At 46.7% G+C, this 230,686-nt stretch carries 198 protein-coding genes, 5 pseudogenes and 2 riboswitches (2 of these 205 running past the window's edge); of the genes and pseudogenes, 55 read left to right on the plus strand and 148 right to left on the minus strand.

Annotated elements, in window-relative coordinates; all coding sequences use genetic code 11:
- The 14 genes from ACFQ3J_RS14230 to ACFQ3J_RS14295 form a co-directional block, all read right to left on the minus strand.
- Positions 1–539 carry the 5' portion of a PhnE/PtxC family ABC transporter permease gene (locus tag ACFQ3J_RS14230; protein WP_251582272.1) on the minus strand. It extends 316 nt beyond the left edge of the window, so the window shows 539 of its 855 coding nt (coding positions 1–539); its start codon is at positions 537–539; the stop codon falls past the left edge of the window.
- 2 nt (positions 540–541) lie between these two features.
- On the minus strand, positions 542–1,327 hold the full coding sequence (locus ACFQ3J_RS14235; RefSeq protein ID WP_091153578.1) for a PhnE/PtxC family ABC transporter permease: 786 nt from the start codon (positions 1,325–1,327) through the stop codon (positions 542–544).
- Positions 1,317–2,108, minus strand: a complete 792-nt coding sequence (gene phnC / locus ACFQ3J_RS14240) for a phosphonate ABC transporter ATP-binding protein (protein WP_091153576.1) — start codon at positions 2,106–2,108, stop codon at positions 1,317–1,319. Before phnC ends, ACFQ3J_RS14235 begins: the two co-directional genes overlap by 11 nt.
- A 46-nt stretch (positions 2,109–2,154) precedes the next feature.
- The gene (locus tag ACFQ3J_RS14245; RefSeq protein ID WP_251582274.1) at positions 2,155–3,201 is read right to left on the minus strand and encodes a phosphate/phosphite/phosphonate ABC transporter substrate-binding protein; all 1,047 of its coding nucleotides are present in this window, start codon (positions 3,199–3,201) and stop codon (positions 2,155–2,157) included.
- Between the two features lie 167 nt (positions 3,202–3,368).
- Positions 3,369–4,079, minus strand: a complete 711-nt coding sequence (locus ACFQ3J_RS14250; protein ID WP_091153572.1) for a phosphonate C-P lyase system protein PhnL — start codon at positions 4,077–4,079, stop codon at positions 3,369–3,371.
- Positions 4,080–4,159: 80 nt separating this feature from the next.
- A complete protein-coding gene (gene phnM / locus ACFQ3J_RS14255; protein ID WP_091153570.1) occupies positions 4,160–5,341 on the minus strand; it encodes a phosphonate metabolism protein PhnM in 1,182 nt (393 codons plus the stop codon).
- A gap of 54 nt (positions 5,342–5,395) precedes the next feature.
- A complete protein-coding gene (locus tag ACFQ3J_RS14260; protein WP_091153568.1) occupies positions 5,396–6,241 on the minus strand; it encodes an ATP-binding cassette domain-containing protein in 846 nt (281 codons plus the stop codon).
- An 18-nt stretch (positions 6,242–6,259) separates the two neighbouring features.
- The gene (locus ACFQ3J_RS14265) at positions 6,260–7,120 is read right to left on the minus strand and encodes an alpha-D-ribose 1-methylphosphonate 5-phosphate C-P-lyase PhnJ (RefSeq protein ID WP_091153566.1); all 861 of its coding nucleotides are present in this window, start codon (positions 7,118–7,120) and stop codon (positions 6,260–6,262) included.
- The gene (locus ACFQ3J_RS14270) at positions 7,113–8,264 is read right to left on the minus strand and encodes a carbon-phosphorus lyase complex subunit PhnI (RefSeq protein WP_091153564.1); all 1,152 of its coding nucleotides are present in this window, start codon (positions 8,262–8,264) and stop codon (positions 7,113–7,115) included. The genes ACFQ3J_RS14265 and ACFQ3J_RS14270 overlap by 8 nt, the downstream gene beginning before the upstream one ends.
- The gene (gene phnH / locus ACFQ3J_RS14275) at positions 8,265–8,861 is read right to left on the minus strand and encodes a phosphonate C-P lyase system protein PhnH (protein ID WP_091153561.1); all 597 of its coding nucleotides are present in this window, start codon (positions 8,859–8,861) and stop codon (positions 8,265–8,267) included.
- Between the two features lie 12 nt (positions 8,862–8,873).
- Positions 8,874–9,299 carry a phosphonate C-P lyase system protein PhnG gene (phnG, locus tag ACFQ3J_RS14280; RefSeq protein ID WP_091153560.1) on the minus strand — a complete coding sequence of 142 codons (426 nt, stop codon included), beginning with the start codon at positions 9,297–9,299 and terminating at the stop codon, positions 8,874–8,876.
- Between the two features lie 39 nt (positions 9,300–9,338).
- On the minus strand, positions 9,339–10,040 hold the full coding sequence (locus ACFQ3J_RS14285) for a GntR family transcriptional regulator (RefSeq protein ID WP_091153557.1): 702 nt from the start codon (positions 10,038–10,040) through the stop codon (positions 9,339–9,341).
- 29 nt (positions 10,041–10,069) lie between these two features.
- Positions 10,070–10,939, minus strand: a complete 870-nt coding sequence (locus tag ACFQ3J_RS14290) for a PHP domain-containing protein (RefSeq protein ID WP_091153555.1) — start codon at positions 10,937–10,939, stop codon at positions 10,070–10,072.
- A 199-nt stretch (positions 10,940–11,138) separates the two neighbouring features.
- Positions 11,139–11,909, minus strand: coding sequence for a YwaF family protein (locus ACFQ3J_RS14295; RefSeq protein WP_251582276.1), 771 nt, complete (start codon positions 11,907–11,909; stop codon positions 11,139–11,141).
- 219 nt (positions 11,910–12,128) lie between these two features.
- On the opposite strand from ACFQ3J_RS14295, the gene ACFQ3J_RS14300 reads away from it, so the two are divergent.
- The 4 genes from ACFQ3J_RS14300 (at position 12,129) to ACFQ3J_RS14315 (ending at position 16,458) form a co-directional block, all read left to right on the plus strand.
- A complete protein-coding gene (locus ACFQ3J_RS14300; RefSeq protein WP_251582278.1) occupies positions 12,129–12,575 on the plus strand; it encodes a MarR family winged helix-turn-helix transcriptional regulator in 447 nt (148 codons plus the stop codon).
- 61 nt (positions 12,576–12,636) lie between these two features.
- The gene (locus ACFQ3J_RS14305; protein ID WP_091153551.1) at positions 12,637–13,623 is read left to right on the plus strand and encodes a ring-cleaving dioxygenase; all 987 of its coding nucleotides are present in this window, start codon (positions 12,637–12,639) and stop codon (positions 13,621–13,623) included.
- A gap of 320 nt (positions 13,624–13,943) precedes the next feature.
- Complete coding sequence (locus ACFQ3J_RS14310) at positions 13,944–15,371, plus strand: aspartate ammonia-lyase (protein ID WP_379293333.1); 1,428 nt, start codon at positions 13,944–13,946, stop codon at positions 15,369–15,371.
- 163 nt (positions 15,372–15,534) lie between these two features.
- Positions 15,535–16,458 carry a proline dehydrogenase family protein gene (locus ACFQ3J_RS14315; RefSeq protein ID WP_285850043.1) on the plus strand — a complete coding sequence of 308 codons (924 nt, stop codon included), beginning with the start codon at positions 15,535–15,537 and terminating at the stop codon, positions 16,456–16,458.
- Positions 16,459–17,109: 651 nt separating this feature from the next.
- Here the strand turns inward: ACFQ3J_RS14315 and ACFQ3J_RS14320 are convergent.
- Positions 17,110–18,066 carry a DUF4367 domain-containing protein gene (locus ACFQ3J_RS14320; RefSeq protein ID WP_251582283.1) on the minus strand — a complete coding sequence of 319 codons (957 nt, stop codon included), beginning with the start codon at positions 18,064–18,066 and terminating at the stop codon, positions 17,110–17,112.
- Positions 18,048–18,641: an RNA polymerase sigma factor gene (locus ACFQ3J_RS14325; RefSeq protein WP_311286624.1), complete on the minus strand. Its 594-nt coding sequence runs from the start codon at positions 18,639–18,641 to the stop codon at positions 18,048–18,050. Before ACFQ3J_RS14325 ends, ACFQ3J_RS14320 begins: the two co-directional genes overlap by 19 nt.
- 532 nt (positions 18,642–19,173) lie before the next feature.
- On the opposite strand from ACFQ3J_RS14325, the gene ACFQ3J_RS14330 reads away from it, so the two are divergent.
- Entirely contained in the window at positions 19,174–19,485 is a 312-nt protein-coding gene (locus ACFQ3J_RS14330; RefSeq protein ID WP_251582285.1) for a hypothetical protein, read from the plus strand.
- 174 nt (positions 19,486–19,659) lie between these two features.
- Here ACFQ3J_RS14330 and ACFQ3J_RS14335 read toward each other — a convergent pair whose 3' ends face one another.
- Genes ACFQ3J_RS14335 through ACFQ3J_RS14345 form a run of 3 tightly spaced genes read right to left on the minus strand, consistent with a single transcriptional unit; the run spans position 19,660 to position 20,318 of the window.
- The gene (locus ACFQ3J_RS14335) at positions 19,660–19,863 is read right to left on the minus strand and encodes an Abi family protein (RefSeq protein WP_379293057.1); all 204 of its coding nucleotides are present in this window, start codon (positions 19,861–19,863) and stop codon (positions 19,660–19,662) included.
- Between the two features lie 4 nt (positions 19,864–19,867).
- Positions 19,868–20,041, minus strand: a complete 174-nt coding sequence (locus ACFQ3J_RS14340) for an Abi family protein (protein ID WP_379293336.1) — start codon at positions 20,039–20,041, stop codon at positions 19,868–19,870.
- A 4-nt stretch (positions 20,042–20,045) separates the two neighbouring features.
- Positions 20,046–20,318: an Abi family protein gene (locus ACFQ3J_RS14345; RefSeq protein ID WP_379293338.1), complete on the minus strand. Its 273-nt coding sequence runs from the start codon at positions 20,316–20,318 to the stop codon at positions 20,046–20,048.
- A 378-nt stretch (positions 20,319–20,696) separates the two neighbouring features.
- On the opposite strand from ACFQ3J_RS14345, the gene ACFQ3J_RS14350 reads away from it, so the two are divergent.
- A complete protein-coding gene (locus ACFQ3J_RS14350) occupies positions 20,697–21,818 on the plus strand; it encodes an AbrB family transcriptional regulator (RefSeq protein WP_251582287.1) in 1,122 nt (373 codons plus the stop codon).
- On the opposite strand, the gene ACFQ3J_RS14355 is transcribed toward ACFQ3J_RS14350, so the two are convergent.
- Genes ACFQ3J_RS14355 through ACFQ3J_RS14365 form a run of 3 tightly spaced genes read right to left on the minus strand, consistent with a single transcriptional unit; the run spans position 21,795 to position 24,447 of the window.
- Positions 21,795–22,826: a 5-oxoprolinase subunit C family protein gene (locus ACFQ3J_RS14355; protein WP_251582290.1), complete on the minus strand. Its 1,032-nt coding sequence runs from the start codon at positions 22,824–22,826 to the stop codon at positions 21,795–21,797. The genes ACFQ3J_RS14350 and ACFQ3J_RS14355 overlap by 24 nt on opposite strands.
- A complete protein-coding gene (gene pxpB, locus ACFQ3J_RS14360; protein ID WP_251582292.1) occupies positions 22,823–23,662 on the minus strand; it encodes a 5-oxoprolinase subunit PxpB in 840 nt (279 codons plus the stop codon). The genes ACFQ3J_RS14355 and pxpB overlap by 4 nt, the downstream gene beginning before the upstream one ends.
- On the minus strand, positions 23,659–24,447 hold the full coding sequence (locus tag ACFQ3J_RS14365) for a LamB/YcsF family protein (protein WP_251582295.1): 789 nt from the start codon (positions 24,445–24,447) through the stop codon (positions 23,659–23,661). Before ACFQ3J_RS14365 ends, pxpB begins: the two co-directional genes overlap by 4 nt.
- Positions 24,448–24,608: 161 nt before the next feature.
- Here ACFQ3J_RS14365 and ACFQ3J_RS14370 point away from each other — a divergent pair.
- Positions 24,609–25,834 (plus strand): annotated as a pseudogene (locus ACFQ3J_RS14370) (aminopeptidase).
- 232 nt (positions 25,835–26,066) lie between these two features.
- Here the strand turns inward: ACFQ3J_RS14370 and ACFQ3J_RS14375 are convergent.
- The gene (locus tag ACFQ3J_RS14375; protein WP_251582300.1) at positions 26,067–27,074 is read right to left on the minus strand and encodes a DUF1835 domain-containing protein; all 1,008 of its coding nucleotides are present in this window, start codon (positions 27,072–27,074) and stop codon (positions 26,067–26,069) included.
- 116 nt (positions 27,075–27,190) lie between these two features.
- A complete protein-coding gene (locus ACFQ3J_RS14380; RefSeq protein WP_251582301.1) occupies positions 27,191–28,810 on the minus strand; it encodes a PucR family transcriptional regulator in 1,620 nt (539 codons plus the stop codon).
- A gap of 279 nt (positions 28,811–29,089) precedes the next feature.
- Here ACFQ3J_RS14380 and ald point away from each other — a divergent pair, with 279 nt between their 5' ends.
- Complete coding sequence (gene ald / locus ACFQ3J_RS14385; protein ID WP_251582303.1) at positions 29,090–30,217, plus strand: alanine dehydrogenase; 1,128 nt, start codon at positions 29,090–29,092, stop codon at positions 30,215–30,217.
- A 115-nt stretch (positions 30,218–30,332) separates the two neighbouring features.
- On the opposite strand, the gene ACFQ3J_RS14390 is transcribed toward ald, so the two are convergent.
- On the minus strand, positions 30,333–31,541 hold the full coding sequence (locus ACFQ3J_RS14390) for an MFS transporter (RefSeq protein ID WP_091153530.1): 1,209 nt from the start codon (positions 31,539–31,541) through the stop codon (positions 30,333–30,335).
- 214 nt (positions 31,542–31,755) lie between these two features.
- On the opposite strand from ACFQ3J_RS14390, the gene ACFQ3J_RS14395 reads away from it, so the two are divergent.
- Entirely contained in the window at positions 31,756–32,613 is an 858-nt protein-coding gene (locus ACFQ3J_RS14395) for a helix-turn-helix transcriptional regulator (RefSeq protein ID WP_251582306.1), read from the plus strand.
- Between the two features lie 57 nt (positions 32,614–32,670).
- Here the strand turns inward: ACFQ3J_RS14395 and ACFQ3J_RS14400 are convergent, their stop codons facing one another.
- Positions 32,671–33,897, minus strand: coding sequence for an AGE family epimerase/isomerase (locus tag ACFQ3J_RS14400; protein WP_251582307.1), 1,227 nt, complete (start codon positions 33,895–33,897; stop codon positions 32,671–32,673).
- 272 nt (positions 33,898–34,169) lie between these two features.
- The gene (locus ACFQ3J_RS14405; RefSeq protein ID WP_251582309.1) at positions 34,170–35,093 is read right to left on the minus strand and encodes a PD-(D/E)XK nuclease family protein; all 924 of its coding nucleotides are present in this window, start codon (positions 35,091–35,093) and stop codon (positions 34,170–34,172) included.
- A gap of 205 nt (positions 35,094–35,298) precedes the next feature.
- Between ACFQ3J_RS14405 and ACFQ3J_RS14410 the strand changes: the two genes are divergently transcribed.
- Positions 35,299–36,006, plus strand: a complete 708-nt coding sequence (locus ACFQ3J_RS14410) for a serine/threonine protein kinase (protein ID WP_091153524.1) — start codon at positions 35,299–35,301, stop codon at positions 36,004–36,006.
- Between the two features lie 201 nt (positions 36,007–36,207).
- Here ACFQ3J_RS14410 and ACFQ3J_RS14415 read toward each other — a convergent pair whose 3' ends face one another.
- Positions 36,208–36,660, minus strand: coding sequence for an SRPBCC family protein (locus ACFQ3J_RS14415; RefSeq protein WP_251582312.1), 453 nt, complete (start codon positions 36,658–36,660; stop codon positions 36,208–36,210).
- A gap of 177 nt (positions 36,661–36,837) precedes the next feature.
- Between ACFQ3J_RS14415 and ACFQ3J_RS14420 the strand changes: the two genes are divergently transcribed.
- Entirely contained in the window at positions 36,838–37,656 is an 819-nt protein-coding gene (locus ACFQ3J_RS14420; RefSeq protein ID WP_251582314.1) for a helix-turn-helix transcriptional regulator, read from the plus strand.
- A 270-nt stretch (positions 37,657–37,926) separates the two neighbouring features.
- Here ACFQ3J_RS14420 and ACFQ3J_RS14425 read toward each other — a convergent pair whose 3' ends face one another.
- The 4 genes from ACFQ3J_RS14425 to ACFQ3J_RS14440 all read right to left on the minus strand — a co-directional run bounded on the left by ACFQ3J_RS14425 (position 37,927) and on the right by ACFQ3J_RS14440 (position 43,152).
- Entirely contained in the window at positions 37,927–38,526 is a 600-nt protein-coding gene (locus ACFQ3J_RS14425; RefSeq protein ID WP_251582316.1) for a GNAT family N-acetyltransferase, read from the minus strand.
- 179 nt (positions 38,527–38,705) lie between these two features.
- Positions 38,706–40,427, minus strand: a complete 1,722-nt coding sequence (locus ACFQ3J_RS14430; protein ID WP_379293065.1) for a cellulase family glycosylhydrolase — start codon at positions 40,425–40,427, stop codon at positions 38,706–38,708.
- A gap of 271 nt (positions 40,428–40,698) precedes the next feature.
- Positions 40,699–41,997, minus strand: coding sequence for an NCS2 family permease (locus tag ACFQ3J_RS14435; RefSeq protein ID WP_251582318.1), 1,299 nt, complete (start codon positions 41,995–41,997; stop codon positions 40,699–40,701).
- 276 nt (positions 41,998–42,273) lie between these two features.
- Complete coding sequence (locus ACFQ3J_RS14440) at positions 42,274–43,152, minus strand: AraC family transcriptional regulator (RefSeq protein WP_091153511.1); 879 nt, start codon at positions 43,150–43,152, stop codon at positions 42,274–42,276.
- A gap of 226 nt (positions 43,153–43,378) precedes the next feature.
- Here ACFQ3J_RS14440 and ACFQ3J_RS14445 point away from each other — a divergent pair, with 226 nt between their 5' ends.
- From ACFQ3J_RS14445 to ACFQ3J_RS14455, 3 genes are read left to right on the plus strand one after another with little or no spacing between them, the layout of a single operon-like run.
- A complete protein-coding gene (locus tag ACFQ3J_RS14445) occupies positions 43,379–44,437 on the plus strand; it encodes a Gfo/Idh/MocA family protein (protein WP_091158951.1) in 1,059 nt (352 codons plus the stop codon).
- Entirely contained in the window at positions 44,434–45,291 is an 858-nt protein-coding gene (locus ACFQ3J_RS14450; protein ID WP_251582320.1) for a sugar phosphate isomerase/epimerase family protein, read from the plus strand. Before ACFQ3J_RS14445 ends, ACFQ3J_RS14450 begins: the two co-directional genes overlap by 4 nt.
- Before the next feature lie 51 nt (positions 45,292–45,342).
- Complete coding sequence (locus tag ACFQ3J_RS14455; protein ID WP_251582321.1) at positions 45,343–46,224, plus strand: sugar phosphate isomerase/epimerase family protein; 882 nt, start codon at positions 45,343–45,345, stop codon at positions 46,222–46,224.
- 240 nt (positions 46,225–46,464) lie between these two features.
- On the opposite strand, the gene ACFQ3J_RS14460 is transcribed toward ACFQ3J_RS14455, so the two are convergent.
- The gene (locus ACFQ3J_RS14460; protein ID WP_251582322.1) at positions 46,465–47,157 is read right to left on the minus strand and encodes a MarR family transcriptional regulator; all 693 of its coding nucleotides are present in this window, start codon (positions 47,155–47,157) and stop codon (positions 46,465–46,467) included.
- A 186-nt stretch (positions 47,158–47,343) separates the two neighbouring features.
- On the opposite strand from ACFQ3J_RS14460, the gene ACFQ3J_RS14465 reads away from it, so the two are divergent.
- A complete protein-coding gene (locus tag ACFQ3J_RS14465) occupies positions 47,344–48,909 on the plus strand; it encodes an FAD-dependent monooxygenase (RefSeq protein ID WP_251582323.1) in 1,566 nt (521 codons plus the stop codon).
- A gap of 280 nt (positions 48,910–49,189) precedes the next feature.
- Here the strand turns inward: ACFQ3J_RS14465 and ACFQ3J_RS14470 are convergent, their stop codons facing one another.
- Together ACFQ3J_RS14470 and ACFQ3J_RS14475 are read right to left on the minus strand one after the other, a co-directional pair.
- Complete coding sequence (locus ACFQ3J_RS14470) at positions 49,190–50,209, minus strand: SDR family oxidoreductase (RefSeq protein ID WP_091153501.1); 1,020 nt, start codon at positions 50,207–50,209, stop codon at positions 49,190–49,192.
- A 223-nt stretch (positions 50,210–50,432) separates the two neighbouring features.
- Positions 50,433–50,948, minus strand: a complete 516-nt coding sequence (locus ACFQ3J_RS14475) for a mismatch-specific DNA-glycosylase (RefSeq protein ID WP_251582324.1) — start codon at positions 50,946–50,948, stop codon at positions 50,433–50,435.
- Between the two features lie 269 nt (positions 50,949–51,217).
- On the opposite strand from ACFQ3J_RS14475, the gene ACFQ3J_RS14480 reads away from it, so the two are divergent.
- Positions 51,218–52,045, plus strand: a complete 828-nt coding sequence (locus ACFQ3J_RS14480) for a nucleotidyltransferase domain-containing protein (RefSeq protein WP_091153497.1) — start codon at positions 51,218–51,220, stop codon at positions 52,043–52,045.
- A 131-nt stretch (positions 52,046–52,176) separates the two neighbouring features.
- Positions 52,177–53,100, plus strand: a complete 924-nt coding sequence (locus ACFQ3J_RS14485; protein WP_091153495.1) for an AEC family transporter — start codon at positions 52,177–52,179, stop codon at positions 53,098–53,100.
- A gap of 137 nt (positions 53,101–53,237) precedes the next feature.
- Here the strand turns inward: ACFQ3J_RS14485 and ACFQ3J_RS14490 are convergent.
- Positions 53,238–53,423 (minus strand): annotated as a pseudogene (locus ACFQ3J_RS14490) (helix-turn-helix transcriptional regulator); the annotation flags it as partial.
- A gap of 386 nt (positions 53,424–53,809) precedes the next feature.
- Between ACFQ3J_RS14490 and ACFQ3J_RS14495 the strand changes: the two are divergent.
- Entirely contained in the window at positions 53,810–54,352 is a 543-nt protein-coding gene (locus ACFQ3J_RS14495) for a hypothetical protein (RefSeq protein WP_251582325.1), read from the plus strand.
- Between the two features lie 60 nt (positions 54,353–54,412).
- Here the strand turns inward: ACFQ3J_RS14495 and ACFQ3J_RS14500 are convergent, their stop codons facing one another.
- From ACFQ3J_RS14500 to ACFQ3J_RS14510, 3 genes are all read right to left on the minus strand, one after another.
- Positions 54,413–54,658 (minus strand): hypothetical protein, encoded by a 246-nt coding sequence (locus ACFQ3J_RS14500; RefSeq protein ID WP_251582326.1) that lies wholly within the window; start codon positions 54,656–54,658, stop codon positions 54,413–54,415.
- A gap of 30 nt (positions 54,659–54,688) precedes the next feature.
- Complete coding sequence (locus ACFQ3J_RS14505) at positions 54,689–54,886, minus strand: hypothetical protein (protein WP_251582327.1); 198 nt, start codon at positions 54,884–54,886, stop codon at positions 54,689–54,691.
- A 168-nt stretch (positions 54,887–55,054) separates the two neighbouring features.
- Entirely contained in the window at positions 55,055–56,485 is a 1,431-nt protein-coding gene (locus tag ACFQ3J_RS14510; protein WP_251582329.1) for a PstS family phosphate ABC transporter substrate-binding protein, read from the minus strand.
- A 335-nt stretch (positions 56,486–56,820) separates the two neighbouring features.
- Between ACFQ3J_RS14510 and ACFQ3J_RS14515 the strand changes: the two genes are divergently transcribed.
- From ACFQ3J_RS14515 to ACFQ3J_RS14525, 3 genes are read left to right on the plus strand one after another with little or no spacing between them, the layout of a single operon-like run.
- Positions 56,821–58,068, plus strand: a complete 1,248-nt coding sequence (locus ACFQ3J_RS14515; protein WP_251582331.1) for an ABC transporter substrate-binding protein — start codon at positions 56,821–56,823, stop codon at positions 58,066–58,068.
- Positions 58,069–58,070: 2 nt separating this feature from the next.
- A complete protein-coding gene (locus tag ACFQ3J_RS14520) occupies positions 58,071–58,940 on the plus strand; it encodes a carbohydrate ABC transporter permease (RefSeq protein ID WP_091153488.1) in 870 nt (289 codons plus the stop codon).
- 38 nt (positions 58,941–58,978) lie between these two features.
- Complete coding sequence (locus ACFQ3J_RS14525; protein ID WP_091153487.1) at positions 58,979–59,794, plus strand: carbohydrate ABC transporter permease; 816 nt, start codon at positions 58,979–58,981, stop codon at positions 59,792–59,794.
- A 28-nt stretch (positions 59,795–59,822) separates the two neighbouring features.
- Here ACFQ3J_RS14525 and ACFQ3J_RS14530 read toward each other — a convergent pair whose 3' ends face one another.
- Positions 59,823–60,695 carry an AraC family transcriptional regulator gene (locus ACFQ3J_RS14530; RefSeq protein ID WP_251582333.1) on the minus strand — a complete coding sequence of 291 codons (873 nt, stop codon included), beginning with the start codon at positions 60,693–60,695 and terminating at the stop codon, positions 59,823–59,825.
- A 185-nt stretch (positions 60,696–60,880) separates the two neighbouring features.
- Here ACFQ3J_RS14530 and ACFQ3J_RS14535 point away from each other — a divergent pair, with 185 nt between their 5' ends.
- The gene (locus tag ACFQ3J_RS14535) at positions 60,881–62,020 is read left to right on the plus strand and encodes an LLM class flavin-dependent oxidoreductase (RefSeq protein ID WP_379293074.1); all 1,140 of its coding nucleotides are present in this window, start codon (positions 60,881–60,883) and stop codon (positions 62,018–62,020) included.
- A 219-nt stretch (positions 62,021–62,239) separates the two neighbouring features.
- Positions 62,240–64,255: a S9 family peptidase gene (locus ACFQ3J_RS14540; RefSeq protein WP_251582337.1), complete on the plus strand. Its 2,016-nt coding sequence runs from the start codon at positions 62,240–62,242 to the stop codon at positions 64,253–64,255.
- Positions 64,256–64,420: 165 nt separating this feature from the next.
- Here ACFQ3J_RS14540 and ACFQ3J_RS14545 read toward each other — a convergent pair whose 3' ends face one another.
- From ACFQ3J_RS14545 to ACFQ3J_RS14560, 4 genes are all read right to left on the minus strand, one after another.
- Entirely contained in the window at positions 64,421–65,287 is an 867-nt protein-coding gene (locus tag ACFQ3J_RS14545; protein WP_139236930.1) for a hypothetical protein, read from the minus strand.
- Between the two features lie 187 nt (positions 65,288–65,474).
- Positions 65,475–67,502, minus strand: a complete 2,028-nt coding sequence (locus ACFQ3J_RS14550) for a hypothetical protein (RefSeq protein ID WP_091153476.1) — start codon at positions 67,500–67,502, stop codon at positions 65,475–65,477.
- Complete coding sequence (locus ACFQ3J_RS14555; protein WP_251582339.1) at positions 67,477–68,379, minus strand: ABC transporter ATP-binding protein; 903 nt, start codon at positions 68,377–68,379, stop codon at positions 67,477–67,479. The genes ACFQ3J_RS14550 and ACFQ3J_RS14555 overlap by 26 nt, the downstream gene beginning before the upstream one ends.
- Complete coding sequence (locus ACFQ3J_RS14560) at positions 68,372–68,776, minus strand: GntR family transcriptional regulator (RefSeq protein ID WP_251582341.1); 405 nt, start codon at positions 68,774–68,776, stop codon at positions 68,372–68,374. Before ACFQ3J_RS14560 ends, ACFQ3J_RS14555 begins: the two co-directional genes overlap by 8 nt.
- Positions 68,777–69,023: 247 nt before the next feature.
- Here ACFQ3J_RS14560 and ACFQ3J_RS14565 point away from each other — a divergent pair, with 247 nt between their 5' ends.
- Both ACFQ3J_RS14565 and ACFQ3J_RS14570 read left to right on the plus strand, forming a co-directional pair.
- Positions 69,024–69,671, plus strand: coding sequence for a futalosine hydrolase (locus ACFQ3J_RS14565; protein WP_091153468.1), 648 nt, complete (start codon positions 69,024–69,026; stop codon positions 69,669–69,671).
- A 1-nt stretch (position 69,672) separates the two neighbouring features.
- Positions 69,673–70,506 (plus strand): 1,4-dihydroxy-6-naphthoate synthase, encoded by an 834-nt coding sequence (locus tag ACFQ3J_RS14570; RefSeq protein ID WP_251582343.1) that lies wholly within the window; start codon positions 69,673–69,675, stop codon positions 70,504–70,506.
- A 123-nt stretch (positions 70,507–70,629) separates the two neighbouring features.
- Here ACFQ3J_RS14570 and ACFQ3J_RS14575 read toward each other — a convergent pair whose 3' ends face one another.
- Entirely contained in the window at positions 70,630–72,243 is a 1,614-nt protein-coding gene (locus ACFQ3J_RS14575) for a sensor histidine kinase (RefSeq protein ID WP_311286393.1), read from the minus strand.
- A gap of 131 nt (positions 72,244–72,374) precedes the next feature.
- Complete coding sequence (locus ACFQ3J_RS14580; protein WP_091153464.1) at positions 72,375–72,611, minus strand: MerR family transcriptional regulator; 237 nt, start codon at positions 72,609–72,611, stop codon at positions 72,375–72,377.
- A 289-nt stretch (positions 72,612–72,900) separates the two neighbouring features.
- On the opposite strand from ACFQ3J_RS14580, the gene ACFQ3J_RS14585 reads away from it, so the two are divergent.
- The 4 genes from ACFQ3J_RS14585 to ACFQ3J_RS14600 all read left to right on the plus strand — a co-directional run bounded on the left by ACFQ3J_RS14585 (position 72,901) and on the right by ACFQ3J_RS14600 (position 76,901).
- Complete coding sequence (locus ACFQ3J_RS14585; protein ID WP_251582345.1) at positions 72,901–74,499, plus strand: flavin monoamine oxidase family protein; 1,599 nt, start codon at positions 72,901–72,903, stop codon at positions 74,497–74,499.
- A 93-nt stretch (positions 74,500–74,592) separates the two neighbouring features.
- Positions 74,593–75,174, plus strand: coding sequence for a RidA family protein (locus ACFQ3J_RS14590; protein WP_311286394.1), 582 nt, complete (start codon positions 74,593–74,595; stop codon positions 75,172–75,174).
- A 28-nt stretch (positions 75,175–75,202) separates the two neighbouring features.
- Positions 75,203–75,391: a twin-arginine translocase TatA/TatE family subunit gene (locus ACFQ3J_RS14595; protein ID WP_251582347.1), complete on the plus strand. Its 189-nt coding sequence runs from the start codon at positions 75,203–75,205 to the stop codon at positions 75,389–75,391.
- A gap of 163 nt (positions 75,392–75,554) precedes the next feature.
- A complete protein-coding gene (locus tag ACFQ3J_RS14600; protein WP_251582349.1) occupies positions 75,555–76,901 on the plus strand; it encodes an LLM class flavin-dependent oxidoreductase in 1,347 nt (448 codons plus the stop codon).
- 153 nt (positions 76,902–77,054) lie between these two features.
- Here ACFQ3J_RS14600 and ACFQ3J_RS14605 read toward each other — a convergent pair whose 3' ends face one another.
- The 4 genes from ACFQ3J_RS14605 to ACFQ3J_RS14620 all read right to left on the minus strand — a co-directional run bounded on the left by ACFQ3J_RS14605 (position 77,055) and on the right by ACFQ3J_RS14620 (position 82,228).
- Positions 77,055–77,804 carry an amino acid ABC transporter ATP-binding protein gene (locus ACFQ3J_RS14605; RefSeq protein ID WP_311286397.1) on the minus strand — a complete coding sequence of 250 codons (750 nt, stop codon included), beginning with the start codon at positions 77,802–77,804 and terminating at the stop codon, positions 77,055–77,057.
- Positions 77,805–77,823: 19 nt separating this feature from the next.
- Complete coding sequence (locus ACFQ3J_RS14610; protein WP_091153454.1) at positions 77,824–78,483, minus strand: amino acid ABC transporter permease; 660 nt, start codon at positions 78,481–78,483, stop codon at positions 77,824–77,826.
- 116 nt (positions 78,484–78,599) lie between these two features.
- Positions 78,600–79,367: an amino acid ABC transporter substrate-binding protein gene (locus ACFQ3J_RS14615; protein WP_251582351.1), complete on the minus strand. Its 768-nt coding sequence runs from the start codon at positions 79,365–79,367 to the stop codon at positions 78,600–78,602.
- Between the two features lie 293 nt (positions 79,368–79,660).
- Positions 79,661–82,228 carry a rhamnogalacturonan lyase gene (locus ACFQ3J_RS14620; protein ID WP_379293082.1) on the minus strand — a complete coding sequence of 856 codons (2,568 nt, stop codon included), beginning with the start codon at positions 82,226–82,228 and terminating at the stop codon, positions 79,661–79,663.
- Positions 82,229–82,424: 196 nt separating this feature from the next.
- Between ACFQ3J_RS14620 and lpxC the strand changes: the two genes are divergently transcribed.
- The 3 genes from lpxC to lpxA are packed head-to-tail and all read left to right on the plus strand — an operon-like array spanning position 82,425 to position 85,124.
- Positions 82,425–83,258, plus strand: coding sequence for a UDP-3-O-acyl-N-acetylglucosamine deacetylase (gene lpxC, locus ACFQ3J_RS14625; RefSeq protein WP_251582353.1), 834 nt, complete (start codon positions 82,425–82,427; stop codon positions 83,256–83,258).
- 27 nt (positions 83,259–83,285) lie between these two features.
- Positions 83,286–84,317, plus strand: coding sequence for a UDP-3-O-(3-hydroxymyristoyl)glucosamine N-acyltransferase (lpxD, locus tag ACFQ3J_RS14630; protein ID WP_251582355.1), 1,032 nt, complete (start codon positions 83,286–83,288; stop codon positions 84,315–84,317).
- A 3-nt stretch (positions 84,318–84,320) separates the two neighbouring features.
- Entirely contained in the window at positions 84,321–85,124 is an 804-nt protein-coding gene (gene lpxA, locus ACFQ3J_RS14635) for an acyl-ACP--UDP-N-acetylglucosamine O-acyltransferase (RefSeq protein WP_251582357.1), read from the plus strand.
- 87 nt (positions 85,125–85,211) lie between these two features.
- Here lpxA and ACFQ3J_RS14640 read toward each other — a convergent pair whose 3' ends face one another.
- A complete protein-coding gene (locus tag ACFQ3J_RS14640) occupies positions 85,212–87,593 on the minus strand; it encodes a glycoside hydrolase family 95 protein (RefSeq protein WP_251582359.1) in 2,382 nt (793 codons plus the stop codon).
- A 216-nt stretch (positions 87,594–87,809) separates the two neighbouring features.
- Between ACFQ3J_RS14640 and ACFQ3J_RS14645 the strand changes: the two are divergent.
- Positions 87,810–87,968, plus strand: a pseudogene (locus tag ACFQ3J_RS14645) (DUF6434 domain-containing protein); the annotation flags it as partial.
- A 112-nt stretch (positions 87,969–88,080) separates the two neighbouring features.
- On the opposite strand, the gene ACFQ3J_RS14650 reads toward ACFQ3J_RS14645, so the two are convergent.
- The 7 genes from ACFQ3J_RS14650 to ACFQ3J_RS14680 all read right to left on the minus strand — a co-directional run bounded on the left by ACFQ3J_RS14650 (position 88,081) and on the right by ACFQ3J_RS14680 (position 94,472).
- The gene (locus tag ACFQ3J_RS14650) at positions 88,081–89,061 is read right to left on the minus strand and encodes an ABC transporter ATP-binding protein (protein ID WP_091153437.1); all 981 of its coding nucleotides are present in this window, start codon (positions 89,059–89,061) and stop codon (positions 88,081–88,083) included.
- A 17-nt stretch (positions 89,062–89,078) separates the two neighbouring features.
- Complete coding sequence (locus ACFQ3J_RS14655) at positions 89,079–89,888, minus strand: ABC transporter permease (protein WP_091153435.1); 810 nt, start codon at positions 89,886–89,888, stop codon at positions 89,079–89,081.
- On the minus strand, positions 89,885–90,661 hold the full coding sequence (locus ACFQ3J_RS14660) for an ABC transporter permease (RefSeq protein ID WP_091153433.1): 777 nt from the start codon (positions 90,659–90,661) through the stop codon (positions 89,885–89,887). Before ACFQ3J_RS14660 ends, ACFQ3J_RS14655 begins: the two co-directional genes overlap by 4 nt.
- A gap of 251 nt (positions 90,662–90,912) precedes the next feature.
- Positions 90,913–91,797: an ABC transporter permease gene (locus ACFQ3J_RS14665; protein ID WP_251582361.1), complete on the minus strand. Its 885-nt coding sequence runs from the start codon at positions 91,795–91,797 to the stop codon at positions 90,913–90,915.
- Positions 91,794–92,765, minus strand: a complete 972-nt coding sequence (locus ACFQ3J_RS14670; RefSeq protein ID WP_251582363.1) for an ABC transporter ATP-binding protein — start codon at positions 92,763–92,765, stop codon at positions 91,794–91,796. The genes ACFQ3J_RS14665 and ACFQ3J_RS14670 overlap by 4 nt, the downstream gene beginning before the upstream one ends.
- Entirely contained in the window at positions 92,762–93,910 is a 1,149-nt protein-coding gene (locus ACFQ3J_RS14675; protein WP_251582364.1) for a hypothetical protein, read from the minus strand. The genes ACFQ3J_RS14670 and ACFQ3J_RS14675 overlap by 4 nt, the downstream gene beginning before the upstream one ends.
- Before the next feature lie 40 nt (positions 93,911–93,950).
- Positions 93,951–94,472 carry a sigma-70 family RNA polymerase sigma factor gene (locus ACFQ3J_RS14680; RefSeq protein WP_251582366.1) on the minus strand — a complete coding sequence of 174 codons (522 nt, stop codon included), beginning with the start codon at positions 94,470–94,472 and terminating at the stop codon, positions 93,951–93,953.
- 467 nt (positions 94,473–94,939) lie between these two features.
- Positions 94,940–95,019, plus strand: a riboswitch (ZMP/ZTP riboswitch).
- Between the two features lie 53 nt (positions 95,020–95,072).
- Between ACFQ3J_RS14680 and ACFQ3J_RS14685 the strand changes: the two genes are divergently transcribed.
- On the plus strand, positions 95,073–95,921 hold the full coding sequence (locus ACFQ3J_RS14685) for a bifunctional 5,10-methylenetetrahydrofolate dehydrogenase/5,10-methenyltetrahydrofolate cyclohydrolase (protein WP_251582367.1): 849 nt from the start codon (positions 95,073–95,075) through the stop codon (positions 95,919–95,921).
- A gap of 308 nt (positions 95,922–96,229) precedes the next feature.
- On the opposite strand, the gene ACFQ3J_RS14690 is transcribed toward ACFQ3J_RS14685, so the two are convergent.
- From ACFQ3J_RS14690 to ACFQ3J_RS14755, 14 genes are all read right to left on the minus strand, one after another.
- The gene (locus tag ACFQ3J_RS14690) at positions 96,230–98,308 is read right to left on the minus strand and encodes an alpha-glucuronidase family glycosyl hydrolase (RefSeq protein ID WP_379293088.1); all 2,079 of its coding nucleotides are present in this window, start codon (positions 98,306–98,308) and stop codon (positions 96,230–96,232) included.
- Positions 98,309–98,365: 57 nt separating this feature from the next.
- Entirely contained in the window at positions 98,366–99,040 is a 675-nt protein-coding gene (locus tag ACFQ3J_RS14695; RefSeq protein WP_251582368.1) for a GntR family transcriptional regulator, read from the minus strand.
- A 41-nt stretch (positions 99,041–99,081) separates the two neighbouring features.
- Positions 99,082–99,885 carry a Nif3-like dinuclear metal center hexameric protein gene (locus tag ACFQ3J_RS14700; RefSeq protein WP_251582369.1) on the minus strand — a complete coding sequence of 268 codons (804 nt, stop codon included), beginning with the start codon at positions 99,883–99,885 and terminating at the stop codon, positions 99,082–99,084.
- A 116-nt stretch (positions 99,886–100,001) separates the two neighbouring features.
- Positions 100,002–101,621 carry an ABC transporter substrate-binding protein gene (locus tag ACFQ3J_RS14705; protein ID WP_251582370.1) on the minus strand — a complete coding sequence of 540 codons (1,620 nt, stop codon included), beginning with the start codon at positions 101,619–101,621 and terminating at the stop codon, positions 100,002–100,004.
- Positions 101,622–101,696: 75 nt separating this feature from the next.
- A complete protein-coding gene (locus ACFQ3J_RS14710; protein ID WP_091153407.1) occupies positions 101,697–102,569 on the minus strand; it encodes a carbohydrate ABC transporter permease in 873 nt (290 codons plus the stop codon).
- Between the two features lie 12 nt (positions 102,570–102,581).
- On the minus strand, positions 102,582–103,544 hold the full coding sequence (locus ACFQ3J_RS14715) for an ABC transporter permease (RefSeq protein ID WP_251582371.1): 963 nt from the start codon (positions 103,542–103,544) through the stop codon (positions 102,582–102,584).
- 466 nt (positions 103,545–104,010) lie between these two features.
- On the minus strand, positions 104,011–104,730 hold the full coding sequence (locus ACFQ3J_RS14720) for a DNA alkylation repair protein (protein ID WP_251582372.1): 720 nt from the start codon (positions 104,728–104,730) through the stop codon (positions 104,011–104,013).
- A gap of 35 nt (positions 104,731–104,765) precedes the next feature.
- Positions 104,766–106,610, minus strand: a complete 1,845-nt coding sequence (locus tag ACFQ3J_RS14725; protein WP_251582373.1) for an ABC transporter ATP-binding protein — start codon at positions 106,608–106,610, stop codon at positions 104,766–104,768.
- Positions 106,603–108,366, minus strand: coding sequence for an ABC transporter ATP-binding protein (locus tag ACFQ3J_RS14730; protein WP_251582375.1), 1,764 nt, complete (start codon positions 108,364–108,366; stop codon positions 106,603–106,605). Before ACFQ3J_RS14730 ends, ACFQ3J_RS14725 begins: the two co-directional genes overlap by 8 nt.
- 177 nt (positions 108,367–108,543) lie before the next feature.
- Positions 108,544–109,425 carry an AraC family transcriptional regulator gene (locus tag ACFQ3J_RS14735; RefSeq protein ID WP_251582762.1) on the minus strand — a complete coding sequence of 294 codons (882 nt, stop codon included), beginning with the start codon at positions 109,423–109,425 and terminating at the stop codon, positions 108,544–108,546.
- Between the two features lie 170 nt (positions 109,426–109,595).
- Positions 109,596–111,146 (minus strand): acyl-CoA synthetase, encoded by a 1,551-nt coding sequence (locus ACFQ3J_RS14740; RefSeq protein WP_251582763.1) that lies wholly within the window; start codon positions 111,144–111,146, stop codon positions 109,596–109,598.
- 433 nt (positions 111,147–111,579) lie between these two features.
- Positions 111,580–112,050: a GNAT family N-acetyltransferase gene (locus ACFQ3J_RS14745; RefSeq protein WP_251582377.1), complete on the minus strand. Its 471-nt coding sequence runs from the start codon at positions 112,048–112,050 to the stop codon at positions 111,580–111,582.
- Positions 112,051–112,535: 485 nt separating this feature from the next.
- A complete protein-coding gene (locus ACFQ3J_RS14750) occupies positions 112,536–112,718 on the minus strand; it encodes a hypothetical protein (protein WP_251582379.1) in 183 nt (60 codons plus the stop codon).
- 101 nt (positions 112,719–112,819) lie between these two features.
- Positions 112,820–112,957: a hypothetical protein gene (locus ACFQ3J_RS14755; RefSeq protein ID WP_205053989.1), complete on the minus strand. Its 138-nt coding sequence runs from the start codon at positions 112,955–112,957 to the stop codon at positions 112,820–112,822.
- A 180-nt stretch (positions 112,958–113,137) separates the two neighbouring features.
- Between ACFQ3J_RS14755 and ACFQ3J_RS14760 the strand changes: the two genes are divergently transcribed.
- The 6 genes from ACFQ3J_RS14760 (at position 113,138) to ACFQ3J_RS14785 (ending at position 120,627) form a co-directional block, all read left to right on the plus strand.
- Positions 113,138–113,464: an antibiotic biosynthesis monooxygenase family protein gene (locus ACFQ3J_RS14760; protein WP_251582381.1), complete on the plus strand. Its 327-nt coding sequence runs from the start codon at positions 113,138–113,140 to the stop codon at positions 113,462–113,464.
- 378 nt (positions 113,465–113,842) lie between these two features.
- Positions 113,843–115,972, plus strand: coding sequence for a BglG family transcription antiterminator (locus ACFQ3J_RS14765; protein ID WP_251582383.1), 2,130 nt, complete (start codon positions 113,843–113,845; stop codon positions 115,970–115,972).
- Positions 115,969–117,951 carry a PTS mannitol transporter subunit IICBA gene (locus tag ACFQ3J_RS14770; protein WP_285850049.1) on the plus strand — a complete coding sequence of 661 codons (1,983 nt, stop codon included), beginning with the start codon at positions 115,969–115,971 and terminating at the stop codon, positions 117,949–117,951. Before ACFQ3J_RS14765 ends, ACFQ3J_RS14770 begins: the two co-directional genes overlap by 4 nt.
- Positions 117,952–117,994: 43 nt before the next feature.
- Positions 117,995–119,140 carry a mannitol-1-phosphate 5-dehydrogenase gene (locus ACFQ3J_RS14775; RefSeq protein ID WP_091153380.1) on the plus strand — a complete coding sequence of 382 codons (1,146 nt, stop codon included), beginning with the start codon at positions 117,995–117,997 and terminating at the stop codon, positions 119,138–119,140.
- A 147-nt stretch (positions 119,141–119,287) separates the two neighbouring features.
- The gene (locus ACFQ3J_RS14780; RefSeq protein WP_251582385.1) at positions 119,288–120,094 is read left to right on the plus strand and encodes a polysaccharide deacetylase family protein; all 807 of its coding nucleotides are present in this window, start codon (positions 119,288–119,290) and stop codon (positions 120,092–120,094) included.
- A gap of 335 nt (positions 120,095–120,429) precedes the next feature.
- A complete protein-coding gene (locus tag ACFQ3J_RS14785) occupies positions 120,430–120,627 on the plus strand; it encodes a hypothetical protein (protein WP_091153377.1) in 198 nt (65 codons plus the stop codon).
- Between the two features lie 71 nt (positions 120,628–120,698).
- Here the strand turns inward: ACFQ3J_RS14785 and ACFQ3J_RS14790 are convergent, their stop codons facing one another.
- From ACFQ3J_RS14790 to ACFQ3J_RS14825, 8 genes are all read right to left on the minus strand, one after another.
- The gene (locus ACFQ3J_RS14790; protein ID WP_091153375.1) at positions 120,699–120,911 is read right to left on the minus strand and encodes a hypothetical protein; all 213 of its coding nucleotides are present in this window, start codon (positions 120,909–120,911) and stop codon (positions 120,699–120,701) included.
- A 71-nt stretch (positions 120,912–120,982) separates the two neighbouring features.
- Positions 120,983–121,351, minus strand: a complete 369-nt coding sequence (locus ACFQ3J_RS14795; protein WP_251582765.1) for a nucleoside triphosphate pyrophosphohydrolase — start codon at positions 121,349–121,351, stop codon at positions 120,983–120,985.
- 486 nt (positions 121,352–121,837) lie between these two features.
- Complete coding sequence (locus ACFQ3J_RS14800; protein WP_251582388.1) at positions 121,838–122,869, minus strand: glycoside hydrolase family 18 protein; 1,032 nt, start codon at positions 122,867–122,869, stop codon at positions 121,838–121,840.
- A gap of 5 nt (positions 122,870–122,874) precedes the next feature.
- Positions 122,875–125,520: a transglutaminase-like domain-containing protein gene (locus ACFQ3J_RS14805; RefSeq protein WP_251582390.1), complete on the minus strand. Its 2,646-nt coding sequence runs from the start codon at positions 125,518–125,520 to the stop codon at positions 122,875–122,877.
- Between the two features lie 7 nt (positions 125,521–125,527).
- A complete protein-coding gene (locus ACFQ3J_RS14810) occupies positions 125,528–126,553 on the minus strand; it encodes a carbohydrate-binding family 9-like protein (protein WP_379293097.1) in 1,026 nt (341 codons plus the stop codon).
- Positions 126,550–127,887, minus strand: a complete 1,338-nt coding sequence (locus tag ACFQ3J_RS14815; RefSeq protein WP_251582394.1) for a glycoside hydrolase family 125 protein — start codon at positions 127,885–127,887, stop codon at positions 126,550–126,552. Before ACFQ3J_RS14815 ends, ACFQ3J_RS14810 begins: the two co-directional genes overlap by 4 nt.
- 71 nt (positions 127,888–127,958) lie before the next feature.
- On the minus strand, positions 127,959–129,245 hold the full coding sequence (locus tag ACFQ3J_RS14820; protein WP_251582396.1) for an alpha-L-fucosidase: 1,287 nt from the start codon (positions 129,243–129,245) through the stop codon (positions 127,959–127,961).
- A gap of 22 nt (positions 129,246–129,267) precedes the next feature.
- Positions 129,268–130,659 carry an alpha-L-fucosidase gene (locus ACFQ3J_RS14825; protein ID WP_251582398.1) on the minus strand — a complete coding sequence of 464 codons (1,392 nt, stop codon included), beginning with the start codon at positions 130,657–130,659 and terminating at the stop codon, positions 129,268–129,270.
- Positions 130,660–130,794: 135 nt separating this feature from the next.
- On the opposite strand from ACFQ3J_RS14825, the gene ACFQ3J_RS14830 reads away from it, so the two are divergent.
- Positions 130,795–133,074 carry a helix-turn-helix domain-containing protein gene (locus tag ACFQ3J_RS14830; RefSeq protein WP_251582767.1) on the plus strand — a complete coding sequence of 760 codons (2,280 nt, stop codon included), beginning with the start codon at positions 130,795–130,797 and terminating at the stop codon, positions 133,072–133,074.
- A 90-nt stretch (positions 133,075–133,164) separates the two neighbouring features.
- Here ACFQ3J_RS14830 and ACFQ3J_RS14835 read toward each other — a convergent pair whose 3' ends face one another.
- From ACFQ3J_RS14835 to ACFQ3J_RS14970, 28 genes are all read right to left on the minus strand, one after another.
- Positions 133,165–134,787, minus strand: a complete 1,623-nt coding sequence (locus tag ACFQ3J_RS14835; protein WP_091153354.1) for an extracellular solute-binding protein — start codon at positions 134,785–134,787, stop codon at positions 133,165–133,167.
- A gap of 39 nt (positions 134,788–134,826) precedes the next feature.
- Positions 134,827–135,735, minus strand: a complete 909-nt coding sequence (locus ACFQ3J_RS14840; RefSeq protein WP_251582400.1) for a carbohydrate ABC transporter permease — start codon at positions 135,733–135,735, stop codon at positions 134,827–134,829.
- 16 nt (positions 135,736–135,751) lie between these two features.
- Complete coding sequence (locus ACFQ3J_RS14845; protein WP_091158940.1) at positions 135,752–136,675, minus strand: ABC transporter permease; 924 nt, start codon at positions 136,673–136,675, stop codon at positions 135,752–135,754.
- 478 nt (positions 136,676–137,153) lie between these two features.
- Entirely contained in the window at positions 137,154–140,294 is a 3,141-nt protein-coding gene (locus ACFQ3J_RS14850; protein WP_251582402.1) for an alpha-mannosidase, read from the minus strand.
- A 5-nt stretch (positions 140,295–140,299) separates the two neighbouring features.
- Complete coding sequence (locus tag ACFQ3J_RS14855; RefSeq protein WP_251582404.1) at positions 140,300–142,597, minus strand: glycoside hydrolase family 3 N-terminal domain-containing protein; 2,298 nt, start codon at positions 142,595–142,597, stop codon at positions 140,300–140,302.
- A gap of 301 nt (positions 142,598–142,898) precedes the next feature.
- On the minus strand, positions 142,899–143,717 hold the full coding sequence (locus tag ACFQ3J_RS14860) for a carbohydrate ABC transporter permease (RefSeq protein ID WP_091158938.1): 819 nt from the start codon (positions 143,715–143,717) through the stop codon (positions 142,899–142,901).
- A 108-nt stretch (positions 143,718–143,825) separates the two neighbouring features.
- Entirely contained in the window at positions 143,826–144,704 is an 879-nt protein-coding gene (locus ACFQ3J_RS14865) for a carbohydrate ABC transporter permease (protein ID WP_052512246.1), read from the minus strand.
- A 1-nt stretch (position 144,705) separates the two neighbouring features.
- Positions 144,706–145,809: an ABC transporter ATP-binding protein gene (locus tag ACFQ3J_RS14870; protein WP_251582406.1), complete on the minus strand. Its 1,104-nt coding sequence runs from the start codon at positions 145,807–145,809 to the stop codon at positions 144,706–144,708.
- A gap of 17 nt (positions 145,810–145,826) precedes the next feature.
- Positions 145,827–147,155, minus strand: coding sequence for an ABC transporter substrate-binding protein (locus ACFQ3J_RS14875; RefSeq protein WP_091153340.1), 1,329 nt, complete (start codon positions 147,153–147,155; stop codon positions 145,827–145,829).
- A gap of 227 nt (positions 147,156–147,382) precedes the next feature.
- Entirely contained in the window at positions 147,383–148,102 is a 720-nt protein-coding gene (locus ACFQ3J_RS14880) for a glycerol-3-phosphate responsive antiterminator (protein ID WP_251582408.1), read from the minus strand.
- Complete coding sequence (locus ACFQ3J_RS14885) at positions 148,044–148,925, minus strand: metallophosphoesterase family protein (RefSeq protein WP_251582410.1); 882 nt, start codon at positions 148,923–148,925, stop codon at positions 148,044–148,046. Before ACFQ3J_RS14885 ends, ACFQ3J_RS14880 begins: the two co-directional genes overlap by 59 nt.
- A 144-nt stretch (positions 148,926–149,069) precedes the next feature.
- Positions 149,070–150,428, minus strand: coding sequence for a peptidoglycan-binding protein (locus tag ACFQ3J_RS14890; protein WP_091153335.1), 1,359 nt, complete (start codon positions 150,426–150,428; stop codon positions 149,070–149,072).
- A 25-nt stretch (positions 150,429–150,453) separates the two neighbouring features.
- The gene (locus ACFQ3J_RS14895) at positions 150,454–150,618 is read right to left on the minus strand and encodes a hypothetical protein (protein ID WP_251582412.1); all 165 of its coding nucleotides are present in this window, start codon (positions 150,616–150,618) and stop codon (positions 150,454–150,456) included.
- A gap of 159 nt (positions 150,619–150,777) precedes the next feature.
- Entirely contained in the window at positions 150,778–151,212 is a 435-nt protein-coding gene (locus tag ACFQ3J_RS14900) for a helix-turn-helix domain-containing protein (protein WP_091153334.1), read from the minus strand.
- Between the two features lie 571 nt (positions 151,213–151,783).
- On the minus strand, positions 151,784–153,289 hold the full coding sequence (melA, locus tag ACFQ3J_RS14905) for an alpha-glucosidase/alpha-galactosidase (RefSeq protein ID WP_251582414.1): 1,506 nt from the start codon (positions 153,287–153,289) through the stop codon (positions 151,784–151,786).
- A 167-nt stretch (positions 153,290–153,456) separates the two neighbouring features.
- A complete protein-coding gene (locus tag ACFQ3J_RS14910) occupies positions 153,457–154,344 on the minus strand; it encodes an AraC family transcriptional regulator (RefSeq protein ID WP_251582416.1) in 888 nt (295 codons plus the stop codon).
- Between the two features lie 12 nt (positions 154,345–154,356).
- Positions 154,357–156,264: a PAS domain S-box protein gene (locus ACFQ3J_RS14915; protein ID WP_251582418.1), complete on the minus strand. Its 1,908-nt coding sequence runs from the start codon at positions 156,262–156,264 to the stop codon at positions 154,357–154,359.
- A 214-nt stretch (positions 156,265–156,478) separates the two neighbouring features.
- Entirely contained in the window at positions 156,479–158,716 is a 2,238-nt protein-coding gene (locus ACFQ3J_RS14920; RefSeq protein ID WP_251582420.1) for a choice-of-anchor I family protein, read from the minus strand.
- Between the two features lie 185 nt (positions 158,717–158,901).
- Entirely contained in the window at positions 158,902–159,759 is an 858-nt protein-coding gene (locus ACFQ3J_RS14925) for a MetQ/NlpA family ABC transporter substrate-binding protein (RefSeq protein ID WP_244533238.1), read from the minus strand.
- A gap of 33 nt (positions 159,760–159,792) precedes the next feature.
- Positions 159,793–160,500, minus strand: coding sequence for a methionine ABC transporter permease (locus ACFQ3J_RS14930; RefSeq protein ID WP_379293107.1), 708 nt, complete (start codon positions 160,498–160,500; stop codon positions 159,793–159,795).
- On the minus strand, positions 160,497–161,246 hold the full coding sequence (locus ACFQ3J_RS14935) for a methionine ABC transporter ATP-binding protein (RefSeq protein WP_379293109.1): 750 nt from the start codon (positions 161,244–161,246) through the stop codon (positions 160,497–160,499). Before ACFQ3J_RS14935 ends, ACFQ3J_RS14930 begins: the two co-directional genes overlap by 4 nt.
- A 179-nt stretch (positions 161,247–161,425) precedes the next feature.
- Positions 161,426–162,112 (minus strand): pectate lyase, encoded by a 687-nt coding sequence (locus ACFQ3J_RS14940; RefSeq protein WP_170862319.1) that lies wholly within the window; start codon positions 162,110–162,112, stop codon positions 161,426–161,428.
- A gap of 256 nt (positions 162,113–162,368) precedes the next feature.
- Positions 162,369–162,968 carry a response regulator transcription factor gene (locus ACFQ3J_RS14945; RefSeq protein ID WP_091153321.1) on the minus strand — a complete coding sequence of 200 codons (600 nt, stop codon included), beginning with the start codon at positions 162,966–162,968 and terminating at the stop codon, positions 162,369–162,371.
- Positions 162,969–162,985: 17 nt separating this feature from the next.
- The gene (locus tag ACFQ3J_RS14950; RefSeq protein ID WP_091158932.1) at positions 162,986–164,107 is read right to left on the minus strand and encodes a sensor histidine kinase; all 1,122 of its coding nucleotides are present in this window, start codon (positions 164,105–164,107) and stop codon (positions 162,986–162,988) included.
- 118 nt (positions 164,108–164,225) lie between these two features.
- Positions 164,226–165,278 (minus strand): fatty acid desaturase, encoded by a 1,053-nt coding sequence (locus ACFQ3J_RS14955; RefSeq protein WP_251582422.1) that lies wholly within the window; start codon positions 165,276–165,278, stop codon positions 164,226–164,228.
- 174 nt (positions 165,279–165,452) lie between these two features.
- Positions 165,453–168,116 carry an energy-coupling factor transporter ATPase gene (locus ACFQ3J_RS14960; protein ID WP_251582424.1) on the minus strand — a complete coding sequence of 888 codons (2,664 nt, stop codon included), beginning with the start codon at positions 168,114–168,116 and terminating at the stop codon, positions 165,453–165,455.
- Entirely contained in the window at positions 168,116–168,694 is a 579-nt protein-coding gene (locus ACFQ3J_RS14965) for an ECF transporter S component (protein ID WP_251582426.1), read from the minus strand. The genes ACFQ3J_RS14960 and ACFQ3J_RS14965 overlap by 1 nt, the downstream gene beginning before the upstream one ends.
- 3 nt (positions 168,695–168,697) lie before the next feature.
- A complete protein-coding gene (locus tag ACFQ3J_RS14970; protein ID WP_251582428.1) occupies positions 168,698–169,306 on the minus strand; it encodes a Ykof family thiamine-binding protein in 609 nt (202 codons plus the stop codon).
- Positions 169,307–169,453: 147 nt separating this feature from the next.
- A riboswitch (TPP riboswitch) is annotated at positions 169,454–169,580 on the minus strand.
- A 211-nt stretch (positions 169,581–169,791) separates the two neighbouring features.
- On the opposite strand from ACFQ3J_RS14970, the gene ACFQ3J_RS14975 reads away from it, so the two are divergent.
- Positions 169,792–170,028: a DUF896 domain-containing protein gene (locus tag ACFQ3J_RS14975; protein ID WP_076312214.1), complete on the plus strand. Its 237-nt coding sequence runs from the start codon at positions 169,792–169,794 to the stop codon at positions 170,026–170,028.
- Positions 170,029–170,110: 82 nt separating this feature from the next.
- Here the strand turns inward: ACFQ3J_RS14975 and ACFQ3J_RS14980 are convergent, their stop codons facing one another.
- The 7 genes from ACFQ3J_RS14980 to ACFQ3J_RS15010 form a co-directional block, all read right to left on the minus strand.
- On the minus strand, positions 170,111–173,407 hold the full coding sequence (locus ACFQ3J_RS14980; protein ID WP_251582430.1) for a DEAD/DEAH box helicase: 3,297 nt from the start codon (positions 173,405–173,407) through the stop codon (positions 170,111–170,113).
- A 196-nt stretch (positions 173,408–173,603) separates the two neighbouring features.
- Positions 173,604–173,945, minus strand: coding sequence for a DUF1801 domain-containing protein (locus ACFQ3J_RS14985; protein ID WP_251582432.1), 342 nt, complete (start codon positions 173,943–173,945; stop codon positions 173,604–173,606).
- Entirely contained in the window at positions 173,942–174,397 is a 456-nt protein-coding gene (locus tag ACFQ3J_RS14990; RefSeq protein WP_251582434.1) for a YciI family protein, read from the minus strand. The genes ACFQ3J_RS14985 and ACFQ3J_RS14990 overlap by 4 nt, the downstream gene beginning before the upstream one ends.
- 4 nt (positions 174,398–174,401) lie before the next feature.
- On the minus strand, positions 174,402–175,622 hold the full coding sequence (locus ACFQ3J_RS14995; protein WP_285850103.1) for an RNA polymerase sigma factor: 1,221 nt from the start codon (positions 175,620–175,622) through the stop codon (positions 174,402–174,404).
- Positions 175,623–175,663: 41 nt separating this feature from the next.
- Entirely contained in the window at positions 175,664–176,098 is a 435-nt protein-coding gene (locus ACFQ3J_RS15000; protein ID WP_251582439.1) for a YciI family protein, read from the minus strand.
- A gap of 167 nt (positions 176,099–176,265) precedes the next feature.
- Positions 176,266–177,102 carry an alpha/beta fold hydrolase gene (locus tag ACFQ3J_RS15005; RefSeq protein ID WP_251582441.1) on the minus strand — a complete coding sequence of 279 codons (837 nt, stop codon included), beginning with the start codon at positions 177,100–177,102 and terminating at the stop codon, positions 176,266–176,268.
- A gap of 179 nt (positions 177,103–177,281) precedes the next feature.
- Positions 177,282–177,830: a TetR/AcrR family transcriptional regulator gene (locus ACFQ3J_RS15010; protein ID WP_244533098.1), complete on the minus strand. Its 549-nt coding sequence runs from the start codon at positions 177,828–177,830 to the stop codon at positions 177,282–177,284.
- Positions 177,831–178,002: 172 nt separating this feature from the next.
- Here ACFQ3J_RS15010 and ACFQ3J_RS15015 point away from each other — a divergent pair, with 172 nt between their 5' ends.
- The 7 genes and pseudogenes from ACFQ3J_RS15015 to ACFQ3J_RS15045 all read left to right on the plus strand — a co-directional run bounded on the left by ACFQ3J_RS15015 (position 178,003) and on the right by ACFQ3J_RS15045 (position 184,128).
- Positions 178,003–179,199: an MFS transporter gene (locus tag ACFQ3J_RS15015; protein WP_091153295.1), complete on the plus strand. Its 1,197-nt coding sequence runs from the start codon at positions 178,003–178,005 to the stop codon at positions 179,197–179,199.
- 176 nt (positions 179,200–179,375) lie between these two features.
- Complete coding sequence (locus ACFQ3J_RS15020) at positions 179,376–180,152, plus strand: DUF817 domain-containing protein (protein ID WP_251582443.1); 777 nt, start codon at positions 179,376–179,378, stop codon at positions 180,150–180,152.
- Positions 180,153–180,702: 550 nt separating this feature from the next.
- Positions 180,703–181,152 (plus strand): annotated as a pseudogene (locus ACFQ3J_RS15025) (helix-turn-helix transcriptional regulator); the annotation flags it as partial.
- 224 nt (positions 181,153–181,376) lie between these two features.
- Positions 181,377–181,706: a PadR family transcriptional regulator gene (locus tag ACFQ3J_RS15030; RefSeq protein WP_091153288.1), complete on the plus strand. Its 330-nt coding sequence runs from the start codon at positions 181,377–181,379 to the stop codon at positions 181,704–181,706.
- A 12-nt stretch (positions 181,707–181,718) separates the two neighbouring features.
- Positions 181,719–182,582 carry a pentapeptide repeat-containing protein gene (locus tag ACFQ3J_RS15035; RefSeq protein ID WP_251582444.1) on the plus strand — a complete coding sequence of 288 codons (864 nt, stop codon included), beginning with the start codon at positions 181,719–181,721 and terminating at the stop codon, positions 182,580–182,582.
- 15 nt (positions 182,583–182,597) lie between these two features.
- Complete coding sequence (locus ACFQ3J_RS15040) at positions 182,598–183,359, plus strand: ABC transporter ATP-binding protein (protein ID WP_251582445.1); 762 nt, start codon at positions 182,598–182,600, stop codon at positions 183,357–183,359.
- A gap of 1 nt (position 183,360) precedes the next feature.
- Positions 183,361–184,128 (plus strand): ABC transporter permease, encoded by a 768-nt coding sequence (locus ACFQ3J_RS15045; protein WP_091153283.1) that lies wholly within the window; start codon positions 183,361–183,363, stop codon positions 184,126–184,128.
- An 87-nt stretch (positions 184,129–184,215) separates the two neighbouring features.
- On the opposite strand, the gene ACFQ3J_RS15050 is transcribed toward ACFQ3J_RS15045, so the two are convergent.
- The 6 genes from ACFQ3J_RS15050 to ACFQ3J_RS15075 all read right to left on the minus strand — a co-directional run bounded on the left by ACFQ3J_RS15050 (position 184,216) and on the right by ACFQ3J_RS15075 (position 189,815).
- Positions 184,216–184,842 carry a hypothetical protein gene (locus ACFQ3J_RS15050; RefSeq protein ID WP_251582446.1) on the minus strand — a complete coding sequence of 209 codons (627 nt, stop codon included), beginning with the start codon at positions 184,840–184,842 and terminating at the stop codon, positions 184,216–184,218.
- 281 nt (positions 184,843–185,123) lie between these two features.
- On the minus strand, positions 185,124–185,312 hold the full coding sequence (locus ACFQ3J_RS15055; protein WP_251582447.1) for a hypothetical protein: 189 nt from the start codon (positions 185,310–185,312) through the stop codon (positions 185,124–185,126).
- 29 nt (positions 185,313–185,341) lie between these two features.
- Positions 185,342–185,869 carry a GrpB family protein gene (locus tag ACFQ3J_RS15060; protein ID WP_251582448.1) on the minus strand — a complete coding sequence of 176 codons (528 nt, stop codon included), beginning with the start codon at positions 185,867–185,869 and terminating at the stop codon, positions 185,342–185,344.
- Positions 185,870–186,016: 147 nt separating this feature from the next.
- Complete coding sequence (araA, locus tag ACFQ3J_RS15065) at positions 186,017–187,441, minus strand: L-arabinose isomerase (protein ID WP_251582449.1); 1,425 nt, start codon at positions 187,439–187,441, stop codon at positions 186,017–186,019.
- A 57-nt stretch (positions 187,442–187,498) separates the two neighbouring features.
- Positions 187,499–188,194, minus strand: a complete 696-nt coding sequence (locus tag ACFQ3J_RS15070; RefSeq protein WP_091153274.1) for an L-ribulose-5-phosphate 4-epimerase — start codon at positions 188,192–188,194, stop codon at positions 187,499–187,501.
- A 16-nt stretch (positions 188,195–188,210) separates the two neighbouring features.
- On the minus strand, positions 188,211–189,815 hold the full coding sequence (locus tag ACFQ3J_RS15075; RefSeq protein WP_091153272.1) for a xylulokinase: 1,605 nt from the start codon (positions 189,813–189,815) through the stop codon (positions 188,211–188,213).
- A 371-nt stretch (positions 189,816–190,186) separates the two neighbouring features.
- Here ACFQ3J_RS15075 and ACFQ3J_RS15080 point away from each other — a divergent pair, with 371 nt between their 5' ends.
- A complete protein-coding gene (locus ACFQ3J_RS15080; RefSeq protein ID WP_251582451.1) occupies positions 190,187–191,269 on the plus strand; it encodes a GntR family transcriptional regulator in 1,083 nt (360 codons plus the stop codon).
- Positions 191,270–191,530: 261 nt separating this feature from the next.
- On the opposite strand, the gene ACFQ3J_RS15085 is transcribed toward ACFQ3J_RS15080, so the two are convergent.
- The 4 genes from ACFQ3J_RS15085 to ACFQ3J_RS15100 form a co-directional block, all read right to left on the minus strand.
- Complete coding sequence (locus ACFQ3J_RS15085; RefSeq protein ID WP_251582453.1) at positions 191,531–192,700, minus strand: peptidylprolyl isomerase; 1,170 nt, start codon at positions 192,698–192,700, stop codon at positions 191,531–191,533.
- A gap of 269 nt (positions 192,701–192,969) precedes the next feature.
- Positions 192,970–193,749, minus strand: a complete 780-nt coding sequence (locus ACFQ3J_RS15090) for a phosphotransferase (RefSeq protein WP_091153266.1) — start codon at positions 193,747–193,749, stop codon at positions 192,970–192,972.
- A gap of 311 nt (positions 193,750–194,060) precedes the next feature.
- Positions 194,061–195,125, minus strand: coding sequence for a serine hydrolase domain-containing protein (locus ACFQ3J_RS15095; RefSeq protein WP_091160291.1), 1,065 nt, complete (start codon positions 195,123–195,125; stop codon positions 194,061–194,063).
- Positions 195,126–195,414: 289 nt separating this feature from the next.
- Positions 195,415–195,588 carry a GNAT family N-acetyltransferase gene (locus ACFQ3J_RS15100; protein WP_379293122.1) on the minus strand — a complete coding sequence of 58 codons (174 nt, stop codon included), beginning with the start codon at positions 195,586–195,588 and terminating at the stop codon, positions 195,415–195,417.
- Between the two features lie 280 nt (positions 195,589–195,868).
- Between ACFQ3J_RS15100 and ACFQ3J_RS15105 the strand changes: the two genes are divergently transcribed.
- Positions 195,869–198,580 (plus strand): S-layer homology domain-containing protein, encoded by a 2,712-nt coding sequence (locus ACFQ3J_RS15105; protein ID WP_285850056.1) that lies wholly within the window; start codon positions 195,869–195,871, stop codon positions 198,578–198,580.
- An 84-nt stretch (positions 198,581–198,664) separates the two neighbouring features.
- On the opposite strand, the gene ACFQ3J_RS15110 is transcribed toward ACFQ3J_RS15105, so the two are convergent.
- The 4 genes from ACFQ3J_RS15110 to ACFQ3J_RS15125 all read right to left on the minus strand — a co-directional run bounded on the left by ACFQ3J_RS15110 (position 198,665) and on the right by ACFQ3J_RS15125 (position 200,524).
- A complete protein-coding gene (locus ACFQ3J_RS15110; protein WP_251582456.1) occupies positions 198,665–198,961 on the minus strand; it encodes a DUF3600 domain-containing protein in 297 nt (98 codons plus the stop codon).
- Between the two features lie 94 nt (positions 198,962–199,055).
- Positions 199,056–199,928 carry an aminoglycoside phosphotransferase family protein gene (locus ACFQ3J_RS15115; RefSeq protein ID WP_251582458.1) on the minus strand — a complete coding sequence of 291 codons (873 nt, stop codon included), beginning with the start codon at positions 199,926–199,928 and terminating at the stop codon, positions 199,056–199,058.
- Between the two features lie 48 nt (positions 199,929–199,976).
- Entirely contained in the window at positions 199,977–200,135 is a 159-nt protein-coding gene (locus ACFQ3J_RS15120; protein ID WP_251582460.1) for a hypothetical protein, read from the minus strand.
- A complete protein-coding gene (locus ACFQ3J_RS15125) occupies positions 200,132–200,524 on the minus strand; it encodes a 2'-5' RNA ligase family protein (RefSeq protein WP_251582462.1) in 393 nt (130 codons plus the stop codon). The genes ACFQ3J_RS15120 and ACFQ3J_RS15125 overlap by 4 nt, the downstream gene beginning before the upstream one ends.
- A gap of 176 nt (positions 200,525–200,700) precedes the next feature.
- Here ACFQ3J_RS15125 and ACFQ3J_RS15130 point away from each other — a divergent pair, with 176 nt between their 5' ends.
- Positions 200,701–200,940, plus strand: coding sequence for a helix-turn-helix domain-containing protein (locus ACFQ3J_RS15130; protein WP_139237011.1), 240 nt, complete (start codon positions 200,701–200,703; stop codon positions 200,938–200,940).
- Between the two features lie 184 nt (positions 200,941–201,124).
- Here ACFQ3J_RS15130 and ACFQ3J_RS15135 read toward each other — a convergent pair whose 3' ends face one another.
- From ACFQ3J_RS15135 to ACFQ3J_RS15160, 6 genes are all read right to left on the minus strand, one after another.
- Positions 201,125–202,009, minus strand: coding sequence for an AraC family transcriptional regulator (locus ACFQ3J_RS15135; RefSeq protein ID WP_251582464.1), 885 nt, complete (start codon positions 202,007–202,009; stop codon positions 201,125–201,127).
- A 159-nt stretch (positions 202,010–202,168) separates the two neighbouring features.
- Positions 202,169–202,678, minus strand: coding sequence for a DinB family protein (locus tag ACFQ3J_RS15140; protein ID WP_251582466.1), 510 nt, complete (start codon positions 202,676–202,678; stop codon positions 202,169–202,171).
- Between the two features lie 184 nt (positions 202,679–202,862).
- Positions 202,863–203,705: a metal ABC transporter permease gene (locus ACFQ3J_RS15145; protein ID WP_251582468.1), complete on the minus strand. Its 843-nt coding sequence runs from the start codon at positions 203,703–203,705 to the stop codon at positions 202,863–202,865.
- Positions 203,642–204,358, minus strand: coding sequence for a metal ABC transporter ATP-binding protein (locus tag ACFQ3J_RS15150; protein WP_251582470.1), 717 nt, complete (start codon positions 204,356–204,358; stop codon positions 203,642–203,644). Before ACFQ3J_RS15150 ends, ACFQ3J_RS15145 begins: the two co-directional genes overlap by 64 nt.
- A 45-nt stretch (positions 204,359–204,403) precedes the next feature.
- The gene (locus tag ACFQ3J_RS15155; protein WP_251582473.1) at positions 204,404–205,927 is read right to left on the minus strand and encodes a metal ABC transporter solute-binding protein, Zn/Mn family; all 1,524 of its coding nucleotides are present in this window, start codon (positions 205,925–205,927) and stop codon (positions 204,404–204,406) included.
- Positions 205,928–206,018: 91 nt separating this feature from the next.
- Positions 206,019–207,017 carry a ZinT family metal-binding protein gene (locus tag ACFQ3J_RS15160; protein WP_251582474.1) on the minus strand — a complete coding sequence of 333 codons (999 nt, stop codon included), beginning with the start codon at positions 207,015–207,017 and terminating at the stop codon, positions 206,019–206,021.
- Between the two features lie 560 nt (positions 207,018–207,577).
- On the opposite strand from ACFQ3J_RS15160, the gene ACFQ3J_RS15165 reads away from it, so the two are divergent.
- On the plus strand, positions 207,578–208,594 hold the full coding sequence (locus tag ACFQ3J_RS15165; protein ID WP_251582475.1) for an aminoglycoside phosphotransferase family protein: 1,017 nt from the start codon (positions 207,578–207,580) through the stop codon (positions 208,592–208,594).
- 66 nt (positions 208,595–208,660) lie between these two features.
- Here ACFQ3J_RS15165 and nadE read toward each other — a convergent pair whose 3' ends face one another.
- From nadE to ACFQ3J_RS15195, 6 genes and pseudogenes are all read right to left on the minus strand, one after another.
- Positions 208,661–209,479, minus strand: a complete 819-nt coding sequence (nadE, locus tag ACFQ3J_RS15170) for an ammonia-dependent NAD(+) synthetase (RefSeq protein WP_251582476.1) — start codon at positions 209,477–209,479, stop codon at positions 208,661–208,663.
- 108 nt (positions 209,480–209,587) lie between these two features.
- Positions 209,588–211,072: a nicotinate phosphoribosyltransferase gene (locus tag ACFQ3J_RS15175; RefSeq protein ID WP_251582477.1), complete on the minus strand. Its 1,485-nt coding sequence runs from the start codon at positions 211,070–211,072 to the stop codon at positions 209,588–209,590.
- Positions 211,069–211,221: pseudogene (locus ACFQ3J_RS15180) on the minus strand (isochorismatase family protein); the annotation flags it as partial. The gene ACFQ3J_RS15175 and the pseudogene ACFQ3J_RS15180, both read right to left, overlap by 4 nt.
- Before the next feature lie 260 nt (positions 211,222–211,481).
- A complete protein-coding gene (locus ACFQ3J_RS15185) occupies positions 211,482–212,258 on the minus strand; it encodes an NUDIX hydrolase (RefSeq protein ID WP_091160307.1) in 777 nt (258 codons plus the stop codon).
- A 236-nt stretch (positions 212,259–212,494) separates the two neighbouring features.
- Positions 212,495–219,109: an S-layer homology domain-containing protein gene (locus ACFQ3J_RS15190; protein ID WP_251582478.1), complete on the minus strand. Its 6,615-nt coding sequence runs from the start codon at positions 219,107–219,109 to the stop codon at positions 212,495–212,497.
- 242 nt (positions 219,110–219,351) lie between these two features.
- Positions 219,352–219,615, minus strand: coding sequence for a winged helix-turn-helix domain-containing protein (locus ACFQ3J_RS15195; protein ID WP_311286630.1), 264 nt, complete (start codon positions 219,613–219,615; stop codon positions 219,352–219,354).
- Between the two features lie 111 nt (positions 219,616–219,726).
- Here ACFQ3J_RS15195 and ACFQ3J_RS15200 point away from each other — a divergent pair, with 111 nt between their 5' ends.
- Positions 219,727–220,944 carry a GAF domain-containing sensor histidine kinase gene (locus ACFQ3J_RS15200; RefSeq protein WP_251582481.1) on the plus strand — a complete coding sequence of 406 codons (1,218 nt, stop codon included), beginning with the start codon at positions 219,727–219,729 and terminating at the stop codon, positions 220,942–220,944.
- A 68-nt stretch (positions 220,945–221,012) separates the two neighbouring features.
- Here ACFQ3J_RS15200 and ACFQ3J_RS15205 read toward each other — a convergent pair whose 3' ends face one another.
- The 5 genes from ACFQ3J_RS15205 to ACFQ3J_RS15225 form a co-directional block, all read right to left on the minus strand.
- Positions 221,013–221,402 carry a MerR family transcriptional regulator gene (locus tag ACFQ3J_RS15205; RefSeq protein WP_091160314.1) on the minus strand — a complete coding sequence of 130 codons (390 nt, stop codon included), beginning with the start codon at positions 221,400–221,402 and terminating at the stop codon, positions 221,013–221,015.
- A 37-nt stretch (positions 221,403–221,439) separates the two neighbouring features.
- Positions 221,440–222,426, minus strand: coding sequence for an aldo/keto reductase (locus ACFQ3J_RS15210; protein ID WP_251582773.1), 987 nt, complete (start codon positions 222,424–222,426; stop codon positions 221,440–221,442).
- Positions 222,427–222,572: 146 nt separating this feature from the next.
- On the minus strand, positions 222,573–223,454 hold the full coding sequence (locus ACFQ3J_RS15215) for a radical SAM/SPASM domain-containing protein (RefSeq protein WP_170862555.1): 882 nt from the start codon (positions 223,452–223,454) through the stop codon (positions 222,573–222,575).
- 41 nt (positions 223,455–223,495) lie between these two features.
- Complete coding sequence (locus ACFQ3J_RS15220; protein ID WP_251582482.1) at positions 223,496–224,161, minus strand: YkyA family protein; 666 nt, start codon at positions 224,159–224,161, stop codon at positions 223,496–223,498.
- A 20-nt stretch (positions 224,162–224,181) separates the two neighbouring features.
- Positions 224,182–225,090: a polysaccharide deacetylase family protein gene (locus tag ACFQ3J_RS15225; protein WP_251582483.1), complete on the minus strand. Its 909-nt coding sequence runs from the start codon at positions 225,088–225,090 to the stop codon at positions 224,182–224,184.
- Between the two features lie 145 nt (positions 225,091–225,235).
- Here ACFQ3J_RS15225 and ACFQ3J_RS15230 point away from each other — a divergent pair, with 145 nt between their 5' ends.
- Positions 225,236–226,261 carry a serine hydrolase domain-containing protein gene (locus ACFQ3J_RS15230; RefSeq protein ID WP_170862536.1) on the plus strand — a complete coding sequence of 342 codons (1,026 nt, stop codon included), beginning with the start codon at positions 225,236–225,238 and terminating at the stop codon, positions 226,259–226,261.
- A gap of 68 nt (positions 226,262–226,329) precedes the next feature.
- Here ACFQ3J_RS15230 and ACFQ3J_RS15235 read toward each other — a convergent pair whose 3' ends face one another.
- Positions 226,330–226,998, minus strand: coding sequence for a DUF975 family protein (locus tag ACFQ3J_RS15235; RefSeq protein ID WP_251582484.1), 669 nt, complete (start codon positions 226,996–226,998; stop codon positions 226,330–226,332).
- A 127-nt stretch (positions 226,999–227,125) separates the two neighbouring features.
- Positions 227,126–230,686, minus strand: partial view of an S-layer homology domain-containing protein gene (locus ACFQ3J_RS15240; RefSeq protein ID WP_251582485.1) — the 3' portion only. It continues 1,182 nt past the right edge of the window; the window shows 3,561 of its 4,743 coding nt (coding positions 1,183–4,743); its start codon lies beyond the right edge, outside the window; it ends in the stop codon at positions 227,126–227,128.

The raw sequence follows: 230,686 nt of genomic DNA on the forward strand, positions 1-230,686 counted from the left end.
AGCTCCTCAAACGACTCTGAGAATGCCTTGACCAAGTAGCTGACGGAGTGGAACGTCATCCCGATTACAGCAGCAACCCCTCCAAGCCCTGCAGCGACAGCAAATATTAATACCCACAACACGGTCGGAACTGCCCGGATAAAAGATACGATGGCCTTTACCACAACAGATGCCGTCTTCGTGCTTAAATTTCTTGCTGCAAGCAGTGCCAGGAACAAGGCGATAACTCCGCCAAAGATCGTCGTCAGGAAGGCGAGTCCGAGCGTGATGCTGACCTGCCTCAGTGCTTCGCCAAATGTAAAATGATTCATCTGCGGTTCCAGGAACATCGTTCTGATCGTCTCCCCTGTCGAGAGAACCGCATCCCAGAACTGAAGATCCTTATAATCAAACGTCAGAAATCCGTAAATGGTAAGAATCAGCAGCATAACAAGTGTTGTTGATATGACAAAGGACGATTTGTTGAAGGGCTTCGCCTTGATTCGCTTCTGAGGTACCGACTCTGTGCCTTTTCCAAGCTCATAAGAAGAATGTTCCATGATTACAGAATAACCCTCCTCACATAATTCGATATCGTCTCAATCAGTAGGATCGTTGCAACGATGACCAGGACGACGAGTGAGGCGGAGCTGTAATTCAGACTCTTGTAATATAGACTGAACAAGAAGCCGATCCCTGTTCCTGTCAGAATACCGATAAGTGTTGCATTTCGAATATTCGTCTCGACGGTAAACAGAATCCAGCTGATCATTTGCGGTATGCTGGAGGGAATCACCGATTTGAAAATGATACATAAAAAACTGGCCCCCGTTGCACGCAGTGCCTCAACAGAGCTGTTGCTGACTTCATCAATGGATTCGATAAAAGCCCTCGTCAAGAACCCGAAGGAACCGAAGAACAAGGCGAAATATCCAGTAAGCACACTCTGACCAAAGGATAGAAGCAGAATCATCGACCAAGCTGCGACATCAATATTCCGAAACAAAGTGGCAACTGAGCGGCCGATGAAGCTGAGTACACCGTCCCCGCCGGTTGTCTGCGACCCCATGATCGCGAAGAACAGAGCAAAGCCTGCAGCAATGGTCGTTGCCGCGATAGACACGAGCAGTGTCTCAAGCAGTGAGGCAATAATGTCGGGCAGCTTGTCCATCGCTTCCGCGTTTGGATAGAAGTTGGATACTGCCCATTCTGCTGCCTTAGGCACCGAGGTGAAGCCTTTGACCACATCATATTCGGTGATGACGATCGCGCAAATGGTAAGGACGAGAATCAAGGCACAGTAGAATAGGGAGTTTCTTCTTTTTCGGGCAAAGAAATTAGCCTGCATGCTGACTTCCTCCGTCAGCCGACATATACTCCGTAAGCCTTGATCCATATATGAGTTGAAGCTCTGCAGTTCCAACTCCAGCAGGTAAGCCATCATATACGATCTCACCCTTGTTGACCCCGATGATTCGGTCCGAATATTTCAGAGCGACATCTACCTGGTGAAGATTGACAAGCACCGTAATCCCCATTGAAGAACAAATACTGCGAAGATGCTCCATAATAGTCTGGGATGCATTCGGATCAAGTGAAGCAATCGGTTCATCACATAACAACAGTTTTGGGTCCTGAATGAGTGCACGTGCGATGCCTACTCTCTGCTTCTGCCCGCCGCTTAGCTGATCGCAGCGCTTGTAGATTTGTTGTTCCAATCCAAGCATCTTCAATATGGCATACGCCTGTCTCTTCTCTTCCTCAGAATAAATTCCTAGAATACCTGCGAAAGTTGACTTATAGCCAAGCCTGCCATGCAGCACATTCTCAATGACGCTTAAACGTTCCACAAGATTATAATGCTGAAAAATCATGCCGATTCGGGTTCTAAGCTGTTTTAATTCACTCTTCTTAAGACGGTTTACATTCTGCCCATCAAACATAATCTCTCCGCTGCTTGAATCGATCATTCGATTAATACATCGAAGAAGAGTCGATTTCCCTGCTCCAGAAGGACCGATAATCGATACGAATTCTCCGGTATTCACGGTGAAATTCACATCGGTCAGTGCTTTGGTATCTTGGCCATATTGCTTGTGCACCTCATTCAGCTGAAGTAACTTCGTCATAGCTGTGCTGCCTCCTAACCCTCAACTTGCATTCCTTGATTATCAATTACAGACCTGACAGCTCCCGAATTGGATTAAACCACTCATCTTCCACTGGCAGGAATTTCTCATCCCCTGACTTCTTCTTGAACAAACCGGAAGCTTCAGATTCCACAGGAAGGAATATCTTCTCATTGCTCGTCACTTTATCTGAAGTAAAGAGCTCCTCAAGCTTGGCAATATCCTCTTCACTAACCGTATCTGTATTCACCACAAAAGGCGAATTAAGGACTGGCGTTACAGAAATTAGTGAAAATTGCTCTCCTGGAAGTGTATTGAACGGCTCAGCTGCATCGTCTTTTACGGTATATACGGCACCTGGCTTATTCGCTTCACCTTCCGTAAGCTCCACGTAGTTGGACACACATGTATCACAGAACGCAGCTACATCTGCTTTTCCTGTAAGCAAGTTCACTGCTGAGCCCTGATGGGAGCCGCCAAACAGAACTTCTTGGAAAAACTGATCATCTCCACCCATCAGCAAATCTTCCTCGGTCAAATCCTTATATTGTTCCTGGCCGCTGAAATACGTAATAATGCCAGAGGATGGAACTTTGAATCCGGAAGTTGAAGAATTGGATACGAAGGAAAACTTCTTGCCGGCAATTCCATCAATAGTGAATTGATCGCCGCTCTTATAAGCTTCTTCTTGTCCTTTTTTGACACTCAGCCAGCTGTAGTACACAGCATCCTCTAGCGTACCCGACTCTCCGCTTGGAACGACTAAAGGCAGTACCTTTTCATTCTTGGTGTGAGCCTCGATATAGCCTTGAGGCCCCATAAAACCAAGATCCGCATTTCCATTCGTGATCGCCTCGATGGCAATGATATAGTCTGTTGTCGTTTGATGCTCTACTTTCTTGCCGGTTGCTTCCTCTATAATTCTTCCGAACTCTTCCCTTGCATCCTTAAGATCAGCGCCGGATTCATTGGGATACCACACAAAAGTCAGCGTGTCCTTGGAATCTGCAGAAGCACCCTCTCCCCCGTTTCCGCATCCTGCCAAGACTACGATCAGTGATAGAATCAATACAATAGCTAACGATTTCTTCATCTTATACCCTCCCGGAATAAATACTATAGCCATACACAATCTAGTATAAAAGTCATATATTTTGAGAATGTTCGGGCAATTTTAAAACAAATCTCGATTTTTTCCATCAGATTAATATGATAGGGATTTAACATAGGATGTTTATCAACCCCGTGTTAAACAATGGGTTAATTCAAGGCGTCTTGGAAGGTGCCATCTGTAATTCTGTACTCCCTGGTGCAAAGACTGTCCATAAATTCCAAGTCATGAAAAATACCCAGCATCGTCGTCCCTTCCTGCATCAGCTGCTCAATCAGCATCTTCACTCTAAGCTTTGAGGCTTCATCGAGACTTGCCGTCGGCTCATCCAAGAGAAGAAGCCGGGGGCGCTTTACCATCGCTCTTGCGATGTTCAGTCTCAGCTTCTCACCTCCGGAGAAGGTTGCCGGATAGCTGTTCCAGAGCCCCTCATCCAGCTCGAAGTGCGTCAGCATCTTCACTGCTTCTGCTTCGGCATACTCCGAATCATGTCCCATCTCAAGCACTGCCTCACGAACTAGCTGCTTCGCAGAGGTTCGGGGCATCACGTTCAGGAACTGGGACACATAGCCGATCTCGGATCGGCGAAGCTGGCTGATCATTCTTTCGGATACGGAAGCCAGGTTGATCCTGCCAAATTGGGCTGAATCATACCAGATTTCTCCTGTCCCAGGCAGATAGGTTCTGTAGATACATCTTAGAATCGTCGATTTCCCGCTTCCGCTTTTTCCGGTAATGCCAACGAATTCCCCTTCCTTCACATGCAGGTTAATGTTATGAAGTGCTGTAATCTGCTGGTTCATATGATGCAGCGTAAAGGATTTTGACATTCCTTCAATAGACAGCAGGTGTTGTGTCATCTCTTCATCCTCCTTGTTCACTTGCAATAGATCCGATGGACCTGAAACCCAGGTCTTTCGTGATACCTTTCGCCGTCTATTTAAATTCTGTAGTTTGTCTGCTGAATCAGCTTGCCATCGACGAAGACTGTCGTAATCACTGGGAACTGATCCGGCTCAAGACGTTCGACGATAAGAAGGTCCGCTTTTTTACCAATCTTGATGGAGCCGACCTCTTCATCAATATGAACCGCCTTGGCGGGATTAAGGGTGACAAGCTTAAACATCTCTGCAAGATCCCGGTCCAGCTCACTCGCTAATTGGAAGACCGCATGCAGCATTGAAGCCGGATAATAGTCGCTGCATAGTACATCAATAACCCCTTCGCTTATTGCCTCCTGTGCTGACAGATTTCCGCTGTGAGATCCGCCCAATATGACATTGGGTGCACCAGCGATAGTGAACATTCCCCTGTTCTTTGCCTCACGTGCAATTTCAAGCGTGATCGGGAATTCACTGATGGTCGTTCCGAAGCTCTGTACCAGCTCCAGCTTGTCCAGCGAGTCGTCGTCATGTGACGCAATAGCAATGCCTCGCGAGGCCGCTAGTTCTGCAATCTCTCTAATACTCTCAACCGTTAATTTCTCCTTCGTCTGATGATTGGCAATCAGCACGCTCAGTCCTTCGTCCGTCACATCATCGTAGCCGCGAATCGTTGTCTTATATACCTCCAGGTCCCTGTATTGTCCTTGACCAGGTGTGTGATCCATAAAGGAGACCAGATGTACTTTATCCTCTTTGATGTAGGTTTTCAGATTATCTACCTGGTTGAGATTATCGATCTCAAAGCGGGCGTGGAACCGATGGCGAATCAAATGCTTCTCATAGTGGGTCTGATTAATCAGCTCGAGCAGCTTGCGCACATTCTCCGGCTCACGGATCGGGCGGTACTTGTAATCCGCCGATTTGAAGATAGAGAGTGAATGATACATCGTCGTGATGCCATGCGAGATAAGCTCCTTCTCTGTTTCCCTCAGGCTCAGGCCAAAATGGATCAGCGACGTTGGGCGCGGTGCTGTCATATGCTCAATGTAATCGGAATGAATGTCAATCATGCCCGGTGTGACATAACCGCCCTTCGCATCAATAATCTCCGCATCGGATCGGTGTGCTTCCTCCCCCGCAGGAACCATTCCTGCAATCCGCCCGTGTTCGATCAGAAGGTCATAGCCCTCCAGAAGAGCCTCCTCTGTCACAATAATTCCACCTGTAATCACATACATAGGAACGACTCCCTTCCCCATTTTTCATCACGATTCTTAATCTCCTTACGATCCTTACAATAACGAGTGAACAAGCTGCTGTGTATAAGCATGCTGAGGATCCTCCAGAATTTGATCCGTTAAGCCCTGTTCAATAATCTGCCCATCCAGCATAACGAGGGTGCGGTCGGCCAGCATGCGAATGACTCCAAGATCATGGGATACCAGCAGGATGCTGATATTCAGCTCTCTCTGCAAATGCTTGATCAGATCAAGCACACTTGCCTGCACGGACAAATCAAGACCGGTAGTCACTTCATCAAGCAGAAGTATCGGTGGATTGTTTGACAATGCCTTCGCAATCTGGACTCTCTGCTGCATTCCACCAGAGAAGTTCTCCGGTGCTTCCTTCATGCGATATACAGGAATATGAACCTTCGTGAGCAGCTCGCTCCCGCGTTCTTCCATCGCCTGCACATGGCGGCTTCCTGCCGCAATCATCTTCTCGGCAATGTTGCCGATTGAAGAGAACCGCAGGCGCAGCCCCAGCACCGGGTTCTGGTACACCTTGCCCATCAGCTGGTTGCGAATGTATCTTTTTTGCTGGGAAGACTCCTCGAACAAATTAATCGAACCGTCCTTGTACACGTTTAGTATGGCTTCCCCGCTGGTGACGTCCTGATCAAAGTACAGACATTTCATCAGCGTCGATTTCCCGCTGCCGCTCTCCCCAACGATCCCCAGCACTTCTCCTGGATACAGATCAAAGCTTACGTCCCGGCAGGAATACACGGTCCCGCAGACGGGGCAATAGTTTCGGTCCAGCTGTCTGTCAGCCGGATTACTGCATCTTGGGCATCCTGTACCAAACTGCTTGTTCAAATCTCGTATTTTCAAAATAGGCTCATCTGAAGCATGCATAACTCTCACCCCTCTTCATTAGCGTTTTTCTTCCATAGATGAGCTCTGCTCATTTACTCTAGCCATGCAGTAACTGGTATCGTTACACTGGTAATAAGTCGTCTCTGCCTCCGCATCGTACAGCTCATCCATAAACACATGCTCAGCTCCGCACTGAGCACATTGGATACCGCTGAAGCTCTCTGGAGCGAACGGCACATCTTCGAAATCCAGAGATTCCACTCTAGTGTAAGGCGGTACGGCGTAAATCTTCTTCTCTCTGCCCGCTCCGAGAAGGATGAGCGCCTCAGAGCTGTTCAGCTTGGGATTATCGAACTTAGGGATCGGGCTTGGTGCCATCACATAGCGATCCTGCACCATAACCGGATGATCGGCACCGGTTGATATACCTCCATACTTCATAATCTGCTCGAACAACATCAGCCAGGCTCCGCTGTACTCCTTCTCTCCGTGAAGCCGTTTCGTTTGCAGCTCACTAGACTCGTATGCACGAAGCGGTTCTGGCATAGGCACCTGCAGTACAAGAATTTGTCCTTCCTGAAGCGGCACCTCTGGTACCCGGTGACGTGATTGTATCAACGTTGCATCTTCCGTATCATCAACAGTCTGGATTCCGGTCGTCTTCTGAATCAGCTTCTTGATACTGACCGCGTTGACCGATTCATCCGAGCCTTGGTCAATGACTTTAAGCTTATCGTCTTGACCGACAAGCGATAGTGTAAGCTGTAATCCGCCGGTTCCCCATCCCCGTCCGATGGGCATCTCTCTTGAAGCAAATGGAACCTGATACCCCGGAATGGCAATCGCCTTCAAGGTTGCCCGGCGAATTTCCCGTTTGGATCCTTCATCTAGGAAGGCGAAATTATAGGCATTATGCATATTGATTCTCCTCTGCGGCGCTAGGTTCAGCTGCCTTTCTGATCTTGCGCACATCATTCAGTTTGGACTGGAATGTGACGTAATGCGGCATTTTCAAATGAGAGATAAATCCGGTTGACTCTACCGAATCGATATGATAGAGCACGAACTCTTCATTCTGTGTTGGAATGGACTTGTCACCCGCCTCCAGACTCTTGTCCAAAATACTCATCGCAATAGCCTTCGTCTCGTTCTGGCCGTAGCATAATCCGTAACCAAAGTCGAACTCCAGCTCCTTCTTCCCGTGCTCCTTATCTACAGTGCTCGGAACGAGCATCTCAACCTCTGTAACTTGGATATCCCCGATGTAATAAGCATCCTCCTCGTCTCCATCACTCTCAAATGGACTATTTACATAAACAGGGAGATACCCTACTCGCAGCTCGCCCACGGTTGGATGTACCATGCCGTAGCCCCGTATAACCGCGTAAGCAAGAGAAGTTACCGCCCCCGTCTGTCCCCGTGATAAGATCTGCAGCTTCTCACTGCGGCTTGCCGGAAAAGCCAGGCTGGTCCGTGTCACATCATCCGGCTCTGTGTGATCCAGCGGGCATTCCGGAATCAGACCTTCCCGGCGAAGGTAATCAAGTACTTTGGGAAGCGCACCGCTCTCCATGTTTTTTGAAGCTCCTACAGCATCTCCATCAGCGTCGTCTTGTTTAGAATAAGCAGCCAGCCATTCGCGAATGTCAGTTTCCGTCTCTTCCCGCAATTCGAAGTCGAGCAGTCGGTGGGAGTAATCCGTCGTCGCTCCAAGAATCTGCCCCCCTGGAATGTCCTTAAATGATGCCGATATTCTCCGCTCTACCCGCATTTGATCTGATGTGACCACCTGGGAGTAGGCTTTGCGAGGCAGTGTCGAGCGGTAAGCTCTGAGCAGAAATACAGCCTCCTCGGGATTGCCCTCCGCCTGCTTAATGGCAAGTGCTGCAAGGGATTCACTGTACATGCTGCTCTCGGACATCACTTGATCTATGAGCCCCCGCATTCCGGCCTCAATATGTGAGGTGGACAGCGTCTGTTCTCGCTTCACTCGTTCGTATTGAAGGCGCCGAAGCGACTCCTCAATTGCCTTCGTGCCCCCCTTGACTGCAACGTAACCCATTTAATGCACCTCCTGCTCCATTTGAGTCGTTCTTGGCAAAGCTAATACGCGATGAGAAGCATCTGCGAATATCATATCGACACCAAGTGGGAACTCTGCATTTCGTTCTGCCCGAACCATCTCCCAGTTCCCCATGGTCAGGGTCTGCATTTCGCACACCGTATATTGATCGATTCCAGGCCCTCGAAGTAAACGCCGCTCGCCGCTGACGACGCTGGGCAGCTCGGCGATGAGTGTTGCCGATAAATGCGGATCATTCATTTCTCCAATTCTCGCGAGCTTCAGTGCCTCAGACACGCTGCCGGGGGCTGCGGTATGTGTAACGAATATATAATCAGCATCGTGTACTTCTGCACGTTTCGCATAGGTTAACCGGCTGATATACTGTGTCAGCTCTTCCTCGTCCTCACCAATGATCTTAAAGGTTACTTCCGTATCCAGAAGCATCCTCGCAAGCACGAGTGTTACAGCATAGCAGTCTGTTCTATGATCCAATTTAAGAGCAGCATCAGATAGATCCTGGACTGTACCTGGTCTCGATAATGCATCTACTACTTTTCGATAAGCTTGTTGTATGTCATGAACTTGATTCAGCATATCTGCTCCCCCTTAATCCTGATCCATTGTGTCAAAATCGACCTTGGTAGTGAGCAGCCTACGGCGCTTCTCGGCCCGCTCTTCGATAAGCATTTCCTGTTCCTTCAGTAGCAGTGCTTCCCAATGCGCCGTTTCATCCAGCCCTGCCGAATATGCGGCATCGATCACTGCTAGATGATATGCCGCCTCGCTCTCCTCGCCTCTGACGAGTCCGATTCCGATGGATTCGCCTACCTTAACCTTACATTCCGTTACCAGTACTTCACCAAGGTAAAAAAGACTTTGCTTCGCTGTCTCCCTCACCTTCACCATCACAAGTCCCGGGTTCGGCTCTTCAATGATGCTTGTCTCATATTTGCCTACAATTTCATCCGCCATTGACTTCATGAGTACAGGCGGTCTGCTAATGAGTATCTCTGTCCTCTGCTTCCGTTTCATATATAAGCCTCCAATCTCTTCAAGCCGGCCATGGCTGAATTAGATGACATAAGTAAATGAATCTCCCCTGTACATAATTTTGCTGTATTCAAGCGTTTGTCCCGATTCCTTGTCTGCGCAAGCAGATTCCAGCACCAGCAAAGGGATCAGACTGGAGCATTCCAAGAGCTCACGCTCCTGCTTGTTCGGATAAGTCAGCCTTAATTGTGTCTGATGGGATTGAAACGCTGTATATCCTTTGCTCTTGTAGTATTGAAAGATGGAGCCGAGCTCTCTGCCGGCATGTCCGATATCAGGAAACCGGGTCTCTGATACGTATGAGCTGTGCAAGGCGAGCGGTTGACCCTCGATCAATCGGAGCCGGTCTATTCTATAGACATTCTCTTGCTCCGAGGCTTGAAGCATTTCATAGATTTTGTGATTGAATACAATTTTTTCGCATCGTATATTTCTTGACTCATAATCGAAGCCCATCTCGATCATCTTCTGACTGAAGCTCTTATCCGAATTCAGTACAAGAGGAATCTGCTGATGCCTGTCCCTGACAAAGCTGCCCTTGCCTTGCATAGAGTAGATATATCCCAGCTCCTGCAGTCTCTGATAAGCTTTGCGAGCCGTGATCCGGGGAACCTTCATCCTGTCTGCGATCTCATTCTCCGACGGGAGCTTATCATGTGGCTCATACCTTCCTGACTGTATGCTTGAAACGAAATAATCCATAATTTCCATCTCATCAGACATCCCGACATTCCCTCCCGTTCATCGTAAAGTCAGGTCAAGCTTGAGTTGTGAAGATGCCTTTGGCTGGCCTTGATTGCCGTTACTGCATTCATCCCTGGACTTTTGCTGCCAAGTCGTACTTCCTTCTCGCCGTAAAATCCATGAAAATCAGATCCGCCTGACATAAATAGTCCATGCTCTTCTGCAAGCATCATGACTCGCTTCTCGTCTTCTGGACCATGCAGCGGATGCAGCCTTTCAATTCCTTGCAGTCCGTAAGATACGAGCTCAGGAACGATATCATAGCTGTCATATTGACCCGGATGAGCTAATACCGGAACTCCCCCTGCCTGCAGAATTGTGCTTACCGCATCCTTCGCGCTGACATATTCCATCGGCATGTAGGCAAGACCGGGAGCTTCCCCGCTGCTTCCACGGGAGAACAACGTTTTGTACAGCCCGCCATATATGGATTCTGTGTAGCCCGCATCGATTAATGCATGCATGATATGCTGCTTATAGACACCGGTTCCACCTGCTGCATACTCCTTCACCTGTTCCCAAGTAATGTGATATCCGTTAGCCGCCAGAAGATTTACTGCCCGCCTGCAGCCTTCATGTCTCCGCTCTATCAGCGGATTGCAGAGCTCGGCGATGCCCCTGTCAGCCGGATCAATCATGTATCCCAAAATGTGAACCCGGCGATTTCTTGTAAAATCGTAGGCCGATATTTCAATGCCAGGTATGATTTCTATTCCTTTTTCTGTGCCTTGAAGGACCATTTCACTGAGGCCTGACGTTGTGTCATGATTCGTTATTGCAAGGCATGTGACATGCTCTTGCTCAGCCAGCTCAAGTACTTCCTCAAAAGTACAGGATCCGTCCGAAATCCGGGTGTGGCAGTGCAGTTCCACCTTCATTAAGCGAACCTCCATTTGTTAATGATCTCTCTGTACCTCTCTACGGACCTAGTCTAACTTGATGCCAAGTGCACATGGTCAAAGCAGTGTAAACTGCAGGTTAAGTTTTGTTAGTTTTGTGGATTTTCAAGCAAAAAACCCTGCTGATTTCATTAAAATCAGCAGGGTTTTCCTTGGATTGAATTGTTTTCCTGTTTTTTTAGAGAGTTACTTGATCCTCGCTTACCGTCTTGCTTGTGGCTCGTGACGGAATATAGAAGAAGAAGGTGTACATCATGGCAAATAACACGAACGCGACCAGCTCTTCGACGAGAATATAGTAGGGATAAGGCCCAAGCATATCTAATATGGAAGGTGACTCCGGCTTGTGCGACAGGAACATATAATTCGCCCCGAACAATTGATTGAAGCACCATACGATACCCGCGATGACGTTAAGCAGCAGCATGGTGAGCGGAACCGAGGTTATTGTCAGTCTAATCTGCTCAATCCAGGTCATGTATAATGCAGCAGCGATAATTGCACCATGGGCGATGAAGAACTGTATGAAACGAAAATGAGGAAACGTGTATATCAAATCAGGTGTCATTAGTGCAGCCAGAGCACCGCAGATTCCGGCATAGAACACAAGGATATACAGCATTCGATTTCGGGTCACCAGCATAACACAAGATAGGAGAAGCGTAATGCTGCATAGCTCCAGTGGCAGTGTATAAACAGGGTCCCACAGATCATAGATCTGATACCATGCTTCAAGCATCAGCTGTGACAGGACCAGCACGGCCAGTAACGTATAGCGCAGCGTTTTTCGAGCCGACTCGGAGTGCTTCAGCTTCTGTCGATACAGAAACATAACAAGCAGCAGAACCATTATGAAAGTCACCGCTCCTATATGAGCAAGGGACAAGAATTCAAACCTCGGTGCATCATAAGGATTGAAGATGGATAAATTGGCAATAACACGATGCAAGGATCTCTCCTCTTTCTTTCGAGAATAGAGTTTATTTGATCATAATGGATCTCTATGGGAATGAAAAGCCATGATATTAGAAGACAATCACTGAAATAGACATTGAAGTCCCAGTTAAAGTTCACAGCAAAATAGCAGTTGACATTCTATCAGTTTAATCATAAACTGATCTTAATAAGTTTAGTTCTAAACTCAAATTTCTTTGAAGGAGGAACTCGGATGAATGAAGCACACTTCACTCCTCCCCACCTGTCCAAACCGGAGGAACGGCTCGGTCTGCTGCTATGGTTCCGGCTATCCCGTATCTATAACTATAACATCAGGGAGAATAACCAGCATCTGAAGGCATGGAATTTATCAGCTGCTCAATTTGACGTCCTAGTTCAGGTGGGCACCGAGGAACGGTTATCACAGCAAGAGCTGGCAAACAAGCTGCTTGTCACCAAGGGCAATATTACTCAGCTGCTGAGTAAAATGGAGGAAATAGGTCTGATTCAGCGGGAAACCGAATGGAAGACAAAATATGTATCGCTTACTGATCAAGGAAGAACACTATATGACGAGGTTGTACCTGCACAAGAGCAATTCCAAGCATCCCAATTCAGCAAACTAAGCAAGGACGAGCGCAAGGAGCTGCTTAAGCTGCTCAAGAAGCTGCAAGACTAACTGATAATTCGCATGTATCCATTAGTATAATTTATATCCATTATGAGGAGGTTATCTTATTATGACTGAACTCGCTGCAATTAAAGGAATCCATCACGTATCTGCACTTACAGCCAAAGCACCAGAGAATTTCGAATTTTACACCAAAACCCTGGGCCTTCGCCTTATCAAAAAAACGGTAAATCAAGACGACAATTCGATGTACCATCTATTTTACGGTGATGAAAAAGGAAATCCGGGCACGGAGCTGACCTTCTTCGAAATGCCAAATGCGGGACAGACCCGCACAGGGACAAACAGTATTTCCGCTACTTCCCTTCGGGTGCCGAGCGATGCCTCCCTTGATTATTGGAAGCAGCGTTTTGAGGAGCTCAACGTCGATCATGATGATATTGTGGAGCGCGCTGGACGCAAGACACTGGCTTTTCGCGATTTTGAACAGCAGCGCCTCATTCTCGTCTCCGATGAGCATAATGAAGGAGTTGCCGGTGGAGTCCCTTGGGAGAAAAGTGTAATTCCTCAGGAGCATGCCATTGTCGGGCTCGGTCCGGTACAGCTGACGGTAGAGCAAGGTGAGCATACAGCAGCGGTGCTGATTGAAGTGCTGGGCTTCCGCCATAAAGGCAGCTATCCTTCCACGACTCCGGGGCAGCCGGATATTGAGGTGTACGAGGTTGGTGAAGGGGGCAGCGGTACTGAGATTCATATTGAAGAAAGAACGGATCTGCCTGTTGAACGTCCAGGACGTGGAAGTGTCCACCATGTGGCTCTGCGCGTAGAGAATGAAGAGCAGCTGAAGGCGTGGATACCGCGGATCAACAGCTATGGCTTTCCGAATTCCGGATTTGTTGATCGTTTCTATTTCAGATCCCTCTATTTCCGTGAAGGCAATCGTATCCTGTTTGAGCTGGCTACGGACGGCCCAGGCTTTGATACGGATGAGGACATTCTTCATCTGGGAGAATCTTTGGCCCTCCCCCCTTTCCTTGAGGACAGACGCAATGTAATTGAGAGTATGCTGAAACCGCTCGATACCAAACAATCGTAATATATTATCCGGTGGAATTAACCATATGTGTTCTATGGTTGATTCTATCTAGGTGGAATTAACCTTATGTGTTCTGTGGTTGATTCCACCTTTTTTCTTAATTTTAACTGTCTCTCCTCTGTAGACAAATTGCATGAATCGGATAAACGCCTCCCCTGTCCATTTCCTCTCTATCTGCATATACTACATAGGGGAAAGATATAACCCTATCAGCTTTTTTGTGAAAATCTTGGATGCTTTGAGGTATACTAGTAGTGCTTGTTTGCAAAACAGCGATGTACACTCGACAAGCACATCATAACCGTTTCCTATTGGAGGGAATAAAAGTGTCAGGATTAATTAGAACTGAAAAAGATTTTATCGGCGAAAAAGCCATCCCCGAAAATGCCTACTATGGCATCCAAACGATGCGCGCCGTCGAGAATTTTCCGATCACAGGAGTTCCTATTGAAAAGGAATTGATCACTGCATTAGCCGCTGTCAAAAAAGCCGCCGCCGCTGCCAACATGGACTTGAAGATGCTTCCTCAGCCGATCGGCAGTGCCATCATTACCGCTGCGGAAGAAGTCATGCAAGGCAAGCATCTTGATCATTTCATCGTTGATTCCATTCAGGGCGGTGCTGGCACCTCGATCAATATGAATATGAATGAAGTTCTCGCAAACCGCGGCCTGGAGCTGCTTAATCAAAACAAAGGCGACTACTTTCATTGCAATCCTAACAATCATGTAAATATGTCCCAGTCGACCAATGATGCCATTCCTACGGCCCTCCGTATCGCAGCATATCGCTTAAGTGAGCATCTGCTGGGTACGATGAAGGAGCTTGCAGAGGGATTCAAACGCAAAGAGAAGGAATTCGATGATGTTGTCAAAGTCGGGCGTACTCATCTGCAGGATGCTGTTCCGATTAAGCTTGGACAAGAATTTGGTGCTTATGCAAGAGTCCTCTCCCGTGATATTGAACGGTTGGATCATGCAACCAAACGCCTCCTCTCCATCAACCTTGGAGCGACCGCTGTCGGTACAGGTCTTAACGCCAAAGTGGAATATATAGAGAAGGTAACCAGCCATCTATCGCAAATCACCGGACTCCCCCTCTATACAGCAGAAGATTTGGTGGATGCAACCCAAAATACGGACAGTTATCTTGAACTCTCGGCAGCACTCAAGGTATGCGCTGTGAACATGTCCAAGATCTGTAATGATATTCGCCTCATGGCTTCAGGACCAAGAGCAGGATTCTCCGAGCTGCTCCTGCCGCCGCGACAACCAGGCTCCTCCATTATGCCTGGCAAGGTGAACCCGGTAATGGCCGAGGTAATGAACCAGATTTCATTCCAAATCATCGGTAACGATCATACCATTGCGCTGGCCTGTGAAGCAGGGCAATTCGAGCTGAATGTAATGGGACCGGTCATCGCCTTTAATCTGCTTCAATCCTTGAAAATAATGAATAACGGGATGAGTGCATTCCATGATTTCCTGGTGAAGGATTTAGAGGCAAACCGCAAACGGATCAAAGAGGTTCTGGATCAAAGCTTCAGCATGATTACTGCACTGAATCCACACCTCGGCTATGATGTTGCTGCCGGTGTTATTAAGGAAGCTCTGCGTACAGGCTCAACCATTACGGCCATTATTCTGGAACGCGGGCTGCTGACGCTAGAGGAACTGGATGAGATTCTACATCCTGAACAAATGACGACACCGGGTATTGCCGGAGAGCGTTTCCTGCATATGAATTAATTCAAGTCTTTGCCTCGTCTCTTCCTACGATCTACGAATTGGACGACAAGATTGAACAAGCCGTGTTCTCACTTGCGAGAATACGGCTTATTTTCCGTATAGGATTGTTATTTAACCTCCCTTCTCTCCATACATATGAAAGGAGAGAAGGGAGATATCGCCCATGATAACCATGAACGAGCTGTATCGAAAAACGTTACTTACGATCGCCGGCAATAGAAGGGTTGAACGGCTTACCATAAAATACGGACAATCGCTCGCAAGACGATTTATTGCTAGTGAGCATTTGAATGGGGCTCTTGCGGAAGTACAGAAACTCAATGAGATTGGAATCATGGCTACTCTGGATCATCTTGGTGAGGGCATCAAGGAGCTGGATCAGGCGACGGTCTACCGCGATGAGTACCTTCGTCTAATCGAAGGGATATCTAAGGCGAAAGTCAAATCCAACGTATCTTTGAAACCAACCCAGATGGGGCTCGCCCTTGATCCGGAAGCATGCTACCAGAATATTCGGGCCGTCGCTCGCGAGGCCAAGTATCATCGTAATTTTGTCAGAATCGATATGGAGGATTCTCCGTACACCGAAGCCACTCTTCGGATGGTGAAAAGGCTTCACCAAGCGGGACTCACCAACGTCGGCACTGTCGTGCAGGCTTATCTATTTCGCACAGAACAAGATGTACTGGATTGTATCCAGAATCATATTTCACTACGTCTGGTGAAAGGTGCATACAAGGAAGATGCTTCGATTGCTTATCAGAATGCAAAGGATGTACGCCACCAGTTTGAGCGCATCATTCAGTTACATTTGGATCAGGACGTTTATACGGCAATTGCTTCGCATGATGATCGGATCATTCAATTTACAAAGAGATATGCAGAGGAGCATGGAATTTCCAAGGAAAAATTTGAGTTCCAGATGCTCTACGGGCTGAGGATGCAGGAGCAAGAACGGCTTGCTGCCGAAGGTTACCGGGTGAGATGCTATGTGCCATATGGGACAATGTGGTACCCGTATTATACGAGGAGGCTTGCGGAGAAGCCGGGCAACTTAATGCTGGTGTTGAAGAATATGGTCAGGTGAGAATAATTGCGAAAACCTTATATTTTGCTGGCCATGGAGGGCTCTGTAGATGGAAAGATAAGTTCAGCTGATTGTGGGGCTTCGTAGAGGGAAAGATCATGCCGCTGGCCGTGGGGGGCTCTATAAGCGAATGTTCGTCCGATCGTTCTTGGATAGGAAAGCTTTTAAATTTATCTATGCGGTATTCTTTCCAATCCAAATACGAACGCTGGCGCTTCTACCGAATCATTTCGCTTACTGAGCCTTTTGGCCAGCATTTGAGGGCCCTTCCCCTATTCTTCTCTTGGGGGAAGGGCTCGTTAGGTGTCCGATGGTCTTTCTTCATCGGACTCTTTGAGCTGATTGTGGCGCTTCGTAGAATGGAAGATTAGTGAGGGGCTCTATAGATGCACAGATAAGTTCAGCTGGTCGTGGGGGCTCTATAAGCGAATGTTCGTCCGATCGTTCTTGGATTGGAAAGCTTTTAAATTTATCTATGCAGTATTCTTTCCAATCCAAATACGAACGCTATCGCTTCTACCGAATCATTTCGCTTACCGAGCCTGGGGCCAGCATACTGTTGCACCCTTCCCCAATTCTTCTCTCGTGGAAGGGCTCATTAGATGTCCGATGGTCTTACTTCATCGGACTCTTTCTTTATAGATGACTGGGTTAATTAATTACACTCTCTGCAATTTTAATTAAGTCTTCCTTTTTAATAAGTTCCCTTGAGTTATCTGCCAAGAAGAATGCAGTTGATGTTGATTCATCATACCAAGCTAATTTAGTGTTATAATTTTCTTGGTCTCCAGTGATGAATAGAGCTTCTTGATCTCCAATAATTATTTTTTGACTTACAGATGCCTCAGACTTACTTAAGCTAATTTTCTCGCCATAGCTTGCTATTAAGACAAGTGTAATGCTACCTTCCAAATCTGAGAAATACATGTGTATTCCGTCCGACTCATTCCACTCAATGTTTTTGGTAGCTAATTGATTATCGCCTAGACTTTTTGCTAACAGGGTAAGTTCGGATAAAATCTCATTGTATTCTGAATTTACTCCATCTCCTGCTAGAGGAATTCTCGGCACTATCTTACCGTGATCGAATTCATATCCACCTGGTAAAACCGTAGGAGCTTTTAAAGATGGTGAACTATATTTCATAGAGTCTTCCATTAGTTGGTCCATGTCATAATATTCTTTAGGATTGTACTCAAAAAGAACTTTGTCAGAACCCCTCTCTGTCTTAAAATCACTGTTATCAGCATAATATGCGATTACTTGACCTTCCTTCGCATGAGGTTTTGAGCTCGCCGCTACTGAATTTTGAGTTATAATTGCTTCACTATTTTGTTCAATTGTGAAAGTATCGACTACTACTTTTCCCTGTTTATTATAAATGGCTGCTATTTCTGTAGCAGCATAAGTTGTTAATGAGACGAAACAAAGACAGAAGATTAACATTACGGGCACACTCCTAAATTTTTTAAATCCAGGTATAACCGTAGTATCTCGAGCATTTTCGATTCTCATCATAACTTTATCTGTAACAGATATTGGTTTGTAATCATCGTCGAGCTTACTGTATCTCTTCAAGTTCTCGTTTTCTACATCGTGAATACGCATTGCTCATCTTCCTTTCTACTTTTTGTATATTCTATTTTTATTTTTTCTTTGATTCGACTAATCTTCTTTCGAATGGCTTCTGGACTCTTCCCAATAATTTCAGCGATTTCTTGATAGTTTTTTTCATGGAACACATGCAAGATCATTAAATTTCTCTCTTCATCTCTTAATACTTTGAAGAATATTTCTTCCAAATGAGGTGAAAAGACGCCTGTATCAAAATTTTCAAGATACTTATTGCTTGAATCTAGTTTTAGTATGGAGTCTAGCTTTGAGTTTAATTTCCTTTTTCTTAGTATATTCATGCAATGATTGTAAGCTATTTTATATATCCAAGAATTAAAACTGATCTTAGGGGTATAAGAAGGTATGGCTTTATATGTCTTTAAGAAAATTTCTTGAATAGCATCTTCCGCATCTTGTTCACTATTAAGGATTCGACTGCAATAAATATAAATTTGTTGCTGATAATGTTCTACGATATATCTGAACCTTTCTATTTCCCCATCTTTTACTGCAGCTACACACTCCTCAACAGCTTCTATTGTTCTCCTCTCCTTCCTTGGTGCGTTTATCTATATAACAATTCAGATCATTAATACCGGACACATTTAATAAACTAAATTATAATAATTATAAAAGACTCAAAGTGACACGATGATTCGGACATCAATCAAATAAACTAATCACTTTCATCATCTTCAACGATTAGACCTCTACATCATTTAATCAAGTTGTTAGCTGAATCAATTATCACACGCTGGCGGGAATGCGGATACGGGGGCTCTGTATGCGAATGTTCGTCCAACCCTTCTTGGTTTGGAAAGCTGTTTGAATTTGTCTATGCGGTATCTTTTCCAATCCAAGCGCTGTCGCTTCTACCGAATCATTTCTCTTACTGAGCCTGTGGGCCACTATTCAAAAACCCTTTTCAGAGTGCTGCATCTGAAAAAAGAAAAAGCACCTTACAATGACGTCATATCATTAAGCACCAATTCTTTTCAGTATGAAAGCGTTGATCATATGGATCAGTTGGCAGAACAGAACTAATTATAATCGGGACACCTACTAAAAGCTTTATCGATAGAGACCATAAGATTACTTATTATGGAGATGGGGAAGTTCAGGACTTCTACACTTTCCCGCAAGATCAAAAAACGATATCAATCATTGAACTCGTTGGATGGAGAAACCAAATTAATCGTTGACGGTTATGTAGAACTTCAAAAAGGAGATCAAAGCGTCATTTTCTTAGGGAAAAATACATTTGAGGATTACGCTATTATAAATAGAAGTCTAGGCAAGTACAGTCTGAATCATCCAGAGGTATCAATCAGTAGAATGTCTGAGGAGTCTACACGACAGTCAGAAGAAGATGAGACAGATAAATATAAGAACTACCGCGAAGAAGTATTCTAAAAATATAATATTGAATAATCTGTCAACAACAAAAAACGCTGGTTCAACATCCCCTAAATATCATATCTACAGTTTTGTCTCGTCTACTTTCTTTTTCTATGTTGATCTATAAGTAAAGAATGCCAAGTTTCTGGAAAACCCATCAGTCCTATATCTACGACATCCTTATATTGGTCAATTAGACTTTGCGTTTGTCCAAAAGCTTCGATCAGTGACTAAATACTTTGAATTGTAAATGATACCAAAGATTAAATTTTTTCTGAGCTCAACGATTTCATCCTTATGATACTTTATGTTTTTAATTTTATAATTGAACAATCTACTATAATGAGCACAGCGATTTCTTACAATAGTCAGTACTTCTAACCAATTCTTCAAATCTTTATAATGAACTTCTTCGTAATAAGTATTTTTGATCTACTGTTGGCATGTTGTTGTAGAGTTTCGAGATCATTCCAAAACTCATAATTCCTATTACTACCCAGATGGGGTATTTAGCATCATATTTGTCACGATAGTGAGCTATAGCTCCTAAGTTACCATATTCAAGTGCAATACGGTTAGATTTGAGTTCGAAATGATATCTCTATATATTCTATAATTTCCATTAATAGATTCCGGAATTTAGTGTCAAACTGATAATGGTCGTAAATTATACCGAAGGTTATACCTGTGAAGAATTTATCATTTTGTTTGAAGGTAAGGATGTAGGCAGTAAATCTGAGTAGTTGACTCTTTGCAGGATCTAACGCTCGTTCCTCATCTTCAACGATTAATCCTCTTTGAATCAGTATGTCTAGTTGTTCATGGAAGGTGGTTGGTCTTTTTAGAATTCTTCTTCCTCAAACAAATAAAAATCCCCCATATATAAAAATGTCTCCCCCTGTTCCACTTGCCGAAGCAACGTGCGGGGGAGATCTCTTATTTCAAGTTTACCCTGAACAAAGCTTATAGCCAATTTGTAGTAGTCTAAAATGTAATTATTTTTTTGTAACTTAAATATTCATCAACCTCAAAAAACACTTCAGTTCTAACCAAAACATCCTGATTACCAAGCTCCTTATTATGATCTGAAGCTAGCATAAATGTATGATTAAATTTATTAATCACTTTCATAATGTAAGCAAAGAGTAGTATGCTTAACAGGATGATATACATACGAGAACGACATATGCTCCATGAATCCAATACAGAACAGGATGATCCTCGTTATGCCCGACATATTACGTAAAAACAAAGCAGCGCGCCTTAGCTTAACTCTGCTCACTGCCATACTCGGTGGCTGGGTGTTTGATCTTCTTCACATTCCACTCTCCTGGCTGCTCGGTCCTATGGTATTTGTGCTGATCGGCTCTACTAAATGGAGAATTCATTTTGAGTGGAACGTCTCTCTGCGAAATACAGGCATGATCATTGTTGCGTATACGATGGGCTTGTCCTTCACTCTCTCTGCTCTCAAGGAAATTACACGGCATCTGCCGACCATGCTGCTTATGACTGTACTATTGCTCCTGCTGTGCGCCGGCATGTCCGTCATTTTGTCCCGGCTGATGCGAACGGATTTCCTGACGATGCTGATGGGCAGTATCCCTGGCGGCTTGAGCCAGGTCGTAACCCTCGCCGAGGAAACCAAAGGAGTGAATGTAACGATCGTCACCGTCATGCAGGTCATTCGTTTAATGACCATCATCATATCCGTTCCTGCCCTGCTCTTCAGCCCCATCGTCGGTCAGACTCATGAGCGTTCAGGTGCCGGAATTACTGAAGCAGCCACCGCGATGATCGGCAGCGATCAAAGTATGATTTTGAATTATGTGCTGTATGCTGTGGTCTGTATTCTGAGCGCGTGGGCAGCCAAGCAATTGAAATTTCCAACTGCCCCGCTCCTCGGACCAATGATGGGTACAGCATTGCTGCAAATGACGGGAATAGTTGGTCCAATTCTTCCTACTTCCGTCCTCAATGGGGCTCAGGTGCTCATTGGTGCATATCTCGGACTGCTGCTTAAGCCTGGACAATTTACACAAAGGTTTAAAATCTTATCCCTCTCGATCACTTCAAGTCTGCTGCTCGTCGCCGGCGCGGGTATACTGAGTTACTTGTTGTCTGTGTTTGGTTCGGTCAGTCTTCCAACCGCGCTGTTAAGCCTGGCTCCAGGAGGAATGGATCAGATGAGTATTATGGCGCACGAGATCGGTGCAGATCTATCCATTGTTGCTGTCTATCAGCTGTTCCGCCTGCTCTTTATATTTTTTGCGGTTCCGCCTATGCTGAGAATGGTAATAAACTATGTACAGAAAAAGAACCAGCTAGTGGCCGAGGAACGCTTTTAATTTGATAGAATGCCTAAGCTGGTTCATCTGTGTTTCCTTCATTATTAGAAGCCTCTCCGCTTCCTGCACGCTGATGAGGTGAAAGGACAGCTGAGCACCTGGAGGAAGCTGTGCAAGGAGTGCGAGATCCGCACTTGCGACATGGGCTATTCTAGGGTATCCTCCTGTCGTCTGTCGGTCAGCCAGCAGAAGAATAGGTTCTCCACTGGGCGGCAGCTGAATGGTCCCATCGGTTACCCCCTCGGAGAGAAGCTCAATCTCACCTGTAAGTTCTAAGGGACCCTCCGTTCCACGGAGCCGATATCCCATCCGATCTGAGCTTGGCTCGATCCGATATTTCTGGTATACAAAACTTTGTTGACCACGTGCTGTCATCCATGAAAAATGACTTCCCTCCATGACCCTGATGACATTCTCTCTGGGATAGAACCCAGACGGATCAACGTACCAGGCTGTAGTTACATACCCAATATGCTTGACCCGCCTTTCTTCAGCAATCCTCTGTTCGAGTAAACGGCTGCATTCTCCGGGTTTAAGAACAGACAGAACGTCTCCCGCTTGCAGCATCCTGCCCGAATAACCTCCCAGCTCACTTCTTATATAAGTACTCCGGCTTCCCATCAGAACGGGAACATCGATCCCTCCAGCAAATGCAATATAGGCTCTGCATCCCCTTTTGCTGGAATAATCAGGTCCTCTGAATTTGATCCTGCTTCCTTCGTTTACAATAACTGGCCTCCACATTGGCAACGGCATGTCGTCTATAACGGGTCTTAGATTCCCACCACAAACCGCTATTAGGCCTGTGTGCTCCATCCTAAATTCAGCTCCAGATAAAGTCACCTCAAGCACTGCGTCTGCCTCTTCATTACCTACGAGCATATTTGCGATTCTGACCGCATCCTTGTCCATCGCACCCGAGACAGGAACCCCGTATTTCTGATACCCCCATCTACCCAAGTCCTGTATTGTCGTCAGTAGTCCGGGCTTTATCACACGAATACTCACTGTTCACCGCCTCCCTGAAATAGAGAAACACTTCTGATGTTTGCAGATCTGTACTCCTTCTCCGAGATGGGCTGAAATCGCACCCGATCCCCGGCTTGAAGCAAGGAAGGCTCTTTCACCAGCGGATTAAACAACTGCAGCGGTGTTCTGCCAATGATCTGCCATCCCCCAGGTGTAGTCTGTGGGTACACCCCTGTCTGTCCTCCTGCAATCCCGACACTTCCTGCCGGAACCTGCGTGCGAGGCGCGGCTCTTCTTGGTGTGGCGATCCGTTGATTCATCCCGCCAAGATAAGGGAATCCCGGAGAGAATCCTATCATATACACGGTGTACTCCGGAGTGGTATGCTCTCGAATCACATCTTCAGCAGATAGGCCTGTATGACGGGTCACTTCCTCCAAATCGGGTCCCGCTTCTCCTCCGTACCATACGGGAATCGTGATAGATCTTGGCTCTTCGCGCTGAAATTGAGAAGACTTGCCGAGCAGCGCCGTGATGTAACTTCTAACTCGCTGTGATGGGGAAACATACTGCGCACTTCTGTCTAGCCCTTCGTCACATCCGGAACACATTTCAAATGCCCCGCTTACGTCACGCATCACTACAATGGGGTCGTAATGAACTGTAATGCTCGCGTATGCAGGTACACATTCGAGCATCCCAGGAAAAGCCTGCGCCTCCAGCTGGATCAAGCACGAACGCACTTGCACGTGAATCTCAGGATCGATTCGCTGATCAAATTCAATCAGAACGGCAGAGTCACCCATAGAGATTAATTTTGGTATTTTTACTTCCATATGACCCTGATCCTGATTCTCTTTATGGTCCTCATTCATACCCACTCACCCGCTCTTCGCACCTCGATCCCCTGCTGCTTGAAAGCTTCTCTTAATTGCAGAGCATGCTCAATAGCCTCTGGCGTGTCGCCATGAATACATAACGTGTCAGCCTTGATCTTAATCGGTGTTCCTTCCCGTGAAATGACTTCTCCGGATTGAATCATCCTCAGTGCCTGCCGCACACAAGCGGAAGAATCATGAATTACTGCTCCCTTAATATGTCTCGGAGTCAATGTTCCACCTGCTTCATAGGTACGATCAGCAAATACCTCGCTAGCCGTTCTAATACCGACCTCTTCTGCAGTATGAATGGAATGACTTCCTGCCAGACCAAACAGAATCAGCCTCGAATCCACACGATATACAGCTTCGGCAATCGCTCTTGCGATCGGTTCCCGCTCAGCAGCCATATTGTACAGTGCTCCATGAGGCTTCACATGAGACAGCTCTGCTCCCTCTGCCTTAGCAATCGCAATGAGTGCTCCAATCTGGTACAAGGTCATATCGAATACTTCCTGAGGAGTGACGGCCATTTCCCTTCTGCCGAAACCGATGAGATCCGGCAAGCTGGGATGTGCTCCAATCGCAACCCCATGTGCGAGTGCCAGCTGTACAGCTTCTCTCATCTTCCCTGGGTCCCCCGCATGATAGCCACAGGCAATGTTCGCACTCGATATGTATTTCATCATCTGTGCATCGGAGGTCGAAGGATACGCCCCATATCCCTCCCCCAGGTCACAGTTCAGATCAATTTGAAGTTTATGTGCTAAATGGTTACTCATATGCAGCAACAGCCCCCTGATCATAAATCAACTACTTGAACTAACTTCCTACGTATTCTTTCTTCATCATATCATTACTTTCATTTTGATTTCGAGACAATTAGCAGTACACTAGAAGAGATCAATATTTACCAGGCAGGAAATAGGGAGGATATTTCAAAATGGATTTTCAAACTAAACTCAACAATTATGCCGAGCTCCTCGTTAAGGTCGGTGTCAATGTTCAACAAGGACAAACGGTCGTGCTCAATATTTCGATTGATTTTCCTGAGCTTGCTCGTGCAATTGTCAAAAAATCTTATGAAGCCGGTGCGTACAAGGTCAAAGTAAACTGGTCAGATGATGCCGTATCCCGTATTCAATACGACATGGGATCAGAGGAGTCTTTCCTGGATGTTCCTACGCATGCCGCAGCAGAACGGATCGAGCAGGCTGAGAATGGGGCTGCCTTCATTACGATCAAATCGGATGATCCAGATCTGCTAGCCGGTGTTTCTCCGCAAAAGATCATCAATGCCAACAAAACAGCGAGCAATGCCCTTACCAGATTCCGCCAGCTGACTCAATCCTTCAAGGTAAGCTGGACACTTGGCTCGGCTCCATCTGCAGGATGGGCAACCAAGGTGTTCCCTGATGTGCCTGAGGAAGAAGCTGTGGCGAAGCTCTGGGACGCCATCTTCCAAATGGTTCGTGCAGATCAGCCCGAATTGCCGCTTGGGAGAAGCATGTGGCTACCCTGAAGGAGAAATCCAGCTATCTGAACAGCAAGCAGTACAAGCAGCTTCATTTTATTGGTCCGGGAACGGATCTTAAGCTCGATCTGCCTGAGAACCACGTATGGCTTGGCGGCAACAAGGAGAATGAAAAAGGCGTTTGGTTCGTACCGAACCTGCCGACAGAAGAGGTATACTCTGCTCCGTTCCGTACAGGAGTGAATGGAACCGTATCCAGCACGAAGCCGCTCAGCTACAGTGGTAATATCATTGATAATTTCACGTTCACGTTTGAGAACGGACGCGTAACCAAGGTTACAGCAGAGAAAGGCGAAGAAACCTTGAAAGGTCTTGTCGGAATGGACGACGGCTCCCACTATCTAGGAGAAGTGGCACTCGTTCCACATCATTCACCAATTTCCGATTCCAACATCCTGTTCTATAAGACCCTGTTCGATGAGAATGCCAGCTGTCACCTAGCCATCGGCAGTGCTTACTCTGCTTGTGTTGAAGGCGGCACAGAGCTCTCTCCAGAAGAGCTGCGTGAACGTGGGCTGAACACAAGTGTGGCGCATACCGATTTCATGATCGGTTCCGGTGAGCTCGACATCATTGGAATTACGAAGGATGGCAGGGAAGAGGCAGTCTTCAAGCAGGGGAACTGGGCATTCTAAATAAAATGCTATGATGCTGCTCTTCAGGAAGCTATAAACAAAACGCAGTATGAAAAGATAGAGTATATATAGATGAGAAAGACCCGATTCACAGCTAGCTTGTGAATCGGGTCTTGCTATTTCAGGGAGTAATTTTAACAAAGCGAGATCATAAGTGATGCTGCATTCAGAACGGAAAATTAGCTCGGAATCAGAACAGCGGGGCTCGTTCGGATTCTCGAACAGCGACTTCTTATTCCAGCTTCACAATTGACTCGTTTTCTCTATCCCAGCCCCATTTGACCGGACCGTGAAGAGGAATCCCTCCATACCATAGCTCTTCTGTTAAGTCTGGCATATAATGAACGGCTCCGTTAAGCACCTTCTCGCCTTGCTCTGTCAGTGTTAATACCGCCTCTTTAAATGCTTCGGGGGTGAACTGATAATCCGGAAAGCGATCACTTCCTGCCAGATGCAGCACAGGAGCCGAACCAGCGGCCATTCGTTTGAGAATCGACCAAAATTCGAGATCACCCATACCAAGTAGATGCAGCTTGTCTCCGCATTCCCTGAACAGGGAATGCGGTCCTCTCAGGCCTCTCTTCAAGGCAGCAAGCACTTCCTGCTCGACACAGCCAAGACCATCTTGAAGCGAAGGGAGTCTTGATAGATGAGCAGTAAAGGCTTTTTTGGCAAATGGAAGAATCACTGCCTCCGCTTCGGTCTTCTCCAGCATCTTCGCAAGCTCACCCGGATGAGACGATATATAGGCCCGCCACCACGCACTTCCCAGCTCAAGCTCATCACGGCTTAGCAGATGCCATTTCCCGGATAATGCTTGGAGCTCGGGTGGAGATAATTGCCCCAGTCCCCGAAACCGTTCAATTCCAGGATAAGATCCAATGCTGAGCAAATTCAGCTTAACAACACGGCCTATATCCTTCTGAGCAAACCAGTGGAGCAGATAGGCGAGCATCGTCTGGTCAAACAAATCATGCTCGAACCACAGCACGACCTCATCAAATGCAGAGAGCCTCTTCAGCACAAGTTCCTGACGGTGACACTGTGCCATGTACTCTCCTGCCGGAATACCAAGGAGGCGTTCCAGGGCCTCTGCCCGCAGAGAGGAATTCACTTCATTCTCCATATCCTCAAATAAGGGCCCGCAGGAATAGATTTCGCGCCACACCAGGATTTCACCTTGTATTCCTGCTCGTTTCAATTTATCTGCAACGATGTCACCGTTCACAATATGCAGCATTTGGGTTCCTCCATCATATAAGTTGTGAATGACGTACGTGAAATTCGCTACCGGAAGCCGTGACTTCAGCTTGGCTCGAGCATCAAACAGCCTCTTTTTAAGGACCTTTCACTTCCCTATCGGCTGTGCTGAAGCATATCATGGGCGAGCAATGCCATTTCGATTGACGTTCGACGGTGCGGCAGCAGCCAGTCCTCTCCCAGAATCTCCTCCAGCTTATCAAGCCTGTTGTACAAGGTTTGTCTATGAATATATAGAGATTTGGCGGTCTCCAGCTTGGAGCCGAAGGCGTTCATATATGCCTTGAGCGTTGACAGAAGCTGAAGCTCATGCTTCTCATCATACTGAATCAATGTTCCTAAGTGGTCCTGTACAAAGGACTTCAGGAACTCGTTCGGAGCAGCCTTTAACAATTGATAGACCCCAAGCTTGTCATAAAATAAACAATGGTTCATCTGAGGCACACTCCGGCTGACCTCAATCACCTGATAGGCCTCCTCAAAGCAGCGTGAGGATTCAATCATCTTGCTTCTGCTTTTGCCAAAACCGGCATGAATTATCACACCTTCAAGCTGCTGGGTAGCAAAACGGCTGATATCCTCTGTAATCGTCTGCAGTGTAAGCATTAGATTGCGCTCCGTATCCTTCGTGATGGACTCTTTTGCACAGAGCACATGAATTTGGTTCAATTTCATCATCACCAGATGAGGCACATTATTTTTCTTCAGCAGCGAACGCAGCAATACCATAATATCCTGATGACCCGCTTCCTTTCGCTCCTCCGCTACGTTCTTAGAACGATGCTCAATTTCCATCACACCGCCTATAAATAGATATTGACCTTTCACCAGCAGCCGCAGCCCCATGCTCGTCTGCGCCTGTTCTTCATTATGAATCCGGTTGCTGAGCAGATCCTGCAGGATACCGTTCTGATTGCGGAGCATTTTGTCTTCAAGAAACTGTGTCCGCAGAAGCAGCGTAGCTACTGCTTTTACTGTGTAATCCAGGAGAAGGGATATCGCTTCCGTCGGCTGTTCTCTGGTTACGATGCCAACGCCCGAGAACACCTGCCCAAAAATGACGACAGGCTGGAACAATACCGTTGTGCCTTCATCTAATTCAGCTTGAATGTTGGATTCCTGACTCCCCAGGTTCCTATGCTCTACTTCACGGGAGTACAGCTCTGATATTGAAGCTGCTGCTTCCGGTTCAATACTGGGGTAAAACTGGTTATGCTCAAGTGAAGAGATATACGCAACCTGCTGGGATGAATATTCATGGAGCAGACGGAGAATGCTGGACACATCCGTGCTTTGGAGCGTCAGCTGCTGAATTTTGCGAGAATAATTCTCCAAATCCTTTAGGAGCTGATGCTGACGGTTAATAATATAAGAGTGAATATCCTGTGTAATCTCCACGAACCGGACGGGTCTGTCAAATACGATAATGGGAAATCCATGCTCATCGGCCAATTTAAGAATATCCGCAGGAATATGATCAATACTTGTTCCGAATTCGACACACAGTCCTGCCGCCTCGCTCTGGATGAGCTGAAGAAGATACTCCTTCCGCTCCTGCTCAAATTTGAGCCATAGGCCAGTGGAGAGGATGAGATCTCCTCTGCTCAAGTAAGGTGAAATCTTGGTTATTTCCAGAACATGAACCCAGCCCACCTGACGATGGAGCCCCTTCTCGCCTGCAGCAATATGCGCTCTTTTGAAGATGGGTCTGTTCATGACCTCTTTTATTGTAAGAGATTGAGGATTTTTCAGAAAAAATCACCACCATGTCAATTTTACTTACATTAATAACAGGAATGAAAACCATGACACTCGACTATTATGACATAAAGTTATGCAAAAGGGTTGATTTGTAGACAAAAAGTAAGATGCATTTTGCTATTATCCAACATAGAATTGTAGTATAGCTGACATTAAATTATATATAAAACTTTGAATCTATCAGCATTGTAGAGTTTAAAACATCAAATTTACTCTAATTACGAGGTGATTCGCATGATCATTGGTGTACCAAAAGAAATCAAAAACAATGAAAACCGGGTAGCTCTCACACCCGCAGGAGCAGCAGAATTCGTTCGCAAGGGGCATCAGGTTTACGTGGAATCCGGAGCCGGTAATGGCAGCAACTTCACGGATGCTGAATATGCTGCAGCAGGAGCTGAGCTGACGGACGTTGCCTCTGTATGGAATAAAACGGATATGGTGATGAAGGTCAAAGAGCCACTGTCCAGTGAATACGGATATTTCAGAAAAGGCCTCATCCTGTTTACGTATCTTCACCTCGCGGCCGAGCCTGAGCTTACCAAAGCTCTCGTGGACAGCGGAGTCATTGCTATCGCTTATGAGACGATCACGGTAAACGGAGCTCTGCCTTTACTGACACCTATGAGCGAAGTCGCTGGCCGAATGGCTGCCCAGATCGGTGCTCAGCTGCTGGAGAAGAACAAAGGTGGTAAAGGGATTCTGCTATCCGGAGTTCCGGGTGTAAGCCGTGGAAAGGTTACGATCATCGGCGGTGGAATTGTAGGTACGAATGCAGCCAAAATAGCGGTAGGTCTCGGTGCAGATGTGACGCTCATCGACCTTAGCGTAAATCGCCTCCGCCAGCTGGACGACATCTTCGGCAGCAGCATCCATACCCTTGTGTCCACACCTGCAAATATCGCTGAAGCGGTCGCAGCTTCTGATCTGTTGATCTGCGCCGTGTTGATTCCGGGTGCCAAGGCTCCTCGTCTCGTAACGGAAGACATGGTCAAGAATATGAGCCCTGGCTCGGTTATCGTCGATGTTGCCATTGACCAGGGTGGAATTGTGGAGACGATTGATCATATCACGACCCATGACAACCCAACTTACGTGAAGCACGGCGTAGTCCATTATGCTGTAGCCAACATGCCTGGCGCAGTGCCGCGTACTTCTACACTGGCTCTCACGAATGCAACCTTGCCTTACGCCTTGAAGCTGGCTGATCTTGGTGCACTTCAAGCCATTAAGCTGGATAAGGCCATTCTAACAGGTCTGAATGTATACAAAGGTCAGGTAACCTATGAAGCCGTAGCGAGAGATCTCGGGTATCCCTTCGTCTCTGCGGAAGAAGCATTAAGAACCGCAGTAACCAACTAATTCCTCTGTAACCCGGCTACATCAATATGCAGCACATAAACTTCTATTGATATAAAAAAAGCAGAGCCTGCATACTTAAACTCAAGAGTATGCTGCTCTGCTTTTTATTAAGAAGTCAGGTACGGATCGGCGCGAGCTCATCCTGCACTTCTATCTTGCGCTTCCGGTCCAGCTGATAGGATAGTGCCGTAATAACAAACGCAACAACTGTAAATGCAAGAGCCAGCCACGGAAGAGCCGTAAGTCCTCTGCTCTGCACGACCAGCCCTCCGATAAAAGACCCCACTGCAATACCTGTATTATTAGCTACTGGCATCAGAGAAGTCGCAAAATCTTTAGCGCGCGGCACATATCTGCGAGCAAGATCAATAAGATACAGCTGAGTTGATGCATTGAGCACATAAGAGACCAGTGCGATCATAATCAGGCTCACTAGGCCGGCAACAGGCACGGAGGCAAGCAATCCGAACAGAACAAACAGTGCAGCCTGAACCATGAAGACGAATCTCAGCTTACCAATGTAATCCCCAGTCGCGACTCTGCCTCCAATATAATTACTTACGATGGTAACCAGGCCATATACGAACAGAATAACGCTAAACCATGCCTTCGGAAGCCCCATGACTTCGCCCATAATCGGTTCGATATACGTATACACTACAAATATGGCAGCCGTCCCGCAGGCAGGAATCAGAAAAGCAAGGATAATTCGGGGATTCCCGAGCAGAACAAACTGCTCTTTGGCGGATACCTTCACAACGGGAATACCTCTTGGAATATATACCGCGTTTAACAACAGCGCTGCAACTCCCAGAATGCTGACGAGAATAAATGCAGCAGGCCAATCAAAAAACTGTCCTACAAAGGTGCCGATCGGAACACCAAAAACATTAGCAATCGTAAAGCCGCCTAAAATGTAAGAGATTGCACGGCCACGGCGCTCAGGGGCCACATAATCACTTGCTACCGATATAGCCAGTGATAAGGACAAGCCGCACAGCATCGCCGTCGCGATTCTTGTCCCCATCAAGAATGCAAATGAACCGGATAATGCACTAAGTATGTTCAAGAATATAATGAGTGTAATCCCCGTTAATATCAGCATCCGCTTGGGGAAGCGACCGAAGATGCTTAGTACAATCGGTGTGCCGACAGCGTAGGCCATGGCAAATCCGGATACTAATATTCCCGCTGCCGTCAGCGTAACGCCAAAATCACGGGCAATGTCTGACAACAGACCGACAATAACATATTCCGTCGTACCGAGGATGAATGCCATCAGTGTAAAAGAAAAAACGAGCCCTTTTTCTTTGGTGTAAGACATGTTTCTCTCCCTCTATCTTTATATAATTTCATTGTGCGATGGATATAATGAAATCCGCCTTTAACAGCATACGAATATTAGAGGGAGTCTACAATTAAACATGTTGCTGGGTTTTGTTCCTTTGTTATATATCTTGCTCTTTTATTTGACATAATTTTAGCTTGACTTTAAGATGTGAACCAGGATTCAGTTGACACAGAAGGAAGGGATATAGGTGAACAAGAACGCTGCGCCACCTGCTGAACAGCTGCTATATGCCGGGAATATGAGTAATAATCCGGACTGGCAGTTTCCAAGCCACAAGCATGAAGACCTGTTTGAAATTCTCGTTATCAAGGAGGGCGAAGGGGACTTCACCATAGGAGAATCAAGCTATCACGCAGTCAAAGGGGACGTGCTCATTTATAACAAAGGCATTCTTCACGCAGAGAAATCTTCCAAAGAGCACCCTGTGTTTATTTGCTACTGCGGCTTCTCTTCTGCTCGCGAATATATTGTCCCGCTCCACGCCCATCCTTTGATTCGTGCTAACAAATACTCGAACGAAATGATCATGCTTATGGAACTGCTGTTTGAGGAATCATCCATGCAGGAGGAGGGACATGAACAAATCGCAGGGCATCTGCTGAGCTCCATTCTGGTGCTTGTGCATCGCATGCTTAAACTGCAGAATTACGCTCAAAGCCTGACCAAAAACAAGCTGGCAACCGAAATTAAAGAATATATTGACGGAAATTACACACAGCCTCTCCGCCTTAAACAGATCGCAGACGAATTCAATATCAGTTCCTACTATCTTGCTCATATCTTCAAGAATACTTACGAGACTTCCCCAATTAATTATATGATTCAGAGACGCATGGGAGAAGCGACCCGGCTGCTGGTTCAGTCTGACATGAAAGTATGGGAAATTGCCAAAATGACCGGATACGAGAATCCCAACTATTTCTCCATTCTGTTCACTAGAGTTGTCGGCATGTCGCCTAAACAATATCGAGAGCATCATAACCAAAGTCTGTCCTATGCCGAGGGCTTGTCGATGAAACCGCATCATAAAAAAACAGATCTCTAGCTCCCGCCAAGATCTGTTCCCATCTAATTGTTATGCTTATTTGTTATGCAAATGATATTAAACTTGAGAGTATGATCGCGTTATGGATTCCAAACGCTCTATCGCCTCCAGACATGCACGGCTGTTGTGGTAAGGACATTTCCATGCGCCGACCTTCTGCTGGCTGAGATTAGGCTCTCCACTTCGGAATACCTGCCAGTGCCATTCCCCGCCTGTACGATCAACAATATAATCCCGGATAAAATTCCAGCTGCGCTGAGCGGCATGCAAGTAACGGGTTTCCTCACTGATCTGATAGGCATTAAGATATCCGACCATCGCTTCTGCCTGCGGCCACCAGTCCTTGCTGTCATCCAGTCTGCCGTCTGCATGAAGCTCATTGTAGATGGCTCCATCTTCATCTGTCCCCTCTTCAAGCGTTGCCACTGCCATCTTAAGCGCAGCAGATCGAACCTGATTCAGAAGCTCACGATCTCCAAGTACTTCTGCTGCTTCCCATAGCAGCCAGCTTCCCTCAATATCATGCCCATATGAGACGTCAGTAGACTGTGAATTCCATTCATCATCAAAGAACAGCTTGAAGTGACCTGATTCCATATTCAGTATTAGCTTCAAATGGACTTCGATAAGCTCTTTGAGCTTCAGACGCAGCCCCTCCGGCTTCCATATCCGATATAGATTCGTATAAGCCTCAAGTACATGCAGATGCGTATTCATGGATTTGCGCTCGTTCAGATCTTTGCCGCTGAGGCTGAGATCGTCTGTCTCGCTCCACTCACGTGATAAGGCTTCAACATAGCCTGTATGTACCGGATCATAAGCATAACGTTCGAGCAGGCGGTAGATTTCTTCTGCCAGCTGCAGCGGTTCATGGTTATCCGTAGCCCGAATATATTCAGCGAGTGCATAGATCACAAACGCCTGACCATATACCTGCTTCTTATCCTCTGATGGTGTCCCGTCCGGATGAATCATCCAATAGAAGCCGCCAAATTCATTATCTACAAAATAGGCCTCTAGCTGTTCAAGCGCACGTTCGGCCATATAAAGATCCTCTTCCTGCCCATATTTGCGATATGCCGCAGCAAATGTCCACAGGATGCGCGCATTAAGCACAAGGGATTTGTCCGCTCCTTCTTCAATCTCTCCATCCGCATTCATCGCTCCGATAAAACCGCCATTCGTATTGTCAATCGTCCGTGCTTTCCAGAAGCCCAGAATATTGTTCTTTAGCTCGGATTCGACCTCTTCCAGCCAGCCTGGCAAGTTTAAGTTCTCACTCATACCTTCGTCCTCCTCGATCCTCTCTCATTGCTGTTCATCTGACGCATTCATATGAATCCATAACAAAAAGATCACCATACCCAAACAAATCAATAACAATATCATTGATATATCATGTTTCTGATTAATTAATACGTAATAACAAATCCATTGATATAATAACATAATAGTTTGACTATATCTCTCTGTAATCTTCGCTAGTTAATATAAAAATAACACCACAGGGGATAAAATACCCCGAGGCGTTATTCTAAACTACTCTATAACTTTTTTTAAACCGCTCTATAACTGCATATTTCTCTGAAATTGCATTCCCCGCACACTCTTTCCGAAGGCATTGGCGTAAAATATCCGATGTCCTTCGGCCGGTTGTAATAATCATCGGCAAGACAGGACTTCATCTCCTCGATCTCTCTGCCTACCTTGGCAATGACCTCATCAATTTCAGCCTGAGATGCTTGGTAGCTCTCACTATTTCCGGTCAGCAGGTACTCCACTCTGAGCTCAATATGCTCATACGGTATATTATAATGGTCGTGAACATAGGCTGCATACAAATACAGTTGATCTGTAAAATCATCCTCCTTACCTGTCTTCCAATCGACAATAACGATGTGCCCCTTCTCATTGCGATACAGCACGTCCATCTTAACGTATACTTTCGTATCGTGCAGAATCATGTGGTCCCATTTCTCGACCTCCATAATATGAGCAATGCCAGACTCAATCTCTTTCCAGGTCCTGCTCTCGAACAGCTTCCCCGCCACTGTCTCCATCCGTGCTTTAATCGAGGTGATCCGGTTCTGCAGCTTGGCATCCTCGTCATAGTACAATTCAGACAGCATGGTATGATACTTGGGATCAAGATGCCATCCATTCATGTCCTTCGACTCCAAATAAGCCTTGTTCAAAAGGTCGCGCATTCGCTTCTGTAAAAATGGTGCCTCCGGCACCGTTCTATTACGTTCCCAGCTTCGGATCACCGATTCACACATTTGATGTGCGAGGTTTCCGAAGATCAAATACAGGCTGCTCAGCTGCTTCAACCGGTAAGTCTGAACCTGATCTGGGTCTGCTGATTCTGGCTTCCACCCGTTATGCGAGCCGTAATAATGGTAATAATATTTACGAAGGCATTCACTAAACATCCCTGCCCGTGAGCCTGAATAAGACCACGGGGGATACATTGTCTTCATAATCCATCAAACGCCTTTCTTTGCAATCTATCATCTCTTTGATGTATTGTATTCTATCATAGCAAGCAACAACCTAACGAAACATTTTATAACACTTGAGCATAAAACAACGGATAATATATTTTACAATGAAGCAATGAGAGGCCACCCCTGCATATAATATAGGACAAGGCAGGGTTGTTCACGTTAAAGGGGCTAACAGCACATGAGTACTGAATTTGAGCAAGAAGAAGCAAGGAATGATTGGCTGCAGGCCGATCCATTGCTTGCGCAGGTTGAGATTATAGGCAATGCCGACAATGACCTTGTCAGTATTGAAGGAAATACAGATGGACTAGAATGCATCGGTGTCGGCACAGATGCCGCTGTATTTATAATGCCGGAATTGTCTCAGTATGCTTTCAAAATCTATTCACAGCAAGCATTGGACAAGAAAAACACAGAAAAAGAAGTTTATGCGAAGCTGAAGGGCTCTCCGTATTTTGCAGCCTGTTATGGAGACGGAGTGAATTACCTGGTGCTCAGCTTTGAAGAGGGGCCGACGCTTCAAGACTGCCTAACCCTGGGTATTCCTGTACCGGAGCAGGTCATTCTTGATGTGGAAGAGGCTCGAAAATATGTTAGAAGCGTAGGCCTTAACCCACGGGATATCCATCTGAAGAACGTGGTAAATCAGAACGGCCGCGGCAAGGTGCTCGACGTCTCCGAATATGTGAAGGAGGGCGACGACCAGCGCTGGGATCACTTAGTGTGGGCCTACTATAATGTCTATCCCCGATTTAACGAAATCAAAGTTCCACTCTGGGTCATTGATGCCGTTAAGAAGTGGTATAACCGCCGGAATAAATCGGTCATGAATCTGGAGGAATTCTCTGCCAAGGTGATCAGACTGTTTGATAAGCTGATGAAGTAAAGAATTATAGAATGAATGAGTCTACTTACTCTTTGCCATAAGATAGGCTCATTATTATAACTAAGCTGTCTACACAAAACAGCGGCATGTGCTTCTCTAAGCCAATCATAGAGATGCTACATGCCGCTGTTTTCGTTCAGAACCTAAAAACAAGCGCCTTGCCGCTGTTTTCGTTCAGAACCTAAAAACAAGCGCCTTTCCTCAAAACCCAAAATCAAGCGCCTTTCCTGTCTCAGCCACACTTTTCACATTGCTTAGAATCATGGGCCAAGTTGATTTCGTTCGTTCATAGGATGGATGCCCTTCACTCCACTCATCATTTACAAATGTCAGCTTCGTACACCCGCCTACAACCTCAAGGGTATAGGTCATTCGGGTCGAGAGCTCTGCATGATTCTCCGCATAGCTTGGCCCAGGATGCTCTGTGCAGCTGAACATTTTGCCTGGTTCACAGGCAAGCACCTCACCATATACATGCACTGTTTCATCTCCCTCATTACCAGGGCCGACATATCTGTACCCCTCGCCCACTTTAAATGAAGAGTCGAAGATTGAGCCAAAGAATATCTGCCTTGTTCCTTCCGGCTTGAATAGCGTGTCCCATACTTCCTGAGGCGAAGCCCCAATATACAGCTCATAGCGTAATGCTTCCATGGAGTAAGAGTCCCTCTCTTTCTTGTGAACAGTGAAGTATTTGACAATATCCTTCTTCACTTTGCCCAAAATTTGTTAAAATAGACAAGAGCAATATTTAATCTTCTGATAACTTGATATTACTACTTGAGAATGAAGGAGTATTGTAAAAAAGCGACAGACAGGAGCGGAGCTGAAATGAGCTTTTTGTTCTCTCAGAAACCTAGCATGGGTATCATGAACCTGGAGAAAGGCGAGGAGCATTTTCGCTTGGAGCGCTTTTTACCCAGTATTGAGCTTCAGCTTTTCATCAAGCACTATTGGGTTGTGGAATGGGAGCTGGCTGAAGACAAGACGCATATTCAGGAGGTCATCCCGAATCCTTGTGTCAATCTGGTGATCGAATCGGGCCGTACTTATTTCTATGGGCCTGCAACCCGTAAATACAGCTATCAGCTGAGTGCCAAGGGCCGTGTCTTCGGGATCAAATTCAAGCCAGGCGGATTCTTCCCTTGGTATCGAGAGTCCATATCCAAGTTGATCGATCATCCACTTCCAGTTGATGAGATATTTCCTATATCCAGCGAGGAGCTGGAATCGATATTTCTAAACACAGCTTCTAATCACATGGAGCTTACTTCCCGTATGAATGATGCTCTATTGCCCCTTTTGCCTTCAGCAGATAAGCTTACCCTCCTCACAGATCAAATGACGGAATATATCCGGCTGCATCACGAAGTTACGAGAGTCGATCAAGTGTGTGAACAGTTTGCAATGAACAAACGAACGCTGCAGCGAATGTTCAAACAGTATGTAGGCATTAGTCCGAAGAATGTAATCAAGCTGTACCGGCTTCAAAATGCAGCTGAAGCGCTCGATCATGGACAAGCTGTGAATACACTTGAGCTAAGTCTTGCACTTGGCTATCACGACCAGTCACATTTTATTAAAGACTTTAAGACCATCGTCGGCCAAACACCTGATGCCTATACACGTAGCGTCGCACGCCGTTTATAACGGCAAACATCGTAAACTTCGAAAAAGAGACGGTACGGCTCAAAACGTGGGATAAGCGATGAGCAAGTATCTATCGTGTCGCTCTTGTCCGCAATGGTGCGATTTTCTCAAAGTTAGCTGGACGTTGGACGAGTTACAGCGTCTCAAATCAGTGATGTGATGGGGAATCTTCTACGTGGAGACGCTGTGTTATGTATGGATTCTGCAACCAATTACAAGTCTATTACCAAGATAAATAATAACATGTGATCTATATCGTTCTGGACTTCTCTAACGTTTGCCAGCCCAATCCTTTTTATCAAGTTTATAATAGTTATATTTTTCGTTATCTATCTCGATAATACTCTGAAAGTTAAAACAACATTTTTGTATGACCTTATTGGACGGAACGTTATTTAGTAGAGCAATAGAACTAAGCACATTAACGTCCGTATTCTCAAATAAATAATTAATCATTCCTTGTGAGGCTTGGGTTGTAAATCCTTTACCTCTATGATCCTTAGAAATGGCATACATGATTTCTCGATTTGGCGGTGGCAATTCATCTTTAATTCCTGAACAACACCAACCGATAAATTCTCCTGTCTCTTTCAAGATAATTCCTAATCGAAGACGGAGTTCACCCATGTCTTCACTTTTTGATACAGCATTCAAAAACTGTTTGTTTTCTGGAATTTCATAGTTGATAAACCAATCTTTCCTTTGCTCTTTCGATACGTTCCAGCCTGGCAAAAATTCATGTATTTCAGGTTGCCAAGCGAGTGAATGAAAATCATCTAAATCAGTAACTAAAAATTCTCGTAGAATTACATCCTTACATTCAATCGTAAAAATGTTTTCTTTGGAATCGGAACGAGCATTAGTGTTCATAATACATCTCCCTCTATAAACTGTAATAATGTGTATATAATACCTCTCTAAGTGAATCTATTGCGAGGGTAGAATCACTATAACTGTTTTTTATTTAGCAGCAATATTTCAGAAAACAGTTAAATAATAAGACCCTGGCTAACAATCGCCAGGGTCTTATATTTATTAATGCTGCGATATCAGGAAGCCGAACCTGTTACACTAGTGCCGTTCTTCGTAATCGTGTAGGTGAGCACCTCTCCGCTCCAGAAATGGAACGTAAGCACAACTTCACCATCATTCGTTTCATTGAAGAAGTTAGGCTTCAGCACGATTTCACCCTTATCATAGGAAGGAGAGAAGGTATACTCAAATTCCTTGAAGGAAGTCCAGTTCTGTGGTCCAGCTGCACTTCCATCGGTATACTTCGCTTCCATCGTGGCCAGCAGATCTCCGTTAAAGGCGGCTGGAATTGCGAAGTTCTCTGTCGTCCCTGCTGCATCCTCCAGCACAGGTGTGCTGTTCGTGATGACTCTGAATTTCCAGTCTGCGCCTTTGTTGAATTCAGCCGTAATGATGCTGTTTACACCATACTCACCGGAAGCGGTCAGCTCTTCAAGCTTGCTCGCTTGAATCGTAAGAACGTCCTTACTTACAATATAATCTTTAGATTTCTTCAAATTCTTGCCGTCCACGCTCAGCTTCTTCAGCTTATTGCCGTTCAGCTCCAGCTGAATGTTCGCGTCTTTAACAGCTGTACCTTTTTCCACAAAGATCAGGTCTGTTTCAGCCGTTGCAGAGCGTCCCTTCCAGCCTTCCTTCATGATGTTGAAGAAGTCCAGATCAGACCATTCGTAGGTCGTTCTATTCATATGCTGGCCGTTATCCCACAGCATGTGAGTTACATCTTTTTCATTCAGATAATGAGTCAGGAACTCAAAAAATTTCAGCTTCTCTCCCTGCTCGATTACAGCCGTGCTTTGGTCAAAGCCAAGGAGTCCGTACTCGCCCAGAATGACCGGGATTCCTTTGGCAACAAACGTATTGTAGACATTATCGAAGGTTTGGATAATATCGTTCTTGGTATCCTCTTCAAAATGGGTGTAGCCTGCAATGTTCACACTAAACGGCCAGAATCCATAATAGTGAACCGTTGCGATAATATTCGGATCATTTAGTTCAGTAATTGTTGCATACAGCTCATCCATTCTTTCTTGTGTAGGCGATGCCCCCAAGGTAGAGAGAACAAGCGGACGTTCTGTATTCTTGCCTCCGGATTCACGCAGAATGCTGTGGAAGGACAAGTTCAGTTCCTTCAGCATTTCGAACATCTTCTCTTCATCCGTCGTTCCACCATCCGAGAAGCGCGGCTCGTTAACGCTTTCAAACATCAATTTGTTGGAATGATCTTTGAAATGATCCGCAACTTGGGTCCAGATTGCATTGTAACGAGCAAGTACTTCGGCATGCTTGGTCTCCATATGGCTGATCCACAACCAGGAATCATGATGAACGTTAATCATGACATACAGGTCTTCATCCAGTGCCCAGTCCACTACTTGTTCAACCCGCTCCAGATAAGCAGGCTCAATGGTGTAGCTTGGGGCTTCCCCAATATGGTTGTCCCAGGTTACAGGAATACGGATACTCTTATATCCCTGGTCTGCGATTTCCTCAATCAGCTCTTTCGTGATCTTCGGATTGCCCCATGCTGTTTCATCCGCTCCGACCGCATCAAGGGAGTTCCCCAGATTCCATCCAGGCTGCATGTCATCTACATAAGCCTGCAGTTTATTTTTGGCCACTGGCTCGGCTTCCTGCTGCTTGTCCGCAGAGGCGACGGATGTGAATAAAGAAATGACAAGTGCTGGGACCATCGCAAGTGCAAGTAAGCTCTTCGAACGCTTTTTGTGCAATACCATTTGCATCTCTCCTTAATGAATTTAGGTCATGTTACAAACGCAACAGGTTATTGAAAGCGCTTTCGGTAATAACTTATCATAATTTTCCATTCAATAATACCCTGTAAATTCTTTCTATACTCATATGAAAATTAGATATTTCAGAATTATGTAAAATCATGATTTGTACACGTTGTGTTAAGCATTGAGCTTACTTTTACAGCTTAGCACTAAAAAAGAAGAGCAGCCTGAACTACAGGAGCTCTCCTCATTAGTTAAACCTTTATATTGATTAATGATCCAGAAAAACAAGCTGGATGAAGAACAACACAGCAAAGATATAGAATATCGGATGAACATCCTTGCCTTTTCCGCGCAGCAGCTTGAGCACAGGATAGAAGATAAACCCTACGCCAATCCCTGTTGCAATACTGTGTGTCAGCGGTGTTAGAATGATAATGAGAAATGCCGGGAAGGCCTCTTCAAGATCATTCCACTTGATCTTACTAATAATGTTGATCATAAAGTAACCCACGATAATCAGCGCCGGGGATGTAATTGCCGGAATTCCGGAAATCACACTGATAATGGGCGAGAAGAACAAGGTCAGTGCAAGCAGCACCGATACGACCACAGCAGTGAGTCCTGTTCTTCCTCCGGCAGCAACCCCTGTACTGGACTCAATATAAGCAGATGTCGGGCTTGTCCCGAACAATGCTCCCGAAGTCGTTCCGACTGCATCAGCCAAGAGTGCGCCACGGGACCGCGGGAATTTCCCGTCCTTCATCAGCCCTGCCTGTTCAGCAACCCCGAGCATCGTGCCCGTTGTATCAAACAGGGTAATCAGAAGGAATGTGAATATAACCGTATATAAACCGTTTGAGAATACACCAGCAATGTCCAGTTGAAATGCAGTGGTCGTAAAGCCCTGCGGCAGAGACACGATGGATTCTGGCATTTGGAATAGTCCCATCATCCAGGCAATAATTGCTGTAATGACCATACCGATGAATAGATAACCCTTTACGTTGTAAGCCATCAGTACAACTGTAATCAGCAAACCGATAATCGTCAGATACGCCATAGGCTCGGACAGATTACCTATTGTAATCAGCGTAGACTCGGAAGCTGCGATAATGCCCGCATTCTGCAGTCCAACTGTTGTAATAAACAAACCAATTCCTGCCGTAATCGCGTGCTTCAGACTTTCTGGAATTGCATTAAGCAGCATGTAGCGGAATGAAGTCAGTGATAGGATAATGAATAGAATACCTGCAATAAATACCGCACCGAGTGCAATTTGCCACGAAACGCCACTACCTGCTACAACACTGTATGCAAAAAACGCATTTAATCCCATGGCGGGCGCCATAACAATTGGATAGTTAGCCCATAATCCCATAATCAGTGTGGCCACAATACTCGCAAGCACTGTCGCAATAAACACACCGTTAAAATCCATTCCTGTGCTGCTCAGAATACCTGGATTGACGACCACGATATAGACCATCGTAAAGAATGTCGTAATTCCGGCTATAACTTCGGTTGAGGCGCTAGTGCCTCTTTCTTTTAATTTGAACCATCTTTCCATGGAATAGCCTGCCTCCAGCCTTCATAGTTGTGCATACGGCGCTAAAAACAAAAAATCCTAATCTACTCTTATAGGATTGTTAAAATGTTGCTCCTATATTCGTCATTAGGATCTAACAGCTCTATTTTATAAGCTTTAAACCAAAATATTAGGATACTTTTCTATGTTTTTAACCTGATGCGCATTTCGTATTTTATATAATTTAACACGCTATGTCAATAAAATCATGATTTGTTCACAGTTATATACGAACTATATTAAGTTTAATCATAGTATTCATTCGCTTTTTATAGATCCTCGAACGCTGGAGGGCGGTACGTGCTTATACTTTTTGAACGTCCTGCTGAAATAAGAAATGTCATTATACCCGGCTGCAAGGGCAACCTCTGAGATCGTCATTTCGGTATTACGGAGCAGATACTCTGATTTGTTGATTCGGAATTGATTAATATAATCGGTGACCGTCTTGTTCGTGAGCTCACTAAACAACCGGCTGAAGTGAAACCTCGACAAGTTAGCCATCCTGGCCAGCTGCTCTACCGATAGCTCCTCCAGATAATGCTCCTCAATATATTTGAAAACGGGAGCAAACCGCGTCAGATTTTTTGTACGGCTGTTAAACACAGCCAGCGGCATGTATTCCGCAACATATTTACGGAACAAGATCGTGAGCATACGGTACATGCTGGATTTAATCGCAAGCTCATATCCAAGCTCTCTATTGCGAAACTCCTGTTTGATCAGCTCAAACGCCCCTCGCAGCTCCTCATCATCCGTTATGTGATTCTTGAACATCACATTATTCTGTGTCATCGGTGTGATGAATTTGGTCTCCACCGCATCCGGTGTCGGACTCTGGAGCAAGGAAAAATCGGCAATGAGGGCATTATACTGCAGTTCACCGGACAGGTTGATCCCATGATGCAAGTCGTTACTGTTCAGAATAATCAGATCTCCTGCCTTGGCATGAGCGACCTGGGAATTGCATTCGATCTCCGCTTCGCCGTGCACAAAATACAATATCTCCATATGCTCGTGAAAATGGGGATGGAACAGTGCCTGCCCCTTCTCTCTATACTCACAATGATGAAGCTTGATTGGAAAGTGTGGATCTGGCATGTCCATAGGTTCCCGTAGTGCAGCGTTTCTAAGCATATAACCCCTCCAATGACCGCACAATTGTTCAAATATTCAGCATCCGTCTGCATGGCTTTCTCATAAGCCCCAAAATACAATAGTTGTGAATCGAGAATAGAATGAGCCATAGAATCTGACAACGCATACTCTTAGAAATTCAACGCTTAGTATGTATGCGGCGAAGATCGGTTCTTCCTATCCAGTATATCCTATTACAGAGTTTGAAGGGAGCACGAAATTACATATGAGTACACTTAAAGTTGGCGTCATTGGCGCAGGCAGCATCTCTCAACATCACTTAACTCCTTATAAGAATAATCCGAATGTAACACTCCTCGCGGTCTGTGATATGAATCTGGAAAGAGCACAAAAAACAGCCGAACAATATGGAGCTCCGCACGCCTACAGCGACTATAACGAGCTGCTTGCCAATGATGACATTGAAGCTGTCAGCATCTGTACCTGGAATGATACCCATGCCGAGATCAGCATCGCCGCTCTCAAGGCTGGCAAGCATGTCCTCGTGGAGAAGCCCCTCTGCCGCACGGTGGAAGAAGCTCTTAAGATCGAGCAAGCGGTTAAAGAATCCGGCAAAATACTTCAAGTCGGCTTTGTCCGCAGATATGATCCGAATGCACAGATGCTCAGAGCTTTTGTAGATAACGGAGAATTCGGTGAGATCTATTATGCCAAAGCTTCTTATTTACGCAGACTTGGGAATCCGGGCGGCTGGTTCGCTGATTCTAGACGCTCCGGTGGAGGTCCGCTGATTGATATCGGTGTCCACGTCATTGATCTGTGCTGGTACATGATGGGCAGACCCAAAGTTAAATCCGTCAGCGGCAACACTTACCGCAAATTAGGCAACCGCTCCAATATCAAAAATTTATCTTCTTATAAAGCAGCAGACTACAGTGCAGAGAGTAATGATGTCGAGGATTTGGCCAATGCACTGATTCGTTTTGAAAATGGTGCTTCATTGCTAATCGACGTGAGCTTCACACTGCATGCCAAGGAAAATGAAGGTGTTGTTAAGCTCTATGGTGACAAGGGTGGGTTCGAAATCGATCCAGAAGTCGTCATTGTCACAGAGAAGCACGATACGATTGTCAACATCAGGCCTCAAACAGACAGCAAGGGCTTCCAATTTGAGAAAGCCTTCCAGAGCGAAATCGATCATTTTGTCGAGTGCGTACAGACAGGCAAGCAGCCGATCAGTCCTGTTGAGGATGGTGTAGAAATTATGAAAATCCTTCGCGGTATATACGAATCTGCCAGCACAGGAAAGGAAGTGTATCTATGAAGCTCGGACTCAGCACCTACAGCCTGTATCAGGCACTTCGCAGTGGTATAATGACCATCGCAGATGTCATCGACTTCACTGCAGATCATGGCGGAGAGCATGTGGAGATTGTGCCTCTCGGCTATAACCTTACCGAGCAGCCTGAACTGATCGATACGATTGTATCCAAAGCCACTGAACGAGGGCTTGAAATTTCCAACTATGCGATCGGTGCTAATTTTCTGCTGAATGATGCGGATGCTTATGAACAAGAAATTGCCAGAGTACAGCGAGAGGTAGATATCGCAAACCAGCTTGGCGTCAAATTAATGCGTCATGATGTGGCCTCTTCCCCAGATGTATCCATCGCCAATTTCAATGCTCATTTGGAGCAGTTAGCGACGGCTTGCCGCCGCATTGCAGAATATGCAGGTCAGTACGGGATCACGACGAGTGTGGAGAATCATGGTTTCTTCATTCAGCAAAGCGATCGTGTGCAGGCGCTGATTCATGCTGTAGGACTCCCTAATTTCAAAACGACACTCGACATCGGAAATTTCCTGTGTGCTGACGAGCAGCCTATTGCTGCTGTAAAGAACAACCTTCCTTATGCCTCCATCGTGCATATCAAGGACTTCTATGTTCGTCCGGCAGGGCACCATCCAGGTGAAGGGTTCTTCACCTCCACTGCAGGACAATATCTGCGCGGTGCGGTAGCCGGGCAAGGAGATATTCCCATGCGTGATATTATCGGGCTCATCAAGTCCTCGGGTTATGACGGCTATCTGAGCCTCGAATTCGAAGGGCTGGAGGATTGTGAATTCGGTGCAAGGGTAGGACTCGCCAACGTTAGAAAAATATGGGACGAAGCATAACAGGCTGAACTCCAACTCAAATATGAACAAATGCAGATAAGGAGGTAGCGTATGTCTTTTACTAACAAAATCGGGGTTATATCGGACAGTTTCCAAGCAGGGCTCAGAGGTGGTCTGGCAAAAGCCAAGGAGGTTGGCGCAGAGGGCGTGCAAATATATGCTGTATCCGGAGAAATGGCTCCTGAGAACTTAACAAGCACAGACCGCAAGCAGCTGCGCAGCTATATTGCCGACTTAGGACTCGAAATCTCGGCACTATGCGGAGATTTGGGTGGACATGGATTTCAGGATGCGGCTGTGAACCGGGAGAAGATCGAACGCTCGAAGCGTATTCTGGACCTTGCCGTCGAGCTGGGAACGGATGTCGTTACCACTCATATCGGCATCGTCCCTGATGATATAACTGGCTCTATTTACAGCACGATGCAGGAAGCCTGTGAAGAGCTGGGCGTATATGCGAAGAGCATGAATGCCTATTTTGCTATCGAGACCGGACCTGAACGCGCTGCCCATCTGAAGAGCTTCCTAGATTCCCTCAGTACAAACGGAGTGTCGGTCAACTTCGATCCTGCCAACATGGTAATGGTGACCGGCGACGATCCCGTGGAAGGCGTAAAGCTGCTTAAGGATTACATCGTTCATACGCATGTGAAGGACGGCAGGCAGATTCGGCCGATTGATCCCAAAGAAGTATACGGCTATCTCGGCTATGAAGGGATGACGCATGAGAAAATTGCGGAGATGGCCTCCTCCGGAGCGGCGTTTTTGGAAGTGCCGCTAGGTGAAGGCCAGGTTGATTTTGATGCCTATTTTGCTGCCTTACAGGAAATCGGCTACAAAGGCTATCTGACGATTGAGCGCGAGGTTGGCAACACACCGGAGGAAGATATTAAGAAGGCGGTTCAGTTTATTAAGAAGTTTAGGGGATATTGAGTTGTCTCCCTCTTCTCATTAACTGGTGGAGGGAATAAGAAATAGGTCCGATACTGCGGATGCAGATGTCGGACCTTTTTTAATGGAATGGCATTGGCTGGCTGCGCCGCTTTGATAACGAATGGTACGTTCGATCGTTCTTGGTACGAACGCTACCGCTTCTCTCCGTACCTCTTCGCTCTCTTTGCTTATGAGCCGACATCGTTCTCTAGACCCTCTGCAACTCTGTTCCTAACCATTTCAATCCTCATACACTGAGAAAAACACATCGTTAAGAATTGCTTTCGCTTTCTTTAAATCGCGTGAATTCAGTTTATTTAGCATCTCAATGACTTCGTTCATTTCCTCGGAAACCATTGCCATGCCTGGCTCTTCATTTGTAAGCAGCTCTCTCTGGCTGAGTTCGAGTGTTTCCTCATTTGTCTCCGTATGAATCCATGATGCATGCAGTGTTTCATGAAAAGCATTAACCAGAAATCTCAGCTCATCTTCGTTATATCGTTGCAAGAAACGATGGACTCCAAAATCGATTTTTTGATGTAGGGCTTCATGCAAACGATTAATTTCTCGGCCGAGTGATGTGGTTCGAAACAGAACTTCTTTTTTATTATCAGGAATATATTCGAAATTGATAATTTTCTTATCAGCCAGTCTTCTCGTGATTTTAGAGACATTCCCTTTTGAAAAGCCGAATTGCTTAGATATCGTTATCCCATTAACAGGCTCAAGCTTACCAATGGCACTCAACACATGCAGCATACTGACCGTCATATCTCTCATCAACTCTGCAATAGCAGGATTAGGACTATTCTGAATAAGCCACTGTTTTTCTTCGTCATCTTCTCCTTGGAATTTATGCAGTAGAGCATTCACTGTTCCAATCAATTCTTTTATAAGCAGATCCTTGTTTTGTTTTCCCGAATCGTATGTCATCTATTTTCCTCCGATGATGTTGGTTACTTAAAGCCAGTATATCAAGAAAAAACAAACCAATAAAGTTTCCTTGAAACAATATTGACAGAAACAACATAATTCTTTAATATTGTTTCTAGGAAACTTAGAGTTTCCACGAAATAATAAATAGTTGCAAGCAGATAAAAAATAGGAGTGCACACTAAAATGACAATCAGCTCCACAGATCAGCATTATATCGACGTACTTATTGCTGGGGCAGGTCCTACCGGCTCCACGCTGGCTGCGGATTTACTCCGACGCGGCCTTCGCGTCCGTCTAGTTGACAAGGCAGCGCATGCTTTCAAAGGCTCCCGTGCCAAGGGAGTTCAACCCCGTACTCAGGAGGTCTTCGAAGACCTTGGCGTACTTGAAGAAGCTCACAAGGAAGGCGGACCTTACCCGCTTGTAGGACTCCACATCGGACCGATCACTATACCGTGGCGTATGCAAAAGCAGAGCAAACCAACACCAGATGTGCCATATCCCAATATTCTTTTACTGTCACAGCATCGCACTGACGCCATCTTGCACCGCCTCCTCGAACGTCAAGGACTATGTATTGAGTTTGATACCTCGGTGGAAGATTTCAAACAAGATGCAGATGGGGTGACAGTTACTCTCTCTACAGGGGAACAAGTACGCAGCAGGTATCTGGTCGGGGCTGACGGGGGTTCAAGCACAGTTCGAAAAGTACTGGGTACGCGGTTCATCGGGGAGACCGATGACTCCGACCGTATGATCATTATCGATGGTACAATTGACGGTCTATCACGCAAGCGGTGGCATATGTGGCCACGAATTCAAGGCAAGTCCGTCGCAGCATGCCCATTACCCCACTCGAACCAGTTCCAGATTATGATCAAACTGTCACCGGACGAGACACCCGACCTTAACAATGCCGCGTTGGCTGCCTATTTTCGTAAGCTTACCGGTCTCAGGCTCTCTGACATCACCTGGAGTTCGGTATTCCGGCCAAACGTTCGGCTCGCTGAACACTATCGTTCAGGAAGAGTCTTCGTGGCAGGTGACGCCGCCCACGTTCACACTCCGGCTGGTGCGCAAGGTCTCAATACAGGGGTCCAGGACGCCTACAACCTTGGCTGGAAACTGAGCCAGGTCATAGCAGGTGCCCCCGAGAGCCTCCTTGACAGCTACGAGAACGAGCGACTGCCAATTGCTGCATTCGTTCTCGGCAAATCCAATGAGCTCTACTCGGGGCTCAAGCAGCATCGTCTATCCAGCCTTAAGCGAGGAGACGATGAACGACAGCTGGGCATCACTTACCACGGCGGGGCACTTGCACCTGCCGATGCATCTGCCACCAAGACCCTCCGTGTTGGTGACCGAGCACCGGACTCATCTTGTATTGGTCCGGATGGGACGCGACGACTCTTTGACATCTATCAAGGGCCACACTTCACTCTGTTGGCCTTCGGTGCTAATGCCACCAAGGCACTTCACGAGCTGACCTGGCCATCAACAGGTGCGGAACTGCACCGCTACTTTGTAGGAACCAGTGGCAGCGTTGATGACAATTGCATTATTGACAACACCGGAGATCTGAACAGGATCTACGGCATCACTGGCGACACGTTGGTATTGATCCGGCCAGATGGTTACATTGGAAGCATTATTACGGAAGACTGGCATGCAGCTTTCGACACCGCAGTCAAAAAACTTGCCCCGCCGGTATCAGTGGGGAATATATCGAGCCCTATATTCTCGAAATAACTAAAATCGAACTGGACGATTCAAGAGCACAAGACATTAGATATTAATCTGGAAGAGGAACTTTCTACAAGTGATTATATTTTATCAAGGTGGAGGATCCATGGAAATTCTATAGATTACAATAAAAGAAAGGTCCGATACTGCGGATGCAGATGTCGGACCTTCTTTATGCAATGCGTTGGAGGCTGTGCGGCTTCGATAGCGAAGGATACGTTCGATCGTTCTTGGTAGGAACGCTACCGCTTCTCTCCGTACCCCTTCGCTCTCTTCGCTCATCAGCTTATTTTTCCACGAGTATATTTTCAGCCGCCTCAATCGCCTGAATTACTTTATCGCACCAAATATCAAATTCCTTATCCTCTTTTTGCAATTCTGGATGTGCAAGTATATGTTGAACCGTTTCTTTAATTCCTTGATCAAGCCGAGTCGCAGCCACATAATCAGGGACCAGCCGCTTAAGCTTGGAATTATCAAACACGACGGAGTTGGCTTTATCTCCGAGCAGACTTCCTCTAAAGTCCTGGGTGCTGCACGCATCAAGAAACTCCGACGCCACATGAACGGCATTCAGCTTCACACCGAGGCTGTCGGCAATGATTTCATAGATCTGATTCCAAGTCACACTCTCATCCGAGGTAATATGCACAGCTTCTCCGATGGCATGAATATTTCCCATCAGACCGATAAAGCCCTTGGCAAAATCGCGATTATGGGTCATCGTCCAGAGGGATGTACCGTCTCCATGGATTATAACAGGCTTATTCTCAAGCATGCGTTTCGCAACCTGCCATGAACCTCCGCTGCCATGAACGCCAAGCGGAATTGATCTTTCATCGTACGTGTGGCTTGGTCTGACGATGGTTATCGGAAATCCATGATCCCGATACTGCTTGGTTAGATACTCTTCACACGCAATCTTGTTCCTGGAATACTCCCAATACGGATTTGACAGTGGAGTTCCTTCTGTAATGCGATAGTCCGATAAGGGTGTCTGATATGCTGAGGCTGAGCTGATAAACATATACTGTTTGGTTTTGTCCTTAAACAAGCGGTAATCCCGCTCCACATGCGATGGATGAAATGCAATAAAATCCGCCACGACATCAAACTGCAGATCCGAAATGAGCCTAGCAACCTGTTCTTCATCATTAATATCCCCTTGCAGAACAGTGGCTCCTGCTGCAAAGGCTTCATTCCGATTCCCTCGATTGAGCAGATACAGCTCACATCCTTGTTCAAGCAGCTGACGAGTGATCGCAGAACTAATGGTACCCGTGCCTCCAATAAAAAGCGCTTTCATGTTATCCACCTCCGCTAGATTATAACCGGGCGTTTGCTCCGTTTTTTATACTTCAATGAGAATATCATTTTTTCAATCAAGTCTGTATTTCGACATTAGTCTTCGTTTCCCTTTTATCCTGCTCAATTTTTCATTTCCGTTTTATGACCAAGGTTCCAAATACATACATACTTACAGCTACACTGCTACAAACCTAAAAAGACATCCTGTAAGATGCCTCCTTTCAACTCCGCTCCCGATGAATATAATCACTAAGCTGCTTGTAGATATCAATAATTTCTGTCATTGGCATTCGAACCAGCCCGCTGGAGGAAGGGGCCACAAATTCGTGCATGCCTGTGAGAAAAGGCTCCGGCTGAAATCCCCAATCCGCCTTTGTTTTTTTGGCATACTGGGCATATACACCCTTGCCGACGAAGCAGGCGACTTCTGGTCTGTATTTTTCCAGCTTATTCTTCAGAAGAATTCTGCCTTCTGCATACTCCTCCTTCGTAATATCTTCAATGCCTTTCGTCGGTCTTGCTACGATATTGGTAAACCCGTAACCCAGCTTCAACAAATCCTGATCCTCCTGTGCTTGATACAGACGAGGTGTCAGACCTGCCTGATAAAGAATCCGGTAAAAATTGTTCCGCGGGTTTGCATAATGATGTCCGGTCTCCCCTGAACGTATGCTTGGATTAAAGCCGATAAATACGATCTGAAGCCCAGGCTCCAAGTGATCTAGAATTGCCTCCATATATAACAAGCTCCTTAGCTAAAAATTATACATTGATCTCTAGTAGATCGTCGGTCCAATTATTTGGTAAAGTAAATTCTATAATACACTACCCGAACGATGATACAAGAACCCAGGTTCCCACCATTTCCTTATACCCATGTAACGAAACAGGAGAAGGCAGTCATCTCTACATCTTATTATCGTAATGATTACTCCTATTCAAACTACAATCGCTGTACCTGACACATTGACCACAAATAAAATAATTGAAATGGAGGCTCGGTCAAATGGAAATAACTTCGATTCTGAATAAGGTTACAACCCTTCTATCCCATGTTCCTGGCATCGTAGGTATCGTTCTCGGCGGCTCCCGTGCGAGAGGAACCCATCATACGGATTCGGATATAGATATCGGCATTTATTATGATTTGCAGTCAGAATTTAGCATTGATGAGATCAATAAGGCTGTAAAGGATCTAAATGAAGAGCCCGTTGACCATCCCATTACGCCGATTGGAGGCTGGGGACCATGGGTCAATGCTGGAGGCTGGTTTGTTGTTGATGGCTGTCCTGTCGATTTGATTCTAAGAGATATGGAACGAGTGGAGCAAGTGATTCAGGATTGTCTTGCTGGCAAAATCAACGCGAACTATCAGCCTGGTCACCCTCATGCTTACATCAATGGGATGTATCTGGGTGAATTGGCTATTTCCCACGTATTACACGACCCAGAGCAACGATTAGCTTCGATTAAACAAAAAATAATTCCATATCCAACAGTTTATAAGCAGAGCATGATTGATTATTTTTCATTCGAAGCCTCATTCTCTCATACGTTTGTCCATAAGTATGCTGCTAAAGACGACAGCTATTATGTGATGGGTCACGTCTTCCGGAGCCTCTCCTGCTTGAACCAGATTCTATTTGCGATTAATGAAGAGCATTGCATCAATGAGAAGCGGGCTGTGCAGATGATTGAGGATTTTGACTTGAAGCCTGCTCATTATAAACAGCGTGTAGATGAGATTGTAGAGCTGCTCTCCCCAGATCCACATCAGCTGGCGCTTGCAGCCGCGAAGCTTCAAAGCTTGATCGAAGAAACCAATAAATTATAATGCAGGCATATGAGAACAGAAAAAGAATTAAACTTACGTCTCCACAGCTTCGCTAAAGTGCTATAATGTTACGAGTGTTTGAAAACATTCAGAAATGTTACATAACTTGATAGAAAGAAGCTGAAAACTTCATGATTGCTGACATCTTGCTGGAAGTGGTCCTGCCTGTATTTGTGTTGATTGCAGTCGGGTCACTGATGCAGCGTGCGTTCAATCTCGATCTCTACACACTTTCGAAGATTAATTTTTATTTTATTACACCTGCAGCCGTGTTTATGAGCATGTATCTATCCGAAATGTCAGGAAAGCTGCTCGGTACCATCGTTCTATTCTATTTTTTCTATGCATTCATTTTATATATTATGGGGTCCATCGTTTCCAAATCATTTAAATTCAGCAAAGGCATGAAGGCTGCATTCAACAACAGTATCATGCTGGATAATGCCGGAAACTACGGAATGCCTATTAGTGCGCTCGTGTTCAAGGGAGATCCTATGGCTGCATCGGTTCAGGCCTTCATTATGTCGATGCAAAGCCTCCTGACCTTTACATACGGGGTACTGTCCATTCAAGGGGCAAAGCTAAAAGGGAATTATCGAAGTGTCATCATTGGTTTCTTAAAAATGCCAGTTCCTTACGCGCTTCTGCTCGGAATCCTGTGGAACGTACTTGATGCACCGCTGCCCACCTTTCTCTCCATGCCGCTCGATTATGCCAAAGATTCCATGGTAGCCGTTGCGCTCCTGACGCTTGGAGCACAGATTATGAAATATCCGCTCCGGTTTGGCAGACTCAGCGTATACATCAGCATGATTATCCGTCTGCTTGCGGGTCCTGCCATCGGTATCACACTGGTATTTGCGCTTGGACTAGAAGGCATTACGGCTCAGGCCTTAATTATTGCTTCTGGAATGCCAACAGGCGTTAACTCCTCCATTCTGGCGGAAGAATATCAGAACGAACCGGATTTTGCAGCACAGACCGTGCTTATCTCTACATTGTTTAATATCATCACTCTGATCGGACTTATCGCATTAGCTAAATCATTCGCATAAAACAAATAAGCCTGAGGCCAAATATATCGTTGGCTCAGGCTTATTCATTTTTAGAAAAAGGTAAGGATCTTGTATTGCTGCTTCATATAATAAGCATCCGTACAATCTAATAATCTAGTAGTCGCCCGTTATCATGCCATCATGTCATATCCGCCGTTAGTCCCTTGATAGGATACGACCGGGAAGCCTGCCGCACAGATCGCATCAATATCCCGATAAATGGTCCTTGGGGAGACTTCAAACTCTTCAGCCAGCGTGGAAGCTGACAAAATTTCGTGATTCAGCAGCTTGTAAATGATCGAGATCAGCCGCTCCAGTTTCATATGGTTACCCGCCTTACAGTTATTTTTGTACGCCAAATCTTTCTAATAGGAATGATCGATATTGTAACCTTTATCTGTGTAGAACTTAGCTCTATCAAAAAATAAACCAAAAGCTTTGAATTCTGGATCTGGCGTCCATTCACACACGTCGATAGAAATTAATTTATCCTTCGAATCAGGGAATCTATTATTATAATCCTGCACTGCACAATCTCGTCCAAAACAATATCTGGACGTTCACAGGTATGAACGAAGCCCCTCTTCATAATACTCCCAGTATTCCATTTCGTTCTCCCATCTAGATTTGTTAATAGAGTGACATATTTCGTTAGAAGCGTATCGCTAGGACGATACTTTCGCACACGCAGCAACCATGAGCGAGCTAAATGTTCTTTACTCCGAAGCACTCCCCTAACACCCAAGAGTGTCCGGCTTCTTCACACGCCGGACTTCTCCATGCTGCCCCTTCCCAATCGAAGATGAGGAAGGGACGGGCCTGGGCTGGCTCCCCTTGCGGAGGGAGCGAAAAGTATTCGGGAGAAGCGTTAGCGTTCGTATTTGTACGGGAATGGCTTCCTTTGTTAACTCTTCAATCCTATGCCATTACCGGACAAGAACGATCGGACGATACTTTCGCACACGCAGCAACCATGAGCCAGCCTACTAGCTCTATACTTCGTAGCATTACCATCACACCCAGAGTGTCCGGCTTCTTCACACGCCGGACTTCTCCATGCTGCCCCTTCCCAATCGAAGATGAGGAAGGGACGGGCCTGGGCTGGCTCCCCTTGCGGAGGGAGCGAAAAGTAATCGGGAGAAGCATTAGCGTTCGTATTTGTACGGGAATGGCTTCCTTGTTACCTCTTCAATTCTATGCCATTCCCGGACAAGAACGATCGACGATACTTTCGCAAACGCAGCATCCATGAGCCAGCTAAATGTTCTTTACTCCGAAGCACTCCCCTAACACCCAAGAGTGTCCGGCTTCTTCACACGCCGGACTTCTCCAAGCTGCCCTTCCCAATCGAAGATGAGGAAGGGACGGGCCTGGGCTGGCTCCCCTTGCGGAGGGAGCGAAAAGTAATCGGGAGAAGCGTTAGCGTTCGTATTTGTACGGGAATAGCTTCCTTGTTTAACTCTTCAATCCTGTGCCATTCCCGGACAAGAACGATCGACGATACTTTCGCACACACAGCTTCCATGAGCCAGCCTACTAGCTCTATACTTCGTAGCATTACCATCACACCCAAGAGTGTCCGGCTTCTTCATATGCCGGACTTCTCCAAGCTGCCCTTCCCAATCGAAGATGAGGAAGAGACGGGCCTGGGCTGGCTCCCCTTGCGGAGGGAGCGAAAAGTAATCGGGAGAAGCGTTAGCGCTCGTATTTGTCCGGGAATGGCTTCCTTGTTACCTCTTATTCTATGCCATTCCCGGACAAGAACGATCGGACGATACTTTCGCACACGCAGCATCCATGAGCCAGCCTAAGCTTTTAACGCTTTTAACGCTTTTAACACTCTTTAAGCTCTTCAAGCTCTTCAAGCTCTTCAAGCTCTTCACGCGTTTTACGCTCTTTACGCCTTTTACGCCTTTCACGCTTCTCAGCACCCATCAAACTGCCCGTCACTTACTCAACTTCCTCCCGCCGCAATAAATCCTCCCTCCTCCACGATCCGCTGACCTTCCTCACCTTGAAGCCACTTCACAATCTTCCGTGCGGCATGATCCTGCGGCAGATTCGACCGTGTTACAGCATACAGCTCAGCCGTATACGGATAGGCTCCAGAGTGGATCGTATCTCGATTGGGCATGACCCCATCCACCGTTAGGAATTTCACTTCTTCCTGGTGATACATCTCGCTCGCATAATAATGGAATGAGTACCCAATAGCATTCTCTTCATTGTTGTACGCTGCCACCCGGTCAATCAAGCCTCCCATCAGGCTGACCTTCTGCTCCTTCGGCACCTCACTGAGAACGGCATCTGCCATAACTCCTTGCTCCATAAAAGTCTGGCTGCCTGAATTGGCATCTCGCTGCAGGGCCAGAATGGGTTCATTCTTACCTCCAACCTCACTCCAGTTCATAATGAACCCGCCATAAATATCCTGAATCTGCTCGGAAGACAGGCCGTTTACCGGGTTCTTCTGATTTACGAGAAAAATAAAGGCATCCTTCCCTACGGGATGAAGTTCGAGCTCTATCCCATTTTTGGTTGCTGTTGAGATCTCATCTTCAGAAGGGCCTGCTACAAAGATGAGATCCGCCCGGCCCTCAATAAGGTTAAGATAGGCCTCATGGGTTGTGTTAAACCGGGTATCGTCCGCTGCCCTTAGCTGGTTAACACCAGTTAATTCACTCTTCAGCTTCTCAGCAAAAGGAATAGCAGCGGTCGCACCATCAATCCGTGGATACTGATGGACGGTATAGCTGCCCTTTGGAACTACCATAGAAATCAGCAGCGCAAGAACACCAAGTACAGGAAACGCCCCCCATACGAGCATTCGAGTACGATTCTTCACGCCCACCATAATTCTCCCTTGCAGCACTACACCAAGCATGATACTAATACTCGGGACAAGCGCCACAACTAACGTGACCGCAGTCATCCCCGCACCATAAGCAGATAATACTTTCAAGACTGGATTTGCCCAGTATTGGTTTAGTGAATACCACATCCAGGACGAGCTCCACAGCTCCCTCGCATCTCCATCTGACAGCTGCATCCCCAGCCCCCAATAATAAAGAGCGAATCCTAGCAGCGGTATAATCGACAGTAGTATTATTCGCGGATACGCACCTGTATCTCTGGATACATACGAACCAAAACTCACAAACACGGTAACCATCAAATAGAAATAAACCGCCGCAATCAGAAACACGCCAAGATCAGGGACTTGATGATGTAACAGCAGCTTTCCTGCCGGAACACCCACAATTCCCCCGAAAAAGAATGAGAGCACGACATACATTAAGCAGAATATTATGCTTTTTCTAAACCAAACTCCCCATTTGGAGGATACAACTTCCCCCCTATTTGTTGCTCCATTTTTATCTGACACTCAAATGCCCCCTTCTTTCTCTACGGTAAACCGTCTGTAAAACCCACAGTACCTTTCTTACAATAAACGTAACTTCAAATAAAAAGTTGTACTGCAGCTTCTCAATTATAAGTGATAAAATATCATTGCAAACCACAAAATGACAAAATCTAAACAACACGAATTTACATTGCTGAACTGTACAGGGAAATGGTATGATGCAAATGCACACTATTCCAACTAAATTAGTAGGTTATTTATGTTCTTTTTAAAGTATGAATGCTACGACAATGGATACTGAGGATCTATCCTTCTGTCGTTTTTTTGTTTAGGTAGACTACGGAGGAGGCATATTCATGAAAAAGAAAACACGTTCCACGATGGCTATGATTACCTTGGCTCTGTCTCTGGTCGTCAGCGCATGCGGAAGCGACAACGGCAGCTCGCAAGGCGGTAAAGTAAAGATCAGCTTTATCCATTGGAACAGCGAAGCCGCTGTATGGAACGAGCTTATCAGTGAATTCGAGAGCGAGAATCCTAATATTGACGTGACCATGCAGACCTTCCCTTCCGAGCAGTATCAAACGACAGCCCAAGCCAAGCTAATGGATGGATCGGTCGGTGATGTGTTCGCTTCCTTCCCAGGAGCCCAGTTTGCATCCATTCTGAGAGCTGGACTTTACACCGATCTGACGGGTGAGGCCTTTGTAGATAACTACAAGCAGGACCTCATTGAGTCGGGTGCAAAGGATGGCAAGCAATATGCTCTTCCTTACAACCTGATTTATAATGTCCCGGTATATAATGCTGGACTCTTTGAACAATACGGCCTTACACCGCCAACGGATTGGGAAGGCTTTCTCGCACTCTGCGAGAAGCTGAAGAGCGAGGGCATTATCCCGATTGCATTCCCTGGAGCAGATATCGGTCCCGGTCAATTTATGAACCCGATGATGATGAATAACGCACCTGATGAAGAAATCTTCGCCAAGCTTGAATCCGGGGAAGCGAAGCTGACAGATGAATGGTGGGTTAAGACGCTTGCTCAGTTCAAGGAGTTAAATGATAAGGGCTACTTCCAGGAAGGTGCGCTAGGAACAAACACGGATGGTGCGATCGCCCTTATGGCTCAGCAAAAAGCGGCCATGATTGCAACAGGCTCGTATTCCATGTCTGCCATTCTTGCAGGTAACCCTGAGCTAGAACTGAACCTGCTTGCACCGATCACAGTGACTGCAGACGAAGCAATATATGAAGGCATTCATACAACAACGTTCATGCTGGGCGTAAACAGTAAATCGAAGCATCCTGAAGAAGCTAAGAAATTCCTTGCATTCCTAAGTACGGCAGAAGCAGCAGGCAAGGTAGCTAACGAAACGGATCAGGATGTTCCTGTCAAAGACATTGAATATACGTCGCCTGCTCTGACAGCTATTAGTGACTGGAGTACGAAAAATACCCGTTTCCAGCCTCGTTACCTCATTACCAATATTGAGATTCAAAAAGCGGTAACAAGCTCGATTCAGGAAGTCATGTCAGGAATTACACCGGAGAAGGCTGCTGAGAATGCCCAAGCCATTGTTGACCAGCAGCTGAACCTGTAATTATGGGTGTACGCAAATCGATTTACTGGTTTTTCGTACCCGGCCTGCTCTTGTATCTCGTGTTTTTTATTTATCCCACCTTGCAAGGACTTTACTACTCCTTCACAGATTGGGACGGCATGTCGGATACGATGAACTTTGTAGGGCTCAGCAACTATGTCAATGTCGCAGAAAACACCATTTTTCACAAAGCCATCGGCAACAATTTGAAGTTCATGTTCAGTGTCGTGATTGTGCAGACGCTTGTATCGCTCGTTCTAGCGCTTCTGCTCGTCCGCAATTCCAAAGCCAACATCGGTCTGCGGGCGCTGTATTTCTTCCCGACGATTCTATCCTCAGCGGCAGTAGGGTTTATCGGAACTTATATCTATGATCCGAATCTCGGGCTTCTCAATGAAGTGCTGAATCGCATTGGCTTGTCCTTCCTTGCTAACAACTGGCTGGGCGATCCTTCCATCGCAATTTATTCCGTTGCAGGCATCCAGGCATGGGCACATATCGGACAGATGGTTATTCTGTTCGTGGCCGGCCTGCACGGGATTCCGGAAGAAATTAATGAAGCAGCCAGACTTGATGGCGGTAACCGCTGGCAAATATTCCGATTCGTAACATGGCCTCTGCTCGCACCGGCAGCTACACTGGTCATCGCCTACACAACGATTCAATCATTCAAGGCGTTTGATCTGATCTATGTCATGACCCGCGGGGGCCCGGCTTACTCTACAGAGATCTTATCGACGTATATTTATTCTTCTGCTTATCAGAATTATAACTTCGGGCATGCTTCGGCAGCATCGATCTATTTCCTAGCTATAATCGCACTGGTCACATTCCTGCAGTTCAAAGCCATCCGTTCAGACCGTGCAACGTAAGCTCCAGTCTCTAGCATGTGAAAGGAGGATGAAATTCCTTGTTTGCTCGTACGCTCGGCAAGCTGCTGCTCACTCTATACGCAATTATTATTCTGCTTCCGCTGCTTGTTGTCGTTATGGCAACGATGAAGGACCAGCAGCAATTTTATATGAATCCGATCGGAGTGCCTTCCTCCTTCTCGCTGGATAATTATATTCACCTGTTTCAAAGCCAGCCGATGCTGATGTATTTCAGCAACAGCGTCATCGTCTCGTTCTCAACGGTCGCTGTGCTGCTTGTTCTCGCCAGTATGATTTCGTTCGGACTGTACCGTCTTAAGAATAAAATTTCGAAAACGATACTGCTCCTCTTCGTCATTGGTCTCATGGTGCCTTCGCAGGTCAACATGATTCCGATTCACTCCTTCCTTCGGGATCTGGGGCTGACGAACAGCCGAATCGGTCTCATCCTCGTCTCCGTATCGGTACTTATGCCGCTGTCCGTCTTCATGATCAACGGCTTCATGAAATCCTTGCCCAGAGAAGTATTTGAGTCCGCCAGTATCGATGGGGCTGGAGAGTCACGCATGTATCTCCAGATTGCGATGCCGCTATCGGTCCCCTATCTTGCAGCGACGGCTACTTTCCTGTTCGTCTCTGTGTGGAACGAGCTGCTGTTCCCGCTCCTGCTGATTACGGACCAATCGAAGATGACACTTCCACTGGCACTGCTGCAGTTCCAGGGAGAGTATTCTACGAATTATCCTGGACTCTTGTCAGGGGTAGTCATTATATCGCTGCCTATGCTGCTCATGTTCTTGTTCCTGCAGCGCTTCTTCATATCAGGGGTGACCGCAGGCTCCCTCAAAGGTTAAGCAAACACACAAAAGGACAAGTCAAGGGTTATTCCCTCAGAGCTTGTCCTTTTGTGTGTTTCTCACGATATTTAGCCGGTGATACGCCTTCATAACTCTTGAATGCTTTCGAGAACGAGAATAGGTCAGGATATCCCACGGACTGGGCAATCTCTCCCAGTTTATAGGTTGTGCCTGTGAGAAGGAGCTTGGCTTCATTCATGCGCAGCTCCTGCATATATTTCATCGGAGATATGCCATACGTTTTGTGAAATTTCTTGGTAAAATGTGTGCGCTCAACGCCAACGTAATCGGCTACACTCTTAATGGTAATGCCTCCAGCGTAATGAATTTCCAAATACTCTTTCCCCTGCTGCACCCATGAAGGATTGTGGGAGGTTTCGGCAAGACTTGATTCATTCACAGCAAGCGCGTCAAATACCTTCTGGAGATAGGTGAGCCGCGATAAATCTGTCAGCTCCATTCGGCAGTGATTAAACCATGACTTCATGATCTCAACGGCCTCATCATTGAGCCCTCCCTGCAGATGGGGTCTTGATGGCCCAAGACCTGCCCGTGCGAGTAAGGACAGGGCATGTTTTCCGTCAAAGGCAAAGAAAATTTTACGTAGAGTTTTGTCCTCATTGGTGTAATATTCGTGCGTCACTTGAGGAAAGAGACAGAATAAGTCCCCGGGGCGAAGTGGGTAAGTCTTGCCGCTCTGTATAAAGGTCCCCTCGCCTTCCAGCACCATCAGCAAGTAATAGTATGGCGTTACCCGTGGTCCGATGTGATAGGCTGGCTTGGCAGCATTAGCCCCCAGACGAATGGGCCATGCGGCGCTCCCCTTCTCATACGCCGAGGGATTAAAGAAATGGATCTCTAGAAATTCGTGAACGTCTTCCTTCATGTTAGTAAACATCTAACCCCTCCGGTACCCACAAAATGATAAATCCTATTCCCTTCTATTGATATGGTTCAATTCGTTCAAGGTTGTTAAACTGATTACTATACTATTCCTACCGTATTAGTAGTAATTATTTTTATACCAAATATATAGAGTGATGAACAATATTGCAAGCATACCTTGAAAGGAGTTCATAACAAATGAGCATAGCAGCACAATCCGTAGAGTTTGGTTGGTTTATTCCCACGAATGGGGATGGGAGATATATCGGTACTCAGCTGGAGCGCAAGCCTTCCCAGGAATATTTTGTACAGGTTGCACAAGCTGCTGAGAAAGCAGGCTACGAGTTCACCCTAATTCCTGCGGGCGGAGATTGCTGGGATGGATGGATCGTTGGATCTTGGGTTGCAGCGCATACCACCAAGCTAAAGCCGCTTATTGCGATGCGTCCAGGGCTCATCTCCCCTGTACTTGCAGCACGCATGGCATCCACACTCGATCAAATGTCCGGGGGCCGTGCGCTCATCAACGTGGTCACAGGTCACTATCCTCAAGACCTCAAGGCAACTGGCGACCCGCTTCATGGAAGCCATGACGAACGTTATGAACGAACGAAGGAATTTCTGGATGTGGTGAAGGGCGTTTGGGGAGAAGATGGCAGCGGACAAGGGTTTAATTATGAAGGCAAGCATTATGCAGTCGAAGGTGGCGTAAGCAAGCCCGCTCCTGTGCAGAATCCGAACCCGCCCCTATACTTTGGAGGAAGCTCCGTTGCCGGTAAGAAGGTAGCTGCTGAGAGCGCGGATGTCTACTTGATGTGGGCTGAGCCCCTCGAATGGATTCAAGGACAAATTGCCGAGATGGAGCAGCATCTTGCGGAATTAAAAGATAACACAGGTGTGGAACGGTCACTCCGCTACGGCATCCGAGCTCAGCTCGTCGTGCGTGAGACAGAGGAAGAAGCTTGGGCAGCTGCCTGGAACATTCTAAGCAAGGTCGAGCCGGATCAGCTGAAGAGTCAGGAGAAGCTTCATGCCAAGACAGACGCGACGAACCAGAAACGCCAAATGGATCTGTATGAGCAATCGAAGGAGCAGGACTATATTATTGGACCTAACTTATGGTCCGGCTTGTCTGCCGTCCGCGGCGGCGGCGCCGTAGCCTTCGTCGGAACACCAGAGCAGGTATCTGACAGACTGCTGGAATTTGTGGATGCAGGTGTCAGCTCCTTCATCCTCTCCGGATATCCACATCTGGAGGAGGCCGAAATTTCAGGTCAACTGCTGATGCCCGTAGTTAAGAAAAAGCTGGCTGAACGTTCCATCACGGTCAGTGTATAGCGCAGCTGGAGCCTAATCTCAATATGGGAATAGGCTCTTTTTTACTAACAGCGGGAAGTCAGCACTAATTATAAATAATTTACATTGTTCTGGACTATGCAATCCGCATGACTCTTAATCTCTCATTTAAAGTGACATTGTGGTCATTTGACTCTTTAAGATATGATAGAAAAGAACGACAATACTGTTCCATTACCAGCATATAGGAGGCTTGTATGTATGAGTGATAAACGAGGCATGACAGCAGAAGATCTGTATCGATTAGTGTGGACAAGTGATCCATCCCTTTCACCAAATGGTGAGCATGTTGCCTATGTATCAAAGACCGTTAACAAGGATCGTGACGGGTATAACTCTCATATCCGTATGGTTGAGCTTGGAAGTCATGAGGATATTGCATTTACAAGCGGTGAACAGGACCGTCATCCGGTCTGGTCTCCCGATGGAAGGAAGCTTGCTTTTTTGCGTAACCATAAAGACAAGCCACAGATCTGGGTCATCCCTGCTAATGGCGGTGAGGCACAGGTCATTACCCATGCTGAGCATGGCGTAAGCGGGTTTGCCTGGTCACCGGACAGCAGCAAGCTGTTATTTCGTACTCAAATCGATGCAGTGTCATCTAATGAAGCAGATGTAGAAGATTCAAAGAAAGCCCGGCAAGAATCTGTGGATCAGAAGAAGCCACTGGAAGAAGAAATTATTGATCGTATTCGGTATAAAGCAGACGGGTCAGGCCGCTGGAACGGACGCAGATCTCATCTATACATACAACAATTAGGATCAGATGCCCCAGCTCCACTAACAGGCGGAGACTATGACATCGGAGATTTCTGTTGGTCACCGGACGGGGAGCATATCGCCTTCGTTGCGAAAATACCAGAAGACGATACAGACCCGGATCTCAGTCTGATCAACGACGTCTACGTCATAAACAGCAGTGGGGGAAATCGTCGTAAACTTACCTCCTCCGAATGGACTGTGTATGCCGTCAGCTACTCTCCCGATGGCAAGAAGCTTGCCATCTTTGGAAGCGATCGTTCTCATCACAATGCGACTCAAGTGAATCTCTTCATTCGCCCCGTAGAGGATGGTGAATGGTTATCCGTAACGAAATCATATGATCTCCAGCTCAGTAACTCCATGGTAAGTGACATGAGATCCGGTACTCGTTCTAATGGACCTGTATTCAGTGAGGATAGTGAGTCGGTATACAGCCTCGTCTCGCGAGAAGGCGGCGTGCACCTAGCGAAGTTCGCAGCAGATGGTTCAGGCTATGAATGGATCTCGCAAGGCAAGCGAGACATCTATCAATTTGAGCAAGGCTCTAACGGGCAATTCATCCTTGCCGCTGCCGATCCAGCTCAGCCGGGAGATTTGTTCCTCCTCGATACCCAATCGAAGCTGGAGAGCAGACTTACACAGCATAATGATGCATTCCTTGAAGAGGTCGAGGTCATCCTGCCTGAAGAGTTCTACTATACGGCATCTGACGGGGAGAATATTCAAGGCTGGGTAATGAAACCGGCAGGAACGCCTAGCGGTACCAAGGTTCCGACCGTGCTCGAAATCCACGGCGGTCCTCATGCGATGTATGGATTTACGTTCATGCTGGAATTTCAGCTGCTGGCTGCCAGGGGCTATGCAGTCATTTATACGAATCCACGCGGCGGTCACGGATACAGCCAGGAATTTGTTAATGCCGTGCGGGGAGATTACGGTGGCAGAGATTATGCGGATCTAATGGAAGCTGTTGATCATGTGCTGTCTGCATATGATTTTGTCGATGAATCCCAGCTCTTCGTAACGGGCGGCAGCTACGGTGGATTTATGACCAACTGGATTGTTGGACATACGAACCGGTTCAAAGCAGCCGTTACACAGCGTTCCATCTCCAACTGGATCTCCTTCTACGGTGTGAGCGATATCGGATTCTTCTTCACAGAAGATCAAATTGGCGGCGACGCATGGAAGAATACAGAGCTGCTGTGGAAGCATTCTCCACTGGCATATGTTGAGCAAGTGGAAACACCGCTCCTGATTCTCCACGGCGAAGAGGATCATCGGTGTCCTATTGAACAGGCAGAGCAGCTCTTCATCGCACTGAAACGGCTTGGCAAGGAGACACAGTTCATTCGGTTCCCTAAATCAAGCCATGAGCTGTCCCGCGGTGGACATCCAGGTCTGCGTGTCAAACGCTTGAATCATATCGTCCGCTGGTTTGACGAACACAAATAAGCTCGTGATCTAACCACAGACTTCTCATTCTTAGATATTTAACATTAACGGGTTGTCAAAGCCGACAGGCAAGGCTGCACATCGTCACTACTTCTTCATGAATTGTGATGTATGACGTGCAGCCCTGCTTGTAACAGCTTTAAAATAAATTTGGTATGAGGAGTATTAGAGCAGCTTCCCCGCTCCTGTAATCACCTGTTTCACTTTTACCTCCAGTTTATATTGCTCTCCCTTTTGTCTTACAATGTCCTCTGCAATGGTGCTTAATGCGGTAATTGAGGTCAGCACAGCTGTACCCTCCTTCTTCTTGACCACCACATTAAAGTTCTTCATTTCCTGGGTGAACCGTTTCTTCGCTGCAGATATATTGCTCTTCGCCGCTCTAATCTGTACTTGGACTGGATTCTTCTCAGCAAGTGCTGTTCTCACCTTCTTGACCTCGGCATCTCTTGCCTTTTTGGCCGCTGTCAGCTTGTCCTGTTTGCGCTTGATATCTTCTCTTGCGAGCGTAACCGCGACCTTCGTTGTATCTACCTGAGATTTTACCGCAGCTGTCAGATTCTTGTTCTTCAGCTTTCTTACAAGGGTCAGCTCCTTGTTTAGTGATGTATAGAGTGCAAACAGCGGTTCATATCGTTTCTTCGTGCTCGTCACTTCCTGTGTTAATTTATCAATCTGTGCAGCCTCATGCTGTCTGAGTCGTTCAAGCAGTCTGGTTTCCGATTCCTTATTCGCATAATAGATCGCTCGGATCTGCTGATCAAGGGATTGATCCTGCTGATGAAGGCTCTGTATCCTGCTTTCTTGCTTACGCAGCGCGGACGACATGGATGACCCCGAAGACGATACGGTTTGATCCAGCATCTTCTTGCCCGTAATGGACAATTCGAAACCTGCGGCAAGAGCCGAAGGTACAGCAAGCGTCAGCGTCAAGCTGATCGATGCGAGCAGCAGCCCGCCTTTTTTCCACAATGTGGTTAGCACTCTCCCCTTCCTGACTCCTTGTGTTTGAATTTCACTAGACATGTTCACGTTCGTTCATTCTCCCTTCTCACCTGAATTATTTTCTCCGATCCTGAAGATGAAACGATGAACACAAAAAACCCGCAAGAATAGGCATCATGCCTGTCCTTACGGGTTCTTCCTCATAAGACGTTCAAATTCAATTAGGATCTATTCATATATACTTTATTTTCCATACAGCGTCAAGGAGTGTACTCTACATGCCCTCAGGAAAATGCCCCATACCATTAATAAATATTTCTCCTGAATTCAACTTAATCTTGACGAGATATGGGGTATCGAGATTGTAACTATCAAGAACAGAAATGTCAGTTCTATTTTTCAGAACATCCCACTGACTTTCCTCTTCAGTCACTTTCGTTTGTCCTGATAGCCGTGTCATATGTTCATAATATTTCTGGTGCAATTCCATATCATCATGGCTGCCGGAAAAACCGGTGTTTGTAATATTTCTCGTAATGGTCATCTCACGGATATCGGAAGGAACCATCCTCGCTTGATCAGCAAGGCCCTTCTCTTCCATCCAGGCTTCCAGCTCCTCATAGGATTTGCTCCATTCTTGATTTTGATAGCTCCCGTAACGCAAACGAGAACTCGTTAACTCGATGTATGCCCAGCTGTTCCCCATCTCAAGCTGTTCCTCATAGCTCATGGCCATAATTTCCTTGAGTAATATGCTTTTAAATTCCTTGATGTCTGCTGGATCCGTAATCGTAACTTTCTTACCCGTCTCCCAGTTTGTAATTGTAATTCTTAATGTATCATCTTCCATTAGGCTATTCTGAACATATTGCTTCTTATACTCTTCATGCTCCATAACCTTTCTCAGACTGTTCTCCAGCTGTCCTTCTTCCAGCACATACTCACGGACCATTTTACTCCCGTTGGTAAGCTCATAAGCAATTATTAATTTTCTTGAATAGTCTGAGGTCCGCTCAGAAATTTCACCTGCTTCATATTGACTTATAAGATCTTGATGCAGTTGAAGGACCGCTTCAATATAGGCAGGATACTGACTGAAGCTCTCGCTGGTCAGCTTCGCTGGAATCTGCATTTGATTAACCTTATCCGTATCCATGAGATTATTAAAATGCTCAGATACAGCGACACCTTTGACGTCCGCCGCCTTAGGAACACGAGTTTCAAAGCCATCTATATTGGCTACGGGCAGATAGAGCAGCAACAGCAGCAGCAGGCTGTATCCGATTGAGCTTGCGAGCGTACGCCTGTTCCATATCAGCCAAGTCTTACGGACGACCATCTCGGCAATGAGACATCCCAGAATGCCGCCGATTACATGACCGAACATTAAACCTCCGTTGTCATATCTATTGACCTCAGACAGGTACGCTCCAAACGCCATAGAAATAAACAGCATAACGAGCAAACGGAACAGCAACGTCATGAACGGATAGACTATTGCCTGGCCCGAGGCAGCCGCATCCCTTTTTCGATACAGTATATAGCTAAGTAATATCAATACAACGCCTAACAGGAAGTATACAAGCATCTCTCGCATGCCAAATGGTTCGCCCGACAGCCCTGTCAGCCTCAAGAATGGTGAAATGGTACCCAGTTCAAATCCGGTGCTATATCCCATTTCATAATATTCTCTAGAGAAGCCGAACAGAAATCTGTCCAGATGTATGACACCAAGCACTAGGATCCAGGCCGGGGTCAGGAGCAGACCATAGGTTACAATCAGCTGGAGGATCGTTTGTCCAAGACTTACAGCAAGCAGGACCGTGAGTCCGCACAGGAAAAGAGTGAATACCGTAGACATTCCCGCCCACTCCCATACGATGGACAGCTCATATATATAGTGATTACTTGCATAAGGACGTATTAATGCGATTATAGCAGCGATCACCCACACGGGTAACAACAAGAGAATCAGCGCACTGAACAAATGAGAGGTGAGCAGCTGGTTTCGTGTAATCGGCAAGCTGTGATATAAATCGGACGGTGCCTTACGATGCAAATATCGAAATATAAAGCTTACGGTGAAGATCGGAAAAATCAGCAGCAGATTAAGCGGCAAGCCCTCTGAAACCTCAAGCAATGAATCAATCTCTCTACCCTGACCTCCACTAACAGGCTGAAGCAGCATAACAAATGGCAGCAAGAAGGACAGGGCAAGCAGATACAATATTCCAATCCATCCATGCTGCTTCAGATCTTGAAGAATCACTCCCCGGTTAAAGAATAATCGGATGGATGTCATAGCCAGCGTCCTCCATTTCATAAATAAAGATCTCTTCCAGCGTCAGCGGCAGCATATCAAGCAAATAGGGATCATAAGCCTTGAATGCTTCCTTCACTTCCTGCTCATTGCCTTTCACGATATAAATTTCCACACTGCCCCGTTTCTCCCCATGAAGAATACGAACCTGGTTTGACAGGCTCTCCTCATGGCGGTGATCTCGAAAAGCGACCTGAATCTTGTGCGTATCCGCCTTCAGATCATCCAGATCCTTCTCCACCATGAGCATTCCGTTATGCATAATTCCGATATGATCGCACATGTCCTCAATTTCCCTTAGATTATGGGATGAGATAACGGCGGTCAGCCCTCGCTCGGCTGCTTCCTGGAACAATAAGTTTTTGATCATCCTGCGCATGACCGGGTCAAGCCCATCAATAGGCTCGTCCAGCAGCAGTACATCCGGCATACAGCTAAGAGCGAGCATAAAGGCTGCCTGACGCTGCATCCCTTTAGACATTCGGCTCAGCTTACGCGTAAGATCCAGCTTGAATACCAATTCCAGCTGACGGAAGCGTTCTTCGTTCCAATGAGGGTACATCCTCTTATAGAAAACAGCCATTTGGCGAATCGAAGTATGAGGAAAGAAATAAGGAATATCGGACATAAAGATCATTCGGCTCTTTAGCTGGGTATTCTCGTAAACCGCTGTGCCGTCAATGGTCACACTGCCTTTATCAGGCTTATAGATTCCGGCCATTGTTTTTAGCAGCGTCGTCTTTCCTGCTCCGTTCGATCCCAAGAGACCAAATATCGAGCCTTTCCGGACGGTAAGGGACAGATGATTCACAGCTGCCTCTGTCTCAAATAGTTTTGTTACTCCTGACACTTCAATCATGCTTCTCTTCCCCCTTACCGCTATCCGAAAGACGATCCTGCTGAGCCTTCTGATAGATTCCCTGTATTTCATCTTCAGTCAGACCCAAATAGATCGCTTCAGTAAACAGCTTATGTATTTCCAGCCTAAGCTCTTGTTTTCTTTGATCAACAGGTCTGTGCTCTACCTTAGCGACAAAACTCCCCTTCCCTGGCAGAGAATAAATATAGCCGTCCCGCTCCAGCTCACGATAAGCCTTCTGAATCGTATTCGGATTGACTGTAAGCTCGGCTGATAAATGCCTTACGGAAGGCAGCTGCTTATCAGGCTGCAGCATCTCCAACATAATCAACTCCTTAATTCGTTCTACTAACTGCTCGTATATCGGTTTACGGCTGCGCACGTCCAATTCAAACATCGGATTCCTCCTTCATATGTGATCAAGATCCATGGAATAAAGAGTCGATTGGATCAAGGTTGGATCATGGCACTGAATTAACTGTACTATTACTTATAATACAGTTGGATATGAAACTGTCAATCTTTTTGTTCAATGGAGTGTAATCGGTCGCTTTCGTAAAAATGGTATACTGAAACAGATGGTCATATTCTCACTAAACATCTGACTCGAATGTCATCAATAAAAAGGAGCTGAGCTGTACATCATGTCATCTCGAATCTTAATCGTTACGGCTGTTGAGGCGGAGCGAAAGGCTATAGAGGACGGCCTCAAAGTCCCCGAGCATTTTCATGTCATTGCAGGAGGAGCCGGTCCGGCGTCAGCCGCGGCAGCAACTGCAGCAGCACTGGCTTCTGCTTCATACAAGTTGGTTATTAATGCAGGAATTGGCGGAGGTTTCCCTGGGCGGGCCGAACTCGGAGAGATCGTTATCTCTACAGAAATCATACAAGCAGATCTGGGCTCCGAGACAGCGGAAGGATTCCGCAGTGTGGACGAGCTTGGATTTGGCAATTCACGTGTTATCGCGGACCCCGGTGCCATCCGCTCCATACATTCTGTCCTGCAAGAATCAACGGATGTAACTGTGCACTGCGGCCCCATCATCACGGTTTCGACCACAACGGGAACAGCTCAAACCGCGCAGGAATTGTTAAGACGTGTCCCTGAAGCTTACGCAGAATCCATGGAAGGCTATGGTGTTGCCGCTGCCGCAAGCTATTTGAATGTACCTGTACTCGAGATCAGAGCGATCTCTAACGCCGTTGGTCCGCGTGACCGGGAGGCGTGGCGAATTCCCGAAGCACTGCAGGCTCTCACAACAGTCAGTCATCAATTATCGGAGGTTTTATAATATGAATATTGTTTATTCCCCTTGTCCCAACGATACTTTCGTCTTTCATGCCTTAGTCCATGGGCAGATCGCGAACACACCGGACTTCACAGTTACATACGCAGATATCGATGTGACAAATACACTTGTTACGAAGCCCAGCGACTATGATATTCTTAAAATCTCTTATGCCGCACTGCCGTGGCTCTCAGATGAATATCGTCTCATTCCATGCGGCGGTGCCCTTGGCAGAGGCAATGGCCCGTTGGTATTGACCGCCCATCAGAATACGAGCCCAGAGGATCTCGCAGGAAAAAGAATTGCCGTTCCAAGCGAGCGCTCAACCGCCTATCTCCTGTTCCGACTATGGGCTGCAAAGAATGTACCTGACGGCATCGGAGAAATCGTGGTTATGCCGTTTGATCAAATTATGCCTGCTGTTCGAGATGGCAAGGTCGATGCAGGGCTTGTCATTCATGAAGCTAGATTCACATACCCATCCTACGGTCTCACATTGATGGCAGATATGGGGACCTGGTGGGAGGCAGATACGAAACTTCCGATTCCACTCGGTGCCATCGTCGCCCGCCGCAGCCTTGATCCAGCCGAGATCACAGCTTGGATTCAAGCCTCCATTGATTATGGATGGAAGCATCCCGAACAATCCAGAGAGTATATCCTCTCTCATGCACAGGAAATGGATCCGGCAGTTGCACAGCAGCATATTAATCTCTACGTGAATGAATTTACAAGAAATCTGGGCGAGGAAGGCTTTGGAGCAATTGAGGCGCTCTTGGGGCGTGCTGCTGGAGAAGGTCTCGTACCGGAGATGGACTTTGAGAAATTGAGAAGCTAAATACAATGAACTACGGATCTGCTTGTTCTCTCCTCAAGCTCGGCTTATACACGTAAGTTGCATCCAGATTCATCGAGCACAGCTAGAAGAAGCCTGTACGGCTATCCCCGTCAGGCTTCTTTCTTATTGCAATAGATGATCAGGATCAGCAACCTCATTACCATCTAACAATACAGGCAATATCAATTGAAACGTTGACCCCTCTCCCAGCACACTATGGACCGTAATGGAGCCTTTATGATCCTGAGAGATCTTCTGGCAGAGAGACAGACCGAGTCCTGTTCCATCCTCCTTGGTCGTATAGAAGGGATTAAAGATCTGATGCAGCTGGTCGGGTGCTATTCCCGTTCCGGTATCTTGAATCTGGATAACGGCTTTACTATCGGCTCGGCTCACGTGAATCTTCACTTCACCAGGAATCTCCATCGCCTCAAGTGCATTGCGTACGAGATTAAGCAGCACTTGAACAATCTTGTCTCGATCCATATAGATGTACATCGCATCGTCCTCAATCTCCAAAGTAAGCTGATGTCCTCGTGAGGTAGCGTCTGACTCAGACAAGGAAATAACCCTTTCAATGCATACCGTCAGAGACTCCGACCTCATATTGCTCGCATGCGGCTTGGAAAACTGGAGAAATTCGGCGGTCAGCTCCGTTACTCTCGTAATTTCATTCATAATCACCTCATACCAGGGCTTGATGTTGTAGGACTGAATCTTGGACAGCTGCACAAATCCCCGAATCGCAGTAAGCGGATTACGCACCTCGTGAGCCATTCCCGCCGCCAGCTCACCAACGACCTTCATCTTCTCCGATCTGAACAAATCCTCCTCCCGCTGAAGCCACTGCTCCCGCCTTATCTGAAACAGCTTATCCTCCGCCTTCATAATGAGTTGATTGTGATCCGCACTCTCCTCCGGATGGGTGACAATGCTGTATGACACTTGATAGCCAATCGTATCCATCTCCAATAAAGCACCGATATGATCCGGCATATAATATTCGGTTGGCAGCAGCAAGGCATAACGATCACCTGCATATCTGGAAACACCATACGCGTTTGGGAAAGTGCTGGTAAGTGCCTGTCCCAGATTAATGAGCGCCTCGTTCCCGCTCTCCAATCCATCATGATTAAAAGATTTGAAATTTTGCAGATCTAGCAGAATTAAATAAAAAGGAACTTTTTTGGATATCAAGGCTTGTATTTGGTTCATATAACCAAGGTAATTGAGAAGGCCGGTTAGCGGATCGTGGGTGGTAAGATAGTCATTCTTATCGCGAAGGAGCTGCTTCTCTGTTTCGGCACGAATGACGTAATGAAATAGAAAAACTATAAAGATCAAGGTTAGAAAGTCAAAAATAGTAACAAGGATATTGTACGCACTGATAGGAACATAACTTAAACGAATAATCGTATACTGCAGAATCAGCAGTACAGAGACAGGCAGTGTTTTCTTGTAGGATTGCTTCTTATCGAAGATTGTCATGATCATAATGTAATACAGCAGCACACACCAGTTCAGCTGGGTGATGTATTGAAAAATCCCGAGCAAAATCAGCTGAACCCACAGGAACCGCGGGTACTTATGATCCAGTGCAACGGATAACAGCAGCAGAATGCTGACAACAATCATGGCACACAAACGATGCGCGTTCTGACCCAAAATAGAAGATGCGATAATAATTAGCATGCAGCTAATCGGAAAGAAAATTAACTTGAGTCGATGGATTAACAATCGTTTTTGCACTCCCCTATGCCTGTATTGAAATATCGCAGTATAGATAAGTGCATTATATACTATGAATGTGAAGATTGCTGTCGAATAGTGGAAAAAAGCGGCTGTAAATCTGAATTGCTGCCGAAAATTTAAATTACGCTGCTCTGCCGTCTATTCTTGATCTTAAGTTCGTAGGTATTATATCCCTCCTTCAGCTTCCGATGAATTTCTTGTATTTTCTTAACATCCTCAAAAGAATATCTTCGACTTCCCCCTTTCGTTCGTGCCGGAAAGACAAGCTGCTTCTCCTCATAGTAACGAATTTGTCTCTCCGATAACCCGGTTAATTCTTTCACCATGCCAATGCTCATAATTTGATCATTCATCACAAACACCCCTTATGTTAGAATACTTGCCATAATGCTGGAGTATCTCCTCCTGAAACTATATTCAATGAACGGATTAAGCAGAGTATTCAGCTGTCTATGATACTAACAATCATTATGGCAACAATTTTAAGGATTTTCCGAACAAAATTCAATAGATTTTACAAACAATAAAAAAGTGTGTTAGATTTCCTGACAAAAATTGAGACAGCTATGCTCATTGTCTGCTAATATCTTCTCCACAAAGGTTCTAAATACTAAATACGTACATAGGGAGATGAAGTGTAGAATGAGCAGCTCCGAACGGCCTCAGGACATGACGAGAAGACAATTTCTATCCACAGTTGGCAAAGTCGGGGGTTCTCTAGCCGTCTTTAGTCTAATGGGCAACCTGGGTCTTCTCTCTCCAGAAACGATGAAAGCACAGGATTATACACCTCCTGGGAAGAACGACCTTGCGCTGAGCAATCGAAACGGCAAAAAGATCATTATTCTTGGTGCCGGCATCGCAGGATTAACTGCAGCCTATGAGCTTGGCAAAGCCGGATATCAGTGTACAGTGCTGGAAGCCAAGCCTTTTGCGGGCGGACGGAATTGGAGCATTCGCAAAGGAACCACCAATCAGGAAATCGGTGGAACGCGTCAATATTCCCAATTCGGCAGTGACCTGTACTTCAATGCCGGGCCAATGCGGATTCCCCAGTTTCATTCCACTCTCGAATATTGCAGGGAGTTCAACATCCCGATTGAACCCTTCAACAATGTGAACGACAGCGGCTATTATTACAACGAAAATGTAGGAGCACTCTCTGGACAAAAAATTACCAAGCGTGCAGCCAAAGCCGATGTACGCGGTTATGTCTCCGAAATGCTCGCCAAGGCTGTCAATCAGTCTGCTCTTGATCTCCCTATTACACCGGAGGAAAAAGAAAAGCTGGTTGAATATCTTAGACGGGAAGGGGATCTGAATGCCGACCTGTTCTACCGTGGATCTTCCCGCGGTGGATATAAAGAAGAGCCTGGAAGCCGCCTGGATGCAGGCGTTGTAAGAGATCCATTCGATCTCAAAGCCATCCTTCAATCCGGATTCGGTAATTATTTCAGCAACGAATATGGTTATGACCAGCAAATGATGATGTTCCATCCTGTCGGCGGTATGGATATGATTGTGAAGGGTTTTGAGAAACGTCTTGGCAACCGGGTTAAGCTGAATGCTCCTGTAACCGAAATTCGCCAATCCGCAGATGGTGTGCGGGTCCGCTTCACCCAGAACAGAAAGGAGCAGGAAATTACCGGAGACTACTGTATCTGTACAATCCCCCTCTCCGTTCTTCGTAATATTCCAGGTGATTTCTCTTCCTCCATGAAGAGCGCGATCCAGAATGCAAGATATGCATCTGCCGGTAAGATCGGCCTGCAATTTAAACGCAGATTTTGGGAAGAAGATGAGCTGCTCTTCGGCGGTAACAGCCTGACCAATATGGACATCACCCAAATCTACTATCCTCCTACAGATTACTTTGGCAAGAAAGGCATTCTTCTAGGTTACTATGTAACCGGCGCTAACGCGGACAAGCTCGGCAGTATGAGCTACATAGAACGGGAACATCATGCGCTGAATCAAGGCTCCAAAATCCATCCTCAATACAAGACCGATTTTGAGAATTCCTTCTCGATTGACTGGAAAAAAATCAAATACCAAGAAGGGGCATGGGTATCCTATAACGCCGAGGAGCGTGCAGGAATTTACAAGACCCTCTGCCAGCCTGACAACCGCATCTACCTTGCAGGAGATCATATCAGTCATATCGTAGCGTGGCAGGCCGGGGCCATTGATTCCGCGAGAGCTGTCGTTAACGATATTCATCAGCGTGTCATGAAAGCATAATTCATGGCGTGCAGCTCCAGTTATCACAGGAATGATTGGTAACAGAGTATTTAAATCAACTTATCATTTGATGTCCAGAGGAGGCAGCAGTTTATGATGAACAAGAAAATAAAAAGTCTGACGCTCGCGGCTGTATTAATGACTAGCTTAAGCGCAACCGCTTATGCAGCAGATAAAGCCCCTATTGTAGTCCAAGGAACGGTATCGGTTGCTGAGTCCGCACCAGCACAGGCCGCATTACCAGACAATGGCACCGTCTTCTACGGTAACCCCAGCTCCAGTATCTCAGGCGGTGTCATTGTGCCAGAAGGGGCTGCCTATCTGTACACGAGTGGAACCGTGCCACCCGTACTGAATAAGGAAGGCAAGACCGTATACGAGCGTTACGGAGACACCAAGACACAGGCGGCCGGTGTTCTGGCATCCATTGAGAAGCAGCTTGAGGAGCAGGGGCTCTCTATGAAGGATGTTGTCTATCTTCGCGCCTACCTGACAGCAGATGCTGCCAAAGAAGGCAAATTTGATTATGCCGGCTGGAATGAAGCCTACGGTGAATTTTTCAACAACGACAAAAATCCAATCAAGCCTGCTCGCTCTACCGTTGGTGTGGCCAGTCTCGTAAGCTCTGATTGGCTGATCGAAATTGAGGCAGTGGCTGTATTTCCCAAAAAATAAATCCATTGCTGCATGAGGAGGGTATATTATGTTCCAGAATATCGGAATAACCGGAATTATTATGATCCTGGTGCTGGTCCTGATCTTGTTCGGACCTTCCAGATTACCTGAGCTTGGACGTGCCGTAGGCCGGACGTTATTCGAGTTCAAATCATCTGCTCGCGATCTTGTCAGTGATGAGAAGGACGAGGAAGAATCTAAACCGGACAAAAAGTAGTTGCCAAATTTCAGATACCCATGTTATTATGCTCGTAATCAATTTGTTACTATTCCACTCGGAATATATACTATTCAACCGGACAGCCGGAGATCATCCCTTACTCTATTCAAGAGGAGGGCCTGATCTTCGGCTTTTTTTGGTTGTCAGGAGGAGGCAGCGTATGTCCAAGAGAGAAATGAAGCTAGGTGCCTTTCTGATGGTCCCAGGTCATCATGTGGCTGCATGGCGCCATCCCGATGCTGATGTTAATGGTGTGCTGAATTTATCGTTTTACAAGGAGCTCGCCCAAACGGCAGAGCGTGGTAAATTTGATATGGTGTTTCTGGCAGACAGTCTTGCCGCAAAAGGAAACAAACAAATAGAAGGCCGAGCGGTTAATGCTACATTTGAGCCGCTGACATTACTATCTGCTCTATCTGCTGTTACAGACCGCATTGGGCTGGCAGCCACCGTGTCCACCACCTACAACGAGCCTTATCACGTTGCTCGCAAGTTTGCCTCCCTGGATCATCTCAGCCATGGTCGGGCAGGCTGGAATGTGGTTACCTCTGGCAGTGAAATTGAAGCCTTGAATTTTGGGAAAGAAAATCATCTGCTTCATGAGCTGAGATATGATCGTGCCAAAGAATTCATAGATGTCGTATCCGGCCTGTGGGACACATGGGATGACGATGCGGTTGTTAAAGACAAAGAATCGGGAGTGTTCTCTGCTCCAGATAAGATAAGGTCCCTCGACCACAAGGGAGAATGGTTTCAGGTGCAGGGACCGCTGAATATTTCCCGCCCTCCGCAGGGCAACCCTGTCATCATTCAAGCCGGAGCCTCGGAGTCTGGCCGGGATTTTGCCGCACAGTACGCGGAGGCGATCTTTACCGCATGGCAGACATTTGATGAAGCCAAGCAGTTTTACACGGATGTTAAAGGCCGGCTGCAGCACTATGGCAGAACTGCTGAGGATGTGAAGATTATGCCTGGCGTGTTCCCCATCATTGGAAGAACCGAAGAAGAAGCCGATGAACTCGAATCGAAGCTGAAAGAGCTGATCCACCCTACTGTCGGTGTAGCACTGTTATCGGGCCTGATCAGCTACGACCTCTCCCCCTATTCTATAGATGGTCCCTTGCCTGAGCTTCCTGATCTCTCGCAAATCAATGGTCAGAAGAGCCGTTTCCTTCTCCTCAAAGACATCGCTGACCGGGAAGGCTACACCATTCGCCAGCTGTACCAGCACATCGCCGGGGCGCGCGGTCATTGGAGCATCAAAGGAACGCCAGTTCAGATTGCAGATCAGCTGGAAGCTTGGTTTCACGGCGGTGCTGCTGACGGATTTAACGTTATGGCCCCTTATCTGCCCGGAGGATTAACAGACTTTGTCGATCTTGTCGTCCCGGAGCTTCAGCGTAGAAATTCATTTCGGAAAGAGTATACAGGAAACACACTTCGGGAGCATTTGGGTCTAAGAAGACCTGCTTCAAAAGGTACAAAGCAGCCCCTCCAGCATTCTTAATATTTAGGACACGTTAACCTTGTCCTCTTCGTTCAGCCCCTCAATTATAAAAATAACCTTTGCTCGCCAGAGCAAAGGTTATTTTCGACTATACTTCACTTAATAAATCAAATTTATGCAAAAATCCTGGTCCATATCACAGCTTACTGCAAGTTACTCACTTCGCATAAGAAATGCCTTCGTCCGTTCAAGCTGGGGATTCCCGAAGATTTGCTCCGGTGTACCCGCTTCGGCAATCTCCCCTTGGTCCATAAAGATAACACGATCAGCGACGTCTCTCGCAAAATTCATCTCATGCGTAACAATGATCATCGTCATGCTCTCTTCAGCCAGCTTGCGGATGACCCTCAGCACTTCTCCGGTAAGCTCGGGATCAAGCGCCGATGTAGGCTCATCGAACAGGAGAATTTCCGGATTCATCATCAGTGCCCGAGCAATTGCAACACGCTGCTTTTGTCCGCCGGACAGGCTTGCCGGATACACATTCGCTTTATCCGACAACCCCACCTTAGCCAGCAGGTCAGCCACACGTGGTTTAATGGCAGCGGCATTCTCCTTCTTGACCATTTTGGGAGCGAGCTCCAGATTCCCTTGAACCGTCAGATGCGGGAACAGATTGAAGTGCTGAAATACCATACCCATTCGGGATGTAATTCTTTTGATTTCAGGCGGACTCACATATTTGCCTTCGCTCACGAGTGACTCTCCCCCGATGCGTATCGTTCCGTCATTGACAGATTCGAGGTTAACCAGGCTGCGAAGCATAGTACTCTTGCCCGAGCCCGACGGCCCGATCACAGCAATGACTTCACCAGGCGATACATCAAAGTCTACTTTTTTTAATACCTGCAGATCACCAAACGATTTTTGCAGATTCACTACTTCTATCATATTTGTCATCACGAGACATTCCTTTTAAAGTTTATTCGAACCGAAACCGCTTCTCCAGCGCTTTAAAGAAGATCGTAAGCACAAGCGTCATCAGCAGGTAGATGACAGCCGCCACGGCAAAAGGCATAATGGTCGCATCCCGATTAACTGCTGTCTGTGCAAAGTGCAATACCTCAGGAACAGCAACCGCATATAGAAGGGCGGTATCTTTGACCAAGGTAATGGATTCGTTCGCCGTCGATGGAAGCACAACCCGAATCATCTGAGGAAGAATCACTCTTGTCATTGTCTGCCATTTACTTAACCCAAGCACCTGTGAAGCTTCATACTGACCTTTATCAATTGACAGCAGCCCGCCTCTGAATATCTCTGCGAAATACGCAGCGTAATTCAGTACGAAAGCAATGCCGGCTGCAACGGCACGATCCAGTACCAGGTACTCTCCGATAACCGGAAGCATGGGCAGGCCATAACAGAAGAACAGCAGTTGAAGCAGCAGCGGCGTTCCACGCATGATGTATATATAGCTGTGCGCGATAGCAGAAACCGGCTTAAATCGGCTGTTCGCCATTAAAGTAACGCCGAATCCAAGCGGTATAGATAATATAATGGCTGTTAAAAATAGCAGCACGGTCGTTCTTGCCCCTTCAAGCATGGGCAGCGTAATACTCCACAAATATTCTAAACTCATCGTTATCTTCGACTCCTACAATCCGGATAATGGATTTTATACAAAATCTTGAAGTAAAAGAAACCGGGATAAACCATCACCCGGTTTCCAGCAAATATTTATATCCTTGTCGTTACCTAGTTTAATACTTTGTTCTCTCCAAACCATTTCTCGGAGATGCTTGCTGCGGTTCCATCCTCACTCAGCTCATCAAGAGCACTTTGCAGCTCATTCAGGAGCGCTTCACTTCCTTTTTTCACACCGATCCCATATTCTTCAGGAGCCAGTGATTCGTCCAGCAGCTTATAAGTCCCTTCTTCGAGAGACATGTAATACTTCGCTACGACCTCATCTATAATAACGGCATCCAATCTGCCGCTCTTCAGATCACTCAGGGCAAGCACGTTATCCGGGAATTCCGATACGGTACCGACCTTCTCGTTAATCGGATGCGCACTCAGTGCATCGGATGCGGAGGAGAGCTTCTGTAATCCGATATTCTTCCCTTCAAGCTCTTCTAATGAAGCAAGCGGCGAATCGGAGAGCACAACGGCTACCTGGCTGTTCGCCATATAAGGCTTAGTGAACAGCACCTTCTCTTTGCGCTCATCCGTAATGGTATAACCATTCCAGATCAGATCAATGCGTCCACTGCTTAGCTCCGATTCCTTGGAAGACCAGTCAATTGGCTGGAACTCTACTTCCTTGCCCATCTTCTCGGCTGCTGCGGTTGCATAATCAATATCAAATCCGACAATGTCATTACTCTCATCACGGAATCCCATCGGTGCAAACTTGTCATCAATCCCGATGACGAGCGTATTCTCATCTTGTCCGCTTGTTGAGCAAGCGCTCAGAACAAGAACGAACATACTTATCATGACTATCCATGCTGACTTTTTCACGTGTTTCCCTCCACTAGATGTATATAATTTAAGCTACGATAGATAAATTGAATGAATCAATTTCAAACGCTTTAGTCCGCTACCATATTAGCAGAATGAAAACATCATAACATAGGATGAGAGATTACGCCACTGCATCGAAGAAATTTGTTGAAATCTGTTGGAAAAGGTCCAGCTTCAGCATCGTATCCCCTTAAGATTGAGTCAAATCTATTTCAATAAAAAAAACCCATGAGTTGGAATAGACACGACTATCCATTCCAATCCATGGGGTATGTGACATATTCACTTCGTTATTTCTGCTTCAATTCATCGATCAACAGCTTGGCATGATGAGTGAGATTCAGTCTTGCTCGCTCGCTGATCTTGTCCTTGCCGTCTCGCTTATCCAGCTGCGAAATATATTTGTCTAGAAACGAAGATGCTTGCTCATACGCCCCTCTGTCATAGTGATGCACCGCCTGCTTAAGTGTATTTGCCAACTGCTTCACCACAGCTCCTGACAAATCCCCTTCTTCCACATATTGATCATGTAAATGCTCCAGCACAGGCAGCAGCCCTGCGATCGACAGATTTGGTAGCTTCACCTGAGCAAAATCCATATCGGATGCAAAATAGTAACTCGTATACACAGGCTGGTTATAGCCTGTATTCTGCGTAGCTACACCTGCACGATATTGCGGATCATGCAGCAGGGTGTGCAGCTTGTGACTTGTCACTTCCGTATTCGAATAAATACGGATGGCGCTGCTATCGGCAGTACGGACTAACATTTCTTCCCGCCAATCTCCAAAGACATCCGCCACAAGAGACGGCGTGCCTTTTGTGTGATTATTCGTACGGGTTCCTTCTGCGATCAGCACCGTTCCTTTTTTCCAATCGTCAATGGTCGGCGTATTCTCTAATGATCCGTTAATGAGCTGGGTCGTCATATCCTTGGACCATTTGATGCTCATATTGGTACCCGGGGCCGTGTCACTAATCTTCTGACCCGCTGCTGTATACAGTCCTACGGCCCATGTTTCAAGTCCCGGATGATCCGGATCCACATCTCCAATCATACCGCGGCCTGTATCACGTCCGGTATAAGCACCGTAGATAACCTCAGCGGTCTTCGCATCTCTAAGTGCGTATCCATACGGAGCATACGCTCCTCCTTCATGCACCATATACACTTCAAGCCCTTCACGAGATGGATCAATATTGGCTACATGAAGTGCATCTCCATGTCCCAAGCCCGCGACAACTCCAGGATTGGCACTTTGCGGCGGCATTACAGCCGACGCATTAGATAAAACAGAGCCATCATGATCAATGGTAGCCGAGCCATATACAATCTCCTGCTTGCCGTCACCATCCACATCCGCTACGCTGAGTGAATGGGCTCCTTGTGTAGTAATCTGCCCATACTCCGGATCCGTACCTGGTCTTCCATGTGGACCATCTCTGAACGGATTCGTCATCGGTGTCCAGCCGCTGTCAACGTACCAATACTCGTTCAGATTCTCCCCATCCCAGCTGTAAGAGACCAGTGTTGTCCGGGTATAATAGCCTCTCGCGAATACCGCATAGGGTTGTTCTCCGTCCAAATAAGCTACGCCGGAGAGAAAACGATCTACCCGGTTGCCCGGCTCGATCCGGTTCATCGCGTAATCTCCCCAGCGCAGTCCGTCATCATACCGGCCTGGCTTGTAACGAATAGTCTGAAGTTCCGCTCCGCTCTCTCCTTCAAATACGCTTAAATACTCTGGACCCGACAAAATGAACCCTTCAAATTGACGGAATTTATTCCGGTTAGCATCCTTGGAGGGAGCAAATACATCCATGAAGTGATCAGCAAGATGGCCTGCATCCTCCCGGGACAGCGGATAGTCATATGCTGGAGCAATTCCGAAGGCTTCCTCCAGCGTTTGCGGCCAGCTGCCATCTATGACCTCCTCATATTCATGCCAGTTCATGAACATATCTACGATATGTTCATAGTAGCCCTCGCTGCTAAGTCTATAATCATCTCCATTCGAGTAGCCCGCGGCAAGATCTTCCTTCAACATCGTTATATAGCGCTCGGACACGACATCTCCCTGATCATCGTAACGAAGAACCTTCGTGCCTGGGGCAGTCTTGAACATGAGCTCGGCTTTACCATCCCCATCGAAGTCATATACAAGAAACTGGGTATAATGCGCTCCGGACCGAATATTCACACCCAGATCAATGCGATACAGCAGTCTGCCTTCATAAGTATAAGCGTCAATATAAGTGTTGCCTGTATAGCCGACTTGGGAGACGTCCTTCGCATTACTCGGCTCCCATTTTACAAAATACTCGATCTTGCCGTCCCCATCCACGTCTCCTACACTCATGTCGTTAGCTGAATAAGTGTAGGCTTCACCTGCAGGTGTAATACCGTCTTGCGGCTTCTGGATCGGAAGATCATAATATGAATTCCCCCACGGAATAACGGCCTCACTCTGATCGACTTCTTTGCCCTTCACGACGGCAGATACGTAATAGCGGGAGTCTGTCTCACCTGCTGGATCAAGATAATTCGTACTGTCGCTCACTTGGGCAATCCTTTTGCCGTCCCGGTATATATGGAAGTCCGTACCCGTGAGTCCCGTTTCATTACTCCCTGTTGCCTCGTTGGCAAGCAGTCTCCAGCTCAAAAATACTCCGTTATTGGCAGGTACAGCGATAAGCCCGCGATCCAGATATTCCATTTGTATACGACGTTCCATACTCGGCTCCCCCTTCCTGTTTATATCATTAGCTGCAAATGCAATTCCTCCTGTAGCGATCAAGACAACACTCATTCCTGTCAGAGCGATCTTTTTGAACAGTCCTATACTGAAATATGCCATCTCAACACCTCTTCATCCAAATAGTGATCAGCCATCCCAAATTATAGTTATGCCTTTCCCGTATCACCATCCAAATAACAGAGTTTATTGTTCAAAAATCAGTGTTTTTCATCTATGAAATGTTGCTGAAAAGACATGCAATATTTTCCAATATTCGAGAATTAATCTATAATATTCTAATAGAAAGGAGAATGTAATGGTGAATCAGCGAACACTTGCCCATGCTATTGAACTGAACAGCATTACCCTGCACAGCGGAATTTCGGCATCAATGACGTTGCATCCTGCTCCAGCTGACAGTGGAATCCACTTCAGAAGAACAGATCTAACCCCTGCCGAGATCATCAGCGCAGTGCCGTATAATGTATCATCGACCGATCGTTGTACACAGCTCACTAATGAACATCACTATTCCATTTCGATGGTCGAGCATGTCCTGTCAGCCCTTCGCGGCATGGGAGTTGATAATGCAATCATCGAAACGGATGGTGAAGAAATCCCGGTTCTTGACGGCAGTTCTGCAATGATCAGCGACAGAATCGCCGAGACCGAACTCGTAGAACAGCATGCCCTCAAGACATACATGCGCTTAACCAAAGCCGTCCAAGTACAGCTCGGCCATTCGTATCTGGAAGCACTTCCTTCTGAAGAGATAAGTTATGAGATCCGGTTTATGAACGATCATGAGCTTCCCTTTTTGACGAATCAAACTGCTTATTTCAACCCTGGCATCCACGATTATCGAAGTGAAATTTCTCCGGCACGCACCTTCGGATTTGAACAAGAAGTAAACGCCCTAAAAAGCAAAGGTCTAATCCAAGGCGCATCCATGGACAATGCCGTACTCATCGGAAACAATCAAATTCTGTCTAACTTGCGTTACCCGGATGAATTTGCTCGTCATAAGCTGTTAGATGTGATTGGTGATTTGGCACTGGCGCCTCCTTTTCTAGCACAAATTAAAGGTGTGCGGACTTCCCACCGTCTGAACACACTTTTGGCACGAGAGATTATGAATAGTCTTCATTAAAGATAACTACCAGAGGAGAAAGCAAAGATGGAATATACGCTAAGAGCCATTGCACAGGAACTGAATGGAGTGTTAATCGGTGACGGAGAAGTGACCATACATAGCATCTCTTCCTTATCAAGTGCACAAAGTGGACAAATCACCTATGTAACGGAGAAAAATAAAAATAAACTAAACGAATGCCACGCCTCAGCCATCGTAGTTCCCGAGACGTTTACCGATTCGCACCTGCCTGTCATCCAGGTAAAGAATCCAAGGCTGGCCTTCATACATGTCATGAACATGTTCCAACAAAGTACCAGAGCGAACGGTCTAATTTCTTCCTCTATGGTCGATTGTTCTCTCAGAGCCGGGGAGGGCACACAGATTGATGAAGGTACCGTTGTCAAAGAAAACGTCTCGATTGGCGCGGGCACGCTCATCTCCTCGAACTCCTATATTGGCGAGAATGTTACGATTGGAGATCATTGCATCATTCATCCTCATGTCACGATTCTGAGAGATACGCATATCGGCAGCAACGTCATTATTCATTCGGGTGCAGTTATCGGCGGTGATGGATTCGGTTATGAATGGGATGGGGAGCAGCATGTAAAAATTCCTCATGTCGGCAATGTCGTCATCCATGACGAAGTCGAGATCGGTGCCAACACAACAATAGACCGCGGAACAATCGATGCCACCATTATTGAAAGAGGAACGAAGATCGACAATCTGGTCCAAATCGCTCATAACGTCCACATTGGCAAACACTGTATTATCGCAGGTACCACAGCTATTGCGGGTTCTGCTTCTATTGGAGACCATGTTGTTCTGGCCGGCGGATCTGCGGTTGTTGGTCATCTGACGATCGGGGATAACGCTACGATTCTGGGCAAGACAAATATAACGAAGAACTTACCTGCACAATCCCTCGTATCGGGTTATTACGCCCGTCCTCATCATGAACAAATGAGAAAGCAAGCCGCTATTGAGCGCCTGCCAGATACACTGAAGCAAATCAGCACACAAATAGACTCCTTAGAGAAGAGCATGAAGAAGCTGACAAAGGAGGAATAAACCATGTCTCTCCCAACGGTAACGGTTCATCCAACTGCTATCATTCATCCTACCGCTGTTATTGGAGATCAAGTCGAGATCGGGCCTTATTGCATCATAGAAGAACACGTAAGGATAGGAAATGGATGTATCATTGAAAGCCATGTTCGAATCGGCGCTAATACCACACTCGGTGAACACAATCATGTATACCAGGGCGCCATTATCGGCTCCCCTCCTCAGGACCTTAAATATAGCGGAGAGAAAACACAGCTGATCATTGGGGATCACAATACAATACGAGAGTATGCAACCATTGCCAAAGGAACAGGTTCCGGCGGCGGAGTAACAAGGGTAGGGAATCATAATTTTATTATGAACTATGTTCATGTCGCGCATGATGTTGTCCTGGGGAATCATATCGTCATTTCCAACAGTGTGCAGATCGCAGGTCATGTGGAGGTCGAAGACGATGTAACGCTTGGGGGCTTGGTTGGTGTTCACCAATATTGCAAGATTGGCGCCTATTCCATGATTGGAGTCGGGAGCTGTGTCACTCAAGATATTGTCCCCTATTCCCTTGCCAGTGGAGATCATGCCAGAATCTACGGCATCAACCTCATCGGCTTAAGACGCAAAGGTATGTCAGGGGAGGACATTCGAATGATCAAGCAGATTCATTCCCTCCTGTTCCGCAAGAACTTGACGCTTGCCCTTGCTCAAGATGCCATTGATCATTTGCCTCAGAGCGAGTTCAAAGAACACACCCTTGCCTTCTTGACAAAATCCACCAGAGGCATCGCGAGAATTGGAACCCGTCCTATATAAATTATAATAAGAATCAAGAACAAAAGAGGGAAACCTCCGATCATATCGGCGGTCTCCCTCTCTTGCATTAATAAGTCATTCTCACTCCTACTCCTGAATGCTGAAGGTATAGGCTCCTCCAGCTTGTACAGGGAAGACCAAGACTCCGTTCTCCTTGACCTCTGCCTTTACTTCCTCACCCGCTTTATTCGCCACCTTAATGGCTGAGGCTCCCGTCTGAACCATACACACGCCATCATAATCCGAACGAATCTCAGCAGCAGACAGTTGTCCGCTCTTCCATGCAAGATCGACCTCATATCCACCTCTTGCACGAAGACCGCGGATTGACCCGTTCTCCCAAGCCTGCGGAAGAGCAGGAAGCAGTTCAATATATCCTTGATGTGATTGAAGCAGCAGCTCAATGATGCCCGAGGTTGCCGCAAAGTTGCCATCGATCTGGAACGGTGGATGTGCGTCGAATAGGTTCGGGTACACCCCGCCGCTCTCGTATCTTTCGGAGCCGTCGCGAACAAGCTGAAGCAGATTGGATACGAGACGATGCGCCCGATCCCCGTCTTGGAAGCGTGCCCACAGCCCCACTTTCCAGCCTAAGCTCCAGCCCGTTCCACCGTCACCGCGTCTCTCCAGTGATACCCGTGCGGCCTGAAGGAGCTCCGGTGCAAGGCTTTCGGTAATTTGGCGGCCAGGATATACACCAAATAGATGAGATACATGTCTATGGTAAACATCTTCATCCTCATAATCATGGAGCCACTCCTGGAGCTGACCATATTTGCCGATCTGAAGCGGTGGAAGCTGATCTCTTGCTGCAAGCACTTCTTGCCCAAATTCAGCATCTTCTCCCAAGACTTCAGTCACTTCAGCAATATTAGTGAACAAATCATGCATGAGGGCAAGATCCATCGTCGCTGCCGTTGTCACCCCATACAGCTCACCGTCGATTCTGTATCGGTGCTCCGGCGAGGTAGATGGTGCAGTTACAAGCATACCGTTCTCATCCGGAATGAGCCAATCAAGACAGAAGAGTGCAGCGTCCTTCATGATCGGATACGCTGTATTTCTTAGGAAATCCTCATCCTTCGTAAACACATAATGCTCATATAAGTGCTGACAGAGCCATACCCCGCCCATCTGCCACAGTGCCCATACTGGATCGCCATGCCCGAAGTTTCCTACAGGAGCTGTATGTCCCCATAGATCTGTATTGTGGGAAGCGGTCCAGCCTCGGGTTCCATAGTGAACCTCTGCCGTCTTCTTGCCGTTGACGGACAGACGTTTGATCAGATCGATTAACGGTTCATGACATTCAGACAGATTAGCTGTCTCAGCTGGCCAATAGTTCATTTCCGCATTGATATTCAGTGTATAATTGCTGCTCCACGGTGCTCTCGTTTCGTGGTTCCAGATGCCTTGTAGATTCGCAGGCTGTGTTCCCGGTCTGGAGCTGGATATCATCAGGTAACGTCCATATTGGAAGAGAAGATTCACCAGATAAGGATCCTTGCCTCCATATTCCACGATACGTTCATCTGTCGGTATATCTGCTGGTGCGAGTCCTGGTCCAAGATCAAGCTCCACCCGTTGATACAGTCTTTGATAATCCTCTACATGACGTGCACGGAGCTCTGCATAATTATATTGTAATGCATTCTCCAGATTCTTCTTCGCGCAGGCAGATTCATCCTTGCCTTCTTTACCCGGCGAACGGTCATAACCATTGAAGCTGGTTGCCATGCTCAAGTAAATCGTAGCACGATCTGCACCCACGATCCGAATACCTGATGCATCGACCTTGGAAGTTCCGCCCTCATGGGTTACGGCAATACGTCCTTCAAAACGCATCGCATCCGTTTCTCCAGGGTTACCGTATCGGATCGGATTGTCCGCAGGGTAATAGCTTGGGTGTACCACTTCTGGTGCATATCCGGATAGAATAGCGTGATTTCCATCGAAAGCGTGCTCATGACGAAGCAAACTGCTGAAGCTTGCCTTAAAGCCCAGCCTTCCCGGAACACTCGACTCAAGCCGCATAACAATAATTTGATCTGGATAGGAGGCAAATACTTCTCGGGTATACACCGTCTCCCCGATTTGGAACTGAGTTGTAGCAACGCCTTCAGTCAGCTCCAGAGTACGTTTGTAATTCCAGCCGATATCCCCGTGATCAAAGCTGATATTCAGATCGCCAAAGGGCAGATAAGACTGGGTATAGGCACCCATCATTTTCTTGCTCAGCTGGTCCGCTTCTGCATGCTTACCTTCCTTCAGCAAACGGCGTACCTCAGGCAAAACTTCAAGAGATTCAGGATTATTCCATTCCTTCGGTGGACCAGACCATAAAGTGTCTTCATTCAGCTGCAATCTCTCCAGCTCCATCCGTCCAAATACCATGGCACCCATTCGGCCATTGCCGATGGGAAGAGCCTCCGTCCATTCCTTGGCCGGACGATTGTACGTTAAGAACATGTGCTTTCCTCCTACTTGTATTTTTTATACCGAAATAGGCGAGCAGTCGCTGCCATCATCCTATATCCGCATGTTTTTCCTAAAACGTTTTAGAAATCTTGTTATCCTGCTGCACTAATGCTTGATTCTGCGCTTCTATTTTCAGATGAAAGCGGATTCCGCTCTCCTCTGTTATCGTCCTAAAAAAGTGACAAAAAAGCAAGTCCTAAATGTTGAACAATGATTGCTCCTCAGTTCGAATACAAGCAATTTACACGAGATTTTTTGCTGACCCCAATAATAAGGGAAAGACTCGAAAGGAAAGCCATTGACGCTTGGAACCAAAGGAAACGACTGCCCGGCCGCAACAAATACGAACCTGGTTCATCATTATAGACCTCATTGAATATATCATTAGCGTATGTAAAAAAAGAGAATCTCCCTGACTTGCTGCTGCGGGAGATCCTCTGATTTCATATGAAATTTCGTGTTATGAGACTTCAATATATCAATATACTTTATGAATCACATCTTCAAAATCCGGTTCCTGCATCTCGACGTCCTCGATCTCACCCCATTCACCAAGCTCCTTCAAAATTTCCATGGTGGTGATCTTGCTTCGATTGGCTTCAACGGTAATCGTATTCTCGGTCATCTGTGACAATTTCATCATCGGGTGGCTATACACCGCTGCAGATGAAGGGATGGAACAGCCTCCCCGGTATGAGACTTTAATAATGGTAGGAAGACCGATATTATCCCGCAAGGATTGAACCGTTCCATCATAGGTAAGCTGTCCATGATTAATCACCATGACCCGGCTGCACAGCTGCTCAATATCGTCCATATCATGGGTTGTCAGCAGAATTGTTTTGCGGAGTTCCTCGTTAAGCAGCTTCAAGAAGGATCGAATATTCCGCTTGGCATTGACATCAAGCCCGATTGTCGGCTCATCCAGAAACAAAATGTCCGGTTCATGCAGCATCGCTGCCCCAAGGTCCGCCCGCATCCGCTGTCCAAGCGACAGCTTACGGACCGGTGTATCCCAGAATTCCTTCAGATCCAGAAGCTCGGAGAATTGATCGATACGCCTCTTCTTATCGGTATCCTCCACACGGTACATCTTGGCAAGAATATCATAGCTGTCCCTGACGGGCAGATCCCACCACAGCTGACTGCGCTGTCCGAATACGACACCAAGTCTCCTTACGACCTGTCTGCGCTGTTCATGCGGATTCATCCCGCTTACCGTTACTTTACCTGCACTGGGATGAAGAATGCCGGTCAGCATCTTGATGGTTGTCGATTTCCCGGCACCGTTCGGACCGATATAACCGACAAACTCACCCGGCTCAATCGTGAAGCTGATGTTGGTTACTGCTTTTTTCACATGGTATTGTCTGGAGAAGAATGTACGCAGGCCAGAGAACCTGCCTTCTTGTACAATCGGTATTTTAAATTGTTTGTGTAGCTCCTGAACTTCAATCATGATGAGCGATACCTCCTTTAGCTACCTGTGCTCTGATATTTCGTTATGCCAAAACTCCAGAACCTGAGGCTTACCGTCAAGCACACCAGTGCCGCACCTAAGACAACCCCAAGCACCCAAGGTCCAACCTCACCGCGTAAAATGTAAAGTGCAGGCACATAGTTGACCAGTCCTACAGGCAGAACGACCAGCAGCAGTCCGGCAAGCCAGTTCGGGTACAGCGATATGGGATACCTTGCTGCCGTTCCCGCCGCGTCTTCGGTGAATGTCTGCAGCTCGCTGATCCGTGTCGTCCAAAATCCGAGAGTGGCCGTGGCAAGACCGATGGAGAAGAGGATGACCGCTCCGGTAAGGATGACAAATAGTGACTGCGGGATGGCCACCCATCCGATCTGCCCCGAGCTCATCATGCCGTAGATCGACCAGCCGAACACGAAGCCCCCCTGCAGCCATTCACCAAGCATAATTCGGAAGCGCTGAGGCAATAGAGTAAACAACACGGGCAGCGGCCTTGTGAGCAGCTGATCCATGTCCCCACTGACCAGATATCTCTCCAGATGGTGAACTTCATTGGCAAGTGAGCGGTACACCGTTTTGGACAAGGTCATGATGGCAAATAAATAGCCGACTTCATAGATGGACCAGCCTTGAATGGCTCCGAATCGGTTCAGGACGATGGCAATCATCAGAAATTCAGCAATTTGAATGAGTGCGGCAAGCATGGCACCTAGGAAGAAATTGAATTTGTACTGCATTGAGCTTTTGATGCTGGTGCGTATGAGAAGAGAGTAGAGTTCAAAGTATGCTTTTAGCTTGTTCTGCTTCATCCGCCCTGCACCTCCACTTTTCGTCTCAGAAAATAGGTCGCAAGGAAACATTGCAATGTGAGCAGCACACCCCAAATAACGGTACCCGCAAGCAGATGAGCATCCGGGTATCCCAGATAGATCCTGGTAGGCACATACAGAAGATAAGGATAGGGGGAGAGCCAGGCGACGGTTTGCAGCCATTCCGGCAGCCATTCAATAGGAATGAAGAACCCGGCAAGCAAATTCACGAGCGCATGATGAGCCCACTGCAGCCAGGATGATTCGGTTGTCCACATGGCTGTAGCACCAATGATGTAATTGATGCATATTCCCATGTAGGCAGCCCCAAGCAGACTAATCGCTGTCCATATGTAAGTCATAGCATCGGCGGGGAGCTGCAGGTGAAATGCAATGAGGTAAACGATGTAGATCGGAATGGATTTGAAGATGAACTGGTAGAGCACCTGTCCCCATTCCCGGCTCATCAAATGCATGAACAAGTGGACAGGCCGCATTAAATCCATGGCAATATGCCCTGTCCGTACGGTTTCAGGGATACCAAGTCCATTCGTCAAGAAGGTCGTAACCCACAGGGAAGCTTGTGTAAACGCAATGTAACTGACCATCCCGTAGGTCCCGTATTCGCCGAGCGTATTGTCACGACCAATGCCAATCCAGATGTAGGCATACAAGTAGCCGAACATGACGCTGGCAATATTGTGCACCATATGTGCACCACGGTATTGCAGGTTTCTTGCATAGGCTTTTCGAGCCAGGGTGAAAAAGAGCAATTTGATACACCTCCGATAAGCTTGATGAGACGCTGAAACATACGCCCACTTCAGACAAGGTGAAATGCGAGAGAAGGACACTATCATACCAAAACCATCCATTTTAGGCAATCTCTTTTTTAATCGACAAAAAAAGACCCTCGGGAAGAATCCGAATCCATAATTTTCTTCCCTGCAACGGGAAGGATTACCGCTTCGTCGTTCTTCGCGATGGTCTTTTTCGAACCACTTATTTAACTGAACAGCTCAATTTACAAATCCTTTCGCTGGAAGCGCAGAATGCCCCATACAAATACGATGGCCGTGTAGATGAGAGCATACACGACAAATGAGCCGGAAGGCGGATCACCAACAAAAAACTCAGCTACCATGCCGCTGATATCAACAAGCCCGCCAAGCTCATCCATCCCAATCAAACCATGCATCATTTTTCGTTGCAGCGCATCGACAGGCATCAGCATCGACATCAGTCCGGAGATATTGGACAGCTTGACGGCTACCTCCGCATCCATGATATCAATAATCCCTATGCTTCGAATCTTATCAAGCATACCTCCAAGCCAGCCGGCGCCAAACAGCATCGTCATAAACACGCCATTACCAAGTGAAGAGAACCTTGTGGAACCAAGCATCGTCAAGGAGATCAGCAGTACAATGACCAGCGCATACAATAAGAAAGCCTGGATATGAACCATCGGTTCCTGAGGAATTGTCGCATGAATATCTGTGATGATCATAATGGCGGTATAGAGTACTAACGTATAACACATTAACAAGGATACATAACCAAGCCATCTGCCGATATAAAATTTCCACCTTGGGATCGGTCTTGGCAGGAGTGCTTGCATGACCCCTTGTTCGGCCTCACCTGCTATGGAGGAGAAGGAGCTGAAGATGGCCAGCAATGCCACAACGAATCCGGCGAAGAAAAAGCCGATCATCATCATCAATACGCCGCTTGCATAGTCTGTGATCAAATTGCTTCCCGTTGTAAAGCCACTGTTCCGATTATTGTCAGCTATTGCTCCTCCAATAAACCAGTAAGCAATTAAAAACAAAATAGAAAGAATGCTCGCAAGGATCATGACACGCTTGCGCAGCATCTCTTTCCAGGTCATATTCATAATAAGTATCATTCGTGTTCCCCCCGATGGCTAAGTCCCGAAACGGCGGTAAGGAACCAGTCCTCCAGCTTGCCGGTGACCTTCGTCACTTCATATAGCGTCATCCCCTGCTCCATAATGAGGGAATTGATCCAGCCTGCCTGCTCTTCGCTTTCGAGCTCAGCGGTAAGCCAAGTGTAATGCTGTTCTTGAGTAGTGGGAGATGAAATTGCCTTCTTACTGTCTACCTGAATAGCGATCCCGGTCTCTTCTTGTAACCAGGTCAGAATTACCGGCGTATAGCCTCCCACTTTAAAACGATAGGTTATACGCTGTTGAAGGACAGAACCTACATCTCCGGCGCGTAGAATTTCCCCGTTGTTGAGCAGTGCGATCTGATCACACACTGCTTCGACATCCTCAAGCATGTGGGAGTTCAGGAATATCGTCTTTCCTTGAGCCTTCAGTCTTTGTAAAATGGAGCGAACCTCCTTGCGTCCGACCGGATCAAGTGCGGAGGAAGGCTCGTCCAGAAAGACCAGCTTCGGATCGCTTACCAGTGCCGCTGCGAGTCCAAGGCGCTGCTGCATCCCTTTGGAATAATCCTTTACTTTGCCTTTGCCCCGGTTGCCGAGCCCCACTTCATCGAGCAGTTCGGGAATGCGCCGCTTCGCATCGGACGATTTAACACCGCACAGCTTGGCATGAAGCTTCATGACCTCTTCGCCGGTCAGCCACTCTTGATATCGAAACAGCTCAGGCAAATAGCCAATTTGTCCTTTCGCTTCAACGGAGTGAATCGGATGTCCAAAGATCGATGCACTGCCGCCTGTTGGATAGGTCAGCCCAACGAGCATTTTGACAAAGGTGCTCTTGCCCGCTCCATTCGGGCCGAGGAAGCCAAAGGCTTCCCCTTCCTGAACCGTAATGGATACGTCACGGCAGCCGCGTCCGTTACTAAATTGTTTGGTTAGACCTTCGGTGTGAATTGCGGCCGTCATTCCGTGATCATCTCCTCCACCTCTGCGAGCAGTTTTTCTTTTGAATCAAACAACGAATCCCCGGACAGATTGAATAATACGCCGTCCTGTGTCCATGCAGCTGTATAAACGGGCTTCCCGGTCGAAGACACATAATCTTGTTCAACAATAACGACCGGCACTTCCTTCACTTCCACCTTCTCTGCATCTCCATCCGTGAACACTGGCATTGGAAGCTTGCCGGACAAGATATTGTCTGATTTAATTGCTGTCTTCAGATTATCCGGCAGCAGCGGGAAATCCAGCACTGCCTGGACTGCTTCTTCGACCGGCACAGAAGGATCAACCTCTACAGTTGGAAGCTTCTGTTGAGATAAAGAAGCATACAGATTCTCTCCATCAACATCAGCATGATAATATTGATGCAGCGTCTCTGGAATATGGAGCGTAATTGGCTTCCCATCAAGAGATTCAGGCATTAATTCCTTGGCACCAAGCCGCGCCATCGTCGTGTTGACCTCATGAATGTTCAATTTCATCGTGATCGTCTGTGAGCTGAGTGCGTAATAACCTTCTTCATTGAAAATGTCATTCTGATATGCTGTTAGCCCGGTGATCTCTTCGATCTCTTTCAAGCTTAGTTTTTCATTGTTTAGTTCAAGTCCATATGCATTCGTAAACGAACCATGCTTGTTGATAAATTCCGATGAACTGCTTCCTTCGGATACAGTGTTGAAGAATTGCATAACATCCCCTTCATTGACCACCGTCACTTCATCCATTCGGAACTGATTAAGTATGGCGGCAAGTGCCTTGTCTCCGAGCGGAGTCGCAATCATTACCCCCGCCACAGCAGCTACCGTCGCTATACTCAGCCACTTCTTAACTTGCTTCTTCATGGTATGCTTCTTCTTCACAACAGACGTTTTCTGTTCCTGATTCTGATGATTCGTCATATCGATTCTCTCTCCCCTGATTTCATTATTTAATACACCGTATAATACATCTTCCTCAAATGAATGTGCTGCCTTAGGCTCGATTCCACGCTCCATAGACCATGATGACCACTTGGGGCTCATTTCTTCTTTTTCAAGCCTTGACGCAAGCTTGTTCCAAGCAGCTTCAAGCTGCTTGTTCTCGTCTACTCCGTTCGGCTTTGATGTCATATGCAGGTTCAACTCCTAACTATGCTAATTGGTATAACCCTCAGGACTGTGGTGCGGACTTTCCCTGAACCTTTCTCCTCAGCTTACTTGTAGCTCTGCTTAACATCGAGCCGACAAGGGGAGGTCTTACATTCAGTTCTTCCGCAATCTCTGCATAGCTGTAGCCTGAATACTTCAGCATCAGCAGTTGTCTGTCGCGCTCTGGCAGCTCGTCCATCCATTCACGTACTTCCTCCTGATCCATACGCTTCAGTACAATCTCTTCTCCAGAGGACAGGAACTGCTCTCTGCTGTCATAGTACTGCTCCTGCTTCTCCTTGAGTTTCCGTTCTCTTATTTGCCTACTCATATAATCATATCCGATGCGCGTCAGTACACGGTGAAGCCATGCACCCATCGCAGCCGGATCATCTGGTGGATTCCGATACAGCCGAATAAATACCTCTTGCGCAAGATCTTCCGCGGCGGCTTCATCCTGGATCAGAGCCATCAGTTTTCGTCGCACAATGGGATAATGCTCTTCAAACACTGTACGGAAAACCTCGATTTCCTGTCCTCCCATATGTTTTACGTCTCCTTTCAGCTGCAGCTATACATAAGACGAACGATGGTTTATTTTTATAGCAGGTTTTATAAAAATGTTTAATTAAGTCCTTCTCGAAACTTATTGAACCGAAGAATTTGGAACTATATCTATCTATTGTTAGTGAAAACTATATGATGGGTTCGATATATTGTCTAAAACTCAGCCGACATCACTTATTTACCGTGTCGTCAGGTCCTATATGAATTATACCGAAGCTGGATCACAGCTCGTCATTCCAAATCTTGTGCATTCGAATCAATTTCATAAATCATAAAAAAGGTGAATTTGAAACTATATATACTCTTGATTGAAGCAGCCAAAGGTATTATGAAATTGATTCATCCCTATTGATCAATTCGACAAAATGAAGTACCATCATGGGGTGAGCTTCCATTAATCCACCGATTCATCATATGAGGTCTCACCTATACACTACAATTAAGATCGTCGCATGTAACTGGCGTACACGGTGAACCGTGAGGGAGCATGTGATTAGATATAGCCGTACGCCTGGGCAGAGGTAAGGAAACTTAGGTTTCCTTGCCTCTTTTTACTTTGGAAAGGGCGATGTGATTCATGAGTGACAACACACTGATTCTGAATGGTCAAACGGTAGCAGATTACATGAAAGAAGAAACAGGAGCGAAGGTGAAGGAACTGAAAGAGAGGGGGATTCAGCCTTGTCTGGCTACCATTTTGGTGGGGGATGATCCTTCTTCGGCAACTTATGTACGTATGAAAGGGAACGCCTGTGCACGAATTGGGGTCGAATCGATCAAGGTCGTGCTTCCTGCTGAGACAACGACAGAGGAGCTGATTCAGGAGATCAACAAGCTGAACCAAGCCCCATCCGTTCATGGAATTTTGCTGCAGCATCCGGTTCCGCATCACATCGATGAAAGAGCTTGCTTTGACACAATCAGCATCGAAAAGGATGTGGATGGGGTAACCACTCTTGGCTATGCATTGAACGCATTTGGCGAAGCCGATTATCCATCCTGCACACCACAGGCCATTATCCGCATTCTCGACTTCTATAACATTCCGCTGGAAGGAAAACATGCCGTGGTGATCGGCCGTAGTCCGATTCTCGGCAAACCGGTATCCGCGATGCTGCTGAATCGGAATGCAACCGTGACGACCTGCCACTCCAGAACCGTAAATATTGAAGAGATTGTGAAACAGGCAGATATTGTTGTCGCTGCCGTAGGCAAACCAAATTTTGTACAAGGAGATTGGATCAAGCCTGGCGCCGTTGTCGTGGATGCAGGATACAATAAAGGCAACATCGGTGATGTCGACTATGATGCCTGCATGCCTCACTCCTCTGCCATCACACCTGTACCTGGCGGTGTGGGCCCGGTTACCATTGCGACACTTATTGAGCATACGGTGAAGTCAGCGTACAAGTTATTACAGAAGTAAGTGCAGTAATATCAAGATATTATATTTTCAAGCAATTAGCTCCCAATCTTAATAAAAGAGCCCTTCCAGCAGGAAGGGCTTAATTTATGGCGGTATGCAGTATCACTGGCACTACTCTAACTTACTTCAGTTCATTTAATCCTCTTCAAATACACCTGTACAGTCTCCCGTAAGCAGCTTCAATTAAAAGCTGTTCAAACTATACGATAGCTGGGTCTCATCCTTCCAGGTAAGATCCGTTATAAATACAGCCAGCTCCAGCGTATTTCCCTGTTGATCCGTCGCATACATGGCAATCGTCTGCAATCCTAATAAATTGTACGTTCTAGCTCATCTGAAATTCCTGATTTACGATAGAAGTAAGTATTGATGATGTCTCTCCATTCCTTTGAATGAGCAAGCTGCCCTTCCAGACGCTTCATTACCCCCTGATAGCGCTCGGAATCTATCACTCCCTCAAGCTTACTCCAGCGCTCAATCAACGTTTCAACACCTTCCACTCCTGCAAAGTGAGTGTCATAAATGTGCTGAATGACCGTTTTGCCGGAGTGAAGCACATGCGTATACGGCACATGATGGAAGAAGAGCAGCAGTTCATCCGGACAAGTCGCAAGCGATTCATACATCTGAGCATTTTCCGGGAAATATTGCGCTGTATATCCGGTACCATTCTTAACTGTCCGATTAACACCGATGCCATGGCAATCCGCAAAATGATATGTTCCCCACATCGAATATTCATAGCCATCCACATTAGGTCCATAATGATGCTCCGGATTGACCATCCAGCCTACGCCAAGCGGTGAAGTGTAGCTCTCATAAATGGGCCAGGAATCCTGAAGCATCGAACTTACAGCCTCAAGCACTGCAGAATTCGAGCCAAAGGTTTGCTTAATCCATTCTGATGTAATCTGCTCTTCAGCTAAATCCGGATTCCAGGTCAACCGGCCGTAGCCATATAAATTTGCCTGCGCAAGGGTGTGACCTGTCCAGTTATGATCATCACCTACATTAATTACGGCCGTAATTCCGCTGTATTTATAAGGATACAATTCACCTGAAGCGACCTTCTTGATCTCAGATCCCGCTCCATTCGCGTAAGTATCAAAATCAAGAATTTCCTTCCACTGTGGAATCAGGTAGCATAGATGTCTTTGCTGGCCGGTGTACTCCTGTGTGATCTGGAACTCCAGAACCTGGTTCGTATGCGGCATCGCCCCGAGAAGCGGAGACACCCCTTCCCGAACCTGAAAGTCCATCGGTCCGTTCTTGATTTGAAGAATCACATTATCCTTGAACTGTCCGTCAAGCGGCTTGAAATGATCGTATGCGGCGCGGGCCCGATCTGTCTTGCGGTCTCTCCAGTCCTGGCGGCAGTTGTAGACAAAACATCTCCAGATAACGATGCCTCCGAAGGGTTCCAGTGCCTCAGCCAGCATATTGGAACCGTCGGCATGTGTCCGGTTATATGTAAACGGTCCAGGACGGCCCTCAGAATCAGCCTTGACGACAAAGCCCCCAAAATCAGGTATGTAGCTATATATTTCCTGTGCTTTATCCTTCCACCAAGCAGCAACCTTCTCATCGAGCGGATCAGCCGTAGCTATCCCTGCAAGCTGAATTGGGCTGGCATAATTGGCGCTAAGGAACGTCTTAATACCGTATGCTCTAAAGATCCCTGCCACTTTCGCCACATCCGGCAAATATTCCGGTGTGATCAGCCTTGTCTCCACCTCATGTACGTTCACATTGTTAATCGAAATTCCATTGATTCCAATAGATGCCATCAGCCGGGCATAATCACGAATTCGTGCATCATCATTAACAAATTGATTGTCCTTGAAGAAGATGGATTTACCTGCATAACCTCGTTCAATGGAACCGTCCATATTGTCCCAATGGTTCATCATTCTCAGCTGGTTCTTCGGATTCTCCATGATGTGAATCTCCCTTAGATCCTCTCCCATCTGAAGCAGGCGAAGCAAGTGGAATGTTCCATACAGCAATCCTTTATCGGTCTTTCCCACAACATAAAGAGAGTTTACTGCAGCATTGTTATCCGAAAAAGACTTAAGGACATATCCTTCTTCATTCAGCTCTTGCGCCCATGAAGCTGCACCAAGCTCTTGTGGCAAATCTTCATCAGAGACAGCTAGACGAATACAGCCTGTAGTTATGGTATCCCTTAAATTCAGCACTTCAGGCAATACACCGAACATTTCCGAAATACCATATTGCAATTCCCGAATGGCTGACTCTGTAATTTGTGAACGATCCATACTTACAATTTTCGACATTTCAAAAGTACCCTGCCAGGATGCCTTCCTCTCGTATCTTAGCCAGCCGCGGTCTGCAGCAGAGTGTGGAAGCTGTGTGATCTGTGCCATGACGTGAAACTCCTCTCCCTTATCTTGCTCTAATTTATGCCAAGCCTAGAACATTCCTCACACAAAATAATGCGGGTATTTCTCACGCAATATATCCTGATCAACAACGACCAGACGCAGATGATTCTCCATCATCTTTCTGGCCTGCTCGGTCTCCTTGTTCACAATCAGGCGATAGATCTGCTTGTGCTGTGAAATAATGTTCCCCCAGTTGGAATCCGACAGCAACCGTAGCAGTCTCAAACGATTAAAATGAATGTTTAGCTGCTGGAGCATCCTCCAGGTTCTCTGCTTCCCCGTGCCATGAAACAGGATTTGGTGAAATTCTTCATCGAGTTCAAACAGCTTTTGATAGTTCTTCTTATCTGCGCATACATCCTGCATCGCAATATTCGTCTCCAGCTTGAATTTAAACTCATCGGGAAAGTGCTCACAGCACAGCTCGACGATTTCCTTCTCCAGCTTCTCCCGAATGAATCTGCCTTCCTCCACATGAGCCAGATGAATACGGGAGACAAGGGTTCCGCTCTGGGGAATAATATCGAGCAGTTCCTCTTCGGCAAGCTTCATAAATGCCTCGCGTACTGGGGTTCTGCTTACGTTCAGCTCATCCGCAATTTCCTTCTCAGAGATCTTCGTCCCTGGCGGAAGCTCAAGACGAAGAATGCGATCCTTCAATAAATCATAGGAGTAGGCTCTGGTTGAACCTTTGATCTTCTGCTCAGTCGACATACTGTTACCTCTTTCTTCGAAGCTATTTGGTTCCGTCCTTGTTATACCACCTGAAAGATGGGGACAGCTGGAATAAAGTGAACCGGCACATTCGGGAATCGTTGACTGATTCTGTCTGCAATTCGCTTCATACCCGGCTCCTCACTGGCCGCATGGCCTGTGAGGATAAGTGACTTGCTGCCTCCTAGGGCTAATGCATCCCGTATATATTCGGGGGTCTCCCATTCCGGACCCTCACCTGCAATAATGAGCTGCAATTGTTCATTCTCGTACATGGGAATCAGGTGCGGACCTCCACCTCTGTATCCTACAGCGATGCCTATGCGTTCGCACATCATCTCCATATTTCCAATAACTCTGACATACGAGAGCTGAAGCTTCGACTTTATATGTTCTGTAATTTGCCGTACCGTTTGACCTGCTGGTAGATGAATAATGGATGCTGAAGACAGGTGCCGGACAACATATCCAGCATATCCAATCGCTTCAATCAGCCCATCAGTAATTTCATCAGGATTATATCGGTGCGGATAATCATGAAATCGATAAACGGTAAGATGCCTCGCCTTAATAAGCGCCTGCTTCGCTTGGTATACCGGATCTGCCTTCAGCATGTCATGTGCTCCATCGTGATGACTGTAGAACAGGCCTTCATGGGTAATAAACAGGTTGGCCCCAAGCTCTGCCGCTCTTTCTAATGCTTCATAAGATGCGGAGAAGGAAACTGCAATACCCTGGACGAGCTCATCTGAACGGCCGCATACAATCTTATCTACTGTGGATTCAAGCGCTGAGGCAGGCTTCTCCAAGCTGCTAATTACATCCTGTACCGTGATATCCAACATTCTCACTCTCCAGTACCTTGATTTGCTGTTTTCTCATCCACAATACAGGAGGCTGCCTTTTCGTAGGCGAAACGGCAGCCTCCTGCTATAACATCAACTTTTACTCACCAGAACTTTTATTCACCAGCCTGTGCTTTATATTCCTTGTATGTCTCATTCGCAATTTCTAGATATTGAGACACGCCTTGGCTCTCCAGCTCCGAGACGAATGTATCGAATTCAGCTAGATCACGCTCTCCAAGAATGAATTTGAACGTATTTTGATCTGTGTAATCCTTAAGCGGAGTGCTGAGCAGCGTAACTCTTTCGCGCTCTTCAACGGAATATGGAATTGGCGGTTCTGTAGGAACAACATCCTTGACTTCCTTCATATCGTTCTGGAATTTAAGCTCTTCTTCACTGAACATGGAATGGAGCAGATCCGTCGTACCTCCGTAAGCAAATACACCGCCGGAGAACCCGTAATCAATACGCAGATCTTTAGTTCCATCCGGGTTCAGACCATTATAATTAATATCGTCTACAAGCTTACGAACACCATTTTCCTTAGTGAAAGTCTCGCCCTCTACGCCCCACTTCGCAAATTCCTGACCTTCGTCACTATAGTACAGCCAGTCAATGAACTGAATGATGGCTTCAAAGTTCTCGCTTTCTTTCGCTTTGGAAGAGATCATAACACCATTCTCAAGTCTTGAACCGGACATGAGCTGCCCTGCTGGACCGCCCGGCACGGTAATCTTGGAGATTGAATAGTTATCTTTACCGAGTGTCTTATCCATATCGTTACGATGCATAACAACCGTTTGAGAGTTGCCGTTGATTACAAAAGATTTGCCGGATACGAACTTTTGAATCGCCTGTTCATCATCCTGAGTGAAGCTTTCTTTGTCCAGAAGGCCTTCCTCTACCAGCTTGTTGAAGTACTCCAGCATTTCTTTATACTCTGGTGTAGTTGCTGTATATACGAATTCATCCTGATCTTCCTTATAGGTAAGTCCGTTGCCGAAGCCCCAGCCGCCTTTTGTACCAAATCCGGTCGCAGCAATATTCAACGTGCTGTTGAATTTGAAGCGGTCAGAGAATGGAATGGAGTCCGGGTACTCCTCCTTCAGCTGCTTAAGTGCTGTATACAGCTCCTCCCAGGTTGTCGGAATGGCGATATTATGCTTCTCAAAAATGTCGGTTCTCACAATAAGTGTATAGTCTGGCCATACTTCTTCATGGAGACCAGGAAGTACATAATATTTCCCATCTTCCTGCTTGAGTCCCTCAAGCTCGTCTTCAAGACCCCATTTCTCAACTTTATCCTTATAGTTCGGCATCAAATCGACGTAATCGCTTACAGGAAGTGCTGCGCCAGAAGAGACGAACGGAGCTTCTTCTCCAGGATAGGTCTTAGGAATAATGAGCGGTGCATCGCCTGAACTAATGAGGAGTGAACGCTTCTGACTGTAATCACTCATCGGTACAATGGTAGGCTCAAGGGTCACCCCTGTGATTTCCGTAATTTTCTTAAATAGCATCCAATCTTGCTTGATCGGGTAAGCCGGATTGTCGTTGTACATAATCGATAGGTTAAATGGTTCGGTTGCCTTAAAGGTATCGCCTACTGCATAAGACTCCATTGCACCTTTGTTCTGAACTTCCGCTTCCTGAGTGCCAAGGCCGTTGCTGCATGCAGCCAGAGACAAGCTCAGCAATCCGGTGAGCACTACTTTACTCCATTTTTTCTTCATCTTATACTCCCCCTAAGATTTGTAATCCCGCAATTTGTGGTTCCCTAAGTGATTGTGACCGAGAAATAACGATTCTTACCCTTTGACAGATCCGAGCATGACACCAGAAACAAAGTACTTTTGAACGAAAGGGTAAATCGTCAGTATAGGCAAAATGGTAAGAACCATGGTCACCGATTTAATATTTGCTGATATCTGAGTCAGATTATCCGCAGAAGTTGCACCGACTGCTGCACCGCCTGTCGCCGCAGCGATCATGTTCCGCAGATAGATGGTGACAGGGAACAGCTCTTTCTTATCCAGATAGATAAAGGCAGGGAACCAAGAGTTCCAATGCGCTACCGCATAGAAGAGGATCATGGTAGCAAGTACAGCTTTACTTAACGGAAGTACAATGCGAAGCAATATCCCGTATGTGTTCAGTCCATCGATCGAGGCCGCTTCCTCCAGCTCCTCCGGCATATTCTCAAAGAAGGATTTCATAATAAGCATGTTGTAGATGCTAATCGCTCCTGGCAGAACAATCGCCCACATGGAGTTCGCCATTCCGAGTGTGTTGATCAGTACATAGTTCGGAATCAAACCGCCGTTAAAGAACATGGTGAACACAGCGAACACCGTCAGAAATTTGCGTCCCATCAGCCGTTTTCTGGATAAGGCATAAGCAAAGATCGTAGTCAAGAACATCGATATCAGAGTTCCGACGACAGCATATATAATGGTGTTCTTATAGTTGGTCCAGAACATGGAATCGCTTGCAACTTTCTTATAGGTTTCAATATTGAATCCTCTTGGAATCAGATTGACCTGACCAGAATTGATATAGGCTTCACTACTAAAAGATTGAGCAACAACGTTGAGAAAAGGATATAGGGTAATAAACACGATGAATATAAGAGCCGATGCGTTAAAAATCTTAAAGACCTTATACGATACAGATTCCTTCATGTGGCTGCCTCCTTACCATAAGCTTCTTTCCGTCACCTTGCGTGAGATTGCATTGACGGATAATACAAGAACAAGTCCGATGATGGATTCGAATAATCCGATCGCTGTCGCGTAGCTGAAGTTACTGGATCCAAGACCTACGCGATACAGATAAGTCGAGATCACGTCGGATGTCTCGTAAATCAGCGGATTGTACAGGAGTAGAATCTTCTCAAAGCCGACAGCCAGGAAGCTGCCCATGTTCAGAATCAATACGGTAACGATGGTAGGTAATATTCCGGGAATCGTTACATGCAGCGTCTGTTTCCATCTGTTGGCGCCATCAATTCGGGCTGCCTCATAGAGGGAATCATCAATGGTCGTTAGCGCAGCAAGATACAGAATTGCACCCCAGCCCATCCCCTGCCATATTTCAGATGTGACATAAATGGTGCGGAACCAATCGGCCTGCTGCATAAAGTTGATCGGGTCTCCACCGAAAAATTGGATCAGTGAGTTGATCGAACCATTCAAAGCCGTCAGCTGTAAGATCATCCCTGCTACAATGACAATGGATAAAAAGTGCGGTAAGTACGAAGCCGTTTGAACAAACTTCTTAAACTTCTTGTTCTTGACCTCATTGAGCAGAAGTGCGAACACGATCGGCATTGGGAAGGTCAACAGCATTGTAAGTCCGCCCAGGATGAGCGTATTGCTGAATACTCTCCAGAAGGTCGGGTCCTCGGTAAACATTCGGAAGTAATGGAGTCCAACCCACTGCTCTCCAAAGATGCTGCCCCCAGGCACAAATCTTCTAAAAGCGATGACATTACCGATCATTGGCCCATATTTGAATATGAGCAAGTACAGAATCGGCAAGATTAATAGGGAATAGAGCTGCCAGTCTTTGCGCAGGAGATAGAGGATGGTTCTCCGTTTACTCTTCCTCGCAATGTTCATCTCCGGCAAGGCTGGGTTTACAGTCTTCGGTTCCATAGCTTATTTCACTCCTATCCGTATAGACAAGTCCATAAAATCGCTTACATTTCTAAAATGAGCTATTTTTTACCCATTTCGTTCTAATCCGGATCTTAACCCCCTTCTGTTGTTGAAGCGCTTACAAATGTGCATTAAAATAATAACGTGAAATTGGTGCAACAAGTGGAATTGCGATCTGTAGCTGAAATTGAAGCTGGATATGCAGCCAGAATTGAGCTGAAAAAGTGAAGAGATAATTGCATACTAGTCATACTAGTATGGTAGTTGCTCTTATTGTAATGAAGGAGCTTTATGAATTCAATACATTTTTAATAATTTTTGTTATATCTGCTTTAAAACGCATAAAATGGGTAAATCTGAGCTAGTTAAAGACATGATTATGAAAAGGCAAAAAATAACGGCCCCGCGATAGGTTCTGCGGAAGCCGTTATTCATGAGCCCTTATATGGTGTGATCTGCTGTGTTAACAGATACAGGTTTTGCGTTTCTTGAACAGCTTGCCTTTCTCTTCCACTCTGCGGATATACTCCTCTGCCAGAGGTATTTTACAAGCCGTATTCCCAACATCCACATGGACCTTTCCAATCTGGTGTGCTACATTCATCGCCTGTTCATGGAGTGGCTGGACATAGCTCCCCACGCTGATGACAAAGCCATTCATGACCGACCTCACCCAATTCTGTTCCTCGTGTACAGTCGATCTTACAAGCTCCAGCAAACCAGCCAGTTCATCCAGATCAAGCTCATCATCCGGTGTGATGGATACATAGTTGGCATAGGTGCTCCAGCCGGCTGTCGCAATCATCTCTTCCTCCGATTGAATCCACTTCATCGCCAGTTCTGTGGCAAAGGGACTCTCTGCAGTCAGCCAAGCCACAGGATACTCTGCAATCATGTACCAGTAAGCCTGCTGCACCCAAGCTTCAAGCATCTCCTTCGAGACCAGCTTCGGATTCACGGTAAGACCTGCCAAATACATCGCATCACTATTCCCCGTGCTAAATAAGGACTGCGCAACCTCCTGATCCTTCTTCACATCCTTCACGAGCTTTTTCTTCATGTCACCCACTCTGACGCCGAAAAAGGGCTCGCGAGCCCCATGTCGCAGGAAGGTCTTCTTGGTCTGCTCTGTCCCCAATTCCTCAAGGGTGCTCATCACTTGATCCAGTGTTAATGCTCCCATATAGCTTTACCTCCATACTGTCATTCTTGCTATATCTATGTTATGGCCTCTTTCTTAATTTGACTGTGGAACAGGTCACTGTAAAATCCTTCTGCGGCAAGAAGCTCATCATGCGAGCCCTGTTCGATCAAGCGCCCATCCTTCAGCACTAATATTTTGTCCGCCTGGCGAATTGTATTCAAGCGGTGGGCAATAACGAAGCTGGTTCTGCCTTGCATGAGCCTTGCAAGACCTTCCTGAATTTTGATCTCGGTCACGGTGTCAATACTGCTTGTTGCTTCATCGAGTACAATGATCGCCGGATTGGCCAGCATGGCGCGGGCTATGGCGAGCAGCTGCTTCTGTCCCTGGCTGATACCGCTGCCGTCCGCACTCAGCACTTGATCATAGCCCTTCTTAAGCCGGGTAATAAAGGAATGCGCATTCGCCAGCTTGGCAGCTTCCTCCACCTCTTCGTCGGTAGCATTTAGCCGGCCATAACGAATATTTTCCCTGATCGTACCTTCGAACAAGAAGGATTCCTGGAGTACAAAAGACATATGAGAACGAAGACTCTCTCGCGATACCTTGGTTACATCCTGTCCATCGACCGAGATCTCCCCTTGATCCGGGTTGTAAAATCTCGAGATCAGCTGAATCAGTGTTGTTTTGCCAGCTCCGGTTGGACCCACAAGCGCGACCATCTCTCCCGGCTTGGCAGAGAAGGATATGTCCTGCAGTGTTGCCCTTTTTTCCTCATAACCAAAGGACACTTGCTCAAATCTTACAGCACCTTCAACATGATTCAGCTTCTCAGCACCGACCTCGTCCTTAATTTCCTCATCCTCATCCATGACCTCAAACACACGCTCGGCCCCTGCGATGGCAGAGAGAACGGTATTCCACTGATTCGCGAGATCATTAAGCGGACGGGTAAACTGGCGCGCATATTCTGCAAAGATAATGATCACGCCGATCGTAATCATATCGTTAATGACCATGATTCCGCCGATACCGGCAATAATGGCAAAGCTCAGATTGTTCAGGCTGTTCATCAGCTTCGGAATAAACCCAGATATCGTCTGCGCCCAGAAGCCCGAGAGTCTGATCTTATCATTTTTCTCCTGGAAGGAGGTAATCACACGTTCTTCCTGAGAGAAAGCCTTGATGATCCGCTGTCCCGATAACGTCTCCTCTATGTAACCGTTCAGATCACCGAGATTACGCTGACGCTCCTTGAATAAAGGACCTGTCCGGCGGGTAATCCAGCGCATGCCGAGCACCATCAGCGGAACGACGATAAATGTAAGCAAAGTGAGCAGTGGACTAAGTGTCAGCATAACTGTCACCACCCCTACCAATGTAAGGATACTTGAAGTCACCTGAATAATGGACCCGTTCAGCGTTGCACTGACATTCTCAATATCATTCGTGAGCCGGCTCATAATTTCTCCTTGCTGCCGTTTGCCGAAGAACGGAATAGGCAGCCGGTGCAAGTGGGTGAATAGATCAAACCGCATACGGTAGATCGTCTCCTGTGCGACCTCGATCATCCATATGCTTTGCAAAAAGGCAAAGATTGGGTGAATCAGATACACCGCCCCTAGTGCACACAGGAAGTAAATCCATTCTTGACCCGCCTCTCCCACAAGATAAGTATCTATAGCAACACCAATCAGGTATGGGCCGAGCAGGGCAAGAGCGGAAGTAAGAACGACCATAAATAGAATCAGAGTAAGCTTAAGCCGTCTCTTCGCCAGATAGGACCATATTCGCTTCAGCGTCCAGGACCAATCCTTGGCCTTGGCTGTCTTCTTAGCCGGTCCCTTTTCGAACGCTGCTTTGTCCTTGAGCACCTCAGAAGGCGGCTGACGAAAGGGTTCCACCAGTTGTTTAAGCATGCTTGGCCTCCTGTCCGAATTGTGATTCATATATGCGTCTATATAATTCTGAATTCTGCAGAAGCTCTTGATGTGTCCCTTGTGCTATCAATCTTCCTTCATCCAGCAGCAGAATCAGATCCGCCGACAAGGTTGACGAAATCTTCTGGGTGATGAGGAACGTCGTGCACGACAGCTCGGACAGTTCATCTAGAAGAGCTGCCTCTGTCTTGACATCGAGTGCACTCGTACTGTCATCCAGAATAAGAATTTGTGGATTCCGGACAAGGGCCCTTGCAATGGACAAGCGCTGTTTCTGCCCACCCGACAAGTTGACTCCACGCTGGCCAAGCATCGTATCATATCCGCTTGCGAGCGACTCAATCGTTTGATGGATCTGAGCTTTACACGCCGCTTCCTTCACTTCCTCCGCACTTGCCTGCGGATTCCCCCACGCAATATTTTCCTTAACACTGCCAGTGAAGAGTACCGCTTCCTGGGGAACATACCCGATGAAGCCGCGCAGATCATCCACCGGATATTGCTTAATATTCTTCCCGTCTATACGGATCATGCCTTCATCCGGGTCATATAAACGAAGGAGCAGCTGTACAAGAGATGTTTTGCCTGAGCCGGTTGCTCCCATAATCGCAATACGCTCCCCGGCCTTCGCTTCAAAAGACACTTTCTCCAGCACATGAAGGTCACTTCCCGGATAACTGAAGCTTACCTGCTCGTACTGCACACTTTGTGTCACGGCAGAGTTATTGCCTTCTTTTGATATTTTTGTCGTACCGCTTCCGTTCCCTTCCTGAACAGAATCGAAACCTGTCCGATCCGTATCAAGTACCTCACTAATCCGGTGACGCGATGCACTTGCCCGCGATAATGTAGCTACGATCCAGGAGAGCATGGATAAGGAACCCATCGTTCTTACCGCATAATTGATGACTGCTACAACCTCTCCCATCGTCGCATCACCCGTGACGTTAATATCATTTCTGCCAAACCACAGAATGGTCAGAATGCTTGCATTCATGACTAGCATGATGAACGGCATCGTCGTTTCTGCGAAACGCTGGGCGGCCATCGTTGAAGTCATCAATTGGCGTATCGAGCGTCCGAACCGCTCAATCTCATGTCCCATGCGGACGAACACCCGGATTAAACGAATGCCGATCAAATTCTCCTGCGCAACGCCATTGACTTCATCCAATCTGTTCTGAACTGCCCGGAACATGATCGACACTTTTTTCATGATGTAAAAAATAAACAGCAGCAGCACAGGCACGGTAACCGCCAGAAACAATCCCAGCTTCACGTTGACAACCAGTGCCATGATGACGCTTCCGATCACGACGAGCGGAACACGGGTCGCAAACCGCAGCCCCATAAACACCGTGTCCTGCAGCTGGGTGATATCCCCTGTCAGCCGGATAATCAGCGAAGATGTTGCGAATCGGTTGAATACAGCGTAAGAGAATGACTGTACCTTCTTGTACAGCGATTCCCGAAGATCTGCTCCAAAGCCTTGGCTTGCATGGGCGGCATAGAACGAGCTTGAGATCCCGGCAGCGAACGCAATGAAGGCACTGATCAGCAGCACACCTCCCCACGTCCACACTACGGACATATTCTCCTGCTGAATACCGTCATCAATAATCTTCTGGATCAGATAGGGCTGAATCAGCTCAACCATGAGCTCAAGCAGCAGCATGAACAACGCTGCGATTGCCGCTACCCGGTACTTCCGCAAATAACTGAATATAAGAGCCATGTACATTCCTCCGACGATTCACTGATTACTCCAAAAAAACACTCATATGTATATTATAACGTAGATTGATTCTTCTCTACCTCTCCATAAGTAAAAAAATAACCGCACCCTGAGTAGGTTACGGTTATTCGGCATGACTAGTTCATTCTGATGCTTCATTCTGAGCATATGTTGAGCTTACAATTTTTTGACAACAGGAATCCAGATCTCGCTGCGATAGTTCGGTAAGGAGGTATCCTTACTCTCATTCCACAGAATCTCTGGTCCTTGCGCCGCTTCATAATTAGAGGAAGGGAACCAATCCGCATAAATCCTGCCCCAAACTTCCTGCAGCTTATCCGGAAAATTCCCCACCGCTTCAAACACAGCCCAGGTCAAGGCAGGAACTTCAAGCACATGATAATGGAAAGGCGGTGCGAGCGTTGTCGCTGCTCCAATATAATGATCCAGCTCTCCCTGCTCCTCCATTCTTCCTTCGGAGAATTGCGTTGAGGCACTGATCAAGCCTACAGGCTCTATGTTGGATAATGCCTTAAGTTCTGTAATACGTTGTTCATTAAGCTGGCTCCACATGGAAGCAATCTCTGGATTAACACCGTGAAAGACGATAGGAACCCGCTTATACAGCCCTACAATGCGAAAAGCCTCTTTCTCTACGATTCGATAATTCATTTCTTCTCCTCCTCTAATTGACAAGAAGAAGCTCAGCTTGGGATAGGCTTTGATATTTTTTTCCGCTTGGAGGACTTCCGACGGCAGCATGCCATGCATGCTGTGAAAAGCACGGGTGAAGGAATCTGGCGAGTTGTATCCATATTTTAGAGCAATATCAATAATTCTCAGCCCCGGCTTCGCCTCCATCAATTCCTGCCCTGCCAGAGTCAGCCTTCTGCGCCGAATATATTCGGATATCGGAAGACCAGCGAGGAAGGAAAACATCCGCTTAAAATGATATTCTGAACAGCCTGCTGCCCTTGCTGCCTGTTTATAATCCAGCTCATCCACTAGATGCTCTTCCATATATTCCATCGCACGGTTCATGCCTGCAAGAAAATCCATACCCACTATAGCTTCCTCCTTCGCATTTAGAATACAGGAGAAGAGGCAGACTCTCCCGACTTAAGCTGCACCAATTGTGCAGGGTCTGCATCAACCTTATCTTAGCAAAAAAAGCTGTCCAAGTGACTACACACTTGAACAGCTTCCACGTGCTAAAGATTCAGCTGACATTACTTCTGCGCTCTTTGCTTCTCCAGTTCTCTCAGCTCAATCCGGCGGATCTTGCCTGAGCTCGTCTTGGGAAGATCCGAGATAAACTCAATCCGGCGTGGATATTTGTAAGGAGCGGTAATGCTCTTCACATGCTGCTGCAGCTCCTTAACAAGCTCATCTGAGCCTTCCATACCATCTTTCAATACGATAAAGGCTTTGACAATATTTCCGCGGGTCTCATCCGGGCTCGCCACCGCCGCGCATTCCTTCACGGCAGAATGCTTCATCAAGGCTTCCTCCACCTCGAATGGGCCAATCGTATAGCCTGAGCTGATAATAATGTCATCTCCTCGGCCTTCAAACCAGAAATAACCCTCTTCATCGAGGCTTGCCCGATCGCCGGTGATGAAATACTCTCCGAGTGTATTTGCCGGCTTGCGTTCCGGATCCAAATAGTAGCTGCGGAACAAGGCAGGCATTTCGATATGAACCGCAATATTTCCAACCGTGCCTGGTGCTACTGGCTGACCTTCGTCATCCACCACTTGTACAAGTCCTGGCGAGATCGACTGTCCCATCGCACCTTTGCGGAATGGCATTCCCTTCAGGTTCCCGATAAGCAGCGTACTTTCCGTCTGTCCATAACCGTCGCGAATCGTAATGTTGAAATAACGTTCAAAGGTGCTGATGACTTCCAGATTCAGCGGTTCACCAGCCGATACTGCACTGCGCAGTGCAGACAGGTCATATTTCTCCAGACCATCGGATTTGGCCATCAATCGGTACTCCGTTGGAGTACAGCAGAGGACATTAATCCGGTATTCCTGCAGCAGTCTGAGGTAATGGGAAGAATCAAAGGAGCCGCTGAATACAAACCCGGTTGCTCCATGTCCGAGTACAGATAAGAACGGACTCCAGATCCATTTCTGCCATCCTGGTGCTGCCGTCGCCCACACTGTGTCCTCCGGCTGAATATCAAGCCATGGCGCAGTAATGCGTAAATGGGCGTAACCCCAGCCGTGCGTATGCACAACTCCTTTGGGATTGCCCGTCGTACCCGAGGTATAGGTCAGAATTGCAATGTCGTCTCGGTGCGTTTCCACAGCAGGACGCACTTCAGGCTGATTCTCCATCAGCTCACTGAGCATGGACCAGCCTTCCTGCTGCTCTCCTTCCTCAGCCGATACCGCAATGCGGAAATCAAGGGCAGGCAGCGGCTCTTCAATTCTGTCTACTTCATCGGCAATGGCAGACCATGCAATAACAGCCCTGGCTTTGGAATGATCCAGACGGTAAGACAAATCCTTCGCTCGCAGCATTTCTGACGAAGGGATGATAACCAGACCCAGCTTGAGACAAGCGATATATATAGCATAGGCGATGACTCTTCGAGGTACCATGACCAGAACGCGATCACCCTTGATAAGACCAAGACTCTCCAGTCCGCCGGCAATCTGATTCGCCTTCTTGATCAGCGCTCCATATGTGATCTCTTCGTATTGACCCTGTTCATCCAGGCATCTCAGTGCGATCTTATCCTCTCGATGCTGTTCCATTTCGGAAGTCATATTATATAGTTCAGGGGCAACCCAATGTTCATAATTCACACTCATCTTCTCCTTCGTGACCATGTGTTTGGGTTATTATAACATGTCCTAGTACCAGGTGCTAATTATTTTTACCCCATACTGAGGATCAGATGGGTATTATTACAACTCCCTCTCCCAGTAGTTCACTCTTGTCTTAAGTATTGGCTAGTTGTCCTCTTCCTTAATCTGGATTTTAGGACCAAGAATAATGAAAAAGTAATTAAGTTACTTCTTGGTCTTAGGACCAGAGAGGAGAGAATGAACTGGATCATTGGAATATTGTATTTACGGGCATGACCAACGGTCAGAGTCTAGCAAAATAAAATACACCTTGTGCTAAACCCCGAAATATCGAGGTTTAGCACAAGGCATCAAGAACTTAAATCATATGTATGCAGCAACATACTCCCTGCTAGGACAGCATTCCCTTATATACACCGGGTACTGAGCCTTCAATAACAGTGGCTCCCGTTGTTGTGGCATAGAAATCTACAGGTCCTGCTCCTCCGATCACCGCATAACCGTATCCATCTTGCTTCATATAGTCGAGAGCATAGAGCAGCAGCATTTTGCCGATTCCGCGGCCACGTTCGTGTTCGTCGACTCCAGTCGGTCCAAAGAAACCTTTAACCGTTGCATCGTAACACGCAAATCCGAGCAGCTTGCCGTTCTCGACGGCAATAAGACATGTAATTGGCGATCTGGCGAACGCAACCTCGCATTCACTTACCCAGCCCTTTCCAAAATGAGCTCCGACCCATTCACTTACAACATGCTTCTCCGGTGCAATAGCCCGGCGGATCGTTACCCCTGTTTGCTGTTCGTAGCTGGCTCTTCCTTCCACTTCAGGCAAATCATACAGCTTAACGAGCATATCCGGCATAGAATCCTCCCTATTTGTCTGTTTCCGATGAAACAGGATTATGTGCTAACTAGAGTATAATAGAGGTTCACCTGCAAATGCTTGAGCTAACTCGCTCAATATTTTCAAAAACTTGCTGTTTCGAATCAATTTTATAAGCTCGCTAATGAAAAAGGCTGTTGAACTGATTCAGCGTTCCGAGCAGTACGGAACGCCTATACAAAAAGATAAGGATACAGCAGCAGAATAAGACTACCTTATTTAAAAAGCAAGCGTCAGCATAATCATAATCCAGCGAACCCATTCCCTGGGATCAATGTCTTCCTGTTTAAATGATATTCCAAAATCAACTGAATAGTTAGGAAATATAGTCGGATTCTATTTTAGCAGAAACCGGCTGCTTGCACACTTGTGTATTAAAACAGAGAGTACTACGTCGGTTTAGAAGGAAAAGATGAACGAATTGAGATCAATGAAAAAATGGCCTTTTTTTGACGGTGTGCTGACTAGAAAATGTAAAAAAGCATGGTGAAGATATACTTTATATACTGTGCCAGTTCAGAGACATTCAGATCCATTGCAAAGCTTGCACCACAATCCCCTATAAAGGATAGAATCGAATCGTTAGTCGGAACTGGCTCTTCCAGTCCATAAATATCTCTAAGTCGCTCCTGTTCTTCTTCAGACACGGTAGCAGCCCTCATTTCTTCTTTCTATTAACAGCCAAATTACACCATAAAAAAAGACACTCATATCCTTATGAGTGCCTCCGTGTCTCCATCATTCATTGTCAGCCTACCTTCTGTACTCGTGCTTTCCCTACAATCCCTTTCATCCGGCTGCCGCATTTGCAAGAGATGCTGTGCTTCAAAATTTTTAATTCCCCGCCGCAAACAGGGCAGATGGAACGAACAGAACTCATATCCATAATTTAAAACCCTCCTCATTTTAAGATGTCATAAATTTTAGTTACTTTTTCAATTCGATAGATGGTGTTATCTCGGTGTAAAAATGTCGGCCTGCTCCTATCGCTGTATAAAGCAGAATGTTGTATGCTATAGAATGTTATATAGAAATAGAAATTTACATAAAAAGGAGCATTGAATTCATGGACTTACCTAGAGCGCAGTTTCAACCGCCTTACTATGCCGTGATCTTCTCCTCCAAGCGTACAGAAGGGGATAACGGGTACGGCATTATGGCGGACAAAATGGTAGAGCTTGCTTCACGTCAGCCCGGCTTTCTTGGTGTTGAAGCGGCCCGGGATCAAGAGCTGGGAATCACAGTATCCTACTGGAAGGATCTCGAATCCATTCGTGCTTGGAAAGAGCACTCAGTGCATCAGCTCGCACAGGAACGAGGCAAAAAGGAATGGTATCGCTCCTTCTCTCTCCGTGTTGCCTTAGTCGAAAGAGATCGTTTTTTTGAGATCTAGCGTATATTCCCTCTATAAATAGGGTTCAGCTGCCTCTTCTTACATTAGATCATGCAAATTCCTTACATAGAATAACATCTTCTGTTTCAAAAACGCCTCATTTTCGTAATATCTTTATATACTCTTCCTTAAACTCTCATATAAAGCTTATAAATGAATGTTTTATGTAAATCGAAGAATACTATTTAAAGATGGCCCTTGTGACAAGAGGACAAAACAGGCCATCTTTTCTTTGATATTAAGATAATCTTTCCTTAAAATTTGGGTTAGCAGCTTAGCTAGCTTCGTTATTATATTTCCAGTCGGTTAATGATACCGTTTTCAAAATAGTGGTAATTGTCTTCATCAGCTGCATAAACAGGAAAGGAGCGTGAAGGTATGGAGAAGCCCAGTAAGCGGACCGTGCTGATCGTAAGGTTTCTTCTAGCTTCTCCCAGCCGTTTTATCACCGTTCGTGAGCTGTCAGATGCACTTGATGTCAGTGAACGAACGATTAAACGCGAACTTCCCCTTACTGAAGAGTGGCTAGATGAACAAGGAGTAACCCTGACGCGTAAGCCCGGCTATGGGATCATGCTCGAGGGGGACAGTGATGCTCTCGCCACACTTGAGGCCGAGATGGATTCGATATCGGTAAGTCCTTCCTTCTCAAGAGACGAGCGCCGCTACTTTATCATATCCGAGCTGCTCCTTGCTTCTGGGCCGATTAAGCTGTATGCCTTTGCTTCCAGGTTTAAAGTAACGGAAGGAACGCTCAGCCATGATCTGGATCGGATTGAGGAATGGCTCAGCGGCTTCAATATCGAGCTCGTTCGTAAACCGGGCTACGGTGTCTATGTCGAAGGGAATGAAAAAGATGTTCGTACCGCCCTGATCCACCTGCTGCATGAGCATTTGAACGAATATGAACTCATTCACCTAATTAGGGATCGGGATAAAGAAAATGAAGACAATATGAGTAAAGTGCAGTCTCATATTCGAAATCGACTCCTTAACCTGGTTGAAGAAAGTACGATTGTGCAGCTGGAGAAATATCTAACCGACCTGGAGCAGCATATGCAATTGAAGCTGACCGACAGTGCCTTTATCGGCCTTGCCGTTCATCTTGCACTTGCTATCGAACGAATGAGATCAGGACAACGGATTACGATTCCGCCTCAGGTGCTTCATGAATTGAAGCGTCATCCTTCATTCTCAGCTGCTCAAACACTGGTGAATCGGCTTGAGGACGCTTTTTCCCTGACGATTCCCGAGGATGAAACCGGCTATATTACGATGCATTTAAAAGGTGCGGAGATTAAGCTCGATGCCGAAAAGGAAACGGACTATGAAAATGTCAGCTTTGAGCTTGTACGGCTGGCACGAGATATTCTGAAAAAGGCGGAAGCTCTGACCGGTCTTGAGCTGAAGAGCAACAGCCGACTATTCTTTGGCTTCATTAACCATCTTGGTCCCGCTGTTGAACGGTTAAAGCTGGGGTTGGATATACGCAATCCGCTGCTTGGACAGATTAAGGAGCAATATACAAGCGTATACGATATTGCACATCATTGTTCCAAAGTGCTTGAAGAATATGTGGGGCTACCTATCCCTGATGCCGAAATCGGCTATATCGCTCTTCATCTCGGAGCCATGCTGGAATATGCAGAAGCCAAATACATGAAGAATTCTTTAAAGGTACTGGTCGTCTGCGCAAGTGGAATTGGAACTTCCAGCCTGCTCCAAACCCGAATTCGCAAGGAATTCCCGACGCTGCATATTGCTGCTGTTGTATCTGCTGCTGAAACGAAAAGCTATGAAGAACAGGTTGACCTCATCATCACGACAGTAGATCTTGTTAGCAGGCTGCCTGTCGTGCGCGTGTCACCCTTACTTGGTGATAGAGACATCGAGAAAGTAAGAACTATGCTCGAGGATACTACACCACACACGGACCGAGTCCCGCTGAAGAAGGAGTCCTCGGCTTCACTCGCTGACACACTGCAGAAGCAAAAAATGCTGATTGAAGGCATTCAGGATCTCCTGAATAACCTCGTGATCCAGGATGGAGCTTACTTTGGTTCGATTGATGAACTGATTGAGGGAATCGCCGGGAATTATGCCAAGGATGAAGCCGGGAAGACCCAGTTGATCCGAGAGCTGCACGAAAGAGAGAAGCTGGGTGAGACCATTCTGTCCCGGGAAGGTATCTTCCTGCTTCATTGCCGCTCAACCGTCATTTCTAAGCTGACACTGAGTTTTCTCCGTTTCACCAAGCCGATCACTTATGGTTCGGATAAGGGGGCACATTTGTCCGCAGCTATCGTGCTGCTCGCTCCGCGCGGCAGTGACCGAACATACCTTGAGGCAGCAAGCGAAGTCAGCAAGTCACTCATTGACCGCCCGGGCTTTGCTGTACGTCTGACAGACGGAACGTCTGCAGTATTGAACCTGGAAATCCAGGGCATTATGAAAGACCTGTATTTAAGAAAAATAGAACAGTATACAATGGAGGTTGAACAATTATGAGTACTCTCGAACAAAGCGCTCCGGCTCCGAAGAAGACCGGAGGTGTCAAACAGGCCACACAGAAGTTCGGCCGCTTCCTTAGCGCTATGGTTATGCCGAACATCGGTGCATTTATTGCCTGGGGCTTCCTGACGGCTCTCTTCATTGAGGCGGGTTATCTCCCTAACGCAGATCTGGCTTCTCTTGTAGATCCTATGATCAAATACCTGCTGCCTCTGCTTATTGCCTATAGCGGGGGTAAAGCGATTCATGATCATCGCGGCGGTGTGCTTGGCGCTATAGCGGCAATGGGGGTTATCGTTGGTGCGGAAATCCCTATGTTTATTGGTGCCATGATTATGGGTCCGCTTGGTGGTTATATTATTAAACAATTCGACAAGTATATTGGGAGCAAGACTCCATCTGGATTTGAAATGCTCGTCAATAACTTCTCCGCAGGTATTATCGGTATGCTGCTGGCCATTGCAGGATTCTACGGTGTCGGTCCTGTCGTATCCGCCTTTACTGATCTGCTTGCATCCGGTGTGGATGCAATTCTGAACTGGGGATTGCTCCCGCTCGTATCGATCTTTATCGAGCCGGCCAAAATCCTGTTCTTGAACAACGCGATTAACCATGGAATACTCAGCCCGATCGGAATTCAGCAGGCGGGGGAGTATGGTAAATCCATTATGTTCCTGCTCGAAGCGAATCCAGGCCCTGGTCTTGGACTTCTGCTGGCCTATTCGATCTTTGGTAAAGGCTCCATCAAAGGCTCTGCACCAGGTGCTGCCATCATTCATTTCTTTGGTGGTATTCATGAAGTATACTTCCCTTATGTTTTGATGAAGCCAATTATGTTTGTATCTGTTATCGTATCCGGCATGGCAGGGGTATTTACCTTCAGCCTGCTCGATGCAGGACTTATTGCGGCCGCGTCACCGGGCAGTATCATTGCTCTTATGCTCATGTCTCCAAAAGGAGGCTACATTCCGGTCATTGCAGGTGTGCTTGTGGCAACCGTTGTTTCCTTCCTGCTATCCTCCCTCTTCCTTCGCAGATCTGCTGCGACAGACGAGGATCTCGATAAGGCTAAGGAAGCCGTATCTGACCTGAAGAACAGCAGTAAAGGCATCAGCCCGAATAACACGACTGGTACTGCTGATTTGAATAATAAAGCACAAATCAACAAAATTATTTTTGCATGTGATGCTGGTATGGGATCAAGCGCAATGGGCGCTACTTCCTTCCGTAAGAAAGTGAAGAATGCGGGTCTTGCCATTGAAGTGACCAACACAGCAATCGAAAATATTCCGCTTGACGCAGACCTTGTAGTCACACAGCAGAATTTAACACCGAGAGCGAAGGCCAAAGCGCCAAATGCAGTACACGTCTCTATCGATAATTTTGTGAACAATCCGATTTACGATAAACTGATTGAGGATCTGAAAGCAAAGGCAGAACAACCTGAAACTTCTCCTGTTCCGGAATATGCACAGGAAGATGTGGTGGAAAGTCTGGATAAGACCTTCCCTGAAGATTCCGTGACCGCAGAGACTAACGGTGAAGCCGATAGCAGTGGTGTACTTCGCAAAGAAAATATCGTTCTTCAGCTTCCATCTGTAAGCAAAGAGGATGCGATCCGCCGTGCGGGTGAATCCCTCGTCTCCGCCGGATATGTGCAGCCGCATTATGTGGATGCCATGATTGAGCGGGAAGGTGTAGCAACGACGTATATAGGCAACGGTGTAGCCATCCCTCATGGTGTAGGAGACGCGAAGAAGGAGATCAAGACGAGCGGAATCGTCATCCATCAGTATCCAGAAGGTGTCGAATTTGAAGGCGGAACTGCATATCTCGTCATCGGTATTGCTGGAGCAGGCCGAGAGCATCTGCAGATTCTCACCAAAATTGCTGAGGCCATCGAGGATGAATCTACGGTTACAAGACTCGCCAAAGTTACAAATCCAGACGAACTGTACAACACTTTCGGGGTATAAGACTTAAAGAAATGCAACTCTTTATATAAAGGCGGGAATCACAATGAAAAAAGCAATACAATTTGGGGCAGGGAATATCGGGCGCGGCTTTATTGGCGCCCTTCTCTCCCAGGCAGATTATCATGTCGTTTTTGCCGATATTAACGAAGAAATGATCAATGAACTGAACAACAAGAAGAGCTACCAGATCCACATCCTTGATCTGGAACAAAGACAAGAGACGATTACCAATGTATCCGGCGTATTGTCGAATGGACCTGACATTGTACAAACGATTGAAGATGCCGACATCATTACGACGGCGGTAGGACCTAATGTATTGAAGATCATCGCCTCAACCTTGGCTGCTGGTATTGAAGCTCGCCGTTCTTCCGGACAAGGCACACTCAATATCATCGCCTGTGAGAATATGGTGGGTGCAAGCAGTCATCTGAAGGAGCAGGTGTATACTCATCTGTCTGCTGAAGCAAGAGCTTATGCGGATGAACATGTCGGCTTTGCCAACTGCTCTGTAGACCGGATCGTGCCTCCTTATGAAGGAGAGAATATACTGGATGTCGGCGTGGAATCCTTCTATGAATGGATCGTAGAAGAGCCTTCCCTCAAGGGAGACACAACTCATATTCCAGGAATGAAGCTGACGGACAACCTGCTGGCTTATGTGCAGCGTAAGCTGTTCACCTTGAACACAGGTCATGCCATCACGGCTTATCTCGGGTTCTTGGCAGGAACGGAAACGATCGAGGAGAGCATCAATAACGAGACCATCCGCTCGGTTGTTCGCCAGGCGATGGAAGAAAGCGGCGAAGCTCTGATCAAGAAGCATGGGTTTGATAAGGATGAGCATTACAAATACATCGACAAGATCGAGAATCGCTTCAAAAACCCTTATATTCGGGATGAAGTTATCCGTGTAGGACGTGAGCCTCTTCGTAAGCTCGGAGCGGCTGATCGTCTCGTAGGTCCGGCAAATATGGCGATTGAATATGGACTTCCGCATGAGGCGCTTCTGACAGGTATTGCTGCGGCTTTCCATTATGACAATCCCCAGGATCCGCAATCGCTCGAATTGCAGAATCTGATCAAGGCCAAAGGAATTGAAGCTGCCATCACGGAAGTGACCGGCTTCACCTCGGGCAGTGAAGATCATCAAGTGATCAATAAGAAATATGCAGAACAAACCAAATAAATGGTGATATAGCAGCCCGCCTGAACTGTCGTTTAGGAGGGCTGTTTAATGTTTATCCACTGATTTTTGCATATCTGGCTTGTTTTAAACTATGGTACACTGAAAGAAGAACTGGATTACATTTATTGGAAGGGGTTCATTGAATTCATGCCTAAAATTCTCAGCTGTTATCCAGAAGGTAAATTGAAAGCGCTAACGTTGAGCTATGATGACGGTGTCGTCTCCGATCGGCGGCTAGCCGCTATTTTTAATGAGAATGGTCTCAAAGGTACATTTCATATTAATTCGGGAATGTTCGGCGATACAAGATATCGTGCCCGTCTGACAGAGAACGAATCAAAGGAAGTATATCAGGGCCATGAAGTATCCGTACATACCGTAACGCATCCATCCATTGCCCGCTGTCCCAGAGAGCAGGTGCTCTATGAGATTATGGATGACCGCAGAAACCTCGAAGGACTGTTTGGTTATCCTGTCAGAGGCATGTCTTACCCTAACGGCTCCTATAGCCAGGAGATTATTGAGATGCTCCCCGTGTTCGGCATTGAATATGCACGTGTCGTACAAACGACGGGCGGTTATCAGCTGCCCGAGAATTTTCTTGAATGGAAGGCGACCTGCCACCATAACCAGAACCTGATGCAGCATGCAGAGACCTTCGTTTCCCTGCCGCGGAAGAACATTCACCTAATGTATGTCTGGGGTCACAGCTATGAGTTTGATGATCAGGACAACTGGCATGTTATCGAAGAATTTAGCAAATACATAGCTGGACGCGATGACATCTGGTATGCGACAAATATTGAAATCGTTGATTATGTGAATGCGTATAAGAATCTGAGATTCTCGGCTGATCAGCATCTTGTGTATAATCCTTCTGCTGCGAGCGTATGGGTGCTGCTGGACGAACAGCCTGTTGAGATCAAGGGCGGCCGCACAACCGTTTTGTTCTAGACCCGAAAGGGAAATCAATTTCTTGTTAACAGAATTAAAATACACAAGCCCCCTGTAAAATAAGTTGCAGGGGATTTGTGGTTTCTCGCAGAATGAATAATGTATTCATTTTTCAATTCCTCTATGCACCTGAATTCATCTCCTCTTCATACTCAAATCGTTATAAATTCTCCTTCTACACAGGTATTTTTATTAGGCCTTTAGTCATACTGATTCATATGAGCGAAAATGATTTAATAGTAAGTAAGCGATTCCAAAAATAAATCTTCATTTTTCTCTCCCTTCTACCGACATAGTTATTATGAACTAAAGCATGCGCGAATGGAGGAATCCATATGATTCAAGAACTACGAAAGGCCGAACGAAAAAGATACAATGTACACTTATCTCTAACGGACGGATCTACTTATTCCGGTATCGTAAGTTTGAATATGGGTCAAATGAAGCTTCGGTTAAAGTATCGTGGAGGCATCGTTACCGTTCCTTTCCATGAGATCAAACACTGCTCCACACTCGTCCCCATATCTGTGTAGACGTTACGCACTATGCAAGCTCTTATAATGAAGAAACAGCTCATTCATAATGAGCTGTTTCTGTAGTAAACCTAACTTCCGATAAAAAATAGTGCGGCCGCACCCACTGCGAGCAGTATGAACGAAACAATGGCTGTCCATCTTCTATACTCTATGTATCGAATTACATACACCAACGCCATCACGACAAAGAACCATCCAAGTGAGAACCCCGAGTTAATGAAACCAATAACCAGCATGATAAAGGCAACCACGGTCAGCACTGCCTCTAGCTTTGCCAGCATCGGATTACGATCCTTCTTGTCCTTTGAATTGAATATTTGAATCACCTCCTCAGCGAAATTCAGGATGTCGCTTAATGCACCGTTGTATCAATTAAATACACCCGATCTTCGAAACCACCACGTTGTTTTTGCTTTTCCACCCTTTTGCTCTCCAATTGTTCAGGTGTTGAGCCATGTACCTTTGACAATGCCATAATGACTTCCAGCACATCTGCCAGTTCAGTAAGAGCCTCTTCATCATGATCTGTTAAATAGTATTCCTCTATTTCTTCCATAAGCTTAATCCTGAGCTCGGATTTATATTGCTCTTTATCAAGAACGGTAATTCTACAGGAATCTCCCCTCAAAGCTATAATCGTTGGGATTCGATCACGAACAAGCTTATTATAAGATTTTTTCTCGCCAGTAAAAGAAGATCCTGATTGACCAGCTCCTACGATCACGACTTCATTGTCTATCTTTTCATGTGTGCCACATTTACGTGTCTTGCGATTCTTTCGTTGTTCACGTACTTCAGGAGCTACTCTTACCTCATATTTATCGCCATGCAAATACCAGGGCATCTGTTCATCAATGCCGAAATTAATGAGATCATAAAGCTGACTAGGTCTATAATCCGAAATTGTTGCTAAGTACCGATGAAGGTTCTGAATTCCACTGAATTCCTTAAACTGTTCTCCATTCTTATATAGATCAATTTTAAAGCCCATACCTATAGTCTCCCCTTATGCTGAAGAATGTGGACCCCTGCGCATAACTCCAATTATACCATTTTTACGTACGGCTTTTACCTGCTTAAGTTGCTCTTCACTGTTCCACAACAAAAAACAACCGTTCCCGACAAGCAGGATAGCATGGATAGGCCTTCCATTTGCTTTAGGAACGGTTGTTTTTAATTTAAGATCATACTTTTTAAAACTTAATTTCTACTTCTTAAGCACTTCGTTCATCGTCTCAAGGAGTGTATGGGAAGCATCGCATTTATACTCCCAAAACATGATGCCCGCAAGCCCCTGCCCTATGACATACTCACATTTTGCTGTGATGGATTCCGGATCATCGTAAGAGATAAACGTGTTGCCGTTAAACAAATATGGCGACCTCGCCTCGTCATCCCAATATCTCGTGTATCCATTATTATTGATATAATCTGCTGACAACTCCGTATAATCCGGGCCAAATCCTCCTGTCGTCGCTGCCATCTGGTGCAGACCATTGTTCCGCCCCGGTACGCCTGTCCACTTCCGGGAATAGAACGCGGCTCCAATAACTATTTTATCCCTCGGAACCCCTGCCTCGTGAAACATATTCACCGAAGCATCCGTGCTGATACGATTCAAATCCCCTGTCGCAGTATAGAGATTGGTGTGATGCCCGGTGAGCACTTGGAAGCCTCCCCGCATGTCATAAGTCATCAGCTGCACATAATCAATATAGGGCTCAATTTGACCCATCTCCGTACCGTCAATATAATATTGATCGGCTCCGGCAGCAATGGTCAGCATGTAATGTCTGCTATCTTGTTCACCCAGCTGATCCAGCTCTTCCCTGATCAATTTCAGCAGCCGTGTGAAGTTCTGCTTGTCCGCGGGAGATGCAGCAATGCCTGCCTGACCATAGCATGGGTATTCCCAGTCCAGATCTATGCCGTCTAACGAATAGGTCTGTACAGTGCGGGCAGCTGATGCTGCCAGCTTCAGCCTCCCTTCCTCGGTTGCTGCTGCTTCAGAGAAGCCGCCGCAGCTCCAGCCACCTACGGACAGAATGATCTTGAGCTCGGGATGCTTCTCCTTAATAACAGAAATCTGCTCCATATTATGCAGGTGACTGGTCTGAATAACTCCGTCCTGAATGATGCCAAAAGCGATATTGATGTGCGTCATCCGGTCCAGATCTACTTCTGTGACTTCGTTCAGTCCACGGTGACTAACATATCCAATAATCCATTTTTTGCTCATTCGTCTTATCCTCCAGTCTGCTTCACTTCGCGAAGCTGTCGGTTCAGCTGGGAACTGACCTGAATGGCTTCCCTTACAGCTCCAATACGGTAACCGGACGACGCGTATCGGATCTGATTCGCTTCATCCAGTACGACCAGATGAGGATACCCAGACTCGAGGGCGGAAGAACTCCGAAACAGCTCAGGCAATGAGGAAGGATCGCCCTCGGCTATATGAACCTGCCTTGGAAGCTGCTCCAGCTGTTCATCTCGCAAGGTCATTTGCTTCCCTGTAGAGCCTGTAATCAATAAGATTGGAACATTCCGCTCCGCCAGTTCCTCCTTAAGGTCAGCAAGCTCTTTAAATAAGTGCATGGTCGGTTCTCTCTCTGGTTCTATCCAGGCAGCAATAATGCCGCAGGCAGTACCAGGTCGCTTATCGTTCATACCGGGTGCGGTGCCATACTGCCGATCCAGTGCTAAATTGTCGTTCACTGTCCCTATAACGGGAATCTCTTCCTCGCTGCTGCGCAAGGTGATTGTCACTTCGGTTTCTTTGCCTTCCTCCACCTCAAAGTAAGTAATCCTTGCCCTCACCGTACCGTCTTTGAGACGTACGCCCGTAACCATACGGTAGAAGCCCGATTCGACCTCCAATGGTTCTGCAAACCAGTCTTTCGATCCAAACGGAAAGTGCAGGGTCACATATTGCCCATGGACAAGCCGGGCGATGGAAATATCCTCATAATAAGCAGCACTCGGTGTACCTACTGCTGACTCTCCCAATTCAAGATGCAAGTATCCGATTCGCTCGCTCACCTCATCATTACTGCCTAGATCCGCATAGATCCAGCTCCCTTTTTGCCAATACTGTGGTTTGTGCTCATTCGGATGCAGACGAGACGGAATTCCGAAGCTGCGGCATAGGGCAACAAACAGGATAGCGAGGGAGTCCTCATCTCCGGCCATCAAGCGGTAAGTTCCAGCGACAGTGCCTTTTCCTTTCAGATTCGGCAGATCTTCAGAGCACATATACTGTTCTTTCAGCTGTTCGGCCAGAAGCTCAGGTCGTTTTATGAAGGAGGCTTGCTCTTCCAGGTTATAGGCAGCCTGGAACTGCTCTCTGTATAGACCAAGCATCTCATAAGATACCCGCGGACAGAGCACATAAGGAATGAACAAGGTGTCAGGCAGCATACCTCGAAGAGGAAGAGCACTTCTCAGATGCTCGTGCAGCACAGGACGGAAAGTATCAATTAAATCCTTGCTGTTGAGCGATTCCAGCAGAATGAGGGGCCATTCTCCATGCTCAGGAGCGCTTTCCTTGAGAAATTCGGCAATTTCATGACCATTGCCGCGTGCCTTCTGCAAGACATCCCATACTCTTCCCTCCGGTAGACCCAGCTCCTCAGAGAGAAGCCTGCTCTCAGACTGAGTGACAAAAGTGCCTTCAAACGCTGCACGAATAGCGGCACCTTCCTTCATTCGCTCCTGATGCATGGATTCCGCCTGTTCCGTCAGCTCTGGAAGCACCTCGCCTGCCAGCTCAGGAGGAGGTACCATATCAAGATCAACAACGCCGCTCTCTTGAACCTGTGGAGAGGAAAGATTCAGAATCAGCTCCACTTTGTCCATCTCGGCTACTCTTACTTTGCGCTCCTGCCAGTGATCCTGGAATACAGCACGAATCAGCAGGTCCCCATAGCCTGTCTTAAAGAAGGCTTCTCCTCTCTCATCTGCCCTAAGCTCTGCAATCGGATAGAACTCCGCCATGTTATATAATTCGAAACGTACTATCGCTCCCTGCACCGGCATTCCGTCCTGGTCCTTGACTGAAACCGTAAGCTCCTTCGCAGGAGCATAGTTCGTAAGGAGATTCAACTCGGTGTACCATTGCTTCGCTATCGTAATGTCCTCTGAACCGTGATAGCTGCCGAGCACCCTTGTGTTCATCAGCATCGAGCGTCGTGCCGGCGGTGTAAACCATCCTTGATTAAGGCGTGCTTCCGGTTCGCATGCACCAATATAATACCAGGTACCATCCGCCCAAGCTTCCACCCAGGCATGATTGTCATCGCAATGGGCCCATCGAGGTGTATATACCTGACGAGCAGGAATGCCGATACTGCGCAGTGCAGTAACTGCCAGCGTAGATTCTTCACCGCATCTCCCCCGGGCACTTCGAATCATAGTTAGCGGTGAAGCGGTTCTCAGATCACTGCCGATATAAGTTGCCTTCTCATAGCACCAGTAATTGGTTTCCAGAATGGCGTCTGCCATGGATAATGAGCGGGTACGATCAGCAAGCTCTGCATAGAAAATATCCCTGCAATCCTCGATATTCTCGGTATTCACCCTCGCCGGCAGCACAAAATGCAGAAATAGTTCATCCGGGACCTGCTTACCCCACGGAACTTCCTGCCGGATTCGTAATGCGGACCGCACATGGCTTAAAAACACCGAGCTTGCAACATCCGCCAGATCCTGCAGCGGGCTGTAGGCATACACATACTTCAGCGCCCATTCCTCTTCTAAGGTCATCGTCTCCTGAAAAACAGCAAATATCTCATCTGCTCTGGCTCTGACAAGCTGCTGCTTAATACGAAGCTGGTTCTCAATATCATTCATTCTTTCACGGGTTAGTGAAAACACCGAGGTTTGTGTACTCATATCTATTTCACTCCTTCCACAGTTTTCCATCCTCACGGATGATCCACGTGCCGCTTCCGTCTGCTGCTTCAGCAGTAATTTGAAATAAATGCTTCGCTGCATAAACCTCGGGATCGAGTTCCAGGTCCGAAGACCAGCCGAGTCGTGTCAAATCCTCCGTATAGCTTCCATTGTGTTCTGCGAAATTACGCTGCAGGTAGTACAGTTTTCTAAGCTCCCACTTTATTCGTTCATCCCGAGAAATACGAAATTGACCCGGATCTTCATCATCTGCGAATACGACATATCCCCACAGCTCAGGATAATGCATGTTGATCAGCCCCATCGGAGACCAGACCCAGTTATCCTCGGGGTAAGGCTTACCCGTATCAGGATTAATCACTTTGCTATAAATCCCACCTACCACCTCTGTCTGCCACTCCACCCTTGAGAAATTCACTCTCCAGAACTCACCCGGAAGCGGAGCGCGGTGTTCTTTCGCACATTCCTTCAGACTGGTCCAAGGTATAGCTGCTTCAACAGACCATTTGCGGTTCGCTGCCTCTGGATTGTTGAGCTCGCCGTCTATATGCACCGCTGTCCTCAGTCCCTTCATATCCCAGCTGTCCAGCGGTGGGCCCCCGTCCCGGTAAGGCTTGATGAGGAGTAAATCCCACACCGTATTCAGCGCATTGATCTCAAATTCGTAGTACCCGTGACTGTCTCCGTCCGGATCAATAAAAATTTCAAAGTCATTATCATAAAAAATGACCGAGTCACGTTCTGTCAGCGTAGCCCAAATACGATTCTCCCACAGCTCAGCCCCTACATAAAAATAGTCATCATCCCACAGCATCTTCACTCGTGTATCTTGACCGGGCCGGGGACGGATATCGCCTTCAATATCGACAAACTTATCGGTCCATGCTGCCTTGTTCCAGAATGGCTTGTCGAGTCTTCCGTCAAGTACAGCCTCACCATTTGCGCGCCGGCAAATATAATGCTTCGGTTCATACTCTTCGATCTGAGGGACAGGCACCCCGCTCAGCATCATGATGTCCCCTCCTCATCCAGAATTCCATCCTGCCAAGCCTGATAGATGAATTGCGAGAACAGGCTGTTCGACCAGGCGAACCAGGATCTCGTATAATTGTGCGGATCATCGGCATGAAAGCCTTCGTGCATATAGCCGGTATCCGCGTCCGTTGCTTCCAGCATTTGAATAAGGGTCAGCTTCTCTTCAGCAGATTGAGCGGTTATCCCTTGCATAGACAGCGCCATATGCCAAATAAATTGGTCTGGTGTATGCGGGCTTCCAATTCCCCGGGCACAGTTGCCTTCATAGTAGAACGGATTGTCCTTGGAGAGGGCGAATCGCCGTGTATTCTGATATACCGGATCGTCTGCTGTACAATATCCAAGATAAGGGATAGATAAGAGCCCCGGTGTACCCGCATCATCCATCAAACAGTAATTCCCGTATCCGTCTGTCTCATAGGCATAGATCGGGCCAAACTCTGGATGCCGGTAAATACCGTAGAGAGAAATGCCGCGGCTGATTTCGGCTTCAAGCTGTTTAAGCTCCTGTACAAACCTAGCATCCCGGTAAATCCGGTCTGCAAATTCCTGCATATAGCGGAGCACCACAACCGCAAACATATTGCCGGGAATGTTATAGTGAAAATCGCATGCATCATCGCTTGAGCGGAATCCAGACCAGACCATCCCCGTATAGTTCACCGGCGTGCCGAGCCCCTCATTTGCGAGGGTATCTTCCGGTATCCCGTTATGACGCATAAATCGATAGGGGGAGCGAGCCTCGTGACGCTGCTCGGTACGGAAGAGTTCATATATCATTCGCATTGCGGACTTGAATTCGGCATTATACACTGCTGTATCCCCTGTCTCTTGCCAATAATGGTATGCAAGACGCATCGGGAAGCAGAGAGAATCAATCTCGAATTTGCGTTCCCACACCCATGGGGACATTTCGGTTATGTCAGTTGTATTCCAATGCCAATCGCTTGCTGATTCATTAAATGCATTGGCATAAGGGTCCAGATGAATATACTCGACATGCTTCTTAATGAGACCACTGATTATTCTTCGAAGATCCGCATCCTCCTTCGCGAAGGGTACATAATGAATGACCTGTTCGACCGAATCCCGAAGCCACGACGCCGGGATGTCTCCCGTTATAACAAACGTCGTCCCGTCATCTAGCAGCTTGACCGTTGTCTCCAATGTATTCGGGAAACAGTTTCGAAACAGCTTGGAGAGCTTTGGCCTATGGGAGAGCGCCTGCTCTGCCTTATCCAATACCTGCTGAATAGCTTCAGGCAGCTGAAATTTCGGAATGTCTATGCTGGGCAGTTGAAAAGAATCCATTAAAGAATAAAGCTCCTTTCTCAACAGAATAATGAGGTGTCTTAAACCTGGCCTTAGCACCGTTAACCTAATTAATTGTGAGTGACCACCGCACCAGAGCCGCCATACATTTCGACTTCTTCATCGAACTCCAGCTTCACGACGGTAGTCAGCTCATGAGTATCCTCATGAGTCAGATGAATCCAGGTTGTACCTGGAATCTGAAACCACGGAACCCCGCCATGAATTTCGTGTGTCAGCTCCTTGCCTGAATGGAGTATTGATGCCTTCTTGATTTTACTCAACAGTCCCTTGAGACAAATGCTCTCCTTCGGGTCTCCATGCACAAATAAGTAAAGTGACTTTCGGTCGGCAGAGAGAGTACTCCCTTCCCCGTAGTAGCGGGTCATAATCCCGTCTCTTGTTCCATATACCGCTTCCTCGTGAGCTCTGATCCATTTTCCCAGCCCGAGTAAAATAGCTTCCTGTCTGTCGTCAATGGTACCGTCTTCTCTCGGTCCAATATCGAGCAGCATATTACCGCCCATCGAGATACAGTCGCAGAACATACGGACAATCTGATGCAGTGATTTGTAATGCTGATCCGTCGGCACATAACCCCAGGAAGAATTGATCGTTGTACAGAATTCCCACGCTCCTTCCGGTCGAGTCATCGGCAGCCCTTGCTCAGGAGTCTTATAATCTCCATGTCCCGCAAGACGTGAATTAATGATGACCTCTGGCTGCAGGGATTGCAGGTATTGCTTAAATGCAGGCAGATTCCACTGCTCCGCGCTCCGTTCCCAATCCCCGTCAAACCACAGCAGGTCTACCTTGCCGTATCCGGTTAGCAGCTCTTCCAGTTGATGATTGTTGAATGCAAGAAATCGGGTCCACTTCTCCTCATCCTGAATTCCGTTTGCCGGATAAGAATAATTGTTGACAGAAGCCGCGTCCTCAGGAACCTTGCCTCCTTCATACACACTTGGATAATCCGGGTGAGACCAGTCAATCAGCGAATAATAAAGTCCAAGTCTTAATCCTTTAGCCGTGATCGCATCAGCATATTCCCGCACAATGTCGCGACGCGCCGGCGTTCTCTTCACCGTATTGAGGTCACTGTACTGCGTGTCCCACAGGGCTACTCCATCATGATGCTTGGTCGTGAGCACCGCATACTTCGCTCCAGATTGCTCAATGAGGTCAGCCCAAGCCTCGGCATCATATTGAGAGGCTGTAAATCCGTTCAGCTGCTTCATGTACTCGTCGTAAGTCATCCGTCCGTTATAAAAGGACCATGATTCCGCAACTCCATCTACTGCATAAATTCCATAGTGAATAAAGATTCCCAGCTTCGCATCCTCAAACCACTTCTGCATACGGATATCTGCACCTTTCCATCTATGAGATTCTGAACACATGAGCAATCGGTGCAACACCGGTCAGCTCACCTTCCGGCATTTCAACTTCAATCCCTTCCCCTGTCTTCGTGAAATGGAGATCCTCAGCTCCATCGACTAGGTCAATCCGGGAAATATCCTGGTGATGAATCAGCGGAAGCGTCATCGTGCGCTTCACTTCCTGTTTCTCATCAGCATAGAGATAAAAAGCATAAATCTGTTCATTCTTTTGTGTGAAATGGACGTTACCTGCCGAATAGGGTTCACATATCCGTGTTCCGTATATGGATTCTCCGTAAGCCTTCAGCCATGCCCCCATACCCTCAATCCGGGCAATGGCTGTTCTGGACAATCGGCCATCTGGCTGAGGTCCGACGTTAAGAGCCAGGTTGCCTCCTTTTGCGACGATTTCGATCAGCATATGAATGAGCTGCCGTACGGTCTTGTAGTCATCCTCGTAGCGAAAAGAAAACGAGGTGCCCATCGTAATACAGCTCTCCCACGGCACATGAAGGGCCCGTTCCGGCATCGTCTGCTCCGGGGTAATCAGGTTCTCGTAGGGTCCTCCCACTGTTCGATCTACAGACAGAAGCCAAGGCTGCAATTGACGAGCCTTCTCCACCACTTCGCCGATGCGAATATTTTGAACCCTGTAATCGTTAACCCACCCGGCATCCAGCCATAGAACATCGATCCGTCCGTAGTCTGTCATCAGCTCCATAATCTGCTCATGGGTGAACTGTACGAATTCCTCCCACAGCCAAGGGTACTCCCTAGGGTCAAAGCTCGGACCGCGTGATGTCTTCATCCCTCTCTCCATGCCTTCAGCCCAATAATAGGGAGAATGCCAGTCTGCCTTGGAGAAATAAGCCGAGATACCAAGCCCTTGTGCACGGAATGCCTCGAATAGATGCTTCGTAATATCTGCATACCTATGCCTCGAGAAGGGACATTCTCTTCCGGTAATCCGATATTCTGTGGTACGGGTATTCCACATACAGAACCCGTCATGATGCTTCGTCGTAAAGTTCAAATATTTAAATCCGTTATTTGCGGCAAGCTCTGCCCATTTCTCTGGTTCAAAACGAATGGGGTTAAAGGTCTTATTCAGTTCAAAATACTCCCGCTTCATCTCTTCACCGTCAATATCCCACTCAATATCGGCACGGGACCACACCGCATCTTCATCACTAAGCGCCCAGGACTCTACGATGCCAATCTGGGAATAAGGACCCCAATGCATCATTAGTCCGAGCTTCTGATCCTTAAACCATTCCAAGCGTTCCAGCAATAACGGATCTTCGGGCTTGACCCACTTATCCTCGCTGCTGTAATTATGAACTCCCTGCTCTACGGCAGGTGAAGCTTCTGTCTGGGTCTGATCTTGACTCATCGTGTACCCTCCTACTGAGATTAGAGAAAAATCTGCATTTGACGAGATTTGTATGTCCAAATCTTTTGTTTATTGCTATCATGTATAAGAAATGACCAATTCATAGGAAAAAGGAGGCGGCATTTCATCTTGAGAATGGACTATTTCAAATCCAAGCTGTTCCTGAAGTACATCCTGTCCTATCTGTTCATTCTGCTTATCCCTCTCGTACTCATGACTGTGTTTATTTATGAAAATGCTGTAGCAACCCTCCGTACTGAAATTGAAAGCTCACGTCTAGCCCAACTCTCTCAAACGAAAGTAACGATTGATGGCCGTATGAAAGAGCTCAGTGAAATAGCTTCACGGATTTCTTATGATGATCGGCTCTCGTCCTATCGTGTGAACAATACACGCACCAGCCCGGAAGCGATTCGTGCTCTGGATCAGTACAAGGCGACCAGCTCCATGATTGATGAAATTCATCTCTACTTCCACAACGATAAACGTATTTACTCCAGCAAAGGCTTAACCGACTTTGAAGTATTTGCAGACAATTTCAGCTTTGCGAGCTGGGACAAGCAGTCCTTCTATCGTGATCTGAATGAAGTGAAGCATCCTACTGTAAGACCTGCTGACTTGGTCACCAAGATCGGAGGAGTGCAGGACCGTAAGCTGGCCTTTCTCATTCCGATTACACCAAACAGTCTTAATCCTCATGCCACCGTCATGTATTTCATTAAGGAAACAGAGATAACCAATCTGATTGATTCGATCCTTGGAAGCTACCAGGGTCTCACCTTCGTTCTTGATGCAGAAGGTCAAGTGCTTGCTGCGAATCGTCAAGGGGATACACTGAGCGAAGAAGCCTCACAAACCCTGTTTGCAGAGACTGCTCCAGGTATCCATGAACGAACACTGGATGGTAAAGAGCATTCTATTGTATCGGTTCAATCCGAATCCAATGGATGGACGTATATGACGGTAATGCCAAGCTCACAGTTCTTCAGCAGTGTGATAGATGTCCGCAGCGTTATGATTATGATCATTGCACTCGTACTGCTTATTGGAGCCGTCATCGCACTTGTTCTTGCACGAATGCAGTATCGTCCTATCTCATCGCTAGTCGAATTCGCATCCTCGCGCTTCCCTGAGACACAAATCAATGGAAATCACAGTTACCGAAACGAGCTGGAACGGATACGCTCTGCTCTGCAGGATTACAGCTCCCGCATGGATATACAGGAGCCTTTTGCCCGCAATCACTATCTGTCCACACTCATTAAGGTTGGAGACACCGATCATCACTCACCTGAGCTCGCACAGCTGTTTGATCTTAATCTAAGCAGGAACAATCTGTTCGTGATGGTTATCGGCTGGAACGAAGCAAAGCCCTCAAATATGGATAATCGCAGTCAAATTATTAATCGGCTTGCTCGCTTTGAGCTGCCCGAGCTGCAGGCAACCGGGTATGGGGTAGAACTGACACAGCTGGATCAATTCGCGATCATTATCAATTTTGATGAAGCCGAAGAGCTTGATGAACTGGCCCAAATGAAGCAGATTACAGAGCAGATCCGCAGCATGCTGATGAATACATTTGCCATTACACCGATGATTGGGACAGGAAGCTGTTACCATCACCTTCACGAGCTGAATCAATCTTATATCGAGGCTTGCTCGGCCTTCGATCTGCTCGTTCCAGGGGAATTCGGGTCCGTAGCGCTGTTTGCAGATTTGTCCAAGACACCGAGCCACTCCTTCTGGATACCGAATCATGTTCAGCTAAAGCTTACGCAAAGTCTAAAGCAGGGCAACTATGACATCGCCTCCCAGATGATTCGCTCGTCTGTAGACAGTCTGCAGGCTTCCAAGCTGCCGGCTCTCCTTGTTCGCTGCATTAGCTTTGATCTGCTCAACACGATATTGAAGACCGCTACTGAGCTGGGCGAACATCATATGCTGCAAAGAATTGCTCCAGGCATGGTATTCACCAGCTCACTTAAGGAGCTGGAATCCGTCCTGCTCTCCCTTGCCTCCCAGGTATGTACCGAGGTTGAGCAGGATTCCAAGCAGGAAGAACAGTCCTTGATCGACCGGATCATTGAATATATTGATACACACTTTACAGATCACAGCCTGAGCCTCGATACCATTTCCTGTGAATTTGAAATTTCACCGTCCCATGTCAGCCGATCCTTCAAGGACAAGACGGGAATAAATTTCGTTCAGTACATCTGGCAGAAACGGCTCGATCGAATGATCTACCAGCTGAAGACAACCGATACACCGCTGAAAGATCTTATTCAGGAGGTCGGCTATCTGGATACACCCAACTTTATTCGTAAATTCAAGAAGGAGACCGGTCTTACACCAGGACAATATCGCAAGCAGCACCGCACCACCGCCAATGATAAGAACGGCTCTGCCAGCTAGTGTGCAGAGAAAGCCAACATCCGTAATCCATCGACTCCGGAGAGGATGTTGGCTTGCTTCTTTCATTTCATAAGATCAAGTTAATCTGTTTTATAGACCTGCAGCATTCCATGTATCGTAAACTTCCTGATAAATTTCCTGGATACGGTCTCCACCCATCTTCTTCACTTGCTCAACGTAGCTGTCCCAATTGGACAGGGGCTCTTCGCCAGTTACAAACTTTGCTTCCATCTGTGTTACATATGTGTTGAGGTCTGAGAGAAGTGCTGAGGCCTCATCCTGCTGCTCATTATTCAAGTAAGCATTCGGGAAAGGCGCTTTACCAATCGGTACGAGCTTTTCCTCATTTTCCTTGGCAATCCAATCATCAAACTCTGTTCTAAGCCCATTTGTCAGCTCAGGTGTGTTATATCCTGGGGTCAGCATGCCAAAGTTTGGTGTAATCGTACCTCTGTACTCCTCACGATCTCCACCGCCTGGAACGGGAAGCCATTCTTTTTCATACGTATCTTTATTTGTGTACTGCCACAAAGTCCCTTCAGGGCCTTGGTTAAATAAGGTTTGTCCTTCAATCGTATATAGATAGTCGATCCAGCGCATCGTCGCTTCCGGATGTTCATTCACACTGGTAATTGCAAAGGTTCCATTAGCCGAGAGTCCCGGATGCATTCCATAGACTGGAGATCCCTCGATCTCGCTCGCTACCGGAGTCATCAGTGGATTATTCATAGCGTCATTCGGATCTCCGCCGAGTGTAAAGTAGGAGTAGTAATCATTAAAGACAGCGATCTGATTATTTTCTCCCTTGGCTTTTTTCTGCTCAGGTGTCTGGGAGAAGGTCTCATGATCCAGCAGCTCCTCTTCCCATAGACGGTTCATGAATTCCAAATAACCCTTGTAGCCTTCCTGCATCGGACTGTAAAAAACCTGATCCTGCTTATCCACATAGACGACCGGATCATAAATGCCCCAGAAGCCAAGGAAATACATCCGCAGATCGTCCAGCTTGACAGATGTCAGCGGAATTTCGTCAGCCTGACCGTTGCCGTTCGGATCTTCTGTCTTCACTCTTTTAAGAAATTCATACAGCTCGTCCGTTGTTCTTGGAAGCTCGTCTACACCTAGCGCTTCCAGCATTTTGCCGTTATACCACATGGGGCTGCGATACCAGACAGCAGCACTGTCGATGAATGGGAGGGAGTATATATGTCCATCAGGTGTTGTGAAGGATTTGCGAATGTCGGGATTCTCATCAAACAATTTCTTAATATTCGGCGCATAACCTCCATCAATGTAAGGCTCAAGCGGAATAAGAGAACCCTGAGTCCCGTAAGTCACTTGCTCTGCGGGTGTGAGATCGGCTGCGTATAGAACGTCTGGCAGATCGCCACTTGCAAACACAAGGTTCTTCTTCGTTGCGAAGCTGTCAATCGGTGTAAGCTGATATTCGAACTTAATATTCGTGAGCTTCTCTGCTTCCTGCAGGACCGGCATATTGCTCCAGTCTGCTACACCAGCATCCTGGGACATCATGGTCATCGTGATCGGCTCGTCCACAATCGGAAAGCCCTCTTTCTTGACACCCGTTTCCTCCGGGGTACGGGGCTCCGCCGTCTCGCCGGATTCAGAAGGTGAGGTTCCGCATGCGGCAAGCATGCTTGCGGAAAGGATCAAACTGAGAAGAACCGCTGACTTCTTACGAACTCTCTTCATGACAACAACTCCCTTTTCTGATGGTTTATATGGTAACGATCAGCCCTTTACGGAGCCAATCATAACACCCTGTACAAAATAGCGTTGCAGGAATGGGTAGATAATGATGACCGGCAGTGTGGAGACGATGATAACTGCATATCGGACCAGTGCGGCTACCTCCGCTTTGTTATTGAGCGCTGTTGCGGATGTGCTGTCCATCATGCCCGAGCCTTGGGCCGACATTTCCTGCAGAACGAGGATCTGTCTTAACACAAGCTGCAGCGGATATTTATCCGAATCATTGAAATAGATCATGGCGGAGAAGTAGCTGTTCCAGTGTCCTACCCCATAGAAGAGAGCCATGACAGCAATAATCGGCATCGAGAGGGGCAATATAATCTTGAGAAACAGCTTCAGATTCGAGCATCCGTCGATTTGTGCTGCTTCATGAAGCTCTCCCGGAATCGTCCCCTGGAAGAAGGTGCGGGAGACAATAATGTTCCACACCGATGCGGCGGAAGGCAGAATCAGCGCCCACATGCTGTTGATCATGCCCAGCTCCTTAATCAGCAGATAGGTTGGTACGAGCCCTCCTCCGAAGAACATCGTGACCATAAACATTCCCATAAAAAAGTTTCTTCCTACGAAATCTCTTCTGCTGAGCGCATAAGCTGCTGGAATGGTAACCATCAGGTTCACCGCGGTACCGACCACGGTATACAGAATGGTGTTCGCATAACCTGACCAGATGCGTGTATCCTGAAACACACGCTGATACCCCTCAAACGTAATATCTTTGGGAAAGAGCCACATCGCTCCGGAAGCAACGGCTTTTGGATTACTGATTGAAGCACTGATCATATAGACCAGCGGATAAGCGACAACAAGGAATGCAATCGTGACATAGAGATAATTCAGTGCCAGAAAAATTTTGTCTTGTCTCGTTTCTTTAATACCGGTTAGCATCGTCCAGCTCCCTCCTCTACCACAGACTATTCTCACTTGTCTTGCGTGCGATCTGATTGACTACAATGAGCAGAATGGCATTGATTACAGAATTGAACAGCCCGACAGCCGTAGAGAAGCTATACTGAGCATTCTCAAGACCGGAACGGTACACAAAGGTAGAAATGACATCCGAAGATTCCATATTCAGCGGGTTTTGCATCAAGAGAATTTTCTCAAAGCCGACGCCGAGGAGACTTCCCATGTTCAGAATGAGCAGAATGGTCATCGTTGGCACCAGCACTGGAATGTTAATGTTCCGTATTCGCTGCAGCCTGTTCGCTCCATCAATAATCGCTGCCTCATGCAGACCGGGATCTGCTGCTGACAACGCAGCCAGATAGATGATCGTCCCCCACCCGGCACTCTGCCATACTCCAGACAGCACATACACCGTCTTAAACCAGGCCGGGCTTGTCAGAAAGGCTGGGGCATCAAAACCAAGCCATTCAATAAAGTGGATCAGAATCCCCGTTGAAGGTGAAAGGAAAGAAATGATCATCCCGACCATTACGACCATGGAGATAAAATGAGGAGCATAAGTGACGGTCTGGGCGAGCTTCTTGAAGCGCTTGTGCTTCAGTTCATTGAACGCCAGCGCCAGAATAATCGGAATCGGAAAGCCAACAGCCAGCTCATATAAACTGATCGTCAGCGTGTTCCACATCAAATCCCAGAAATAATAAGAGTCAAAGAACCGAACAAAGTGATCGAAGCCGATCCATGGGCTGCCGAATATCCCGCGAACCGGATTGTAGTTCTTGAACGCAATCTGGATGCCATACATGGGTCCGTAGTGGAATATAAGAAAATACAAAAATGCCGGTGCAATAAACAAATACAGTTCCCAGTTTCTCCAGATTTTCTGCCATTGCTTTCTGCTGCTCTTCGGCCTCGACATGGTCTGTTGTCTTCTGACCGTCTTGATCTCCTGCACTCAGGTTCGCCTCCTTCTGTCATTACTCATCTTGGTCTTGCGCCAGGAGCAAGCCTCCAAATACAAAATACAAATCCTGCTATGTCAGTTTTGTTGGCGCAGCTTTAGGTTAACGATAGTGGATGAGGCTTCACTTCGTAAACATGTCATTTTGGCACACCCTATAAACGTTGATATATCAAGGTTTTCCCATGTTATTGTCAACAGATTACAATTCAATAATATGTTGTTTTCGCACAAAAGAAAGCGATTACATATAGAAAAACGGAAAATTACCAATCTAAAACGAAGGTTTATGATGATCTAAATTTACATTAGGTTTACCTCTTTTTGGTTGTAAGCGATTTTATGATGTTAAATTAATTGACGTTAATTACGGAAATCATAAAAAAGCACCCTCTACCAGCAAGTAACTTAACATGGCAGAAGATGCTATCCTAGACTACTTCATTTTTATCGTCTTTATTTCATATGGCCGGAAGTTGAGTTCTATGGTTCCCTCGTGATGGCTCAGCACCGTCGTTTCTTTTTCCAGTGCATCGGATTCAAAAACCTCGCTCAACTTGCCGGGCCAGGTAAGGCTTGCCTGCTCACATCCTCCAGCAGATTCATACAATCTGACAATCCAGCCGGTACCGTCTTCTGCCGGTTTGAGTGTGTCCAGGATGACATGCTGACTTTGAAACGGAAGCAACGAGTTAACTGGTGGCAGGATACCGGAAGAAGAATGGAGGGCTGCCTTGCTCACCTGGATATCTGTATTCAGCTCTGCTGCCTTGCGAATGGTCCCTGCCCCTTGCCAGCTCCCTTGATGCGGGTAGAGTGAATAGGTGAAGCGGTGCTCACCCAAATCTGCTGTTATATCCGGCCACTTCGGTGCTCGCAGGAGAGACAAACGAATCGTACTCTCTTGGATGTCATAGCCGTATTTGCAGTCGTTCAGGAGACTGACGCCATATCCATGCTCTGATAGATCCGTGAAGCGATGACCGCACACCTCGAACTGAGCTTGTTCCCAGCTCGTATTGCGGTGAACAGAACGCTCAATTGTGCCATAAGGAATTTCGTAGACCGCCTTGTTCGCTACGACCTGCACAGGGAATGCAACCTTGAGCAGCTTATGCGCTTCATTCCATTCCACATGGGTCTCAAAGTCGATACGCTGATCGTGATGATAGAAAATAATGTCCTGCCGAATCGTTGAATTGCTCAGCTTCCAGATGAACCGGAATACGTCCTTTACCTCTCCTTGACTGAGCAGCTGTCGATGGACAAGGATCGGAGCATCCGCCTTCTGCTGTTCATACCTAGGATCAATATCCCAAGCATCCCAGTATGTAGGCCGGTCGTGGAACAGCTCGAATCGGTTGATTGATTCTCCAGGCATTACAATTTCACGAGAAGCCTCCTTATCCCATAGACTTGTTATCTCTCCATTCGCTCCAAAGGTCACGGAATAATATGTGGTATCCCAGCGATCAGGGAACGCTGCGGCTGGGGATGATTCATGATCCTGGGTATGATCGCTTACCGTTTCGATTTCTTTTAGCCAGATCGTTCGATAACCAAAGGCAGGAATATCTCTCACAAGCACATGCAGACTAGAAACGGCTTGTCCTTGCTCATCCCGCTGTTCATTCCGTTCATATCGTAGAGCCTGCCCTGTCTCATCATAAGGAATTATGTTTGCAGGATTTACCTCGAAATCCACAATCGCATCTCTGGCCCATCCAAGGCTGTTATATACGACATAAGGAATTCCATCTCCAACAAGTGCAACGTTCTCTGCGATTTGCGACAAGCTTTCCGTTAAGACTTCCGAGCCGATGTTAAAGATCTGCTCGTACTCCTTAGAAGAGGTATCATACGTTTCCGTAATTGCAGACCCAGGGATGATATCATGGAACTGATTCAGCAGAATCAGTTTCCACCCTTGCTCCAAATTCGCGGATTCCATATTACCGTGCTTATGCTCTCCACCTGCCAGTTTATTCAGGCTGTGCCATACTTCCGCCTCTCTATACAGAACTTCGGCCTTTCGGTTAGCCCTTTTATTCCTGGCATGTGTCGTATAGGTACCTCGGTGCAGCTCCAGATAGAGATCTCCATGCCATTTGGGAAGCCGGTGCCTTACCTCTTCCGTCGTCTTGAAGAACTCTGAAGCTGTACTGTATCGAACCTCCGGCTGGCCAACCAGCAGCTCACTGCGGTCCATGTATTCCAGCATCTCCCGGGTTACACCGCCTCCGCCGTCTCCATGTCCATACAGCAGCATCTGCTGTGGATGAACAGCGCGCTGCCGATAAGATTGCCAGTGCTCTTGTATATCCTTCGGCGATGTATCTTCATTCAATCCATGATTGAGATATGAGAGCATCGGTGTACCATCAATACCTACCCATTGAAATAGATCGAAAGGAAATACATTGGTATCATTCCAGTTCAGCTTGGTCGTCATGAAATAGCGAATACCGCCATGCTTCAGAATCTGGGGCAAGGAAGCACAATAACCAAAAGTATCAGGGAGCCACTCGATCTCAGAAGTACGTCCGAACTCTTGCTCATAGAACCGCTGTCCATAGAGCATTTGCCGCATCAGCGACTCACCGCACGGAATGTTCAAATCCGGTTCCACCCACATCCCCCCGACCAGCTCCCATCGGCCTTCTTGAATTCGCCGTTTGACTCGGTCATACAGCTCAGGGTCATGCTCCTTCAGAAATTGATACAGGATCGGCTGACTCTGTGCAAATTTGTACCCAGGATACTCATCCATCAATCGATCTACGGTTGAGAAGGTTCGGCTCGTTTTGCGTACCGTTTCCCTTACCGGCCACAACCAGGCAATATCAATGTGTGACTGACCGACCATATGCTCTATTCCTTCCGTACTTCCACCGATCTGCTGTACCTGGGCAGTTAGTTGTTCCTCCAGCTCGCATATACGACTACCTTCACGAATGTCGGCCTCACTCATTCCGAGAAATCCATCGAGCGTCCGGAACATCGCTTCACGCAGTCTAACGCTTCGCATATCACTCTCGGCCAGCTGCTGCGCCGTACCTAGCAGTGTCCGAAGTGTATACATTAAGCTCTGTACCGGACGGTTCACCTTCACTAACAGGCTGGTTATACGAGAGATCGGCGCAGGTCTGTTCGCTTGATGGTTTAGCGGGTCAATCGGCTCAGGAATGGGGTCATAGAGCTCAATGGTTAATTCCAGCCTTGAATCCTTTTCGGCATACGCCGGGTCAAGTGACACATAGGTATGGTTCCGGTCCAAGCCCTGATAAGAAACCCCATTAACTCTGAGCAGTCCTTCCCCGCTCCCGGCGCTAAACACAAGGCCGATGCCTTCCTTTCCCCAAGCCTCCGGCCAATCCAATTCTTTTCTGAAGAAATAGGTGATTCCATGCTGGCCGGGAAACTGGGTAAGTGTAGTCCCCTCTGGAAGGTACGTTTCCTCATCATATTCTCCAGGCATGTAATACGTTGTGCTCGTCATTTTCCAATCGTGAATCTCTGTACTCTCCAGCCACTGTCGCTCTGATAGTTCCCGAATCATTCTATGAATTCGCTGCATTTCGCTTAACCCTCCAGTACAGTAAGTTCAGTGCTCAGCGTGTCATCTACATGTCTGCCAATCCTGATGTGAAAAAGCCCAGGCTCAAGAACCGTCTTGTAATCCGCTCCAACATACTCCAGTTCTTGGCGTCCAACGGTAAACGTGATGCGTCTCTCCTCACCCGGCTCCAGCTCGACCTTGCTGAATCCTTTCAGCTCAAGTGCCGGTCTTGTATAAAGACTTGCTGCATCGGAAATATACAGCTGAACGACTTCTGCCCCTCGGCAATCTCCTGTATTCTTTACCATCACTTCGGCTTCGACCGTGTCATCCAAATGCATTTCAGAGGCAGACAAACGGAGATCATTATATGTAAAAGAGGTGTAGCTGAGTCCGTATCCAAATGGATACATCGGCTTGCTGTCCTCCTCCAAGTATCTTCTGCCGCGCGAGCGCTTGCCAAGATAATGTACGGGCAGCTGACCGACGTGCTTCGGAATCGAAATTGTCAGCCGGCCTGACGGATTAACATCACCAAACAGCACATCGGCTACTGCATGTCCTCCCTCCTGTCCGGGGTACCAGGCTTCGAGAATGGCATCCGCATGGGCATCCAGCCAGGGCTCTGTTATCGGCCGGCCATTAATATATACAACGATCAGCTTCTTGCCAAGCTTATGAATTTCCTGAGCCAGCTGCAGCTGTACACCTGATAAGGTCAAGGTCATCCGGTCAATCCCTTCTCCACAGTCCATGTCATTCCATGCATCTGTGACGACAGAAGCACCGGTTCGAAGATCAATCGTCCCTTCCCCAAAATCCCGCGCACTTGAGCCGCCCAGTACAAGCACGACAGTATCTGCCTTAGCTGCACAGCCAAGAGCAGCCTCAAAGCCTTCATGGCTATCCCCCTGAATTCGGCAGCCAGGCGCATACAAGACTCGCTCGGGATTCTCAGCGAGCTTGGCCTTGATCCCGTCCAGCACTGTGGTCACAGCACCATCCGGCTGAGGAGACGTATAATCGCCCAACTGGTTATAGCCTTGATCCGCATTGGGACCGATAACTGCAATTACAGCGTCCGTCCCCGATAACGGAAGGGCACGATCTTTATTTTTGAGCATAACGATCCCTTCCGCTGCCACTTGTCTTGCCAGCTGTTTATGCGATGACCTGCCAATGACTTCTCCAGCCCTCTTGGGATCAACATAGGGCTGATCGAACAGACCAAGCCTGAATTTCAGCGTCAGCACCCGCCCTACCGCCTGATCCAGTACCTCTATGTCCAACCTGCCTGTCTCTACGGCTTCTCCCAGATACTTAGCAAACATCTCGCCGGACATTTCCATATCAATACCGGCTGTGATTGCTTGGACTGCTGCAGACAGACCATTCTCCGCGGTATCATGGCCCCAGGCCAGCATATTTATTGCACCGCAGTCGGTGATGACCATACCGTCGAAGCCCCACTCCATACGGAGGATGTCCTTAAGCAGTACTTGATTTGACGTGCAGGGCGTACCATCAATTTCATTGTAAGCTGGCATAATCGAAGCGGCTCCCGCTTCAACTGCCCGGCGAAATGGATACAGATCCACCTCTCGCAGCTCGCGCATTCCCATATGAACAGGACCCGCATTTCTTCCGCCTTCCGAGCTGCCGTATCCAGCAAAATGCTTCAGCGTTGCAGCAACAGATGTCTGTTGATCGAGTGAATTGCCTTGTAGTCCTTTAACCGAGGCAACTGCAAACTCACCAATCAGATAAGGGTCCTCACCGAAGCATTCTTCTGTTCTTCCCCATCTCGGGTCACGCACCACATCAAGCACAGGCGAATACGTCACCGCCCCACCCTGACTTCTCGTCTCCAGGGCAACAGCACGGCACATTTCGCTGTACAGCTCCGTATTCCACGTGCTGCCAATTAACAAGGGCACAGGAAATACGGTTGCACCGATGGCCATATGACCATGCGAGCATTCCTCTCCGAACAAGATCGGAATTCCGAGCCGCGAGTGCTGGATTGCATAACGCTGAATTTCATTCACAGCTTCTGCCCCTTGCTCGGGTGACAAACCGTTCTCTATCGTCACCTCTGTCCATGGGTCTGCCCTGAGAACACCATAGAGCGAGCCAATGCCGTCTTTTTGCACCTGTTTCCGAAATTCCTCTGTTAAAGTAATCCGACCCTCAACGTTTTCGTATACTTTCCAGCCGAATGGCTGCACCAGCTGACCGATCTTCTCTTCTGTTGTCATTTGCTTCAGCAGATCCTCCGTACGTTCCGCCACCGAGCTTGCTGCATCTTTATAGATCATCATGAAAGCTCATCTCCTCTTTGTCTGTCGAATCAGTACTCACATCAAGAGTATTCTCTGCAAAGAGTGACCCTTGAGTCTACCCTTGCGAACACCATATCAGCTTTGATAAGACTGTAGAAGATCAGAGCAAAAATAACATATGAGCCGAAAATAACACACTTGCAAGCGTATTTTGCATATATCCCTACAAATAACTCATGTAATACCGAAGAATGCAGCATCCTCACAAAAAAAAGCCCGGCTCTTCAGCCGGACTGTTCTTTATTGATTCTTTATTGATTTTACTTCAAGTGCTTGCAAGCTACTTCACACCATTGTACACAAACGCCTTGATGATCGAACGCTGTGCGAAGAAGAAGACGACGAGGATCGGCAGAACAAGAATAAGATTGGCTGCCATGAGAATATTCCAAGTAGCGACTCCCTCGGTCTGACGAATCTTCGCAATCCCGAGCGGCAGGGTTCTTGCCGTTTCATTCGTCGTCATGACAAGCGGCCAGAAATAGTCATTCCAATGACTGATAAAGCTGAACAGAGCAATTGTGATTAGTGCTGGGCGCGCCATCGGAATCATCAGCTTCCACATAATCTTCCACTCTTTGGCCTTGTCCAGCCTGGCTGCTTCGATCAGCTCTTCGGGAACCTGCTTAAAGGACTGCCGGAGCAGGAAGATGCCAAAAGCACTGGAGGCAAAAGGCAGAATCAGGCCCAGATGGGTATTCAGCATGTTCCAGGAGCTGAGCTGCAAATATACGGGTAGAAAGATCAGCTGGGATGGAATCATCAAGGTAACCATAACAAGTCCGAACAAAATTCCGGATCCCTTGAACTGAAATCTCGCAAAAGCATAGGCAGCAGGGATAATCGTCAGCATTTGCAGGATCAAGATCCCGACAGCGATCAATACGCTGTTCATAAAATAATGGAGAAACGGACCTGAGTTCCAGGCCTGGCTAAAGTTTTGCCACTGCGGATTATTTGGTATCCAATCCGGAGGAAAGATCATTGTTTCGGGCAGTGTTTTAAGCGATGTTGAGATCATCCACGCAAATGGCAGTGCGAAGATCAGAACCAGGATCAGCAAGCCGATGACGTTGACGATCTTCAGGACGCTGTTCATTGCGCCCAGCCCACTCCAGCTCTGCTGTCTGCCCGTTCCTTGAGCGGTCTCACTCGCTCTAGCTGTAGGATCTATTGCATTCACTTCATTTCCTCTCCTTCCTCATACTTACCGGTAATGGACCCGTCTTGATAACATACGGAAATAAATGATGGTAAGCAGGCCGACAATGATAAGCAGAATGACACCCGCCGCAGAAGCGTAACCGATCTTGAAGAAGCGGAAGCCATATTCATAGATGTAATAGACAAGTGTATTGGTCGAATTCACCGGACCGCCTTGCGTCATAATCGCAATCGTTTCAAACACCTGGAACGAACCGATCATGCTCATAATCGCCAGGAAAAAAAGCGTCGGCGACAGCATGGGCAGTGTCAGCTTCCAGAAGGTACGCAGCGGCTTGGATCGATCAAGTGCCGCGGCTTCGTAGATGCTTGGCGGAATGCTCTGAAGTCCTGCGATAAAGACAAGTGTATTGAAGCCGATACCTTTCCAAACGGCCACCAGAATGAGTGACATGAGAGAGGTATCCGGGTGCGACAACCAATCCAGCGGCGCCATTCCAAACAGTCCGATAACCCAGTTGAGCAGCCCGTATTCCGGATCCATCAGCCAGCTCCACAGAAGAGAGATCGATACCAAAGAAATGATATGCGGGCTGAAGATCGCTCCTTGAACAAACCCATAGAACAGCCCCGAGCGGTTAAGCCACAACGCGATCAACAGCGAGAAGCTGAGTGTCAGTGCCACAGTTGCAAAGGTGTAAATTGTCGTATTCAGGAGCACCTGCATAAACTCTGAATCCGACAAAAGGTCTGAAAAATTTTGCAAGCCTACATAATTCTTCGTTGGACTGACAAAATTCCAATCAAAAAAACTAAGATAGATCATATAGAAGATCGGATAAATAAAGAACACACCAAAGATCACTAGGGATGGAGATATCATTCCATAAGGTCTAAGCTTCTCCCATAAACGAGACGTCATGCTACAGCCCTCCACCGATCGAGATCAATTCAGGAGCATTCGGTTTACTTCCTTCATGCCCTTGCCTGATTTCATACTGCTTCAGTCTTTGACCTTCGGTATTAAAATAGTACAGGCGCTCATACGGAACTGTGATGCTGACTATGCTATCCGGAACAAGCGGCTCTAGAAAGGTCTTGATCGAGAACATCCCGAATGGAGATTGAATCTGATAGATATTCTCTGCACCGAGACTTTCCCGGGTCATAACCTCTCCATCCAGGCGAAGACCTTCTGATGAATCCTGTGGATTCAAGAGGGCATGCTCCGGACGGAAGCCAAAGCTGGCTATATCCTGTGATTTCCCTTGCGTCGAATGAAGCTTAAACCCCTTGTACGGAAGCACGTTCATGGCTGGAGTTCCAATGAACTGGGCTGCAAACACATTCGCCGGATCGTTGTACAGCGTCATCGGTGATGCTGCCTGCTGAATGACCCCTTTGTTCATGATGACGATCTCATCCCCCATAGACATGGCTTCCACCTGGTCGTGAGTGACATATACAAAGGTAGTGCCGAGCCGTTTGTGCAGCTGAATCAGCTCTGTCCGCATCTGGTGGCGCAGCTTCGCGTCGAGGTTAGAGAGCGGCTCATCCAGTATAAACACCTGCGGCTTCTTGACCATGGCACGTGCTAACGCTACCCGCTGTCTCTGCCCGCCGGACAGCATCTCCGGCTTCTTTTTCATGTAATCACTGAGTCCTACGATCTCAGCGATGTCCTTGATAAGCTTCTCCCGTTCCTTCTTCGGCACCTTCCGGTTAACGAGTCCAAACTCAATATTGTCGTACACGTTCATTGTCGGGTACAAGGCATAATTCTGAAATACCATAGCCACATCACGATTGCCTGGAGCAACTCCGTTGACACACATATCATCGATCCAGATCTCGCCCTTTGTCTGCTCATCAAGACCTGCAATCATACGCAGGGTCGTTGATTTACCGCAGCCCGAGGGTCCGACGAGGACGGTGAAGGAACCGTCCCGAATCGTCAAATCCAAATCCTTGATAACCTCTTCTTCTTTGAAAAATTTGCTGATTCCCTTCAGCTCGATTCTGCCCATTTAGAGCCACCTCCCGTTTATTTGCTGAGCAGCGCGTTTGCTTTCTCAGCCGCTTCATCAAGTGCCTGCTGAGGCGTCACATTGGCATCAAGAATCGTTTTTTCAATCGCGCTCTTCATGATTTGTGCAACTTCCGGATAAGCAGTCTCCATTGGACGAGGTCTTGCATATTCGAGCTGGTCCACAGCTACCTTATATTGCGGATATTCTTTGTACAGGGACTGCATTTCTTCTGTTTCCAGAGCAGACAGACGAGTTGGCAGGTATCCTACATGCTCACTTTGATAAATTGTACTCTCTGTCGTTGTCATAAATTTGATGAACTCCCATGCTGCAGCCTGCTCTTCCTCCGTGAGCTTGGACGTCATCACGAGCTGACAGCCACCTGTCGGAACACCATAGGATTTATTGGCGGGCATAAAGGCAGTATCGAATTCAAAATTATTACCTTCCGAAATATCAATTGCACCTGCTACACCTGCGGTAGAACCGAATTTGAACGCCGAAGTCTGATTAGCCCAGTCCTTGTCTGCCGTCGCTCCTGCCTCATCCCCAACCGGGATTTTGATCAAGCCTTCGCTTGCAAGCTTCTTCCAGAATTCCACCGGTTCTACACCTTCTGGAGAATTAAACAGTACGGATTTGCCGTCTTCAGTCAGGATTTGTCCACCGGATTGGGCAACAAGTCCTTCATAGAACCAAATATCAACCGGCATGGTCATCAGCGAGATTCCTTTTTCCTTGAGCGTACGTCCGTACTCCTCAAATTCTTGCCAGTTCTTTGGTCCGGCAGGATCAAGGCCCGCTTCTTCAAGCACAGTTACATTCATATACATGATCGGTGTACTGCGCATGAAGGGCAGTCCGTACAGCTTATCGTCTACATATGCATTTCCCATAAGACCCGGGTTAAAATCATCCATTTGCACTTCCTCAGCATCCTGCTCCGCCAAAGGACCGAGCTCTTGAATCATCCCATATCTGGCAAATGTAGCGGTCGAGGCAATTTCCAAGTCGGACACCGCAGGTGCATCCCCTGCTGCAAATGCAGCCTGAACCTTGGCATGCAGATCGTCATAATTTCCTTGGTATTCGGCGATAACTTCGATCTCATCCTGGGATTCATTGAAGCGTTTGACCAGCTCCTGCTTCGCCTCTTCTATCTTATCTCCGAAGGCGTACCAGTATTTAATCTGAATCTTCTCTCCTGTCCCTTCACTTTCACTTGCCGAGCCTGCCCCCGCATTCGTCACTGAGCTTCCTCCGGATTCACCGCCGCAGGCGGACAGCATAACCGCCATCCCCAGCATAAGTGATAAGAAACCGCGTCTTTTATTACTTTTCATTTTCTATTTCCTCCTAATAGTTTTAAGCCGCTCTTAGACATGACAAAAGAAACCTGAACGAAACCATCCAAGGCTCTATACAAGGCCTCTTTGGTCTGTTCAGGTTTCTCCATCACTCCAACCCACTGGCTATTTACTTGTCTATTTATAAGTGGATGCTTGACTCTTTGTCTTTTCATCCTGCACTTAGCTTATCTCTTCTTTGTTAACAGCATTAGTTGTAATTGTTAAACATGAGTTAAGTTAAAGACTTCCTTCCACATGGAGCTGCTCGACGAGGAAACGGCGGTTGCCCCATACTTGAGGCATTCCTTGGCATGTCTGCGCTCGGTAAGCAGTCCTCCTGAGATAATGGGCAGCTCCGTCATTGACCTCACTTTACCGAGCACTTCGGGAATACGAGCCGGCATGATCTCAATGACATCGGGCTGTGCCTGATCCAGCGACTGGGCAATGTTATCAAGCCCTTCCGAATCGATGAGGAAAAAGCGCTGAATCGTCATCAGGCCAAGCTTCTGTGCCTTCTTGACAACCTGAATCTTCGTCGTGATGATTCCATCCGGTTTAATCGCATTGGCGAGGTAATCCAGCCCCGGCTGATCATAGGACAAGCCCCCGATCTTCTCAACATGAACGAACACCGGAATTTCGTGCTTGCGAAACAGATCTACATAGCCCTTAATGACCCCGATGCTTCCTGTCAGCAGGAAGACACAGCTTAAACGATCTTTATGCTCAAGTGCTGTCTCCAGCTGTCTGACATCTCGAATGGAAGCCACATTTCTATAAGTTTCGAGCCTCTCAAGCAGCGTGCTGACCGAAGCTCTTGTCCTTGTGCTTGTCACGCTCTTCTTTACAAAAGGCTGCTTGATGGCGCTTGGCTGCTCTTTAGACATGACCTTGACCAGGAGCTGCTGTGTCTGCAGATGCAAATGCAGTCTGTCCACTCGTCAGCATCACACGGCAGCCTCTTTCGAGCTCTGTTCCTCTTGCATTGACGGACGGAGAGAAATGCTTCATATGAAGATGGATTTCCGGGAGCTGCTTAGGAAGCTCAGCATCTTCAATGTCTACTGCCGTGACGTCGATATAGTCCTCTCCCAGTTCCACCATCCGGAATGCATGCTCGTCCAGGCATGCAGACAGCTGAACAAACGTCCAATTATTCTGTTTGGTGATAGAATCAACATGTGTATGTCCATTAAAATATACTGCCGTTCCCTGTTTCTTGCTTAAGATCCGCCACATATCGATCGATGGGTCAATCGAGCCCTTATCCCGGTCTGAGCCTGTTGTCGTCAAATGAATCGGATGGTGAGCGAATACCAGTAACGGCTTCGTTCCTGAGCTAACGATGACATTCTCAAACCAGCTCAGCTGCTCATCATCCATCCAGCCACCCCAGTTGGTCAGATCCATCTCTCTTGTCGTATCCAGAAACACAAGAATCGCGTTGCCCATCGTGAGTGCTTGATAACGGGCTTGTCCGGTCAAAGTGAGCAAATCCCTCTTGGTCTGGGAATATGTATCATGATTGCCAAGTACGTGGAAGAAGCTTGCGTCATATTGTTCTATAATGTCATATACTTCATTGATCTCTCTCTCTGTACCGAAGTTCGTAAGATCACCCAGCGATATATGCATATCCGCTTCAGCGCTCATGAAATGGTGCAGCATTTTTTTATAAAACGCATCTCTTGCCGTTACCCACGCCTTAGTACTCTCGTCGGCTTCGTGGTAATGCAAATCTCCCAGGATCGCCAGCTTCATGTTCTAACACTCTCCTTATGCGTTTGGTTAGGTCAAGTATAGGAAGAAAATGTTATCTGGAAGTCACATCCAATAGCTGTTTATGTAAAATATTCAGTTCATTAAAAAGACGCCATAACGGCGCCTTTAGTGTAAGTTATAAATTCAGGCGAAGAGCCTGCTCCAAGTCGATGGACCTGGAATCCCGTCCGCATCACTTCCACTCCAGCCTTGAGCGCGCTGAAACGCTGCGCAGGCATTTCGGTCTGCGTCGCTCCATTTAGGGCCAGCCCCGACAACGTAATACTCTTCGTACCCCTTTGCAATCAACCGTTTCCCCATTGCAGTAACGTACTCGTTGTTTGCTCCATTTCCAAAAAAATGTGTCCCCGGAAATGCGGAAACATTCGGATTGCTTCCTACAATTTCAAATAACCGCTGCCACGTAGTGGGGCCTGGATAGCCATCCGCGTCACTGCCGCTCCACCCCTGGGCTTGTTGAAATTCCTGACAATTTAATCTGTCGGCTTCACCCCAAGTAGGTCCCGGGCCTACAGTATAATGCCTTCCATATCCTGCTTTCACTAGCTGAACACCGAGCTGTGTCACATATGCATTTGAAGCTCCTGCCCTGAAGTAGGATGTGCCGGGGAATGCAGGCGGCCAGCTTATAGTTCCGGCTCCACCTGCATATGCAGCTGTAAGAAGGGACCAGGTTGACGGGCCAGGGTAGCCGTCTGCATCACTTCCACTCCAGCCTTGAGCCCGTTGAAAAGCTGCACATGCATTACGATCTGCTTCTGTAAAACGCGGACCTGCTCCGACTTGATAGTAGCTTCCATAGCCTGCATGAATCAACATTTTACCTAGCAGCGTAACGTAATTATTGTTCGCTCCAAGGTAGAAATATCGGCTGCCGGGGAAGGCAACAGAACCTGCCCCTCCGCTGTTCCCATAAGGCGGCATCTGTGGCTTAACAGATGCTCCCGAGCCTTCGCTTCCTCCATACTCTGTCTCATAATTTTCGTAATAAGGAATAGCAAAGCCTACGATATTTGAATCCGTCATTCTCCGATATCTTCTAAACACACCTTGATAATTCTGACCTTTGGAAGGCAGGTACGTATTGCCTTCTATAGTTACAACAGTCCCGCTGGATGGATCGTACCTCTCCACAATGCCGATGTGAGAGTCTCCACTAAAAAAAATTAGGCAGCCTGTTGCTCTAGCAATTCTCTTCTGATCGTAGCCAATATAATCGATAAACTCCGATTTCCCTAAGTATTCACCAAAAGCTTCATGAAACCAGCGATGTTCCCTTACTGATGCACTTCTTGCAAACAACGGACGCCCACCATCAAAATTCATGTTACCTGAATTCGTAGCGCACCAACTAACAAAAATTGCACACCAGGCAACATTATTCATTCCGAACCAAACACCATATTTATTATTGTTATTAGCTCCTTCTAGTGTACCCACTTGTGAAATGGCAGTGTTCACCATATTCATTCTTAAAGACATTCTAACCCCTCCTCATTTGTTATGCTTACAGTTCATAAATTGCATCAATATCCATTAACACGACATTAGGGTCTTGGGGAAGCTCTTCTTCCAAATCCGATATCACATCTCCCCATTCAGATGGATCAAGAGGAAGCACAACCTCCTCATTTGCACTTTGTTCTACCGACTGCTTATTTGCTTCACTCATCGCAATAGCTCCTTTCTTCTCAAAATGTACTGCTCATCTATAAAGGAGTTTTTATTTGTGAAATTACAACCTGCATTACTTCTAACTCGCTTCGGATATAAAAATAAAACAGGCAAATCATCCAAATAAATGGAGATTTGCCTGTTCGCGTTCCCTAACCTATACTTGCATTACGCTAGTTTCAATCTTGATTGTTGTTCTTAGTCCCATGACATTCATGACGGACTGAATCTTCTCTGTTGTGGCTCCGCTGTATTCATTGCGCTCATCCCTTGATACCTGTGCCTCGGACACACCTAATCTCTTGGCAAGCTCAGCTTGCGATATATTCATAAAGATCCGGTATGCAATTAGATTCTTTCCGAGATCCGTTATGCTCTCCAGCGGACCGAATGATCCCTTCTTGATCATTTCATAGTCATAAATCTCTTCGGCCAGCTCCTCTTTAAAAGACAACAGCGGGCGAAGGGCCAGGTCTGTCTGTTCTTTGCTCATGCCGATGCTCTGATAACGCAGCTTCTCATTAGCGATATAAGCCTTATGATCCTTCATTTTTTCCAAAGCTCTTCGGTAAGCGGTTTCAGTCTTGATCATTTACACTCATTCCTTTACTCCTCATACTTGTGATGCTTTTTTCAGCAGATCATATAAATATGTATTGCTTGTTATGCCCAGAATATACGTAAATCGATTAATTTCTAATACCATTTCTTACTTTATCAAGAGTTTATAGCTTCACATCCAACTTCGTATATCTTAACATTTTTGTTAATAATTATATGGCAGAATAAACAAGTGGTCAATAATGATCGGATTGAAAAAAGCCTGTCCCCGCTTAGGGACAAGCTCTCACGTTATGTATGGTGATTGCTGCTTACGATCTTCGTCTTAACGAATAAGGTATTTCTTTGAGCAGTACTCCTAGCAGGAGAAAACATAAATAACTAAACATTACGACCATATCCATACTTTTTGCCATCATTTTCTCCTCCAATATGCATTTATCCTTAATTTAACAGCTCGTTTTATTTTTGTATAGTTTATATATCGATTTTTCTCAGCTGCTTTTTAACGCCATGCTGCATTAATTAAAAAAAGAGCAACGACAGCATTCGCTGTATTGCCCTATGAGTTATGAAATTGATGGATTCAACTGAGAAATTATTCAACTTTCAATTTTCTCGCGGTCCTTGCCTTTGTCGGATTCACCTGCATTTTTATTCGCAGCTTCACGATCCTGCTGCATTTCCTCAATGGTCTTCACTTTAAGCCTTGCAGCCCCTTGATAATCCCGGGTTGGAATCAGGTTGCCTGAAGCAAGCCGTTCCTTGGCAGAAGCAATGGCTTCTGTATATTGTGGAAGCCACGTCTCTCCAGCGACCAGCATTTCATCAACCATTTGCCATATTTCCTTCGGATTGCAGACCGCTCCTACGAGCGGGTCCATCATAAACGCTTGGCGGAGCAGCTGATCATCTCCATGAATGGCCGCTTCGACTGCAAGCCGCTGTACGGATATGCTCACATTGCATACCGCTGCCGGTCCAAGCGGGAGATCCCCGACATGCGGCATCGAGATTCCGTTCCGATCTACATAGCCTGGGGCCTCGATAATTGCGTCATTCGGGAGGTTGGAAATAACACCGTTATTAACTCGGTTAAAGTGTCCCCGGTACACTCTGCCTGTCTCCAGGCTCTCAATGATATAGGAACCATGCTCCTGTCCACGTTTCTCCGGCACAAATTGGTTCGGCGCCTCCTTCATCCAATTCGGGAAGTCCGTCTCGAACCAGTTTCTGCCCTCCGTACATACACGAAGATATCCGCCGGTTTCACCATTAATCCAGCTGCCCAGATCAATCCATTCCTGGATTTCATCCGGACGCTTGCGGTACCAAGGCACATATTCGCTAAGATGACCATTCGATTCTGTACTGTAATAACCGAACCGGCGCAGCATATCAATTCTCACTTTTTCTGTACGACTGAATTCCGGATGCTTCTCGAACGCTTCAAGCAGACCTGAGGTCAAATCCTTGCCTTCATGGCTTGCTTTGATATACCAGGTCTGGTGGTTGATTCCGGCACAGACGATATCGACTTCCTTCATCTCAAGTCCGTATACCTGAGCGATTTGATGGTGTCCATGCTGCACGCCATGACATAAGCCTACTGTATCTACGCCGCCGTATTTGTTGCAGGCCCAGGTCAGCATCGCCATCGGATTGGAGTAGTTGAGCAGCAGTACATCCTCCGCGCATACCTCGCGGATATCCTTACAAATATTCATCATTTCAGCAATTCCGCGCTGTCCATACATGATGCCGCCTGCACTCAGCGTATCTCCTACGCATTGATCGACACCATATTTCAGCGGAATATCGACATCCGTCGCAAAAGCCTCCAGTCCTCCGACACGAATTGTACAAATGACATATTTCGCGTCCTTCAGCGCTTCACGTCGATCCGTGGTCGCTTTAATCTCGATGGACAGACCATTTTCCCGAATGTCACGTTGACATAATTCAGTTACCATATCCAGATTATGTTGACTAATATCTGTAAACAAAATTTCAATATTGCTAAACTCCGGTACGGTCAGCAAGTCACGTAATAGTCCCCGAGTAAATCCAATACTTCCAGCACCGATAAATGCCACTTTAAAAGACATCTGCTTCTCATCCACCCTTCAATATTGAGACCTTTGATACTTACCTCGCCATTGTAGCAATATCTATTCAGGAAGCGTTACCAATATCGTGACTTTTTCATCTGCTGAATGTATAAAATCCTCACCTGTGAACACAAAAAAGAAGAGGTCACAAGACCTCTTCTTCTCTAGTCCCAGGACTTTCTTTCACCAAGCTCCCGATATTTAACGGGCGTTAAGCCTGTATGCTTCTTAAACAAGGTGTGAAAATATTGACGACTGCTAATGCCTACATAATCCGGAATATCCTGAACCGGGATTTCAGTTTGGGACAGCAGCATCTTCGCCTTATCCATCCGAACTTTGGTCAAATATTCGGTTAGTGTTTGATCTGTATGTTTCTTAAAAATCCGGTGCAAATAGCCCGGATGCAGATTAACAAATCCCGCTACATCCTTAACTTGAAGCCGCTGGTCAACATTTTGATGCATGTATTGGATACTCTTGGTAATGTATCCATCCGCAAGCGGCTCACTGCCTTCAGCAGCAATCCTCAGCCTTGCGATCCGCACCAGCAGCTGGCTAAATAGAAGCTCAATCATGAAGCTGGTGTTTACGGTATCCTGCCGGTCCAGTTCCAGCACGAGACTCTTCAGCACATAATAGACTTCTTCCGGGTCAGATAACACAAGATGTCTGAACGGGCGTGCCAGAAACACAGCGACCTCCTGCTCCTCCCTTGCTATATGTCCAAGAGAGAATGGCCCCGAATACGGCTGGAAACCGAATTCTACATTCAGCATTCGGCAGGGAGCCGCCTGCTCCACAATTAATCGATGAGGAACTCCCTCATCGAGAACAATAAATTCACCTTTACGCAGAACGATCCTCTCCGTGCTGCCGTCATCGCCCTTAACATCAATTTCACCTGTTCCTTGGATCATATACATGATCTCTGTCCAGCGATGCTCATGATATTCCATTTTATAATTCTGCCACTGTTTATAATAATAGGCGTAAAAGCCAGGGCCTGCCTCGGAAGGAGAAAGCTCATGATGAAAAAAGCTGCCTCGCATCACAGTTCCTCCTTAGCCCTTTCGCTGTGCAAAATATTTCTGAATCACAGCTGAAACGGCAGTCATGCTGAGCGGCTTGCTCACATAGTCATCCATTCCAAGCTCCAAGTATTTATTACGATCCCCATGAATTGCATGTGCCGTGACGGCGATGATGTATGGCCCCCGATTACCAGGCTTCTCTTGGCGAATCATTCTTGTTGCCATCAGGCCATCCACTACAGGCATCTGGACATCCATAAACACCATATCGTAATCCTGCTCTTTACAAGCCTGGACTGCCTGTTCTCCGTTTGGCACAACCGTTACACGATATCCCAGCCTGTCCATCATCTTAATGAACACCAGCTGATTCACCTCGTTATCCTCAGCCACTAAAATCTTAAGTGGTTCGACAGAAGTTTCATAATCCTGATGTTTCTGATCAGTCCATTGACCCACAGAAGGAGGCTGAAGTCTAAAGTTCGCCGTAAATATGAATTTGGACCCCGGACCATCCGGTCTCGGTTCATACCAAATTTCTCCCTCCATCAGCTCAACCAGCTTCTTACATATCGCAAGCCCAAGACCAGTACCCTCGATCTTCCGAGTCATATAATTATCAACCTGGTAGAAGGGATCAAATAACCTTAGCCTCTTATCTGCGGACACGCCAATTCCCGTATCCTCAACCTCAACCCTTAGCCTCACATGTCTCGCTGTCTGTTCGACTTGTCCAACGCTTACCGATACACTGCCGCTTGGCGTAAATTTAACCGCATTGCTCAGTAAATTCATCAATATTTGTCTTACTTTGGTCCCGTCACCAAATACATACTCAGGTACGTTCGGAGCTATGAATGTGGTGACTTCAATCCCTTTCTCGATGGCCCTCGGCTGATTAATATAGAAAGCCTCGGACAAGGTGGTTCGCATACTAAAGACTTCATGAACCAGCTCAATCTTGCCGGACTCAATCTTGGAGAAATCCAAAATATCGTTAATAATATTCAGCAAGGTGCTGCCGCTCTGTTTAATAATTTCAACATACTGGCGCTGTTCCGATTCAAGCTCGGTTTCAAGCAGCAAATCCGTCATACCGATTACACCGTTCATCGGCGTGCGAATCTCATGACTCATCATCGCCAGGAACTCGCTTTTTGCCTTATTCGTTTTCTCAGCCGTTTCTTTCTCAATTAGAAGCCGCCTTTGCTCGGTGATATCTTTCAGAATCAGATAGAAGCCAACTCTTTTATTGTGAATAATAATTGGAGCAAGGGAGGCAAGGACCTCGACGAGATGACCATCCTTATGCTTGATATGATCAATCTCCTCTTCAATCAGAGAATGATCAAGTTCATCTGATTTCAGATTTGCCAGTACTTTTTCGTCAATCAGCCTGGCAATCCTTGTTCCGATCAATTCCGCAATTTTATAACCCGTCAATGTTTCTGTCATTTGATTGCCATTAATAATGTTGCCGTCCAGGCCAAATGAAATGATGGCATCGTGATTATATTTTTTCAGTGAAGTGTATCTCTCCACACTTTCATTCAGCTTTAACTCTGCTATTTTATTTGCAGTAATATCTATAAGATGTGCAATGAAATAGATTGGTTCCGCTGATGTTTCATCAAGCACCAATGACACATGGACACTGGCCCATACCAAATTTCCGTTTCTGTGCAGATATTCCTTCTCAAATTGAATTGAAGTCGAAACCCTTTCCAGTAACGTTGATGGATGAATCGCTTCGGACAAAATGTAATCTATGGCTGGAAGGGACATGAGCTCCTCCAGCGCATAACCTAGAATGTGGCAGGCAGCCTCATTCGCATGAATCAACTTACCCTGGGTCGATACTAGAGCGATGCCTACCGGTGCATGATTATAAATATGTTTTGCTATGGCTTGCTGATCAAATTGTTGAATATCACTCATTTATCGCCCCTCCTCGTTCAAATATTATACATGAGGTGTCAGCGTAGGAGGAGGTCGATTTTTAGAAAATTGACAAAATTTACGACTTCTAATTTCTGGAATGCAAAATAGCGGCTTCGCTATTCAAGCGAAACCGCCATCCTGAGTCACACGAACTTACACAACACTACCTCGCTGCTGCTGTTAAATTACTCACTTACCTCAGTAATCTTGCTTATTCTATTGTCCCTGCCTTGATTAATAGTCTGTACAGCACTTCGGCTGCCTCTGCACGGCTTGTGTGTGCCGTTGGACTTAGGCGATTAGCTTGATCGCCTTTGATCATACCGCTGTGAACCAGGTTTGCGAAGCTCTCCTTGGCCCATTCCTGCACGTCTGTGAAGTCTTTATACTTGCTCAGTATAGAGATCGCTCCTTTCTCCGAAGCGTCTACGAGACGGGCTGCACGATCAACCATTACGGCCATCTCTGCCCTTGTAACAGGAGCATTGGGAGCAAAAGAGCTGCTGGTTCTGCCGGAGATCAGGTTATTCTCTACAGCAGCCTGTACATGTGCTGCATACCAGGCATTCGGAGCTACATCTGTGAAGCTGCTTGCATCAGCCGAGATTGAAGTCAGATCCAGGGCGTTAACGAGCATCGAAGCGAACTGAGCCCGGGTCACAGACATATGGGGAGCAAATCGCTCACTGGTTATTCCATGAATGATTCCGTTTGTAGCAAGTTCAGTAATACTTTGAGCCGCCCAGTGACCTTCTAGGTCTGTAAATGAAGGAGTTTCACCTGGTGTATTGTCTTCCGGAAGTTCTCCAGGATCCGTTTCTCCCTCTGTATTCATTTCTAGAATTGTAACTGTGCCGCCTACTTCATTGGCTACAAGAAGCAGCGGGCTGCCTGTCGGACTGTCCGCAGCAGGAATGAATTCCAGACCTTCCGGTCCCGTATCTGTCGCCAGAATGTCCTCTTGACCATATTTGCGAGTATTCACATAGCTTGTAAACACGGGATTCTCCGGATTAGTCACATCGTATACCATGACCCCTCCCGTTCTCTCAAGGCCCGTAAAGGCATAGAGCTTGTCTCCTACCTCACCAACCGCCACATATTCCGGCTCAGGACCTTTCTTCGGACTGCGGTCATCCATCTCTTCATCATCATTGCTTACGTTGAAAAATTCAGGATTTATTTCTCCCGTAATCCGTTCAAAATCACTTCCGCTATCATACACCTGCTCCATCGTATCTGCATTCCAGATGGAGAAGGATCGGCCTCCGTACAAGTACAATTCTTCATATACGCCATTTTTCATACCCATTTCGGAAATGACACGAACATCGTCGTAGTCCTCCGTTTGACCCAGCCACTCGGATAAGGATGCAGACAGCTTGAAGTCCTCTTTTACATCAGATACCTTGAGCTCATTCTCAAGACCTTCCCATCCTGTAGCATCTCCTTCATTCGCTGTGAAGAGATACGCCTGGCCATTTATCGTGTAAGAAACGATGCCATCCGGCATATACAGGCTTTTGAAAGGAGCATTCTCAAGCTTCACCTGACCATCAGAGATCAAGTCAGCTTCGTTTCCAAGCTCGTTCAGATTCTTGGCTCCCAGTCCTTGCACAGAGATTACCTTCGCCTCTGCCAGATCAATTGCAGCAATGGCATTGTTCTCCTGCAGGGCCACATAAGCCGTCTTATTATCGTCAGACAGTGCAATATATTCCGGCTCAAAATCCGTCTCTGCCTTCTCCTTCGCGCCGATCGAAACGATAATTCCATCCTCGTTTACATCACCGCGAATATGTACGTCATCGCGTATCACTGAAGGATCGTTGAACAAGACCTGTTTTACTTCATCTGTACGTGTATCAATAATTGTGACACTGCCCTTCGGATCTGCCCCGATGCCATCACGAGGCTCTCCTTCATCCGCAGTCAAAATATAGCGTCCGTCCTTGCTGATCTTGATCATATCCGGCTGTACACCAACCGCATATTCCTTAAGCAGCTTGCCATCGTAATCCAAGACCAGCACTTTTCCTGCTTTCATGGATGCTTCTTCTTGTACCGCTACAGCAACATATTTCCCTACTGTGTTCACATCCACGCTTGTCAAATCGCCGACCTCAAAACCAGCTGCTGCCGCAAGCGCCTCAATGTTAATGCTGTTCACTTTGCTAGTCTTGCCGTCTTCGGCAAGCTTCACAATATCCAGACTTGGCGGCTGAGTAGCTCCGTTTACTAGATAAAAACTGCCGTTGTCCTTGTTATATCTGACGATCTCGGCAATACCGCCATCCGCATTGGTAACACCTACTTCATAGCTTCCGATCTTGTTGATCTGAAGTGCATTGCTATCTGCATATACGTCTGCGGGACCTACCGATACCATACCAAGGGTAAGTCCTGCGGCCAGCAACATGGTTATGTATCTCCGTGCCTTAATTCTCATATTCTCTCTCCCCAATTAAATAATAGATTTAAGCTGCATCTTGCTATTATATAAACTAACTATTAAGGGAATAGCAGCAAATTGTATGGCAGGTGTAAAACCAAACATGAGAGATTTAAGGATTAGATCCTTATGTACATATCCTAAAAAAGAAGGAGGCCCCGTTATCTGGGACCTCCTGTTAATTAGAACGCCGGAATCATTGTATCCGGGTGCTTCTCTTCAATATATTTTCTAGCCTCATCGCTGGTAAGCACTTCGGCCAGCTTCTGAATCGCTTCTGAATCCTTGTTATCCTCGCGCGCAACAAGTGAAATGGCATATTTCTCATCCAGCTCCTCTGTTACAATCGCGTCCTTCGGTGTGAGTCCCAGAGGGGAGGCATATGCAGGATACATCGTTACCAGATCAACATCCTCATATGCACGAGCAAGCATCAAGAGATCCACTTCCTGGAACTTGTAGTTCTTCGGGTTCTCCACAATATCAGATTGAAGTCCGTCCGTGCCTACGCCTTCCTTCAGCTTGATCATTCCATTCTGATCAAACATGGCAAGAGAGCGTCCGATGTTCGCCGGATCGTTCGGAATGGCAATCGTTGCACCTTCCGGAAGCGCATCAATACTGTCATAGTTCTTGGAATAGCCGCCGTAAATGATATGGTAAATCGGAGTGACAACCGTCAGGTTAGCATCGGCATTCTCATTGTACTGCTGCATGAACACCTGATGCTGAAAGAAATTCGCATCCACTTCATTATTCTTGAGCGCATCGTTCGGCTGGATGTTGTCTGACACGTTAACAACCTCAAGCTCGATTCCTTCTTCCTTCAAAGTCGGCTTCAAGGCTTCCATCATATCGACCATCGCTGGAAGACTGCTTGCCACTCGCAAAGTCTGGGATTCACCGGTCTCTGATGCGCCTTCATTATTGTCAGCTGTATCGCCGCTATTGGAGCCGCAGCCCGCCGCGACCAGCATTATTGTCACTAATAATAGGAGCCCTGTCCACTTCATAACTCGTTTGCTGCTTAATGTTCTCATCAATTACAAGTTCCCTTCCAAATTTGAATTAGTTTAGCGTTTGTCCAAGCTTCTCGATAACAGATTACCTAAATATTGAACCAACTGCACAAGCACAATCATGATCATAATCGTAAACACCATAAGCTCAGTCTCATATCTTTGATAACCATAGCGAATGGCAAAGTCTCCAATCCCGCCGCCCCCCACGACACCGACCACGGTCGAGTACGAAATGAAGCTGATGGTTGAAGTGGTAAGGCCCCGGACCAAGCCGGAACGTGCCTCAACAAACAAAAATTTGAATATAAACTGCGGGAGTGTCGCTCCCATAGACGAGGATGCTTCCACAACCCCTCTTGGCACTTCAAGCAGTGATTGTTCTGCCAGACGCGAATAGGTGGCAATCGCCACTACGGCAAGCGGTACGGAAGCAGCGACGGTTCCAAGTGCTGTCCCCACAATCATTCGGGTAAAAGGAATCATGAATACGACCAGCAGCAGGAACGGGAACGACCGGACAATGTTAACGACAAAGTCGAGTACGCCAAATAGCGTCCGATTCTCATATTTCTGTCCTTTGCGCGTCAAGTACAAAAGTGTTCCCAGTGGAAGGCCCAGCAGTATGGCCGCTGCCAGTGAGATACCGACCATCAGAAAAGTCTGTCCGATCGATTCCCACATTTCAGAAGAATAGGTCTCCACATAATTAGGATAGAAATTAACGACATAATCGTATAGGCCTGTAAAAAAATCACTCATCCCTCGTCACCTGCTTCCTGTTCCTCGTACCAGGCCAGCATATCTGGAGGGAGAGCCCCCTCTGCCAGCTGTACCGTCCGGAGGAGCTTGCCCGAATCCATGAAGGAGACGGATTGGCACAGCCGCTCCACAACAGATACCTCATGGGTAACGATGACGATGGTAATACCCATTTCCCTATTGACATGCTCCAGCAGCTCCAGGACACCGCCTGTTGTCTTCGGATCAAGTGCGGATGTAGGTTCATCACAGAGCAGTACCTGAGGCTGATTCGCAAGCGCTCTGGCAATGGCTACCCGCTGCTTCTGCCCACCGCTGAGCTGAGCAGGATATTGTGCCGCCTTGTCTGAGAGGCCAACAAACTGTAAGTATTCCTGAACCCGCTGATTGCGTTCATCTCGTGAAATGCCAGCAAGCTCAAGCGGAACAGCGACATTTCCATGCACGGTTCGATTGGACAGCAGATTGAAATGCTGAAAGATCATTCCGATTCTTCTTCTCGCTTCCCGCAGCTCGCCTTCCTTCATCCGGGTCAGCTCCTGATCCCCCATGAAGACTTGTCCCTGGTCCGGCCTTTCCAATACATTCATCATACGAAGAAGAGTAGACTTTCCCGCGCCGCTTGCTCCGATGATGCCGTGAATGGTCCCTTGCTCGATATGAAGAGACACATCATTAACGACGGTCAAGCCACTGCCATGATGCCCTGCCCCGAATGTCTTGCTGACATGGCTTAGCGATATCACGTAAAATTCAGTCCTCCTTAATCATAAAAGAGCCCGCACCGGATAGAAGTACATAACCCGGGCGAGCGTGTGTAACACTTTTTCAAAAAATACAACCTTATAGATTATAGCATATATGTGCCTGAAATTCCCCACTTTTTCAACATTTAAGGTCTAAATGTTGAAAAAAATCACTAGTCTCAGTACTGTGTATTCCCGGACTGGGAGGTGTTCCCTGAAGCAAAGCCTTTGAATAGAGTAGGCACATCATGATAACGGGTATTCGTGATCCTGCCGGTGGAAGTACTGCTGTCTGTTCGCAGAATCGAATCCTTGACGTTCGAAATATCCGAGCTGTCCACATTCATCACCACTTTATAGGAGGTTCCGCCATTCTGACGAACAAGCTTGCCGATATCGTCGGCTCTGAAGTTCTTAATATTGAATGTACCTGCTGCATTCGCTTGAAAAACTTTATCGTAGGCTTTATAAGCTGCTCCGCCTGTGATGTTCACCGTTCCGGAGGATTTCAAGGTTAATGCGTCCTCGCCCACATCCTGCCAAGTTACATTCGTGATATTACAGTTTCCATAACAGTGTACCCCGTCTGCTGCAGGTGCGCCAAGAACAACGTTCTTTAATGTGGCTCCCGCTTCAAGTCTGAACACTGGCTTCTGTCCTTCACCTTGTCCACCGTCACCAAGCGTATTCGGGTTGGCTACAAAGGTTTGTCCCTGCCCGTCATAAGTTTGTCCCGCAGGCACAATGATGGTTTCATTTACAGTTGTAGCCGCATTCATACTTCCTGGCAGTATACCAAATGCTGCCGCAACCAGAGTCGTAGATAACAAAGCTCCTGTTAAACGTTTCTTGAGCACTGTCTTCATAATCAATCCCATCCTTTACCCGTATAATTTGAATACAAGTCCTCACGATACAGGTGAATGTGCACCTTCACTTGCTTCGTGTGTTCCAGTATATCAAGGGATAGAAAAGTACCGGAATAATCATTAGACAAGGTGGTCCTCTTTAATGAATAATTGAAGTCTAAGTGTGCAGCAACACATCGGAATCAGCTGATTCATTACATGCAAGGTTATATTCTGCATCTCATCGTAACACACATAATCATTAGAAGTGTTTTTACTTAAACCAGCCTTTTTCCTTGAAATGCTTGATGGCCTCAATCCGGTTGCTGACTCCGAGCTTGTCCAGGATGACCGACACATAATTGCGTACCGTTCCTGTCGTAATGTACAGCTCATCTGAAATTTCCTTCGTATTCTTGCCATCTGCAATCAGCTCAAGCACAGCCTTCTCCCGATCGGTCAGCGGGTTCTTCTCACCATAACCTTCGTCAACCAGCTCTGCCGCATAGATTCTTCTTCCTGACATGACACTTCGAATCGTCTGGGCCAGCTCCTCAATCGGACTGTCCTTGAGCAAGTACCCGCTGACACCTGCCTTAAGGGCGCGCTCAAAATAACCCGTACGGGCAAATGTAGTCAGTATAATGACTTTGCAGTCCCTGCCCTTGATTTCCTCAGCGGCGTCGAGCCCATTCTTAACCGGCATCTCAATATCCATGATGCAAATATCCGGCTCATACTGATGGACAAGCTTGATTGCATCCTCTCCATTGTTCGCCCTTCCGATCACTTTCATATCCTCTTCAAGATCCAGCAGCGAAGCAAGAGCCCCTAACAGCAAACGCTGATCTTCTGCAATAACAATTCGTATCAAGATAATTCACCCCTATTTCACTCTGCCGCGAGTACTGCATGTGGCACAGCAATACGCAGCTCGGTTCCTTCATGCGTTGTGATTTGGAGACTGCCGTTTACAAATTCAAGTCGTTCCTTCATTCCTCTTAGACCATTGCCCCTAGACTTCTTAGCCGCTTCTCCAATCCCTCGCCCGTTATCCTTCACGATGATTGCCAGCTCGGTTCGCTCAGGGTGAATCGTTATATCACACCGGGTCGCCTCGCTATGCTTCACTACATTCGTCACGGCTTCCTTCAGCGACATTCCAAGCACATTCTCATTCATTAAGGATAGGTCACTCAAATGCTCTTCTCCTTCAATATGAAGCTCAATGTCAGCTGCCTTCAAAATTTGACGGATTCGAAACAGCTCGTCCTCCAGCCGCGCGCCTCTCATTTGGGTTACCATCTCGCGCACTTCCTTCAGTGCGGTGCGTGCCGTTTGCCGCACATCATCCATTTCACTCTGCGCACGCTTTGGGTCACGGATGACGAGCTTACCCGCCAGTTCACTCTTCAGGCCAATCAGCGACAGCTTCTGACCCAAAGTATCATGCAGGTCACGAGAAATTCTCTGCCTTTCTTCGAGCTTAACCAGTTCGGAGATCCGTTTATTCGCATTCTCCAGCTGGCCTTCAAGCCGATCTTGTTTATTTTTGTTATAGGTGCTGACAGGCAGCAAAATAACAGCCATCATACTGATCAGCACGAAGGGAAGCTGCTTAATGACGACTTCATTGGCCGAAGCCAGTGAGTAATTAATCGTAATAAAGGTGCTGACGAGGTGTACGGTATAAAGCGTAATAAACCCAGCCTTATTTTGAATCGTCCCGATGAAGAAAGCTAGAAACAGAGAAAAATAAACAAAGCCAAAAATGAGCGCCATCATAACCGAAATCGCGATTTGCATACCATACCAGATGTATACCGGCCATCCCCTCATGACAAGGCCAAGCAGATTTGAAGCAAAGAAGAGGATGATCAGCAAAACACCAAATACAATATATCCTCTGGAAGAAGATCCGATAATAAAATAAAACGGCAATATAAAACAGACCAGCCACACATAAGGGTTCAGGCCCGTATTCTTGCGGAACATATCCTGCCAGCGATGCATGCTGTTCACTTAAGCTCACCTGCTCATTTCTAAAATTATCCATCTTAACAGTAAAAAGACTACAGATGAAATGATCATCTATAGTCATCTTACCATAAGCATTGGGGTCTTATGCTTCCTATTTGAATGGCTGCAGTCTTCTTGATGCAAGCTCGCGCTGCGCTCGCTCCTTAAGACGCTGCCCTTTCTTATATTGCCTGAATGTTACGAATTTCTTCATTTCCTCATTCCATAATCGGAATCTCATCGCCTTGAAGCTCTCTATTACGGTAATCGTCGTTGCTTGCTGCAAAGGCGGCGTGGCGTTGTGCGCCTCTTCCAAATGGTAGTTTGGCACTCTTGGGCTCAGATGGTGAACATGATGGAATCCGATATTTCCCGTGATCCACTGCAGCGGCTTCGGAAGCTTATAATAGGAGCTGCCTTCAACAGCAGCTTGAATATAGGACCATTCTTCCTCATTCTCAAAATAAGAATCCTCAAAGGTATGCTGTACATAAAACAGCCAAATGCCAAGCATGCTGGCAAAATAGAATATCGGCACCTGTACAAGCAGGAACGCCTTCCAGCCAATGGCCAGGATTAGAAGCGCGTACACAGTCACAATGAGCAGATTCGTCAAATACGTATTTAAGCGTTCTTTGCGCTTGGCACCGCGCCGATTAAATCGATATTGCAGCAAAAATACTGCAATTGGACCGATACCGAACAGAATGATTGGATTACGGTAGACACGATAATATAGCTTTGTATACCATGGAGATTCATTATATTCGGTGACGGTCATCATCCAGATATCGCCGATCCCCCGTTTATCCAGATTACCGCTGGAAGCATGATGCATCGAATGACTGTATTTCCATTGCATATAAGGGGTAAGTGAGATGACACCTGTCAGCGTACCCACAATGTTATTGGCTTTTTTATTTTTGAAAAATGAACCATGACAGCAGTCATGAAAGATGATAAATGTCCGAATGACAAAACCGGAAGCAACCAGGGTTATAGGCAAGGTGAGCCAGTAGGATACAGACAGACTTGCATATGCCAAATACCAAAGCACAAATAAAGGAATAAGCGTATTTACCATTTGGATTACACTTGCTTTAAGCTCCGTTCTTTCGTAAGGAGCCACTTCCTTTTTCAACTGGGTTTTAAATGATGCAGACATGACATCGTCTCCTTCATATCAGGACAGCACAGAGATCGAAGCATAACGATCCTATGTACTCGCGTCCCTATTCTCCTTCCATTATAGAAGAAGAATGTCACCCCTTGAAGTCATAAACGTCAAGTCATGAGTATGACAAATGTCATGTATCCTCCACCTGCGCAGGTTATCCTCTTACAGTTGTCCTCCATACCATTCCAAATAACCAAGCTGATCAGCCAGGATAAAACATGCTGAGATTGCAGCCAGCAGTACCAACAGGAAGCACCAATCCTGCCACCTTACCTGAAGCTTCAAGTAAAAGTCACGATTGCGCACCCCAGTGAATCCTCTTGATACCATGGCGACGGCTACCCGTTCGGATTTGCGGATACTGCTGGCAAGCAGCGGAATAGAGTACCTCTTGAAGGCATGAAGGAAAAAGCGAACTCCCCTCTGCCGCAGAATCCCACGCATACGGTGAGCCTGCTGCATGGTCGCAAGCTCTTCCCGAAATAGCGGCAAGAAGCGATAACCCGCCATAACCCCGTAAGCCAGCTTCGGAGACAGCTTGCACTGCTGCATCAGGCTAAACATCAGCTTCACTGGATCAGTCGTAAGAATGAACAAGAGCGAGAGCGCAGAGAATGCGAGGGTACGAAGTCCGAGGGACAGAGCGGTAAGCACCGTTTCTCGACCTGCCTCAAAGCCTCCGATCCTGATCCATACTACATCATTCATAGCGATGCTTTCTCTAGGGAAAACGATAGCTGTCCATACATAGCCGAGTGCCATGATCAGAAACGGAGCAAACAGCAGCAGCCATCTGCGCCAGGATACTTGACCAAGCCAAGCCGTAAGCAGGATCGTTACCATTAAAGCGCTGAGCTGTGTTATGGGATCAAACGCAAAGGACAGCAGAATGACGCCAAGGGTAACTGCAAGTGCCTTGATACTCGGATTCATCTGGTGAAGATTCCAACCGGCGTGCTGAGCACTTTCGGAAGCAAGCAATGCCGCGTGAGCGGGGTGTGGGTTAGAGAAGTCCCTCTCCGTTGTGAGGTCTGTGCCTGTTCCAATGCCTGTGCTTGTTGCGATGTCCCTGTTCGTTGCGGTGTCTGTGTTTGCTTCGAGTGCTCTTGCCAGCTGTACCTCAAGCGGCAGCACCAGCTTCACCCCGGCAAGTCTGTCCTCGGGCCAGTGCCACAATGTTGTCGCGCTGTCATCCAGTTCTATTCCTCCATCCACCACCACGATCACACGGCTCGCATATGCCCGGACCCACTCCATATCATGTGTAATCATGATAACAGTAAGCCCTTGCCGGACCCTTGCCTTCAGTGCTTCCAGCAGCCGCAGAGATGCATAGGCATCCTGCCCGTAGGTGGGCTCATCACATATGAGCACCTGCTGCTCTTCCACAAGCATTGAAGCCACGCTCAGCCTTCGTTTCTGGCCCTGACTCAGTGCATAAGGACTGCGATCTGCAAGATGGGATAGACGAAACTCGGCTAGAAGCTCAGCTGACCTTAGCTGAACCTCTTTCTCGGGTATGCCCTGCAAACGCAGTCCAAATGCAAGCTCCTCGCTCACTTTATCCGTGACGAACTGATGCTCAGGATGCTGAAAGACGAGGCCTACCCGCTTGCGAATGATGGACTCCGGCAGCCGGGTCATATCCTCTCCGCCAGCCAGTACCCGCCCCTCCTTAGGCGTGAGTAATCCGGACAGAAGCCCGGCCAGGGTAGACTTTCCTGCTCCGTTCGGTCCAGTTACGGCAATGAATTCACCTGCCCTTACACTTAGAGAGACATTCTGAATGACTGGCCGATTCTGCCGATAGAATGTTATACCTTGGGCCTCCAGCACCGGATCCCGTCTCTCTTCATCTCTTCGAGGAAACGGAGATTGCTCAGCCCTCTCCCGCAAGTAATGACTAACCTGTTCTTGCTCAAGCACCGGACGCGATCTCCAATAATCAATGAGCTCCTGTGACGTAAGTGGAAGGACTTCAGCCGCTCCATGTACATGTTCACATAATTGCCGCTGCAGGCTCACTGGTCCGGGCACCCAAATTCCCATTTGATCCAGTTCAGCACGATACATGGAAAAAAATACGTCTGGCGCAGCCATTCGGCATATTCGCCCTTCGTGATCCATTAAGATAATACGATCAACATCAGCCATCCAGGCATCCAGCTGATGCTCGATCAGAAGGACGGTTATTCCATGCTTCTTGCGAAGTAATGAGATGAGCTGAGCCAGATTTCGAGTAGAAACCGGGTCAAGATTAGCCGTCGGTTCATCCAGCACAAGGATGCCGGGCCGAAGTGCGAGTGCACAGGCGATAGCTAGACGCTGCTTCATACCGCCCGAGAGTGTATGAATCTGCGCTGTCCTGTACTGGTGCAAATCAACCATCTGAAGCGCTTCATCTATTCGGCCGCTGATCCTCTCATGTGGACATCCCACGTTCTCCAGGCAGAAGGCAGCTTCTTCTTCCACTGTCAGCATGCAGAACTGGCTGTCTACATCTTGAAAGACGATTCCTACTGCTTGTGCATGTACGGCTGCACTCTCTTCTGTCATGGATCTGCCCCATATCCTGACACTTCCCGTAACCATACTCTCGATCTCTTGCGGATAAATTCCGTTCAGACACAGCGCCAATGAGCTCTTACCGCTGCCGCTAGGTCCCAGGAGCAGCAGCATTTCACCTGGATTCAAGTCGAATGTAACCCCGTTTAATATGAGCGCAGCTTCTTCTTCGAACTTCAGCGTTAAATCTCTCACTTCAATGGCAGCAGAGGATCTGAGTATCTCATCAGCCGGCTGATCTTTACGCGGTTGGAGTACCATTATGCTTTGTGTGACCGGGCTGCTGCTTTGGCAACCGGAAAGCTCCGCAGCACACCGGTCCGAACAAGGGCATCCGCGATCCATTTTCCAAGCAGACCGGCCAGGAGTGCCCCACTGATGATACGAACCCCCAGCATCGCGATGACCAATTCAGGTGATAAAGCGGCGAAGCCGGATCGGAAGTAGCCCCAGGCGAAGCTGAACACCGCCGCACCAATACCTGACAGCATCAGGACCGGGAGTGAATATTTACGATAACGAACAGCCGCAAAGACCGCTTCAGCTCCAAGACCTTGTATCATGGCCGATACGATAAGAATGGGTCCCGTTGTATTTCCAATCAGGACTTCAATAATGCCGGCAATCGTTTCTGACAGAAAGGCAGCCCCTGGCTTACGAATAATGTAGGCAGCAATGATCGAGACAATGAACCAGATTCCGAAGATCACCTCATAACCCATCGGCCCCATAACACCTGTCAGCAGATTTCCAATCTGTAAGAACACGAGATAAATGACAGCAAAAACAACGGACAATGAGCTTAATACGATAATGTCACGCAGCTTCCAGGCTCCCATAAGCTATACCACCTTCCCTTGTACCTTTTTGGACGGACTGTTGCAGGACAGGGTTACAGTCATCACGACATGGGACACCGACTCCTGCGTCACTTCAAAGGACTGCTCCAATGTCTTAAAGATCGTATGAACATCTCCTTCAAGGCGTGTAGCGTAATGTATGCCCCCGCCGTAGCTGCCATCGTCCTTCGCAATATCAACGACATGCGCAATCTTCTTCATGTATTCCGGCTCCCCGAGAGCGTACAGCGCATATTCCGCCGCTCCTTCCATACGGATGGAGGATACCGTATCTTCATTCATTCGAGCGGCATCTTCTGACATATACACATCACCCGCCGAATCACCCGGACAGCCAATAGAGAAGGTGCCGCTGAACACTACGTGCTCGCCTGTATTTGCCGCATGCAGAAAGATCGCCTTCATTACATCAAACACATGCTCCAGCCTGCCTCGTACGCAAGTACTTACATCACCGGTCTCTGTCCATACCTTGGAGGTGTCCGCCTCCTTGATCGCACCAAGAATAATATCAACAAACCGATCACTCATCGGATATAGCGAAAAACGACAGCCCACGATTCGGCTTGTTCCACATACTTCTGTACTCATTGCTCCATCTCCTCAGGTCAAGTATTGTTGAAACAACACAAAAAGAGCTGCACCCCTAAGTGAGTGCAGCTCAATAAAATGTGAAGCCCAAAATCTTACTTCATCTGAAACGAAGCCTTCGGTTCAGATTTGAATGGGCTATTATCATTTCATATCCCCGCACTTCCCCACGCTAGTATGATCTAGATCGGGTGTAAAGGGTTAACCGCCATCGTCCATTTCCTTCATCGACGTATTGGTCTCTCAGCCAGTTAAGGCACCCCTAGTGCTACATTTCGATTATGCTGTTCCAATCGTATCCCATTATACTGCTTTCTCCTGTTTTGTAAAGTTTGGATTAATTCAGCGATATATCTGAATTGTTAAAGAAGAATTTAAGCAGCAAGGCAGATAACAGCCTATCTTCTACCTATTCGGGTTGCATAAAGCTGCTTCATACAGTAAACTGTCATGATACAATGTTACTTGAAAGGAAGGCTGATACCATGGAGATCCCTTCATTAAATAGAATCAATGAGCTGAGCCGCAAACAGAAGAAGGAAGGCCTCACGCCGGAGGAAATTACCGAGCAGAAGGCGCTTCGTGAGGAATATTTGAAGGCCATCCGCGGACAGGTATTGTCCACGATATCCGGACTGACCATCGTTGATCCGAATGGGGACGACGTCACTCCAGAGAAACTCAAGCTTGAGCAGCAGCAGGATAAATCCAAGCTCAATTAATGTATAAAAGGATAGAATCGAATACCCGTACGCAGCGGGTATCTGTCGATTCTATCCTTTTCTTTCTTCAGGATCATACATGCTAGATCGCCAGTATTTCGCGGATTTCTTCCTCACTTAAGGCGGATGATGATTCCTGACCGGGCTGAATAATTTCTTCTATGAGATTTTTCTTGCGCTGCTGAAGCTCGTACATTTTATCCTCTACCGTTCCACGGCTCACCAGCCGGATCACCTGAACCACGTTCTTCTGTCCCATCCGGTGTGCCCGGCTCGCTGCCTGGTCTTCTACCGCAGGGTTCCACCATAGATCATACAGAATAACGGTATCCGCCCCCGTCAAGTTAAGTCCTGTACCGCCGGCCTTCAGCGATATCAGGAAGAAATCCTTCTCCCCTTCGTTGTAGCGCTGGCACATTTCAACACGCTCTTGGCCCGGTGTCTGCCCATCCAGATAAAAGAATGGAACCCCTTGAGCCCCGAGCTCCCTGCCGATGATGCCCAGCATTTCAGTAAATTGAGAGAAGAGCAGCACCCTTTTGCCTGCGCTTCGGCTTTCTTCGATGAGCTCCAACAGCTGCTCGAATTTCGCAGAGCTTCCCGTATATCCTTCTACAAATAGACCAGGATGGCAGCACAGCTGTCTTAGCCGGGTCAAGCCAGCCAAGATCTTGATTCGATTCTTGTCGAACTGCTTCTCGCTCAGATGCTTCACGGTCTCTGCCCGCAGCTTGGCCAAGAAGGCAACATAGAGCTTCTTCTGCTCGGTCAGCAGCTCGGAAGTGTGCAAGGACTCAATCTTATCCGGCAGCTCCGCAAGTACATCTGCCTTCACACGGCGCAGCAGGAACGGACGGATTCTACGTGCAACTACTTCTCTTGGCAACTCATTAAAGGCTTTTCTGCCTTGAAACAGCTCTGGAAAGACAACGTCATAGATAGACCATAGCTCTTCCAGACGGTTCTCGATCGGTGTTCCGGTGAGTGCGAAACGATGTCTTGCACTGACTGATTTTACCGCATGTGCAGTTTGTGTCGCATGATTCTTGAACGCCTGCGCTTCATCCATAATAAAGGCATGGAAATGCCTTTCACTATACATATCCGCATCCATGCGCAGAAGCGGATAGGAGGTGATAAGTACATCCACCGCTGTATGCTCACGGATGATCTTCAGTCGCTCCGGTTTGGTTCCGTCTACGATGATTGTCGTGAGCTCTGGAGCAAATTTCTCAAGCTCATTCTTCCAATTGTAGATGAGGGAAGCAGGCGCTGCGATCATTACGGGCTGCTTATGCTCCCGTATGGTTTGAAGCTCAGACACGATATAGGTGATGCTCTGAAGCGTTTTGCCGAGTCCCATATCGTCTGCCAGAATACCGCCAAACCGATAGGAGGCGAGCGTCTTCATCCATTGATAGCCCTGCTTCTGATAGTCCCTCAGTATAGGAGCGAGCCTATCAGGAATGGGAAAATCCATATGTTCTGGATGGGCGAGGTTCCCTATAAATTCCTTCAGTCTGCTGCCAAGCTGTACTTGCTCCCCCAGATCCCGGTCCATTATCTTAAGACCTGCTGCGACCGGAAGCTTCATGATCCCGTCATCGATCTCTCCCTTGCGAAAGCCCATGTCGTTCATGAGTCTCACAATCTCTTGAAAGGCAGAAGCTGACAAGGGCATAAGTGCCCCATTCGACAGCCTATGATATCTTCTTTTTGCCTCCACACTCTCTATCACGTGCTTGATTTCATTCAGCGGTATGCCGTTAATATCAAATTTGAATTCCATCCAGTCCGTCCGCTCATCCATATCCACATGAAGCTTCGGGCTGACCGGCTCAGACAGAACCCTAATCTTCACTGCCGAAGTGGCATACACATCAAGCAGCTGCTCAAGCTGAGGCATTGTGTAATACAAAAAATCAAATTCCGCATCCTCATTCTCCAGGTAATATCCAGATTCCGTCTGGGTAAAATCACTTGTTTGCATCAGCCGGATAATTTGTTCCTCTTGTGACTTGTCCCGAATAATGATCTTGTTCTCCGGGAGCCTCACCTTCTCCTCCAATGGATTGATCACGACATCTCCATACTGGAATTCGAGACTCGCCAGCAGCTTGTCCCGAACGCGATCCAGATACAGCCTTGCCTTCAGCGGCACCTGGACCATGTGACTGGACACTTCCTCTGCCAGATGTACTCGTCCGAGCCGCATTAGACCCGGGACGACCTTCTCGATATAAGGTCCCATCTGCTTGGCAGGTATCGTGAGCTTCGGAAAATGTACACGTGACAGCTTCTCCTGCAAGCCTGCGATCTGGCTGACGGATTCCTCTGACATTTTGTAGAAAATGCCGTTTTTCACCGCCATCCGATACTCAGGCAGGATCAGGACATCACGGATTCCCATAGCCGTCAGCTCATAGCCTGCGCCTGTGTCCGTCTTGTTAAATTCAAAATCAAGCGGCAGCAAGCTTTCCGTAAGGGAAACTCCGCTGAATATCTGCTCTTCCTGCTGCGTATATGCCTCAGGCACATTCTGAAGCAGTGGGGCGATTTGTTCCCACGCCAGCGGGGGAATCAGCAGCAGCCTGTCCTGGTTCTTGCCGCGTCCCGGATAGGAGTTTAACGACTCGTGATACATTTCCTCCTGACGCTCCAATTGGATCAGCTCTTTCAACACAGCTTCGTCATGGGGTTTGAAATAATGAGCTTCGGGGTTATAGGTGAAATTCTTCGAAAAGACATACGATCCCCCATGCTGCATCCGGCTTAGAAACTGCTTCATCTGCTGAACGATATACAAGCGCCTCGCTCCAAGCTTCATCTCCAATCCAATCATATGCTTGTTCAGACCGTATGGAACCAGCTTAATTAGATACTCGATGCTCAGAGGCTCTCTTGTCTCCATAATATATTTTGCAGCTGGACTCACCTTAGCCGTACTGCTGAAGAGAGCCAGCACATCCTCTATGATCTGCTCCTCGCTCGCTTCTCTGTGGTAGCGCGGGGTTAATCTCCCCTCTGGAACAACCGTCTCGGGATGAAGCAAAGAGGGGTAAGCGTTCACCTCAATGCGCCCCTCCTGCTGCATCTCATTAATCTGAAGGAGGGCAGCGGCAATATGCTTGCAATAATAATTGTAATTATTGTAGGCAGGACAAGTGCATTGTGCTTCAATATCTCCTCCGGCCTTCAACTGGATTGAAACATCATATTTATTTTTGCCGCCGCCCTTAACTACGGCCTGAAAATTGCCCGCCGATGCGTCCGATAAGGTTATACCTACCATGCCCGCATTGTAGTATTCTTCACCACGTTCATAAAACTTCTTGCCGCACATCAGTTTAATCTTCTTCCGATTCAGCATTGTCGTCATTTCGCTTTGTTACCTTCCTTCTGGCTATCACGTTTCAATTCTTGTAACTGCAATGATACCATTAATGCGCGATAGTTTCACTTCACAAGCCACCGCCTATTTTTATACAGCAAAAAAAGCACCGGACGCTTGACAAGGCATAGTCTAGTGCTTTCGGAAGCTAGTTCTTATTTGTGTATTTTCCATTTTACTCTTATTAAAGAGATTCAGAGGCCTGCCTCACCCATTCTGTCAGCTGATCCAGATCAATGGCGTCGCCTTTACGCAGCTTCCGGGTTTTTCTTTCTTCAGGCCCTTCAAATTCCCCTTCTGGAAGTGCAAGACCTGTTGCATTAAATATGGTAAAGCTGACCGCCTCTTTCGAAGTGGAGATGACAGCTGCATACTTTCCATTTTTTAAAAAGTGTGGCTTCTTGTACTGTATCCGTTCCGTCACTTCCGGTATAGCTGCATGTACCGCATTCCGCAGGTTCACAGCTAAATCTCTTTGCCAAGGTTCCTTGATCTGTTCAATAAATGCCGTAACTTCTTGATTCATACTCGCTCGCTCCCTTTAGGCTGATTTTGATAAATATACAGCTGCTCCTGCAGATCCGCTTCCATTCCTTCAATTACAGGCTCTCGCTTCCGTTCGCCCTTCTCTGCAAGCCATCTGAGCTCAAGCTCATGACCAGCCTGACCTGCCCCGATCGGCATTCGCAGTGCCCACTGCACAGCTTCCTCCTCCGTCTCCACATCAAACACATAATACGCTGCTACAAGCTCCTTGCTGTTCCCCTCAAAAGGACCTGCCAGCAGCTCAGGCTTTCCATCTTGCGAATACGTGATTTTTATCCCTCTTGTACTCGGCTGAAGCTCTTCCTCTGCGAGCAGTATGCCTTCTCGCGCCAGCATCGTTTTGTATTCTTGAAGCTTCTTCGTGTGCTCCGAGCTGTAATTTACACCGGTCTCGGAGTAATCTGTGGCTTTGATCATCAGCATCATTCTCATGCCTTCATCCCTTTCCTTTGTCCCTGCATACAGCAGCCCTGCCTAACAAGAGCTCACGCTCGCGGACATTTCGTGTCATGGAAGCAGCCCGCTCCAATTCAGTCCGAGCTTCATCGAAGCGTCCAAGCTTCATTAACAGATCTCCTCTAACACTCGGAAGCAAATGATACCCTCTAAGCGCTGGCTCCCCCATTAACTCGTCGAGAAGCTGAAGTCCAAATTCAGGACCAAATGCCATTGATACGGCAATCGCCCGATTTAGTTCAACCACAGGTGAAGGAGATACTCGGGACAAAGCTTCATATAGTGCCGCAATCCGGATCCAATCTGTAGCTTCAGGTGTAGGAGCCACCGCATGACAGGCTGAGATTGCCGCCTGTAGTGAATAGGGACCAAGTGTACGGCCCAGCTTGCGGGCACGTTCAAGGGCAGCAAGCCCCCGTCTGATCAAATGATGATCCCACTGCCCCCTGTTCTGATCCAGCAGCAGTACCGGCGCCCCATCCTTATTGATTCGGGTCTTCAGACGAGAAGATTGGAGCTCCATTAGAGCGACCAGGCCGTGCACCTCCGGCTCAAGCGCTGCAATTTCGGCCAGCATGCGTCCGAGTCGAAGAGCCTCCTGACATAACAAGGGGCGGAACCATTGCTCCCCCGAGGTAGCCGAATATCCTTCATTAAACATGAGATAGATCACCTCAAGAACAGCGGACAGTCGTTTATTCAGCTCTTCCCCTACCGGGATTTCGAAAGGAACCTTCGAAGCACTTAACGTCTTCTTCGCTCTTACAATGCGCTGAGCAATCGTAGCTTCCGCTGCCAGAAAAGAACGGGCAATTTCATCCGTAGTAAGTCCGCATAAGAGGCGCAGAGTCAAAGCAACTCTAGCCTCTTGTGACAGCACGGGATGGCAGGTCATAAAGATCAGACGAAGAAGATCATCACTGATCTCCCCGTGAAGCCTCCGATCCATGTCCTCCTCCGTATATAAATCTGTATTCTTAGCTATCTCCTCATATTTCTGATCAAGCCTTTTGCTTCGGCGCATAAGATCAATGGCACGGCGTTTGGCCGTTGTCATCAGCCAGGCGCCCGGGTTGTCTGGAATACCGGATTCCGGCCATTTCTCAAGAGCGATAACCAAGGCATCCTGCGCAAGATCTTCTGCCAGACCCACATCACGAACCATTCTCGTAAGACTTGCAATCAGCTTCGCCGACTCCATCCGCCATATGGCATCAATTGTCCCCGTCGTGCTGCTTCTGGTCACGCTTTTCTGGACTCCTCAATTCGCTGCCGCAGCGCATTTTCTTTCTCGATGAACTCCATATCATCTGTTAAATCCTCGATCCCATATACTTGCCTGAGTTCAATCTCGCCCTGTCCGAATCCATGGGGATCCGGCATGCGCAGCGCCCATTCAATTGCTTCATCCCTTGACTTAACCTCGATGAGCGTGTACCCCGCAATAATCTCCTTCGCTTCAGTAAATGGTCCATCGACCACCTTCGGCTTGCCGCCTGGCTCCGGATAGGAGATCCGAATTCCTGATGAGGTTGGTGCTAAGCCGTCACCTCCCAGCAGCACTCCTGCTTTTGCCAATTCCTCGTTATATCGGTGCATCGCATCAATCAGCTCCTTGCTTGGCAGCTTGCCGGCCACTGAATCCGTTGTTCCCTTAACAATCATCATAAATCTCATGTTTAACTACCTCCTAAGTTTTATTGTGAAGCGAAGCAGCTCGAGTTTCCGTTTTTTTTGGCTTGACTCTCACCGATTGCTATAGCCAGAGTCGTTCTTCGCTCCTTATGTATACAACGAATGATATTCACGCAAATCGACATCTCTCCTAAAATAATGTGCTGCATTTATTTTGCAATCCTAAACGCAGTCGAATGACCTTCTGCAAAAAAAGCTGACAGCTCGGATGCAATGAGCTTTGCATTCAGTTTCTTGGTGTGACCGAGCCCCTTCTTGCTGACAAGCTGTGCATTCGGAAGAACCTTCGCAAGAGCAGCAGCTCCCTGACGCAGCTCTGCTGGACTCTCGGTACCTTCAAGCACTGCGGTCGGTATCTTCACAGAGCTCCATAGATCCCTAGGCAGCGCTCTTCCCTTCATGTATTCATCACTTATTGCTGCATCGTAAGGCAGTGTATGAGCAATGGATACTAATTTGGACCAAACACCAGGCATCATCCGCATCATGCCGACGACAAAGGCTGGCGCTCCCATCCCCGTGGTTATGAAGTATTTGACAGCATCTGCTCGGCGATTCTCCTTAATCAATCTAGTCACTTGCTGAAGGAAATCCGCGGGGACCTTGCGACCATCAGCTTCCACTAGAAATGGAGGCTCATGCAAAGCCAGCTTGGTAATGGCTGCACCGTTTGCTGCCGCTTGTAATGCAATGATGGCTCCTGATGACAGCCCCCATACAGCTGCCGAGCCTCCAGCCTCGTGAATGACAGCTTCCAGATCCTCAATCTCACACTGCACCGCATAGGGCTGGGTATCCCCACTGTCTCCACGGCCCCGGCGATCATAGTTGTATACGGTAAACTGCTCGGATAACAGATCGGTCAGTTCTACCTGCGCCGGAAACTTTCGATAGCTGAAAGCACCTGTTACAAGAATGACTGCGGGACCGTTCCCTTTTTTGTCATATGCGATTTGAGTACCGTCCTTCGAAATGGCGAAATGCATATTCCTCATCTCCTCTGTTTTCATTTCATATAATTGGATATTTTTTTCAAAAACACCTGCTTATAAAAGAACAACGAACAATAGAAGTGGAAATCGACATCTCACACAAAAATAAAAAAAGAAGGCCAGCGGCCTTCTCAGTTCAAAATCCATAGAGTGAATCCATTTCATGCCATAGGTTATAACGATTTCATTCCGTCGAATGCTGCTAACAAGATGGGTCTTACCTTGTCCTCGGCTAACGGCTCTCCTGTAACTAGCAGGCGGTAGAATAAAGGGCCGTACAGCAAATCCAAACTAGAGTCCACATCCAGTTCTGCACTCAGTTCGCCGCGTTCAATCCCCTTCCTCAGTATTCCTGCGGCTTCCGCACGACGAGGTTGAATATAGTATTGTCTAAATACTTCGATCAGTGTCGAATTCACCTGCCCATGCCCGATCAGCTCGGAGATCACTTTCCCTTCCTTGCCTGACATATATAATGACAGGTTGATTGCATGAGTTAATATATCTTCCTTAACAGATCCCGTATCCGGAACAGGCAGCCTGCTAGCTGCTCCTTCAAAAAAACCATCCGCAACAACAGCAGCTTTATTAGGCCACCATTTGTAAATGGTGGCTTTACTTACTCCTGCTCTCTCAGCAATTTTTTCAATCGTTACCTCTTCAAATCCACTTTCAAGCAGCAATTCATAAGCCACAGACAATATGGAATGTTGAATTGTCACATCCCTTGGGCGCCCCTTCTTTGCCAATCCAATTCCCCTTTCTATCCTTTGCTCCAGTATAAATGATAAATTGGGTATTTACAAAACGATGCGTTCAGTATATATTTTGTTCAACGATTAAGTGAACGTAGCGTTTACTTAATACAAAAAAGTTAAAGGAGAATGATTATTTATGAATGAGGTCGATATAACCAAGCAAAGTAAGATTTCAACTGCGATGATGATTATTTTCGCAACCGCATGCGGTCTGATTGTCGCTAACCTCTACTATTCTCAAACCCTTGTTGGTCCCATCAGCACAGAACTTGGCCTATCTACTGAAACCGCAGGACTTATCGTAACTTTAACCCAAATAGGCTATGTGGTCGGGTTGTTATTCATTGTTCCTCTAAGCGATAAGCTTGAGAACCGCCGCCTTATGGTCTCCGTTCTCTCCATTGTAGTCGTCGCTCTCATCATAGCTGCCGTTTCTACGCAATCCCCTTTGTTTTTGACAGCAACCTTATTCATCGGAACGGGCTCCGTCGTCGCACAAATTCTCGTCCCTCTTGCCGCATACTTGTCCAATGAACAAGAACGAGGCCGTGTGGTAGGCAATGTAATGAGCGGCCTTTTACTCGGAATCATGCTGGCCAGGCCTGCCGCAAGCTTCATCGCAGACATTTGGGGGTGGCGGATGATTTATGTCCTGTCTGCTGTGCTCATGGCTCTGTTGACCATCTGGCTTGCGCGTTCTTTACCTCATCGAAAGCCGGAAAATCAATTAACATATCTACAGCTTGTAGCCTCGTTAATTCAACTGTTTAGAAAATACCCGATATTGAGACGCCGGGCATTTTATCAAGCCTGCTTGTTCGGATCATTCAGCCTCTTCTGGACAGTTGTCCCTCTCAGACTTGCCAACGACTTCGGATTTACACAAGGCGGCATCGCTTTATTCGCCCTGGTAGGTGTAGCAGGAGCCATAGCCGCTCCTATAGCTGGAGGATTAGCTGATAAAGGGTTTACAAAGACCCTAACCATCGTCTCGATCGGAACCGCAATTGGCTCTTTTCTGCTTATTGCCTTGTTCCATGACCATTCTTTCGTCGCACTGGTGCTGCTATTCATCTCAGCAATCACACTGGATATGGCTGTGTCTGGCAATCTGGTTGTCAGCCAAAGGATCATATACTCTCTCGGAAATGAAGCGAGTGGGAGATTGAACGGAATATTTATGGCAATATTCTTCATTGGCGGAGCGGCCGGATCATTTCTTGGAGGATTAACCTATGCATACGGCGGCTGGATATGGAGTGCATGGCTGGGGGTTCTAATACCATTGTTTGCATTCATATATTTCCTGACAGAATATAAACATAAGCGCTGATTCAATAACTAGTTGATGCTTCTACCGTTAAAAACAAGAAAATTTAATCAACCGATTTTCTATTTTTCCAAACATATAACACCTGTAAGATGAATTAAAGATAAGAAAGGAAGCAAGCTCTACATTAATTAGAGTGCATCTTACTCATCTGAAGTATGGAAAGGAGAAAACATCACTTGAAATCGATTGTACAGCTGCTCCATTTTGGATATCATCAGGCGATGAGCTGTATCTTTCCTGTTGCGATCTTTGGGACGCTTGCCATAACTAGTGTCATTGAGATTCCTTTCCTATACCGGTACGATGCCATTCTGTTGATATTGCTCGCCGTGCAGTATTTCATGTACCGAACCGGACTGGAGACAATGGATGAGATCAAGGTCATTTGCGTATTTCACGTCATTGGCTTGGTACTGGAGCTATATAAGGTGTGGATGGGATCGTGGTCATATCCAGAGCCTGGATATACGAAGATCTTCGGTGTTCCGCTCTACAGTGGATTCATGTATGCAAGTGTAGCCAGCTTTATGTGCCAAATATGGCGGAGGCTGCGTATGGACATGACGGGATGGCCCGGGACGATGTCTTCGATGCTGTTAGGCGGAGCGATCTATCTAAATTTCTTCACACATCATTTTATTCCTGACTTCCGCTGGTGGCTGACACTGCTTGTGTTTATTGTGTTCTGGAAGACATGGATCATCTATCGGGTCCGGGCCAAAACATACCGAATGCCCTTGACACTTGCATTTATTATTGTAGGCTTCTTCATCTGGACAGCGGAGAATATTGCAACATTCTTTAATGGATGGAAGTACCCCGATCAGCATGACGCCTGGCAGCTTGTGAGCTTCAGTAAGATCAGCTCCTGGTTCCTCCTTGTCATCATCAGTGTCATCATCGTAGCTCAGCTCAAATATGTAAAAGCGAATCGGAACTTAAACAAATCATGAAAAAACGGAGCAGGGTCATATCCCGCTCCGTCTTTAATTTAGATCCTTGGCAAGCTCATTTGCCGTATCCAATGCCCTCTGCAACTGATGCCCAGTTTATCTGATTGTCTATAGCCCTCAACATTCTGGCCTCTTTGACTCCAGCCACCACGATATCCTTCATCGTCAACACCATGCCTTACAAAATATATAGCCATCGTTCTCCCCCCAAGAGAATTGTCCCACTGACCGACATTAAACCGACTCTAAGTAATGGTATAGCCTCTTCTTCAATTAACAAAGAAAAATACCTAACTTAGCCTATCCAATACTTAATTTAACCTTTTCACATTTCATACGAACCGGATTCTTGGCCATTCAATAGATTTGTTGATGAAAATGGCGATACTGATCTGGTTAAAGTGAAATTTAGGGGGATTTTTCTTCTTGCATGTGGAATAGTGTTTACCATCTTATCTTTTCAGCAGCTTATTTAATATCATGATATTTCGGTGCACGGATTGCAAGGTGCCTTCCTACAACATCCCGTATATTGAAAAGGAGGTTACTCGTGGATTGGCTGAAGCTGATGAATAATGCAATGGAATATATCGAATCACACTTAACTGAAGAAATTGATCTCAATCAAGCGGCAAGAGTGGCTTGTTGCTCTACTTATCATTTTCAGCGGATGTTCTCATTTATAACCGGTGTTCCGCTATCGGAGTATATCCGCCGGAGAAGGTTAACCCTCGCCGCATTTGATCTACAGCAGAGTCATGCCAAAGTCATCGACACCGCTCTGAAGCATGGCTACGAATCACCCGAGGCATTTTCCAGAGCGTTCAAAAAAATGCATGGTGTAATGCCGACTTCTGCACGCGAAAAAGGAATTGCGCTTAAGGCCTATCCACGGTTATCCTTTCATATTTCAATCCGGGGAGATGTGGAGATGAATTACAGAATCGAGGAAAAACCAGCTTTTGAAATGTTTGGTGTTACGGCCGTAGTGAATACCGAAGAAGCCCGGCGCTTAGTAATAGAGAGCAGTACCAGTGAATGTCACTGCGTGCTGCTCTCTTTTTATTCGTATTTCATTGCTCCACGGTACAATTCGCCATCCATTTTTGAATCCAATTAATAATCAGAAACACCCATTTATTATAAATAAGGTATTTTATTTAAAATACTACCTTGACTGTCAAAGTACTTTGCTGTACTATACAATTAACGGAGGAGATAAATATGGGTGAGAACAAGATTACTTCAGATTTACTTCGTGGACACACGGATACCATGATATTACGATTGTTATCCGAAGCTGACCGTTATGGCTATGAGATCGTCAAGATGATTGCTGAGCGCTCGGGAGGCGAATACGAATTAAAGGAAGCGACAATGTACTCCAGCGTCCGGCGGCTAGAGAATGATGGAGATGTGGAGTGGTACTGGGGTGACGAATCTCAGGGTGGAAGACGCAAATATTTCAGAGTTACCGAGAAGGGCAAGGCAATCTATGTCCACAACAAAGACAACTGGGAATACGCCAAGCGTGTGCTTGAAAACTTATTATAAGGAGATGGAAGTATGAATGAGAAGCTGACGAGTTATTTGAACGGTGTGTTCGCACCCTATGATGGAGTGAAGAGCGTTACCGAATTAAAGAGCGATCTGCTCTCCGATCTTGAGGAGCGGTTCCGTGAGCTCAAGGCTGAAGGCAAGGACGATGAAACTGCCTTTAAGATGACAGTCGACAGCATTGGGGATATTGAACAAACGGTGATCGAGGTGGCTAACCTCTCCCGCTCGCTGGAACGGCAAGTGGTGACCAACTTAAAGGCGAGCAACCTGCCTCAGAGTGACTTTGCGGGTATCACCGCATACAAAGGAAATTTCTCATCAAGCTTGCTGCAAGGCTCTGATTTCACGAATGCAGATTTAACAGGCAGCTCATTTAATTCAAGCAATGTACGTGATGCGATTTTTGACGGCGCGAACCTCACGGACTGCAATTTTTCCACCCTTGACCTCACCAATGGCAGCTTCAATCAATCGATCCTTGTGCGTACCAGCTACAGCAAATCGTGGCTGGCCGGAGCCAAATTCCTTAACGCACGACTGACAGACGTTAATCTGAGTATGACTTATCTTCGAGAGACCACCTTCCAGAATTGTATCTTTGACGGAGTGGACTTCAGCAAATCAGATCTGGGAGGCATGTGTTTTGACGGGCAGACGTTTATCGGTGTCAAGTTTAACAAAGCAGGACTGAATGAGGTTTCGTTCAAGGGCGCTACGCTGAGAAATGTATCATTCCAAGGGTTCCCGCTGTCCAAGAAGTATTACCGTGCCATCAAAACGATCTGCTTTGACGGTGCAGTCATGGATAAGCTGACTTACGCTTCGCTTAAAGGCATTGAGGCCGATCTGTCCAAAGTGACGGTTCGATAAGGAGGGGGGAAAAATATGCGAAACATTTCTATTAAGGTTACAGGACTTCAAAAGTCCTACAAGCAGCATCAAGTCCTAAAGGGTGTAGATTTTGAGGTCGAAAAGGGGAGTATCTTTGCCCTGCTCGGCTCCAACGGGGCTGGTAAGACAACGACCGTCAGAATTCTTACTACACTGCTCAAGCAAGACAGCGGAAGTGCGATCGTTAACGGATTCGATGTAGCAGCCGAGCCAGATAAGGTACGCCAGTCGATCAGTCTGACCGGACAATTTGCCGCCGTGGACGAAATTTTGACCGGACGAGAAAACTTGGTCATGATCTCCAAGCTGCGATATCTCAAAAATCCACGCCAGGTTGCCGATGAGCTGCTGACACGTTTTGGCCTGACAGATGCAGCCGACCGCAGGGTGTCTACGTATTCCGGCGGGATGCGCCGCAGGCTGGACATCGCCTTGAGCCTTGTGGGGAATCCAGAGGTTATATTCCTCGATGAGCCAACGACTGGGCTTGATCCGGAGGCGCGCATCGAAGTATGGAAGAATGTGAAAGAATTGGCTGACGGAGGCAAAACGGTACTACTCACCACGCAGTATCTGGAGGAGGCCGAACAGTTGGCCGATCGAATTGCCATTCTGCACGAGGGCCGAATTATCGCAAGCGGCACGCTCGCAGAGCTGAAGCAGTTGTTCCCGTCTGCAAAGGTGGAGTATGTTGAAAAACAGCCTTCACTAGAGGAAATATTCCTCGCAATCGTCGGCACCAAGGGGGTAAAGTAACATGGAGATGACAAAAAAGCACTTTTTCAGCGATATGGGCGTTATGCTTGGGCGTTCCATGCGGCATATATTTCGCAGTATGGATACTATTATTACAGTCTGCATCACACCGATTGCCATGATGCTGCTGTTCGTCTATGTATTTGGCGGTGCAATCCAAACCGATACCGATAACTATGTTAACTACCTGCTGCCCGGCATCCTGCTGATTGCGATTGCCAGTGGTATATCCTACACGGCTTACCGACTGTTTCTGGATAAGCAGCGAGGCATTATTGAACGGTTTAACACGATGCCCATTTCCCGTTCTGCCTTACTATGGGGGCATGTTCTTACCTCGGTGGTATCCAATGTCCTATCTGTTGTCGTCATCATCCTCGTAGCACTTGTAATGGGTTTTCGCTCCTCAGCAGGAATACTGCCTTGGCTTGCCGTGGCTGGTATACTCGTATTGTTCACACTGGCTTTGACCTGGGTCGCAGTCATCGCCGGACTGACTGCAAATTCGGTCGAAGGTGCAAGCGCCTTTTCTTATCCACTTATCTTCCTTCCATTCATCAGCTCAGCGTTTGTGCCAACCGATACGATGCCGACAGTCGTTCGCGCCTTTGCTGAGAACCAGCCCGTGACCTCGATCGTAGAAACCATCCGTGCATTATTGTCAGGTACGCCGGTGGGCAATGAAATTTGGGTCGCTCTTGCCTGGTGTGTCGGAATTATTATCATCTCCTACTTCTTTGCCATGCGGATTTACAAGAATCGAGTATAATAAGTTGCTTGAATAGAAAAATGGAGCAACTGCCAACCCGGCAAGCTGCTCCTTCTTTTATTTTGTGAAAGTATTCGATCCCACTTGCTAGTCATCAAATCGCAAAGTAAATACTAGCGCCCACTCTGTCTCGCTCAAGGATTCCTGTGTCAGATCCATAATATATATTTGATTTGTACTTGTCGCTTGCATTGCGAATACATAGATCGGCTGATCGACAGCATACGATTGTGGTTCTGTATGTTCCACCAGCCCCTTTGTAGCCAAATTGGTGTCCAACTCCAAAGTGAAGGTAGATAGACTCGATCTCGAGCCTCTAGCGTTGTTCACTTTAATTACAGCTGTTTCTTTATCCTCCTCTAATCGCACCGTTTCAATTGATATAATTACCTCTGTTTCGTTAGTGCTCTCTTCATCCGTACTGGAGTACAAATCTATGACTGATCCTCTCGTCTCCACCTTCTGGCCCTTCTCCCAGATGTCTATATCCAGACGAGCTTTCGGCTTTGCCCCCTCGTACTCTAATTTGAATGCGCCAGACATAGTGCCAAGAAAAGGTCTTAGCTTGCTCACTTCTCCTTGAGATAGATCAATCGGGGTCAGATGTATACTCGTAGTGTTCGGAATCTCGGGTACGGGTACTGGCTCGTCTTTCTCATGAATACATCCTGTCAGAATGAGTATGCAGATCAGAATCCACAATTGGAACCGCAAATGCTCACCTTCTTCTTTTGTTATTAATTGTTTATATGTATTAATTCAATTATAAAGGGTCTATCGCCCGAGCTTAAGAAGTCCAGATTGTGAATCTAATCAACCATTTGTATAGAACATCGCTTCATGCTGAAAATGATCTAGGAAATAAATACTTAATTCCTCTGCCCATGGCTTACTCGCTAAATCTATATCGTTTATCAAGCTCAATTTTCATGGTTCTCATCTCAATTCATTATTCCAAGACCAAACTTGGATTAACAGAACAGATGAATGACTTCTTAATGCCCAACACGATGCGTTTTTATATCAATGATTTGATAGATTAAGAGTACTATAAAAAATAGAGACATGATGACAATCGAGATACCTACCCAGCGAAGAAGCACTGAATTCTCGTCCTCTTTATTTGATTTCACAATAAGAAATACGCCTATTGCAAGAAGTATAATAACGACAACAAATATCATTGAACTTCCCCTCCTGGTACAAAGTAATATTAATCCCCTGCTGTACGCTTCGATTCTCTAGACCAAGCGAGCGCGTGCTGCTCCATTTCCGTCACAAAAGCTTTTTTGGCCGGGCTGTATTCACTCGTGTGCTCATAGCGCTGAGCCAATTCCTCCTTGAATCTGCCGTAACTCTCAGCTTCCTCTGGATGACTCCTAAGATAGTCTCTGAATATGAGATGCCGCTCAATATGAGGATTGCCTTCTTGATAAAAATGAATATGATGAGTTCTATGTTCTCCGCCCTTGCGAAACAGTCTTCTTCCCGGAATCCCCCAGTCACCGGCAACATCATATCCGAGCGATTGCATGGTATCATTGAAGCGGTCAATTCGATCAATCTGACTTACGATACACATCATGTCAATGACAGGCTTGGCTTTTAAACCTGGAACTGCGGTACTTCCAAAATGCTCTATGCTCAGAATCTCGCCCTCGAATAAGATCATAAGGAAATTGGCTTCTTCTTGAAACAGCCTGAACCATGCCTCGCTGTAATCACTCAATCGCACTTTCATACGATCACTCCTAATTTAGACTATGGTACTTAGCAGTTGCCTGTAAGATTATACCATGTCTGTATTGTTTACCTATGCCTTACCCGTTCATTTGCAGCAAAAAAGAAGAACCGGCATACGGCCGGTTCCTCGGTTAATTATTAATTGTTATTTAATAATGACATAATCCAAATTCACAAGCTTCGCATAGGTTACGATTTGATCGGTGGTCAGGTTCAGGGAAACAACGGTATGGTGACCACCGCCATTCTCAATCCACGCTCTGACTCCATCCTGGAAGTTAGGCTTTACATTCCAGAGCACACGGGCAACGGGAAGCTTAGGCGCAGGCGTCGTCGGCTCAAACAAGGATACCTCGTTAATGAGCAGCTTGTAATGTGTGCCAAAGTCAGCCATCGATACAACCACACCTTCTCCTGCCTTGCCATCGAACACAAGACGTGCCGGATCTTCGCGATCGCCGATTCCCAGTGGAGAAACGACAACCTTAGGCTTGTTAACCGCCAGTGTTGGATCTACCTCGAGCATGTGGGATTGAAGAATAGATTCCTGACCCGCAGCGAGCTCATACGTGTAGTCCTCCATAAAGCCGGTAGACTCGTTATGGCTCATGACTTTGAGCAGACGATCCAGGGCTGCTGTCTTCCAGTCACCTTCACCCGCAAAGCCGTAGCCTTGTGCCATCAGGCGTTGTACCGCGAGACCTGGAAGCTGCTTCATGCCATGCAGATCCTCGAAGTTCGAAGTGAAGGCATTGTAGCCCCCTTGATCGAGGAAACGCTTAAGGGCAATTTCATAGCTCGCTTGGACTTTGACACTGGCTTCCCAATCTTCCTTGCTGTAAGTACCATAATCGAATTCGTACAGCTCCGCATATTCACCAAACAAATCATTGATTTCTTCCTCGGTAACCTCATTAACCACTTGAACAAGGTCGCCGATTCCGAAGTAGTCTACTGTCCATCCGAATTGGATTTGCGCTTCGACCTTATCCCCTTCTGTAACGCCGACATTACGCATGTTATCGCCAAAGCGGGCTACTCTGATGTTGAAGCTCTCGTTATAAGCAACAGCGACGTCCATCCAATCTGCAATTTGCTGCTGTACTTCAGGGCGCTCCCAATAACCGACTACGATTTTATTTTGCTTTTTCAGCCGTGCGTTGATAAATCCATACTCACGGTCACCATGCGCGGCCTGGTTCAAGTTCATGAAGTCCATATCAATGGTTGCCCAAGGAATGCTCTCATTGTATTGTGTAGCCAGATGAAGCAATGGCTTTTGGAGCAGCTTCGTTCCACGGATCCACATTTTTGCAGGCGAGAACGTATGCATCCAGGTAATTACACCGGCAACCTCGTCACGATAGTTAACTTCCTTCATAATACTTGTAATTTTGTCTGCGCTGACAGCGAGATCCTGCAGTACAAGCGGATAAGGCAGCACGCCGCTGTTGTTCAGCGCATCCGTCATTTCCTGTGCATGTGCCTTAACTTCAGACAGAGCTTCTTCTCCGTACAAGTGCTGTGAACCTACGACAAACCAGAATTGTTTTGCTACGTTTGCTGACATATTTTCATCCTCTTTTCTATAAATGTATAGTTAAAAATCCGGCTTGAATCCTCTGCGTTACTTCTGTCCGTAATAAGCGTCTTTACCGTGCTTGCGCAAATAGTGCTTGTCAAGAATACGCTGTGGCAGCTCTGGTGCAAACCGGTTTAATTCTCTGGCAAACAGATTCATCTTCGATACTTCCTCAAGCACGACACTGTTCATGACCGCGGATTTAGCATCCTTGCCCCAAGTAAAAGGTCCGTGCCCCTGGAGCAATACACCTGGAATCGACATGATATCAATACCGCGCTGCTCGAAGGTTTCGATAATGACATGTCCTGTCTCCGCCTCATAACCACGATCCACTTCCTCTTGGGTCAAGAAACGCGCACATGGGATCGAACCATAAAATGTATCCGCATGTGTTGTTCCCATCACAGGTACATCCAGCCCGGCTTGAGCCCAAACGGTTGCCCACATGGAATGCGTGTGTACGATGCCGCCGATCTCTGCATAGTGCTTATACAGCACGGCATGCGTTGGTGTGTCGGAAGAAGGTCTTAGCTCTCCCTCAACTACGTTACCATCCAGATCCACAACGACCATATCGCTGGCCTTCATCTTCTCATAGCTGACACCGCTCGGTTTGATGACGAATAATCCGCTCTCCCGATCAATCGCACTAACATTACCCCATGTATATTTGATCAGACCTTGCTTCGGCAAATCAAGGTTGGCCTGAAACACTTCTTCTTTCAGTTGTTCTAACACCTTGCTCCCTCCCATTTCACACTAAATTGTCGACAGCGGCCTGCTCAATGACAAGCCCCTTCTTGTATCGCTCGATAAAGACCTCAAAGCCCTTCACATCAGCAGCATCCGGTTTAATTTCTACTTCTTCCACATCGCTGAACACTTTCTGGTCAAGGAAATCATCCAAGCTCTCTCCGTCAGTCTTGTTCAGGAGGTATGAAGCGAGCACTGCCATCCCCCAAGCTCCGCCTTCTCCGGCCGTCGATGTAACAGACACGGGCACATGAAGTGCAGCTGCCATCATTTTCTGGCCGACGATCGGCGTCTTGAACAATCCGCCATGAGCCAGGATGCTGTCGATCGCGACACTCTCTTCCTTCGTCAAAATGTCCATCCCGATCTTTAGAGCGCCAAATGCAGTGAACAGATGAACCCGCATAAAGTTAGCGAGATTAAATCTGCTCTCCGGGGAACGTACGAACAGCGGACGTCCTTGCTCAAGACCCGTAATATTCTCACCGGAATAATAACCATAGCTCAGCAAGCCGCCGCCGTCAGGATCGGCCTCCAGTGCTTTGTTCAGCAGCACGCTGTACAGCTTCTCTGTATCCACCTTTTGTCCGGCTGCTTCAGAGAACTCACGGAACAATCCGAGCCAGGCATTAAGGTCGCTTGAGCAGTTGTTGGCATGAACCATACCGACCGGACTACCGTTTGGCGTCGTAACCATATCGATCTCCGGGTAAACCTTGGACAGCTCCTTCTCCAGGACGATCATGGCAAAAACGGACGTTCCTACCGAGACATTCCCCGTACGCTTTCTCACACTGTTCGTCGCCACCATCCCTGTTCCCGCGTCCCCTTCTGGAGGACACAAAGGAATGCCTGGCTGTAAATCTAGTGAAGGGTCCAAAATCTTGGCCCCTGCTTCGGACAGCACGCCTGCTGCTTCACCTGCAGAATACACCTTAGGCAGCAGGTCACTTACCTTCCACGGATAGCCTTTATCTGCAACCAGCTCATTAAACTGCTGGATCATGGATTCATTATAATTTTGCGTGGATTCATCGATTGGGAACATGCCTGACGCATCGCCGATGCCAAGCGCCTTGTTTCCAGTAAGCAGCCAGTGTATATATCCCGCCAATGTCGTCACGAAACGGATCTGAGGCACATGCTCTTCTTCGTTTAATATCGCTTGATAGAGGTGAGCAATGCTCCAGCGTTCAGGGATATTGAACTTGAACTCTTCGGTCAATGCTCTCGCCGCCGCACCTGTTGTTGCATTGCGCCAGGTCCGGAACGGAACAAGCAGTTTATCTGTATCGTCAAAAGCCATATATCCGTGCATCATCGCAGAGAAACCGATCGAACCGACCGTTTGGAGGGTGATTCCGTATTTTCGTTCAACCTCCTGCTTCATCTCGCGGTAAGCTTCTTGCAGGCCTGTAATAATGTCATCCAGGCTGTACGTCCAAAAACCGTCCTTCAGCTGATTCTCCCACTCATAGCTTCCGGAAGCGATCGTTTGAAACCGCCCATCAATGAGTACGGCCTTGATCCGTGTGGATCCAAACTCAATACCAAGCGACGTTTCTCCCTTAGCAATCGCTTGTTCGATGCTTACTTGACTCGACATTACCTTGGTCACCTCTCTGGCAGCGCTTCATTAATAGGATAATTGTAAGAAGGCGCTTTCTAAATTGACAGGTATAGTATATTTTTTGTACGTACATTTGTCAATATCATATGTTATATATACATACAAATATGGATACAATAAAATTTTGTGCCTTTCTTCAAATTCTGTCCTATAAAAAGCTGCATCAAAGCGATCTGGTATAGGTTTACAAATATAGTGATAACTTTCTAAGTCTACATAAAAATAGCGCACGGTCATTTAAAATGGGACCTTCTCTTTATTTATTTCACAATCATGCTATAATTTGTACATACAAATTTACCAAATGAACGAATAACCTAGCGAACAAGTATGGAAGAAGGAGTTTCATGAAACCAAAGTATCAAGTCATCATTGATGATATAAAGAGTAAAATACTATCCGGGGATTATGGTGTAGGAGAACAAATTCCAACGGAGTCTGCCCTGCAAACCATGTACGAGGTCAGTCGGCAAACGGTTCGGAAGGCGATCCTGGAGTTATCGAATGAGGGATTTTTGCGGAGTGAAAAAGGATCCGGCACCTATGTCAGCAACCAGTATCGGACGAGGACAAGCGGAGCCTCTAACAAAAAGACGATCGGTGTCATCACGACCTACATCTCTGACTATATCTTCCCCTCTATCATTCGGGGGATTGAAAGCAGGCTGAACGAGGACAATTATTCACTTCTGCTGGCCAGCACCAACAATGATGTCGCTCAGGAGAAAAAGGCGCTGGAGATGATGCTCTCTTACGGTGTGGACGGACTGATCATTGAGCCTACCAAGAGCAATCTGTACAATCCGAATATTGCTTATTACCTGTCCTTCAAGGAACAAGACATCCCCTTTATTATGATTAATGCTTATTACGAAGAGATTGATGTGCCTTTTCTGTGCCTCGACGACGTGCAGTCCAGCTATCTGGCGACAAAAGAGCTGATATCGAACGGACACTCGCAGATCGGACTCATTTCTAAGATGGATGATTTGCAAGGAAAGTATCGAATGAAAGGCTATATCAAAGCACTCGGCGAAGCTAAATTACGTTTTCACCCGGAGCTTGTTTTTTCCTTTGATACAGAGACGAAGCAGGCACTCTCGAGCAACCTGAAGGATTTCCTGGATGTGAACAGAGAGGGGCTTACAGCCCTCGTCTGCTATAACGACGAGGTCGGCCTTGAAGTAGTTCATGCGTGCAGACAGCTTGGCATCTCAATTCCGGAGGAGTTATCTATCATCGGTCAGGACAATTCCTATATTGCCAAGAATGCGAATATCCAGTTAACGACGCTGACTCACCCCCAAGAAGAAATGGGACGCGATGCTGCCGACTGGATTATTAAGAAATTGCAAGGCAAAAAGGATTTGCCGGACAATACGTACTATCAGCCCGAGCTTGTTTACGGTGAGACGGTTCAGAAGAGATAGATTGAGCATGGGTCATCCATTTCATAATACCTCAAATTGCTTTAATCATGAGTATATATAGATCAAAACGGTGTAATTTGACTACGTATGATTTCATAATCTTCATTTTAATGAGATATGAAATTGATTCACATATAATGATTTTTTTGTATCCTATTATGTATCCATGTCATTTTTAGAGTAGAAAAAAGCAGCCATAGCAATGAACCCTGGTTCAATTGCTTGGCTGCTTACTTTTTTCATCTAACTAATCGTTACCTATTATTCGTTTGTTGTGGACTCTGTATCCTCAGTCGTGGAATCCGTGGAATTCGTATCAGCTCCAGCATCTGTGCTTTCCTCTGCTGGCGTAAGTGTATTCGAGATTGTAGCATTGGAACGCAGATCCGTCATCCAGGTTGAGCTAAGTTCACCGATCTGTTGATCCACCAATATTTTGCGAATCTCTTCTTTCTTGTCTTCCAAGGTTGGATTCGTCGCTTCTTTATGATCTGTCTTCATAATGATGTGATAACCATAATCCGACTGCACCGGATCGCTGATTTCATCAACTTGCATGGAGAAAGCCGCCTTCGAGAATGGCTCTAGCATATCTGCTTCGCCAAAGAATCCGAGATCCCCGCCATTCGCTGCGGAAGCGGTATCTGTGGATTTTTCCGTTGCAAGTGTTGCAAAGTCTGCTCCGCCATCAAGCTCTTTCTTGATCGCATCCGCTTCTTCTTTGGTTTCAACGAGAATATGGGACGCTCTTACCTGCTCTGGTGTAGCGAAGGATGCCTTGTTCTCCTCATAGTAAGTGCTGATCTCTTCATCGGTTACATCCGTTTGCGGTTCTAGAATTTTACGCATTTTGACTTGCAGATCCATATTCTTCTTAAGAGCGTCAAGTGTCATCCCGGATTGGGCAAGTGCCATGTCAAATGCTTCTTCACCGCCATATTGCGTCTTCAACGTTTCAAGCTCTGCGTTTACGTCCTCGTCTGTAACCGTCACATTAGCCTCAGCTGCTGCCTGATCGACAAGCTCCATCGTAATCATGTTCTCCAGCGTAGCTTGTCCGCCAAGTGTCAAGAGTTCGTTATACAGCTCGTCCTTGGAAATGTCCGTACCATTCACCGATGCAACAGCTTCCTTACCGCCTCCAAACGGAGGATATATAAGTACAATAATCAGCGCAGCAGCAAGAACTCCCGATATCACCATCCAGACTACACTGCTCTTCCCTTTGGCTGCTGGCTGTTCTTCATTCTCTGCATGATCCTTTTGCATCTCCGGCTCTGAAGCTGCTTCCGGCTGTATTTCAGACGTTGATTCAAGCTGTGTATGAGGCTCAGTATCAGGCTCACTTCCCTGCTGCACTTCTTTCTCTTCTTGCAAAGCATCCTGCTTCTCTTCATCGTTGTCGAAACGCGATGGTTTGTTGTTATCCATTAAACTAAAACTCCCTTCGTGTCTTTCCATATCATGACCTTTTATTAAATATAAAGGATTTCAAAAATAAAACATTAAAATAACATAAAAAATCTACAGATTTAATTTAGGCTCTTTTTCTCTCTTTCAATTTCCTGCTGATAAGTCCGATAATTAATGGAAATAAAATTGCTCCTTGCCATCACCTACAGATTTTAACGCTTTGTGCAATGCATCCGTTATCAAAGAAAGTGGTATTTCAAGAAATAGATACGTCACAAGTAGTACATTTAAAAGAACTTATATATGCCTTCCTGAAAATAGCTATACTCTTCATCCGTTATCCTTAACCTGCCATAGGACTCCAAAAAAACTTCCTTATCCCTCGCTTGATCAAATACCCCCTGCTTCGGACGGATGGCTAGTGCCATATCAAATCGAGGATCACCATAACCGGCTCTGGGCCAATCGATAATACCACATACCTTATTGTCTTTGACTAATATATTATTTGTATGAAAATCACCATGGATCAGGGTATTTTTAATCTGTAATGGTCTATTCCTATCTAGTCGTACGAGGAGATCTTCCGTCCCGTCTACACTGTAATTATCCAGATTGTATCTGGCTTTCATGAGCATCGAATCGATCCAGGGTGACTCATCCTTGAGCAGCTCTACAGGACATGGGCATTCATGAATTTGCCGTAGGCATGCACCATATTGAGACACCACCTCTTCTCGATCCCTAAGGTTAGGTTGGTCGCTTAGATAATGTCTTAAACTAATACCTTGGATGTAATCCATAAGCAGCCAGCTTGATTTGCTATCTGTATGGAAAGCATAAGTATGTGGTACAGGCAGGCCTGTAGTCGAAAGAAATTGTAGTGCTGCATATTCATCAGATAACCATTCGTTATATAGGTCATGGTGTGTTTTTTTGATAATGAACTGATGATCACTAGTGTCGATCTTAACAACAAGCGAAGTATGCCCCTGCCTTGGATATGAGATGTTGCGGATCTTACCGATTTGATCTATAAGCTCAACGGGAATATCCTTTACGTTCATAGGTTCTCTCCTTTTGTTTATTAGATATGACTCCAGACTTGGGACATTTTATAACTGCCTAACTAATTATATAATATTATAATTTGATATGTATCTAATAAGTGAAAATAATGGATTAGATAATGGAAATAGCTCTACAATTGAACTTATGGCTTAAAAAAAGCAGTCCGATCAGATTGATCAGCTGCTAATTATATTATTCAATTAATGTTTCCTGTTAGCTTAATGAATAAAAGTCCACTAAATTAGATAACATTTTTATGTATCGCTTGCCCTGAATATATACTGCTATTCTTCACGTCTCCGTTACTTTAATGACTTTTCTCACATATGATTGCTTCAAATATTTTTTTACCTGTAGAGTCTATCATAGTTCCTTGAGAAGGCTCTTTTTTAGTAATCCATTTTATTAATTGAGCAAAATAATAATCCATAAGAGAATTCGAGAAAAAAGAATAATTTGATAGCAATACAACTCCTACACGGAGTTCCTTGTTGAAAGCTAGATAACTATTAAAACCAGCTGAACCCCCGTTATGCCAGAGGATATCTTTATCTAGAAGTTTATCCTCACCCCAGCCAAAATAACGGTTTGAATTTCCTATCCATATAGGGAGATGACTTTTTTGTAGTGTAGAGGCTATCGGATTATCATCATTTAGATTGGCTTGGACAAATAAACTCAAATCGCTAACAGATGACTTAATCCCCCCAGCACCTTCATGTATAGAAAGATCCCAATGAGGGACTCTTTTCCCAGTTGAAGCATGTCCGTTCAAAAACCTGCCATCCTGTTCTGAATTAAGCATAACGGCTGTCTCATTCATTTTTAATGGACTCGTTATATATTTTTTTAACAGTTCGTCATACTTGCTTCCTGACACCTTACATAGAATGTTTCCCAGTATCGCCATACCGATATTGGAATATCCAAACGAACCAATGCTATCTGTGTAGTCAGCATTAGATAAAAAAGCAGTTAAATCTTGCTCGGTATACATTGAATAAGGATTTGATCTTTTTTTAGCCAAATTGTGGTTGGCTGCCAATATAGGTAATCCAGAGGTATGAGTAGCCAGGCTTCTCAAGGTAATTTTATTCAAATAATCGTTTTCAGCATTCTGCACAAACTTACCAACCATGTCATCCGAGGAAAGCAGTTTTTCCTGTTCCATTTCTAATAAAAGTATTGAAGTAAAAACTTTGGTTATGGATCCGATTTCAAACAACATATTCTCAGGAGGAACCATGCTTTTCTTTTTACTATTACAAAACGAAAAGTATTCAATATCTCCCTCTCTAATAATCCCGATAACAAGATGTAGATGTTTCTTATCTTTCGTGTAATCTGAAACAAAACTTTGTAAATCCTTCATTGTAAAAGTTACTCCTTTTAGTTAATCTACCTATTTTGGGAAGCTAAATTATGTATTCTTTTCCATTTCCCAACATTCCTGCCCGTTTACTTAAAGAAAAAAGAGCAGCTGACATATCTTTTTCATTTCCTACAATGATCTGTTCTAGGCTTTCGGATAGAATCAGTTGCACAAAATAGAGAAGGGGAAAGCATTCGTACATTAGCTAAATGTTAGTGTTTGGTTCGTCGTTGTCTAACATTTTTGAAAAATACTTAGGAGCCTCCTTAAAACCTTGTCGCTCATAAAATCAATGAGCATCTATTCTTCTGGAATGACAATGAACTTGGATTCTGTCACATCCCCTTTTTCTGGCAGTAGCAGTGGCAAATTCCTCTAATTCCTTTCCAATTCCTTTACTTCTAATTGTGGAATCAATAACTAGATAACTAATCGGAATTTTCTTTGTGATCATAGTAACCATCCCCTTCCATATAATTGGATCTACTTGTACGATCTTTTCTCTCAGTTTACAAACCACTGCAGTCCATTTTACAAATGTACGATTTCCTCTTTCTTTTGAGTCACAAAACGCCCAAATCGTACGATTTTGATATAAAGCGGAAATTGTTCTATAGCTCCCTGAGTCCCCAAAATGCTAAAGTAACGGCGTAACAGGCATCTGAAATGGAGACTTTCTCATCATTTGCTGGTGCATGTAGAAAAATTTCAATTATCAAGAATAGGGGCGTGTTGTTACAGCTATGAGAAAGCAAACAAAAAAATCACTGGCATTTCTTCTAATGTTATCTATGGCAAGCTCATCGCTTACCGGTACGAGTTTCGCAGCGAACCCGGAGGTTCAGCTCTCCGATATTAAGGGACACTGGGCAGAAGCAAAAATCCAAGCCTGGATCGATCAAGGATTGGTACGAGGATATTTGGACCGCACCTTTAAACCGAACAACTCCATCACCAGAGCCGAGTTTATAAATTTAGTAAATGCTGCTTTTGGATATTCAGGACAAACCAAGGTTAGCTTCAAAGATGTTTCTGCGGATGCCTGGTACTATGAAGCTGTTGCTGCAGCCAGTGCCGCTGGGTATATAAGCGGGTATTCGGATCAAACGATGAAGCCGCAAAATTCGCTAACCCGTCAAGAAGCAGCAGTGATCATCGCCGGAATTCTGAACTTGGAGGAGAATGAGGAAGCTGCAGATGCCTTTAGCGATTCATCCTCCATTGCAGCGTGGAGCAAAGGGGCTGTAGGTGCAGCGGCAGCGGCCAACATGATATCCGGATATGAAGATGGAAGCTTTAAACCCCTTCACTCCATCACTCGTGCCGAAGCAGTGGAAATATTGGTTAATGCTGTAGAAAAGAATACCCAAGTAGGTGCTAAACCATCTAAACCCGTTGGAACAAGAAACCAGCTGAATGTTGCCCCTCCTGCGGCTGAGGCCTCTTTATCTGCAGTACAGCATGGTGCAAATGCAGCAGACGCCACATTAAAGAACACGGTCGCAACGAATCCATTCATTCAAATTCTGGACGGTTTTGATCAGGTATGGTCTTTGAACCAACCAGCCTGGAGAAATGGAACAGCGCTAACTACTCCTGGAGTCAATGGAGAGGTTGCCAATTACGGAGACGGACCTACCGTATACTATGATGGATATAAAAATGATGCAGGCGCTGTAGTTGCAGATAAGAAAACCTATGCAAACACCGAGATCAGAAATAAGGCGACCTGGGTTGCGAATATCGAATATGTAGAAGATGTTACGCAAAAACGTACCAAAGAAGAGGCATTGGCAGCCTACTATGATGACCAAAGAGATAAGATCTATAGTATGATCGATGGTTTTGGCCCTCTGGCTAACACTTATGTAGATATCATCAAGCCAGTGACAAGCGTTGAACGGAATATCGACGAAATGGATGTCGTCTTGACAGAGACCACCGCGGAAGACCAAAGCCAGGGGATCGGCAGCGATTGGGCCAATAGCGAGCTTGCAGATATGGTCGCTCTAGTGGATCTCGTTCGTTTCAAAATCCCTGCCTCATCTAATCCTGCAAAATACTTCTACTCTTCTCCTAGACCATGGAGAATGAATTCGAGCGGTGAGGTTAAAGAGGTCGTGGATCAGAACGGTTTGCCTGTATGGGAAACGCTGGGTGAAGGTGAAGCTACAGACGAGCCCTTGCCTTCAGGCGGAACAAAATCAACCGGAGAAAGACATTTCCAAGCGTATGAAACGGACGTCGAGGTTATTCCTGCATTGAGCTATGTAAGAAGAGAAGCGGAGGATGGAATAGGTAAAGATGGTGCTTTCCCAAGCGGACATACAAGTGCATCGTACTTATCCGTTCTGCCTTTTGCCTACGCTACACCAGAACGATACGCTGAATTTTTAACCAGAGCGGCTCAAATGGGCGAAAATCGAATCGTAAGCGGAATGCACTCACCGCTTGATGTGATTGGTGCAAGAATTCAAGCTACAGCCATGACGGCATATGCATTAAATATGGAAGAGAACCAAGAATTGTTAGAGAAGGCGTATGAAAATGCAGGAGAGGTATTTGGCGCAGCCGCAGCGGCAAAAAACATGAGCCTGTACGACTATGCGCATACCGTAACAGAGGATTATACCTTCAAGAGTGCGTATGATGAAACAAAATGGGCAGATCACGACGCCAACAAAGCCTTCTACAGAGAGAAGCTTACTTACGGCCTGCCTCAAACCGGAATCAAAGGCTTGGCTCCTGAAGTGCCAGCAGGCGCAGAAGCTTTACTCGAAACGCGTCAGCCTTATTTAACCGATGAGCAACGCAGAGAAGTATTGTATACCACATCCATTGACTCCGGTTATCCTGTACTGGACGAATCCAACGGCTGGGGCAGACTGGATCTCGTCACGGCTGCGGATGGATACGGTGCGTTCCTAGACAATGTAACTGTGGATATGGACGCTTCCAAAGGACGCTTTAACGCACAAGACTGGTGGAGAAATGATATCAGTGGTGCCGGCATGCTTACGAAGAAGGGATCAGGAACCCTTACTCTTTCAGGAAAAAACAGCTACACCGGCGGAACATTACTGCAAGCTGGAACTCTGGAAGCTGCATCTGCGACCGCTTTTGGTACCGGTGATCTGTATGTGGAGAATGGAACGGTCCTAGTTAACGCCGATGGAGCATTGAAAGTGAACGGAAACTTTACCATGGACAACGGAACCTTGGAAATGGTCATGGATGATGACAACAGTCAAATTCAAGTCAATAAAATGCTGTATCTTGCGGGTGGAAGCCTGAATCTGGATCTCTCTAACTATAAGATTGAGGGTTCTAAAGACATTACGTTAATTACTGCAGGTGGAGTTAAAGGTCAATTTGATCGTATAACTGCCGATGGTTATGACGTTACTGTCACTTACAATGAAGATCGTGTCATCGCACATGTTGTAGCAAAATAAAGCAAATGTTATGGATCAGGGCTGAACTAGTTTCTAGTATCAGCCCTTTTCCATTTCTCACTCAAAATAAATTCGCAAAGGGTTCTACGGCTTGACGATTCCATTGATCTTCTCGAAATACGGCTCCAGCTTGGATGTGAGTTTAGCCCACTGTTGTTGTTCTTCTTTAGTCAGCTTCTCTTCATTTCTGATCCCATTTTCATCGCTAATCTTTAGCTTTAATTGCATCAACTGGTTGGTCAGCTCTATATACTCCTTGAATTCGTCTTCTGTGAGCCTGCCTTTTGCTGCCTGAAGAAATTTTTCAACCTCGTGATAATCTTCCTGTGAAGCACCAATCTTTTCAACAGCTAATGAAATTCTGTCAGAGAAAAGATTCAATATGAAGTGCGATATTTGCTAGAAAATAAATAATAGATGGAGCAGCTGCTGAGTGGCAAACTGCTCCATTTTGTTATCGAAATTATATTTTCCTTCATTCAGACAGTATTAGGTCGAGCCAGGATTCTGCCTCATGGTACAGAATTGGATTGTTTTCCGGCGTGTAGTAGGCAAGCACTGCCACTGCCTGCGATACGACCCATCCACGGGCTCTTGCCCACGTAGCATCGTCCGTCGGAAGATGTTTGCGGAACGCATCACGGGCCGCAGGCGTGTGTAACTTCCAGGCGACCATGATATCGCATGCAGGGTCTCCAATGCCCATCGTACCCCAATCGATCACACCCGTAATGCGTCCATTGCGCACGAGCCAGTTACGCACATCAAGGTCGCCGTGATGCCAAACGGGTGGGCCGTTCCAGGGGGGTGCAGCCAGCGCCGATTCCCACACAGAAGCCACTGCAGAATCGCCATCGAACCGAGCCAGCCAGTATTGAAACTCTTCATTTCGCTGAGCTAATGGAATGCCGCGTCCCGGCGGTCCCCCCGATGAATTGATTTGTTGCAGGGCTGCAACGAAATCTGCAAGATCACGTGCTGCCTGAATCGCATCAATCTCCTCAATCGGTACTGTCTTACCCTCAACCCACGTATGTATTTCCCAAAACCACGGATAATCGAGATTCGGATGCCCCTGCGCGATAGGTACAGGGGTTTCAAGCGGAACTAATGGCGCGAGCTTCGGCAGCCACAGCATTTCGCGACTTTCTGGTATCGTAGGTCCCTCCCGCCTTGCAAGACGAACGGAATATTTGTCACCCAGCCGAAAGATGGCGTTTACTGTACCCGCTGGCTCGATCCGCTCCAGGGTTAGCTCTGCCCAGTGGGGAAACTGGTCGAGAATTAGTCGGCGTACGAGCGCCTCGTCAATTTCCATTTCGTCGATGTGCATCTTATCTGTTCCCATTTTAACACCTCGTCGTTTGAATTATTACACTAATGGGTTATACTGAGCTCACTTTGCTGAAATACCCAATGGAATATCTGCAAATGGAACGTATTTGTTTGATTCAACTTCTTTATATACACGTACATTATTGACAGCAAAGGTTGGAAAAGGAGCTAATTCATCAATTGCTAACCGCTTCATTTCTTGAATTTCTGTCTCGTTCAAACCCCAGTAGGTTTGTGTCCCAAAGTCAGATGAGGATGATATTTATCCATTTCAAAATAATCATCTAAAAGTTCCTGAGATGGAGAAATGGCATCTACCAAGCGTTTATGTAATTCGAGTACATCTTTGTTCGTTCCAACACTCAGAAATGCAACAGAACTTCCAAACGATCCCGGTTCAGATAATGATAGTTGAAATCCCTGCATTAAAGAGCATGTTTGTCTAACATTTGCTAACCAATGTAAATCTGCTGTAAGCCCCCCCTGCGCTTTCACAGTAATGTGTGGCTCCGCTACATCATTAATACGATTATTGGACCAACGATCACGAAATGCCGCTATCTTTCTTTTGTAATCATGTGGAAGGGAAATTCCAATGAAATAATTCATTTTAATAACACATCCTTTAGCCAAACATGTGAATGACATTCCGCTATATAGTGATTTTTACTAATCTAAACTCGTATTATATCCATCTCTTTTAACTGTGCTTGTTTGGGGGCATTAATTGAATCACTTTGTACATACTGAAATTAGGCTCAAATCCCCAGTAATAATCAGTGCGCATGACTCTTTTTCATAAATCGTTGTATATTTTTCTTGCCAAGGTACTGAACAGGCACCATGCTACGATTTCACGAGAGCTCCGGAGAAACAGAACTCAAGAGCCATACCGTGCAGAATTCTCTCAAGAAGGCTATACACAGCGGTGCAAAGCCTCTGTTTCTGCTGGGAAATGGACACAGGAACTAGCTAATCGGATCAAAGAAAAACTCAATGCTACCTGGTCGAACTGTCGCGCTTGAGTTGACAATCCGTCTAAAGAAAAGGGACAATTATTAAATAGACTCAACTAACAGTTGAGCTTATTGCAGTTAATCAACACTACTCTATTAAATAGGATCTATACTGATAAAGGAGCAGCTACCAACCGGCAAACTTGCTCCTTTTATTGCGAACTATTCTAAGAAGATATTCTTAAACAATCCACTAAGTTAATTTCCTGACTGCAAACCATAGCTCAATAAAATTAAGTCCATCTTTACTTCCTGTAATCTCAAATTCCATTCCGTCAACCTGTTCATATCCTGCAGTAGGAAGCCACTCCGAAAAAAATCGCTTATATAATGTTTCAATTGTTTCATCAAATTTATCCCATGTGAACGGATCAGATGAGAAGATCGCCCACGTTTGTGCTGGTATCGTAATACTTGTGTAACCATCGGTCTTACTTGTTTCATCCTTAAATGCACACAGCATGTATGGGAAAGTATCCTCTTCCGTTTTTTTATAGCTACAAACAGCATGTACTTTATGATAGTCCTGATTAATAAAGGCTGGTAAGTCGCCTGCATTGGCCGCAAGCCTTTCAACCTCGCCGTTAGCATGGCTTTGTTTCCATAATTCTGCCGGAGTATCTACTCCGTTTAATTGAAATATTTTTTCGATTCCGAATACTTGAAAGGATCCTTTTGTCTCGATACGGTAGTTCATAGCCTTCTCCCCTTTAATTGAAATAAGGAAGGAAATCCGAGGATAGGCTTTGAGGGCAGTCCCTTCTTCTCGGGCCATCGCTGGATTAACACCATGCAACAATTGAAATGCCCTTGCAAATGAAACCGGAGATTCATAACCATACTTTATAGCGATATCAACAACTCTCATCTCACTATTCTGCAATTCAATTGCAGCAAGAGTAAGCCGCCTCCTTCTTATATATTCCGCCAGCGACACATTTGTAATGAATGAGAACATTCTCTGGAACTGATGTGTTGAACAACAAGCACATTGAGCAACTTCCTTTAATTCAATCTCGCCGGTTAGATTCAATTCGATGTAATCCAATGCCCGATTCATTCGCATAAGCCAATCCATCTGATCCCTCCTCTTAACAGAAGTATAGTTATGCCAAGATTCCATATCGCAACTATTTGTGCACAATTAAGTTTCGTATCCGGGGCAGGAAGGGCATGCCATAGAGAAAGGACGGAAGCCGCGTTATCCGTGCAGCTTCCGTCCCGATCTTTCAAACGACTAACTCAAGTACTGATTTCGGATGACTCCCATATGATGAAGTTCGTGTCCCGCGATACCGTACGCGATGGCGCGTGCCGTAATGTTGACGTTGTTGGCTGTGCCGTTGCGAGACCAGGCCTCGACCGGTAACCCGCGCAGCAGCGTGATCGTCGATTGCCGTACGGCCCTGTAGTCTTCGGCCAATTGCGCGATTGTCCAGCTTCCGAATGGAGGTATGAACAGCTCTTGGTCGAAACCGGGCAGAGGCGTCTGGTCTCCTCTAGCAAACCGGAGCAGGCGGTAGGTCATGATGCGTTCCGCGTCCGCAATGTGGCCCACGACTTCTTTTAGCGTCCATTTCCCTTCCGCATAACGATAAGCGCCCTGGCTTTCAGTCAACGATGCCAGCAGTTCGGTCATTTGCTTTTCCTGAGCGAGCAGAATGTCGATGATGCTGCCTTCCGGCACAAACCGGATATACTCGCCGATGTCTCCGGAATATTCTTCTTCTGACGGTCTTTGGTTCATAAATGGTGCTCCCTTCTCTATAGAGTTACAGATATAGAAGATTATAACACTTATGCAGCAATAGAGCTTTGAAAGTAATTATTAGCTGACGGACGATACATTAATGAGAAATGGAGCAGCTGCCAACCGGCAACTGCTCCAAGCAATTTTAATCTAGCGTTTTACTAATGGAATTCTCGACTTTTTAGGTCTGCTTCTTATACCAACTTTTGTCCATCTTGAATACCTGTGCAAATTTATTAAAGATCGTTATAATTGCCAAGATTGTAACAAGGATCAAGGTAATTGTTGCACCAGGTGGAGTACCATATTCATAAGAAGTGACTAGCCCGCTTAACATACCAGTTAATGTGATAGGGATCCCTATCAAAATTGTGCTTGAAAAGCTTCTGCTCAAGCGCATAGAAATCGCTGCAGGTAAAATTAAAATTGCTGATACTAATAATGCACCTACAATTGGCATAATAATAGCAATGGTTACTCCAGTTAACACATTGAATAGGATTGACATCGTCTTAATGGGTAAGCCAGCAGTAAATGCCGTTTCTTCATCAAAAATCATTACGTACATGGCCTTATGAAATATTAGATATAAGCACAAAATAATACCCGCCAATAAATAGAGTATCCAAACCTGCTCCATACTAATGGTTACGATCGATCCAAATAAAAATTGGTTGATATTTAGTGTCGTACCACCCTGACTCAAACTAATCAGAAACAATGCTAAAGCCATCCCAGCTGACATCAAAATGGCAATAGAAACTTCAGAATACGTTCGATATAACATACGCATATACTCCAGTAAAACGGCAATAACGGCTACCATCAAGATATTTGTCCAGGTTGGGTTAATGCTGACTAATAGCCCTAATGCCACTCCAGCTAATGAAACGTGGGATAGAGTGTCTGCCATAAGGGATTGCCTGCGTAATATGAGAAACAATCCTAGCATTGGTGCAATTAATGAGATGATAAGTGAGGCTTGGAAAGCTCTTTGCATGAATCCATAGAGAAACATCTCCAAGGTAAGCCCACCTTTCGTATTAGTTCAATATGTTTATTACAGTAATTTCGAAGTTCATCATGATCGTGTGTGACCATCAGTATCCCCTTCCCATGAGACTCGCTGTGATGCTTTAACAACTTGTAAAATTCCTCGCGTGATTTCGTATCCATGCCTGTGGTAGGTTCATCCAATACAAACAGATCTGGGTCTGTAGCAAAAACACGTGCTATAGAGATTCTCTGTTTTTGTCCCCCCGACAATTCGCCTATCTTTTTATTGCGCATATCCCACATTCCAACCGATTCAAGGGCGTGCCTGACTTGTTCCTTGTCCTCTTTGTTTAATTTTCTAAACCATTTGCCTCTTTGATAACGACCTGACTGAACTAATTCCAATACTGTACTGGGGAAGCCAACATTAAAAGAAGCAACTTGTTGGGGGACATATCCAACCATTAGCTTCTCTCCGAAACGATTATTGGGTGATAAGCTAACTTTTCCGGTTGTGGGCTTAAGTAAACCTAATATATTCCGTATTAATGTGGTTTTAGCAGCTCCATTTTCGCCTGTCAGCATGATAAAGTCCCCTGGATTCAATTCAAATGAAATATTCGTTAGAACAGGTTCCTTTTCATAATGAAAAGCAAGTTCATCTACTTTAATATAGTACATGAGTATATTTACCTCTCTATGCATTCTGTTCTTCTTAATACTTATTTAATAGATGCTGGCTTGCAATGCTTTAAGGTTATGACGCATGGCTTCCAAATATCCTAAATCATTTGCTAATAATTCTTCAGAAAGCACCTCTAAATCATATAAGACAGCCGTTTCTGTCCCTGTTTCTGCAGCAACGGTTTGAGCGATAGAGGAGTTGGCCCCTTGTTGATAATAAATAACGGGAACGTTGTGTTCTTGAACTAACTCGGCAATTTCCGCAATTCGGGAAGGACTTGGTTCTACTTCAGTAGATAGTCCACCAATCGCAATTTGTTCTAGATCATAACGATCTGCAAGGTAGCCAAATGCTTGATGCTGTACGACAAAGGCTCTGTGTTCTGCATCTTTCAATGTAGTCTGGTATTCTTTATCCAGCGCCTTGAGCTCTTCCACAAAAGCTTCCGCGTTTTCCTCATAAATTGCTTTTCCATCTGGGTCTGCCTCGATTAAGGCATTGCGAATAGCCAGGACCTGATCTTGTGCCAATACCGGATCAAGCCATATATGAGGGTCTTGATTCTCATGGTCATCAATCAATACAGAAATTGTTCTCGATTCTGCATGGATATTATTGTCATTATCATAAAGTACCGCCTTCGCTTCGAAGCTGTCTCCTGATGTTTTATATTCAAAATGCTCGGTCTCTTGATCGGGTACAGCTTCCCAATCCTGATCTGCATCTTCTCTTATGAACCATTTCCAGCGTTCATAATCTGTCTCTTCATTCAATTCGGCAGCAAGTGTAACAACATCGCCTGTATGATAATGATCTGCTAAGCCCACAATCGTTATTTCTTCTCCTGCTTGTGCACCGCTGTGATCTTCATGTTCATTTCCTTCGTGTTCTTCATCTTCGTGCACATGGGTATCATGATTATCAATCATGAGTTCTATTGGCTCGGATTCTGCATAAACATTGTGATTATTATCATAAACAACGGCTTGAACTTCAAAGCTTTCTTCCGGGGCTTCAAAGGTGAATGTGTCTGTTCCTTGTCCAGAAATAGCTACCCATTCTTCATCAGCATTTGCTCGTTGATACCAATGCCAGTGATCATAATCTACATCTCCTGTTAATTTTGCTGTTAGCTCAATCTCATCACCCGTGTGATAGTGATTAGCCACACCTTCAACCTGTACACTTTCTGTGTCCGATTTCTCAGGTCCATCTGCTGCTCGTACAATGATGAGATTGTCATTTTCTACGGTATAAAATAAACTCTTTGTCCAAAACTCCATCTCATCACTGCTGTAGACAAATACATCCGCTTGGTTTACAGCTGCAACATCTTGTGCACTAGGTTCATAGTGATGGGCATCCTGTCCTTCGGAGACCATTAGCTGCACATCCGCTCGGTCTCCAGCAATGTTTTTAGTGAATTCATACATAGGCAAAAAAGAAGCTATAACAGAAATGTTGGCTTCTTCATTGTTAGTAGAATCCTCTGTGTCCTGACACCCAAAAAGAACTATTGATACAGTAACAAGAACTAATATGATTTTGAGCATTTTGGGATTCATCTATAAATCCTCCTCCTTTACGATAGTTAAAAAAGAAGCAAAACGAAAGCAGGGAGAAGAAAAGCGGTGTGCTTCTCTTCTCCTCTGTGTTTTAATGTGCAATCATTTCATGTACAATTTCGTCACCATTCAACTCCGATGGATAGTATGTTGGCCAGTGAGTCTTTTCATTGGTTAATTCTTCGCGATTATCACCGGAATATAAGTGGAAGTGATAAGATTTGCTAGGGAAAATACTATGATCACTAAACTGTATATATTTAGGTAATCCCTCTACATCTTCATTTAGCTTGAAGACATATCGCACACCTTTTTTCCCTTCATCTTTCTGCAGTATCTCATATCCATCAGATACATATTCTCCACTCTTTTCATTACCGTTTTCAAAGAAAGTGATTTGATTCCCATCAATTACAATCCGATTAACCTCGGTTTGATATGCGGTATTATAGTGTTCTTTATATTCTTCTTTAGTCTTATCACCGTTATGTTCTGCTTTATGAGCAAAAACTTCATCTAAGGTCCCATCTTCTAGATAAGGGTAGACAGATTGCCAATCACCTTCCCAATCAGAAAGTGGTCTGTCCTCAACCTGGCTTTCTTCAAAGTATCCCTCATATATTTTCTGAGTCTCCGGGTCCTGTGCATGTTCGTGATCATGACTAAGGTGGTCGTCGATAACGATGGTAACGGGTTCGGATTCTGCATATACTTCATGATTATCATCGTAAAGTGCAGCTTTAATTTCTAAGCCATCCGTAGTTGCCTCTCCTGTATAGGTTTCACTCTCTTGACCGGAAACCGCTTCCCATTCCATTTGTTCACTTTCTTTTATGTACCATTGCCAGTGATCATAATCGACATTTTCACTGAGTATAGCAGCTAATTCGATTGTATCTCCGGTATGATAATGGTCCCCTAAGCCTTCTATCGTAATTTCTCCTGACTCTTGTACTTCTGTCACTTGTACTTCTGACTCTTCAGCTTCTGCTGCGTTATTATTAGCAGTTGTCCCTTCTTTTGCATCTTGGCAAGCTGCTAACATTACGCTTAAAGCCATTAAACTAATAAATAAATATAATTTCTTCAATTGTGTTCTTCCTTTCTCCCTAGGCTTAATCGTAATCATTACGTTTAAAACGTTACACGGACCCGTACTAATTGTCAAGCTTTAATAATTTGTTTTTTTAATATTTCTAAGAAACATAGTTAAGGAGTCCTTGGGAGGAGTTATCGTTGGAAGGTCACTTGTGCTAAAGGAAAAGATAGCAAGACCAAGATATGTTTTGCGGATGGATGCTACATATACCATCAGATATTGATATTGATTATTTTCCCAATAAAGGATATTTTATAGTTAGCTTAGTGATAAGCAAGTTCCTGACACGAAGGGAGATGTGTTTTGATGGCAACTACTTATATGGTGGTTTTGTCTTAAAACTGAATAGCAGGCATATGCGATTAGAAGCGGGGAAACGCCCGTATTATTTGGTATGCCATCCAAAGTAACCTTTCGTGAATATTGCTGTTTGCAGATACGATGAAGGTCGTATCTTTTTTGCGCCCTGATGCCGCGCGACAGCAGCTTCTCTTGAGGCTGCTTGTCCGTGGCATTTTTGCGTCCAAAATACAACATTAAAGGAGCTTGAAATGAATATTAAACTCGAAGCGCTGATCCATGCCTTAAATCGGCAGTTCCAGACAGATATCATCTCGGCCGACTTCCAAACCATGTCGTTACAGGGCGGAACTGTGGGAAATGTGTACCTTGTAACAGGAAACGCCGAAACTGCGTATGGCGAAAAAATGCCGTACCGTATCGTGCTGAAAATTCAGAAAAAATGGGAGCGTTACAGCGATCCAGGTTCATGGCGCCGGGAATATGATCTCTATGCATCTGATCTGGGAGCGACGTTCTCGGATGCCTTACGCTGGCCGAACTGTTATTACGCAGAGCTTAATGCCGCAGAAAATGAATTCCAGCTATGGCTTGAATATATCGATGGAGTAACCGGTTTGGACTTGACCGGTGACATGTATGAACAGGCCGCGCTGGAGTTAGGTCGCTATCAAGGCAAGCTGTACGCGGAGCAGCCTGCTGTGCTGCAAAGTTTGACCAATCTGAGCCATGCGGATCTCATGAAGAATACGTACTTGCGTTACCGGTCATGGCCGGTCGTCTACGATTATATACGCTCGGCAGACTGCGATTTTCCAGAGCATGTACGGCAAATGCTCATCGACATCGATGAGCGCACAGACGAGATATTCGCCCGTATCGAAACATTGCCTCTCGTGCTATGCCACCGTGACTTCTGGGTGACGAACCTGATCTATTCCGAGGGGAAAATTGCGCTCATCGACTGGGATACAACGGGATGGGGCTACCTGGGCGAGGATCTCGCAAGCCTGATTGCGGATGAAGCGGATATCGATAACATGGTTGAATACTATCAACGATGTGTTCCCGCATATTACAAAGGCTTTTCAGAATATGTCGATGTATCCCATGTCAACGATCATTGCGTCTACGAGATGATCCTTCTTCTATTCGGGTACAGGCTTGTGGAGTGGTATCTCCACTCAGAGGATGATGACGAGAAGACAACTCACATCAATACTCTGCAAAAAATCTATGAATTAAAGAGCAGCCCTATGCAGGTTTGACTCTAAAGAAAGAGCTCCGAAAACCCTTGAAGTAGTGGGCTTTCGAAGCTCTTTTTTCATTACACCTTACTTCCACCATTCATCATATGGAGTAACTGGCAGCTCTCTTTTATGCTGTGAAGCCTTGTAACGTGCCTCGATCTTCGTAACAGAATCCGAATCCACCTGATTTCCTGTCAGGTAGCTGTCTAGCTCCTCATACGTAATTCCAAGCTCGGTCTCATCTGCTTGCTGAGGCTTATTGTCCAAGAGGTCCGCTGTCGGAGTCTTTAAATACAAGCGCTCAGAAGCGTTCAACTCTTTAAGCAGCTCCCGTCCTTGCCCCTTCGAAAGTCCAGTGAGTGGAAGAATATCTGCACCCCCATCACCAAACTTGGTGAAGAATCCCGTAACCGCTTCTGCTGCGTGATCCGTACCTATGACCAAGGCTTCTCGCTCGCCTGCAAAAGCATATTGCGCAATCATGCGCATTCTGGCCTTGACGTTTCCTTTGTGATAATCTGCCAGAGCTTCTCCCGAAGCTGAGCTATACTCACTTGCGAATGCATTGACAGGCTCTTCAATATTAAACACTACCGCATCATCTGGCTGAATAAACTTGAGTGCTTCTATGGCATCTGCCTCATCGAGTTGGGTACCGTAGGGAAGACGAATCGCAGTAAAGCGCGCTTCGTATCCTTCCTCACGGAGCGATTCAACCGCCAGCTGAGCAAGCCGCCCTGCTAAGGTAGAATCCTGTCCTCCACTGATGCCGAGCACGTATCCTTTGGCTCCTGTCTTCTTGCAGTAATCCTTCAGGAAATTCACTCTTGCGCTGATCTCTTCACTTGCCACAATACTAGGCTTTACATTCAGTGCTTCCATAATTTCTTTTTGTGTATTCATTTCTTGGTTCCTCCTATGTGTGATGTGTAATGAAATGAAATCATTCATATAAGTGATGGTTTTTAATATAGTCATAGCATGAGCTATTTCGCCACCCGAATGCCCCTCCTACTCTTTCATCGCTGCGGCCACTCTTTGCTTCACTTCCTCAATCCGCTTCATTTTATTATCCCAGCATGCCTTGCTCAGATTAACCGGGTATTCTGCCGGATTCAGTGCCCGCTTATATTCATCCCACAGCAGACCTAGATTACGGATAAGCAGGTCTCGACTCTCTTGGAGGGTCGGAAGCTTATACACCAATTCCCCGTCTGCAAAAATCGTATGATGAAGCGCTCTGGCTTCAAACTCTGTCACGAATTTACCTATATAAGTATGCACAGGATGGAACATATGAAGACGTTCTTCCTTGGAGGGGTCCTCATGCTCGAGTGCAATATAGTCGCCTTCCGATTTGCCATTCGTTTTGTTGATAATCCGGTACACTTTTTTCCGGCCAGGGGTCGAAATTTTCTCAGGATTTGAACTGATCTTGATCGTATCTGCCATCTGTCCGTTCTCATCCTCAATAGCAATCAGCTTATATACTGCACCTAGTGCAGGCTGATCGTAAGCCGTAATAAGCTTGGTTCCTACACCCCATACATCTATTCGTGCACCTTGTGACTTCAGATTCATGATCGTTTGTTCATCCAGATCGTTGGATGCGTAGATCTTCGCTTTCGTGTATCCCGCTTCATCCAACATTCTGCGAGCTTCCTTGGATAGATAAGCCAGGTCCCCACTGTCTAAACGAATTCCTCTGAAGTTAATCCGGTCACCATGCTCCTTCGCAACCTGAATCGCCGTAGGTACGCCTGACCTCAGCGTGTCATAAGTATCAACCAAAAATACACAATCCTGATGAGTTTCTCCATATTTTCGGAATGCCATATATTCGTCCCGGTACGCTTGAACCATCGAATGGGCATGGGTTCCTGCCACAGGAATGCCAAACAGCTTCCCTGCTCTCACATTGGAGGTGGCATCAAATCCTGCAAGATAAGCGGCCCGGGTTCCCCATATCGCTGCATCCATCTCCTGTGCTCTCCGTGTTCCAAATTCGATGCATGAATCGGCTCCAGCAGCCTGCTTGATCCGGGACGCCTTGGTCGCAATGAGCGTTTGGAAGTTAACGATGTTCAGAATGGCAGTCTCCACGAGCTGTGCTTCTGCGAGCGGTGCCTCAATGCGCATTAACGGTTCGTTCGCGAATACCAGCTCCCCCTCCTGCATCGACTGCACTGTACCCGTGAATCTCAATCCTCGCAAATAATCAAGGTAAGCTTCTTCATAACCTTCCTCGCGCAGATACGCAAGATCGCTCTCCGTAAAGGAAAAGCCCTTCAAATAACGTATTACCCGTTCTAAGCCGGCAAAAACAGCATATCCGTTCTGAAAAGGCAGCTTACGAAAATATACTTCAAAGACGGCTTTGCGCTCATGCATATGATCCCGCCAATAAGCCTCTGCCATGTTAATCTGATACTTATCCGTATGCAGTGCCATACTGTCATCCTGATGCTGTAACTGCGTAAGTTCGATTTTGTTCATCGTATCATTCCTCCATTTCTATAGATCTCTGCAACGAGTGTTCCTGCAAAATGTCCAATTGCCCAATCATGTCCCTCTGTATTGAAGCTAGCAACCGCATCCTCATGAACAACGATTTGATAGCCTTTATTGTAAGCATCTACTGCTGATCTGCCCAGGTTCACCACAGGTCAGTACACCATCACTAGCCACAAAATCATGCGTGTAATCAATATGGATGAGGGCTTTCTTTTTATTATTGTTCATCATTAACCAATAACAACTCCTTTATTATTTAATTTAACTATTAATTAATTGTTAATTAATAAGGTAATAAAAACCTTCTTATGTTACTGCTCATAAGTCCTATCCCCAAATTATCCTGACAGCACTTCACAACCGTTATTGCAAAGTGCTGCCGGACAAGGGATTATAGCTTCGCATGATAGATCGACTTATTCAGGGACACGTCTACAAAACGGTATAGCTGTGTCGGCCTTTTCGAAGTTCTCGTCGTCTTCTGCCCCGCTACTTCCTGAATAAAAGGCAGTGTTTTGATCTTTCTTGCAAAGGCCGCCTCTAACGTAATTGCCGAATCATCCGTGACTGTAAGCAGAACGGCCTGGAGCTCGGAATACGTGAATTCCGCTGGCAGGAATTGTTTCGCAACCGTTGTCTCAAGCAGCTTCTCCTTAATGACCTGTATTGCGTCCTTGATAATGATTGCATGATCAAACGCCAGATCGAGCTCAAGCACCTCGCTGACCGAGAACAGCTGAACATCTGCTGCATCGTCATTCGCTTCCCTTGCGGACAGCTTATGCTCTGGGACGATGGCAAAATGTGCATTCGTGATAATCCAGCCTCTCGGGTCACGACCCGGTTTATCATACACGCCAAAGTGCTCCAGATGAATATTCTGTATTCCTGTTTCTTCGTGCAGCTCGCGCTCCGCGCTCTGGAAGGCCGTTTCCTCAGGATCGACAAACCCACCAGGAAGTGCCCATTTCCCAGCCTCTATATTCGGCTTGCCTTCACTATTTACCATGCTTCTCTGGATCAACATAATTCTTAAATCCATCACCGGGGGTTTGAATTCTTCATTTCGAACGGGAACAATCGTGAACACAGCAATGTCTGAAGTATAACCATCCGGTGTTCTATACTTTCTGATATCGTATTGTTCCATTGCTTCTGTGTTAGACATGACTATAATCTCCTCAAGCAACTCATTAACAATTATCAATTTGTTAATTGTATTATATGCATGAAGGTAATCAATATCAACCAAATATTTGAATTAAATCATTTCGCAGATAACAATCTTCCATCGTATTCGAAAAACAATTGCTTATCCCCTGCCTGATCATATGCGCATAAAAGAACCCCGGCTTATGTCGTTACACAAGCCGGGGGTAGTAACTAACTTCATTCTAGCACAACTTATTGATTCAAAATGTTAGCCAGGTTATACATCATTTGTGCACTTTCGGCACGAGTACCCACGCCAAGCGGCCTGAACTCATCTGCCGAGAAGCCGGTCACCATACCTAACGTATGGGCAGCTTTGATTGCTTGTACGGCCCATTGAGGAGAAGCCTTCAGATCTGTATAGCCAGTATCGCCTGATTCTGGCTTTTCACCTGCTTGGTACGTATATGCACGAACGATCATAGCAGCCATCTCCTGACGAGTAATCCTCTGCCCAGGAGCAAATGAACCATCTGCATAGCCCTGTACGATCCCTGCTTTCGCTGCCAAGCCTACTTCATCTGCAAACCATTGATCTGAGGATACATCTGTAAAGTCTTCTTGCGCTTCTCCTTCAAGATCTAGCAATCTTGCCAGCATGGCTGCAAATTCAGCTCTAGTAACTGTACGATTCGGCTCGAAGCGTTCCATGGTCGTGCCTTCGACAATCTGCCTTGCCGCAAGCTGTTTCACAGCCGATTCCGCCCAATGGCCTGCAGACAGGTCAGCAAACGATTTATTATACTCCATCGCTGCGTAGAAGCTGAAATGATTCAGCTCTGCTGTAACCCAGCCATTCCGAACCGTTCCGCCTATATAAGTTATAGAACCGTTGCTCTCTCCGTAGTATATTCCGGTTAAAGCAGGATCAGCTCCTTCCGGAACAGGAAGTGAAATAACGATAGGCTTCTCAAATTCATTGATCGTTATTACTTCACCGTTACTTGGCTCTAGGGACAGCGTGAGGTCTAATGCTGCTCCCACTTGAAGAGCGGCTGCGTACCGGTCTTCTGCCTGACTTAGCCAGGAGGAGACATCGGCATCATTAGCAGCTGCTGCTCTCAGTACTATGGTGCTGTCTGCCAGCTGTTCATCTGATGCCAGATCAGCAAACCTCCGCAGTACTTCCGATGGAATCGCAACCCTTACGTTATTGGCCTGAACCGTGATTGTCTTACCTTCGGCAAGCTCGGCTGCCTTGCCCGGTATCACAAGCTCAGTGAATGCATTGTTGCCCATTGAGAATTGAATATGCCCCTCTGAGCCAAGTGCATTCAGATCTTCCTCTGACACAATAAGGCGACCCGGTGTATCGCTTGCCTCACCTTCACCGCTGCCATTACTGTTTCCATTATCTTCATTGCTTCCATTATCGCTGTTGTCATCATCAGGGTCTGACGCTTCTACACGCAAAGCTTGAGACGCAGACTCGTCTCCATATACCGCCGTAATCACTGTCTCGCCCGTGCGATGCGTACGGATAACACCATTCGCATCAATTCCAGCCACATTTTTGTTGCTGCTGCTGAATGTCACGCCTTCAGTGACCGCCGATTCAGTGCCATCACTGTAATAACCATTGACGACAGCCCTTGCTGTGTCATTCAGTTCAAGCTTCAATGGAATGCCTGTAAGCTCAATCCTTTCTAATTGAACTGCAGGCTTGTCCTCGTCAAGCACCGTGAGGGTGAATGCATTGCTAAACTCCCCATACACCGCTGAAATGACCGTTACACCTTCACGTAATGCAGTAATGGTGCCTTCGGAATCGATTGCCGCCACCGTTTCCTCGCTGCTCGTATATTGCACGCCTTCGGTCAGAGGGTGCAAGCTGTTATCCGTATAGACAGCTTGCGTAACTGTTGCCGAAGTTTCACCAACATGGAGCTGTTCCGGACCGGAGATTTGGATGTAGGCAAGTTCAGGCTCTACCTGCTCTTCATTGACCTGCAAATTATATTCATCGGTCAGCCCGGCATATTCTGCCTTAATCTGGACCGTGCCTTCTGCAAGTGCTGATACTACTCCAAGCTCGTCCACCTCAGCTATAGTTGGATCCGTGCTTTGGTATAGAACGCCTTCCGTTATCGGCATGCGCTCTCCAGAAGCATAGACAGCTTCGACTACCGTCGTATCTGTTTCTCCAGGCTTCAGCCATGGTTTCCCTTTTAGCTCGATAGCCACCGGCGCTTCCGACTCGGTAATATGAAGTCTAATATCACCAAATCGATTCGGTGAGGACTTGCTTGTTGCACGAATGACAACCTCTCCACTCTTTATTCCTTTCACAACGCCGCTTTCGGAGACCTCAACTAATCCATCTAATCCTTCTTCCGACTGTTCTTCGGATGGTTCCGAAACGGACCATTCCATATCTTCAGGCAGCATGCCGCTGACACCGAGCTGTAATTCTTCGCCTACTTGAATTTCACTTGTAGGAGCTTCTACAGTATGCGTAGGATTCTCAAGTACAGCTTTATCCACTAATTCGCCATCGACCGTTTTGGTTGTTACCGTCAGCGTATCTCCGTCCACTTCAACGGAGGAGTACATTTGTATCTTTTTATCTACGACAACATTTTGGAAATCCCGCACGGTTCGCTCATAAAACTTCGGACCGGTGGAACCCGGAATAATATACGTCGTACCCTCACGCTCACCTACAATTTCCTGGTTATTCAGCGGATAAGTACGTAAATAAATATGATCATGCCCGTTCATGACCAGGTCCACATTATATTTGTCAAACACCGGAGTCCACGCAGTACGTACATTCTCTGTATCGTAAATGCTCGCATACGGACCGCGGTGGAAGAAGACAAGCTTCCATTGCTTATCCGTATTCTCCAGATCGGCCTCAAGCCATGCCCTCTGCTCTTCAATATCATATTCACTGTTCAGTACAGAGATATGCATATTTTTATAGTCGAAGGAGTAGTTTGTTCCCTTCTGATTCTCGGTACCATTCAGCGGATGGTTGAAATGCGCGAGGAAATCCCCGTTCTTCTTCGTACCTGTGACTTCATGGTTACCTACCAGGGTAACAGCTGTAAGATTCATCAGCTCTTCTTGGACTACAGAGAACCACCAATTCCATTCCTGCTCCTTGAAGCCATTGTCGACCATATCCCCTACATGAACCATAAATTCGGCATCCGGGTGCTCCGCATTAGCGGCATCCATCGTACGGCCCCACAGCTCAAAGCCCGCAAGATCAGCAGCCTGCGAATCCCCGAAAACTAGGAACTTTGTATAATCGCCTGTATCCGGCGCTGTTGTAAAGGAGCCTTGCTCGCTGTAATGCTCCGCACCATCGCCTACACGATATATGTAAGCTGTTCCTGGCTTCAGCCCGTCTGCATTCGCTTTATGAACACGAATGGTGCCAATGTCCTGTGTATTAAACAGTTTACTATCGCCGTTCAAACGGATAACGCCCGGCTGATCAAAGCCTGCAAAGCCGGCCTCTTCTGCGATTTCTACAACCGTTTCATTTACACTTGGATGTGTGTGCCAGTTAAAGCTGCGCGAGGTGGTCGGGTCCTCACCCATGCCGACCGTAATATTGTAAGGTGTTTCCGTACCTGCAAGCGCAGAGGTAGTAAATTCCGAAACCAGACTGTGCTGCTGATCTTTAATCGCCTGCACATCATAACTCTTCAACGCTTCCGTGAGCTGACCTGTACGAAGCTGACCTGATGCATCTGTAACGAGCGTCCCGTCCCCGACTTCAGCTCCATCTGCAAACAGCTTGGCGCCTTCTACCGGATTGCCATTCTCATCGGTTACTGAATAGGTGGTAACATAATTTTGCGCGATATTTTCGTCCCATTGAAGTAACAGCTCATGCTTGATCTCGGACTTCAAGGACGCTCCCCGATAAGATTTCGGCTCAGTCGAATCAATCAGATCGAGCTCGGATGAACGGAAAGCAATTTGATTCATTCCGGAGGCTGTGCCTTTCACGGTATACGTAATTTGAGCGACGATATCTTCATCAGTGAGAGAAGCCGACTCCAGACCGCTGAACTGCAAGCGAGCGACGCCTGTCTCAGTGTCAACGGAGTGAGTTAACTGCGATTCCGTCAGCTTATCTCCTTTCTGTACAGAGATGTCTTTAACGAATGCTGTATCGAATCCCAGCTCAAGATGACCGCCGATCAGCTGATCCACTTGGTCAGCGGAAATATTAACTGTATAAGTATGTCCCGCATATACCTGCTCTGGCGTAGTATAACGGAACTTGGGAGCTCCTGTATCTACAGTGAAATTCCATTCCTTAATTGTCTGATTACCGGAAAGATCGCGGACGGCAAGCTTCACCGTATGATAACCGTCCTCGAGCGGTAGCTGCGGCGTATAGCTGATACTGCCTTCCGGCGGATACAGCGTATGCGCTACTTGCTCACCGTCGATATACATCCGGATCTTGTCCGGATCAATAAGGGTCGTTCCGGGGTGAACCTCTGCATCCCAGCCGGCGTCAGCCGCATGTGCGCGAATGACCGGTGTGCCTGTTGTTACCGTTGTATCTTCAGCTGGGGATAAATCCGTGATGACCGGCGGCTCGTGATCCTCGTCAAGCGGGCCGTAAATGGCCCGGATTTGGTCAATATAGATTGCACCTGCCGTCTTATTGTTATTGTTGGTCTCCATGTAGCGTACCGGCAAGTCCATGGTGAGCGGTGTTGTTTTCCCTGCCGGCACAGTGGCCTCAACATACTTCCAGCCTGTCCAATCCACACCATTATCGGCACCTGTAAAATCAATGGCAAAGTCCGCATTGTTGCCGTCACGTACTTGTGCCCGCAGCCAGTGCTTTTGCCCGTCGCCATATACCCACATTCCAATCTTCTGCGGGTATCCGGGAATTTGAATATTTTCTGCTTTGCTGTTCGCGGATACATAAGCTCCCGATGTACCTATCTTACCGACAAAATCATAGGAGAGCTTAATCGAACCGTCCCCCGAACGGATGTAATCCGGGTCGGTATTCAAATCAACCTCGACCGAATTATATGCCGCTCCACTGGCTTTATAGTTCTCGATGCTCTCGAACTCTTCGAGCACAACCGGCGGTACCCCTACATTAACCTCCATCGAGGTCTCGATGCCTTTGTAGCTGGCAGTAATAGTACCGGATTGGCCGCCCTCATTCGTCGAATGAAACACGCCCTTGTCATCAATGGTGCCAATATTACCTTCTACTCGCCACTCCAATACATCATTGCTTAATTGAATGACTTGACCGTCCCGCAGTGCCGTTACCGTTAGCGTCTCATTAACGCCGGTATTATACGTCTTTATATCATCCGGAAACTGCAGCTCCGTAATCTGATCCACAATCTCCACTTCTGCCGTACCTTCAAGACCGCCTGCAGATGCGACAACCTGACCCGCTGCGGCATTTTGTCCTGCAATGAATTCCCCGTCTTCTGAAATAGTCCCCAAATCAGGGGATACCGACCAGGTGATAGCGCCTTCGTGATCAGCAGGATGACCTGCCCGATCAACCGCTGCGGCTGCAAATTTGTAAGAAGAACCCGCCAATACGCGTTCCTCACCCGGGGTTATAGCCAGCCTCGATGCAGCTTCCTCCGGCGCCGTGTTCACGAGCAGCAGGCCGTTGCCCGTTGCACGCTCACCACCGTCAGATCCACGGTTCAGCATCTGCACATCCGATGTGCCCGGCATCCGGGCCACGAATGTAGAAGAACCGCCTCCATCCAGATTCATAGCGTCTACAACGCCAATATCAGCCAGAATATTAGCAAGCTCCTCTGTAGTCACGCCTTCGCTGAACCCCGGTGCGCGTCCGTCGATCTCAAACAGCACGATGGAGCCATCAGCCTTCGTTCCAATAGCCGTACGCGGATGCACGCCCTCTGGACCCACGCCAGATTGTACAACACGGTCCTCTACCAGTGGTCCCTGGCCGCTGATGACCATGCTTGCATCCTGCCATTCACCATCCAGCTGGAAGCTGGCCGTCAGTTCATCGCCTGCTGCCAGAGAGCTGACAATCGACAACTTCGTTCCGGATGCAGACAAGACAACGGTGCCTTCAGCAAGCGGTGCGTCACCTTGGTTCGCCCGAACCTCCAGCACCTTCAGCTTCATGGTTTGTCCACTTTTCACATCCCCTTCCAGCACCTGCAGCACAACCTCGGTGCCCGATGCGTTTGTTTTCGTGGATGTATAAAAGTCCGGTGTATATAGAGTCAGATGATTGCTCTCTCTGTAACGATTTATGCTCGTCAGATTGGTCTGGGTGCCGTCAATAGTCACCGACATTGTCAGCTTAGGCTTACCGTAAACCGACGTACCGTCCTCCTTGAGCCCAAAGGCAAAAGAGCTTGAACCGCTGTTCAAGATGCGGCCCTGATCAACAAACAGGCCATTCGGTACCCCTGTTCCGTAGCCTGATAGGTCATAGAAGTCGCCGTTAATGCCAGCGATTACACGGTTGCCCGGAGCATCTGTATGCTCGGCCATTTCCGACACGCCTTCCATTCCATATACGTATCCACCTTTTGTTCCTGCACGCAGGTCCAACTGGGGTGAATCCGGATTAAATTCGACAAAATGCATTTTTTCGAGACCTCGATCGATCTCCATGTCATACCAAGTGTACTCTGCGCCTGGGGCGAGCTCTGTCTTTCTTACATCCACAACACGGCCGAACGCCGTATCCGGTGCTTCTGACATCGCTGCATAAACACTGCCCAGCGGCTGCAGCACGAACAGTACTGCCAGCAGAAAGGCAAGAAAAGCTTGTCCCGATCTGTGATACCAACGAATCATCATTTTTTTCTCCTCTCCCTGATGTTGTATATTATTTATTCGCTCTACCAAATTGTAGTAATGAATTGTTAACTTAACTATTGAACTTTGTAACCTCGGCCGCTTAGAAATATAAAAGGTATTCGGAAAGCCGCCTTGGACGACAATCAGAATACCTAATCTACTAAACTGACAATGAATTAGACTGAGTAATCAGTGAGCTCTCATTGACATTTTTGGAATTCGTCGTTAACGTAAGCCGAAGATTAATCGTCGTCGAAGCTTGCGCTGATTACCGAGTCGAGTGCCTCTGGAGATGCCGAGTTAAACCATATCGACCTGGATTGATAGTTCTTCTCTGTAACACCGCCGATCTTCTTCTCCTCCACGAGGTCAAGTAATCCACCTTCGTACAGCTTGGTAATGTGATAATGCATGTTCCCGCCCGACTCGCCCAGTAGATCAAGTAGATCAGAACAGGAAAAATTTGTAAACAGGCATTTTAGAAAAATAACATTAGCCCCTTCAATCCGTGTTCGCCCCCTTTTATTCTAAGACAATACAAACTATTATAATGGTTAGGGCTTAATATAATTTGAGAATCTACGCAAAGGTCCTCAATTAGGAGGAATCAGGCAGTCATGTTAAAAACAGAGTATATTGACGTTCTCTCAGTGATCTCACATAAGCTGTATGATTCTGCTGCGAATGTCATGAATACAGCGAGCAAGCTCATACCCGCTAACACGTTTTGTATAGCTAACCTGGATCATCTTTCTACGAAGGTGCTCAAGTCGTTTAATCGCGACAAGCTTATTCTAGAAGAAGGGCTGGTCGTCGATAATGCAGAATCATATTGTGCACTCGTTACCGAACATGCTCAGGGGCCGCTCATTATTGATAACAATCTGACCCATCCCTTAACTAAGGATATGGATGCGACTCGATTCGTTGGAGGCTGTTCGTTCATAGGAGTTCCTATACGTAATGAGAAGGGGGAATTCTATGGCTCCCTCTGTTCCTTTGACCATGGATTTTACCGCTATCAGGAGCGAGATGTCGATCTACTTCTCTCCTTGTCTTCCTTCTATACGGATCTACTTGAGCTTGAGTCCACCATTGATCGGTTACAGATGGCCGAGCAAGCTGCCGTACAAGTTCTTGATAATAAAAAAAATCTCCTGGCCGTGCTCAGTCATGAAATCCGTACGCCTATGAATGGGGTGCTGGGTATGGCCGACTTGCTCAGATCTACCGAACTTAATGAGGAACAAGCACTATATGTAAATGTTATCGAGGAGAGCGGCAACCATCTATTGAACATGATGGATCAGATTCTGGAGTATTCCAAGATGGAAGCCGGCATGATTACAGTAGAGAATCACCCTTTCCAATTAAGTGAAGTGGTTGAGCATGTGATACAGCTGTTCACTCCCGAAGCACAGAAGAAGGGCATCCGATTGTATGCTGAATACCATGTAAGTCAGGATTTGACACTCCATGGTGACATTCAAAAAACACGTCAAATCTTGATTAACCTGCTTGGAAATGCAATCAAGTTCACTGAGCAAGGTGAAGTCGGCATATCCGTACAATTAGAGGATGCTGCAGAGAATACCATGAATGTGTGTTTTGAAGTAAGAGATACTGGGGTTGGCATCCCCGCGGATCGAATAGATCTTCTCTTCAAGTCCTTCTCCCAAATTCATAGTAACCCAAATAAATTCAGAGGTGCAGGACTTGGGCTCTCCATCTGCAAGCACCTTGCTGAATTAATGAGCGGAACGGTCTGGCTTGAAGAAACGAGTGAGCGCGGAAGCCGGTTTATATTTAAATTTTGCAGCTGCACTGCCTCATAAGACATATTTCACCATAAACAAAGAGCAGCCGCCATAGCGTGCTGCTCCTCCAACATATAAGTATGAATTTATACCTCGCCGGATCGATTCAACCTCTGCTCTTTCTTCAGGATGGTCTCCTCATATCTGGATATTTTATCATCCAGCCGTTCCAGCAATTGTGTCATTTCTTCTAATTTCGTATGAAGCTGCATACGCTGTTCAATCAACAATTTTTTTCTGGACTCCAGGGTTCCATCTCCCTGCTGGAATAGACCGACATATTCAATCAACGTTTCAACCGGAAGCCCTGAACCACGCATACATTTAATAAATTCCACCCATTTGCAATCTTCTGCTGTGTAGTCTCTGATTCCGCTCTTATTACGGTTTACAGGCGGAATAAGTCCTACTCGTTCATAGTAACGAAGGGTATCCGGTGTTAATTTGAACTTTTCACTCACCTCTGCGATCAGCACGCAGCCTCACCTCCCCTCATGATAGTCAAGATCATACTCAGCGGGAGAGTGCACCTACCACCGGATGTGGAACATACGGCTCTTCGAGTGCCGTTATTTCCTCAGGTGTCAATTTAACGGATAATGCGGCAGCCGCATTTTCAAGATGGGATATTTTCGTCGCACCGATGATCGGTGCCGTCACTGGTTCTTTTTGCAGGAGCCAGGCAAGAGCAATTTGCGCACGAGGTACCCCGTGATTCTCTGCGATCGCTGCAAGCTGATCTACGATCAAGCGATCCTTATCCGCCATGGGATCATATTTTGACTTCGCCGTTTGATCTGTCTCGGAGCGATGCGTGGTCTCCTCCCAATCTCGCGTCAATCTTCCCCCGGCAAGCGGGCTGTATGGGATCACACCGATCTTTTCTTCCCGGCACAGTGGCAGCATCTCACGCTCCTCTTCCCGATAGATCAGATTCAAGTGGTTCTGCATGGACACAAAGCGGGTCCACCCGTTTCGCTCCGCAACATTCAGCGCTTTCAAGAACTGCCATGCATACATGGCCGAAGCCCCAATGTACCTTGCTTTGCCCGCCTTCACCACATCATGTAGTGCCTCCATTGTTTCTTCAATAGGTGTCTCGTAGTCCCAGCGGTGAATTTGGTACAGGTCTACATAATCAGTTCCCAGCCTTTTGAGACTTTTATCAATCTCACTCATAATCGCCTTCCGGGAAAGCCCTGCGCCATTCGGACCTTGATGCATGCGAAAATGCACCTTTGTCGCAAGAACAATTTCATCTCGATTGGCATAATCCTTCAGCGCTCTGCCCACAATTTCCTCGCTTGTCCCATCCGAGTAAACATTGGCTGTATCAAAGAAATTAATGCCCAGCTCAAGCGCTTTTTTAATCACCGGACGGCTGTTTTCTTCATTAAGTACCCATGGGTGAATCCAGCGGTCTGCTTCTCCAAAGCCCATGCAGCCAAGACAAAGCCGGGATACATCCAAACCGGTATTTCCAAGCTTTACGTATTCCATTTCCATTCTGTAAGCACCTCAGTTTCCATTAATGTTATCAGCACAGCTGATCCCTGTTATTATCACACTTGGAGTTAACTCCAAGTCAACAGATAATTTAAAAGGTAGCTCATTAATGAGGGTACTTTCCTATATAACTAGGTGATTTACGCACCTGCACCGAATCTTTTGCGATACCCGCACTTACGGCACAGCTCCTCCACTGCTTCCCGCCGTGAGAAGCCATAGAACAGGTTGTTTGCTCGCTCACCCTCCACAATCTCGGAGAAAGGAGTACTGTGGATATTTCCCAGATTAATGACACCTTCCCCGTCCAGACAGCAAGGGATAACTGTGCCATCTACCAATACTCCGGCTTGTGTTCTAAGCCCATGACAGAAGCCTTTGCCATCATCCTCTTCGGCAGCTAGAGACGGCCATTCAAACTCATGATCCTGGTTCAAGTATATATTGTGGGCAATCTTAACCCCGCTGCCGGGCGTCACCTTCTCCTCAATCTTGAAGTCCAGCTGGAACTCTCTCTCCAACACTTCAAGAGTTTCCCGATTACGCTGCTTCTCTAGATTGGTCATGTTATCTTGCGTCAAATTCCATAACCGGAAGGATACAATAATATCCTGCTTAACCGCTTCTCGCACAAACGAAATAATATGAGCAAGATACCCCTCCCGATTGGTCGACCCTTCATGACCGTCAAAGCTGTGCAGCGAAAAATTCATCTGCCTTACTGCAGGCTTCCCAATAATCCGATGCTTCGCCTTCTCGATCAGCGTTCCATTTGTCGTCATGTTCACTTTGAACCCCTTGGCATATGCAGCATCTAGCAGCTGATCGAGCTTCGGGTGAAGCAGCGGCTCGCCTTTGACATGCAAATAGATGTGGTTCGTATGAGGTTTAATCTGATCCAAAATATTATTAAAGGTATCCAAATGCATAAACTTGGCCTGACGGCTTGTCTGCGGACAGAAGCTGCAGGCGAGATTACAGATGCTAGTGATTTCAACATATACCTTCTTGAATGTCTTCAACACGAACGTTCTCCATTCTTTGTAAGATCTACTCTACCAGTTTACAGCAATGCCTTGATCTCTGCTACAAAAGCCTGGTGCTTATTATTGAACGTCTTTGTCGCCTCGTTAAATTCATTCTTAATCTCATTCACTTCGACAAATACGAGATTGCGTTCAGCCACCTTTGCTTTGAGTTCAGTGATCGAGAGAAGGCTTCCCTTCTCTTTCAGCAGAGTGTACAGCTCGGTTTCTGTCTGGAGAGCCGATTCATATCGGGTGTACAGCTGATCAAAAATACGCTGTCGAGCTTGATAGTCTGCCCATAGCTCCTCCGCCTGAAGGGACATCCCTTCGCTGACCTTGCTGTCTCTAAAGACAGACAGTTCTTCTTCCCAGCGCTCGCTCTGGATCTTCGCAGCATCCATAATGGATTTGGAAGCATCGAGCAGGTCCGCACGCTCCTTCACATGAATTTGTGCGTTGTCCAATAGCTCTGTGAGCTCTTCATTATCTTCTCTGCCTTGTTCCAGAATCGCTTCATAGAGCACCATATCCTCCTCTTCAAGCGCTGCAAGCTGGTTCAGATCGGAATGCATCTGATTCTCGGTTTGTACCGTCGTCTCTATTGCATTCACAATATTCACCGCTTCCTCCCTGCTGCAGGCCGTCAATACGGTGATGCTCACCAATAATACAATGAGCTTTCTTATTCGACTCTTTGCCATACCTGTCTTCCTCTCTATATTCATAGCCTTGTATCGTGTGAAAAATTCATCACAAAGTGCTGCTCAGGATTGTAAGCCTCAATCTTATACCCCTTTCTCTTCAAATATTGAATGATCGCAGGCAGCGCTTCGAGTGTCTGCTCCTTCTCATGGAATAGAATAACTTCCACATCCCGGTGCACATCCTTCTTAACATTCCTTATAATCTGCTTCGGCTTGCCCGGCAAATCCCAGTCAAGTGAGTCAATCGTCCAGTCCCACAGCTTGTAGCCGGAATCTGCAATATCTTCACGAAAATCCTCGCCAATCTGTGGTGAGCTTCCAAAAGGAGCACGTACCAGCTCCGGAGAATAGCCTGTGATCTCCTGAATTATAAGCTGCTCTTCATTCACCTCATCCAGGAAATTCTCAGAGCCGCCGCTCTTATATAAATGATGATAATTATGACTCATCGTGTGCATTCCCGGATAATGTCCTTCCTCCGTTATCCGTTTCACTGCGTCCGGACATTTATGTATTTCAGAACCGATCATAAAAAACGTCGCCTCCACATCGTGCTGCTGCAGGACATCCAGAATAGCGCCCGTATATTTACTCGGCCCATCATCAAATGTCATATAAGCTGTCTTCTCTACATTTCCTTTATAGATGACAGGCAGCTTCTTCTCGGCCTTAACTACTGTAAATCCCCCAAGCAGGCTTGGTTGTTCTATCTCGGTCTGGAAGCCCTCATGCTGCCCGAAGAGGCTTGTATCGATATTGCCAAAATTCCAAATCAGTATAATCGCACCCGCCATGACAAATGAAGCGATTAAGCTGCGGTAAAGTCTCTTCATTTTACGATTTGCTCTGCGATTTGTACTCCTATTGGATCTGCTATTTGTACGGTATGCGGTTCTACGGCTTGCTTGTCTTCGATCTCTTCTCAAACGGTGTCACTTCTTTCAATTGATTCTCTTTCTATTATTTAGGTTAAAATAAATAGCCTCGACTTGAATGACAACCAGGTAACAATAGAATAAAATAATCTTAACTATAACGATTCCTAATATATCCAAAGGAGCGATGCTCCACTTGAGTCCATTTCTATCACTTACCATTCAAAATTTCATAGACTCTTGTCTGGAAAGCTACTATGCCAAGCACAAAGAGGCCGTGCTCGTGATCGGCACTGTCTATCGTAATGAAAGACGCGTATATGGAATCGGTGATTTGAGTCCCTATCCTACGTCCGAATATAGCAGACTGATCTATGAAATCGGCTCAATTACCAAGCTGTTCACGGCGTCTCTATTGGCCCAGCTGCATTACGACGGCTTCCTGACGATCGAGGAATCCCTTGGACAATATGTCCCCCTGCTCCCGCCCGACTCACCGGTTAAATTCAAACATCTTGCGACACATACCTCGGGTCTGCCGTCACGAAGCATCCTTAGGGAAACAAAAAATTTATTCGATACCAGGAATAACCGTGATCCCTACTCTGCATTCAGCTTATCCGAAGCAGCGTTCTATTTGCGCAATATTTCAGATAGGGAGGCCGGTACCAAATATCAATATTCCAACGCTGGAATGGGACTGCTGGGACATGTGCTAGCAACAGAGCTGCAGACAACTTATGAACTGGCCGTGCAGGATGGAATTACAATTCCACTGCAAATGCCGGACACCGCAATCCATCTCCCTTCCGAAGCACGGGAGAGGCTTGTTCCTGGGTATGCCGGCCGCCGCAGAGCAGCGGAGCTTGTACTTCAAGATTTCCCAGGCACCGGTGCGTTCCGCTCTAGCATTAGCGATCTGTTAACTTTTCTATCCGTTCATATGGGATTGCACCCGGACAAGGAAATGAGCAGCATTTATTCTATTACCCAGCAATTACATTTTCAAAAAAATGATACGTTTGGCGTCGGACTGGGCTGGTTTCACGAGCTCAAAGATAACCTCATCTGGCATAATGGCGGTACACATGGCTATATGAGCTTTATGGGCTTTCTTCCTGGACAAGATATCGGTGTTGTCGTGCTGTCTAACAAGCGCACATCCTCCTTCGCAACCAATCCAACCCACATCGGAATGGAACTACTGAGGAGGATAAAATAAAAAAGCTGGTGCTGCTCTTCAAGAAGATAGAGAGAGGGCACCAGCTTATTGTATTTTGACTTGCTATGCTATGATGCGGGCTGCTTGTTAATTCTCCTGAGCTCATCGTAAAAGGCCGCTTGCGCAGCTGAAAAGTATGGACCCACAAACAGCCAGGCAAGACCGAGCGAAGCTGCGGTGAGAACGCCCCAGCCAAGGAAGCTGAGCAGGAATACTAAATAATTCCACTTGTATCCGTCCATTAATCTTTTGCTCTCTGTGATTGCCTGTAGAGCCGAGTATTCAGGGTGATCCTGCAAGATATAAGGCGTCTGTGAGTAGGAGAACAGCTTAATGATGCCGGGAACAACGAGTAGCAGGGTCCACATCAGCAGCAAAAAACAAGCTGTGATCGCAGTCCATATGAGCTTCAATACCTTCTCTCCATCCCTGTATACCTCGAATAGCTCCGTCAGCCATGGATCATAACTGCGAACAAGATCCAGATAGAACCAAAATACGGAGGTTAAGAGCGGGATGATAACAATGCCCAAGAGAAGATTAAGATCATTAAATTCGAAGACAGATTCCTCCCACACCTTCCATCGTTCATAACCACCGCTGCTCCGGATGTCAAAGATAAGTGGGATGATGAGCGTGAGAATTCCTATAAGTACGGTCAGTATGAGGACACGCCACCAGGTTCCTTGGAGGGAGCTTATCGCCCGGCGCTTCGTATCCAGGATCGAAATGTTCATAATGGAGTGCCTCTCCCTTTTTATCATCTGAAATATCACCATATTCATCCCGTATATTATAAACCGCCCCATTAGAAAAAGGACAGTACAACCGCACTGTCCTCTTCCTTATTGTAATGGATATGAATTAACTCTGAGTATAGACTAGAAGATCGAGCATCCGGTTGACTACGGCAGCACTTTCCGCTCTGGTCGCTGATCTGGATGGGTCGAAGTGATCTGTTCGATCGCCGTATAATACACCGAGCCTGCTCAGTTCTTCTACTGCTTCCTTGGCCCAGTCATGAACCATTTCGTTGTCCAAGTAGGTTAATGAACGATCAGAGCTTGTCGGTTCATAGGCTGCGAACTGCATTGCACGATAAGTCATTGCGGCTATCTCTTCACGTGTAACTTGCTGATTTGGCCTAAAGGTGCCGTCCGAATAGCCTGTTATCAGCCCTGCATTTGCTGCTGACTGAATGCTATGTGCATACCATGCACTATTCGGTACATCACTGTAGATCATAGCCTCCGGTGTAACAGCTAACCCTAGTGCTCGAACCAGCAGTGCAGCATATTCAGCACGAGTAATTGCTGTATTCGGGTCGTATACTCCTGCAGCTGTTCCGGAAACAATCATCTTGTCCGCCAGCTGCTCCACATTAGAACGTGCCCAGTGATCGTTCATATCTCCAAAGGTCACATGATGCTCCAGCAGCAGATAGGTACTATTTGAACGGCTGAATATCTCGGCTTCATTTCCGCTTATTTGGAACGGCACCGGATGTAGTCTGTCCGCATTCACTTCATCTTGAGCACGTACAGCTGCCATGTGTTCTAATTTACTGAGCTCATAAGAAGTTAGCGTTATGGTTCTTCGTATATACTGATCAAACTCGGTCAATTCATAGACCTGCCCCTCTGCTGAGTATGCAGCTACAGAATAATTGACAGCGGCAAGTGGAGAATAACCCTTTAGACTTGCCAGCTCGATGGCAGCCCGATCCTTCGTTAAGGCGAACCTCAGCTCAAACTCCCCGGCTCCGGCTCCAAGCTCAGCTCTGATCTGAGACAGGTCAATCTCTTCTATTGGAAGCTCGTAGCTGCCAAAGGACACGCTGATCTGAATTGTCAGATTCGCTTTGTGCTGGAGCAACAGCTCCACAGCTTCCGGCACAAGCGAGATTTGCGCAGAATCATAGTCCTCATCCATGTCGAGTTTAATCCGCAGCACTCCATCCTGCATACCGGATAAGGCTGATGTAATTTGCTCTCCGGTAACCACACCCTCAGCAATCCTCATCTCACTGGTAGTATTCAGCACGCCTTCTACCGTTATCGTTCCGTGTTCTGCCTCAGGTGGTTGGATGGGCTTTGGATTATCGACAGGCGGGTTCGTTCCACTGCTAGGCGGATTGCCCGAATCTGTGCCTGGATCTGTACCCGGATCTGGATTCCCTGGCGTTTCCTCACTGCCCGCTGCCAAGATATCAATCTGGGCCATGACGGGATCGTGATCTGACACTCTTCCGCTTGCTTCTGTAAAATCAGCATTCAAATGAATGACGTCAGTCTGTGTGTGCTCCGTTAAATTTTTGCTCACCAGAATATGATCAAGCACCTGTGAATTCCCATCATACGTGTAGGTGTACCGTTCTCCGGCAGGCAAGGTATCGATCAGATTATCCAGCTCGTCTCCTCTCAGGATGTCTGCCGTCTCCGTGAACTGGAAATCATTCAAGTCCCCTAGCACAATGACGTTTGCTTCTTTATTTAACGCTTCATTTCCCTGTATGATGTCCTTCACAAAACCGTTCACGACCGCAGCAATTTCGTGCCGCTGCGCTTCACTAGTCAGGACCGGAGGCTGAACATTTCCGAATGGGCCGTTGTCACCTGATTTGGAATTGAAATGATTGGCGATAACGATGACCTTCTCCCCATTAAATTCAAACTGGGCAGCAAGCGGCTTTCGTGATTCCAGAAAAGCATCATGCTGAGGCTCGATTCGACCGGGATTTACACTAAGTTGATCCTGATTAGCATCATACGTCACCGCCTCGGTGGAGCTTCCCTTTCTCTCTTCTATACTATCTGCTAACGTTACACGCTCAGGATTATAGAGAAAGCCTACCCGAATATTTCCTCCTGGAGCTCCACCGTCTTCATTGTTGACCGGAGCAATATCCGTAAATGCATATTCGGGTCCGCCATTAGCGATGATTGCATCAATTAGTACCTGATAGCTGTCGTCCGCTTCAACGATGCCATTATCTGTCTGACCGTTATGATCCTGTACTTCTACAAGTCCAATAATATCTGGGAGCTTCATGTTCGAAGTGATGGAGGCTGCAAGCTTCGTGATCTTGCTGCTGCCTACACCCGGATAGAAGTTCTCAATATTATAACTGGCTACGATCAATTGATCCTCGTCAGGTACAATTTCAGTTGTTTCTTGCCCATAAGAAGAAGGCAGAAGTGCAGGCAATGCATCCTTGGCAGGCATCACTTTGAAGTTACCTGCATTATAACCAATCACACCCGTTACATCTCCTGCAAACTGATTCCCTGTACGAACATCTTGATTCAGAGCCATCGAAGCAATCAGAAGCCGCTGTGGGTTCAGATTACCCTCCTGCTTCAGAACAAGACCGCCTGCCGGCGTAAGGACTTCCGCTTCTCCATTATCAATGCGTGTTGGAATATTCACGATCTGACTGCTTGTCCACGTTGGACTAATTACAGTTGGGGACGGTAATACAACCCTCATGCCTTCCAGCGATTCGTAGAAGTCGATTGCATCCTCTTCCGGATCAAAGACCGTAAACCCGTCATTATCAATCACATCGGAAGGAATAACCCGGCCGTTCTTGCCAAGAAGGATTGGAGCAGGCAGCCCGGTCTCTCCTACTTTAATAATGGATGTCGGTACAATTTGTGTTGTCGTTAAATTACTGCTGCTTCCTTCGTTATACTCTGCCACTGTACCGCTGATCGTTACAATATCTTCAACCTCTGGCTTCAAGTCGAGATTGGTACTATACACGTAAATGCTCTCGGAAGTATCCGGATCATCATCCGGCTCCAGATCCTGAATGTAGAATCCTTGATAACTTCCATCACTGAATCGGTACCCCAATTGTGTAACGACACCCTCAATATCACTCACATGCTGATCAAGATAAGGAGAGGTATGCCCTGCTCCCTGGATATCATGAATGCGCGGCTGTTCGGTAGCCTCATAGGAGAAGGTATATACTTCACTTGTATCACTGCCCGATACAGCCATGACTTTGATCACTGTATCGACATGGATCGTAATCGGTGCTTCATAATGCGTGCTTGATGTCGTCGGATCGCTGCCGTCCAGGGTGTAATATATGTCCGCACCGGCTGTTGGAGAAGACAAAGTAACCTGCTGACCAATAACGATCTTACCCTCTGCCGGGCTGGCATGAACCGACAATAGATCTTCAATCAAAGACTGTTCATTCAGCGGTATAAGCTGATAGACATCTCTGTATTGCTCAATGACACCAATCATCTTATCAAAGGACTTGCCGGCTGCTAATCCTGGAAGATTCGAATAAATCGTAAATTCGTTTCCGCCTTGTTCAGCTATCCAGCTGCTGCCTGACTTCTCGCGTATATACACGTTTTCCAAATATACAAGCTTCGCCTCATGCTGCTCACCTGAATCGGAAGC

The sequence above is a fragment of the Paenibacillus provencensis genome (genome assembly GCF_042678545.1).
GTDB lineage: Bacteria > Bacillota > Bacilli > Paenibacillales > Paenibacillaceae > Paenibacillus > Paenibacillus provencensis.

What these genes read in the sequence shown, in the direction of transcription:
- ACFQ3J_RS14235 (WP_091153578.1), bottom strand. Translation starts at nt 1,327, where the DNA reads ATGCAGGCTAATTTCTTTGCCCGAAAAAGAAGAAACTCCCTATTCTAC.
- phnC (WP_091153576.1), bottom strand. Translation starts at nt 2,108, where the DNA reads ATGACGAAGTTACTTCAGCTGAATGAGGTGCACAAGCAATATGGCCAA.
- ACFQ3J_RS14245 (WP_251582274.1), bottom strand. Translation starts at nt 3,201, where the DNA reads ATGAAGAAATCGTTAGCTATTGTATTGATTCTATCACTGATCGTAGTC.
- ACFQ3J_RS14250 (WP_091153572.1), bottom strand. Translation starts at nt 4,079, where the DNA reads ATGACACAACACCTGCTGTCTATTGAAGGAATGTCAAAATCCTTTACG.
- phnM (WP_091153570.1), bottom strand. Translation starts at nt 5,341, where the DNA reads ATGTATGTGATTACAGGTGGAATTATTGTGACAGAGGAGGCTCTTCTG.
- ACFQ3J_RS14260 (WP_091153568.1), bottom strand. Translation starts at nt 6,241, where the DNA reads ATGCATGCTTCAGATGAGCCTATTTTGAAAATACGAGATTTGAACAAG.
- ACFQ3J_RS14265 (WP_091153566.1), bottom strand. Translation starts at nt 7,120, where the DNA reads ATGCATAATGCCTATAATTTCGCCTTCCTAGATGAAGGATCCAAACGG.
- ACFQ3J_RS14270 (WP_091153564.1), bottom strand. Translation starts at nt 8,264, where the DNA reads ATGGGTTACGTTGCAGTCAAGGGGGGCACGAAGGCAATTGAGGAGTCG.
- phnH (WP_091153561.1), bottom strand. Translation starts at nt 8,861, where the DNA reads ATGCTGAATCAAGTTCATGACATACAACAAGCTTATCGAAAAGTAGTA.
- phnG (WP_091153560.1), bottom strand. Translation starts at nt 9,299, where the DNA reads ATGAAACGGAAGCAGAGGACAGAGATACTCATTAGCAGACCGCCTGTA.
- ACFQ3J_RS14285 (WP_091153557.1), bottom strand. Translation starts at nt 10,040, where the DNA reads ATGTCTGATGAGATGGAAATTATGGATTATTTCGTTTCAAGCATACAG.
- ACFQ3J_RS14290 (WP_091153555.1), bottom strand. Translation starts at nt 10,939, where the DNA reads ATGAAGGTGGAACTGCACTGCCACACCCGGATTTCGGACGGATCCTGT.
- ACFQ3J_RS14300 (WP_251582278.1), top strand. Translation starts at nt 12,129, where the DNA reads ATGAATGAAGCACACTTCACTCCTCCCCACCTGTCCAAACCGGAGGAA.
- ACFQ3J_RS14305 (WP_091153551.1), top strand. Translation starts at nt 12,637, where the DNA reads ATGACTGAACTCGCTGCAATTAAAGGAATCCATCACGTATCTGCACTT.
- ACFQ3J_RS14315 (WP_285850043.1), top strand. Translation starts at nt 15,535, where the DNA reads ATGATAACCATGAACGAGCTGTATCGAAAAACGTTACTTACGATCGCC.
- ACFQ3J_RS14320 (WP_251582283.1), bottom strand. Translation starts at nt 18,066, where the DNA reads ATGCGTATTCACGATGTAGAAAACGAGAACTTGAAGAGATACAGTAAG.
- ACFQ3J_RS14330 (WP_251582285.1), top strand. Translation starts at nt 19,174, where the DNA reads ATGGAGATGGGGAAGTTCAGGACTTCTACACTTTCCCGCAAGATCAAA.
- ACFQ3J_RS14350 (WP_251582287.1), top strand. Translation starts at nt 20,697, where the DNA reads ATGCCCGACATATTACGTAAAAACAAAGCAGCGCGCCTTAGCTTAACT.
- pxpB (WP_251582292.1), bottom strand. Translation starts at nt 23,662, where the DNA reads ATGAATGAGGACCATAAAGAGAATCAGGATCAGGGTCATATGGAAGTA.
- ACFQ3J_RS14365 (WP_251582295.1), bottom strand. Translation starts at nt 24,447, where the DNA reads ATGAGTAACCATTTAGCACATAAACTTCAAATTGATCTGAACTGTGAC.
- ACFQ3J_RS14375 (WP_251582300.1), bottom strand. Translation starts at nt 27,074, where the DNA reads ATGCTGCATATTGTGAACGGTGACATCGTTGCAGATAAATTGAAACGA.
- ACFQ3J_RS14380 (WP_251582301.1), bottom strand. Translation starts at nt 28,810, where the DNA reads ATGAACAGACCCATCTTCAAAAGAGCGCATATTGCTGCAGGCGAGAAG.
- ald (WP_251582303.1), top strand. Translation starts at nt 29,090, where the DNA reads ATGATCATTGGTGTACCAAAAGAAATCAAAAACAATGAAAACCGGGTA.
- ACFQ3J_RS14390 (WP_091153530.1), bottom strand. Translation starts at nt 31,541, where the DNA reads ATGTCTTACACCAAAGAAAAAGGGCTCGTTTTTTCTTTTACACTGATG.
- ACFQ3J_RS14400 (WP_251582307.1), bottom strand. Translation starts at nt 33,897, where the DNA reads ATGAGTGAGAACTTAAACTTGCCAGGCTGGCTGGAAGAGGTCGAATCC.
- ACFQ3J_RS14405 (WP_251582309.1), bottom strand. Translation starts at nt 35,093, where the DNA reads ATGAAGACAATGTATCCCCCGTGGTCTTATTCAGGCTCACGGGCAGGG.
- ACFQ3J_RS14410 (WP_091153524.1), top strand. Translation starts at nt 35,299, where the DNA reads ATGAGTACTGAATTTGAGCAAGAAGAAGCAAGGAATGATTGGCTGCAG.
- ACFQ3J_RS14415 (WP_251582312.1), bottom strand. Translation starts at nt 36,660, where the DNA reads ATGGAAGCATTACGCTATGAGCTGTATATTGGGGCTTCGCCTCAGGAA.
- ACFQ3J_RS14420 (WP_251582314.1), top strand. Translation starts at nt 36,838, where the DNA reads ATGAGCTTTTTGTTCTCTCAGAAACCTAGCATGGGTATCATGAACCTG.
- ACFQ3J_RS14425 (WP_251582316.1), bottom strand. Translation starts at nt 38,526, where the DNA reads ATGAACACTAATGCTCGTTCCGATTCCAAAGAAAACATTTTTACGATT.
- ACFQ3J_RS14430 (WP_379293065.1), bottom strand. Translation starts at nt 40,427, where the DNA reads ATGGTATTGCACAAAAAGCGTTCGAAGAGCTTACTTGCACTTGCGATG.
- ACFQ3J_RS14435 (WP_251582318.1), bottom strand. Translation starts at nt 41,997, where the DNA reads ATGGAAAGATGGTTCAAATTAAAAGAAAGAGGCACTAGCGCCTCAACC.
- ACFQ3J_RS14440 (WP_091153511.1), bottom strand. Translation starts at nt 43,152, where the DNA reads ATGCTTAGAAACGCTGCACTACGGGAACCTATGGACATGCCAGATCCA.
- ACFQ3J_RS14445 (WP_091158951.1), top strand. Translation starts at nt 43,379, where the DNA reads ATGAGTACACTTAAAGTTGGCGTCATTGGCGCAGGCAGCATCTCTCAA.
- ACFQ3J_RS14450 (WP_251582320.1), top strand. Translation starts at nt 44,434, where the DNA reads ATGAAGCTCGGACTCAGCACCTACAGCCTGTATCAGGCACTTCGCAGT.
- ACFQ3J_RS14455 (WP_251582321.1), top strand. Translation starts at nt 45,343, where the DNA reads ATGTCTTTTACTAACAAAATCGGGGTTATATCGGACAGTTTCCAAGCA.
- ACFQ3J_RS14460 (WP_251582322.1), bottom strand. Translation starts at nt 47,157, where the DNA reads ATGACATACGATTCGGGAAAACAAAACAAGGATCTGCTTATAAAAGAA.
- ACFQ3J_RS14465 (WP_251582323.1), top strand. Translation starts at nt 47,344, where the DNA reads ATGACAATCAGCTCCACAGATCAGCATTATATCGACGTACTTATTGCT.
- ACFQ3J_RS14470 (WP_091153501.1), bottom strand. Translation starts at nt 50,209, where the DNA reads ATGAAAGCGCTTTTTATTGGAGGCACGGGTACCATTAGTTCTGCGATC.
- ACFQ3J_RS14475 (WP_251582324.1), bottom strand. Translation starts at nt 50,948, where the DNA reads ATGGAGGCAATTCTAGATCACTTGGAGCCTGGGCTTCAGATCGTATTT.
- ACFQ3J_RS14480 (WP_091153497.1), top strand. Translation starts at nt 51,218, where the DNA reads ATGGAAATAACTTCGATTCTGAATAAGGTTACAACCCTTCTATCCCAT.
- ACFQ3J_RS14485 (WP_091153495.1), top strand. Translation starts at nt 52,177, where the DNA reads ATGATTGCTGACATCTTGCTGGAAGTGGTCCTGCCTGTATTTGTGTTG.
- ACFQ3J_RS14495 (WP_251582325.1), top strand. Translation starts at nt 53,810, where the DNA reads ATGTTCTTTACTCCGAAGCACTCCCCTAACACCCAAGAGTGTCCGGCT.
- ACFQ3J_RS14500 (WP_251582326.1), bottom strand. Translation starts at nt 54,658, where the DNA reads ATGCTACGAAGTATAGAGCTAGTAGGCTGGCTCATGGAAGCTGTGTGT.
- ACFQ3J_RS14515 (WP_251582331.1), top strand. Translation starts at nt 56,821, where the DNA reads ATGAAAAAGAAAACACGTTCCACGATGGCTATGATTACCTTGGCTCTG.
- ACFQ3J_RS14520 (WP_091153488.1), top strand. Translation starts at nt 58,071, where the DNA reads ATGGGTGTACGCAAATCGATTTACTGGTTTTTCGTACCCGGCCTGCTC.
- ACFQ3J_RS14530 (WP_251582333.1), bottom strand. Translation starts at nt 60,695, where the DNA reads ATGTTTACTAACATGAAGGAAGACGTTCACGAATTTCTAGAGATCCAT.
- ACFQ3J_RS14535 (WP_379293074.1), top strand. Translation starts at nt 60,881, where the DNA reads ATGAGCATAGCAGCACAATCCGTAGAGTTTGGTTGGTTTATTCCCACG.
- ACFQ3J_RS14540 (WP_251582337.1), top strand. Translation starts at nt 62,240, where the DNA reads ATGAGTGATAAACGAGGCATGACAGCAGAAGATCTGTATCGATTAGTG.
- ACFQ3J_RS14550 (WP_091153476.1), bottom strand. Translation starts at nt 67,502, where the DNA reads ATGACATCCATCCGATTATTCTTTAACCGGGGAGTGATTCTTCAAGAT.
- ACFQ3J_RS14555 (WP_251582339.1), bottom strand. Translation starts at nt 68,379, where the DNA reads ATGATTGAAGTGTCAGGAGTAACAAAACTATTTGAGACAGAGGCAGCT.
- ACFQ3J_RS14560 (WP_251582341.1), bottom strand. Translation starts at nt 68,776, where the DNA reads ATGTTTGAATTGGACGTGCGCAGCCGTAAACCGATATACGAGCAGTTA.
- ACFQ3J_RS14565 (WP_091153468.1), top strand. Translation starts at nt 69,024, where the DNA reads ATGTCATCTCGAATCTTAATCGTTACGGCTGTTGAGGCGGAGCGAAAG.
- ACFQ3J_RS14570 (WP_251582343.1), top strand. Translation starts at nt 69,673, where the DNA reads ATGAATATTGTTTATTCCCCTTGTCCCAACGATACTTTCGTCTTTCAT.
- ACFQ3J_RS14580 (WP_091153464.1), bottom strand. Translation starts at nt 72,611, where the DNA reads ATGAATGATCAAATTATGAGCATTGGCATGGTGAAAGAATTAACCGGG.
- ACFQ3J_RS14585 (WP_251582345.1), top strand. Translation starts at nt 72,901, where the DNA reads ATGAGCAGCTCCGAACGGCCTCAGGACATGACGAGAAGACAATTTCTA.
- ACFQ3J_RS14590 (WP_311286394.1), top strand. Translation starts at nt 74,593, where the DNA reads ATGATGAACAAGAAAATAAAAAGTCTGACGCTCGCGGCTGTATTAATG.
- ACFQ3J_RS14595 (WP_251582347.1), top strand. Translation starts at nt 75,203, where the DNA reads ATGTTCCAGAATATCGGAATAACCGGAATTATTATGATCCTGGTGCTG.
- ACFQ3J_RS14600 (WP_251582349.1), top strand. Translation starts at nt 75,555, where the DNA reads ATGTCCAAGAGAGAAATGAAGCTAGGTGCCTTTCTGATGGTCCCAGGT.
- ACFQ3J_RS14610 (WP_091153454.1), bottom strand. Translation starts at nt 78,483, where the DNA reads ATGAGTTTAGAATATTTGTGGAGTATTACGCTGCCCATGCTTGAAGGG.
- ACFQ3J_RS14620 (WP_379293082.1), bottom strand. Translation starts at nt 82,228, where the DNA reads ATGGCATATTTCAGTATAGGACTGTTCAAAAAGATCGCTCTGACAGGA.
- lpxC (WP_251582353.1), top strand. Translation starts at nt 82,425, where the DNA reads ATGGTGAATCAGCGAACACTTGCCCATGCTATTGAACTGAACAGCATT.
- lpxD (WP_251582355.1), top strand. Translation starts at nt 83,286, where the DNA reads ATGGAATATACGCTAAGAGCCATTGCACAGGAACTGAATGGAGTGTTA.
- lpxA (WP_251582357.1), top strand. Translation starts at nt 84,321, where the DNA reads ATGTCTCTCCCAACGGTAACGGTTCATCCAACTGCTATCATTCATCCT.
- ACFQ3J_RS14640 (WP_251582359.1), bottom strand. Translation starts at nt 87,593, where the DNA reads ATGTTCTTAACGTACAATCGTCCGGCCAAGGAATGGACGGAGGCTCTT.
- ACFQ3J_RS14650 (WP_091153437.1), bottom strand. Translation starts at nt 89,061, where the DNA reads ATGATTGAAGTTCAGGAGCTACACAAACAATTTAAAATACCGATTGTA.
- ACFQ3J_RS14655 (WP_091153435.1), bottom strand. Translation starts at nt 89,888, where the DNA reads ATGAAGCAGAACAAGCTAAAAGCATACTTTGAACTCTACTCTCTTCTC.
- ACFQ3J_RS14665 (WP_251582361.1), bottom strand. Translation starts at nt 91,797, where the DNA reads ATGATACTTATTATGAATATGACCTGGAAAGAGATGCTGCGCAAGCGT.
- ACFQ3J_RS14670 (WP_251582363.1), bottom strand. Translation starts at nt 92,765, where the DNA reads ATGACGGCCGCAATTCACACCGAAGGTCTAACCAAACAATTTAGTAAC.
- ACFQ3J_RS14675 (WP_251582364.1), bottom strand. Translation starts at nt 93,910, where the DNA reads ATGACATCAAAGCCGAACGGAGTAGACGAGAACAAGCAGCTTGAAGCT.
- ACFQ3J_RS14680 (WP_251582366.1), bottom strand. Translation starts at nt 94,472, where the DNA reads ATGGGAGGACAGGAAATCGAGGTTTTCCGTACAGTGTTTGAAGAGCAT.
- ACFQ3J_RS14685 (WP_251582367.1), top strand. Translation starts at nt 95,073, where the DNA reads ATGAGTGACAACACACTGATTCTGAATGGTCAAACGGTAGCAGATTAC.
- ACFQ3J_RS14690 (WP_379293088.1), bottom strand. Translation starts at nt 98,308, where the DNA reads ATGGCACAGATCACACAGCTTCCACACTCTGCTGCAGACCGCGGCTGG.
- ACFQ3J_RS14695 (WP_251582368.1), bottom strand. Translation starts at nt 99,040, where the DNA reads ATGTCGACTGAGCAGAAGATCAAAGGTTCAACCAGAGCCTACTCCTAT.
- ACFQ3J_RS14700 (WP_251582369.1), bottom strand. Translation starts at nt 99,885, where the DNA reads ATGTTGGATATCACGGTACAGGATGTAATTAGCAGCTTGGAGAAGCCT.
- ACFQ3J_RS14705 (WP_251582370.1), bottom strand. Translation starts at nt 101,621, where the DNA reads ATGAAGAAAAAATGGAGTAAAGTAGTGCTCACCGGATTGCTGAGCTTG.
- ACFQ3J_RS14710 (WP_091153407.1), bottom strand. Translation starts at nt 102,569, where the DNA reads ATGAAGGAATCTGTATCGTATAAGGTCTTTAAGATTTTTAACGCATCG.
- ACFQ3J_RS14715 (WP_251582371.1), bottom strand. Translation starts at nt 103,544, where the DNA reads ATGGAACCGAAGACTGTAAACCCAGCCTTGCCGGAGATGAACATTGCG.
- ACFQ3J_RS14720 (WP_251582372.1), bottom strand. Translation starts at nt 104,730, where the DNA reads ATGGGAGCATTAACACTGGATCAAGTGATGAGCACCCTTGAGGAATTG.
- ACFQ3J_RS14725 (WP_251582373.1), bottom strand. Translation starts at nt 106,610, where the DNA reads ATGCTTAAACAACTGGTGGAACCCTTTCGTCAGCCGCCTTCTGAGGTG.
- ACFQ3J_RS14730 (WP_251582375.1), bottom strand. Translation starts at nt 108,366, where the DNA reads ATGGCTCTTATATTCAGTTATTTGCGGAAGTACCGGGTAGCGGCAATC.
- ACFQ3J_RS14735 (WP_251582762.1), bottom strand. Translation starts at nt 109,425, where the DNA reads ATGGATTTTCTTGCAGGCATGAACCGTGCGATGGAATATATGGAAGAG.
- ACFQ3J_RS14740 (WP_251582763.1), bottom strand. Translation starts at nt 111,146, where the DNA reads ATGACTTCCGAAATGGAACAGCATCGAGAGGATAAGATCGCACTGAGA.
- ACFQ3J_RS14745 (WP_251582377.1), bottom strand. Translation starts at nt 112,050, where the DNA reads ATGCCGGATATGCTCGTTAAGCTGTATGATTTGCCTGAAGTGGAAGGA.
- ACFQ3J_RS14755 (WP_205053989.1), bottom strand. Translation starts at nt 112,957, where the DNA reads ATGGATATGAGTTCTGTTCGTTCCATCTGCCCTGTTTGCGGCGGGGAA.
- ACFQ3J_RS14760 (WP_251582381.1), top strand. Translation starts at nt 113,138, where the DNA reads ATGGACTTACCTAGAGCGCAGTTTCAACCGCCTTACTATGCCGTGATC.
- ACFQ3J_RS14765 (WP_251582383.1), top strand. Translation starts at nt 113,843, where the DNA reads ATGGAGAAGCCCAGTAAGCGGACCGTGCTGATCGTAAGGTTTCTTCTA.
- ACFQ3J_RS14770 (WP_285850049.1), top strand. Translation starts at nt 115,969, where the DNA reads ATGAGTACTCTCGAACAAAGCGCTCCGGCTCCGAAGAAGACCGGAGGT.
- ACFQ3J_RS14775 (WP_091153380.1), top strand. Translation starts at nt 117,995, where the DNA reads ATGAAAAAAGCAATACAATTTGGGGCAGGGAATATCGGGCGCGGCTTT.
- ACFQ3J_RS14780 (WP_251582385.1), top strand. Translation starts at nt 119,288, where the DNA reads ATGCCTAAAATTCTCAGCTGTTATCCAGAAGGTAAATTGAAAGCGCTA.
- ACFQ3J_RS14785 (WP_091153377.1), top strand. Translation starts at nt 120,430, where the DNA reads ATGATTCAAGAACTACGAAAGGCCGAACGAAAAAGATACAATGTACAC.
- ACFQ3J_RS14790 (WP_091153375.1), bottom strand. Translation starts at nt 120,911, where the DNA reads ATGCTGGCAAAGCTAGAGGCAGTGCTGACCGTGGTTGCCTTTATCATG.
- ACFQ3J_RS14800 (WP_251582388.1), bottom strand. Translation starts at nt 122,869, where the DNA reads ATGAGCAAAAAATGGATTATTGGATATGTTAGTCACCGTGGACTGAAC.
- ACFQ3J_RS14805 (WP_251582390.1), bottom strand. Translation starts at nt 125,520, where the DNA reads ATGAGTACACAAACCTCGGTGTTTTCACTAACCCGTGAAAGAATGAAT.
- ACFQ3J_RS14810 (WP_379293097.1), bottom strand. Translation starts at nt 126,553, where the DNA reads ATGATGCTGAGCGGGGTGCCTGTCCCTCAGATCGAAGAGTATGAACCG.
- ACFQ3J_RS14815 (WP_251582394.1), bottom strand. Translation starts at nt 127,887, where the DNA reads ATGGATTCTTTTCAACTGCCCAGCATAGACATTCCGAAATTTCAGCTG.
- ACFQ3J_RS14820 (WP_251582396.1), bottom strand. Translation starts at nt 129,245, where the DNA reads ATGCAGAAGTGGTTTGAGGATGCGAAGCTGGGAATCTTTATTCACTAT.
- ACFQ3J_RS14825 (WP_251582398.1), bottom strand. Translation starts at nt 130,659, where the DNA reads ATGAGTCAAGATCAGACCCAGACAGAAGCTTCACCTGCCGTAGAGCAG.
- ACFQ3J_RS14830 (WP_251582767.1), top strand. Translation starts at nt 130,795, where the DNA reads ATGGACTATTTCAAATCCAAGCTGTTCCTGAAGTACATCCTGTCCTAT.
- ACFQ3J_RS14835 (WP_091153354.1), bottom strand. Translation starts at nt 134,787, where the DNA reads ATGAAGAGAGTTCGTAAGAAGTCAGCGGTTCTTCTCAGTTTGATCCTT.
- ACFQ3J_RS14840 (WP_251582400.1), bottom strand. Translation starts at nt 135,735, where the DNA reads ATGCTAACCGGTATTAAAGAAACGAGACAAGACAAAATTTTTCTGGCA.
- ACFQ3J_RS14845 (WP_091158940.1), bottom strand. Translation starts at nt 136,675, where the DNA reads ATGTCGAGGCCGAAGAGCAGCAGAAAGCAATGGCAGAAAATCTGGAGA.
- ACFQ3J_RS14850 (WP_251582402.1), bottom strand. Translation starts at nt 140,294, where the DNA reads ATGCAGCGAATTCATAGAATGATTCGGGAACTATCAGAGCGACAGTGG.
- ACFQ3J_RS14855 (WP_251582404.1), bottom strand. Translation starts at nt 142,597, where the DNA reads ATGATGATCTATAAAGATGCAGCAAGCTCGGTGGCGGAACGTACGGAG.
- ACFQ3J_RS14860 (WP_091158938.1), bottom strand. Translation starts at nt 143,717, where the DNA reads ATGAACAGCGTCCTGAAGATCGTCAACGTCATCGGCTTGCTGATCCTG.
- ACFQ3J_RS14865 (WP_052512246.1), bottom strand. Translation starts at nt 144,704, where the DNA reads ATGACGTCTCGTTTATGGGAGAAGCTTAGACCTTATGGAATGATATCT.
- ACFQ3J_RS14870 (WP_251582406.1), bottom strand. Translation starts at nt 145,809, where the DNA reads ATGGGCAGAATCGAGCTGAAGGGAATCAGCAAATTTTTCAAAGAAGAA.
- ACFQ3J_RS14875 (WP_091153340.1), bottom strand. Translation starts at nt 147,155, where the DNA reads ATGAAAAGTAATAAAAGACGCGGTTTCTTATCACTTATGCTGGGGATG.
- ACFQ3J_RS14885 (WP_251582410.1), bottom strand. Translation starts at nt 148,925, where the DNA reads ATGAAGCTGGCGATCCTGGGAGATTTGCATTACCACGAAGCCGACGAG.
- ACFQ3J_RS14890 (WP_091153335.1), bottom strand. Translation starts at nt 150,428, where the DNA reads ATGTCTTTAAGAATGAATATGGTGAACACTGCCATTTCACAAGTGGGT.
- ACFQ3J_RS14895 (WP_251582412.1), bottom strand. Translation starts at nt 150,618, where the DNA reads ATGAGTGAAGCAAATAAGCAGTCGGTAGAACAAAGTGCAAATGAGGAG.
- ACFQ3J_RS14900 (WP_091153334.1), bottom strand. Translation starts at nt 151,212, where the DNA reads ATGATCAAGACTGAAACCGCTTACCGAAGAGCTTTGGAAAAAATGAAG.
- melA (WP_251582414.1), bottom strand. Translation starts at nt 153,289, where the DNA reads ATGTCTTTTAAAGTGGCATTTATCGGTGCTGGAAGTATTGGATTTACT.
- ACFQ3J_RS14910 (WP_251582416.1), bottom strand. Translation starts at nt 154,344, where the DNA reads ATGCGAGGCAGCTTTTTTCATCATGAGCTTTCTCCTTCCGAGGCAGGC.
- ACFQ3J_RS14915 (WP_251582418.1), bottom strand. Translation starts at nt 156,264, where the DNA reads ATGAGTGATATTCAACAATTTGATCAGCAAGCCATAGCAAAACATATT.
- ACFQ3J_RS14920 (WP_251582420.1), bottom strand. Translation starts at nt 158,716, where the DNA reads ATGAGAATTAAGGCACGGAGATACATAACCATGTTGCTGGCCGCAGGA.
- ACFQ3J_RS14925 (WP_244533238.1), bottom strand. Translation starts at nt 159,759, where the DNA reads ATGAGAACATTAAGCAGCAAACGAGTTATGAAGTGGACAGGGCTCCTA.
- ACFQ3J_RS14930 (WP_379293107.1), bottom strand. Translation starts at nt 160,500, where the DNA reads ATGAGTGATTTTTTTACAGGCCTATACGATTATGTCGTTAATTTCTAT.
- ACFQ3J_RS14940 (WP_170862319.1), bottom strand. Translation starts at nt 162,112, where the DNA reads ATGAAGACAGTGCTCAAGAAACGTTTAACAGGAGCTTTGTTATCTACG.
- ACFQ3J_RS14950 (WP_091158932.1), bottom strand. Translation starts at nt 164,107, where the DNA reads ATGCATCGCTGGCAGGATATGTTCCGCAAGAATACGGGCCTGAACCCT.
- ACFQ3J_RS14955 (WP_251582422.1), bottom strand. Translation starts at nt 165,278, where the DNA reads ATGTCTGCATCATTTAAAACCCAGTTGAAAAAGGAAGTGGCTCCTTAC.
- ACFQ3J_RS14960 (WP_251582424.1), bottom strand. Translation starts at nt 168,116, where the DNA reads ATGGTACTCCAACCGCGTAAAGATCAGCCGGCTGATGAGATACTCAGA.
- ACFQ3J_RS14965 (WP_251582426.1), bottom strand. Translation starts at nt 168,694, where the DNA reads ATGGGAGCCTGGAAGCTGCGTGACATTATCGTATTAAGCTCATTGTCC.
- ACFQ3J_RS14970 (WP_251582428.1), bottom strand. Translation starts at nt 169,306, where the DNA reads ATGAGTACAGAAGTATGTGGAACAAGCCGAATCGTGGGCTGTCGTTTT.
- ACFQ3J_RS14975 (WP_076312214.1), top strand. Translation starts at nt 169,792, where the DNA reads ATGGAGATCCCTTCATTAAATAGAATCAATGAGCTGAGCCGCAAACAG.
- ACFQ3J_RS14980 (WP_251582430.1), bottom strand. Translation starts at nt 173,407, where the DNA reads ATGACGACAATGCTGAATCGGAAGAAGATTAAACTGATGTGCGGCAAG.
- ACFQ3J_RS14985 (WP_251582432.1), bottom strand. Translation starts at nt 173,945, where the DNA reads ATGAATCAAGAAGTTACGGCATTTATTGAACAGATCAAGGAACCTTGG.
- ACFQ3J_RS14990 (WP_251582434.1), bottom strand. Translation starts at nt 174,397, where the DNA reads ATGAGAATGATGCTGATGATCAAAGCCACAGATTACTCCGAGACCGGT.
- ACFQ3J_RS14995 (WP_285850103.1), bottom strand. Translation starts at nt 175,622, where the DNA reads ATGGAGTCGGCGAAGCTGATTGCAAGTCTTACGAGAATGGTTCGTGAT.
- ACFQ3J_RS15000 (WP_251582439.1), bottom strand. Translation starts at nt 176,098, where the DNA reads ATGAGATTTATGATGATTGTTAAGGGAACAACGGATTCAGTGGCCGGC.
- ACFQ3J_RS15005 (WP_251582441.1), bottom strand. Translation starts at nt 177,102, where the DNA reads ATGCATTTCGCCATTTCGAAGGACGGTACTCAAATCGCATATGACAAA.
- ACFQ3J_RS15015 (WP_091153295.1), top strand. Translation starts at nt 178,003, where the DNA reads ATGAATGAGGTCGATATAACCAAGCAAAGTAAGATTTCAACTGCGATG.
- ACFQ3J_RS15030 (WP_091153288.1), top strand. Translation starts at nt 181,377, where the DNA reads ATGGGTGAGAACAAGATTACTTCAGATTTACTTCGTGGACACACGGAT.
- ACFQ3J_RS15035 (WP_251582444.1), top strand. Translation starts at nt 181,719, where the DNA reads ATGAATGAGAAGCTGACGAGTTATTTGAACGGTGTGTTCGCACCCTAT.
- ACFQ3J_RS15040 (WP_251582445.1), top strand. Translation starts at nt 182,598, where the DNA reads ATGCGAAACATTTCTATTAAGGTTACAGGACTTCAAAAGTCCTACAAG.
- ACFQ3J_RS15045 (WP_091153283.1), top strand. Translation starts at nt 183,361, where the DNA reads ATGGAGATGACAAAAAAGCACTTTTTCAGCGATATGGGCGTTATGCTT.
- ACFQ3J_RS15055 (WP_251582447.1), bottom strand. Translation starts at nt 185,312, where the DNA reads ATGATATTTGTTGTCGTTATTATACTTCTTGCAATAGGCGTATTTCTT.
- ACFQ3J_RS15060 (WP_251582448.1), bottom strand. Translation starts at nt 185,869, where the DNA reads ATGAAAGTGCGATTGAGTGATTACAGCGAGGCATGGTTCAGGCTGTTT.
- araA (WP_251582449.1), bottom strand. Translation starts at nt 187,441, where the DNA reads ATGTCAGCAAACGTAGCAAAACAATTCTGGTTTGTCGTAGGTTCACAG.
- ACFQ3J_RS15075 (WP_091153272.1), bottom strand. Translation starts at nt 189,815, where the DNA reads ATGTCGAGTCAAGTAAGCATCGAACAAGCGATTGCTAAGGGAGAAACG.
- ACFQ3J_RS15080 (WP_251582451.1), top strand. Translation starts at nt 190,187, where the DNA reads ATGAAACCAAAGTATCAAGTCATCATTGATGATATAAAGAGTAAAATA.
- ACFQ3J_RS15085 (WP_251582453.1), bottom strand. Translation starts at nt 192,700, where the DNA reads ATGGATAACAACAAACCATCGCGTTTCGACAACGATGAAGAGAAGCAG.
- ACFQ3J_RS15090 (WP_091153266.1), bottom strand. Translation starts at nt 193,749, where the DNA reads ATGAACGTAAAGGATATTCCCGTTGAGCTTATAGATCAAATCGGTAAG.
- ACFQ3J_RS15095 (WP_091160291.1), bottom strand. Translation starts at nt 195,125, where the DNA reads ATGAAGGATTTACAAAGTTTTGTTTCAGATTACACGAAAGATAAGAAA.
- ACFQ3J_RS15100 (WP_379293122.1), bottom strand. Translation starts at nt 195,588, where the DNA reads ATGGTTACTATGATCACAAAGAAAATTCCGATTAGTTATCTAGTTATT.
- ACFQ3J_RS15105 (WP_285850056.1), top strand. Translation starts at nt 195,869, where the DNA reads ATGAGAAAGCAAACAAAAAAATCACTGGCATTTCTTCTAATGTTATCT.
- ACFQ3J_RS15115 (WP_251582458.1), bottom strand. Translation starts at nt 199,928, where the DNA reads ATGGGAACAGATAAGATGCACATCGACGAAATGGAAATTGACGAGGCG.
- ACFQ3J_RS15125 (WP_251582462.1), bottom strand. Translation starts at nt 200,524, where the DNA reads ATGAATTATTTCATTGGAATTTCCCTTCCACATGATTACAAAAGAAAG.
- ACFQ3J_RS15130 (WP_139237011.1), top strand. Translation starts at nt 200,701, where the DNA reads ATGACTCTTTTTCATAAATCGTTGTATATTTTTCTTGCCAAGGTACTG.
- ACFQ3J_RS15135 (WP_251582464.1), bottom strand. Translation starts at nt 202,009, where the DNA reads ATGGATTGGCTTATGCGAATGAATCGGGCATTGGATTACATCGAATTG.
- ACFQ3J_RS15140 (WP_251582466.1), bottom strand. Translation starts at nt 202,678, where the DNA reads ATGAACCAAAGACCGTCAGAAGAAGAATATTCCGGAGACATCGGCGAG.
- ACFQ3J_RS15150 (WP_251582470.1), bottom strand. Translation starts at nt 204,358, where the DNA reads ATGTACTATATTAAAGTAGATGAACTTGCTTTTCATTATGAAAAGGAA.
- ACFQ3J_RS15155 (WP_251582473.1), bottom strand. Translation starts at nt 205,927, where the DNA reads ATGAATCCCAAAATGCTCAAAATCATATTAGTTCTTGTTACTGTATCA.
- ACFQ3J_RS15165 (WP_251582475.1), top strand. Translation starts at nt 207,578, where the DNA reads ATGAATATTAAACTCGAAGCGCTGATCCATGCCTTAAATCGGCAGTTC.
- nadE (WP_251582476.1), bottom strand. Translation starts at nt 209,479, where the DNA reads ATGAATACACAAAAAGAAATTATGGAAGCACTGAATGTAAAGCCTAGT.
- ACFQ3J_RS15175 (WP_251582477.1), bottom strand. Translation starts at nt 211,072, where the DNA reads ATGAACAAAATCGAACTTACGCAGTTACAGCATCAGGATGACAGTATG.
- ACFQ3J_RS15185 (WP_091160307.1), bottom strand. Translation starts at nt 212,258, where the DNA reads ATGTCTAACACAGAAGCAATGGAACAATACGATATCAGAAAGTATAGA.
- ACFQ3J_RS15190 (WP_251582478.1), bottom strand. Translation starts at nt 219,109, where the DNA reads ATGATGATTCGTTGGTATCACAGATCGGGACAAGCTTTTCTTGCCTTT.
- ACFQ3J_RS15200 (WP_251582481.1), top strand. Translation starts at nt 219,727, where the DNA reads ATGTTAAAAACAGAGTATATTGACGTTCTCTCAGTGATCTCACATAAG.
- ACFQ3J_RS15210 (WP_251582773.1), bottom strand. Translation starts at nt 222,426, where the DNA reads ATGGAATACGTAAAGCTTGGAAATACCGGTTTGGATGTATCCCGGCTT.
- ACFQ3J_RS15220 (WP_251582482.1), bottom strand. Translation starts at nt 224,161, where the DNA reads ATGGCAAAGAGTCGAATAAGAAAGCTCATTGTATTATTGGTGAGCATC.
- ACFQ3J_RS15235 (WP_251582484.1), bottom strand. Translation starts at nt 226,998, where the DNA reads ATGAACATTTCGATCCTGGATACGAAGCGCCGGGCGATAAGCTCCCTC.